This is a genomic window from Leptotrichia sp. oral taxon 218, from assembly GCF_018128225.1.
Classification (GTDB): Bacteria; Fusobacteriota; Fusobacteriia; order Fusobacteriales; family Leptotrichiaceae; genus Leptotrichia.
This window is the reverse complement of record NZ_CP072377.1, coordinates 1,960,830-2,172,496: the sequence shown is the minus strand read 5'-3', so window position 1 is coordinate 2,172,496 and position 211,667 is coordinate 1,960,830. Positions and strand designations below refer to the sequence as shown.

The following is a 211,667-nucleotide window of genomic DNA, read 5'->3' as shown; positions in this document are numbered from 1 at the left end:
TGTTTTTTTGATTTCTTATTTTTGATAACTTCTTTTCTAGGTTTTTTTAATTCTTTTATTTAATTTATTTATTTTGTTGAATTTTTTTTATTATTTTTAAAAGTAATTCTCTTGGAAATATTTTACTTGATAAAATTGAAAATTTGTTTAAATATCCTGGAACTATAATTTTTTTCCCCTTTTTAAAATCTCTAAAAGCTATTTTTGCAACTTTTTGGCGGACATTGTTTTTATCTTGTTGCTCCATTTTTTTACTTCTGACATTTTTTCAAATTCTGTAATTGTCGGTCCTGGACAAAGTGTGGAAACTTTTATATTAGTATTTTTTAATTCATATCTAATTCCTTCACTAAAAGATAGCACAAAACTTTTACTTGCATAATAGGTTGACATTAAAGGCCCGCCTGGTTGAAATGCTGCTGTTGAAGCAACATTTAAAATTGCACCTTCTTTCTGTGTTTTTATTTTATTTAAAAATATTTTTGTGAGTTTAACAATTGCTATCATATTTAAATTTAACATTTTTTCTATCTTTTTCATCTCTTCTTGCGATAATTCCAAAAAATTTCCATAAACTCCCATTCCTGCGTTATTTATTAAAATATCTATTTTTATATTTTCATTTTTTAACAAAAGAAACAATTTTTCTGGCGATTCACTTACAGAAAGATCCATTTTTATAATTTTTATTTGAATTTTGAAATTTTTTTTTCAATTTCACTTTTTAACCGTTTTAATTTTTCAATTCTTCTAGCAACTAAAACCAAATCATAATTATTTTTTGCATAAATTTTTGCCAACTCATAGCCAATTCCACTACTTGCTCCTGTTATTAAAACTGTTTCCATATATTTCCCCTCAATTGATGTAAACTACTCCCACTTATAGAAGTTTGAGACTTCTTGCTATCTTTTTTTAAAAATAAATATCTACATTATCTGTTTCCAAAATCAAATTTTTTTCTATTTTATTTTTTATGTCCTCATAAAAATCTATGAAACACTTTTCAAAATTATTTAAATTATTTTTTTCATTTAATTCTTTTAACTTATTTTTACATTCTATTCCTAAGTTATTATTTTTCAAAATATCTTTTACTCCATCATTTATCAAAAGCACTTCATTTATTGAAATTCTTCCACTATGTCCATTGTTACAATCGCTACATCCAGTGCCACTGCATTTTTGACATTTTTTTGACACCAATCTTTGACCAACCACACCTATCAAAGAATCTAATATCAAATATTTGGGAATTCCCATATCCACTAATCTTACAATTGTCGAAACAGCATCATTTGTATGAATTGTAGAAATGACTAAATGTCCAGTTAATGCAGCTCTTACCGCAATTTCTGCCGTCACTTCATCTCGAATTTCTGAAATAACTATGACATCTGGATCATTTCTCAAAGTTGCCTTTAAAACTTCTGCAAAAGTTACTCCAATTTCATTGTTTATCTGAACTTGCACTATTCCGTTTATTTTAATTTCTACAGGATCTTCCACAGTTATTATTTTTCTTTTTCCGTCATTGATTTTATTTATCATTGATTGAAGTGTAGTTGATTTTCCAGAACCAGTCGGACCACTCACTAAAACAAGTCCATGTTTTCTTTTCAAAATTTTTTTTAAAAGTTTTATGCTTTCTGGAAAAAATCCCAAAGTTTCCAATTTCACATTTTCTAAATAATTTTCTAAAATTCTAAGAACAACACTTTCACCGTAAAAAGTTGGCATATATGCAGCTCTTATATCATATCTCTTGTCTCTTAGTGAAATTGAAAAACTGCCATCCTGCGGCTTCCTTTTTTCTGCAACATTCATCTGTGACAATATTTTTATTCTGGAAATTATTTCCACAATATTTTTTTCCAATAAATTTTTGCTTATATTTTTGTATAAATTTGAGCTTTCTCTGAGATATCCGTCTTTTCGGTATTTTATTTCCATTCCCTCAACATTGTCATATTTTATGTGAATATCACTTGCATTTTCAAAAATTCCAATCTTTAAAATTTCGTTCACATAAGAAATGACACTTTTTGAAATTATATTATTTTTATTTTCCATAAAGTTCCCCCAAACCCTTTTATTAATATATTTCTTTTTTTATTTTTTTTTATTTCTTCTTAACTGCTTTTCCGTTTTTAACTTCTTCCAAAACAGTTTCTGTCTGTTTTTTCAGCGTCTTAAATAACCCTTTTTTTATCAAATTGTACCATTTTAATGTTGCAACTTGTGTATCAATTCCTTTTATTGTTTCATTTAGCTGCAACTTAAAAAAGTCTATTTCTTCGTAAGAAAATTTTACATCTTTTGTCTTTTCTTTTTTATTTTCTTTTGTAATTTTCACTTCTTTTTCCAAATAATTAAAAAAACTAAAAAGATTTGGTAATTGTTTTTCATATTGTGCCATCGCCTTTTTCATTTCTTCAATCATTTTTGAAACATAACCTCTCGACATTTTCGAAAAAGTTACAGTCACTCTTCTTTTTCCTTTTCCAATTTTTTGAACTAATTGCTGCATTTTAAATTGTGCTTTTTGATTAATCAAATCCATGTTGCTCACAGAATTAGGATTCATCACTTTTGCCATATTCTCTCCTTTTATTTTATTAAAATTCTAATTTAAAACTTTAATTAACAATCAAAATTTTTTTCTATTTCTTTAAATAAAATATTTCCTTGCCTAAGCAAAGTCAATTTCCCATCTTCATATTTTATAATTGTTGATGGCTTTCCTGTCAAATTTTCATTTTTTTTGTCAAAAACTACCGCATCTGATTTTTTTTGTATTTCCAAATCCAAATCCGAAATTTGAGAAACAGCACTTTTTCCAGAAATATTTGCACTTGTCGTAAGTAAAATTCCTCCAGCTTTTTCAATTAATTCCAAAGCCAGTTTATTTTTAGGAATTCTTATACCAATAGTTTCCATTTGTGCATCAAATTTATGTGTAAAATTTTTATTTGCACGAAAAATAACTGTCAGTTCTCCTGGCCAATATTTTTCCAATATTTTATTTATTTTTGACATATTTTCACAAGACTCCTGTACCAAATCTTTTAATATTTTTTTATCACTAATTAGTGCAATTATTTTTTTACTAAAATCTCTTTTTTTTATTTTATAAATTTTTTCAACAGGCTCTTTTTGCGGAAGAGCTCCGATTCCATAGACCGTGTCAGTTGGAAATACAACAACTCCTCCATTTTTTATAACTTGTATGATATTTTCTTGAATTATATTTTTTTTATTTTTTTTACTTTCTTCCATAACTTATTTTTTTTCTACAGACTCCACTGGCATTTCAAATAAATCACTGATCGCTTTACTTATCGCTATTCTCTTAATTGTTTCCGCAAACATTTTACTTGTTGTAAGTATTCTTAATTTATCAAATTTCTTATCTTCAGGAAGTTCAATACTATCTGTTATAACAACTTCTGTAAATGCTGATTCTTTCAATCTCTCAACTGCAGGTCCTGAAAATACTGCGTGAGTTGCACATCCATAAACTTCTGTCGCTCCTTTATCTATCAATGCTTGAGCCGCATTACAAATTGTTCCCGCTGTATCAATCATATCGTCAATTAAAATTGCTTTTTTACCTTTTACATCTCCAATTATATTCATAACTTCTGACACATTTGCTTTTGCTCTTCTTTTATCAATTATTGCAAGTGGTGTATGTAGCCAGTTTGCTAGACCTCTAGCTCTTTTTACTCCTCCCACATCAGGTGAAACTACAACTGTATCTTCTGGACTAAATCCATATTTTATAAAATGTTTTGCCAAAATTGGAAGTGCTTCCATATGGTCAACTGGAATGTCAAAAAATCCTTGAATTTGTCTTGCGTGTAAATCCATTGTAATAACTCTTGTTGCTCCTGCAACTGTAAGTAGATTTGCCACTAATTTTGATGTAATTGGCTCTCTTGGACTTGCTTTTCTATCTTGTCTAGCATATCCGTAATAAGGCATAACTGCTATGATTTCTCTAGCTGAAGCTCTTTTTAGTGCGTCAATAAATATTAAAAGTTCCATCAAACTTTCGTTTACTGGTTTTGAAGTTGATTGTACAACAAACACTTTACAACCTCTCACACTTTCATTTGATTTTACAAAAGTTTCTCCATCTGCAAATTTTACGATTTGAACTGAAGATAATTTCATATCCAAATAATTTGCTATTTTTTCAGCCAGTTTTTTACTTGAAGAACCCGCAAAGATTCTCATTTTCTCTTTGTCCTTCGTCGATAATGTTATCATTTTTTTCTCCTTCTTTCTTTTTTTTTGCTATAAAATTATTTTTTTTCTTTATTTACTTGTCTTGCTCTTCCAAACGCCAACATTTTATTTGGAACATCTTTTGTAATTACCGAACCTGCTGCTGTGAATACCTCATTTCCCATTGTAACAGGTGCTACAATTATCGAATTACTTCCAATAAATGAACCACTTCCAATAATTGTCTTATGTTTATTTTTTCCATCATAATTGCAAGTTATTGTTCCTGCGCCAATATTTGTATCTTCTCCGACTTGTGCATCTCCGATATAAGTTAAATGTCCAGATTTTACTCCTTTTTCAAGTGTCGCATTTTTAATTTCAACAAAATTTCCGACATGAACTGTTTCTTTTAAATGCGCTTTTGGTCTTAGATGTGCAAAAGGACCAATTGTTGCACTTTTTTCAACTACTGCACTCTCGATAACCGAACTTTCTATTCTCACATTATCTCCAATTGAAGAGTTTTCAATTCTTGTATTTGACAAAATTTCACAATTTTTTCCAATTTTTGTATTTCCTTGAATTACAACATTCGGATAAATTACAGTATCTTCGCCTATTTGTACTTCTTGTTCTATATATGTTGTTTTTGGATCAATTAAAATTACTCCGTTATCCATCAACTCAATATTTTTTCTCATTTTTAAAATTTCATTTGCCTGTGCAAGTTGAACTTTTGAATTTACTCCTAAAATTTCACTTTCGTCATCAATTATAAAACTATCCACATTGTAGTTTTCACTTGTCAAGATTTTTATAGCATCTGTCAAATAATATTCACCTTTGGAATTATTATTATCAATTTTTTGTATTGCATAAATTAGACTTTCATATTTGAAAATATAGACTCCTGTGTTTATTTCGTCTATTAATTTTTCTTCATTTGTAGCTTCTTTTTCTTCCACAATATTTGCAATTTTTCCATTTTCTTTAATAATTCTTCCGTATCCAAATGGATTTTTTACTTTACATGAAAGAACAACGCAGTCCAAATTTTTTTCTTCAAATACTTTTTTTAAATTTTTTAGCGTTTCTTCTTTTAACAGTGGCGTATCACCACAAGTTATTAAAACATCTTCTTTATATTTTTCGATTTTATCTTTCGCTATTAAAATCGCATGTCCTGTTCCAAGCTGTTCTTCTTGAGTTACATATTCTATATCTTTCATTTCTTTTAGTACAACTTCTTTTTTGTGACCCAGAATGAAAATATTTTTTGTAATCCCTGCATTTTCAATGACTTCGGTAACCAATTTTAACATTGGTTTTCCGTTTACTTTGTGCAAAACTTTTGGAATCGAAGACTTCATTCTTGTCCCTTTTCCAGCTGCCAAAATAACTGATAACATTTTTCCTCCTAAATTTCTAATATCTTATAAATATTTTTCTTTTTTTAATTATAACAATTTTTTTTATTTAATTCAAATTTTTTCAAAAAACTTCAAAAATATATAAAAATATGTTATAATGCTTTAATTAGCTAGAAATTTTAAAATATTTTTTTTGATCATTTTTACAAAATTTGTTGCATTTTTAATAATTTTACAATAATATAAAATAAATAAAAAATTAAGGAAAATATTTTATTATATAATGATTACTAATTCAAATATTTTATTTTTAGCAAAACAATTTTACAAAAGGGATAAAAATGAAGAAAAGACTGGATTTATTACTTGTTGAGAAAAATTTTTTTGAAACAAGAGAAAAAGCCAAAAGAGAAATTATGGCAGGAAATGTCATTGTCAATGAACAAAGCGTGACAAAAGCTGGGACGATGTTCAAAGATACGGATGAATTAAATATAAGAATTAAAGACAAACTAAAATATGTAAGCCGTGGCGGATTGAAATTAGAAAAAGCTATAAAAATATGGAATTTGGACTTTAAGGACAAACTTGTTTTGGACATTGGAGCTTCAACTGGCGGATTTACCGACTGCTCTTTGCAAAATGGTGCAAAACTGGTATTTAGCGTGGATGTTGGAAAAAATCAGCTGGATTGGAAATTAAGAAATAACGAAAAAGTTGTCTCAATGGAAGAGATGCACATAAAAGATTTAAAAGAAAGCGATTTAAAAGGTAAAAAAGTCGATTTTATCGTGATTGATGTGTCTTTTATTTCTCTTACAAAAGTCATACCATATTTCAAAAAATTTCTTTCAGAAAATGGAAAAATTATTATGCTTATAAAACCGCAATTTGAAGTGGGAAGAGAGAAAATTGGAAAAAACGGCGTTGTGGAAAACGAAGAATATCACGACGAAGCAATAAAAAAAATAATTTCTTTTTCTAAAGAATGCGGATACTCATTGGTTGGAGTTAAAGATTCACCAATAAAAGGGACAAAAGGAAATAAAGAATTTTTGATTTATTTAAAAAATTTAAAAATAATTAACTAGTTTATAAAATTTATTTTTTTATATAAAAAATTTTAGGAGGAAAAATGAAAAAAAATAAAATATTAAAAGTTGTTCTTGGAGTGGCACTTGTAAGTTTACCGCTAGCTGCTGCCACTGCGATTAAAACAGGTCAAATTGATAGATCAAATGACGCAAGTATTGCAAAAGATCAGACAGAACTTAACAGAATTGTGGATGTTATTAACATTGTCGAAAAAAGATTTGTTGGAAAAGAAGCTACACCTAGTAAAAAAGACCTTTATGAAGGAGCAGTTGCTGGAATTATCGGAAAATTAAACGATCCTTATTCTGAATATCTGTCGTCTGATGACTTAAAAGATTTTTCTGAAGATATGGATGGAGAATATGTTGGGGTTGGAATGACCATCAGCAAGAAAAAAGGAGAAGCACTAGAAGTTTTGGATCCATTTATCGGAAGTCCAGCTGAAAAAGTTGGAATAAAACCAAAAGATAAAATTACAAAAGTTGACGGAAAAGATATTTTGCCACTGACTGCAAATGAAACAGTGAAATTACTAAAAGGAAAAGAAAATTCAAAAGTCGAAGTTGAAGTGACAAGAGCTGGAAAAAAAGAGCCATTTAAAGTTACTATGACAAGATCTAAAATTAAACTTGAAATGGTTGAGAGTAAAATGCTTGACAACAAAATCGGTTATGTAAGTTTAATTAGATTTGGAAACAATGTTGGACACGAAGTTGAAAAAGCTATCAAAAACTTACAAAGTCAAGGAATGAAAGGTTTAATTTTTGACTTGAGATCTAATCCAGGTGGAAGTTTGACTGAAGCTCAAGATATTACTTCACTTTTTGTAAAAGAAAACTTAATTGTATATCTAAAAGATAAAAATGGTTCTCAAAAGAATTACAACAGAACACTAAACTATTTAGGAGATTTTCCACTAATTGTACTTACAAATAAAAATAGTGCTTCTGCTTCAGAAATTGTTACAGGTGCGCTAAAAGATTACAAACGAGCTACAATTGTTGGAGATAAAACTTTTGGAAAAGGAATTGTGCAACAAGTTATACCGCTTCCAGCAACAAACGATGCGATAAAACTTACTATTGCTCAATATTTCACACCTAAAGGAAATTACATTCACGAAAAAGGAATTGAACCTGATATAAAAATTGATATGGAAGAATTGCTTACACTAAAAGGTTACACAAACGAAAGTGAACAGGCGAAAAAAAATCGTGAAAAAGAAATCGAAGAAATAATTAAAAAAGACAAAGGTGACGCTGAAGCTAAAAAAATAATTTCAGCTGGAGATGTTCAATTAAAAAGAGCAATTGAAGAAATGAATAAAAAAATTAAAAAATAAAAAAATTTAAAAAAAACAAAAGAAAAAATTAAATATTAAAAAAAATAAATAAAATAAAAAAGAAAAAAAAACAAAAAAAGGAAGTAAAAATTATGTTTTATGTTGTTGGTACACCAATTGGAAATTTAGAAGATTTGACTTTTCGAGCTAAAAAAGTGTTAGAAGAAGTCGATTATATCTTTGCTGAAGATACGAGAGTTACAAAAAGACTGCTTTCACATTATGAAATAGAAAAAACGGTGTACCAATATCATGAACACAATAAGTTACACCAAATTCAAAATGTAATAAATTTATTAAAAGACAATAAAAATATTGCATTAGTTACTGATGCTGGAACTCCTTGCATTTCAGACCCTGGTTTTGAGTTAGTAAATGAAATTTTAAAAAATGACTTAAAAGTTGTGGGAATTCCAGGAGCTTCTTCAATTGTGACAGGAGCAAGTATTTCAGGCCTTGATATGAGAAGAATGGCTTATGAAGGATTTTTGCCGAAAAAAAAGGGAAGACAGACACTTTTTAATAAATTAAAAGATGAAGAGCGGACAATTGTCATTTTGGAATCACCAAATAGGATTTTAAAGACATTAAAAGATGTTAGAGAATATTTAGGTGAAAGATATGTTGTCATAACGAGAGAGCTTACAAAAATTTATGAAGAAATTATTAGAGGAAATGTTTCACAAATTATTGAAAAATTAGAAGAAAAGCCAATAAAAGGTGAAATTGTCTTGTTTATTCGAGCAATTAACGACGACGGAATTTATTTTAAAAATAAAGATAAATAAAAATTAAATACAAATTTTAAAATTTTTTTGCATTTTACTTTTTCATATATGCTCAAATCTGCTTTTGAGTATATAATAAAATTATTTATTTTACTTTAAATAATTTTATTATATAAATTTAAAAATTGGAGAAAAAAATGAATATAAACTGGTATCCAGGACATATGAAAAAAACAAAAGATTTGATAGTTGAAAATCTTAAATTGGTTGATATCGTGATAGAAATTTTAGATGCTAGAATTCCTATTGCAAGTAAAAATCCTGATATTTCAAAACTTGCCAAAAATAAAGAAAAGATTATTATTTTAAACAAAGTCGATTTGATTGACACAAAAGAATTAAAAAAGTGGGAAAACTATTTTATTTCTAATGACCTTTCAGAATATTTTGTAGCTTTGAGCTGCGAAAAAGGGACAAATTTTGGCGAACTGAGAAAAATTATTAATAAAATTTATGAAGCTAAACTTGAAAAGATGAAAAAAAAGGGACTTAGAAAAACTGTCGTTCGAGCAATGATAGTTGGAATTCCAAATGTCGGAAAATCACGATTTATAAATAAATTTGTAAACAAAAACAAAGCTCGTGTCGGAAATACTCCAGGTTTTACTCGTGGAAAACAATGGATAAGAATTGATGAAAAATTGGAACTTTTGGATACGCCAGGAGTTTTGTGGCCAAAATTTGAAGACGAAAATGTGGCTTATAATCTTGCAATTACTGGTTCAATTAAAGATAATGTGCTTCCAATAGAGCAAGTTACATTAAAATTTTTGGAAAAATTAAAAAAATTAAATAAAATTGAAAATTTGATAAAGTCGTATAATTTGGAAAAATATTTTGAAAATACTAATATTTATGAGATGGAAAATCACGAAATTTTGGGTATTTTGGAAACTAGGCTTGGAATTTCAAAAGCTGATGAACACGATTACAGCATTGTTTCTAAACGACTTTTAAAGGATTATCGAATGGGAAAAATAGGGAAATTTTTCTTGGAAGAATTTTAAATTTTTATTTAAAAAATAAAAAATAAAAGGAGTAAAGTTTATGAGAGTAGGTATATTTACTGATACATACAGACCGCAAGTGAACGGAGTTGTAAGCTCAATTACAACTCTTGAAAAAGAGCTTAGAAAAAAAGGACATAAAGTTTATATCATAACGACAACTGATCCCGAGGCAAAAGAAGTTGAACCCAATGTTTTAAGAATTCCAAGCATAGAGTTTAAACCTGCGCCACAATATAGATTAGGACTTGTCTATTCTGCAAAGATTATAAAAAAAATAAGCAAATTGGATCTTGATGTAATTCATTGCCAAACAGAATGGGGAGTTGGAACATTTGCAAGATTTGTTGCAACAAAACTTGAAATTCCATTAATTCACACTTATCACACCTTGTATGAATATTACGGACATTACATTTTGGAAATCACTTAAAAAATCAACGAAAAAAAGTGGCAGCTGCGATAAGTAAATTTTACTGTGAAAGATGTAACGAGTTAATTGTTCCTACAAGAAAAGTTGCTGTAATACTTAAATCTTATGGAATAAAAAAAGAGCCAAATATAATTCCAACTGGAATTTATGTCGATAAATTTTATCGTGAAAATTACACTGATGAAGACAGAGAATTTATAAGAGAAAGTTTTGGAGTTGAAAAAGACGACTTTTTGTGTGTCTATGTCGGAAGAGTGGCGCAAGAAAAAAGTATTGATGTGCTAATCGACATGTTTTCTAAAATTGCCGATCCAAAATGTAAATTTATGATTGTTGGAAAAAGTTACGGAGATACAGGCGATAAGTTAAAAGAACAAGCTAAAAAACTTGGAATTTTAGACAGAGTTATTTTCGTGGGAGAGGTTCCGCATGAAAAAGTTGCGATTTATTATCAAATTGGAGAAGTTTTTTTAAATGCGAGTATTTCAGAAACGCAAGGACTTACATTTGTCGAAGCTATGGTAGCAAAAGTACCTGTCAATGCAAGATACGACTTAAATTTGGAAGATTTACTTGTGGAAAACGAAGCTGGGCTTGTTTACAGAAATGAAGAAGAATTTATTAAAAATATAAAAAAATTAAAAGAAGATACAGAATTTAGAAAAAAAATGATAGAAAAAGCTTTTACAGTTTCTATGGATTATACAGCCGAAAATTTTGGAAACCGTGTGGAAGCACTTTATAAAAAAACGATAGAGGAGTATGATAGTAGTGAAAGTTTTACTTTATTCAGAGGGGAAAAATTCATTCAGCAAATCAGGCGTTGGGCAAGCCCTAAATCATCAGATAGAAGCCCTTGGAGAAAATGATGTCGAAGTTACATTAAATAAAGAGGATAGCTATGATTTAGTTCATATAAATACAATTGGAATAAAGTCTTATGAGATGTTAAAAGAAGCAAAAAAATTAAATAAACCTGTTATTTTTCATACTCATACAACTTATGAAGATTTTCGTGGAAGTATAAAAGGTAGTTATTTTCTGTCGCCAATAATAAAATTTTGGGCAAAAAAATTATACAATGCTGCCGATTATTTAATTTCTCCGTCAGAATATACCAAAAATTTGATAAAGTCTAAATATTTGGAAGAAGACAAAGAAATAAGAGTTATTTCAAATGGTGTAAATACAAAAAAATTTAAAAAAAGTGAAGAATTAAAGAAAAAATTTTTAGACGAATATAAAAATATTTATGACATAAAAAAACCGCTTATAATCACAGCAGGACTCCCTTTTGAGCGAAAAGGAATAAGAGATTTTGTAGAAATTGTAAATAAATGCAGCGATTATCAGTTTTTATGGTTTGGCTCGTCAAGTGTAAAATCAATGCTTCCAAAAAGAATTCAAGATATAATTGAAAATCCGCCCAAAAATTTGATTTTTCCAGGATATGTAGAAAAAGACATCTTAATTGGTGCTTTTAGTGCAGCAAAAGCATTTTTATTCACAACCTATGAAGAAAATGAAGGGATTGTCGTACTTGAAACTTTTTCAGCAGAACTTCCTTTGGTTGTAAGGGACATTCCCGTTTACAATGATTGGATTGAAGACGGCAAAAGTTGTTTTAAAGCTAAGGATAACGAAGAATTCTGTAAAAAAATAAAAAATATTGTGGAAAATAAAGTTGAAAATTTGGACGATATTATTAAAAATGCACATAATGTAGCTTGTGAGAGAGATTTAAAAATTATTGGAGCAAAATATAAAAAATATTATGAAGATGTGTTAAATAATTTTAAATAAAAATTTATAAAAAAAAAGAAACTCTTAAATTTAAAGCAGTTTCTTTTTTATTAACTATTTATTTTTTTCAAAAGTTTTCATTTCTTCACCAATAAAATAATTTATCATATCCCTGTAAATCAATTCCACAACATCTGGACTGCAATCATAAATTTTAGCCTTTTCCCTGACCTTTTTTATTATTTTCTCTACTCTATCAGCTGCTTTTACATCTGTTTTTGACTTTTTAAAATTGCTGCCTGTCTTACATAATCTGAACGCTCTGCAATTAATTTTATAATTTTATCATCTATACTATCGATATTTTCTCTTACTTCTTCCAAACTATTGCATTTCATAATATTATCTCCAAAATTTTAAAATTTAAAACGCCCAATTTCCTTTTCTAAATACAGGAACTCTAGTTCCATCTTCCAAAATTCCGTCAATATCCATTTCAGCATCACCAATCATAAAATCGACATGTGAAATTGATTGATTAATATGAGCTTTTATTAATTCTTCTTCTGTCATTTTTGTTCCATTTTTTACATTAGTCGGGTATGCAGCACCTAATGCTAAGTGGTTTGAGGCATTTTCGTCAAATAATGTTTGATAATAAAGAAATCCTGAATTTGAAATAGGCGAATCATTTGGCACAAGAGCAACTTCTCCTATTCTTCTCGAACCTTCATCAGTATCAAGCAACTGTTTCAAAATGTCGTAACCTTCTTCTGCTTCAAAATCTACAACTTTTCCATCTTTAAAAGTCAATTTGAATTTGTCAATAATGTTTCCTTGATACGAAAGTGGTTTTTTATTAGAAACATAACCATCTACACGATCTCGGTCTCCAGCTGTAAACACTTCCTCTGTCGGCATATTAGGCAAGAAATCAGCTCCTTTCGCATTAACACTTCCAGCTGCCACCCAAATATGATTTTTAGGAAGCCCAACTGTCAAATCAGTTCCTTTAGAAGTATAGTGAAGTGCCACGAAATTTTTGCTATTCAAAAATTCAGCTTTTTCATTCAAATTATTTCTATGTTCTTCCCAAGCCTTAACTGGATCAGCTTTATCAACTCTTACAGTTTTCAATATTGCATCAAGCAATTTTTCCTGTGCAACATCGGTATCTGTTTCGTCTGGGAATACAAGTTTTGCCCAATCTACTGAAGGATAACTTGCAATCGTCCATGAATTTACATCCGTCATAATACATGTTCTGTAATGTTTGTAGGCTTCTCCCGCATTTTTTGCCAATGCTCCTAATTTTTCTGGATCAATTCCTGCAAATAAATTTGGAGAACTACTTAAAATGTGGATAAACACTACATTATTATCAAGATAATCATTTCTCTCGTCAATCGCCCATTGAGGAATGTGAGAATAATCTTCTTTCGACTGGTATTCAGCATGAAGTCTCGACACTTTATCATCTGTCAATTTAACATGAACATCACTCGCTCCCTCTTTATAAGCTAATTCTGTAACTTTGTAAACCAATGGCAACGCATCAGTCGTACAATTTACCCAAACTTTCTGTCCTTTTTGAACATTTGCTCCAATTTTTACAATTACTTCTGCATATTTATTTAATTTTTCTTCAAAGTTGTTCATTTTATAGTTCCTTTCGATATTTTTTAAATAAATTAATCTTTAAATCCATTTGGATTTTTCTTTTGCCAATTCCAAGAATCACGGCACATATCTTCAATTGTATATTTTGCTTCCCAATTTAATAATTTTTTAGCTTTTGAAGCATCTGCATAACAGACTGCAATATCTCCAGCTCTTCTTCCGTCAATCACATAAGGAATTTCTTTTCCAACAGCTTTTTCAAAATTACTTAAAATTTCAAGAACGCTGTAACCTTTTTCACTTCCTAAATTTATCGCATCAAAACCAAGATTTTCATTATTAAATAAATAATTTAATGCTGCTGAATGTCCTGCCGCCAAATCATTCACATGAATGAAATCTCTTATGCAAGTTCCATCTGGAGTATCATAATCATTTCCAAAAATATGTAATTTTTCCAATTTTCCAACTGCAACTTGAGTTATATAAGGTGAAAGATTGTTTGGAATTCCGTTTGGATCTTCTCCAATTCTTCCGCTTTCATGAGCACCTAATGGATTGAAATATCTAAGAGCAATTATATTCCAAGTATTGTCAGATTTTGCCAAATCCATTAAAATATGTTCGATTATTACTTTTGTACGTCCATAAGGATTTGTAACTTCTCCCATTGGATCAGTTTCTACAAAAGGTACTTTTTCAGAAACACCGTAAACAGTAGCTGATGAACTAAATACGATATTTTTTACATTAAATTCTTTCATTACTTCAAGTAAAGTAATCATTCCAAATAAATTGTTATCATAATACATTAGTGGTTTTTCTACAGATTCACCCACTGCCTTAAATCCTGCAAAATTAATAACTGCGTCAATTTTATTTTCTCTAAAAATTTTTCTCAAACCTTCTTTATTCTTTATATCCATTTCATAAAAATTTATTTTTTCTCCAGAAACTTCTTCTAAAATTGTAATAACTTTTTTGCTAGAATTACTAAAATCATCCACTATAATAGGATTAAATCCTTTTTTAATCAAATCTAACACAGTGTGCGAACCGATATATCCTGCTCCACCAGGAACTAAAATAGTTTTCATATCTTCCCTTCTTTCTTAAAAATAAATATCGCAAATCACTACAATATTTTTTTCACATTTAAATATCTCATATTCCGTTATTTTAAAAATTCACTAAAGTATACTTTATATAAATAAATAAATTTCTAACTTTTTTAATTTATTATATTTAATCTTATCATAACTAAAAATTTTTTTCAAGTGAATAAAATTAAAAGATAAATAGAATTCAATAAAAAGAAATGACAAAATATAGGATTGGAATTTTTTAAGACAAAAAAATGGCGTCCCCGGTTGGACTCGAACCAACGACCCTCTGATTAACAGTCAGATGCTCTAACCAGCTGAGCTACGGAGACGCAAAAGAAAAAGTTTGGCGACTACCTATTTTCCCTAGTACGGACTAAGTATCGTAGGCGTAAGCAGACTTAACTTCCGGGTTCGAGATGTAACCGGGTGTATCCCTGCTGCAATGGTCACCAAACAAGTAATTAAATGTCAAAAGACAATGAGAAATAAATAGTAGGCAAGTAAAAGATTAAAAAAGCTTAAGTAATATTAGTACTGGTCAACTGAATGCATTGCTGCACTTACATCTCCAGCCTATCGACCACATAGTCTCTGTGGATACTGTGAATACTCATCTTAAAGGGGGTTTCTCGCTTAGATGCTTTCAGCGATTATCCTGACCAAACGTGACTACTCAGCCGTGCCACTGGCGTGACAACTGATACATCAGAGGTTTGTCCATCCCGGTCCTCTCGTACTAAGGACAGAACTTTTCAGTATTCAAGCGCCTGCAGTGGATAGGGACCGAACTGTCTCACGACGTTCTGAACCCAGCTCGCGTGCCTCTTTAATGGGCGAACAGCCCAACCCTTGGGACCTTCTCCAGCCCCAGGATGAGACGAGCCGACATCGAGGTGCCAAACACTTCCGTCGATATGGACTCTTGGGAAGTATCAGCCTGTTATCCCCGGGGTAGCTTTTATCCGTTGAGCGACGGCCCTTCCATGAGGGACCGCCGGATCACTAACTCCTACTTTCGTACCTGCTCGACCCGTCGGTCTTGCAGTCAAGCTCCCTTATGCGTTTGCACTCGAAGGTTGATTTCCATCCAACCTGAGGGAACCTTTGAACGCCTCCGTTACTCTTTTGGAGGCGACCGCCCCAGTCAAACTGCCCACCTAGCACTGTCTCCGCAAGCGGATTAGAATTTCGACAACATATGGTTGGTATTCCAACAGCGACTCAGAAAAGACTGACGCCTTAACTTCGAAGTCTCCCAACTATCCTATACACACATTGCCAAAACCCAATGCCAAGCTACAGTAAAGCTCCACGGGGTCTTTCCGTCCTACTGCAGGTAGCCGGTATCTTCACCGGCATTACAACTTCACCAGGTCTCCAGCCAAGACAGCTCTCAAATCATTTCACCATTCGTGCAGGTCGGAACTTACCCGACAAGGAATTTCGCTACCTTAGGACCGTTATAGTTACGGCCGCCGTTCACCGGGGCTTCAAATTGGAGCTCTCACTCCTCCTCTTAACCTTCCGGCACTGGGCAGGTGTCAGCCCATATACGTCGCCTTTCAGCTTAGCATAGACCTGTGTTTTTGGTAAACAGTTGCTTGAGACTCTTCACTGCGGCCTGTTTCCCCTGGGAGTGTTTCTCTCTTTAGGTATATCAGGCACCCCTTCTCCCGAAGTTACGGGGCTATTTTGCAGAGTTCCTTAGCTAGAGTTATCCTGTCGGCCTTAAGTTTCTCACTCTGTCCACCTGTGTCGGTTTAGGGTACGGGCACTAACGAGTCTTGTTAGAAGTTTTTCTTGGCAGTGTAGGATCTGTGACTTATGCAAAAGCACTTACCCATCAGGTCTCACCTATAGACACGCGGATTTACCTGCGTGTCCAAGCTACGCCCTTAGAAAGGCTAATCCGACAGCCTTCTCACATACCTTACTGCGTCACTCCATCACTCAAACGACTGATAGTGGTATAGGAATATTAACCTATTTACCATTCGCAATCACATCTCTGCTTACGCTTAGGTCCCGACTTCCCCGGGGCGGACGAACCTTCCCCCGGAAACCTTGGACTTCCGGCCGGAGGGATTCTCGCCCTCCTTCTCGCTACTCATTCCTGCATTCTCGCTTCTGATGTCTCCAGCCGGCCTTACAGCCGGCCTTCATAGACCTACAGAACGCTCTCCTACCAAGCGGCAAAACCGCTTCCACAGCTTCGGTTTATGTCTTTAGCCCCGTTACATCTTCGGCGCAGATACTCTCGACCAGTGAGCTATTACGCACTCTTTTAAGGAATGGCTGCTTCTAAGCCAACCTCCTGGTTGTCTGTGAATATCCACCTCCTTTCCCACTTAGACATAATTAGGGACCTTAGCTGGTGGTCTGGGCTGTTTCCCTTTTGTCCGCGGACCTTATCATCCACGGACTCACTCCGAATCAGTAATAAATGGTATTCGTAGTTTGCTTGATTTCGGTAAGCAATATGCCCCCTAGATCATACAGTGCTCTACCCCCAGATATCTAAAATTCAGGCTGCACCTAAATGCATTTCGGAGAGAACGGGCTATTTCCTAGTTCGATTGGCTTTTCACCCCTAGACCTATCTCATCTCCCAACTTTTCAACGGCGGTGAGTTCGGCCCTCCACTGAGTCTTACCTCAGCTTCAGCCTGGACAGGCCTAGATCACTAGGTTTCGCGTCTATGACTAGCGACTGAGACGCCCTATTAAGACTTGGTTTCCCTTCGGCTTCATTAATTAACCTTGCCACTAATCATAACTCGCAGGATGATTAACCAAAATCCACGCAGTCACCCCGAAGGGCTCCTACCGTTTGTAAGCACACGGTTTCAAATTCTATTTCACTCCCTTGCACAGGGTTCTTTTCACCTTTCCCTCACGGTACTCTTCACTATCGGTCAATAACAGTATTTAGCCTTGCGTGATATGGTCCACGCGGATTCACGCCAAATTCCTCGTGCTTGACGCTACTCGGGAGTTTCAAGTCATAGCATAGCATATACATGATACAGGACTATCACCTTCTATGGTTCAGCTTTCCATCTGATTCTACTTACTGCTAGACTACTTAGACATTATGGCATCAGTCGTATGAAATCCCACAACCCCGTACCGGCAACGCTGCCAGCTTGGCACCGGTACGGTTTAGGCTTATCCCAGTTCGCTCGCCGCTACTTAGGGAATCGTTTTTACTTTCTTTTCCTCCTGTTACTTAGATGTTTCAGTTCGCAGGCTTACCACTTTCGTGCATACTCTTCAAGTATGCGGGTTGCCCCATTCGGAGATTCAGGTGTCATTGATTATGTGCATCTCGACCTGACTTATCGCAGCTTATCACGTCCTTCATCGGCTGTTATTACCTAGGCATCCTCCGTGTGCCCTTAATTAGCTTTTTTTTATTAACAGAATAATCTATTTTGTTGTAATCTTTTACCTACTATTCATTTCCCATTGTCCTTAAAAGGAAAAACTACAAAGAAGAAGAAGTGTAAGAAAAACTCTCCTTAGAAAGGAGGTGATCCATCCGCACCTTCCGGTACGGATACCTTGTTACGACTTCACCCCAATCACTATTCACACCTTAGATACCTTCTTCCGAAAGGTTAGACCGGCAGCTTCAGGTGCAAACAACTCTCGTGGTGTGACGGGCGGTGTGTACAAGACCCGAGAACGTATTCACCGCGGCATTGCTGATCCGCGATTACTAGCGATTCCAACTTCATGAAGTCGAGTTGCAGACTTCAATCCGAACTTGGACTGGCTTTAGAGGTTAGCTAAGCATTGCTGCATTGCGGCTCTCTGTACCAGCCATTGTAGCACGTGTGTAGCCCAGATCATAAGGGGCATGATGACTTGACGTCATCCCCACCTTCCTCCTGCTCTTCGCAGGCAGTCTCGCTAGAGTCCCCAACTTAATGATGGCAACTAGCGATAGGGGTTGCGCTCGTTGCGGGACTTAACCCAACATCTCACGACACGAGCTGTCGACAGCCATGCACCACCTGTCACTCGGTTCCCGAGGGCACGGTGATGTTTCCATCACCTTCCGAGGATGTCAAGATCTGGTAAGGTTCCTCGCGTTGCGTCGAATTAAACCACATGCTCCACCGCTTGTGCGGGTCCCCGTCAATTCCTTTGAGTTTCAGCCTTGCGGCCGTACTCCCCAGGCGGATTACTTATCGCATTAACTTCGGCACGGACACTCTTCATGCCCACACCCAGTAATCATCGTTTACAGCTAGGACTACCAGGGTATCTAATCCTGTTCGCTCCCCTAGCTTTCGCACTTCAGCGTCAGTTATCGTCCAGTGAACTATCTTCATCATCGGCATTCCTACACATATCTACGAATTTCACCTCTACTCGTGTAGTTCCGTCCACCTCTCCAATACTCTAGCCAGGTAGTTTCCAAGGCAAGCTGCTGGTTGAGCCGGCAGTTTTCACCTCGGACTTATCTGGCCGCCTAGATGCCCTTTATGCCCAATAATTCCGGATAACGCTCGCGACATACGTATTACCGCGGCTGCTGGCACGTATTTAGCCGTCGCTTCTTCTGCAGGTACAGTCACTTTCTTCCTCCCTGCTGAAAGCACTTTACGATCCGAAAACCTTCTTCGTGCACACAGAATTGCTGGATCAGGGTTGCCCCCATTGTCCAATATTCCCCACTGCTGCCTCCCGTAGGAGTAAGGGCCGTATCTCAGTCCCCTTGTGGCCGTCCACCCTCTCAGGCCGGCTACCTATCATCGCCTTGGTAAGCCGTTACCTTACCAACTAGCTAATAGGACGCAAAGCTCTCAAATGGCATCTCTTTTCATAAACTCACTATGCAGCAAGTTCATAATATCCGGTCTTATCAGCCGTTTCCAGCTGTTATCCCAGTCCATTCGGCAAGTTCTTTACGCGTTACTCACCCGTCCGCCATGGTTTCACGGTGCAAGCACCGCTTCCCCATCGACTTGCATGTGTTAAGCATTCTGTCAGCGTTCATCCTGAGCCAGGATCAAACTCTTCATTCAATAATATATTTCTATATCTTTTTTTCACCTTTTATTCATTGACGAGATTTATTGCTAAATCTTGACTTGCTTTTTATCTATCACACTACTTTTTCTTCTTCTTTTTTCATTGTCCTTTATGTCGACTCTTTTCTTATCGACGAAATATATTATATCAAAAAAAAATTTTGTTGTCAACACTTTTTTTGAAAATTTTTTGTTTTTTTTTCAATAATTATATTTTTTTGTTCTTGATACAATAAATAAAAAGATTTTTTATATTAATTTTGAAAAAATAAAAAAAGAACTATTTTTATTAAATAATTCTTTTCTTTTTTTATAATCCTGCTCCAAATTCTACGCCTTTTCCAGAATAATTAAATTGAATATTTTTTTCTGGGAACGGTGTTATTCCAAATTTTAATGAAATAACTGGATAATAACCTAATTTTTTGTTACTTGGTTTATCCCATTTCATTCCTGCGCCTATTTCCCATTCAGCATTCTCAAAACTGTGACTTAATGTTGCCATTCCAAGCGTGATTTTGTTTACTTTCTTGGCATACCAAGAACTTTCGTATATTTCAGGATCTGAAGCTTTTGGTGCTCCATTTTGAACATACTGCAGTTTTCCACCTATCCACCACGGTTTGTCTGGATCTTTTGAGAACATATATTTTGATTCAAATTCGTGTCTTCTGAAGTCAAAAGTACTATTTCTTGAAGGATCTCTTCTGTAAATTCTGTCAGGTCTTTCCATTACAAATGCATATCTGACAAAAAATTTATCTAAATATCCTGTTTCAACTTTAAAACTTAAATCATTTATTTTGTTAAAACCTTTCATTCCACTTGGATTTTCGGCATCAGAACCGTCGACTTGCATATCCATTCCTATCTGAAAATATTTTTTTTGACTTCTTAAACTTTGTAATTTTTTATTAAAGTCATTTAAGCTAAATTTATTTTGTCGATAATTTTCCTCTTCAACATAACTTTTATACGCTTCTTCTTCTTCGCTGCTTAAAAATAATCTATTTTCATCATTATTTACTGCGATTTTTCCAACTATATCTTTATTTGTATTTTCAATAGAAAAATTTTGTGTATTCGAATCTTTTACAGTATTTGAATTTTGTATTTGTGTTTCCAATTCTTTTGTATCAAGACTTCCCAAATCTATTTCTTCTATTTTTTTGTCTTCGTCTTCCACATCCGCTAAATATCTAGGTTTTGCATCATTCTCGTATCTGTATAAAAAACCAAATGTCGTGTAGTCATTTCCGCGAATATATTTATCGTCTAAAGCATTTGTAGGTGTATTTTTCACATCTCTGTAGATTTTTTTACCAAAACCAATATTTATCCTAAAATAATGATCCGATTCAAATTTTTTATCTTTCATTTTTTTTGTATCATAAACAAATCCTAGTCTGTGATAATTTGTCTTTAGTTTTAATGCTGGAGAACCAAATGTCGCTGTATTTCCATAAATGTCGTTCGCTTTTGAAATTAAATTTGTATATTCAAATCCCCATTCGTTGAAATTTACTCCAAATGTTCGCTCTTTTAAAGATTCCTTATAAATCTTTTGATTCCATCCAAGACTTGTATTAAATGGAAAAATTTGCTTATTCTTGTCTGAAAATTTGTACAAAAAATTATCTCCGTTATTTGACAAAAATCCATATTGAACTTCTCTGTTAAAATCCCTTTTGGATTTAAAATGTTTAAATTCATACTCATCATTACTTTCCAAATCAAAACTTACAAATCTTTTTCCAGCTATATCAGCTTTAAAATAGTTTCTTACATATCTATTTTTAAGCCAATGATCCCTAAAATGTCTGTCGTTTCTCAAATTCAAATTGTAATTAAATGTGACATTTCCAATTTGATAAATAAAATTATTTCCAAAACCTAGAGCATTTGTTGGAATTTCAATGATGTCGTAGTCACCATACATTGCGCTGTTTGAATCTGTTCTTTGAACTGTAACCGTTGCATCATTTGTCACTTTTATATCATATTTATTATTTTTTTTGTATGTATTGTCAAAAAGTGTTGTAAACAGTCTTGTATCCATCGTAAAAATATTCATCGAAGGAGTTTGTCTTATCGTATTTCCACTTGCATTAGTTGCAACTTCATATCCAGTTGTAGAGTTTAGATCTTCCACTTTTCTTCCATTTTTAAATTTAGGAACTGCAACACTGTTGTAATCACGATTTTCAAATCCCATATTAAATCCGACAAATGAATCTTTTAGTGGTAATTCAATTCTGTCATTTCCAACATTAAATTTTTGACTTCTATATTTTTCATAAATAATTTTTTTTGCTCTTCTAATTGTCTCATTATCTTCGTATACTTTATAAATTCTACTCTCATCATTTGTTGAACTATTTAAAAATAGACTGTTGTAATTTTCATTATCTCTTGTATAATCATAATCATATTCTTTTCTCTGCACATCAACCTGTTTAACTTGCGCACCAAAATATAAATTATTTGAGAAATTTTGGTAGCTTGTTCTTGGTTCATATCCAAAAAATTCATATTTTTGAAAAGGATAATATCTTCCAAAAGTTAGTCCCCACTCTTCCCTTTTGTCATAAGCCGTCTTTTGAACCCAGTGAATTGTACTGTCGTTCCCACGATCTCTCATTCCAAGCAATTCACCGTATTCATCGTTATCTGAGTTAAGATAGTCCAATTTTATCTTAGGACCTTTAAAATTAATTCCGTAATTTCTTTTTTTCCTGTAGGAATTTAAATCCCCAACATACCCTGGATTTATATCTCTAAAATCTTCGTTGTCAACTGTAATTTCCACATCTTTGTTTCCATTTGTATATCTTATACTTTTATATAAATCAACATCGGTTCTTCTTGGGTCAAGACTGTCATCTTTCATAATTTTGTCGTTTATGTCAGTTAAGGCTTTTAATGCCTTTTTATCTTGCGTCCAGTAATATTTAATGTTTAATTCCCCATTTTGTCCCAATTCCTGATTTACACTTGCATCCCAAAATCCGATGTGCTTATATTTATCGACAAATGCTGTATAATCGTCTTTTAACTTAGAACCGTCAACTGCATACATCAAATTTGGCGTAATATTTTGATAATTTATGTTCCAAATTCCATATCCCGCATCATAAAATTTTCTGTCTTCTTTTGCTTTTTTAGGAGTATTTCTGACTCTGTGAGTCACACGAAAATCCCATTCTTTTTTATGATTTCCAATTGGTACAACAAACCTGTTTATAAAAATATTTCCCGAGTTATTTCCCCAAAATGAATAGTCATTTGAAAATTTTAGTGCCAGTTTTTGCTTTGTACTTAATTCAAAATCGACAAATCCTTGTGCAAGTGGTCCTAAATCATAGTCAAATCCCATTATTCCAAACAGTCCTCGGTCACTATCCTGTCCAACATATGGAAAAAGTGTCGCTCTTTGACTTGCAGGTTTTAATGAAGTCACATAATACGGCAATTTTAACCAAGTTTTTCCAGCAGCTATAACTTTTATATCCCTTGCAATAGCCTTTCTATTTGGATAAATTTCAAGTTCATTGGCTTCAATTTTATAATTTGGTTTTTCATAAGGACTCGTTGTGAACCATCCATTTTTTACTGTTATTTTTTTATTTCCTTCACTTAAAGTTTCCTGTCCACCATATCTAAGTTTCATGTTGGTGTCGTAACTCTCAGAATTATAAATTTTAGCTAACTTTGTATCCATATCAAAAATAAGGTTGTCCGCTTTAACTTTTTGTGAACCTTGAGTAAACTCCACATCTCCTGCACCTGTGATTATATTTCTATTTGGAAGTTTTTTTATGTTATCCGCTTTTATTTTTATATCTTTATATTTAACGGTAACATTTCCTTGCGTATTTATTTCTTCGGTATCTAAATTTATTCTTGAGCTCTGTGTTTCCAATTCTATCATTTCTGCTTGCAAATTTGCAAAAAATATAATATAAAACAGAAAAACAAAAAGCACTTTATATTTTAGTTTTTTCATAATTTTTTTCAACCTTTTTAAAGTTTTATTTGATAAATTCCTATATTTTTGAAATTATTATATCACATTTTATTAAATAATCCAAAAGTCAAATTCTTCAGAAACTTTATCATATTTTTTATCTTTCCCCAAAATTTCTACAAACTCTCTAAAAGATTTTCCTGTTCTCTCCAAATAATTTTTATCTCCCACAAGTTCTTCAATTTTTTCAGTGATTCCTTGCCAAGCTTCATAAATTTCATCAATTTCGTCTAACCCTTTTTCTGTTATTTTTGTAAAAGAGTTTTTTCCCATCTTTTCTCGCACAACATATCCTTTTGAAACCAATTTATCGACAAATCTTGTGACTGTCGACGGAGCTATTGCAAGAAAAGATGAAATCTCGTTTACTGAAAGTCCATCTTTTTCTTCTTTTAACAGCATCATGAGAAAAGCGTGAGTCGGATAAATATCTATTTTCTCAAATGATTCTTCCGCAATTCTATTTATCATTCTAAACATTTTTGAAATTGTAAAATATAAACACTCGCTTATTTCTTTTTCATTTTTATTACAACTCATCATATCACTCCTCTTTAATCTTTAAAACTATAACTTGCATTTCCATCTTTTGTATCTTTAATTTCTATTCCCAAATCTTTTAAATTATCTCTAATTTTGTCAGAAAGTTCAAAATCTTTTTTAACTCTCGCAGATTTTCTAACTTCCAAAAGTAACTCTATCAATTTATCAGTTAATTCATCATTATTTTTTTTGCATTGCTTTTCATTTTTTAAATCAATTCCAAGCACATTTTCAATTTTATTTTTTAGAGATTCACAAGACTTTTTCACTTCCAAGACAATTTCTTTCTCTTCTTCAAGTTTTGATAAAAGTTTATTTGTGTATTTAATTTGCTCAAAAATTGCAGCTAATGCTTGTGGCGTATTCATATCTTCATCCATCGCCAAAACAAACTTTTTATCAAATTCTTCAATTTTCTCAAACGAATTTTTATTCTCAAATAAATTTTTATCTGCTAAATTTATCGTACTTTCAAATTGATTCATCGCATTTACAATATTTTGCAAAGTTTTTTTTGTATCTTTTAGCGCTTCAAAAGAAAAATTAATTGGTTTTCTGTAATGTGTACTTACCATAAAAAGTCTTATTACATTTCCCGAAAATTTTTCTAAAATTTCACGAAGTAAAAAAAAGTTTCCAGTTGATTTCGACATTTTGTCGCCATCAATTTGAACAAAGCCATTATGTAGCCAATAATTTGCAAAATTTCCGTGATAGGCACATTTACTTTGAGCAATTTCATTTTCATGATGTGGAAAAATCAAATCTTGTCCACCACCGTGAATATCAAATGTGTCTCCCAAATATTTTTGTGACATCGCACTGCATTCTATATGCCAACCAGGTCGTCCTTTTCCCCAAGGTGATTCAAAAAATGGCTCATTTTCTTTTTTACTTTTCCAAAGGACAAAATCCAGCGGATTTTTTTTGATTTTTGAAATATCAATTCTAGCTCCCGCTTCCAGCTCATCAACTTTTTGATTAGACAATTTCCCATACTCTGAATATTTTTTCACTTCAAAATAGACATCTCCATCTTTTTCATAAGCAAAGCCATTATCTATTAATTTTTTTATAGTTTCTATTATTTCGTAAATATTTTCTGTAACTTTTGGTCTTTTTACATCACTCAAAATATTTAATTTTTTCACATCTTCAAAAAAACCATCTATATATTTTTTAGTGATTTCTTCACAAGATAATTTTTCTTCATTAGCTCTATTTATAATTTTATCGTCAATATCTGTAAAATTTTGCACAAATTCAACTTCATAATTTTTATATTTAAAATATCTGGCAAGTACATCAAAAACAATAATTGGACGAGCATTTCCAAGATGTATATAATTGTAAACTGTAGGTCCACAAACATACATTTTCACTTTGTTTCTTTCAAGTGGCACAAATTTTTCCAATCTATTTGACAATGTATTGTAAAATTCCATTTTTTATTTTCCTTCCTAAAATTAAAATTAAATTTTTTTCAAATTATTTTTTCAAATTATTTTGATTTTTTTGATTTTTTTTTATATAATTTTCCCAATAGAATATCCAAGTCAGTTTAATCACGATATAAATTGGTATCCCAATAAACGCTCCTCCAATTCCAAAAAGCGCTCCTCCAATCAAAACGACAAGTAATGTCGTAATTGGATGCATTTTAACCGATTTTCCTGTAAGCCAAGGTTTTACGATATTTGCTTCAATAGTTTGCACAATTGTAACTAACGCAACAATAATGATTACTAAATTAAAAGATTTTGTTGCAGCGTAGAAAATTACAGGAATAAGACCAATAAAAGGTCCTAAAAAAGGTATCACATTTCCAAAACCAATAATTAGTGAAAATAAAATGCTGTAGTCCAATTTTAAAAAATAGAAAATTATAAAAGACGCCACTCCGACAATCATACTGTCAAGTACCGTAACCAAAATATATTTTCCAATCGTTTGATCTATACTTTTTGCCAAATTGACAAGTTTTCTATCTTCATCTATGTCCGTCAAAAAATTTTCAACCCAAATTTCAATACTGTCATAGCTAAAAATTAACATAATCGTAAAAATTGGCGTCATAAAAAGCAAAGTAAAAGTGCTGGTTACAATGGAGTAACTGGAAGTCAGCACCCTTACCGTCATATTTATAATCACATCTTTAGAACTCATAAGCGTATTTTTTAAATCAATGTTATTTTGCTCCATAAAATTAAATGCCTTACTTTGAAAATCCCCTTGATTCTTCAAGAAAAATTCAATTAAACTTGAACCTTGTTTCGCAATTAGCGGAATAAAAGCAAGAACTATATATATAAAAATTGCAAAAAATATTGATAGCACGATTAAAATCGCCAAATTTCTATTTTTTATAAGTTTTTTAGTCGGATTTTCTTCATTTTTTTTATTGCTTATCATATCAATAATTGGCATAAGCGAATACACGATTATAAATGACAAAATGAACGGAAAAATCGTACTTATAGCAAGATTAATCGGCTTTTTAAAATAATCGTAAACTTTGAAAAAAAGTAAAATTGATAAAAATAAAAGTGACACTACCATTAACACATTTTTCGCTTTTAAAATTTTTTCTTCATCATAAAATTTCATCTATCTCCCTTTCGTAAAAAACTTTTATCCAAAAATTTTGTCACCTTTTTTATTAAAAATTATATCAATAGGACATCCTTCAAATCCAAAATATTCACGAAGTTTATTTTCAATATATCTCTTATAAGAAAAATGAATCAACTCTGGATTATTTGCAAAAAATACAAATTTTGGCGGTGCTTGGCTAATTTGTGTCGCATAATTAAGTTTAACTGCTCTTCCCTTTCGAGTTGGTACAGGATTTTGCGCAACAATTTCTGCTAAAATTTGATTTAATATTCCAGTTGAAACTTTTTTATGATATTCTTCATTGATAAATTTCGCCTGTTCCAAAATATTAAGCGTTCTTTTTCCAGTTAGCGCCGAAATTGTCACAATCGGAGCATAGTCTAAAAATGCCAAATCCGCTTTGACAAGCTCTTTAAACTCTTTCACGCTGTTGTCATTTTTTTCAATCAAATCCCATTTGTTAATTGCAATTATAATTGGCTTTCTTTCATCATAAATCATTCCTGCAATTCTTTTGTCCTGATCCGTCAAAAGTTCTGTCGCATCTAGCATTAACACGCACACATCCGCTCTTTTAATGGCTTTCATCGCACGAAGCACGCTGTAATACTCGATGTCATCTTCAACTTTAGATTTTCTCCGAATTCCTGCAGTATCAATAAGAGTGTACATCTCCCCATCATATTTTAGCGCCGAATCAATTGTATCTCTTGTTGTTCCAGCAATATCGCTCACAATCGAACGCTCTTTATTCAACAATTTATTTAAAAGCGAAGATTTTCCAGCATTTGGTCTTCCAAGAATTGCAATGCTAAGCCCTTCTGAAATTTCTTTAGTATTTTTATCGTCAAATTTTTCAACTACAGCGTCCAGCAAATCTCCCAAATTTGTCTTATGTTCTCCAGAAATTCCAATAACTTCTTCAAATCCTAACCCATAAAATTCAAAAATATTTTCCTGCTCCTTCATATAATTATCAATTTTATTGACAGCTACAATAACTTTTTTATCCTGCTTACGAAGAATTGTTGCTACATCTTCATCAAGCCCTGTAATTCCAGCTTTTCCATCCACCAAAAATATAATTACATCTGCTTCATCAATTGCAACCTGTGCCTGTTTTTTTATCTTACTCATCATAAAATCTTGAGTTCTAGGCTCAAGTCCACCTGTATCAACAAGTAAAAATTTATTTCCCAGCCATTCCATTTCACGATAAAGTCTATCACGAGTAACTCCCGGCTCATCTTTTACTATAGATAACCTATCTCCTACCAATTTATTAAACAATGTCGATTTCCCTACATTTGGTCTACCAACAATCGCTACAGTATGTTTCATATTACCTCCATTTTCATCTTTATAATATTAATTTTTTATTTGTATATTCAATTTATACTCTTTATATTTTAACATATTTTTTGCTTTTTTATTAGCATTTTTTTGAGAAAGCAAAATAATTTTTTACTTTGTCCGTCTCAAAAAAAATTTTACATATTGAGCCAAAAGTGGTAAAATAATACCTAAGAATAGAAATAGAAATAAAATACTGGAGGTAAATTTAATGGCAGGTAAAACTGAATTTATGAAATATGCATATTTCGATAAAGAAATAGTAGAATTTGAGAAAGCGACAGTAAGTATTGCAACTCACAGTTTACAATATGGAACAACTTGTTTCGGTGGAGTTAGAGGATACTACAGAAATGGGAAAGTAGCAATTTTTAGATTGGAAGATCACTATAAAAGACTTATGACAGCTTCAAAAATGTTAGGTTTTGAATTTTTCATGGAATGGGATGAATTTAAAAATATTGTAACTGAATTAGTTAAAAAGAACGATATTAAAGAAGATTTTTATATGAGACCATTCATTTTCTGTAAAGAACCAAGATTATCACCTAAAAAAGCAGGACTTGATTTTGATTTAGCAATTTATATGTTGCCACTTGCAGATTATGTAAGTACAAAAGGTGGATTAAGATTGATGAGTTCAACTTATAGAAAATATAACGATTCATCTATCCCAACTAAAGCAAAAGCAGGTGGATCTTACATCAATTCATTCCTAGCTACAAGTGATGCTCAAAGAAATGGTTACGATGATGCGTTAATGTTTGATGATGCAGGAAATGTAGTAGAAGTTTCTGTTGCAAATATTGTATTAATCTACAGAGATCAAGTAATTATTCCTGATACAGGAAATGCAGCACTTGAAGGAATTACAGTAAGATCAGCATTAGAATTATTAGAATACAATGGATACAAAATCAACCGTGGAAAAATTGACAGATCAATGGTATTTACAGCAGATGAATTGTTAGTAACAGGAACAGCAATGAAAATCACTTATGCCGAATCATTAGATCAAAGACCAATTGGACAATTAGACTTCCATGCTGAACCAAAACCTGGTAAATTCTATGAATTGTTAAAAGGTGAATATGAAAAAGTTATTAATGGAGATCACGAATTATCTAAAGAATGGTTATTTGTTGTTGAATAATAAATTTCTTTAAATTTAAAATAAAAAATAGAATATAATGAAATAAAAATACACTGAAAGTGCTATAAAAAGTATTGAAGGTGTATTTTTTTATTATAAACTTGTTTTTTTTATTTTAAAAAAAACTTGTAATTGGAAAAAATTAGGAGTACAATATAATTAAAGGGGAAAGAAAACAATGGTTTAAATAAAGTTTGGATAATAATTAGAAATGGATAAAGATATAATTATTGGGAAATTAAATAGTAATGTAAAATTTGGGAAGAGAGATGGTTAATTATGATCATCTCTCTTTTGAAGTTATGAAGATTTTTTAATTTTAAAAATTTTTAACAAAAAGATAGCAAGAAGTCGTAGGCTTTCTATAAGTGGGAGATGAATTGCTTTTTTTTGTAAAAAAAATTGAAAAAAGGATATATTTATGATATGATTTATTCAGTGAAATAATATAAAAGTAGGTAATAATAATGTCGTATAATAGTAATTATTATTCAGTATTTGATATAAATTATCATATGATTTTTTGTATAAAATATCGAAAAAATTATCTAAAGAGTATAATGCTGTGGTTGTTGAGGCTTTGAATATGAAAGGGATGAGCCAAGCATTAAATTTTGGGAAAAGTGTAGGAGATAATGGATGGGGAATGTTTTTGAGGATGGTTGAGTATAAACTGATGTTTTTAGGGAAACAATTTTTGAAGATAGATAAGTGGTTTCCATTGTCGAAAACTTGCAGTAAATGTGGAAATGTTAAAGAGGAACTGAAATTATCAGAAAGAAGTTATAAATGTGAGTGCTGTGGAATTGAAATTGATAGAGATTACAATGCGGCATTGAATATAAAAAACATTGGAAAAGCAATGTTGAAATATTAAAAAATAAAAGAAAACAGGGTAGGAACTACCCGAAGAGCTTGGTAAATATATTTGGCTAGCAAAAGCAGATACTTCCCAAGAAGCTCCTGCTTCTAAAAGCGGGAGTAGTTCACTGAAATAAATTCTGTTTTACATGCTCCGTTTATGAGTGGAGGAATTCCAACTGATGGAGAAGTGAAACCTACTAAACAGGAATTGTATCAAGCAGTTCACAATGAATTAGTGGCTTCTGCATTGGCTACAAAAGTTGGACATGAAATTAATCCAGATTTCAAAATTGGATGTATGATTTTATCAATGCCAGTTTATCCAATGACATCACATCCACTTGATACATTAGCAGTAAGACAATTTGAGAGAGAAAATTATTTATTTGCTGATGTGCATGTGAGAGGAAAATATCCAGCATATGCAAGAAGATATTTTAAAGAAAATAATATAAATATTGAATTTGCTGAAGGTGATGAAAAATTATTAGCTGAAAATCCAGTTGATTTTGTATCGTTCTCGTATTATGTGAGTGTTGCTGCAGCACATAATCCGCAAGATTATCAAAGTGGAAAAGGTAACTTGCTAGGTGGATTGAAAAATCCATATTTAGAATCAAGTGAATGGGGTTGGCAAGTTGATCCAGTTGGACTTAGAATTGTATTGAATGATTTTTATGACAGATACCAAATTCCATTATTTATTGTGGAAAATGGACTTGGAGCAAAAGATGTTTTAGTTGATGGACCTAATGGACCAACTGTTGAGGATGATTATAGAATTGATTATTTGAGAAGACATTTGGAACAAGTGAGAGAAGCGATTGAAGATGGAGTGGAAGTGCTTGGGTATACTTCTTGGGGCTGCATTGACTTGGTTTCAGCTTCAACGGCTCAAATGAGTAAAAGATACGGATATATTTATGTTGACAGAAATGATGATGGGACTGGTTCATTAAAACGTTATAAAAAGAAATCATTTGACTGGTATAAAAAGGTAATTGCAAGTAATGGAGAAAATTTAGGTTAAGATGGAGTGCATAAAAATTTTTGTGTAAACTCAAAATTCTGAACACTCTCCTCAAAAATTCAGGAGTTTTAATAACTCCTGTTTTTTTATGAAATATTTATTTTTGCATGACTATTTCCAGCACTATCTTTTGTTATGACAATTTGTTTTTCAATTTCTTCCTTCAATTCATTGACATGCGAAATTATTCCAATTAGTTTACCGTCAGTTGAAAGACCTTTTAGTGCAGTCATCGCTTGTTCCAGCGTCGTATCATCAAGCGTTCCAAATCCTTCGTCACTGAACCTCCCACGACTAAAGTCACAGGGTTCTAAAATCTCTAAAAATATTTAAAAATTTTCTAAGAAGTTTGATAGCTTTACACTACCCTTATTCTTTTAGGTGTGTTCAGCTCACCTCTATTGTATAGGACACTTAAATCCACAACTTTACTTTTTCTTAATATATTTAATGCTCCATTACAATCCGCATTTATGATTTTACCTGTGCTTGTTTGATATAGTCCTCTTTTTATCCTTTTTCCACTGAATATATATTCTTTTTGATTTTCTTTATCATATATTGGAATTTCATCTCCATCAAAGAAACTTGCTTTTGATGTATAACTCTCTTCTTGCAGTTTAAATTCTATTCCATATAGTTTACATAGATATATTAGTTTATCTCTTAATTTTCCATATGGTATATTTACAAAGTTCTGATTATTTATGCTTCCAATATTTGATTTTCTTTGAAAATCTTCATTATATCCTAGAACTATTCTTCCTATATCATTATTAAGACAATAATTTATAATTATTCTTGCTGCTTTTGAAAGATAATCATTTATGCGATTATTTCTCCTTCTAGCTATTCTCTTTTGCCTTAATGTTATATGCTCTATCTTTTGCTTATCTTTAATGCTTTGCAATTTTGCATTTGTCTTGTTATAGTATTGATTAATAGATTTTAATTTTCTGCCGTCTATTAGGAATGAAGCTCCGTTATTTGTAACACAAGTACATAGATTGTCTATACCTAAATCTATTCCTAGTCCATTTTCTTTGTTTAATTCCCTTTGAACTTCCTCTACTTCATAAGTATATTGAATTTCAAAGTACCTAGAATGTTGTTTTGGTATTATTCTAATTTCTTTTATCTTCTTACCTTTCAATACTGGTGGCAGCTTAATTTTAACTTCCTGATGAGTTTTCTTAAACGAATTTGAATAAGGAACTATCAGAATATCATCTTTTAATCTAACAAAACCTATAACAAGAGTTGTAAATCCATCTTTAGCAAGATATTTAGGTAATTTTATTTTCTTATTATCATATTGACCATTTTTAGCAAGTTTTAAAAGTCCAAAAAATGATTTGAAACTTCCGTCTACTTCTTTTAGAATTTGTTGAGCCATATTAGAATTTAACTTCTTATAGTTCTCACTGTTTTTAAGCATTTTATAGTTTTCGTTATAACTTAAATACTTTTTCTTATTAAAATAATACTGTCTAATATTATATATAGCTTCATTAGTTAAGTTCTTGGCTATATGAGATAAATATTTTAAATTCCTAAACTCTTTCTTACTAAGATGTTTTACTTGTTGTTTTAAAGTTAAATACATAGATATCACCTCCTTTTCATCAGAGATATTATATCATGTATTCTACATTTTATCTGTTTATTTTTAAATATTTTTAAAGTTTTTAAAACCCCACAACAGTGGGAAGCGTCGTTCACACAAGTGCGCTACTACTTATGCAGTTCTCTTGGCATATATACTCCTTAATAAATTAAGGAGATTAGCCTTGAACTTCTTGTTATCTCTAACAAGCACAGACTATATCTTATCCATATCCTATTTCAAGGACTTAGGCGAAACCACTTCCAATACCAATCGCTTGTATTGTACTCCCCTCACGAGGGATAGTCGTTGAACTTTCCTTTTCAGGCTTAGCTGCTGATTGTCTATTATCATAATGTTTAGGATTTAACCTTGCACCATCTAGTATATTTTTTCTGCTTTCGCTACCTTCACACTTATACCATTCACTTAGGTATTATGTTGTGGTTATACTAGCTTTAAGAGTTCCCAGCAGTTCAGTTTCTTTGTTGTACGGTTTTGCTCCGTGTCTACATACAAGTTTCCCTATATGCTTACTAAAATTTTCGTGCAATTCATCTCACGAATAAAGTCGCGAGTGTTCTTGTACTATTTAATAAACAAAGTTTCAAGCTGAATTCCACCTGACATTTCTTGAACAACATCAGAAAATCCAAGAGCTAGTGACAATGATGCCAAAAATGATTCTCCACCCGAAAGCGTCGAAACTTCCCTGACAGTTCCGTTATGATAATCATAAACATCTAAATTTAACCCAATTTTTGCAGTTCTAAAAGCACTCTCGCTTCTTTTCAGTTCATATTTTCCATCCGACATCGCAAAAAATCTTTTATTAGCTTTAAAAAGTATCTTTTCAAAATATTTTATATGAACATAAGTTTCAAATCTTATTTTATCTTTTCCCGCAATTTTCCCTTGAATCGTATCAAAAAGAGCTTTTAGTAAAGTATTTTTTCTTTGAACTTCTTTTAATTGACCAAGTTTTTCTTCATATTCCCTTAAAATTTTTTGATTTATTGAAAGTTTAGAATTATTTTGTTGAAAAATTTCTGTTTGTGAATCCAATTTATTTTTTAGCATTTCAAATTCTTGCGAAAGAAAATCTATGTTAAAATCTTTATTTTTTTCAATTTCTTTTTTTAAATCAAAAATTTCTTTTTCCTGCAAAGCTAATTTTTTATCTGATTCATCAAATTGAGCTTTTTCATCTTTTATTTTTTTTCTAATTTTAAAAATTTCATTTTCAAATTCTAAAATTTTATCTTCTGCAAACTCTTCATTTTCAAATTCAAGATTATTTTTTATTTTTTCAATTTCTTTTTTGCAATTTTTCAAATCAGTTTTCATCGAAGTCATTTCTTTTTCCAATTCAATCACATTACTTTTTTTATTTTCAATTTCTTTTTCTTTTTTTGGAATCTCTTCTTTCAAATTTTTTAGCTCTAAATTATTTTGTTCTTCAATTTTAATAAAATTTTGCAGTTCTTCTTTTTCTTTTAACAAAACTTTTTCTCTTTTTAAAAGTTCAATTTTTTCAGTTTCAAATTCAAAATTTTTCTTTGTTCGCTTTTCAATTTCAAGAACAACATTTTTAAAATTAGTATCTGCTTCCACTTTGAAAGAATTTGCCTTTGTCTTTTTTTCTAAATTTAATTTTTGAGAAGAATTTAGTTTTTCCAATTCTTCTTTTAATAATTTAATTTCTTTTTTACAATTTTCTTTTTCTTTTTCCCTATCTTTTTCTTTTTCAATCAAATCATCTATTTTTTTCATTTCATCTTTCAAAAAAGAAAATTTATTAACTATCCATTCGTCAATTTTTTCTTTCTCAAGATTTTCAATTTGAAAAAAATCTTTTAAATTTTTTTGTAAATTATTTTTTTTGATTTCAATTTCTTTTAAAATTTCTCCACAATTTGCACTTAATTTATTCACTTTAAAAAGCATTTCTTCAGATTTGTTTTCTTTTTCTTCCACTTCCTCCAAAGTTATATTTTCAATTTGAGAAGTACATGCTGGTTTTGGATGAACTTTTGAGCCACAGACTGGACAAGGTTTATTTTCAACTAAAGTTTTTGCAAGAATTCCAGCTTGATTGATGTTATAAATTTTTCTTAAATTTCGAGAAATTTTATTTTGAGCTTCATAACTTTCTTGACTTTCTTCAAACTCTTTTAATTTCAAATTATACTCAATCGAAGTTTTGTCAATTTCAGAATTTAAAATTTTTAGATTTTCCAAATTTTTTAAATCATTTGAAATTTTATTTTTTTTCAAAGAAAAATCTGCAAAATTTTTTTCAATCGTTTCAAATTTTATAAATTCTTCTTCTTTATTTTTTAAAAAATTATTATTTTTTTTAATTTCATCTAAAATTTTATTTTCTATTTTTTCCAAATTTTGAACTTCAGTTTCAAAATTTTTTTTCTTTTCTTTTTTCTCGCAATAATCCTCAAAAAGTTTTTTTAACTCTTCCAATTTTTCAATTTGATTTTTTGACTCTTTCAACTGACTTTCAAATTTAAAAATATTTTTAGAAGATTTTTCCAAATCATCTTTTTTGTCTTTTAAAATTTCCAATTTCTTTGATTCAAGTTCAATTTGATTTTTTAAATCATCTTTTTTATTTTCTTTTTCAAAAACTAATTTTTCCAAATTACTTTTTTCATCTTCCAAATTTTTCAATTCCGAATATTTCTTCAAATCATTTTTTATAATTTCTTTTCTCGTATTTAATTCATAAATTTTATTTTCTTCATTCGCATGTTTTTCCAAGTTTTTTTTATAATTTTCAAAATTAATTTCTTCTTCTAATTTTTCTTTTTTTAATTCTTCTAATTTTTCTTTTTTTATTTCAATTTCTTTCGCAATATCCAAATTTTTTTCAACATTTTTTTTATCGCCTTCAATTTTTTTAATTTTATTTTTCAAATTTTTTTCTTCTTTTTCTTGAAACAAAATCAATTCACTCAAAAATTCAGAGAAATCTAAATTTTTTTCATTTTCATCAAAAAAATCTGACTCAAAATCTTTGCTACATTCCACTCTTTCTTTAAAACTTTTTATCTGTTCCGTCAGAAGGTTATCTTCGTCTTCAACTTTTTTATATTTTTCCTTCATTTTTTTTTCTAAAGTTTCATAATTTGTTGTTTTAAAAATTTCTCTAAAAATACTTTCTTTCTCGGGAGTCTTAGCAAACAAAAATTTTGCAAAAGCTCCTTGCGCAATCATGCAAATTTTACCAAATTGATCTTCATTGACTCCCAAAATATCTTTTATTTTTTTTGCAACTTCATCTTTTTTTGTTAAAACTTTTCCATCTGGAAGATGTAATTCCACTTTTGCATTTTCAGTTGTAGTTTTATTTTTCCCTCTTTTTGACTTTCTCTCGTAAGCTGGATTTCTTTTAATATAATAAATTTTATTTTTGTAGGAAAATGTAAGTTCCACAAATGTAGCCACATCTTCTTTCGCATATTTAGATCTCAAAGTCATGTTTTCACTAGTTCCATCGCTCAGACTTCCAAAAAGTGCATAACTAATTGCATCAAAAATCGTAGTTTTTCCAGCTCCAGTTTTTCCAGTAATCAAATAAATTCCATCATTTCCCAATTTTGTAAAATCAATTTCTTCTTTTCCACCATAAGATTTAAAAGCGGAAACAATAAGTTTTAAAGGTCTCATAATTCTCCCTCCCAAATTTCGTCAATTAAATTTTTCATTATTTCTTCCTGCTCAGTTGTCATCTTCTGATTATTTTGCAGTTCATAAAATTCTGAAAAAACTTCAAATGGATCTCTTTTTTTAATTTTTTCAAAATCAATTTTATTATATTTTTGAGTTCTTTTATTGTCGTACTCCAATTTTAAAATATTTTCGTAAATATCTCGCAATTTTTGCAGCGCATTTGGAACTTCATTCTCATCAGTCAAAATTATTGAAATATAATTTTTCGTGTTTACATTACAATAAAACAATTTCTTTGTAATTTCTTCAAAAGTCCCTTTTATAACTTGCATATCCCGCAGCGGTACAAGTGCAACAGTTTCCACCTTAAAATCATTTTTCGAATTTATTTCCACAATCGTGACTGACTTTTCCGAATTTATTTCAGAAAGTGAATATTTCAACGGAGACCCACAATATCTAATTCTCTTCTTTTCTCCAATATTATAAGCTCTGTGAATATGTCCTAATGCCACATAGTCAAAATCATAAAAAATCTCAGAACTTATGTTGTCGAGTCCACCGACATTTTTTTCTTCAAGTTCACTTTGAGAAGTTTCAGTCACAAATTGATGTGCAATTAAAATATTTCTTTGAGAAACATCAATATTCATATTCTTTACAATTAATTTTGCCGCATCGTCATAAGAATTTATTTCTTCATCCAAAAAATATTTTTTCACATTCACAGGTTTTAAAAACGGCAGCAGATAAAAATTAATCTTGCCATTTTCGTCAGACAATGTATATTTTGAAACTTTCCCATCAAAAACAGGCGAAATATAAATTTTTCCAAATTTCATAACTTTTGCTCCAAATGAAAGTCTTTCCGCTGAATCGTGATTTCCGCTAATTATGAATGTACTAATTTCTCTTTTAGAAATTTCAAAAATAAAATCATCCAAAAGTTCGACAGCTTCTATCGTTGGCACAGTTTTGTCATAGACATCTCCCGCAATTATAACGGCGTCAGGTTTCACATCATCCATTATTTCCAAAATTTGCTTCAAAATAAATTTCTGATCTTCAATCATCGAAAACTCATTAATCTTTTTTCCAATATGCAAATCAGCCAAATGTAATATTTTCATTAAATCTTCCCACTTTCGTTTTTTATAATTATACAATAAAATTAACAATGTGAACTACTCCCGCTTTTAGAAGCGGGAGCTTCTTGGGAAGTATCTGCTTTTGTTAGCCAAATATATTTACCAAGCTCTTCGGGTAGTTCCTACCCTGTCTTTTTATTTCCTAATATTTCAACATCTCTTTTCCAATGTTTTTTATATTCAGTGCCGCATTATAATCTCTATCAATTTCAATTCCACAGCACTCACATCTATAACTTCTTTCTGATAATTTCAGTTCCTCTTTAACATTTCCACCTTTACTGCAAGTTTTCGACGACGGAAACCACTTATCTATCTTCAAAAATTGTTTCCCTAAAAACATCAACTTATACTCAAGCATTCTCAAAAACATTCCCCATCCATTATCTCCTATACTTTTTCCAAAATTTAATGCCTGACTCATCCCTTTCATATTCAAATTTTCAACAACCACAGCATTATATGTTTCAGACAATTTTTTCGATAATTTATGCAAAAAATCCCTTCGGCAATTTTTGATATACTCATGCAATTTTGATATTTTCGCTTTTTGCTTATACCAATTTTTAGAAAACTTCACTTTTCTCGATAATGATTTCTGTAATTTTTTCAATTTTTTCTCCAGCATTCTAAAATATTTTGGATAATCAGCCCTTTAGTTTTCAGAACTGACAAATAATTCAGACATTGAAAAATCAAGTCCAATTACTTTATCACTATTTGTCATTTTTTGAATTTCTTTTTCAAATTCCGTCAAAATAGAAACATAATAATTTCCATTACTGTTTGTCAATGTTGCCGACTTTATCTTGTAATCCTTCGGTATTTCTCTATGATATTTTAATTTTATTCTTTTCAATTTCGGCAAAACCAAATATTTGTTTTCCTCAATTCGTATTGAATTATTCACACAATTTGTCGTGTAACTTTTAACACTTTTCTTTTTAGATTTGAACTTTGGAAACTTTGCTCTCTTTTGAAAGAAATTCGTAAACGATCGTTTTACATTCAATTGAGCATTTGAAAGTGCCAGACTGTCCACTTCTTTTAAAAATTGATTTTCACTTTTCAAACTAGCAGGTGTAATTATTTTATTTTTTCCAGTTTCTTCATAAATTTTATTCGCAGTATACAAAATCGTATTGTAAACAAAACGAACACATCCAAAAGTCTTATTTATCAAAAATTTCTGTTCCTTATTTGGATAAATTCTGTATTTGAATGCTAAATTATATTTCATGAAATTACACCTCCTTTTGATTTTGGATATTATTTTAATTATTTTTTTAGAAATTTTATTATTTATAACTTCTCTTCAATATTTTATACAAAAATTGTATCATAGATATATCCTTTTTTCAACTTTTTAAAAAGCAATTCATCTCCCGCTTGTAGAAGCCGGAGACTTCTTGCTATCTTTTGTTAAAAATAATTTTTTTATAATTTAAATATAAAATAAAAAGAACTAATTTTTAAAAAATACAAAAAATTAGCTCTTAATTTATCAAAATATGAATATTTTTTTTATTTTATTAAATTACACTCCATAAATTTTTAGCAGTTCTTCCATTTCTTTTTTTTCTTCCATTTGATGAACTCTTCTAATTGACAGTGCAATTGATTTTTTCTTGTCATTTATGTCAGTAATTATTGCAGTAACTTTATCTCCAACATTAAAACTTTCAGAAATATTTTTTAAGAAATGTTCTGATAATTCTCTTTTTGGAATAATTCCATTAAATCTATCAGTCAATTTAACTAATACAAAATTTTCAGTCACTTCTTCAATTTGAGTATTTACAATATTTCCAACTTTATATTGTTCTGTAACTTCAGTCCAAGGAGATTTTGTAAGCTGTTTTATGCTTCCAGCCAATTTTTTCTCAATTTTATCCATTACAATTATTTTAAATTCAACTTCATCGCCAACTTTATAAGATTTTTTCTCTCTCTTATTCCAAGAAAATTCATTTTTATGGATAAATGCTTCAATTCCTTCTTCAATTTCCACAAAAATTCCATAATCCTGAACATTCACAACTTTTCCTTTTAAAGCCTGAGTCAAGTCATAATTATTTTCAAGATTTTCCCATTTTTCATCAAAAATCGCTTTAACGCTCAAAGAAATTCTATTTTTTTCATCATTAAATCCAATAATTTTAGATTTAATAATATCGCCAACTTTATATTTTGACGCCAAATTTGAAACTTTTTTGTAAGCCAAATCCGTGATGTGAAGAAGTCCGTCAACATCTTTTTCAACTTCAATAAGAAGTCCAAAATCAAATATTTCAGAAATTGGTCTTTCTAAAACATCGCCAACTTTGTAGTTTTCTTTCACTTTTTCCCAAGGATTTTCAACTAATTGTTTTACACTCAATTTCACATTTCTCTTAGTGCTCTCAATTTCAATAATTTTTGCTTCAAACTCATCGCCAACTTTATAGTTTTTCAATTCTTTAGCACCTTTATTCCAAGCAAGTTCACTAAAGTGCACAAATCCTGAAATATCACTTCCTAAAATATTTCCAACAAGTCCAAAGTCAAGAATTTCTGTCACTCTAACTTTTACAGTATCCCCAATTTTATGTTTTTCTTCAAATATTTCCCAAGGATTTTGTGAAAGTTGTTTTATACTCAATTTCAATTTATTTTTTTCAGTGTCTTTTTCAATAACTTTTGCACTAATTTCATCATTTATCCCAAATTTTTCAACCAAGTCATCAACTGGATTCCAAGAAATTTCAGAAATATGTACAAATCCATTTGTCGCTCCTAAATCCGTAACAAGTCCAAAATCCAATACTTCTTTAATTTTCCCAGTTACAACATCTCCAACATTTATCTTTTCAAAATATTTTTCTTCTTCAATTTTAATCAAATCGCTTCGAGAAACCACAATTTTATTTTTACTTTTTTCTTTTATCAAAAATTTAAACTTTTGACCTGTATAATCTTTATCTTTTTCAAATCTAGCAAGTGAAAATGGCAAAAATGCTTCATTTTTCCCAATTTTTACAACATAACCGCCTTTAATTTTTTTAGAAATTTCTCCTGTGACAATGTCATTTACATTATACGAAACAAACTCTTTCGCTTTGTCCAATAAAAATTTTGAAACAACGATATTATTTTCATCTTCTCTTAAAATTTTAACTTCGATTTTATCTCCAACATTAAAATCTTCAATTTCACGAACCAAAATTCTTCCTTCTTTTTTAGAATTTAAGTCCAAATATCCAAATTCAATTTCTTTTCTCGAAATCACACCTTCAATTACATCGCCTCTTTTTCTCTCTTCTGGCAAATAATTTGGCAGCATTTCTACAAATAAATCTTTTTCGCTCATAATCTTCCTCTCTTTTTTACAATTTTTATGTACTTATTATATCACACTTACGAACTGGCGACTACCTAAATTAAATAATTTCTTTAAAATTTAAAAACTACTAAATTTATTTTACTAAATTTAGTAGCCAAAAATATATATTACTTAATAACAGTATAAAATTTTTTATTCAATAAACTTATTTTATTCTACTACTTTTGGAATATCATCAAGATACTCTAATTCTTTTACTGTATCATCATCAAAAAATCCTTCTTCTTTCTCTAAATTATTTATTCTCATTTCTTCAATCATTAATCTTCCCAACACTTCTTTAGCTTCAACACTACCTAATTCAGCTGCTTTTGTATAAGCTTCTTTAGAAACAAAAAAATAATTATAATTTCCATTACTTCTATATTTTCCTATTGAAAGTTTTCCTGCTCTTAAAAAAGTTGAAACATCCCCATATTTCATATAACACTGTATTGCTTTATTTAAAGTTGTTTCTCTCTTACCTTTCCCCATTACAATTTCAGCAAACTTATCATAAAATCTTGCTAAATAATAACATCCTTCTAAATTTCTATTCATTATTACAGTTTTAAATAAGTTTTCAGCTCCTGCATATAAAACTTCGTCGGCTTCATTTAGTTCTAAATTTCTATTATTCTTATTATTTTTATAATACTCGTCTTCTATTTCTAAATTTTTAAATAATTTTTTTGAATATATTTTTCCAAGTTCAAGTTTTGCAATATCATCATTTTCATTTTGTATTCTAATAAGTAATTCTTTTTCTGTTAATTTTTTTACTTCTTCTTCTCGTCGCTCTATCATTATTCGCTTTTTAATTTTTTTTTCTTCAGATTTCTTCCTTCTTTTTTTTCCCGAAGTTTTAAATACATTAATAATTGAAGATATAATTAATATAGGAATTGATAATATTATTAAAAAGATAATTAAATATGCCATCTATATTTCCTCCACTAATCCCAAAAATTATCTTTCTTTTTATTTATTAATTCTTTAGTATATTTTTTTTGTAAATCTTCTAATTCTTCTTTTTTTCTTTTTGATTTTGAACCCATTATCAAAAAATTATAAGCTACTATTAGAACTGTTGTACCTAACCAAAATCCCCAACCTATAACAGGAATTACTATACAAATTCCAGTAAAAATTAAATAATATAAAAAATTTATTCTCATTTTAAACCTCCACATCTTGTAATATACAATTAACATTTATCAATTTATTATACCCCCCCCCCAAATTTTTTTATCATTATTTTTAAATTAAATTTAAATTAATTTTGAAATATATTACTAAATTTTTTCAAAAAAAAAGCGGCAAAATGCCACTTTTATAAATATTATACTAATTCAATAATTGCTAATTCAGCTGAATCTCCTCTTCTAACTGCTGTTTTAATAATTCTAGTGTATCCACCATTTCTATCAGCATATTTTGGAGCTAATTCATTAAAGATTTTTCCAACTGCTTCTTCATTTCTTAAAAAAGCGAAGGCTTGTCTTCTCAAATGTACTCTTCTTGCAGCATCAGTTGAGTTATTATATTTTTTTCCTAAAGTTATAGATTTTTCAACAAATTTTCTCAATTCTTTAGCTCTTGTCACAGTAGTTTCAATTTGTTCAGCTTTTACTAGAGAAATTGTCATATTTTTAAGCATAGCTAATCTATGGTCAGTTCTTCTCCCTAACTTTCTATATGATTTATTATGATTCATTTTCCCTCCTCGTCAAAAGTTTTAGTCAATTTTTTTAGTTTTCTTCGTTAGTTGAAACATGTTCGCTTAAGTCGTAACCAAGCTCTTTCATTTTATCAATGATTTCGTTTAAAGATTTTTTACCTAAATTTTTTATTTTTAACAATTCATTATAACTCATTGAAGTTAAATCAGAAATTGTATTAACTCCAGCTTTTTTCAAGCAGTTATAAGAACGAACTGTAAAGTCTAATTCTTCAATTTTCATATCTTCAACGCTAGATTCAGATTCACTAGTTGGCACAACTGTTTCCACTTCTTCTTCACGATATTTGCTCATACTGTTTCCAATATTTGCAAATGGTTCCACATGCCAAGTTAGTAATTCCACCGCATAAGATAATGCGTCTTTTATTTCAATACTTCCATCAGTTGCAATTTCCAAAATCAATTTATCGTAGTTTGTAACTCTTCCAACCATTGTGTCTTCTACAGTATAATTTACTCTTTTAATAGGCGTATAAATCGCATCTACTGCCAAATATCCAATTGGCCATCCATCTGTATTTATTTCATCAGAAATTACAAATCCTTCTCCAGAATCTACAAGAAATTCTATATTAATCTCTTTATCAACTGTAACAGTCATTATAACTTGATCTGGATTTATAATTTTTAGTCCAGGTTCTACTTTTATGTCGGCAGCTGTAATTACAGCAGGTCCTTTCACACATAGACTCATTTTTTTCTCACCTGGCTCATCAGCTTCTACAACGATTTCCTTTACATTCAGAATAATGTCTGTAACCGCTTCTTTTACACCTTCGATTGTAGAAAACTCATTTAAAACTCCGTCAATTTTAATTCCTTTAATTGCTGTCCCTGGTATTGAAGATAATAATATTCTTCTCAGTGCATTTCCAATAGTATTTCCATAACCTCTGTATAAAGGTTCCAATGTATATTTTGCTGTGTAATCATCTGTTTTTTCTTCTGTTAATTTAACATTTTTAGCTATTTTTTCAATTTTTAACAAAGCTAATTCATCTCCTTCGAACAAAATATTATTATCTAGAGTAATACTCGATAATCATTGCTTCATCAATTTCGAAGTCAACAGCATCTCTTCCTGGATTTTCCAATACTTTTGCAGTTAATGAACCTTCTTCAAGTGATAGCCATCCTGGAACTGTTTTTTGTCCAACAGATTCCTTAATGATTGCTAATTCTTTTGAATCTTCTTTTACAGTAATAACATCACCTTGTTTTACTCTATAAGAAGCGATATCTACTCTTTTTCCGTTAATTAAAATATGTCCGTGACTTACGATTTGTCTTGCTTGTCTTCTTGTACCACCAAATCCTAGTCTGTAAATTACATTATCTAATCTTCTTTCCAAGTATTGAAGTAATAATTCCCCTGTTACTCCTTCTTTTCTTGTTGCTTCTTCATATAATTTATAAAATTGTTTTTCTTGAACTCCGTAAACAAATCTTGCTCTTTGTTTTTCTCTTAATTGTGTTCCGTATTCAGTTAATTTTCTATTTGCATTTGGTCTAATGTTTCTGTTTGACTTTTTATTTACTCCTAGAACGCTTGGATCTAAACCAAGATTTCTACATTTTTTCAAAACCGGCTGTCTATTTCTTGCCATTTATCTATTTCCTCCTTATTTTTTAAAATTACGGTCTTCTCTTTTTAGGTGGTCTTGCACCATTGTGAGGCACTGGAGTTATATCAACTATTCTTGTTACTTCTAATCCAGTTGCTTGAATTGATCTTATAGAAGCTTCTCTTCCAGATCCCGGTCCTTTTATTTTAATTTCGATTTGTTTCATTCCATTTTCAATTGCAACTTGAGCTGCTTGTTCAGCTGCTATTTGAGCTGCGAATGGAGTTCCTTTTTTAGTTCCTTTGAAACCTGAAGTTCCTCCTGATTTCCAGATTACTACTTTTCCTTCTGCATCTGTAATTGTTACAACAGTGTTATTGAAAGTAGAATGTATATATGCTATCCCATTAGGAATATTTTTTAATTTTTTCTTTTTTGAAACTGCTGGTTTTTTAGCCACTTATGGTTTCCTCCTTAACTTAATAATTTATTATTTTTTCTTAGCCACTGCCATTTTAACTGGCCCTTTTCTTGTTCTTGCGTTTGTTTTAGTTTTTTGTCCTCTTACAGGTAAACCGTTTCTATGTCTTAATCCTCTGTAACTTTTTATATCAAGTAATCTTTTTATGTTAAGTCTGATTTCTTTTCTCAATTCACCTTCAACTTTATATTCTTCTACAAAGTTTCTGATTTGTGCTACTTGTTCTTCTGTTAAATCTTTAACTCTAGTGTCTTTGTCAACACCTGCTTTTTCTAAAATTTTATTTGAAGTGCTTTTTCCAATTCCAAAAATGTAAGTTAATGAAATTTCTACTCTTTTATTTCTTGGAATATCTACTCCTGCTATTCTAGCCAAATTGTTTCCTCCTCGTTTTTGATATTTTTAATCTTCTTCAATATGCCCTCACAAATGCTATAAGGAATAAGCTCTACAGCTAAACATACTTTTACAATTTTTATTTTAAATATCTTTAAAAGTCTTATAATAAAAATTTTTAATCAGTTTGTTTTTAACTTTTTTCGCCTAAATATTTTTAAAAAATATTAATTATCCTTGTATTTGTTTGTGTTTAGGGTTTTCGCATATTACTCTTACTTTTCCGTGACGTTTAATAACTTTACATTTGTCACACATAGGTTTTACTGAAGCTTTTACTTTCACTAAAAACCCTCCTTCCAGATTTTATTTTTTTCTATATACAATTCTACCTCTCGATAAATCATACGGAGAAACTTCAACCGTAACTTTATCCCCTGGTAAAATTTTTATATAGTTCATTCTCATTTTTCCTGAGATATGTCCTAAAACTTCGTGTCCATTTTCAAGCCTTACTTGAAACATCGCATTTGGCAATGCTTCGATTATTTCTCCTTCCAGCTCAAGAACATCCTGTTTTGCCATTGAAAATCACCTCGGATCCTTTTTATTGTATCAAATTTTAAAAAAATTGTCCAGTAAATTTTTTTGTACTCTAAATTTACTTATATTAATTCTTAGTTTATCATATATTGACATTTTTTTCAACAAAAAAGTTTTAAAAAAACAAGTTAAAATATAATTTAGTTGACAAAACAACTTTTAATATAAAAATAAAAAAATCTTGTCATATTAAACAAGATTTTTATTTTAATTAATTTTTTCAATAAAACATATATTCTAAGTTAATGAAATAATTTTAAATTTATAATAATTTATTCATATTGATATTCACTTTTAAACACATATGGCGGTCTTCCTGAAACACTTCTATTAAGGACTTTCCAATGTAGTCCATCAGACGCTTCTTCAACAGTAACAGTAACACCGTCTCTAAAAAACAAATAAGGATGTTGTGATTTTATTACACGATTGAAAAAATCTTGATTTACTTCGAAACCATAAAATACAAAAGAACCTCCACTAACTTTGTTTCCATTATAATAGCAGTTTTGAAATCTAACTGCAATATATGGATAACCATCTCTATCATAATACATTGTAGCTGAATCGTAATCTGGATTTGTGCAATAAGTTTTTCTTGTTGTAAATGTATAATCAGCCAAAGCAAGGCTTGAAACAATTAAAATCGCTAAAAAAATAAATTTTTTCATAAATTTCCTCCTTAAAATTTTATTATAATTGATTTCTATAAGTTTACAATAGAAGGATACCATTATTTTTTTTGAAAAGCAAGTTAAAATTTTAACAATGTTTTTGTATAGCAATTTTATTTGTAAAAATAAGAGATTTCTTGCCAAATTTTATTAAATTGATTTGACTATATTTCCAAAAAATTGTATAATTTTTTTAAAATGACTGGAAAGAAACGGGAGAATAGCTATGATGACTTTAAAGGAAGTTCAATACTTGATTAAACATATTGAACAGGGGACTTTGGAAGAAAAAGAAGACTTGCGAGATGAAAGAGAAAAAAAGGACAATATTCAAAGAATTGTTTTAAAATTGATTGAAGAATTTGGGGAACTTGCTGAAGACATTAGAAAAAATACACGATTTGATGGGAAAAATATCAAAGGGACTATTGAAGAAGAAGTTTTTGATGTATTTTATTACACAATTGCTATAGCCAATGAATATGGGATTGACTTGGAAAAGGTGTTTGAGCTTAAAGATGAAATCAATCAGAAAAAATATGGAAGAGAATTTAGTTTGAAAGAAGGAAGAGAAAATTATAAAAAAAAATTTTGAAAAAAAAGTCGAGATTAAAATACTTGGAACAAGCGATGTTCACGGAAGGATTCTACCTTGGAACTATGCCGCCGACGAAGAAGACAACTCAGGCTCTTATGCGCAAATTTCCACTTATGTAAAAAAAGTGAGAGAAAACAATAAAAATGTTCTTTTCATGGAAGTTGGAGATGCCATTCAAGACAACTGGATTGAATATTTTGCAAACGACAAAAATCATCCCGTTCCACAAATATTGAATTATATGAAATGTGATATTTTTGTGCCAGGAAATCACGAGTTTAATTTTGGAATGCCGACTTTGACAAATATTTTAAAAAAAATGAAAGCAAAAAAATTGCTTGCAAATTTATTTTATAATGACGAAAATAAAAATAATTTTAACTTGTGCAAAGATAAAAAAAGATATTTGGATGCTGCGACAATTATTGAAAAAGATGGAGTAAAAATCGGAGTAATCGGACTTTCAACGCCAATGACCAAAAAATTTGAAGAGGACACGGGATTTTTAAAAAATTTTCACTTTGTGTCTGTAATTTCCGAAACAAAAAAGCAGATAAAAAATTTGAAAAGATGTGGTGCAAACGCGATAGTTGTCGTCGCTCATATGGGAGTTGACAATGAAAATGGCGTAGCTGAAACTGGAGTAAGAGACCTTGCAAATGCAGTTCCTGAAATAGATGTCATCTTAGCTGGACACATGCATCAAAATATTTCCAAAAATATTATAAATGGCGTGCTTGTCACAGAGCCGCACAGATACGGAACCGTTGTTTCCGAAATTGATTTAAAATTTAATGTTGCTGGAAAAAAAATTGAACTTTTGTCTAAAGATTCGAAAACAGTTTCTGTCGCAAAAGAAAAGCCAGATAAAGAAGTGGAAAAAATTTACAAGCCTTATCACGAAAAACTTTGCAAAATTGCTAACGAAAAAATTGGAATTGTGCTAAATGACATGGTTCCACAAGAAAAAAAATTCGGAGTTTCAATTTCATTTTTAAAAGATACAGGAATGTCGTCGTTTATTACCGATGTGGAAAAATATTACAGCAAAGCTGAAGTCGTTTCATTTTCTTACGATTACGAAAATGTGCGGCTTAATAAAGGTATAATAAAAAGAAAAGATATTGTTTATAACTACAGATATACTGGCGGAGATGTAACTGTCTTTGAGATGACTGGAGCACAACTAAAAAAATATATGGAATGGTCAGCCGACTACTTTGACACAATTCAAAAAGGTGACAAAAACTATCGTTACAACGAAGAAAGAGCAAATTTAAAATATGTTACTTTCGACATTTTTGGCGGAGTAAAATACAAAATTGACTTAAGAAATCCAAAAGATCAAAAAATTATAAATTTGACGCTTGAAAATGGAAAAAAAATTACTCCCGAGATGAAAATAAAAGTTGGGATGAACTTTTACAGATTTGAGCAATTAATAAAAAAAGATGGCATATTTGAAGAAGAAGATATAAAAATGCTGTGGTCGTCTAAAGATGAGATTGGATCAGAAAGCGGAACCATTCAAAATATGATGATAGATTATATTAAAAAAGTTAAAAATGGTGTAATTGATGGAAAAAGTCATGATAACTGGGAAATAATTGGACTTTAAAAATTTTAAATAAAATATAAAATAACAAAAATGGTCAAAAATTTAACTTAATTGACCATTTTTTTATTATTTTACTTTTTAAAAATTTTATACAAGTTTTCCAAAATAAGCAATTAAGAAGAAAATTGCAAATCCTGAAAGGTAAATTAATCCTACAACAGAAAGCCAGTATAATGCTCCTGAAACTTTATGTTTTCCTGTTTTAACAAGTTGTAAGTTCAACCATGCGAAAACTGGTGTTGAGATAAATGAGGCAATCATTGCAAAACGCATCATTTTAGCAACATTTCCTTCGAATAAAAGTACGATTAAAATACCTATTATTGAAGTTACTGTAAACCAGATATTAAGAGCTTTTTGCGAAGATTTTTCTTTTCCTAAAAGAATACGCAATGCTTCTTCATTTGCACGAGAATATCCATCAATAACTGTAATTGTTGTTCCGAAAAGGCACATAAATGCAATGAATGCGATAAGCAATCTTGACCATGAACCGATTTCAGACATATACATTTTTATAAGTTGTGCGATATAAGCGGCACTTGCTGGTTTTACTTTTTCTGGTGAACCATATTGGATTAATGCTCCAAGTGCTAAAAAGATAACTGCAAGAATAGCTGTTCCAATATATCCAACATTAAAATCAAATAACCCATCTTCATATGAAACTTCTGATGTACGTTTCTTTTCTTCCAGCCACATTGAATTTATTGCTGAAATTTCTATTGGTGCAGGCATCCAACCCATTAATGATATAATAAATGGAAGTGCTGCAAGATTCCATGGTGAAGGTGCTACAAAATTTGCTGGAATATGACGACCACCTTTAATAGCAGCGATAATTACTGCAATTGTTGTTGCTAGTGTCAAAGTAATCATAACAAATTTTGAAATTCCATCAAGAACGCTATATCCTCCAAGAATTATCATTGCCCAAATTAAAATTATTAATATTATTGTTATTTGTCCAACTGAAAGTCCCCAACTTTTTGGAATAATATTCATCATAATTGCTCCTGTAAGAATACCTACAGCTGCCGTATTTACCATTGCTGAAAATACGTTTAATATGAAAAATATCCAAAGATAAGCCTTTCCTCTGTGACTGTACCCTTCAACTAAACTTTTTTCTGTATTTAATGTATATTGAACACCAAATCTAAAGAATGGATACTTAAATAAGTTTACTAAAATAACGACAAGAAGTAGTTGCCATCCGTAAATTGCTCCTGCTTGTGCCGATGATACAATGTGTGAACCTCCTACAGCGGCAGATGCCATAAGGATACCAGGTCCCATCGCTCTCAATTTTGTTTTCCAAGTTGAATTTGTTTCTAAATTTGTTTCTGTAATTTCTGTACTCATTTTTACATCTCCTAACTTAGTTTTTAATTATAGTAAATATAATATACCAAATTCAACTAAATGTCAATTTTTTAAATTAAATTTTTAGGTAATCTTAAAGTTTTATTAATTTAATTTGTTCAATTCTAAATTTCAATTCTTCAAAATCTATAATTCTTGCTTGTCTATGAATTTCTTTTTTTTCATAAAAAAGGAGAACAGCGGGAACAGAAAAAAGCGATAGTTGACCTACAGCCTTTTTTACTTTTGTCGCATCAATTTTATAACTTTTTATATTTTCTCTTTCTGCAATTTCTTTAATTTTTGGAAAGTCCGCTTTACAAACACTGCAACTTGGACTTAAAATATAAAGCAAGAATAATTTTTTATCAGCAATAATTTCTCTTAATTTTTCATAATTTAGTATTTCTTCCATTTTTAACTTTAACCTCCGAATTATAAACTGTGTTCTACTAAATATTCTTCTGCATCAAGAGCGGCAATTGCTCCATTTCCCGAAGCAACTATCGCCTGTTGGTATCTAGCGTCACACACATCTCCCGCAGCAAAGATTCCAGGAATATTTGTCTTGGAAGATTTCCCTTTTGTCAAAATATACCCATTTTTGTCAAGTTCAACAGCAGCGCCTAAAAATTTTGTATTCGGATTTCTTCCAATTGCCACAAAAATTCCGTCTGTTTTTAAAACTTCTGTCTCACCAGTCTTATTATTTATCAATTCAATTCCTGTAACTTTTCCATCAGACAAAACTTTTTTAGGAGTGTAATTCAATTTCCATGCAATTTTTTCATTGTCTTTGGCTCTTTTTTGCATAATTGCTGAAGCCCTTAATTCATCTCTTCTGTGAATAATTGTCACTTTTGTCGCAAATCTTGTAAGAAAAGTCGCTTCTTCCATCGCAGTATCTCCTCCGCCAATTACAACGACTTCTTTTCCACGATAAAAAAATCCGTCACAAGTCGCACAGGCGCTCACTCCTCTTCCAATATTTTCCTTTTCATTTTCAATTCCCAAATATCTTGCACTCGCACCAGTTGACACTATTATAGTTTTTGCTTCAATAATATTCTTGCCGTCTAAATGGATTTTAAAAGGCCTTTCATTATATTCAATTTCTTTCACTTGTGCTTGTAAAAATTCCGCTCCAAATTTTTTTGCTTGAGATTTTATATTTTCTATCAATTGTGAGCCGTCAATTCCTTCAGGAAATCCTGGAAAATTTTCCACTTCAGTCGTAGTTGTAAGCTGTCCACCTGGCTCCATTCCATTTATAATAATATTTTTCAATCCTGCCCGTCCCAAATAGATTGCAGCTGTAAGTCCAGCTGGTCCAGAACCTATAATTACTGAATCATATAACATTTTCTCTCCTTTTCTAAAAAAAGAAAAATTACAAATAAAGATAATTTCTCAAATTCATAATTTTTCTTCCAATTTTTTTGATTTTTTTTAAACTTAAATTTTGATTTTAATTTTTATTTTGATTTTTTCTATAATGCTCCATTTATTTTTTCATACAAAGTTTCTTTCGATTGAAGTCCCACCATAACTTCCAATGGTTTTCCATCTTTAAATAAAATCAATGTAGGAATACTTTGAATTCCAAATTGTTGTGCTAACTCCAATTGTTCGTCAACATTTACTTTTCCAACTTTTGCTTTTTCTCCCAATTCATTTGACAACTCTTCAACTATAGGAAGCTGCATTTTACAAGGTCCGCACCAGCTTGCCCAAAAATCTACCAAAGCCACTCCGCTTGAAATTGTTGCTTCAAAATTATCTTTACTTAAAGTTATTGCCATAAAACATCGCCTCTTTCTTTTATTATTATTTTATTTTCTTAAATTTTATAGTTTATTTTTTCCAAAAATTATGATATACTGATTTTAGAAATTCAACTATTCAATTAACTAATTGAATAATATCATATTTAAAAAACTTTGTCAACAATTTTATTTAAAAATAAAAATATATTTAATAAAAAATTTTATAAAAAAGAGGTTAATTATGGATAAATTATGTGAAAAATACAAAAACAGCCTTTACAGCGGACTGTCAAAAATTGGGAAATGTCTGTCAAGTGACAAACGGATTGAAATTTTGGATTTGCTTTCGCAAGGGAAAAAAACTGTGGAAAAAATTGCTCGTGAAACTGGAATGACAATTGCAAACACTTCTCGCCACTTGCAAATATTGAAAGATGGAAATTTGGTTTCTTGTGAAAAAAAGAAAAATTTTGTCGTCTATAAAATTGCCAATGAAAAAATTATCGATTTGGTTTATCTTCTGATAAATGTCGGTGAAACGCAACTTTCCGATGTACAAAAAATTCACGACGAATTTTACGAAAAATGTTGCAAAACAAAAATTTTAACTGTTGAAGAAGCGCAAAAAATGGTTGAAGAAGAAAATGTTGTAATAATTGACTTGCGACCAGAAGATGAATTTAATTCACAGCACATTGAAAATGCGATAAATATTCCAATGAAAATGCTAGAAGAAAACTTGAAAGATTTGCCAAAAGATAAAAAAATAATCGTCTACTGCCGTGGAAGAAACTGCGCCTATGCCAACATCGCTGCAAAAATCTTAACTAATAATGGTTTTTGCGCATATAGCTTAAATCAAAGCTACTATGAATGGAATAAATCAAAAATATAAAAGAAAATTTTTATAAAAATCCAAAATTTTTCGTGATTTTTTTGCAAAATTATACTATAATTTATTATACAAAAAAACATTTGGAGGATTTTCTTATGAAAAAGTTATTTTTATTAGCGCTGACAATCACAATATTTTCAGCTACACAAAATGTCGCAATGGCAAAAACGACTAAAAATAAAAAAAGCACTAACTCAAATTTTGAGTTAAATGTTGCCCACATCAATGACCATCACTCGCATCTGGAAGAAGAAAAAATGCCATTAAAATTAGGAGACCAAACTGTTACAGTAAATATCGGCGGAATGGCTAGAATGGCTCAAGCAATTGACGATTTTAGAAAAGAAAACAAAAATACTCTTGTTCTACACGCTGGAGACGCACAAACTGGGACTCTTTACTTCACATTATTCGAAGGAAAAGCTGACGCAAATATAATGAACGAAATCAAATTTGACGCATTCACATTGGGAAATCACGAATTTGATGCTGGAAATAAAGGATTAAAAGGATTTTTAGATGTTCTAAAAGTTCCAGTTGTTTCAGCAAATGTTGTACCTGACAAAGGAAGCATCTTAGAAAATAAATGGAAACCTTACATCATTAAAAACATAAATGGCGAAAAAGTTGCAATTATCGGAATCGAAGTTGTGAAAAAAACTAAAGAATCTTCAAGTCCTGGAGATGACATAAAATTTTACGACGAAGTGGAAACAGCAAGAAAATATGTAAAAGAAGTTCAAGATAAAGGAATTAACAAAATAATTCTGCTTTCTCATGCAGGATACGAAAGAAATCTTGAAATTGCAAAAAAAGTTGAAGGAATTGATTTAATCGTATCAGGAGATACACACTATTTATTGGGTTCTCAATTTGAGCAATTTGGACTAAAAGTGGCAGATCCTGATTATCCAAAAAAATTGACCATGCCAACGGTGAGCCAACTTATGTAGTAGAAGCTTGGTGTTATGCTTATTTACTTGGTCAATTAAAATTAGACTTTAACCCAAAAGGAGTTGTTACAAATGTCGTAGCAAATCCACAATTATTAATTGGAGATAATTTTTTTGAAGTGAAGGATAAAGACGATAAAAAAATTCAATTGACTGGAGCAGAAAAAGATAAAGTTATTAAATTTGTAAATGAAAATAAAAATATTAAATTTGTAAAAAATGAACCTCAAGCTGAAAAATTATTGGAAGGTTACAAAAAAGAAAAAAATGAAATGGGTAAAAAATCAGTTGGAAAAATTTTAGATAAAATTCCAGGTGGTTCTGAAAACCGTATTCCAGATGCAAAAAATCCAGAAGGTTCTCTTGCAACAACTCTTGTCATGGAATCAGTTTTAGACAAATTAAAAACTATTGGAACTAGAAATATCGACTTTGTCATTGGAAATGCCGGAAATATAAGAATTACTCTGGAACCAGGAGAATTTAACTATGACCTTGCGTATACTTTGCTGCCTTTTGCCACAAATACAATTTATACGCTTGAAATCAAAGGTTCAGAAGTAAAACAGGTGCTTGAAGATGCGATAGATTATTCACTTACAGGTGGTTCAACTGGATCATTCCCTTATGGTGCTGGAATCAGATATGAAGCTACAAAAGCGGGAAAACTTGGAACAAGAGTCAAAAAAATCGAAGTGCTTGACAGAAAATCAAACGAATGGGTTCCAATTGACTCAAACAAAACTTATGTAATGGGAACAAATTCATACATTGCAAGTGGAAAAGACGGTTACAAAACTCTTGGTGAAATCATAAAAACTCGTGGTGGAACAAATACATATTTAAGCGATGTCCCTATTTTTATTGACTATGTAAAAGCTAAAAAAGAAATTTCAAGACCAAAAAGCTCAAATGTAATTTTCAAATACTAAAAAAATTAGGAGTACAAAATCGTACTCCTTTTTTCAACTAATTATTTAACTATTTTTAACACATCTAAAAATTCTATATCCAGCTTCAATCACAAGTGTAGTACAATTTCCAAAAAGTTCTTCCAATTTTTTTTTCGTACTCTTAGCTCCATGTTTAGTTTGAATCACGCAGTAAAATTCTCCGTTTTTGTTTAAATGAAAAAAACTTTTTTCATAAATTTCAAAAATCACTTGCTTTCCTGCTCTAATTGGTGGATTAGATAAAATCACATCGAAATTTTCAGAAATATTGTCAAATACAAAAGATTTTCTAACTTCAAAATCATCTGTCCTATTATTTTTTTGTATATTTTCTTTTGTCAATTCCAGCGCTCTCTCATTGACATCCGTCGATAAAATTTTTGCTTTTTCAAAAAATCTTTTTAAAACAACAGAAACAACGCCATATCCGCAACCAATATCCAAAATTCTAATATTTTCCAATTTTTTATTTTCATTCAAAAAAGTCCGCAACATCACATCAGTCCCAAAATCAACTTTTGTCTTTGAAAAAACTCCATTATCAGTCAAAAACTCAAATTTTTCATTTTTAATTTCATAATTTATTATTTTTTTTGCTGATTTCACATCTTGCACTTCAGAAAAATAATGGCTCATTTTATCTATATTTTCCTCCTTATTTCACAAATAAATTACTCATTTCTTTATAAACAACTATTCTTTTTACCGCTTCTCCAAAAATCTTAGCTGTTGATAAAACAGTAAGTTTTTCAAAATATTCATCTTCTCTTAACTCAATTGTGTCTGTTACGACAACTTCTTTAATTACAGATTCCTTTAGTCTTTTTACCGCATAATCTGAAAATACCGCATGAGTCGCACAGCAATACACTTCTGTTGCACCGTTTTTAATTAACGCATCTGCTGCATTACAAACCGTTTTTCCTGTATTAATCATATCATCAAGCAAAATAACCTTTTTACCACGCACATCTCCAATTAAATTTTCAACTTCATATTTCCCATTTTCATTTTTTCTCTTTTCTACAATCGCAAGTGGCACTTCAAGCCATTTGGCAAAACCTCTTGCCCTTTTTAGTGAACCTATGTCAGGTGCCACAACAACGACATCTTCACTTTGAGAAAATCCTTTTTTTTCAAAATATTTTGCCAAAATCGGAAGCGGCTCCATATGATCAACTGGAATGTCAAAAAAGCCCTGTGTCTGTCTAGTATGCAACTCCATCGTAACAATTCTTGTCGCCCCAGCTGTAAACAATAAATTTGAAACTAATTTTGCAGTAATTGGATCATGTGGATTAATCGTCCTATCTTGCCTTGCATATGCAAAATATGGAATAATCGCTATAATTTCTTTAGCAGACGCTCTTTTTAGCACATCTATAAAAATCAGAAGTTCCATCAAATTTTCATTCACTTTTCCCGCAGTTGACTGCACGACAAAAACTTTACTTCCTCTCACACTTTCAAGCGATTTTGTAAATATTTCTCCATCCGCAAATTTTTGAATCTTATTTTTTGAAAGTGGCAGCCCTACATAATCCGCTATTTTTTGCGCCAATTTTTTTGCCGAAGAACCAGCAAATATCTTTACATCATTTTCCTTAAACTTTTTAACTTCCATAACCATCCTCCTTTTATTTATCTTTTTTATAGACTCTCACATAATCAACTTTCATCTCTGTCGGAAAATCCACATCTCCATCACTTCCAGTTTGATTTTCAAGCGCCACATTTATCATAAGAAAATATGGCTGATTAAATGGATTTCTTCCAGCTTTTTTCTCCATTTCCTTCATAGTTCTCTTTTTGTAAACTCTTCCGTTAAATAGCCATTTTACTTCTTTTGAATCCCATTCGACAGCATAAGTATTAAATTGTGTCAAATCTTCATTCTTTTTAATCTTTTCATCATCTCCGTCAAACATCTGATATTTATTTTCCGTCGTTTTTAAAACATGTGTAGTCCCAGTCACTCTTGACAAATCAGAACCATAAATTTCAAAAATATCAATTTCTCCATCCGCTAACTTAGTCCCTTGGCTATACCATTCAGGCCACATCCAAAAAGCAGGCCAAGTTCCTACACCTTTAGGCATAGCCGCTCTCATCTCAATCTTACCTTCTTGCACAGAAAATTTTCCTTTAGTGTGAACTGCTCCAGAACTATACAATATTTTTCTCTGTTTTCCATCAATATTCACAGTTTTATTATTCTCTTTTTTCACTTCAATGACTAAATTTCCATCTTGCACTTTAACATTATCCTTTAAATAATAATGTTTAACCTTAAATCCAGACTGATCCACCAAATTTCCTTTCTCATCCAAATAATTTCCCGCATTCCAAGGAATGTTATTATCTCCCCAGTAGCTCCATTTAGACATATCTAAACTGTTCGAATCAAATTCATCATCCCAAACTAATTTCCATTCTTCATTTTTATCACTTTTTTTTCTATTCACAATTTTATTCCAAAGTGATTTTTTTCCATATTTTCCGTTTGTCTGAGTATTTTCACTAACTTTTTTTCTTCTTTTTCCCAAAAGACTTTGTTCTTCTTTTCCATTTTCTTCAGTACTACTAGAATTATTTTCACTAGTCAACTCCGACTTTTCTTGTGTCATTTCAATCGAATAATTTTTTTCTTCAAAAATCTGTTGCGTCTTTGCGCTTCCAATGACACTCAAGCTCAAAAATCCCAATAAAATTAATATATTTGTTTTTTTCATTTATTTTTCTCCGTTCTAAATTATTTATTTAATTATAAACTATTTTTTTGAATTTTTGAATAGTTTTTTAAAATTTTGATAAAACAAAAATCTTATTAAAAAAAGCTGAAAAACTCAGCTTAATTTAAAATTTTTACAACTCTTCATTTTCTTTCATCTCTTCTAAAAACCTATCAATCCCCGACTGCCAAGTAGGAATTTTCTCACCTAACAATTTCTCAACTTTGCTAGAATCCAATTTCGAATAAGCTGGTCGTTTTGCTGGAAGATTAAAATCAGCTGTTTTAGCTCTTCCTAACGTTCCTTTCCAACCAATTTTTTCCAAAACATATTTTGCTTGGTCATATTTACTCGCAATTCCATCATTTGTAATATGATACAATCCAAATTTTTCAGTTTGGATTAATTTCCAAGAAAATTCGGCAAGATCTACTGAATATGTGGGAGCTGATACTTGATCATCTACTATACTCAACTTATTTCGAGATTTGCTCCAATTTATTACTTGCTTAACGAAATTATTATTTGCTATGCCAAACATCCAAGAAGTTCTAATTACAAAACTTTTATTATAACTCTCCAACACAAATTTTTCTCCAGTTATTTTTGCTTTTGCATATTCAGAAAGTCCATTTACCTCATCGTCTTCATTATATGGAACTTTCTTTTCCCCATCAAACACAAAATCTGTTGAATAAGTAACAAAAATTGCTCCAATTTTCTTAGAAATTTCAGCTAACTTTTTTGGTGCTTTAGAATTTGACAACCAAACTTTTTTATCAGTTTCAGCTTTATCCACATCATTATATGCTGCACAATTTATTATGTGAGTAATCTCTTTGTTTACTTGAAAGAATTTTTTTAGAGCTTTGTCGCTTGTGATATCCAATTTCTTGCAATCTACTGCGATATATTCAATATTTTTTTTATCAAATATTTTTTTGAATTCGTGGCCTAATTGACCGTTTGAACCTGTTAATAGTATTTTCATAATTACCCTTTCAATAATAAAGATAACTGTTTTTTTAAAGGCATATTAATATTAGATTTTTTTAATTCAGTATACCTTCTTAGTCTATTTTGTTTTACATTTGTTATTTTGAAATAACTTTCTATCATATTTTTTTGCTCTAAATTCAATCTATTTTTATATAACTCATAAATTTTTTTTATCAATTTATAATCTTTTTCATAAAAGTATCTTTTAGATATTAACTTCTTCCAATCAGTATTTCCACCTATTTGATTATTTTCATGCTGTCTATAATCCATAAAAGATTCGTTTATAAAAACTCTTTTAAAAAGAATATCAGTTAATAAATGAATATATCTATCATGAATATAAACCTCTTCAGGAAATGGTAATATAAATTCTTTTAAACTTTTTGTTATCATTATAGTTGCGCCTTGAACAAAAAAATTAAAAAATACATTTTCCAATTTTTGCTCTAAAAATTTATCAGAAATAAATAAATTTAATTTTTGATTTTTCTCTCTATATAAATTTGAATTCGAATGAATCATAATTTTCTCATTTTTAAATTCTTTTATTTTTTCTAACCTTTCTAAATATCTTAATATCTTTTCTTTTTTCCAAATATCATCTTGATCAGAAAACATTATTAATTTGGCTTTTGAAATTTTTAACAATTCTTCAAAATTTTTAACAATTCCAAGATTACCTTTATTATCTTTTAAAATTTTTATTCTAGTGTCTTTTTTTTGATAACTTTCTATAATCTCCATTGTGCTATCTGTAGAACCATCATCACGTATCAATAGATTCCATCCTTGATATGTTTGATTAATAATTGAATCTATTTGCTCAGACAAATATTTTTCGCCATTATATGTTGCCATTAATATATCTATTTTTTTCTCCATTTTTTTTATTCCTTCATTCTATCTTTTAAAAACCAATTTTTTACTTAAAATATAATTTAAAATTATAACAACTACATTGACTATTATCTTAGAAATCATAACATTCTTATATAAAATTTCTACAAATAAGACCATTAAAAGCATATCTATTATAAATGTAAATAATCTTGAGCCTATAAAAAAAACAAATTCTTTTATTATTTCAACTTTTCCTTCTTTTTTTGATTCAAAAACATATAATTTATTTGTTACATATGCGAATATAATTGCTAAAACAAACGCTAATGTATTTGCTATTTTATAATTTAATGTTTTATTAAAGAGAAAAAAACTTACTGTATTTACAACCGTTGTGAGTATTCCAAAAATTAAATATAAGAAAGTTTCTTTATTTATTAATTTTTTTACAATATTCATTTTATCTCCTAAAAACTATTTTTTATCAATTGACCTATAAATATAATCTTTTGTATTTGATGAATTTTGTAAAATATGATGTAAATACCTTATAACAATACTTAAAATAAAGAATACTCCAAAGAATCCTAGACTCAGTACTATGAATAACGAAGCCCATCCCTCCATTGTTTCTTTTAAAATTTTTGTAATTATACTGTAAATAACTCCTAATCCAAATAATATAAAAAATCCAAAAGCTAATCTTTGAGTAAATAACATAATTGCATCTGTGTAATAAATTAATGTATCAAACATTAACATTAAATTTTCTGAAAACCCTCTATTATTTTTATAATCCATATCTACTATTATATAAGAACTTTTCAATCCCGAAAGAACATATGCAACATTTCTATTAATAATTCTTTTTCCTACTTCTGCTACTTTATTTTGACCTCTTCTTGATGATAAAGTCATAACCGATGAATTAATATCTTCATTAAATGAATTTTTAAAATATTTATTTAAAATATTATAAAATATTTTTGAAGATCTTCTTGATTTTTTTGGTGTTAAAAATACAAAGTCATATCCTTCTTGACTTTTTCTATACATTTCAATTATTTTATTGTAGTCTATATCAAAAGAAATATCTTCTATTTCAACAATATAATCTCCTATTGCTATTGCAGTTCCTGCATTTAAAGCCTGTTGTGTTCTATGTTTTATAGGTAATTTAATTTCTGTATGTTTAAAGTTCAAAGATTTCAATGACTCTAAAGGATCTACTTTAGCTGTATTATCCACTATTACAATTTCACTACTCTTAAAATTATCATCCAAAACTTTTTTTATTTTCTCTATTTTTCTTTCTATTTGGCTATTATCATCATTTATAACTAAAACAACGGATATATAATTTTGTTCCAAATTTTTTATCATTTTTTCCTCCAAATTGCTAAATCTCACTAACAATATTTATTATAATGTCTTAATCCAATCTTTTTATCAATGTTTTCAAATATTCTTTCGCTCTATCCTTCAATTCCGGATGTCTCAACCCAAACTCCACATTTGCCACAAACATTCCAAATTTATTCCCTGTATCATATCTAAATCCATCGTAATTATACGCATACAATTTCCCTTTATCATTCTTCATATCCAAAATTGCATCTGTCAACTGAATTTCTCCACCTTTTCCAGGCTTCGTATTTTTCAAATATCCAAAAATTTCTGGTTCCAATACATATCTTCCCAATGCAGCTAATCTACTAGGTGCCTCTTCCAACGATGGTTTTTCCACAAAATTTTCTACTTCAACTGTTCTCTCATCAATTGTTTTCAAAGGCTTAACAATTCCATATTTATTAACATCTTTTTCAGCAACCTCTTGAACTCCCAAAATATTTCCACCATTCAATTCAACATATTTATCAATCAATTGTTTTGTAACAGGAGTCTCACCTTTGTTCTCATCAGTATAAATAATGTCATCCCCCAACACTACTACAAACGGTTCATCTCCAATAAACGCTTCTGCACAACCAATCGCATGTCCCAATCCTAACGGTTTCTTCTGTCTAACATAATAAATATTCGCCAATTTTGAAATATCATCGATCACTTTCAAAAGCTCTAATTTCCCTTTTTCCTCCAACGTTTTTTCCAACTCAAACGAATAATCAAAATGATTTTCAATTGAACTCTTATTTCTCCCTGTAACAATAAGAATCTCCTCAATCCCAGAAGCAATCAGCTCCTCAACCAAATACTGCAATGCTGGTTTATCCACAATAACTAACATTTCCTTAGGCTGAGCCTTTGTCGCTGGCAATACTCTTGTTCCTAATCCTGCTGCGGGTATCACTGCTTTTCTTATTCTTTTCATAAGATTCTCCTTTTTATTTAAATAGAATAATATAAATTTAAAATTTTATTTTAAATTTTTTTATAAAATTTCATCCAAATCATACATTGTATTTATTTTCCCAGAAAATACTGTATAAAAATCTGGACTTTGAGAATACTGTTTTATAATTGTTGGTCTTGAATCATCAATTTCAGAAGCAACTAAAATAGGTTTTATTGTATACAATGACTTCACATATTTTATTTCAATGTCTTCATTCAAATATTTCTTAGCAATTTGAACCATTTCTTCAAATGCAGTTTCAGGAAAAATTCCACAATGAATACATCCTTTTGAATGTTCAGGATGTTTTTTCTTTTCTACATCTCCACAACAGTCATATGGTGGTAAATTTTCATAATTTGTAAAATGTGGTGTTCTTGAAACAGTTGTTATAGAATGATAACCTGTTAACCCAAATGGCATCAATGAGAAAAAAGGTCCATCCATAACTGTTAATCCGACATTTTTAATGTTCTCTGAAACTTCACATAAAATCACTTCACAAAATTCATATTTTATTGGTAAATATTCAAATCCTAACAAATCATGAATTATATTAATTCCTGCATAAGTTGCATTTAAAACGAATGGTGCTGAATATATTTCTCCATTTGAAGTTTTAAACACATATTCTTTCTCTTCTTTTTTTATTTCCGCTATTTTCGTTTCAAATTTAAAATTACATCCTAATTTTACTAATTCTTCATACAATATTTTTCCAATTATCTTAGCATCAAATGAATACTCTTGTGTCAAAAATGCCTTATCAATAGTATTTTCATTAAAAAATTTTCCTTTAGGAATTTCATCACATCTTACATTTAAATTATCACAAAACTTTTGAAATTGTTCTCCGTTAGTCCAACTATAATCAGAGGCTACCGCATAAATTTTTTCAAATTTATCATTGATCCCCTTTTTAAAATCATTATAGAATCTATTAAAATATTTTGCAGATTTTGATGCCGTAGAAAAAGATCTTGGATAATGATAGCCATTGTGAAGTCTTGCTTGATTTATATAAGATCCCCTATTAAATGGTTCTTTTTCTACTTCTAGTATTAATACTTTTTCATTAGGATTTTTTTCTAAACTTCGTTTGGCAGCATACATTCCATATATTCCTGCTCCTATTATTATTTTGTCATATTTTTCCATAACTAATCCTTCAAACATAAAATTTTATTTGAATACAACTCCTTAACTTTTTATTTTTCCTATTTAAAAATAAAACTATCCAAAAATTTCCTTAATATATTTAATTACATTTTCAATTTTTTTATCTCATTAAATTTTGTCATTTCAATAGAAATAAATCTTTTATAATTTTCATTTAATAATATCTTTTTCAAATTTTTATGTATTTCTCTTTTTTCTATCATTTTTAGCCAAGGTTCACTAATATGAACATGACTTATATATTTTACATTATTTTGTAATATTGTTAAATTTTCATTATTTGAAATTATTGTTCCTAAATCTAAATTTAGCAAAAATCCTTTTGAATTTACTTTTTTTACTAATTCTAATGCAGATTTTGTATCATTAATATAATTTGTATTATAAATAGTTGGATTTGCTTCCATTCCAACTATTGTATTTTTTTTATATGCATATTCTCCCAATACTTTAAAAAATTCTTTTTCATTTTTACTACTTTTACCCTCATTAATATTTCTATTTTTAGGAGAACCAAATACTAAGTTTTTACATTCTATCACATTTGCAAAATCTATAGCTTTTTTTGTATAATCCATCAGCACTTTTTCTTCCTTTTTAGAATCAAATAAGTTTTCAGTTTTTCCAAACCAAATTGACTGCATTGATGAAATTTCTAAATTATACTTTTTTTTTATTTCTTCTTTCCAAATTTTAGCTTCTTCTAATTTTTCATACGGATTTTCTCCCATAACTTTAGTAGGAGCTATCTCCAATCCTTTAAATCCATATTTCTCCATCATACTATAAATTTTTTCATCATTTAATGTATCCCAAGCTATATTTGAAATTGATAACTTCATAATTAACCTCTATTCTTCATTTATTTTATCTAATTCTTTCCATAATTCTTCTGGTATTTTTGCTTCCAATCCCTTAACATTATCAATTAATTGTTCTGGTCTACTTGCTCCCATAACAGGAAAAATATTTTTTCTTAACATCCATTGAATAGCAACATAATGAGCTTTTACTTTATACTTTTCACAAATTTCTAAATATTTATCTATTCGTTCCTTATTCTGATTATAAATATCTAATGTTTTAGAATAATTTATTTTTTTTCTTTTAGCAATTCTAGAATTTTCTGGAATTCCTTTTCTGTATTTTCCAGTTAGTAATCCTTGTGCCAATGGTGAAAAACCTAATATGCTAATTCCTTTTTCATCGCAAAACTTTTTTACTCCGTTTTTTTCAACTTTAGTTATCGCATAAGAATAAATACTTTGCTCTAAAATTGGCTTTTCTAATTTTAATTCATCACATACTTTATGACATTCTTCTAATGCTTCTATCGGCCATTCAGAAGTTGCCCAATATCTTATTTTTCCAATATTTATAAGATAATTAAATGTCCTTACTATCTCTTCCATTGAAACTTCAGGATCATACCTATGTGCATAATATAAATCAACATAATCTAATTTTAACTTTTTTAATGATTCTTCTATTGCCCATAAAATATGTTTTCTTGAAAGTCCTCTATGAAAAGGGGTTTCTCCTATAGGCCAAGAGCCTTTTGTTGATATTACATACTCTTCTCTTCTATATCTTCTTAACGCTCTACCTAATAAAGTTTCTGCTTCTCCATAATTATTTGAAGTATCAAACGATCTTATTCCTAAATTCCAAGCAGTATCAATTAACTCTGCCACTCTTTTTTCTTCATTAAATTCTGTACCTATTGTTAAAGCTGTTCCAAATGTTATCTCGGTAATTTTTAATCCTGATTTACCAACTCTTACATATTTCATAATATTCTCCTTCTATTCTTCAATATTATTCGGTGTTTTATAATCATCTATAATTGAAATTGGTCTTCTTTTACTTTCTATCATTATTTGTCCCGTATATTCACCAATTATTGTTAAACTCACTAATATCATTGTTGAAAAAAATCCTATTATAAATCCTAAGATATACAGTTTTTCTTTACTTATTATTGATAAAATTAACAAAAGTACTGTTACTATTGATGAAAAAATAGATATTGTAAAAATTTTTCTTAATGGTTCTATAGAAATACTTGTAATACCGTCTAATGCATATCTTATCATACTAAATAAATTATATTTTGTTTTTCCTGAAAATCTTTGATCCCTATTATACTCTATTACTGCTGTTTTCATCCCTACAAATGGAACGGTTACTCTAAATACTTTATTTTTTTCTTCTAATTTATTTAATTCATCAACCACTTTTCTAGAAAGCAATCTAAAATTAGCAGCATTTTTTTCTAGTTTTAACTTTCCAGATAGTTTATCTGAAATTTTGTAATACAAATTTGCAGAGAACTTTTTGAAAAATGTGTCACTTTCTCTTTTTTTTCTTTTAGCTACAACGACATCATAACCTTTTTCATATTTTTTTACTAATTCTAATATTACGGAAGGTGGATCTTGTAAATCCGCATCCATAACTATTACAATATCTCCTTTCGCTTTTTCTAATCCTGCATTTATAGCTCCTTCTAATCCAAAATTTCTTGATAAATTAATTATACTTAACTTAGGATAATATTTTTCATACATTTCACTCATTTTTTCCCAAGTTCTATCTTTAGAACCATCATTAATCATTAAAATTTCTGTAGTATAATCTATTTCTAGTGGTTTTAAGTTTTTTAAAACTCGTTCACAATATTCTGATACTAAATTCTCTTCATTGTACATTGGTGCAATTATTGTTATTCTTCTCATTTCTATTCTCCATATTTTTTTTATAAATATTTTTATTATTTATATCTTTTTTTAATTTTATGAATTTTTTCTCAACCAAATTGTAAAATAATATTGATGTTATTAATATTGAAACATAATAAAATACCCTATTAGTTTTATTAAAATGTCCCATTATATCCATAACTATTGGATGAATTAAATATATCGAATATCCCAGTGTTCCTAATATTGATATTTTTTCTAAAATTTTTGAAATAATTCCACCCTCATAAGTAAATACTATTATTAAAACCGCTGCTACAACTGAAAATATTAAATTATTATCTTGATTATAATCAGGTCTTCCATATAATAAATAGATGAATAAAACAATTAATATCTCCAATAGGGAATATTTTAAAAATTTATTTTTCTTAAAATTAATTTTATATTTTTTATAATACAATCCTGCTAATCCACCAATACTATATGAATACAATATTCTAAAAACTCCTATAGGGATTGAATTTAGTACTAAAGAAAAATAACCCTGAGCTTTATCAGAAAAATGCAACATCAAACTTTGTGAAATTATCATTATAACTATAAATATAAAAAATAACATCTCTTTATATTTTTTATTCCAAAAATATATTAAAGTAAATAAAATTGTTCCTATATATAACTCCAAGCCTAAAGTCCAAGCAATTCCTAAAATAGATCCTTGAAATATATTTTTTCTCAAACCTAAAGTTTGTAATAAAAAAATATCAACAAAAAAGTCATAAAAAGAATATAATCTCCCTTTTAATACTAAAAAATATACTATATTCCATATTAAAAGTAAAACTACATAAGGTAATAGTAATCTTATGAACCTCCCTAAAAATACTTTTTTTAATATTTTAGACGACTCTATACTGTCATTATCTTTTAGTTTTATCGTCCAAATAAATGAACTCAACACAAAAAAGAAATCAACAGCGTTTCCTGCTGGAGATGGAATTTTTAATAAAATATCATAGAAATGTCCAAAAGCCACTATTGAAGCTGCAATAAATCTAAAACTTTCTAAAATCTTAAATTTTTTCATTTTAATCCTCTCTAATTACTAACTGACTGCAATAAATATATTGTATATGAAAATAATATTAATAATGATATACAAGAGAATACAGATTTTCCTATTCTAAATGCTCTATTTTCTTCTATCCTGTATTCTTTATTCAATTCTACATATAATTGAGAAATTATAAAAATAAATAAGACATTCATTAATAAAAAAATTCTACTTCCACTTGCATAAATTGTTGGAGAAAAACACATTATGTAAACTGTTCCAATACCAACCCAATAAATTCCAAAATTTAAAATACCTTTTTTTATATTTTTGAACGAAATTAAGATTATAAAAGAAACAAATATAATCATTATATAAGTTAATACTGATGGTAAATAGTCAATTCGTCCAATTTTAATTTCTCTTATTGGATACATAACATCAAAAAGAATTTTTTCTAAGCCATTTCTTATAAATAAAGTTTGATTTGTTCTCGAAGGATTAAAAAAATTTTCAAAATTAAAATACCAAAGCATTACATTGTTATCTAATAAACTAACAGGAAACAGATTTAACACCATGTAAAAAAAAGGAATATAAAGTATTTTAAACCTCTTTTTATATCTTTTGTAAACTATTAAACTTAATAAAATAACTAATACAAAAAATAATAAATTAGAACCTGATATAATGTGTTTATTCACTAAATTAATAACTTCATATATTCTATATCCAAATGGCATATTCTCATAATTTTGATACCACATAAGTTCTGTTCTAACCCTTTCTTTAAATCCAGGAGTTAATCTCGAGATAACTGCATTAATAATAAAAAAAATATAATATAATAAAAAAAATTTTTTCTCTTTTATTTTTTTATTTCTTAAAATTATAAACAAAGCAATACTAGCTATAATAAACATAGCAAAAAAAGTTTGTTCCACATAAGCAGTCATAAAAGTTGATAAATAAAAAATAATCCATTTCATTTTAGAAAATTCATACTTATTTGAAACAAATAAAATATAATAAAAAGGAATCATTGCGTAGATAAATCCCGTAATAGGCCAAATATAATGATAGTTCCCTGCCATCCATACAAATGTTGAAGTTATTGTATAAGGATATATAAAAAACATCACTGTTAATATAATTTTATCCATTTTTATTTTATCTTTTTTTTCTAAAAAAGGAATATAATAATAAGATAATCCCTTCAAAAATAAAAAAGATAAAATTATATTTTCTATTTTCCATGCTAAAAGATTATATTTAAAAATTGCTTTTACTATAAAAACAGATAATCTTCCCGACCAGTGAAAATATTCAGATTTTATAAATCCTAATCTCCCTAACTCTTCAAACATTGTTTTATATTTTATATCGTCTGCTAAGGAATATTGATATTTAAAAATAAATATTCCAATAATTAATGAAAAAATTATATAAATTTTATTTTCTTCAAAAAAATTTTTTAGTTTTATAATCATTTATTCTCTCCTTCTATTCTATAATTTGTATTTATTAATATTTTTTCATTATTATCTTGTATCAGAAAATAAATATCCAATGGATATTTTATATTTTTATTTATTTTTATTGTAGAAATAATACCTGTTCTATCATAATTATGTTCATTTTTAAACCATGCACTTATTTCTCTCCTTATAGTTGATTTAGTAAATAATTTATAATAATTTCCTTGACTATCTTTTAAGACAAGTACTCTGTTAATATAAATATTATCTTCTCCTTTTTTTAATATCCACCCTTCTATAAATATTTTTTTATTATGTTTTTCAACTTTATCAATATAATAAGGAAATTTTTTATTTTCTGATTTTAAATCTAAAACTTTGATATTTTTTATATTAATTTTTTTTATCTTATAAATTGATTCATAGTACACTGTGGCAAAAAAAGAGAAACAACAATTGAAAATAAAAATGTCAGATATATATATTTATTGATATTTTTTTGTAGCATTTTCTTATCCTTTCAAAAATAAATAGATTTTTTTTAATTTATTCCATATAAATTTAGGAAGAATTTTTTTTAATGCTAATCTAAATTTATATGTTAAACTTCCTTTTGAATTTGAAATTATCTCCACTATTCCATAAAGACTTGTACTATATCTTTTTCTAAACAATGCTTTATTTATTTCACTTGAAGCAAAATATAAATTTGTTAACTCAACTCTAGCTAATTTTTCTGTCATTACCCAAGCTCCATAATACCCTGCATCTTGAACTACATATCCATATATTCTTTCTACAGCATGTAATATTGTACCATCATTTTCATTTGGTTCTTTTGGAAAATCTTCATATTCCCAATCATAATCAAACAATTTTTCCATTGCTTTTGGTCTAAACCAAAACATTGTTCCTAATGGACTTATTGGTTCATCTGCCCAATGTACCTTTGTTTTCAATTTTAATTTTTCTGATAATTTTTTTGTATTTTCCAAGTTTGAGGCCCACTCATTCCCTAATGTATGATAAAAATTACTGTGATTTGGCGGTGGCGGCATCAATATTCCTAATTTTTCATTTTCCTTAAATAGATTTAGTATATTTTCTACATATGACTTACTTGATAAATTTCCCTCATAACATTTGTATCTAAAATCTTTTCCTACACAATAAGGTTTTAATTGCGCCGTCTTTTTATCATGCATAAAACATACATAATCATAATTCATAACTCTATCTTTAGCACCAACTAAAAATGACGATACATCCCTTCCACGATTCTCTATTATTTTTATTTCTATATTTTTATATGGTAATTCTTTTATCTTTTCTTCTAATACACTTTTTAATTCTTTTTTAGGTAATGTTATTAATATATCTGAATTTACTGGCATTGACTTCATATATCTTATAGATTCATCTATCAAATCTTCAAAATATATATGAAAGATTAATAATAACTTATCATTCGACAAATCATTTTCTTTGAGTTTATAATCTGTAGGTAAAATATAGTTTAAATGCATTAATCTTTTTATATCTGACATACTTGAAGTTCTCAATATATTTTCCCATATTAGATTTTCATCATATTCAGTTTTTTCTTTTATAAATTCATATGAACTTAAAGTACATTTTCCTATAGTATCGTTCAAAATATCGTAATATCTTTGTGAAAAAGATTTTAACTTTATTATTGGACATCTTCTATTTATTATCAATTCATCTGACATCATCATCAAAGGATATCTTGTATATCCTTCTAAATCAGTAGTATCTATATAGACTGCTGATTTATATCCTTTCTCATTAAATTCTTTAGTAAATATCACCTCATATAATCCTACTGATTCAGCATAAGAATTTATCATTGGCATATTTTCCCACATATCTTGATAATCTTTTGTCTTTAACAAAGAATTTCTAATAACTAAAAAACTTGATTGTATATGTTCTGGTATATATCCATATTTGCATGTTTCAAAAATGTCTTCATCTACTTTATGATGTTTTGTTATTCCCCAAAAATCCAAATCTTTTTTGTTCATTTTCTCAAACATTTCAGAAAATGGATATATTGGTCCAAAAATTGTATAATTCATCAAAATTATTTCATCATAATTCTCTAATTCTTCCCAACCATAAAATTCTAAACCTTCTTTGTAGCCCCATACATCAAATCCTTTATTTTCTCTAACTATAAAATCTGTTACATATTTTTCTACTTTTTTTCTTCCTTCTTCCTGTAATTTACCATTTGCTACAAAGCATAATTTATCATAGAAACCCTGAAGTCCATCAAATAAAGTTGGTATATAATTGTCTACAATACCATCCTTGTCATAAAAAAGAAAAATTATGACTCTTTTTATTTTATTTTTATCTAATATCATTTTTCTCCTTTCAGATGTCTACTTATTTAATATCTTTAATATTGCAGCATTATTTCCCCATATAGCTGGCGAATCATATTCTCTATCAGGAAATGCACCATATTCAAGTTTTATTTTTAAATTATTTTCTCTCAAAAAATTTTCAACTTTTTCTTTTAAGCTAATTGGATTCCCAGAACAACAATTTATAATACCCTTTATCTCTGTTTGCAAAGAGGCTTTTGAAATCATTTCTGCTAATTCATATACACTTATAAAGTCGTATTTATTCTTACCTGTAGAGAATGGAAATTTATCCGCTTTTTCATTTTCTTTTTGTAAAATTTTTGCAAAAATTGACTTATTATTTTTGTCATCTCCTTGAATATAGTATACTCTTAACCACTTTAAATCTATATTTTCATTTTTCTCCAAAATCATTAAAGATTGTCTTAAAGAATTTTTAGCTATTCCATAAAGTGAAATAGGATTTGTTGGCGTTTCCTCTGTTATTTCACCTTCCCAATATCCTATTTCATGCATTGTTCCTATAACATTTATATTCTTTATCCCAATGTTACTCATTTTTTTCAAAAATTCATAATGCTTCGGTATATCCTGAAGATGTGTAAGTGAATTATGTACAAATCCATTTCTCCATGCTAAGTGAATACACACACCTACATTTTTAAATACTTCTGAAAAATCTTCTGAATTTTCAAATATGTTTATAATTTTTTTTTGAGCTCTATCATCAACTCTGTCTAAACAAATATCCGTAGCTAAAACATCATAATTATTATTAAGTAACCATTCTACTACATGTTTTCCTATATATCCATTTGCTCCTGTAACTAATATTTGCTTATTCATCTATTTACCTCCTGAAAATGAATTATCTCTATATTCTTGACATATTTCTTCTGATTTACCTATTTTTTTTATTTTTCCTTTTTCTAACCAAATAACTCTATCACATATTTGCTCTATTTGGTCTATTGAATGTGAGACAAAAATTACAGTAGAACCTTTTTTCATAAGATCTTTTATCCTTTTTTCACTTTTTTTCTGAAATTTTATATCACCTACCGAAAGAATTTCATCAACAATTAAAATTTCTGGTTCTACTATTGTTGCAATTGAAAATCCTAATCTAGCTACCATTCCAGACGAATAATTTTTAAGTGGTGTATCTATAAATTCTTTTAATTCTGAAAATTCTATAATTTCATCTATTTTTTCCTCTAAAATTTTTTTACTGTATCCTAAAATATAACCATTTAAAAATATATTTTCACGTCCCGAAAGTTCCGCATCAAAACCAGCTCCTAATTCTATTAATGGTGAAATTGCACCTTTAACAGTAACTTTACCTTTTGAAGGATTTATAATTCCAGATATTACTTTAAGCAAAGTACTTTTTCCCGAACCATTATCTCCTATTATTCCAATTACATCGCCTTTAAAAATCTCTAAATTTATCTCATCTAAAGCTTTAAACTTTTCAAATATTAAATTATTTTTTAAAAAATTTATAAAAAATTCTTTTAATGAAAATATTCTCTCTTTTGTTATTTTAAATTCCATAGAAACATTTTCTAAAACTATTATTTTCTCTTTACTAATCTCTAAATTTTCTTTAACTTTAAAATTTAAATCTTTTTCTAAATTTTCTTTATTTTCTTCTTCTATTTTTTCAACATTTTTATTAAAAAAATTAGTCTTAGAAAATAATTTATTTTGATAATCATTAATAACTGTAATAACTCCATATAAACTTGTTGTAAAATTTTTCATAAATATAGATTGATTTATTTCTCTGATTGAATAATTTAAATTTGTCAACTCTATTCTTGCCATATTTTCTGTCATTATCCAAGCTCCATAATATCCAGCATCTTGAACAACAAAACCATATACGCGTTCTATCACTTTCATCGGGATTCCGTTTTTTAGATTAGCAATTCTTGAGATATCTTCATATTTCCAATCATAATCAAATAATTTTTTCATTGCTTTTGGTCTAAACCAAAACATTGTTCCTAATGGACTTATTGGCTCTTCTCTCCAATATATAGGAACTTTTAATCCTAATTTTTTTGCTAATGCTTCTGTTTCCTTTAAATTATTTTCCCATTCATTTCCTATCATGTGAAAATAATTTCCATGATTTGGTGGTGGTGGCATTAATATTCCTAATCTTTTGTTCTTTTTAAATACCTCTAATATATTCATGACATATTCTTTACTTGATAAATTACCTTCATAGCATCTGTGTCTAAAAGAAAAAGATTGTAGAAGTTCTATTTGTTCATAATCTTTTTTATCATGCATAAAACAAACATAATCATAATTCATAACTCTATCTTTAGCACCAACTAAAAATGACGATACATCTCTTCCACGATTCTCTATTATTTTTATTTCTATATTTTTATATGGTAACTCTTTTATTTTTTCTTTCAATATCTCTTTTAATTCTTTTTTCGAAATTGTTATTAATATATCAGAATTCAGAGGCATTGATTTCATATATCTTATAGCTTCATCTATTAAATCCTCAAAATATATATTAAAAATTAATAATATCTTATCATCACTAATATCTATTTTATTCTTTTTATATTCGGTTGGTAGTATATAATTTAAATGCATTAATCTTTTTATAGAAGCCATATTTGAAGTTCTTAATATATTTTCCCATATTAAATCTGTATTATAATCCGTTTTCTTTTCTATAAAATTATATGAATCTAAAGTACAATAACCAAATGTATCTGTTAATATATCCATATAATTTTGTGAAAAAGATTTTAACTTTATTATTGGACATCTTCTATTTATTATCAATTCATCTGACATCATCATCAAAGGATATCTTGTATATCCTTCTAAATCAGTTGTATCAATATAAACATCAGATTTGTAGCCTTTTTCATTAAATTCTTTTGTAAAAATAGCCTCATATAATCCTACTGATTCAGCATAAGAATTTATCATTGGCATATTTTCCCACATATCTTGATAATCTTTTGTCTTTAACAAAGAATTTCTAATAACTAAAAAACTTGATTGTATATGTTCTGGTATATATCCATATTTACATGTTTCAAAAACATCGAAATCTACTTCATGATGTTTTGTTATTCCCCAAAAATCCAAATCTTTTTTATTCATTTTCTCAAACATTTCAGAAAATGGATATATTGGTCCAAAAATTGTATAATTCATCAAAATTATTTCATCATAATTCTCTAATTCTTCCCAACCATAAAATTCTAAACCTTCTTTGTAGCCCCATACATCAAATCCTTTATTTTCTCTAACTATAAAATCTGTTACATATTTTTCTACTTTTTTTCTTCCCTCTTCTTGTAATTTCCCATTTGCTACAAAGCAAAGTTTATCGTAGAATTCTTTTAATCCTTCAAAAAAAGTTGGAATATAATTGTCAACTATACCTTCTTTATCATAAAAAAGAAATATAACCAATCTTTTTACTTTTTTTTTATTTAATATCATTATTTATTTCCCTTTCAGTTATATGTAAAAGATAAATTGTTTTTCATTTTTTTTAAATATATACATTCCTAATATCATACTTACTAAAGAATACAAAAAACATAATGAAACCAATTTAATATCACTTATTTTCCTTTCTAAAATTAAATCTCTTGCAAATGTTATATAACAAAATAGTGGATTATATAAAATTGTTTTTACAAGATTTCCTGGTAATATTGTTATAGGATAAAATATAGGAGTTACATATGTCCATATTAATAATAATATTTGATATAAATGAGCAATATCTCTAAAAAATACAGAATATGTAGCTACTATTAATCCTATTCCAAATGAAAATAAAAATAACAAAAAAATTGGAAGTGGAAAAAGCAGTATATAAAAACTAAACTCAATTTTTGTAAAAATAGCAACTATAAATACAGCTATTAGCGAAAAGAAAAGATTACTTAGAGCAAATAAACTTTTCGAGAATGGAAATATATATTTTGGAATATATACTTTTTTTATTAACCCTGCACTATAAATTATTGACATTAATGCCATATTTGTAGTTTCACTAAAAAAAGTAAAAAGCGTTTGTCCTATTATTAAATACATAGGAAAATTTGGTATAGAGGATTTAAATATAGTTGAAAATACAACTGTCATAACCATCATCATTAAAAGTGGATTTAAAATACTCCATAATATCCCCAAAATAGATTTTTTATATTTCACTTTTATATCTCTAATAACTAATTCTTTTATAAGATTTCTATATTTGAATATCTCCATTAATTTCTCACTTTCTTTATTTTTTCAAATCAATCAAATATTTCCCATACTCAGTTTTCATCATAACCTTCGCCAATTCTCTCACTTCCTCTTCACCTATCCACCCTTTTTGATAAGCAATCTCCTCGATACAAGCGATGTAAAATCCTTGTCTTTTCTGGACAGTTTGCACAAAATTTGCTGCTTCCAATAAGGCTTCGTGAGTACCAGTATCAAGCCAAGCTACGCCTCTTCCAAATTTTTTTACGCTTAATTTGCCCTCTTCCAAATATTTTTCATTTACAGATGTAATTTCTAATTCCTCTCTTGCTGAAGGTTTTATTGATTTTACTTTTTTTAGTACCGTATTATCATAGAAGTACAATCCGGGTATTGCATAATTTGATTTTGGATTTTCTGGCTTTTCTTCCAATGAAATTGCTTTTCCATTTTTGTCAAATTCTACAACTCCGTAGGCTCTTGGGTCTTTTACGGGATAACCAAATACTACTGCTCCTTCTTCTAACTTTGATGCTTCTTCCAGTAATCCTGAAAGACCGCTGCCGTAAAAGATGTTATCTCCTAAAATTAAGCAAACATTGTCATTTCCTATAAACTCTTCACCTATTATGAATGCTTCAGCTAAGCCATTTGGATGTTTCTGTACTTTATATTCTAACTTCAAGCCCAACTGACTCCCATCTCCCAATAATTCTTTAAACACTGGCAGATCTCTAGGAGTAGAAATAATCAAAATTTCTCTTATATTTGCCAACATCAATACTGACAATGGATAGTAAATCATAGGTTTATCGTATATTGGCATAATTTGCTTTGAAATTGCCTTTGTTAAAGGATAAAGCCTCGTTCCACTTCCTCCTGCTAAAATAATTCCTTTCATAAAAATCCTCCAATTTTATTTAACTATTTTCTTTTATTTCCCTTTTCCAAAAAGTATTACTTTAACTGTTTTTAATATTATTAAAACATCCAAAATTAAATCCTGATGTTTTAAATAGTATAAATCATATTCTAATTTTCTTTTTGTGTCTTCAATATTTTCGCCGTAGGGATACATCACTTGTGCCCAGCCTGTTAGTCCAGGTTTTATCATGTGTCTTAAGTTGTAATATGGTATTTGTTTTTCGTACTCTTTGGCTAAAATATCCCATTCTGGTCTTGGACCCACAAAACTCATTGTTCCTTTTAAAATGCAAAAAAGCTGTGGCAACTCATCAATTCTTGTCTTTCTCATAAAATTTCCGATTTTTGTCACTCTGTTGTCGTTATCTTGTGCATATTTTGAGTATTTTTGGGGGTCGTGTATTTTCATGCTTCTAAATTTGTAAACTTTAAATGGAACCATATTTTCTCCGATTCTTACTTGTTTGAAAATAATTGGACCTTTTGACTCCAATTTTATTAAAATTGCTGCAATTAGTGCTACTGGTGAGAGTAAAATCATTAGCGTTGAAGCTATGACTAAATCTGCTCCACGCTTCATATTCTTTTGCATTCCGTCATTTAAAATATCAAAACCGTTGGATTGCAGTAACCACTCTTCGTCAATTTTACTTGCATCTATTTTTTTTTGAATTTCTTCGTTAAAAATCTCATAGCTCAAAACTTTCAGTCCATTTACTTTTAGTTCAAAAAGTCGCTTTAAATATTTTTTAAAACTGGGACTTTGCATATCTTTTACAATTACAAGAAGATCAACTTTATTTTCTTTTATGATTTTTTCCATCTCATCGTAATTTCCAATTAAATATTTTGTTGCACGGCTTTTGTTGTTGGAAATATAACCGATGTAGTTATAGTCCAAACTATTGATGATATCTTGCTGAATGTTGTTTTCAATGTGGTTTGAGCCAAAAATTAAGACATTTTTCTTTTTCATGTAAATTGAAGATATTATTTTTCGAAATATTGACTGAAAGATAAAAACTGCACCAAAAACATAAAATATCTCTAATTTTCTTAAAAAGATAAAAAACACAAATGCAAAAATTGCATCAATTGAAAAATTTACAAAAATATTTTTTAATCTAAACCTTTCGGCATAAAAATCTAATTGTCCAAAAATAAATTTTATAAATATGAAAATTAAAAAGATAAAATTTGTTAAATACTTTGTAGTGTAATCATATTTATTTAACAGTATATTGTAAATTAAATAGAGAACAATAATATATATCGTTCGAATTATAACGATTTTTTTTATTTTCATATCTTTTTTCCCTTAAAAACTTCTTAGTTTCTCAATAAAAAGTATAGCATAAATTAGAGCATAATTCAACTGAAATGTAAAAAGAATTTATTGATTTTTGGAAGCAAATTCTATATAATTTGCGTAAGAATGGTTGTTTTTTTTTAGAAAGAAAAAAATAAAAAAATTTAAAAATTTAAAAAAGAAAGAAAAAAAGAGAAAGGAGAAAGAAGGTAAAAAAATATGAAAAATAAATTTATTTTGCTCGACAGAGATGGCGTGATTAATGTGGAAAAAAATTATCTTCATAAAATTGAAGATTTTGAATATGAAAAAAATGTCATTTCGGGTCTTCTAAAATTAAAAAATTTGGGTTATAAATTTGCTGTTATTACTAATCAAGCTGGGATTGCTAAAGGATTTTACAGCGAAGAAGATTACTTTAAATTGCAAAAATTTATTGAAGAAGATTTGCAAAAAAAGGGGATTAAAATTGAAAAGTCATATTTTTGTCCGCATCATCCTGATGGGATCGGGAAATACAAAAAAAATTGTGAATGTCGGAAACCAAATACGAAAAATTTTGAGTTGGCAATAAAAGAATTTGAAATAAATGAAAAAAACTCTTTTATGATTGGCGACAGAGTGACAGATTTGATTCCTGCACAAAAGCTTGGAATGAAAACTGTTCTTGTGAAAACTGGATACGGAGTTAAAAATATTTCAAAACTTAAAGAAAATGGCTTAGATTCTATTGTTGCGGACGATATTTTGGAATTTGCCAACTTAATTGAAAAAGGAGCGATTAAATGATGAATACAAATAAATCAAAAGAAATTTTTGAAGAAGCAAAAAAATCTATTCCAGGTGGTGTAAATAGTCCAGTTAGAGCTTTTCAATCCATAAAAAAAGACTATCCTATTTTCATTGAAAGTGCAAAAGGAAGTAAACTTTTTGACGAAGATGGGAATGAATATATTGATCTGATTGGATCTTGGGGACCTATGATACTTGGACATAATTACCCTGAAGTTCTTGAAGTTGTGAGAGCTGAGATGGAAAAAGGGACATCTTTTGGACTTCCAACAAAAAAAGAAGTTGTATTGGCAGAGCTTGTAAAAGAATGTTTTCCTGCGATTGAAAAAATTAGGCTTACAACTTCTGGGACTGAAGCTACGATGGCGGCTGTGAGACTTTCTCGTGCATTTACGAAAAAGAATAAAATTTTGAAATTTGAAGGATGTTATCACGGACATTCGGATTCACTGCTTGTAAAAGCGGGGTCTGGACTTCTTACTTTTGAGCATCAGGACAGCAATGGAATTACTGAAGCCGTAACCAAAGACACAATAACTGCTCCATTTGGAGATTTTGAAAAAACGAAAAAAATTATTGAAGATGAAAATGACATCGCTTGTGTCATTGTTGAACCTATTCCAGCAAATATGGGAGTTATTGAGACTTCAAAAGAATTCTTGGAATTTTTGCGAGAAATTACTCGTAAAAAAAATATTGTTCTAATTTTTGACGAAGTTATCACTGGATTTAGAATTTCGCTTGGCGGCGCTTGTGAAATGTTTGGAATACAGCCAGATTTGGTCACTCTTGGGAAAATCATTGGTGGCGGATATCCAGTTGGTGCATTCGGTGGAAAAAAAGAAATTATGGATTTGATTTCACCAGTTGGAAATGTTTATCACGCTGGAACTCTTTCTGGAAATCCAGTTTCTGTCGCAGCTGGAATTAAAACGATTTCCATTTTGAAAGAAAATCCTGAAATTTACAAGACTTTGGAGAAAAGAACGAAAGAATTGGTTTCTAAAATAGAAAACTTAATTCAAAAATATGAAATTCCTGCGACTGTGAACTATGTTAATAGCTTATTTACAATCTTTTTTGCAAAGGATAAAATAGAAAATTTGGAAGATGCGATTGATACAAGTGATGAAATGTTTGCCATTTATTTTGACACAATGTTAGAAAATGGGATTATTGTGCCGCCGTCAAAATATGAAGCTCATTTCATTTCCTATGTTCATTCCGACGAAGACTATGAAAAATTTTATTTTGCGTTGGAAAAAGCATTTGAGAAAATAAAAAATAGTTTGTAAAAGTAAAAATTTAGGAGAAAGATGGAGATTTTGAAAAAAACTTTGACCCAAATTGAAGCGGCAAATAGACAACGAATGAAAGAAAAAGAAAAAAAACTTGATTCTTTGCTAAAAACTCCGAAAGGACTTGGAATTATTGAAGATTTGGCAGTAAGACTGGAAGGAATGCGGCAAAATTATCGTCCTAAAAAAAAGATGGTGCTCGTTATGGCAGCCGACAATGGCGTAGAGCGTGAAAAAGTGAGCAAATCCAAAAGAGTCATAACTCAATATGTCGTGGAAGCGATGTTAAACGGCACTTCTTCGATAAATTCTCTGGCAAAAAGTTTTGGTGCTGATGTAAAAGTAGTCGACTTGGGAATTGATGAAAGTTCAAGCAATTCAAAAAAATTTGATTTTGAAGGAATTATTGACAAAAAACTTATGCCATTTGGGACAAATAATATTGCAGACAAAGCTGCCATGAGTTATGAAACCGCTGTATCTGCCATTGAAATTGGAATAAAAATGGTGGACGAATTTGTGAAAAAAGATTATAATCTTTTTGCGACTGGAGAAATGGGAATTGGAAATACTTCGACGAGTAGCGCTATTTTAAAAGTTTTTTCAGATTTGCCGCTGGACGATATTGTTGGATTTGGAAGCGGAATTAATAAAAAGACTTTGGAACATAAAAAAGAAGTTATAAAAAGAGCGATTTTGACTAAAAAAATTGATAAAAAAGATCCGATTGACGTGCTTTCCAAAGTTGGCGGACTGGATATTGCAGGAATGTCTGGAACTTTTTTAGGTTGCGCTAAAAATGGCGTTCCTGTTGTCATAGACGGCTTTATCTCAGCTGTTGCGGCATTAATTACACAAAAATTATGTCCGAATGCTCGTGACTATATGATTGGTTCGCACTTGAGCTGTGAGCCAGGGATGAAATATATTATGAGTGAGCTTAATTTAACCGCGCCACTTCTGATGAATATGAAGCTTGGCGAAGGAACTGGAGCTATTATGATGTTTCCAATCATAGAAGCGGCTTGTAGAATAACTGAAGATGTGAGAACTTATCCAGATGTTTGATTAACTTAACTCAATTGACTTAATTAAAAAAATAAAATATAAGAATTTAAAATTTAAAAATTAAAATTTTAAAAAAAAAGAAATAAATTTTAAAAAAATATATATAAAAGAAAGAAAAGAAATAACTTAAAGAAATTAAAGAAACGAAAGAAAAAGAGAAAGGAAAAAAAAATAAAAAATGAAAGAAATTAAAGAAAATAAATTAAAATTATACATTGTAAGACATGGACAAACTGAATGGAATGTTCTGGAAAAATTTCAGGGACAGATGAATTCGCCACTTACAGAAAAAGGGATTGAAAAAGTTAAGAAAACTGCGAAAGAATTGGAAGATGTTAAATTTGATGCTGTTTATGCTAGTCAAATGGGAAGAACAGTTGAAACTGCAAAAATTATTTTAGAAGATAATAAAAATGAGAAACCAGAACTTCAAAAAATTCCTGAACTTAATGAAATTTATTTTGGGAAATGGCAAGGGATGACTTTTAGCGAGATTTTTGATTTTTCTCCGCAGGAAGCTCATAATTATTTTTATGATGTTAAAAATTACTGTGCGACAAATGTTGGTGGAGAAGAGTTAAAAGATGGACTAACTAGATTTTTACAAGGACTTGACAAGATTGTGAAAGCTCACGAAAGCGGAAATATTTTGGTTGTCACACACGGAACTGTTTTAGAGCTTTTCTTTAACTATATTGAAAACAGGGAAGCAGACGATTTAGATGAAAGAAAACTTATTGGAAATGGAGAATGCCGAGTATTTTATTTTGAAAATGGTAAATTTTTTCAATAGAATTATTTAAAAATTATAATAAAATTAATAAAAAATTTTGGAAAGAGAGAAATATGATTTGGATAATTGGCGGAACAAAAGATGGAAGAGATATTTTGGAAAAACTCGTCAGTGTGAAAAATAAAAAGGATATTCTTGTTAGCACTGCCACTTCCTACGGCGGAGAACTTTTGAAAAAATATACTTTAGATAGCAAAAAAAATATTCAAATAATTTGTAAGAAATTGGATGAAGAGCAAATGGAAAAAGTCATCACCGAAAAAAATATAAATATTGTCATCGATGCAAGTCATCCGTATGCTGCAAATGTGAGCCGCTCTATTTTGAATGTTACACAAAAACTTGGAATTAAATATGTAAGATTTGAGCGGGAAATGCTTGATTATGGAGATGAAAATGTCTTTAAATTTGAAACTTTACAAGAAATGAATGACTTTGTTTTAAAATATGAAAATAAAAATATTTTAAGTACATTGGGATCGAATAATTTGGAAGAAATAAAAGTTATGGGCGAGAAAAATAATCTTTTTGTTCGAATTCTTCCTACAACTTCTTCCATTCAAAAGGCAGAAAATCTTGGATATTTGCCTAAAAATATAATTGCAATTCAAGGGCCTGTTGATAAAAATTTGAATTTAGCTATGCTTAAAAGTTTTAAAATTGATTTTTTGATTACAAAAGAAAGTGGAAAAACTGGCGGAGAAAAAGAAAAAATTGATGCCTGTAAAGAATTTGGAACAGTTGTTTTGGTGCTAAAAAGACCTTTTGTGAATTACAAAAACATTTATTCTGATATTGATAAACTTATAAATTTTATTTAAGATTTTATTTAAAAAAGCCGAGAAATTTTCCCGACTTTTTTTATTTTAAATTTTTTTAGTTTTCTTTTTTTGATATTTATTTTAAAACAACATCTCTTATAAAGAATTCTCCACCAATTGAAACAAATCCTAAATTAGTAACTCTCGGATTAACTAAATATTGTTTTTGTTTTTGGAATAAAATTACAACTGGAGCTTCTTGCGAAATTATTTTTTCCATTTCAATCATCGCTGGTACTCTTGTTTGCGGATCATCTGTTGATTTTACAGTTTTTACAAGCTGGTCATATCTTGAATTTACGAATTTTCCACGGTTATTTGCATTTGTACTTTCAAATAAATCTAAATATGTAATTGGATCTAAGAAATCTCCAGTCCAGTTCATTAGAGCAATGTTAAAGTTATTTTCTTTTGTACGGTTTACACGCTCTTTTCCAGTAACCATTTCTGCATCAACTTGAACACCTAAATTAGTTTTTAAATTATCTTGAATATATTCCACAATGGCTTTTCTACTTCCACTGTCATTAAATAATATTTTTATATTTGGCAATTTAGAAATCCCCGCTTCTTTCATTCCTTCAGCTAACAATTTTTTAGCTTCTGCCACATCATATTTTGGCTGATCTGTTGGAACTTCTTTGGCAAAATCACCTTTTAGTCCGTTAAGTCCAATTCCTTGCGGTGTGAAAGTCTTAGTCGCTTTTTCAGAATTTGAAAGTGCTTTAGTCAACAAATCATTTTTATTGATTGCCATTGAAATAGCTTTTCTGATTTTCACATTTTTGTAAGCTGGATCGTTTACATTAAACAATAAATAATAAATTCCTCCATCTTTAGCTGTCACTAATTCAGGTTTTCCATTAAATTCTTTTGCTTGTTCAAATGTAACTGGTGTAACATCAACTTCATCATTTTTAAAAGCATTTACAGACGAATTACTGTCAATCATTTTCAAAACTACATTTTCTGTCTTAACATTTGCCGCATCCCAGTAATTAGGATTCTTTTTCAATCTCAATTCTGAATTATGTGTCCAGTCGTCCAAAGTGTAAGGACCTACAGCTATTGTATATTTAGCTTCTGAAAAATATTTGTCTTTAACTTGATTATAATATTTTTCATTTAGAGGCATATATGCTTTAAATGTTACCAAATCATCAAAATATGAAACTGGTGCTTCCAATGTAACTTCCAAAGTTTTGTCATCAACCACTTTAATTCCAACTTCTTCGGCACTCGCTTTTTTAGCGTTATATTTTTCTCCATTTTTTATTACAAATAACATATTTGCGTTACTTGCCGCTGTTGCTGGATTTAGCGCACGAAGCCATCCTGCTTTAAAGTCTTTTGCGGTTACTGGATCTCCGTTTGACCATTTTATTCCATCTCTTAAGTGAAATGTCCATTTTAATCCATCTTTTGATTTTTCCCACGATTTTGCAAGTCCTGCAACTGATTTTCCATTTTTATCTTTTCGAAGCAATCCTTCTAAAATAAGTTCATCGACTGTTCCTCCAGGAATGTCAGTTGTGATTTGCGGGTCAATCGAACTTGGCTCCGTTACAATATTTACAGAAAATGTGTTTTGGTCATTCCCACCATTTCCACAAGATAGTAGAAATAGCGACATTGCCAATATCAACAATAATTTTTTCATCTAAAAATCCTCTCTTTCTTTTTTTATTATTTTTAAAATTTATTTAATATAAGTATAGTCCAGTACATAATCTTTTCCAATTGGACTAAATACTATGTCGTGAACTCTTGGATTAACTAATTTTGTATTCTGTCTGTAATAAAGTATTCCAACTGGCATATCATCAGCAAGAATTTTTTCCATTTGAATCATTGAAGCCACTCTCGCTTTTTGATCTCCAGAAGATTTTACAAATTTAACCAATCTGTCATATTCTGGATTTGAGTAATCTGAGTAATTATTTCCATCTTTTGTCACAAATCTGTCCAAATAAGTGATTGCGTCATTAAAGTCCCCATTATAACCAGCAAGTGCAATTTCATAGTTTCTCTGTTCCATTCTGGCAAGTCTTTCACTAAAAGTCATCGCCTGTATTTTAATATCAACTCCTAAATTTTTATGGATTTGATCTTGAATATATTCTGAAATAATTTTATTGTTTCCACTGTCGTTAAAAATCATTTCAAGTGTCGGCAACTTTTGTAAATTTAGCTCTTTTAATCCTTCAGCTAACAAACTTTTCGCTTTTGCAGCATCAAATGCAGGAAACACTTTTCCAGCTTCTTCAGAAAAATCTTTTTGCACTCCCATTATTCCAACACCTTTTGCAGTGTATGTATAAGCAGGTTTTCCAGTTCCACTAAGCACATCAGACACCAATTTTTCTCTATCTACAGCAAGAGACAACGCCTGTCTTATTTTTTTGTTGGCAAGAACTTTATTTTTCATATTGTAAGTCATATACCAGACAGAACCGTCGTCTGTAAGTATTTTTCTCTTGTCATCTTTAAATTCTTTAGCTTGTTCAATAGAAATATTTGTCGAATCTATCTCATCATTTTTAAATGCGTTCAAGCTTCCATTCGGATCGTTTATAAACACAACTTTTACACCTTCAAGTTTTATGCTGTCTTTATTCCAATAATTTTCATTTTTTTCAAAGACAATTTGTGAGTCTCTTGTCCATTCTTTTATTTTATAAACTCCTGATGAAATTGAAGTTTCTTTACTAGTCATATATTTATCTTTAACTTTGTCATAAAATGCTTTATTAAGCGGTGCATAAGTTTGAATTCGCACAATTGAGTCAAAATATGGCAATGGATCATTTAAAGTTACTACTAAAGTGTAGTTATCCACAACTTTTATTCCCAATTCGTCAGGATTTTTGATTTTTCCTGAATTAAATTCTTTTGCATTTTTTATGTAAAATAATTTATCTGCATATTTTGATGCAGTTTTTGGATTTAATGCTCTTACCCATCCATCTTTAAAGTTTTGCGCTGTAATCGGATCTCCATTTGACCATTTTGCATTATCTCTCAAATGGAATGTCCAAACTGTTGAATCTTGATTGTGTTCCCAAGTTTTTGCCACCCCTGGCATTGATTTTCCATCTTTTGCCTGTCTTGTAAGTGTTTCTGTCAAAAGTGAATCGACAAATTCTCCTGTTGAATCATTTGCTAATTCTGGGTCATAAGATTTTCCTTCTTCTTTTAAATTTAAAATTAGCTCATTATCGCCGCTTCCACTTCCGCAAGAAACGATAAAAAATGCAACTAAACTTAAAAGTAACAAAATTTTTTTCATTTTTTTACCATCCTTTTTTTATTTATTTATTTTTATTTTGTTTTTTATTTTTTTCTTTAAAATGACATTTAAATCAAATTTTTTTCTCTCAAAAATGCGGTTTCCACAAAATGTCCCGGTCTATATTCCGTAAGCTCTGGTTCACTTGGAACTTCATTAATTTCAGACACATTTCCAATCGGACTTCGCAAATATGATTCATCCATATTAATTTTTTCCGTCTTTTTATAATCTGGATCTGCAACTGGTACGGCTGAAATCAACGATTTTGTATAACTGTGAACAGGATCTCCGTAAACTGCGTCAGGTGTTCCAAGTTCCACAACTTTTCCCCGATACATAACTGCCACTCTATCTGAAATATATTTTACCATCGACAAGTCATGTGCAATAAACAACATCGTTAAGTTTCTCTCCTTTTGTAAATCCTTTAATAAATTTACAACTTGTGCTTGAATTGACACATCCAGTGCCGAAATTGGCTCATCACATACCAAAACACTTGGATTTACCGCAAGTGCTCTAGCAATTCCAATTCTTTGCCGTTGTCCTCCAGAAAATTCGTGTGGAAAACGACTGGCATGTTCCCTGTTTAATCCAACTAATTCCAATAAACTATAAACTTTTTCCATTCTCTCCTGCTTTGAACTTGCAAGTTTATGAATGTCAATTCCTTCAGCGACTATATCTCCTACCGTCATTCGGGGATTTAGCGATGCCTGTGGATCTTGAAATATCATCTGAATCTCTTTTGTGAAATCCTTTAAGCTGTAATCTTCCACAGGTTTTCCATTATACAAAATCTCTCCATTTGTCTTTTTGTAAAGTCGACTAATTGTTCTTCCAAGCGTTGTTTTCCCACTTCCAGATTCCCCGACAAGACTTAGGATTTCTCCTTTGTAAATATCCATCGTCACATTGTCAACCGCTTTTAATACAGTCTTTTTTTTCATTGGAAAATATTTTTTTAAATTTTTCATCTCTATTATTTTTTCCATAATTCACTTCCTAGTCGTCATTTTTTTCATCTTTTAAAAATTCAATTTTAGGAGCTCCTTTGACATACAACCACGATTTTACAAAATGTCCGCCTCCTAAATCAATCATCGGTGGCTTTCTCTCATAGTCAATTTTCATCGCATATTCAGAACGAGCTGCAAATGGATCTCCTTTTGGCGGATTTAACAAATCTGGCGGTGTTCCAGGAATTGAAGTAAGCCTTTCATTTGAGTTCATATCCAGTCTTGGAAGTGATTTTAATAGTCCCCAAGTGTAAGGATGCTTTGGATTTTTAAATAATTCTCTGACTGGCGCTTCTTCCAATTTTTCTCCTGCGTACATAACAATAACTCTATCTGCCGTTTGCGCTACAACTCCCAAATCATGAGTTATAAGAATGACCGCTATATTTAATTCCTTTTTTATTTCATTTATCAAATCCAGTATCTGTGCTTGAATTGTAACATCTAACGCCGTTGTTGGCTCATCACAGATAAGTAAATCTGGCTCACATGCAAGAGCGATTGCAATTACAACTCTTTGCCGCATTCCTCCAGAAAATTCATGTGGATATTGATTAAATCGCTCTTCTGGCTTTGGAATTCCAACTTTTTTAAGCATTTCAATAGCTCTCTTTTTAGCTTCAATTTTATTTACTTTTTTATGAATTAAAATTCCTTCCATAATCTGCTTTCCAATTTTCATTGTTGGATTTAGTGAAGTCATTGGATCTTGAAATATCATCCCAATTTTTCCACCACGAAGTTTTGCCATTTTTTCATCACTTATAGTGACCAAATCTTCTCCGTCAAACAAAATTTCTCCCGATTTTATCTCTCCCGGCGGCATTTGAATAAGTTTCATAATCGTCTGAACTGTAACCGACTTTCCACTTCCAGATTCTCCGACAATTGCCAAAGTTTCTCCTCTTTCAACGAAAAAACTTATTCCACGAAGCGCCTGAACTTCTCCTGCATAAGTATTAAAAGAAACACTTAAATTTTTTACTTCCAATAATTTTTTTCCCATTTTTTCCATTTTTTCCTTTCCAAATTTTTAGAAAAAATTAAATTTTAACTTCTCAATTTAGGATTTAGTGCATCATTTAGTGCATCTCCTATAATATTAAATGACAATGTAATAAGTGAAATTACAACTGACGGAATAATAAATAAATACGGATAAGAAGTTATATTAGACGACCCGTCATAGACCAAATTTCCAAGCGAAGCCTGTGGAATGGGTACTCCAAGTCCAATAAAGCTCAAAAATGCTTCTGTAAAAATAATATTTGGTATATCCGTCGTAAGTCTTATTATTATTATGCTAAGTGTATTTGGCACCAAATGTTTTAGCGTTATCCACCAAAAATTTCCTCCAAGCGATTTTGAAGCCAATACAAATTCATTTTCTTTTATTTTCAAAACCTCTCCACGAACTAACAGTGAATAATTTAACCATCTTGTAAGCGACATCGCAATAATTATTGTCTTTATTCCATTTCCCATAATTACCATAAGTAAAATTATATAAATCATAGAAGGAATAATCATCAAAATTTCCACAAATCTTGTCATAATTGTATCTACAATTCCTCCAAAATATGCTGAAACAGCTCCATAAATTGTCCCAAATACAACACAAATGGCAGCTGTCACAATTGCAAGTTCCATAGAAATTCTAATTCCCTGTGAAAGTCTTGCAAACAAATCTCTTCCTAAATTATCAGTACCCAAAAAGTGACCTTTTTTCATTCCTTCCATCGGAGTCAAAAACTTAGAAGACAAGTCATTGCTGTTATAAGTGTATTTCGTCATCATCTGTCCAAATATTGCCAAAAATAGAAATACCGCAGTTATCACTAAAAATGTAAGTGCCAATTTATTCTTTTTAAACCTTCTCAGTCCGTCTTGCCAAAAAGTTAAACTTGGCTTGTAAATAACTTCACTTTGTGCCAAATTTGGTCCCACTATTTCAAAGTCTTCTGGCTTTGGCAAATAATCATTATTTTTTATATCTTGTGTCATTTACTCATTTTCTCCTTTCCCAAGTTTAATTTTAGGGTCAACCAAAACATAGATAATATCCATAACTATCATAATCGAAATCAAAAAGATTGCATAAAACACCGTAACTCCCAAAATTAAAGTATAATCTCTGTCGTTAATACTACCAACAAAATATTTTCCAAGTCCCGGAATCGAAAACATCTGCTCAATTACAAACGAACCTGTAAGAACCGCCGCAATCGTAGGTCCCATTATCGTAATAATTGGCAAAATTGCATTTCTCAAAGCATGTTTAAAAACCACATCTCGTGGTTTCACACCTTTTGCAATCGCAAGTTTTATGTAATCCTGCCCCATCACTTCTATCATTTTATCCCGCAAAAGTCTAGCCACAAGCGCTATCGTATAAAGCCCCAGTGAAATTACAGGAAGTATTTTATTCTCAGGTTTTTTCCAACCAAGCAGTGAAATCTTCAAAAGTGGTAAATGCAATTTACCAATTAAAATTCTGTTGTGAACATCGACTGAATATTTTTGTAAAAGTCCAGCCAGTACGAAACTTGGTACAGAAATTCCAACTATCGCAATCAACATCGCAATTTTATCCTGATATTTTCCTCTCTTAAGCCCAGCTATAATCCCCAAAGGAATTCCCACTATAAGTGCAAAAATTAAAGCCCTAGCTCCTAGATCAGCCGATACTGGAAATCCATCCTTTATCATGCTGTTTACCGTTCTTCCAGACGCCTTCATAGACATTCCCAAATCTCCAGTTGAAACACTTTTTAAATATTCCACATACTGAACGCCCAAAGGTTTATCCAAATGATATTTTGCCATCAAATTTGCTTTAATTGCAGGTGGTATCGCCTTTTCATCTTGAAACGGATCGCCAGGAAGCATATGTATCAAAAAAAATGTAATCGTAACGACAAGCCAAAGTGTCCCAAGCCCCATCAAAATCCGTTTAATCAAAAATTTCAAAATATTTTTCATACTTAGATTTTCTTCCTTTCTTTTCCAAAATTTTTATATATCTTATTATATCTATAAAAATACATATTTGCAAGTTATTTATTTTTGTATACAAATATTTTTTATTTTAATATAAAAAAACTACACTCTCTTATCTTGTATTTAAGATTTTAAGTGCAGTTTTAGTGAACTACTCCTTGCTATAAATGTCAATCAAAAATGCAATTCATCTCCCACTTATAGAAGTTGGAGACTTCTTGCCATCTTTTTGTTAAAATAGTTTTAGTTTAGAAAGTTTTAATTTAGAAAACTAACTATTCTTCTTCTTTTTTATAATCTTTTGTTCCATAATAAGCTTCTAGTAAAATTTCCTTCAATTCAGAAATTAGTGGGTATCTAGGGTTAGCTGCTGTACATTGATCATCAAATGCATTCAATGCCATTTCATCAACCGCTTCTAAAAAGTCTTTTTCAGGTACTCCCCAATCTTTAATTGTCATAGGTATACCAATTCGTTTTTTAATTTCCACAATTCCATCAATTAATTTTTCCATTTTTTCTTCTTTTGTATGTACATCTTTTCCAAATCCTAAATGGTCAGACATTTCTGCATATCTTTGCATTGCATTTGGATATCTATATTGAGGGAAAACTCCCATTTTTGTAGGTGCATCAGCAGCATTATATCTTATTACAGTTTCTAATATAATTGCATTTGCAATTCCGTGAGGAATATGGAATTTTCCACCTAATTTATGTGCAAGTGAGTGATTGATTCCTAAAAATGCATTTGCGAAAGCCATACCTGCAAGACAAGAAGCATTTGCCATTTTTTCTTTAGCTTTTATAGCTTTTGCTCCACCATCAACTGACTCTGGAAGATATTTGAATACCAATCTAGCCGCTTCTAATGAATAAGGTTTTGTATATTCTGTCGCCATAACTGAAACATAAGACTCAAGTGCGTGAGTGAATACATCAATTCCTGAAGCCACAGTAAGTCCTTTAGGCATTGAAAGCATTAGTTCCGGATCATTTATTGCAACATTCGGAGTTAATTCATAGTCTGCAAGTGAATATTTTACTCCAGTTTCATCATCTGTAATAATTGAAAATGGTGTAACTTCTGAACCAGTTCCAGCTGATGTTGCAACTGCGATAAATTTAGCTTTTAATCCCATTTTAGGGAATGGCAAAATTCTTTTTCTTATGTCCATAAATCTCATTGCTAAATCTTTAAATCTAGTATCTGGATATTCATATAATACCCACATAATTTTAGCGGCATCCATCGCTGAACCTCCACCAAGTGCAATAATTACATCTGGCTTAAATTCAAGCATAGCTTTTGCTCCTTCTTTTGTCGCACTAAGCAATGGGTCTGCTTTTACATCAGAGAAAATTCTAAAGTCAATTCCAATTTCTTCCAAGACTTTTGTAATGTGATCTGTGTATCCCAATTCTGCTAATACGCTATCTGTTACGATAAACGCTTTTTTATGTTCTCCTTTTAATTCTTCCAAAGCTGTTGGAAGTGAACCATATTTAAAATATACTTTCTGAGGCACTTTGAACCACAACATATTTTCCCTTCTTTCCGCTATTGTTTTAACATTGATAAGATGTTTTACTCCGATATTTTCAGAAACTGAGTTTCCACCCCAAGAACCGCATCCAAGTGTCAATGATGGTTCCAATTTAAAGTTAAATACATCTCCAATTGCTCCAAGTGACGCTGGCATATTAATCAATGTTCTTCCTGTTTTCATTTTTCTTCCAAATTCATCAATTTTTTCTCTTTCTGCCAAATTTACATAAAGAGCTGAAGTATGTCCAAGTCCACCTAATTCAACCAGTGTTTCCGCTTTATCAAGTGCATCTTCAAAGTTTTCACTTCTATACATTGCAAGTACTGGTGATAATTTTTCGTGCGCAAATGGTTCTTCAAGTCCTGTTGATTCAACTTCACCAATTAAAACTTTTGCAGCATGAGGAATTTCAAGTCCTGCCATTTGTGCGATTATATAAGCGCTTTTTCCAACAACTTCTGCATTTAATCTTCCATTTATAAATAAAATTTCTCTAACTTTTTGTTTTTCTTCATCGTTTAAGATGTAAGCACCTCTGTCCAAAAATTCCTGTTTAACTTTGTCATAAATTTTATTGTCAACGATAACAGATTGTTCAGTCGCACAAATTACTCCATTATCAAATGTTTTAGACATCAAGATATAGTTTACTGTCATTTTTATATCAGCTGTTTCATCAATTATAACTGGCGTATTTCCAGCTCCAACTCCAATTGCTGGTTTTCCAGATGAATAAGCCGCTTTAACCATTCCAGGTCCACCTGTTGCAAGAATTAAATCTGCATTTTCCATAAGTTCTTTAGATAATTCTACACTTGGCTCGTCTACCCATCCAATTATATCTTTTGGCGCTCCATATTTAACAGCTTCTTCCAATGCAAGTTTAGCTGCATAAATTGTACATTTTTTTGCTCTTGGATGTGGTGATAAAATAATACCATTTCTTGTTTTTAATGTTAATAATATTTTAAAAGCTGCTGTTGAAGTCGGATTTGTAGTTGGAACAACTCCAGCGATAACTCCTATTGGAGTAGCTATTTTTTTAACTCCATAAGATTTATCTTCTTCCAAAACTCCACAAGTTTTTTCATCTTTGTATTTATTATAAATATATTCCGAAGCAAAGTGATTTTTTATAACTTTATCTTCAATTATTCCCATTCCTGTTTCTTCCACTGCCATTTTTGCAAGTGTAATTCTTTCGTCATTAATTCTTTGAGCTACTTTTCTAAAAATTTTATCGACTGTTTCTTGGTCAAATTTAGAAAACTCTTCTTGAGCTCGTCGTACACGAGCAATCAATTCTTTCAAACTGTCCAAATCTTTAACTGCCATTTATGATTCCTCCCAATAATTTGTAAATATATACTTTTTACTTTTGATATAATACTACTACTTTTATTAAAAATTGTCAAGTGATTTTTTTCATTTGATATAAAAACTTAATTTTATATTTAATTTTAATTAAAAAAGAACTATCTTTTTATTATTTTTTAGATAGTTCTATTTTTTTATTTTTTAAATTTTTTGTGTTAAATAAAAATTATTCATCTTCTGCGCTATAATCATAAGTCACATTTCCTTTTGAACTTTTTTCCTTATAATCCTTGAAAAGCGCTTTTACTTCAAACGACATCCAGACAATGGCAATCAAGTTTGGCATTACCATTAAACTGTTAAATATGTCAGCCAATGACCAGACAATTTTTACTTCCTGCAGTGATCCTGCTATTATGCAAAGAATCACAATAATTCTGTACGGAAGCAACATCTTTTTCCCAAACAAAAATTTGATATCCGATTCTCCAAAATAATACCATCCAATTATTGTTGTAAATGCAAAAAATGCTAGACATACAGCTAAAAGTATCGCTCCAAATTCTCCAAAAGAGCTTTTAAATGCACCTTGCGTAAGCTGCGCCCCCACAAGAAAATTTCCTTTTGCATCTTTTAAAATATAAGCCTTTGTAACTAATATAGATAGTGCAGTTGCACTACATACTAAAATTGTGTCGATAAACACTCCTATCATAGCTGAAAGCCCTTGTTCTACCGGATGTTTTACATGTGCCACAGCGTGAGCATGAGGAGTTGACCCCATTCCTGCTTCATTTGAAAAAAGACCTCTGGCGATTCCTTTTTGCACAGCCACTTTTACACTAGCTCCAGCAATTCCACCTGCAACGGCATTTGGACTAAATGCACTTTTTACAATCCAGACAAATGTTGGAACAACTTCTTTATGAAAGATTATCAGCACCAAAATACTCGCTAAAATATATACAGCTGCCATAATAGGCACTACTAACTCAGCAAATTTTGCTATTTTACTCATTCCGCCAATAAAAATTAAGGCAGCCAAAATTGCAACTATAACTCCTATTATACCAGCATTTATATTTTCCAGTCCAGATATTCCTTTTATACCCGCAGCTATTGAATTCGATTGAACAGCATTTCCCATAAATCCAAGTGCCAAAATAATTGTCACAGAAAAGAAACCAGCTAAAAATTTGGCAAATTTTCCTGTTTTCTTAAGTCCTCTTGAAATGTAATATGCAGGTCCTCCAACTAATTCCCCGTGAATTCTTTTTCTATACTTTTGTGCCAAAACTGCTTCTGTAAAAATTGTTCCCATTCCTAAAAAAGCCGAAACCCACATCCAAAAAACTGCACCAGGTCCTCCAGCAGTAATAGCAGTAGCAACTCCTGCCACATTTCCAGTTCCAACTTGCGCCGCAACAGCTGTCGCCAATGCTTGAAACGAAGACATAGAACCTTCATTAGAATTTTCAGTTTTTTTAAACAGTCCTCCAAATACCATTTTAAAAGCATAGCCTATTTTTGTAATCTGTGGAAATCCCAAAAGAAAGCTCAAATAAGTTCCAGCTCCAAGCAACCCCCACATCAGAATATTACTAGCAATAAAGCTATTAATGTCGTTAATCAATTTAACTAACTGTCCATAATCCATTTTTTTCTCCTTTATTCAAAAAATTTTTACTTTATAAATAAAATTATACCAAAAAAATAAGTATTTTACAACGAAAGAGTGAAATTTAAGTTAATTTTTTCATTTTTTTAATAAAAAGATAGCAAGAAATCGTAGGCTTTCTATAAGTGGGAGTAGTTCACCAAATAATTATTTTGCCATGTTTATATAAAAAAAATCTTGACTTATAAAATTAAATATGATAGTATTCAATTATATAATTGAATAGTTTTAAAAAGATTGAAAAGATTGAAAGGATAAAGATTTTATGGCTACATTTGAAGATTATTTAAAATATGAAGTTACAGAAGAGCAGGAAGATAAAAAACAGTTAAGAATTATAGAAAAAGTTCAGCTTTCGGAAAAAACGGTAAAAGCAATAAAAAATATTGAAAAAGAAATAGAAATTGTTGCAATTGCACAAGTTTATTGTCCAGATTGCAGAGCTGCAGTTACATTTTTGAAAAAATTTAGCGATTTGAACGATAAAATTAAAATAGATTACCGAAATAGAAAAACTGGAGCTGAGTTTTTTCCAAATTTGAAAGAAGGAGAAAAAATAAAAATACCGTCTTTATTTGCCAAAAAAGGAGAAAAATATGAATTATTCTGGAATGAATTTCCAAAAGTTGTGAGAGAAGAAATGGAAAAAAATCCAGATAATTTTGAAGATTTAAAATATAATTACAGAATTGGAAAATTTAATGACAAAATTGAAGAAGAATTGGTAAAATATTTTCTTTCTTTATAAAAATAATTATAAAAATAATTTTATAAATTATTAAATTAAAAATACAGGAAATTTATTTAACATAATAAAAATCCTGTATTTTTTATTTTTTATAAAAATTTTTTTATTTTGCAAACATTTTATTTAATCCGTCAATTTTCATAGTCCCTTTTTGAACATCTTCTATTACAGATTTATTTATTTTAACATTAGTTGGAACTTCAGTCACTTTAAATCCTTTCAAAATTGAACCGTCAAAGTCGTAATAAACAGGGAAAGTAAATTTACTTTCTTCCACATATTTTTTCGCTTTTGCAAGAGAAGATCTCTTGTTTGTAAATACAACTACTACATTTACATTGTCTTTATTTTCTTCATAAAATTTTTGCACATCAGGTAATTCAGCATGACAATCAGGACACCATTCAGCAGCTACTATAAATAAAGTTGGCTTTCCGTTATTAAAAATTTTTCTAACTTGTGTTTTTGCTGCACTAAAATCTTTTAGCTCAAAATTTGGAACTTTAGTTCCTGGTTCTGCATTGATTTCAAAAGTTTTAACAGTTTTGGCACAACCTAGCACAAATGTCATAAGCAGTGACAAAATAATCAATATTTTTTTCATTTTTACATCCTTTCATGCAACTAATATATTTTTAAATTCTGTTCATTAAGTTTCTAGAAATTTTGTTCAAATACAGTTGTTGCAGATTTTTAATTTTTTACAAAATTATTATAGCACAATAACTTTATAAGTCAACATTTTTATATACAATTTTAAAAAAATAAAAAATTATTTTTTAGAATTATATTTATTCATCAATTTTTGAGTTGGCATATCGTCTTTTATATCATCAATTAAATTAAAAATCTTTTCTCTCGAATCTCTTAAAACTTCCTTTTCTTCAGGTGTAAATTTTCCAAGCACAAATCCCAATGTTTCTTCTTTCGTCTTGGGTTTTCCAATTCCAAATTTTATTCGCACAAATTCATTTCCAACATGCGAAATAATGGATTTTATCCCATTATGTCCTCCAGCACTTCCATTTTGCTTAATTTTCAATTTTCCAAACTGCATATCCATATCGTCGTAAATTACAAAAAGTTCAGTTTTTGGATCAATCTTAAAAAATCTTATCGCTTCTCCAACTGCTTCTCCACTTAAATTCATAAAAGTCAAGGGTTTTTGATAAAAAACTTTGTCACCATTGTAATTTGTGTTTACAAAAAGTGATTTATATTTTTCAGTAAAATTTGTAATTTTTTTTTCTTTTAAATATTCGTCAATAAATATAAATCCTATGTTATGTCTAGTTAGTTTATATTGTTCGCCTGGATTTCCTAATCCTACGATTAATTTCATGATAAAATTTCTCCTTTTTATTTTTTTTATTGTATTTTTTTATTTTTCTTCTTTTGTAGAAATCGCATCGACATCGTAATTATTTTTTTTGTCATCAATTTTTTTATTTTTAAGTTCGTAATAAGCCGCAACTCCAATCATTGCCGCATTATCCGTACAATATTCCATTTTGGGAAAATGAACTTCAATATCTGAAAAATTTTCAAATTTTTTCCGAAGACCTTTATTCGCTGAAACTCCTCCAGCTACAAGCAAAGTTTTTACATTTTTTTCTTTTACCACTTTTTCAACTTTGTCATACAAAATGTTTACAATAGCTTCTTGCAACGACTTTGAAATATCTTCTTTTGAAATCTCATTTTTTTTCATTCTTTCGTGATTCACATAATTTGTAATAAAAGTTTTAACTCCGCTAAAACTAAAATTATATCCGTCAACTTTAGGTTTTTTGATTTTTAAAATATCTTTTCCTTCAACAGAAAGTCTATCAATTTGCGGACCGCCGGGATATGGAAGTCCCAAAATTCTAGCAATTTTGTCATAAGTTTCTCCAACTGCGTCGTCCAAAGTTTCTCCCAAAAGCTCTGTCACAATTTTCTCATCTTTTTCGTAAATATAATACAAATTTGTGTGTCCACCTGAGACAACAAGTGAAATTGCTGGAAGTTTTACATCACTTTCAATAAAACTTGAAAAAATATGTCCGTTTATGTGATTTATTGGAATAAGCGGAATATTGTTGGCAAAACTTACTGATTTTGCAAACATAAGTCCGACTAAAAGTGATCCAATTAGTCCTGGTGTATTTGTAACAGCGATGTAATCAATATCTTTAAGAGTTACATCTGCTTTTTTTAACGCTTGTGTAAAAACTGGTAAAATATTTTCAATGTGGTGACGAGAAGCGATTTCAGGCACAACTCCACCAAATTCTTTATGAATGTCAATTTGTGTTGAAATGATGTTACTCAACACTTTTTTTCCATCTTCAATTACAGCGACTGAAGTTTCATCGCACGAAGATTCGATTGCGAGTATTTTCATTTTTTTCTCCTTATTTCAAATTATTTTTATTTTTAATAATTTTTTCATATTCAAAAATTATTTTTTTCATTACTTCTTTTACAGATATTCCTGACATGCAGTCTTCGTATTTTTTAGGAAATTTGTCATCTCCATAAAGCGAGTGAGGTTTACAATTTGGATTCTTTATTAAAAAAGTATTTTTCTCAAAAGAAAATAAATTTGGATCTGTTGGTCCAAAAAATACAAAAGTTGGAGTTTTGACAGCACGAGCTATATGAAATGGTCCAGAGTCATTTACAACAGCAATTTTTGCATATTTCAAAATAATTCCGCTTTCTTTAAAAGAAATTTTTCCACATAAATTAATAATTCTCCCATTTTCATCGTCTTGCACAATTTTTTCATCTTCTTTTCCACCAATCACAAAAATTTTTATATTTTTTTGGGAAAAATATTTTAACAAATCTTTCGCTAGTTCATTGTAAAATGGCCATTTTTTCGTAAATTTAGAAGCTCCTGGCGCAAGAACAAAATAATCTTCATTTTTTAAATCATATTTTTCAATCAAATTTTTTTCTACTGAATTTTCCACATAAAATTCCAACGCATCCCCAAGTCCATTTTTTTTATTTTTCCAAGAAAATTCAATTCCCAATTTTTTTAGTGCAGAAAAATAACTTTCCACAATCGTGCAGTCAGCATTATAATCAATAATTTTCGCTTTGACCAAAAGAGTCTTCCACCATTTTCTTTTTTTGTAGCGAAAATATTTAGTTTTAGAATTTTTCAATTTTATTCCGATTATTCTCGACAAAATTTTAGAATGTAAATCAATCACAAAATCATATTTTTCTTTTTTTAATTGAGAAATTATATTTTTTATATATTCTTTATCCTTACTTTTTTTCTTTTCAAAAATCACAAGTTTTCGGATATCTGGATTAAGTGAAATTGCTTGTGAAAAAGCGTCATAGACGGCAAAATCAATTGTGGCATCTGGATATTTTTTTTTAATCGCTCTGATTACAGGAGTCGTCAGCAAAACATCACCAAACGAGCTAAATCTCATTATTAAAATTTTCATAATCATTTTTCCTTTTGTTATTATTTATTTAAATTTTATACATCAAATATTGAATTAAGTCAAGTTTTTTAAACAAAAAAAAAGAAAGCTAATTAACTTCCTACCTTAAATTATTTTTTAAAATGGTGCCTAGAAGAAGATTCGAACTTCCGACCCTACGGGTATGAACCGTATGCTCTAACCAACTGAGCTATCTAGGCATAATTTGGTGGCGGGAGCCGGATTTGAACCAACGACCTTCGGGTTATGAGCCCGACGAGCTACCTGACTGCTCTATCCCGCGACAATCTAATATTTGTTAGTGGTGCCTCGAGCCGGACTTGAACCGGCACGGAATAATATTCCACAGGATTTTAAGTCCTGTGCGTCTACCGATTTCGCCACCAAGGCTAAACAAATTTACAAAAACAATTATACTACATATTTATTCTTATGTCAAGTGTTTTTTTAATATTTTTTTGGTATATATTGTGCATTACATAAATCAAGTGCAACACTAATAATATATAAAAAAATACAATAAATATATATTATTAATTTAACAAAAAGATAGCAAGAAGTCTCCGACTTCTACAAGTGGGAGATGAATTGCTTTTTTTGTAAAAAAATTGAAAAAAGTATACTCTTATGATACAATTTTTGTATAAAATATTGAATAAAAATAATTAAAAATAATATTCAAAATCAAAAGGAGGTGTAATTTCATGAAATATAATTTGGCATTCAAATACAGAATTTATCCAAATAAAGAGCAGGAATTATTGATAAATAAGACTTTTGGATGTGTTCGTTTTGTTTACAATACAATTTTGTATACAGCAAATAAAATTTATGAAGAAACTGGGAAAAATAAAATAATTACACCTGCCAGTTTGAAAAGTGAAAACCAATTTTTGAAAGAAGTAGACAGTCTAGCACTTTCAAATGCTCAATTGAATGTAAAACGATCGTTTACGAATTTTTTTCAGAAGAGAGCGAAGTTTCCAAAGTTTAAATCTAAAAAGAATAATGTTAAAAGTTACACGACAAATTGTGTGAATAATTCGATAAGAATTGAAGAAAACAAATATTTGGTTTTGCCAAAACTGAAAAGAATAAAATTGAAATATCATAGAGAAATACCAAAGAATTATATAATAAAGTCGGTAACATTGACAAACAGCAATGGAAGTTATTATGTTTCGGTTTTGACAGAATTTGAAAAAGAAATTCAAAAAATACCAAGTAATGATAAAGTAATTGGACTTGATTTTTCAATGTCTGAATTATTTGTCAGTTCTGAAAACCAAAGAGCTGATTATCCAAAATATTTTAGGATATTGGAGAAAAAATTGAAAAAATTACAAAAGTCATTGTCAAGAAAAGTGAAATTTTCTAAAAATTGGTATAAACAAAAAGCGAAAATATCAAAATTGCATGAATATATCAAAAATTGTCGAAGAGATTTTTTACATAAATTATCGAAAAAATTGTCCAAAGAACATAATGCTGTGATTGTCGAGGATTTGAATATGAAAGGGATGAGCCAGGCATTAAATTTGGGGAAAAGTGTAGGAGATAATGGATGGGGAATGTTTTTGAAGATGCTTGAGTATAAACTGATGTTTTTAGGAAAGCAATTTTTGAAGATAGATAAGTGGTTTCCATCGTCGAAAACTTGTAGTAAATGTGGAAATGTTAAAGAGAAACTGGAATTATCAGAAAGAAGTTATAAATGTGAGTGCTGTGGAATTGAAATTGATAGAGATTACAATGCGGCATTGAATATAAAAAATATTGGAAAATTGATGTTGAAATATTAGAAAAATATAAAAAAAAACAGGGTAGGAACTACCCGAAGAGCTTGGTAAATATATTTGGCTAACAAAAGCAGATACTTCCCAAGAAGCTCCCGCTTCTAAAAGCGGGAGTAGTTCACTTTGCACATCTCAGCAAAAAACTCATGTACTTTAAGATTATCATTTAACTCAGGATGATACGAAGTCACAAGAATATTATTTTCCTTAGCTGCGACAACATTTCCGTTGACTTCTGAAAGAATTTCCACATTTTTTCCCACACTTGAAATATACGGTGCTCGAATAAATGTCATTGGAATAACTCCAACTCCTTTAAACTCACTTTCGGTAAAAAAACTTCCAAGCTGTCTTCCATAAGCATTTCTTCTAACTTTTATATCCATTGCTCCCAAATAAGTCCGACTGTCATTTTCAATTTCCTTTGCCAAAAGAATTAATCCTGCGCAAGTACCAAATACAGGTAATCCTTCCAAAATAAGCTTTTTTATGTCATCAAATAAATCAAGGTCATAAAGCAGCTTTCCGATAACTGTACTTTCTCCACCTGGAATAATTAACCCGTCAATATCATTATTATTAACAGCATTGCTTAAATCAGATTTTTTTCTTATTTCAAATGATTCTATCCCAAGTTTCTCCAGCATTTTTCTATGTTCTGCAAAAGCTCCCTGTAAAGCCAATACACCGATTTTCATTATTTACCTCTTTCAGCCATAAGTAACTTAATTTCATTTTCATTGATTCCAACCATAGCTTCTCCTAAATCTTCAGAAATTTCGGCTAACACTTTTGGATCATTATAGTTAGTAACAGCTTTAACTATCGCCTGAGCTCTTTTTACAGGATCTCCAGATTTGAATATTCCCGATCCAACGAATACACCTTCAGCTCCAAGCTGCATCATCAAAGCCGCATCTGCAGGAGTAGCAACACCACCTGCTGCAAAATTCACTACTGGCAATTTACCATTTTCGTGAACATATTTTACTAAATCAAAAGGAACTTGCAATTCCTTAGCTGTAAAATAAAGTTCATCTTCTCTCATATTCTGTATTCTTCTTATTTCCTGATTCATCATTCTCATATGTCTTACTGCCTGTACAACATCCCCAGTTCCTGGCTCACCTTTAGTTCTTATCATTGAAGCTCCTTCAGCTATTCTTCTAAGAGCTTCTCCCAAATCTTTTGCTCCACATACAAAAGGAACTTTAAATTTTTTCTTATCTACATGAAATTTATCATCGGCAGGTGACAATACTTCACTTTCATCTATGTAGTCAATTTCTATCGCTTCTAAAATTTGTGCTTCCACAAAATGTCCAATTCTAACTTTTGCCATTACTGGAATTGAAACGACTTCCTGAATACCTTTAATCATTTTAGGGTCACTCATTCTTGAAACTCCACCCACAGCTCTGATATCAGCTGGAATTCTTTCAAGTGCCATAACCGCCGCCGCTCCAGCCGCTTCAGCTATTTTTGCCTGTTCAGGAGTGGAAACATCCATTATAACTCCACCTTTTAACATTTGTGCTAAATTTTTATTCAATTCATATCTTTCGTTTTTCATAAAATTCCATCCTTTCATGATAAAAAAATTTAATATACAATTATTATACTACTATTCAAAAAATTTTACAAATTTATATAATTAATTTACTCACTTTTCATTGACTATTTTAAAAAATTAAGGTATACTTTAATGTAAAAAATAAAAAATTAAATCAAATTCTGGATGTACAAAACTAAAAATTTTGAAAAGCTCTATTTTTCCTATTTTTAGTTTTGTTTTTTTTTATAAATTTATTTAATTTAATAATTTTATTTTTAGATTTTTAGTTATTTAATTTTTTAATACCGCAATCAAAATCGAAATATCGTTATAAGTTACTCCGCTTATTCTACTAGCTTGTCCAATATTTTTAGGATTTCCATAAATTAATCCAGAAATTGCTATATTACTAAGCCCTTTTACATTTTCATAGTCAAAATTTTCTGGAATTTCCATTTCTTCCAACTTTTTAAATTTTTCAATCTGAGCTTTTTCCCTCTCTATAAAAATTTTATATTTCGCATTTATTTCAACTTGCTCTTTCGCCAATTTTGATAAATTTAAAGTTTCACAAAACTCACTTAAATTATCATAATTAATTTCTTTTCTTGCTAAAAAGTCAAATGCCGAAACGGGACTATTCATGCTATTTTCTGTGCCACCTTCAATATTTTTTAATTTTTCGTTATTTTCTTTTGTTGGATAAATTGTAATTTCTTTCAATCTTTTTACTTCCTCGTCAATTTCTTTTACAGCATCTTCCAATTTTTTTGTCGTATTTCTGTCCAAAATCCCGATTTCTTTTGATTTTTCAAGAAGTCTTATAAAAACATTATCCTGTCTTAAAGTAAGCCTATATTCAGCTCTTGACGGCAATACTCGATAAGGTTCCGGCGTTTTTTTATTTATTATATCATCAATTAAAACTCCGATATATCCTTCACTTCTGTCAATCACAATTTCTTCTTTTCCCAAAACTTTTCTAGCTGCATTAACCCCAGCAATAAATCCTTGACACGCCGCTTCTTCATATCCGCTTGTCCCATTAATCGTTCCTGCAGTATAAAGTCCTTCCACGACTTTTGTCTCAAGTGTCAAATTAAGCTGATGAGCTGGAATAAAATTATACTCTACAGCATAGCCATATCGCACAATTTGAGCATTTTCCAAGCCTGTGATTGTATGCAGCATAGCTTCTTGTGCAAACGGTGGCATAGCCGTCGTAAATCCATTTATGTAAATTTCATCCGACTCTATCGATTCCTGTTCCAAAAATATCTGATGATCAGTTTTTTGCGGAAAATTCATAATTTTTCTATCTAGCGAAGGACAATGTCTCGGCCCTTTTGTACTCACAATTCCAGTTACAATCGGCGAATATTTTAACATTTCCTGTCCAACTTTTATTGTTTCTGGCGTTGTAAATGTAAGCCAAGTGGGAAGAATTTCAGCATATTCTTTTTCAGTTTCATAAGAAAAATATCTCGGATTTTTCTCTCCACCCAACTTTTGCATTTTAGAAAAATCTATAGACTTTTTAGCAATTCTAGGAGGTGTTGCTGTCTGGTATCTGTCCAGCTCAAAGCCATATTCTTCCAATCTATTAGGTAAATCGACACTCGCAGGTTCTCCCACTCTTCCCGAAGAATATTTTACATCTCCCATAATATATTCTCCACCTAAAAATGTCCCCGTACAAAGCACAACTGCCTTTGCCCCATACTCAATTCCAAAATTGTCCAAAACTCCGCAAACCTTTTTGTTGCAAACTTTCAAATCCACAACAATAGCTTGAACAACATCCAAATTCTTCTGATTTTCCACAATTTCTCTCATTTTAATTCTATATTTATATTTATCAGCTTGAGCTCTCGTTATTCTGGAAGCAAGTCCTTTTGTATGATTCAAATTTTTAAGCTGCAAATTATACTTGTCAATATGTCTTGCCATCTCACCGCCAAGCATTCCCAATTCCGAAACTAAATGACTTTTTCCAGGCCCTCCAATTGACGGATTACACGACATCATGGCAATGCTGTCCAAATAAATTGTAAATAAGGCTGTTTTCAAACCTTGTCTTGCCGAAGCCAAAGCCGCCTCAACTCCTGCGTGTCCTGCTCCAACTACTATTACATCATAATTTTTACTCATCCTATTTTCCTTTCTTTTTTTTCCTCTCTTTAAAATTACTTTTTCTTTAAATTATTTTTTCTTTTTAAAAGCTCTTCTAACTGGTCTAGTCAAATCCATTATAAACACATAATTTTTATGTTTTTTTATAAATCTATTCAAATTTTTATAAAAAATTTTTTCAGGCAATTTACAACATTTTGCATATTCATTACAAAAAATTTTAGCCAGATTTTCATCTTCCATCATTCTAGAAACATTTTTCATCCGACTTTTAATGTTCATTTTTACATCAAATTTCATTCTGTTCAAATCTACAAGATAAAATTCAAAATTCTCATTTTTTTCCACAATTAACACATTTCCCGGCGAATAATCTTCAAATTGAATCCCTTTTTCATGCAAATCATAAGAAAATTTAGCAAACTGTCTTATAACTTTTTCTCTTTTTTCTTCAATTTTTTTATACCAATACTCTGTTTTAACTTTTTCATAATCTTCCGGCCAAAATATCTCCCGACAAGTAAAGTCATATTTTAAATCTTCACTTATATAGTAATCTCTTTCATCTTTTCCAAACTTATCAAAATAGGCGATTGGCTCTGGCGTCCCTATATTTTTTTCCAAAAGTTTTTTTGCATATTCAAAAGAACGCTTAGCTTTTGAACCTTTTGTGTACTTATAAACAATATTTGAAATAAAATTTGGCTTTTTAAATTTTTTTATATTTATTGTTTTAAAAAAATTTTTTTCATTTACAACAACCCTTTTTATCTCATTTCTCCCTGGCGGAACGACATACTCTCCAATTTTATCAAAATTTTTTAATATTTTCACTAAAAGTTCTTTCTCATAATTTTTATTTATTTTGAAATCATTCATTTTTGTTTGACCTCTTTTTTTATTTTTTTATTATTTTAAATTTATTTTTTTTATTTATTTTATAAGTTTTTCATATTTTCTTTTACTAGCTCTCAATTTTTTCTTTAATTCATTTACAATATTTTTATTTGTTAAAATATTTTTATTATTTTTTATACACTCAAAAGCTTCATCATATTTATGTTCTCTTCCCAAAACAAAAATTAAATTATAATAATGTCTGGAATTTTCTGGCTCAAGTATTATCATTTTATGGCAAACTTTTTCTGCTTTTTCAAATTCTTTTCTTGCAAGATAATATCGTCCCTTCAAATTCAACATTTTTATTCTGGATAAGCCAGAATTTTCATAATTTAAAAATAAAAGCTCAATTTCTTTATATTCCTTCGCTTGAAGCAGTACTTGAAAAAAATCTTCAAATATATAATCTTGCACATCATCACAGCTTATGGCAATATTATAATATTTTATAGCTTCTTTAATATTATTTGAATAAACCATCACATCTCCCATTCGAGCGTAAAGTTTAGCCAAATTTATTCCTTCAAAATTTACAAGACTTTTATATTGTAAAATTGCACTTTCATATTTTTTCATCATCGCTAAAATATCGCCTTTTTGAAAATATGCTTCAACACTTTTTGGCTCTAATTCAATAGCTTTTTCCACATATTCCATAGCCTTTTTAAAATATTTTAAAAATGAATAGCACATTGCCAAGTTCAATTTTACAAAATAATTATTTTCAACTTCCAAAAATTTTTTATAAACAGAAATTGCCTTTTTAAATTTTCCTAGCGCTTGATAAATATATGCTAAAGAAAAAATGGAATCTTTATCTTTAGGATACTTATTATAGCGTTTCTGAGCATATTTTTCTGCTTCTGTATACATCTCAAATCCAGAATACAATTCAACAATTCCAGTCAATGCCATAAAATTGCTTTCATCTATTTCCAAAACTGTTTTTAAATAAAGCATAGCATTGTCATACTCCTTTTTATCTATCATTTTATCCGCTTCCAATAGCAGTTCTTCCACATTCACTTTATATTTCCCTTTCCCTTTCTTTTACTTTTACTTTTGCATTTGCTTTTACTTTTTGCTCTCACTTTTATTTTTGTTTTTGTTTTTATTTAACTGAATTTTTAAATTGTAATTTTAATATTTTCATCTATATCTGTACTTCATTCTAAATTCCACTTCTTTTTTAAGTTTCCACAAAACTTTTTTTCGCTCAATTTTAAAGACTTCTTTGTTGTCACTCCCAATTTTGCAATTGATATAATTTTTTATCATATCTTCCATCTCTTTTTTGGCTTCACTGCGAATTTCAAAACTATACTCTTCATTAGTGCCAATCTCTTTATTTTTTTCAATACAGAAGTACAAAAGTTCATTATAAATTTGCTGTGATAAAATTTCACGAGCCTTATAATATGTTTTTTTGTCCGTCTTTATAATCTTTAGTGCCTGTCTTTCCCCAACAAACGGCTTTTCTTGAATAAGTCGCATCATACTCTCAAAAATTCTATTTTTTATTGTCATTTCGCATTCATAACAAATTTTTTCATCTCTCACAGGTTTAAACAAACCTTCACATCTCTTACATTCAACATATCCAAGTTCTTTTAGACAAATTCTCCGCTTTTCCATCTTTATCAAAATATTTTCCAATTTTTCTAAAAGCTCTTTGTCACAATTTGTATTCTCAACCATAGTTTTATGGATTTCATCAACTGTTTTTTTTGGCAGAATAACTTTGTTTATATCAATTTTTCCTTTTTTAGAAAATTTTTTATAAAAGTTCTTTTTTTTATTATTTCCCCATCTTCTTTTAGTAACTTCGTGTTCTCTCAACATCTGTCCAACTTTTATAGTTCCAAAATTTTCTTCATTTTCAATTAACTCATCTAAAATTTCTCTTTTTATTTTATAATTTATTTTATGAATTTCTAAATCTTCCACGACATTATTACCCAAAAATTTATTAATTCTATCTTTTATTACATTTTTATGCATAAGAAATGTATGATAAACCGTCGAATCAGTCAAATTTACAATCAATTTTTTTTCAAACAGACTTTTTGGCTCAGATCTCTCAAAAATTGGACCACCGACAAATATTTCCCAATTTTTTTTTATTTTTTCCAAAATATATTTTTCATTATTAAAAAAAGAAATTTTTTTCTTATCATATATATATTTAGCTAAATTACCTAATTTATTGACTTTATCTTCCATTTTTATTCCCCCGCTTCAGTTTTTCCACCGTCAACAATAAATTGTTTCCCAAAAATTTTTAAATCTTGTGTCGAAGTTATAAAACACTGAATTTTTTTATTTTTAAAATAATCCAAAATGCTATTTTTTCTAATTTCATCAAAATACGAAGAAATATCATCCATGACAAAAATTGGATATTCATTTTTTTCCGCCATCAAAATATCAATCTCAGAAATTTTTAGTGAAAATATTATTGATTTTTTTTCTCCTTGAGAAGAATAAGATTTCGCATTTTTTCCATTTAACTCAAAGACAAAGTCATCTTTTTGCGGTCCTAGCAAACTGTAACCCAAAAAATTTTCCCGTTCCATTTTTTTTAAACATTGCTCTTTAAATTTTTCCACTAATTCGGATCTGCTTTTTTTTTCTACAATTCCCAAAAAACAATCATATTTTAACTTTAACTTCGCTTTTTTATCAAAAAGTTTCTGATAATTAAAATTTAGCAAGTCCGATATTTTCTTTATAAATTCCCTTCTGTGAATAATAATATTCACACCTTCTTCAATAAATTTTTTGTTGTAAATCTTATAAATTTCTTCATAAGTTTTTTTTTCTTTTATAAGTTTATTTCTAACTTTCAATATTTTTTCAAAACTTACGATTGATTTCAAATAATCTTTTCTTGCCTGGGAAATTTCATAATTAAAAAAACCTCTTCTAATATTGGGATTTCCCATAATTATTTCAATATCTTCTGGAATAAAAGAAATTACATTTAAATTTCCAATATAATCTATATATTTACTTTTTCTTTTATTTATATAATAATCTTTTTTTTCCTCGTTGACATCAATTGCAATAATTTTATTTCCGTTCTTTGTCTCAAATTTTCCAAAGACAATTGCTCTATGAAAATTATATTTTTTCATTTCTTTAACTTTTTTTGTCCTAAAACTTTTTCCTGTCGCAAGAAAATAAATGGCTTCAATAAGTGAAGTCTTGCCTTGTCCATTTTTTCCATAAATCAAGTTAAAATCCTTACTAAACACCAATTTATCATCTTCTAGGCAACGAAAATTATTAAAATTTATTTGACTTAAATACATTATTTTTTTCCCTTTTTTGTTTTTTTAAACTTCTTTTTCCACAACAATTTTTTCTCCATTAAATTCTACAACATCACCTGGATATATTTTTTTCCCCCTTCTAGTTTCGATTTCTCCGTTTACTTTCACATCGCCATTTAAAATAACCATTTTTGCCATAGCTCCTGATTCAACCAAATTTTCCCACTTTAATAATTGATCTAATTTTCTGAACCTCCCACGACTAAAGTCGCAGGGTTCTAAAATCTTTAAAAATATTCAAAAATCTTCTAAGAAGTTTGATAGCTTTACACTACCCTTATTCTTTTAGGTGTGTTCAGCTCACCTCTATTGTATAGGACGCTTAAGTCCACAACTTTACTTTTTCTTAAAATATTTAATGCTCCATTACAATCTGCATTTAATTGATAGCCTTTACTTGTTTGATATAGTCCTCTTTTTATCCTTTTTCCACTGAATATATATTCTTTTTGATTTTCTTTATCATATATTGGAATCTCATCTCCATCAAAGAAACTTGCTTTCGATGTATAACTCTCTTCTTGCAGTTTAAATTCTATTCCATATAGTTTACATAGATATATTAGTTTATCTCTTAATTTCCCATATGGTATATTTACAAAGTTTTGATTATTTATACTTCCTATATTTGAATTTCTTTGAAAATCTTCGTTACATCCTAGAACTAGTTTTCCTATATCATTATTAAGACAATAATTTATTATTATTCTTGCTGCTTTTGAAAGATAATCTTCTATACGATTATTTCTCTTTCTAGCTATTCTCTTTTGCCTTAATGTTGTGCGGGAGGTCTTTTGCTTATCTTTTATGCTTTGCAGCTTTGCATTTGTCTTGTTATAGTATTGATTTATTGATTTTAATTTTCTACCATCTATTATAAATGAAGCTCCAGAATTTGTAACACAAGTACAAAGATTGTTTATACCTAAATCAATTCCTAGTGCATTTTCTTTATTTAATTCCCTTTGAACTTCTTCTACCTCATAAGTATATTGAATTTCAAAGTACCTAGAATGTTGTTTTGGTATTATTCTAATCTCTTTTATCTTCTTGCCTTTTAATACTGGTGGCAGCTTAATTTTAACTTCCTGATGAGTTTTCTTAAACGAATTTGAATAAGGAACTATCAGAATATCATCTTTTAATCTAACAAAACCTATAACAAGAGTTGTAAATCCATCTTTAGCAAGATATTTAGGTAATTTTATTTTCTTATTATCATATTGACCATTTTTAGCAAGTTTTAAAAGTCCAAAAAATGATTTGAAACTTCCGTCTACTTCTTTTAGAATTTGTTGAGCCATATTAGAATTTAATTTTTTATAGTTCTCACTATTTTTAAGCATTTTATAGTTTTCATTATAACTTAAATACTTTTTATTTTGAAAATAGTGTTGTCTAATATTATATATAGCTTCATTAGTTAAATTCTTGGCTATATGAGATAAATATTTTAAATTTCTAAACTCCTTTTTACTAAGATGTTTTACTTGTTGTTTTAATGTTAAATACATATATAATCACCTCCTTTTCATCAGAGATATTATACCATGTATTCTACATTTTATCTGTCAAAAAAGTAATATTTTTATTTATTTTTAAATATTTTTAAAGTTTTTAAAACCCCACAACAGCGGGAAGCGTCGTTCACATAAGTACGCTACTACTTATGCAGTTCTCATGGCATATGTACTCCTTAATAAATTAAGGAGATTAGCCTTGAACTTCTTGTTATCTCTAACAAGCACAGACTATATCTTATCCATATCCTATTTCAAGGACTTAGGCGAAACCACTTCCAATACCAATCGCTTGTATTGTACTCCCCTCACGAGGGATAGTCGTTGAACTTTCCTTTTCAGGCTTAGCTGCTGATTGTCTATTATCATAATGTTTAGGATTTAACCTTGCACCATCTAGTATATTTTTTCTGCTTTCGCTACCTTCACACTTATACCATATTTGAACGAAGGTATTATGTTGTGGTCATACTAGCTTTAAGAGTTCCCAGCAATTCAGTTTCTTTGTTGCACAGTTCTTTCTGTGTCTACATACAAGTTTCCCTATATGCTTACTAAAATTTTCGTGCAATTCATCTCACGACTAGAGTTGCGAGTGTTCTTGCACTATTTAATAAATTCTGTATGTATTTTCATTTTCCTTCTCCTTTTTTTATTTTTTATTTTTTAGTTTTTGATTTTTTATTCTTTATTTTTTAATTTTTGCTATTTATATATTTATACCACAAATTCCTAAAAATTTATACTTTAAGTAAAAAATTTTTGCCAAATTTTTTCAATCATTAATAAAATTAATGTTTAAATTTCAATTGTGGAAAACTCATTTTTATTGTGGAAAACTTTTCCACATAGTTTTCCACATGTTTTCCACAATTCCAATTTATTCCCATTTTTAAAGGGTTTTAACTACCCAAAAAAATTTCTTTTTAAATTTTATTATTTTTTAATATTGTGGAAAACTTATTTATTTTTTTTTATTTTTAACTAAAATTATAATTATTTTCAATTATATTTTAAATTTTTTGAAGTTTTCCACATCCTAAATAAATTTTGTGAGTTTTCCACATTTTCTAAATCCAGTTTTCCACATAGTTTTCCACATTTTTTATTTTTTCCCTTTAAAATAAGGGGTTATTTCATTCTATTAAAAGACATAAATTGTGGAAAACTTTTCTTTTTTCCACAATTTTTTCTAAAAAGTTTTCCACAATTCCAAAAATTTTTTTATTTTTTTTATTTTAAATTAATTTTTATTTAATACTATATAAACTATTTTTTCAATGTGGAAAAAGTTTTCCACATTGTGGAAAACTCTCTAAATTTTCAAAAAGTTTTCCACATAGTTTTCCACATTTTTAAATTTTTTTCCACATTTTAAATAAAAAAAAAACTCTATACTTTAAATATCTTTTTATACAAATTTTCCACTTCTTTTTTAAACACAAGATTTTGCTCCTTTAATTCTTCCACTTTTCTAATGCTGCTTATTACCGTACTGTGATCCTTTCCGCCAAAAAGTCCACCAATAGCGGTTAAACTTAAATCTAACTCAACATTGTGCTTTAATATAAACATTGCAATTTGCCGAGATTCTACTATCTTTTTTTGTCTTTTTTTGGATTTTATATCCTCCACACTTACGCCATAATGCGATGATATCATTTCTATTACCTTTTGAGCTGTCATTTTTGAACGCTCCCTTTTTATATTATGTGATAGCATCTCCTGAACTTGATCTATTGTAATAGGCTCATTTAACAACTTTGCTCTAGCATTCAAATTTGTCAAAATTCCCTCAAGTTCTCTCACATTTGAAACAACTGCATCTGAAATATATTCCAAAATATCATCACCAATTTCTATATCTTGATTTTTCGCAATATTTTTTAAAATCATCATTCTAGTTTCAAAGCCAGGACGCTGAATTTCTACCGTAAGTCCCGATAAAAACCTAGATTCTAACCTTTTAGACAAATTTTTTATTTCTTTTGGAGACTTGTCACTTATCATAATAATCTGCTTTCCCAATTCCTGCAGTTTGTTAAAAGTGTGGAAAAATTCCTCTTCCACTGTGCCTTCTCCACGTCCAAAAACTTTTTCGAAAAATTGAATATCATCTAACAAAAGCACATCCAAATTTCTAAATATATCCCTAAAATTCTGGATTCTTCCACTGTTCAAAACTTTAAAAAATTCATTTGCAAACTCTTCAGATGTGGAATAATATACTCTTTTTCCAGGATTCTTTTCAAGAATTTCATTTCCCACAGCTTGCATAAGATGGGTTTTTCCAAGTCCAGAACTTCCAAAAATAAAAAGTGGATTATAGACAGGTTTGGGATTTTTTACGACAGCAAGGCATGCATTGTATGCAAGTCTGCTATTTTCGCCAACTACAAAGTTATCTAACCTATGTTTTGGATTTAAACCAGTATTTTTCATTTTGTCATTTTTAATTTTAGGTTTTTCCACTTCGTTTGTGGTAAAAATCTTTATTTCTGGCTGTTTTATTTCTTTTTTTTGTTTTTTGACCTCTATTTTTATTTCCATTTTTTCATCAGTTACAAGCTCTAAAATTTCTTCCATTTCAGCTCTATAGTTTTCCACATTTTTTTTGATAACTTTTGAATTACAGGACAAAAGAAGTGTATTATCCACAATTTCCACAGCTTTGACATTTTGAAAAAATGTTTCAAAAATCACTTCTTCCACACTTTTTTTCACTAATTTTTTTAACTTTTCCCACAATTTTTCAGCTTCCTGCACAGTTTCATCTCCCTTTTAATTAAATTATTTCAAATGAATCAATAGCCTTAAAAGTCGCTTTTTTACAGTGTTTTATTAATTTTTATCCAAATTAAAATTTTACTTTTCCACATTAATAAAACAATAATTTTAGAGTTTTCCACAAAAAAATTTTTTTCCACATAGTTTTCCACAATTAGTTTTCCACATTTTTAAAATTTTTTTATTTTTTCACTAAATAAATAAAAAAACCAGAGAGTTTTCCACAATTTTTTTATTTTTTTCTCATTTTTTTCAGATTTGATACATTTTTATATTATGAATATAACATATATAAAATAAATAATCAAGATTTGGCAAAAAGTTTTCCACATAGTTTTCCACAGGCACTAGATACTATATTTATTGAGTTTATAGCTATTTTACCCCAAAATTATCAAGTTTTCCACATAAAAATGAATAGGCTATTTTACTGGATTCCCACAGGTTTTCCACATTTTTTTAGTTTTCCACATCGAATTGTGGAAAACCTGTGGGAAACTTTGTGGAAAAAAAGTTTTCCACAATTTTGGGAAAAGTTTTCCACAGGTTATTCTCTGGCAAACCCGCTATTCATCATTGTTCCCACATTTCCACATTGCATAATAATAATATATATATAATAATATATAATATATTATAATAATAGGTTGTGGAAAACTGTGGAAAACTAAAAAGTTAATAAGTTAGTAAAGGGATTTTACTTGACTTTTGTCTAAATATTGTATATAATACTTGTAAAATACTAGAAGTTATTGAAAAGAAACTAAGTTTAAGAAAGGAAAAAAGTAAAAAATGACAAAAAGAACATATCAACCAAATAAAAGAAAAAGAAAAAAAGATCATGGTTTTAGAAAAAGAATGCAAAATAAAAGTGGAAGAAATGTATTAAAAAGAAGAAGAGCAAAAGGAAGAAGTAAATTATCTGCATAATTTATAACTTTGCAAAAAAGATTAAATTGTAGGGGAATAATTCCCCTGTTTTTTAAATAAAAAATGAATTTAAAAAAAGAAGAAGAAATATGTCTATTAATAAAATAAAAAAAACAAAAGATTTTTCAACAATATATAACAAATCAAAAAAAGTGCATACAAAGTATGCTATTATTTTTATAAAAAAAAATTTAGAAAAAGAACAGAGATTCGGATTTGTAGCAAGTAAAAAAACAGGAAATTCTGTTTATAGAAATAGAATTAGAAGATTGTTTAAAGAATTTGTAAATTTAAATAAAAACAAATTTAGTAAAGAAACGGATTATGTTTTTGTAGGTAAATCAATTTTAAAAGATAATTTAAAAAATATAAAGTATAAAGACATAGAAAAAGACTTAAGTAAGGTGATAAAATGACAAAAAAAATTTTATTGTTTTTAATAAAAATTTATCAAAAAGCTATTTCTCCCATGCTTGGAAGAAGATGCAGATTTTACCCTACTTGTTCAGAATATTCAAGACAAGCAATTATAAAATACGGAGCAACAAAAGGAACTTACTTAAGCATAAAAAGAATATTAAAGTGTCATCCTTTTCACAAAGGTGGCTATGATCCTTTAAAATAGTTAAAAATAGTTAAAAGTTAAAAACTTAATATAAAAAACATGGAGGAAAGTTTATGTTCAAAATACCAGCACTAGTAAACTTTGTTGTATTTGTGCTAAATGCTATTTATAAAATTGTGGGAAACTATGGAATAGCAATAATTATTGTGACAGTACTGATGAGAATAATTGTATTTCCATTGACTTTAAAACAAGAAAAATCAATGAAAAAAATGCGTGAAATACAACCTGAGATGGATAAATTGAAAGAAAAGTATAAAGATAATCCACAAGAATTTCAAAAGAAAACAGCAGAATTATATCGTGAAGCTGGAGTAAATCCACTAGGAGGATGTCTTCCGCTATTAATTCAATTACCAATATTTGTAGCACTATATTATGCATTTATGGGTGAAGCAATACCAAATAATGCAAAATTTTTATGGTTCACATTAAAACAACCTGATAAATTATTTGTGATAGGAACATTTGCATTTAACTTATTGCCAATACTAAATGTAGTTATTACATTTATTCAGCAAAAAATGATGGCAACACCTGGACAAGATAATCAACAGATGCAGACAATGATGTATATGATGCCAATTATGATGTTATTTATATTTTATAGAATGCCATCAGGAGTAACTTTATATTATTTAGTTTCAGGAGCACTAGCACTGTTACAACAATATATTATTTTAAAAGGGAGAAGTGATGATGGAGAAAATAATACTAAAGTCACAAAATGAAGAAGAACTTAAAGAGATGATAGAGCGTTCTCTAACTTTAAAGGAAGATGAAACTTATCGTGTAAAAATATTAAAGTATCCCAAAAAAATCCTTTTTGTCAACATAAAAGGGGAATATGAAGTTGAAATTATAAAAAAAGCGGAAATAAAAAAATCAGAATCTGAAGATTTTCCTAAAAAAGAAAAAAAACAAATACAAGAAAATTTGGGAAATAATTCGAGAGAGAAAAAAGCAGTTTTAAAATCAAATTTTACTAAAAAAAATGCATCAGATGCAACTACTGATAAAATTAGAGGATTTTTTAAAGAATTTATAGTTAATACAAAATTAGATATAAAAATTGTGGCTATAAAAAAAGAAAATAATGATAAATACTTAGTCTTATTGGATGGAAAAGATATGAGATACATTATTGGAGAAAAAGGAAATACGCTTAATAACTTTGAATATCTGCTAAGTGCGATAAAAAAATTTAAAAATATAAAAATTGTGGTAGATTCAAATAATTATAAGGAAAAGCGAGAAATTTCACTTAGAGAACTTGCTAGAAAAAAAGGAAAAATAGTACTTTCGACAGGAAATGCCGTAAAACTAAATCCAATGTCAGCAAGAGAGAGAAAAATAATTCACGAGGAAATTTCTTTTATGAATGGACTTAAAACAGAGAGCATAGGGGAAGAACCAAAAAGATATTTAGTTATAAAAAAAATTGATAATTAAATAAAAAAATTAATAAAAATATTAGTGAAAATATTAAAAATAAAAATAAATAAATGATTTAAAAAAAGAGGTAAAGAAATGTTATGGGATGACACAATAGCAGCAATTTCAACACCAAAAGGTGAAGGAGGAATTGCAATAGTAAGAATATCCGGCGATAAATCATTTGAAATTTTGGAAAAAATATTTAAAAGACAAAACCCAAACAGTGATTTGGGTTTTTCTAAATTAAATTACGGATTTATCAAAGATGGAGAAAAAATGGTGGACGAAGTGATGGTAGTAAGATTAAAAGCGCCAAAAACTTACACCTGTGAAGATATTGTGGAAATAAATTGTCATGGAGGAGTAGTTGTTTCACAAAAAATATTGGAGCTAGTTTTGAAACATGGAGCAAGACATGCGGAAAAAGGGGAATTTACCAAAAGAGCTTTTATGAACGGGAGAATTGACTTATCTCAGGCTGAAGCGGTAATGGACATCATTCATGGAAAAACTGAAAAAAGCGTGTCTTTATCATTGGATCAGCTAAGAGGAGATTTGCGGGATAAAGTAAATAGTTTTAAAAAGGCACTTTTGGATATTACAGCACATGTGAATGTGGTGCTTGACTATCCCGAAGAAGGGATTGATGATCCGCTTCCAAAAGATTTGAGAGATAATCTTGAAAATGTGTATGAAGAAGCAAATAGACTTATTGAGTCGTATGACAAAGGGAAAAAAATAAAAGAGGGGATAAAGACGGTCATTGTTGGAAAACCGAATGTGGGGAAATCGACTTTGCTAAATTCACTTTTGAGGGAAGAGAGAGCGATTGTGACGCATGTGGCAGGGACGACAAGAGATGTAATTGAAGAAGTTATAAACATAAAAGGAATTCCTTTGGTGCTTGTGGATACAGCTGGAATTAGACAGACTGACGATATTGTGGAAAATATTGGGGTTACAAAATCAAAAGAGTTTATAGAAAAAGCGGATTTAGTTTTACTTGTGCTAGATGCTTCAAAAGAATTGGAAAAAGAAGACAGAGAAGTGATTGAAAAAATTAAAGAAAATGGTAAAAAGGCGATAGTTTTGTTAAATAAAATTGATTTGGAAAAAAAAATTGATTTAAAAGAATTTGATTTGGAAAATGTTGTGGAAATTTCGGCAAAGGATAATATTGGAATTGAAGATATGGAAGAAAAGATTTATTCTTATATTATTTCTGAAAAAGTTGAAGATTCTTCGGAAAAACTTGTAATTACAAATATAAGACATAAAACAGCGCTTGAAAAGACAAAAGAGGCAATAAAAAATATTTTTGAGACAATAGATGCTGGACTTCCTATGGATTTGATTTCGGTTGATTTGAAAGAAGCGCTTGATAGCCTTTCAGAAATTACTGGAGAAATTTCATCTGAAGATATTTTAGACCATGTATTTGGAAATTTTTGCGTGGGAAAATAAAAAATAGAGAGAAATAGAATTTTAAAAGTAATTTAAAAATTTAGCTCAAAATGGAATGTAGATTTTGCAAATAGAAAAGTTTGGGAAAAGTGCACTAAGGAAATTAAAACAAAAATGTAGTATAATATATATAAATAATTTTAAAATTTATATAAAAAATTTTAACAAAAAGTGAACAAGAAGTCTCCAACTTCTACTAAGTGGGAGATGAATAGCATTTTTGATTGACATATTACACTAAATACATCAGGGTAGGAACTACCCGAAGAGCTTGGTAAATATATTTGGCTAATAAAAGCAGATACTTCCCAAGAAGCTCCCGCTTCTAATAAGCGGTAGTAGTTCACTTAAAAGATTTATTTTATAAAAATATAAGAGAAGATAAAGAGAGGGATTATAAAAAATGGCTAATAATTACGGAGCTGAAAGTATTACGGTATTGGAGGGGCTGGAAGCTGTAAGGAAAAGACCTGGAATGTATATAGGTTCAACATCATCAAAAGGGCTGCATCACTTGGTGTGGGAAATTGTTGATAATAGTGTTGATGAAGCACTTGCGGGAGTTTGTGATAAAATTACTGTGAAAATACTTGAGGGAAATGTTATTGAAGTAACGGATAACGGGCGTGGAATTCCAGTTGCAATGCATAAAACAGGAAAATCAACGCTTGAAGTAGTTATGACTGTGCTTCACGCTGGAGGAAAATTTGACAATGACAACTACAAAGTGTCAGGAGGACTGCATGGAGTGGGAATTTCAGTTGTCAATGCCTTATCTGAATGGGTGGAAGCGACTGTAACAAGAGATGGGCAAATTGTAAGACAAAGATTTGAAAGAGGAGTGCCGGTTTCAGCTCCAGAAAAAATTGGAGATGCACCTCTTGATGCGCATGGAACAGTCATCAGATTTAAAGCAGATGATGAAATTTTTGAGACGACAGTTTATGATTATTCTGTTCTTGAATCGAGATTAAAAGAGTTGTCATATTTAAATAAAGGGCTTAAGATAAAATTAATTGACGAGAGAAAAAAAGATGACATAAGAGAAGAGGAATTTCATTTTGAGGGCGGAATAAAAGATTTTTTGAACGAGATAACTGACAATGAAAAAATTGTAGATGATGTCATTTATATGGCGGATTCGTTTGAAACTCAACCTGCTAAAGAAGTGGAAGCTGTGGACGAAAATGGAAATGTTTACATAAAAAAAGTTGGGGCAAAAATAGTTGAAGTGGAAATTGCAATGAATTATACAACTGCTCAAAGAGAAATTGTCTATTCATTTGTAAATAATATAAATACTCATGAAGGTGGGACTCATGTCAGCGGATTTAGAACGGCGCTTACTAGAACGATTAACGATATAGCTAAACAGATGAATTTGATAAAGGAAAAAAGTGGCACATTTCAAGGGACAGATGTCAGAGAAGGGCTTGTCTGTATAATAAGCGTAAAAATTCCTGAACCGCAATTTGAAGGGCAGACAAAAACTAAACTTGGAAATAGTGAAGTTACTGGAATTGTTTCGAATATCGTTGGAAATAACTTGAAATTTTATTTGGAAGACCATCCGAAAGCAGCTGAAAAAATAATAGAAAAAATGGCTGTGTCAAAAAAAGCAAGAGAAGCGGCTAAAAAAGCAAGAGAACTTGTATTAAGAAAAAATAACTTAGAAGTGGGTTCACTTCCTGGAAAATTGGCTGACTGCTCTTCAAAAGATCCGGCTGAGTCAGAAATATTCATAGTCGAAGGAAATTCTGCGGGAGGCTCAGCAAAACAAGGAAGAGATAGAAGATTTCAGGCGATTTTACCGCTTCGTGGAAAAATATTGAATGTGGAAAAAGCTAGTGTTCACCGTACGCTTGAAAATGCGGAAATAAGGGATATGATAACTGCATTTGGTGCGGGATTTGGCGACGATATGAATCTTGAAAAATTGAGATACCACAAGATTGTAATAATGACGGATGCCGATGTTGATGGAGCTCATATAAGAACATTGATGCTGACATTCTTTTACAGACATCTAAGAGAGTTGATAAATGAAGGGTATATTTATATAGCGCAACCACCTTTATACAAAATACAGGCTGGAAAATCGATTAGATATGCTTATTCAGATGAACAGTTAAAAAAAGTTACAAAAGTGCTTGAAAATGATGGGAAAAAATATACGATTCAGCGATACAAAGGGTTGGGAGAAATGAATCCTGAGCAATTGTGGGAAACAACTCTTGATCCAGAAGTTAGAACACTTTTAAAAGTGACAATGGAAGATGCATCTTATGCTGATAAAATGTTTAATATCTTGATGGGCGATAAAGTTGAGCCAAGACGAAGATTTATTGAAGAAAATGCAAGTTATGTTAAAAACTTGGATATTTAATTTACAAAATTTTTTAGGAAAAAGAAATGAGGTAAGAAATGTCTGACGATTTCAGAGATGACAAAGAAAAAAAAGATGAAGTAGAAAAAAATGAAGTTTCAAAAACGACGGATTTATCAAATGAGCAAAATGTTTATATCGAAGAAGAAATAAGAGCTGCATATTTAGACTATTCGATGAGTGTCATTGTGAGCCGTGCTTTACCTGATGTAAGAGATGGACTAAAACCTGTTCACAGAAGAATACTTTTTGCGATGAATGAAATGGGAATGACTCATAAGACACCATTTAGAAAATCTGCAAGAATTGTCGGAGATGTACTTGGGAAATATCATCCGCACGGAGATTCTTCGGTTTACGGGGCTATGGTCAGAATGGCGCAAGATTTTAACATGAGATATGAGTTAATTGAAGGGCATGGAAACTTTGGTTCAATTGACGGTGATGAAGCGGCTGCCATGAGATATACTGAAGCTAGAATGGACAAAATTACAGAAGAATTACTGGCTGATATAAATAAAGATACGATTGATTATAGAAAAAACTTTGATGAAAGTCTGGATGAACCCGCTGTATTACCTGCAAAATTGCCAAATTTACTTTTAAACGGAGCAAATGGAATAGCAGTTGGAATGGCTACGAATATACCGCCACATAATTTAGGAGAAGTTGTGGACGGAATTGTTGCACTGATTGACAATCCAGAAATATCGATTGACGAATTAATTAGTTACATAAAAGGTCCAGATTTTCCAACAGGTGGAATAATTAATGGGAAACAGGGAATTTATGACGCTTATAAAACTGGACGAGGAAAATTAAGAGTTGCAGGGCGTGTGGATGTGGAAACATCTAAAACTGGAAGACAGTCAATTATTGTGACAGAATTGCCGTATCAAGTTAATAAAGCAAGACTTATCGAAAGAATTGCGGATTTGGTAAAACAGAAAAAAATAACAGGAATTTCAGATTTGCGGGATGAAACTGACAGAGATGGAATAAGAATTGTAATTGAGCTTAAAAAAGGTGAAGAAAGTGAGCTTATATTGAACAATCTTTACAAATTTACTGATCTGCAAAATACTTTTGGTGTAATAATGTTAGCATTAGTTGACAATGCGCCAAAAATTCTAAATTTGAAACAAATTTTGGAAAAATATTTGGAGCATAGATTTGAAGTAATTACAAGAAGAGTTAAATTTGAACTAAATAAAGCTAAAAATAGAGCTCATATTTTAGAAGGATTTAAAATTGCGCTTGACAACATTGAAGAAGTCATAAAAATTATTCGAGCGGCAAAAGATGCTAATGTTGCAAAAATAGATTTAATAAATGCTTTTTCATTTTCAGAAGTACAAGCAAAATCAATTCTTGACATGAGACTGCAAAGGCTAACTGGACTTGAAAGAGATAAAATTAATGAAGAATATGATGAAATTATGAAATTGATTGCAGAATTAACGGCAATTTTAGAAGATGACAGAAAAGTATTTGAGATAATTAGGGAAGAAGTGCTTAAATTAAAAGAAGATTTTGGTGACGAGAGAAGAACAGAAATAAGAGATGCTAGAGCTGAAATTAGCAGAGAAGATTTGATCAAAGATGAAAAAGTAGTTGTGACGCTTACTGAAAAAGGTTATGTAAAAAGAATGGCAATTGATACATATCGTTCACAAAAAAGAGGTGGCGTTGGAGTAAGTGCCACAAATACTGTGGAAGACGATGTGATAAAAGACATGTATATTGCTAAAAACCTTGATACATTTCTTATTTTTACAACAAAAGGAAAAGTGTTTAGCATAAAAGTTTACGAAATTCCTGAAACTGGAAAACAAGCTCGTGGAAAACTTATTGGAAATATTATAAATTTGGATAGTGACGAAAAAGTTAGCACAATAATAAAAGTTCGTGAATTTGAAAAAAATAAAAATTTATTTTTTGTGACGCGAAAAGGAGTTGTTAAAAAATCTGAATTAACATTGTTTAATAATATTATGAAAGCTGGAAAACGGGCAATTAAATTAAATGATGAAGATGAAGTTATGTTTGTTGGGCTTACTAGCGGAAGCGGTAAAGATGAAATTTTTGTGGCAACTAGAAATGGTATTGCGATAAGATTTTCAGAAAAAAATGTGAGAAGTATGGGAACTATAGCTGCTGGAGTGAAAGGAATAACTCTTCGAGATAAAGATAAAATCATTGGAGCGGCAATCATTAATTCGGAAATAGACGATACTAAAATTAAAATTCTTACAATTACTGAAGAGGGATATGGAAAATGTACTAAATTGTCAGAATACAGATTGACTTCTCGTGGTGGAAAAGGAATTTTAAATGCTAAATTAAATGAAAAGACTGGACAGATAATAGATGTCAAAGTAGTTGGAAAAGATGATGAAATCATGCTTATAACTTCTGAAGGTACACTTATTAGAACTAGAGTTGACAGTATTTCTACATTTGGACGTTATTCATCGGGAGTTAAAATTATGAAAGTGAGAAATAGTGAAAAAATAGTTTCGACAGTAAAAATAACAGAAACATCTGAATTTGAAAAAAAATAAAAAATTTGATATTGGGAAGTGATTGAAATGTTATCTAAAAAAATTTTATTTTTAATTACAGCAGAAAATGAAATTAAAGCATTGACACAATTTGGGAAAAAGTTTAAAGAAAAGTATGATGTGCAAATGGATGTAATTTATGTAAAAGATGTTTTAAAATACGAAGTTTTTCCTGTAGCAGTCGAAGGAATTGGCGTAAATGTGGGAATGAATTATTTTGTCAGAGAATACAAGGAACAGGAAGAAAAAGTTTTTCAAAAAATAAAAAGTCAAATAGATGATTCTTTTGACAAAGTTTATGCAAAAGAAGGGGAAACTGATGAAATTGCGTTAGAAGAACTAAAAAAATACGATGCGCTTGTTTTGGTAAAAAATGAAAAAGTTAGTCCAGTTTTAAAAGAACTTTTGAGAAGTAACTACAAACCGCTAATTATTTTGCCAAATGTGGAAGAATTTGAAATGGAAAATATACTTTTGCTGGATGATGGCGCTTATAATGCGAACAAGACATTATTTACATTTTTATATATGTTTGGAGAACAAAAAGTAAATGTTCTTCGGGTAAACAGCGACCTTGAAAAAGAAGAAGACGGACTTGCTCAGAGATTTGGAGAAAATTATAATTTGATTTATAAAAAAGGTGAAACTTTTAAAACACTTTTGAAAGAAACGGAAAATTATGATTTTATATTGATGGGAGACTTGAGATATACCATTATGGTGGAAAAAATCACAGGAAAATTGGGAATCAGACTTCTTGAAAATGTAAAAAAACCAATATTTATAGTATAACAATTTCAAACTATATCCAAAAAATTAAATAAAAAAATTGTTTATTTTGGATATAGTTTTTTTTAAAAATAATGAAAATTTTTGATAAAAAATTTGAAAAAAAAATAAAAATTTTTAAAAAATAACATAAAAACAGAAAAAAATAACAAAAAACTAATCAAATTAAAACTTTAATTAACTATAATTATGGCACACAAAACATTATATAAACAATTTTTCTTATCTAAATAGTATTCTTTTTATTTAATAAAAAATTAATATTTTAATTGAAAAAGAAAGGAGAAATAAAATTATGAAAGCATTAATTTGCTCTGACAGCCACCAAAGACTTGATTATTTTCAACAGGTGATGGAACTCGAAGAACCAGAGGTTGTCATATTTGCTGGAGATCACAGTACTGATGCACTTGATATGTCGCTTGTCTTTAGAGAAGTTCCATTTGCGATTGTGAAAGGAAATACTGATTACGACGATTTTGATACGAGAGAAACAAAAGTTTTTGATCTATTTGGGAAAAAAGTCTTGCTAACTCATGGACATCTTTTCAATGTAAAAACAACTCTTAAAGAACTAGAAAAAAAAGCTCGTTATGAAAATGTGGATATTTGCATATTTGGACATACTCACAAAGAATTTTTGGAAGAAAAAAATGGAATAACTTTTGTAAATCCAGGAGCATTACAAGATAAAAAATATGTGATGTACTACGGCGGAAAAAGATTTGAACAAAAAGTTTTAAAATAAAAATTTTTTTTACTAAAAATTTGCAATATGAAAAAAGTAAGGTATAATTTTATTAGTAAGTTCTTTTTTAAAATTTTATTTTGATGAAAGGAGAGTTTTTTATGATTAATTTAATCGTAGCAACTCATGGAAAAATGTCGGAGGAAACTGTTAATCTTACAAAAATGGTTTTAGGAGAAAGTGAACAGCTGGATTTTGTCACTTTTGTGCCTGGTGAAGGACCTGAAGATTTGATAAAAAAATATCAGGACATTATTGCAAAATATGACAGTGAGGGGACATTGTTTTTAGTGGATTTATTTGGTGGAAGTCCATACAATGCAGCATGCCGTGTAGTTGCTGAAACAGAAAATACTGATGTAATAACAGGGGTTAATGTGCCTATGTTGCTGGAAGTGATAGACGCTAGAGAAGAAACAAACGATGTTGCAGAATTAGTTCAAATTGCGAAAAATTCTGGAATTAACGGAATTAAGATTTTTAGTGAATTATTCGTTGATAATTCTGATGATGAAGATGAAGATTTGGATGAATTGGATTTATAAAAGTTTACTAAACATTTATAAATTAAAATATAAAATAAATGTGAAAATTTTTTAGCTGAAAATAAAGAGTGTCAATAATTTTTTTTGAACTTATAGATGAACTTAGTAAATTCAATACTTTGTTGTTCTATTTACACAAAAATTTTTACACATTCGAAAAAATACAAAATTTTAAAAATTAAGTAAAAAAATATAAAAAATAAAAAAAGAAGGGAGCGTTACTGCAAACTAAATTAAAATAAAAAAATAATTACAGAGTTTTCAGTAGCGGGAAATAGAATTATGGAATTAGTTTTAACAAGAATAGACTCAAGATTAATACACGGACAAGTTGCGACTTCATGGGTAAAAGCAACTAAACCTGAAGCAATTTTTGCGGTAAATGACGATGTGGCAGAAGATAAAATTAGAAAATCACTTTTATTACAAGTGGCACCTGAAGGAGTAAAATCATTTGTAATACCTGTTGAAAAAGCAATCGCAGTTTACAAAAACCCTAAATATGCTAAAACAAAAGTAATGCTGCTTGTTACTTGTCCAGCTGATGTAGTTAGATTAATCGAAGGTGGAGTTGACATTAAAGCAGTTAATGTTGGAGGAATGACTTTTAAAGAAGGAGACAAATTAATTTCAAAAGCAGTTGCAATTAATAAAGATGATTTGGAAGCATTCAACAAATTAAGATCTATGGGAGTAGAACTTGATATGAGACAATTAGTAACTTCTGCAAAAGAAGATATTAATTCTAAACTAGATTCTATTTCATTTGACTAATAAAAAATATCAGGGAATATAAAATTTCCTGATTTATTTAGTAAAATTGAAAATCATTGTAAAGTATAAAAACTCAAAATTGTAGGAGGGCTAAAAAATGAATGTTGTTCAGTTAATTTTACTGGTATTGGTAGCAGCAATAACAGGAATGGGAAGCGTACTTGATGAAAGACAGACTCACCGTCCATTAGTGGCGTGTACTTTAGTCGGTCTTGTACTAGGAGATTTAAAAACAGGAATTATCTTAGGTGGTTCGCTTGAAATGATAGCACTTGGATGGATGAATGTCGGAGCAGCAATGGCACCAGATGCAGCGCTAGCAAGTGTAATTTCAGCGATATTAGTAATAGTAGGTAAACAGTCAATTGGAGAAGGAATCGCAGTTGCAGTACCGATTGCAGCGGCAGGGCAAGTTCTTACAATTTTCGTTAGAACAATAACAGTATTCTTTCAACATAAAGCGGATGATTTTGCAGAACAAGCTAATTTTAAAGGGATTGAGATGTGTCACCTTGCGGGATTGGCTTTACAAGCGTTAAGAGTTGCGATACCAGCACTTCTAGTTGGTCTGATTGCGGGAACAAGTGCTGTAGAAGGAGCATTACATGCAATTCCTGAAGTAATTACTAGAGGATTGCAAATTGCAGGAGGATTTATCGTAGTTGTTGGGTATGCGATGGTTATAAATATGATGGAAGCAAAAGCTTTGATGCCATTTTTCTTCTTAGGATTCGTAATAGCAGCATTTACAGAATTTAACTTAGTTGGTTTAGGTATTTTGGGATTATGTCTTGCAATCTTGTACATTCAATTAAATCCTAAATATCACGCTTCTATTGCTTTGCCAAGTGGTGGAAATGATGGCGGTGGAGCTGGGATTACAGAAGAAGCTGACGATGAATTGGAAGGACTATAGGAGGTAAAAAAAATGGCAGAAAATAATGTAGAAAAAAAATTAACTGATAAAGATTTGAAAAGCATGTATTGGAGATCTACTACTTTATTAGGTTCTTTCAACTTTGAAAGAATGCAGTCAATGGGATTTTGCGTAACAATGATTCCTGCAATAAAAAGACTTTATTCTAAAAAAGAAGATCAAGCAGCTGCATTAAAAAGACATTTGGAATTCTTTAATACTCAACCTTGGATTGGTTCAACTATAATGGGTGTTACGGCTGCGATGGAACAGGAAAAAGCAAATGGAGTAGACATTGATGACGCAACTATAAGTGGTATTAAAGTAGGGCTTATGGGACCACTTGCTGGAGTTGGAGATCCAATTTTCTGGGGAACATTAAGACCAGTTTTAGCGGCGCTTGGAGCTTCATTAGCTATTGCTGGAGGAAATTTACTAGGTCCATTGATTTTCTTCATTGGAATAAATATTGCAAGAGTTTTGACTAGATGGTATGGATTAAAATATGGTTATGAAAAAGGTACTGAAATCGTTGGGGATATGGAAGGTGGAGTTATCCAAAAATTAACTCAAGGTGCTTCTATATTAGGGCTTTTCGTAATGGGAGCCTTGGTTTCTAAATGGACTTCAATAAATGTTCCATTGGTATTGTCTAAATATACTGATTCAACAGGAAAAGAAGTTGTAACTACTGTTCAAAGTATTTTAGATTCATTATTACCTGGATTATTAGCGTTATTATTAACATTTGGATGTATGCACTTATTGAAGAAAAAAGTGAATGCTATTTGGATTATCTTTGGATTCTTTGCAATAGGAATAATCGGATTCTGGTTAGGAATTTTGGCATAATATGTTTAAGAAAATGATTTCAAAAGTGGAAAAATTTGTGAAGGTTCCGCCAAAGGAAGGATATATTAAAAATAGTTCTATTTTAGTTACAGGACTTATGATTATTGGAATGATCTTATATCCATTTACAAAAGGTTATGGAACAATAATAGCTTTAGCAGCGGCTCTAATTGTTATGGTTGGGCAAAAGTTGCTTATAAAACAGGCTAAGAATGATTTTCGTGATATGTATTATGCTAAAGATATGTATTTGAAAACTAAAAATACTGAATATTTGGACTTCATTACAGCTCGTTCTAAACAAATGATTAACGATGTAAAAGTTTTATCAGATAGGGCGAAAAAAGAAATATCAGAACTTCAGAAGTTTGTTGAAAAATATAAGAAATAGTGGGAAGAAGGGATTATCTTTAAAATAATTCCTTCTTTTGTTTTTATTTTTTTATAAAATTTATTTTCTCAAAAACTTGAAAAAAATAAGAAAAAAGTATAATTTTGTGATATAATCTTAAGAAAGAAAAATTTTTAAAAAAGGAAATAATATGAAGATATTAATTATACACACGGCATTTATTGGGGATATTGTGCTGTCGACACCCTTGATACAGAGATTGAAAGAAATGTATCCAGATTCAGAAATTGATTATTTGACTTTGCCGACAAATAAAAGTGTGATAAGTAATAACCCAAATTTAAATGAAATTCTTCTTTATGACAAGAAGGGAAAAGATAAAGGAACAAAAGGATTTTTTAGAATTTTAAAAATTTTAAAGGCAAGAAAATATGATTATGCTGTTATTCCGCATAGATTTATCCGTTCGATTGCACTTGCAAAAATGGCTAAAATTCCCAAAATAGTTGGATTTGATGTGGCAACAGGTTCTTTTCTTTTGGATAAAAAAGTTCATTATGATATGAAAAAGCATGAAGTTGAAAGACTTTTGGATTTAGTTGAATATAGCGGAAAAAGGATTCCGATTAGAATTTATCCGAGTGAAGAAAATAAATTAAAAATTAAAGGGATTTTGAAAGGAAGAGGTTTTGACGAAAAATTTATGAAAATGATTGTTGTTGCACCTGGAAGTCAAAGACCAGAGAAAATGTGGGCGATTGAAAAATATGGGAAAATTATAGAAAAGTTGTCGGAAAATGAGAAAAATTTTATTGTGATAACTGGAAGTGAAGCGGAAAAAAAATTGCCATTGAACTTTAATAAAAAAAATGTAATAGATTTGAGGGGAGAAATAAATTTATTGGAATTTTCGGCACTATTGTCGTTTGCGGATGTCGTTGTTGGAAACGATAGTTCTCCAATTCACATTGCAAGTGGATTTTCTAAACCTTTTGTAATTGGGATTTTTGGACCAGGAAAAAGGTCACTTGGATTTTTTCCTTGGAAAGAAAAAAGTAATGTTATTGAGGATAATGAGTTTTATGAAAATAATATTGTGAAAATTCCTGAACATCAGCATGAATATAAAAAGGATTATTATAAAGGGATTCCTTTGATTAGTATAGATAGGGTTTATGGGGAAATTGTGAAAAGATTGGAAGAAAGTTAGAATTTAGATAAAATAGATAGTCTTATATAAAAAAATTGAGAAGGGATAGCTTTGATTTGAATGGAATATAAATTTAGAACTTCAAAATTGGATAAACTTAATAAAAAATTTAGAAAAAAACCTTATAAAAAAATGAGCTATGCATATTTTACGGATATAATAAGACTTGCGCTTCTTTATTATTATGGCGGTGTTTGGCTTGATGCGACTGTACTTTTGACGGATAATATACCGCAGAAATATTTTGAGATGGAATATTTTATGTTTCAGAGGGATGATAATTTAAAAGACAAGAAAAAATGGGAAGATTTTGACAGTGTCTATTTTTCGTGGGATAAAGACATGAGAGTTAGAGTTATGAATAGTGTAATATTTGCGAAAAAAAATAATAAAGTTATAAAAACATTGCTTGATTTATTATTGATTTTTTGGAAAGATAATGAAAAAGCTCCAAAATATTTCTTTTTTCAAATATTGTATTACGAATTGATGGAAAATTACTACAAAAAGTATCAGTGTGAAATTGTTTCGGATACATATTCGCATGAACTTATGAAAGTTTGGTATGAAAAATATGAAGAAAAAGAATTTGAAAAGATTAAAGAAAAAACAAGTATTCACAAATTGTCATTCAAATGGGGAACGGCAGAGGAAGAATATGAAAATACTTATTTTAGATATTTAAAAAAGTTGTATAATATATAATAATAATTAATAAGGAGAAAATATGGAAAAAATAAAAAATGTAGGATATGGGATTTGTTTATTATTTGCACTCTCACTATTTTTGTCTGAAAAATTTGAAAATAATGTACTTATTCCACTACTTTTGGTGTTATTTTTAATTTCGATAATTTTTAGTAAAAATAGAGAAAATAGTTTTGTTTTTAGAGAGAAAAAAATTTCTGTGGCAGTTTTTTTATTAGCATTTTCGCCATTTATAATAGCTTTTTTAGATGGAGGGCTACATTCAAGATGGGATAATTATAATTTTAAATATTTATCTTTTTTTCCGCTTATTTACTTTTTGGACGAAGATAAAAAAATGTTTAATTTTATAAAAGCCTTGTTAGTTGGCGGAACGATAACTTTAATCATTGCTATATTTAATTTTGTGAAAGATTTTGATGCTTGGGCACATCCTGTAGGATTTTATTATCCGAGAGTGACAGCTATTTTGACAGTTCAGGACTTTGCTAATATGATGTGCATAATTTTGTTGTTTTTATTTTCTTTTATACTTTTTTATAAAAATAAAGATGGGAAAAAAAATAAAATTATAAAAGTAATTTTGATTATTTTAGCGGTGCTATTTGCTTTTATCGTGGTTGTCAATCGCTCGAAAATGGTCTATATTTCGTTACTTCCAACTATTTTTTATCTTGTTTTCAAAAAAAACAAAAAATATGTTGCTGCACTTGCAGCTATTTGTGTGTGTGGCTTTTTTCTGCTTCCAACTTCTATTTCAAGCAGACTTGAGTATATTGTGCAATATAGAAAAGATCCGTCAAGCAATTTGAGAATGATTTTTTGGAAAACAGGAGTTGCTGCATTTAGTAAAAAGCCAATTTATGGGTGGAAGTCGCTGGAGCGAAAACAGTTTAATTTGGATTATTATAAAAAAACAGGAACTATGGACTATGTTAATCAATACTTTTTGAGTGGACCAAATATTAGACCACAGCATTATGTGGCATCACACAATTCATATTTACAATATTTACTTGATTTTGGAATTTTAGGATTTGTGTTTTTTGCGTTTTTATTTATTGAAATTATGATAATATTTTTTAAAACAAAATTTTTTAAAAGTAAGAAAAATTTTAACTCAAAATTTTTGGCATTTGAAATGGCTACGAAAGTTTCACTTGTTGCTTGGCTTATTCAAGGAATGACAGATGATAACTTAAATGATAAGCATATGATTTTAACATTGACTATTTTAATTGTATTTATGTGCTATCTTTATCAAAAATGTGAAATTTTGAAAAATAATGAAAAATGACAAAAAAATGAAAGGACAGATTATGAAAGAATATAAATTCACAGATTCTAAAATTTATAAACTGAATGAAAAACTTAAAAAAAAGCCATTTAAATATATTTACAAGGAGCTTTTACCAAATTTTTTGTTTGATAAAATACAAAGAGAAGTTTATTTTTCCAATCAAAAGGCGATTATTAATGACTGGAACAAAGTTTTAACTGATTATTTTGAAAATAAAATTGAGATAGCTAAAGTTATTCCTAAAAAAAAGTTTTTGAATGATGAAAAAATAATTTGGCAGTTTTGGGGACAAGGATGGGATTATGAGAAATTGCCAAATGTGGTGAAAATTTGTTATAAAGCGATGGATAAATATAAAGAAAATTACACTTTAATTAGGCTAGATATGAAAAATATTGGTGAATATTTGGAATTTCCTGATTATGTGATGAAAAAACTGGCTGAAAACAAAATGGGATACGCTCATTTTACGGATATTTTGAGATTTGCTCTCTTAAAATATTATGGCGGAGTTTGGATTGATGCGACAATTTTACTGACAGATTATTTACCGAGAGAATATTTTGAAATGGATTATTTTCTTTTTCAAAGAGATGATAATTTTGAAAATAAAAAAGAATTTGAACTTTATGATTCAATTTATTTTTCTTGGAATAAAAAATCAAAAATAAAAATGTTAAGCAGTATAATATTTTCTCATAAAGATAACAAAATAATGACGGCGATGCTCGATTTACTTTTAGTTTTTTGGCGAGATAATGACAGGATTCCAAATTATTTTTTTATGCAGATTTTATATACGGAATTAATTGAAAAATATTATGCAAAAGATAGATGTAAAATTGTTTCGGATACATTGCCGCACGAACTTTTTAAAGTGTGGTTTGACAATTATTCTGAAGAAAAATTAAAAAAAATAACTGATTCTGTGGGAATTCACAAACTCTCATTTAAAATTGAGAGCAGTAAAAAGAAAGTTGAAAATACTTTTTTTGAATATTTTAAAAATTTATATGAAATTTAAAAAGCGAGAGGGAAATTATGAAAATATTGGTTTTACATGGTCATTTGAGTATGGGGGGGGAAGAACGGGTTTTAATTAGCGTATTAAAAAATTTAAAAGAATTGGGACACAATATAGATTTAATTATAACTTGGAATCATAAAGAAAATAATTTGTTTGAAAATGAAATTCCTAAAGGTGTAAATTATGAATTTTTGTTTGATTTTTATAGTGGAAAAAATAAACTTTTAAAAGAACTTTATAGATTTTTGGCGAAAAATAAATATCCAAAATTGATAAAAGAAAAAATAAAAAAAGAAAAATATGATGTTGTAATAGATTATTCTTCAAATTTATTGAAATATGAAAATTTTTCTGTAAATGTACCTTTGATTTCGTGGGTTCATTTTTCGCTTACTTTTGGGGAAAAATTGACGAGTGAAAAAATTGAAAAATATAAAAGGCAATATAAAAAGTATTCAAAAATTATAGCGATTACAAAAGTTATGCAAAAAGAGTTTTTGGAAAAACTTGAAATAAATAGTGAAAAAGTTGCGATGATTTACAATCCTATTGACTTGGAATTTATAAAAAAAAGAGCGGAAGATGTAGACAAAAAATATGAAAAATATTTGAAGGAAGATTATTTTTTGCAAGTTTCACGACTTTCGGAGCAAAAGCAGCCTGAGCATTTAATTGATATTTATTATAAGTTGAAGAAAAAAGGGATAAAAGAAAAACTTTATTTTATTGGAAGCGGGATAAAAAATGAATTGCTTCGTCAAAAAATACAGGAATATAAATTGGAAAATGATATTTTTTTGCTGGGGCAGATGGAAAATCCATATCCATTCTTTAAAAATGCAAAATTATTTGTGCATACGGCGAAATATGAAGGTCTTCCTACGGTTTTAATTGAAAGTATGACATTTGGGACTCCAGTTGTCGCCTATGACTGTCCTACTGGACCGAAAGACATTTTGGGAGAAAATAGTGAATATGGAAAACTTGTTCCGTTAAATGACAAAGATAAATTTGTTTTGGATGTTTTAGAACTTGAAAATGAAGAAAAATATAGATATTATTGTGAAAAAGCGCTAAATCGTGCAAAAGATTTTTCTATTGAGAGTAACAGAAATAAATTAAAAGAACTGTTGGAAAATTTAGTTTTTGAGTAAAATTATTGAATTTAAAATAAGTTACTTTGGATAAAAAATAACGGGAGTAAAATAATGAATGTAATAAAAAAAATTAAAATAAAATTGACAATTTTGCTGCTTGGAAATAAAAAAAAGCATAAAAATATAAGTTTAAAAGATGTAAAAACAGTGCTTTTAAGTCCAAAAGATGCGCTGGGAGATACGCTTATTTCTTTTAGTCACGCAAGGCAGCTGAAAAAAATGTATCCGAGTGCAAAAATTGGGATTGTTTCGACTGAGAGAAATAAAAATTTTATAGAACTTGTTAATCGAAAAGAAAAAGTAGTTGATGAAATTGTCGATAGAAAAAAAATAATTAAGCAGCGGAAAAAATGGGACTTGCTTTTGGATTTTAAAGATCAGATTAATACAAAAAGACTTATTTGGACGAAGTTACTCGCTCCTAAAATAATAATAAGTTTTGGAAAAGATAAAGAAGGACATTATTTTAACAGAAAAAATATAAAAATTTATGATTTTGTAACTGTAATGCCGATAAATTCTCATATTGTTGATTATTTAATGTATTCTGAGTTAGCAAAATATTTTAAAATTGAAAAAGAAATTCCAAAATTGGAATTGAGTCAACAAGAAATTTTGAAAATGGAAAAAAATTGGAACCTTGCAGAAAAAAAAGTGAAAATTTTACTTGCACCACAAGGAAATGACAGATGTATAGAAGTTGAAGAAATGGCAAAACTTTTTAATGAAATAAATTTTGAAAATATAAAAATTATTATGTCTAAAACTGCTGGAAGTGAAAAGTATTTTGAAAAATTGACTTCGCTTTTAAAAAACGATATTGATATTTCGTTGTCAAAGTCTTTTTCAATTGAAGAATATATAAATTTTTTGGCATCATCGGATATAGTTGTAGGAGTTGATAGTGCAAGTGTTCATATCGCCTGTGCACTTAAAAAGCCTGTGCTTAGTTTTTATGCAAACAATGAAGTTAATCTTTATAGATGGTCGCCTGTTCCTGATAAAAATGTTGATAATCTGCAAGTAATTTCAAATATTTCTGGAACTCAAAATGATCTTTATGATTTTCCGATGGAAGATGCGATAAAATGGCTAAATTTTGAAATAAGTAAAATTTATGGACAAAGTCAAAGTGAAAGGTAAAAAATAAAAAAGAAAATGAAAGAAATAAAACAAGCAAAAAAATTAAAAAAAATAAAAAAGATAAATTGGAAGTTTTACAAACCCTATAGAGATGTGTTAGTTGATAAAAAAAATGATTTTTTGAGTAAAATGTTTGACAGAAAAAAAGAAAAAGTGAATCTTTTTCCTGATAAAATAAAAAAAATGCTTTTTATGAGAATTGACGGGAAAATAGGAGATTATATCATAAGTTCTTTTATATTTAGAGAAATTAAGAAAAAATATCCGCATATACAGCTGGATGTGATTTCTGATAATTCTTTGGAAAATTTGTTGAAATATAATAAAAATATTGACAATTATTATACTTTTAATAGAAAAAAGATTAAAGAGTGGAAAGAGATGATAAAAAAGTTAAAGCCAAATAATTATGATGTGATAATTGATTCTACAGAAGGGCTAAAATATAAGCAAGTTTATTTTTTGAATAAGATGAATGCCAAAGTGAATATTGGGTACAACAAAGATGATTTTTTTGTTTATAATGAAAATGTTAAGCAGAGTACAACCTTGAGAATGAAAGAAATTTATTGTGAAATGTTGAAATGTGTGAATATTGAAGTTACAGATACGACTTACGATGTGCCAATTTCAAGTGAATCTGAAAAAAAAGTTGATAAATTTTTTAGAGAAAAAAATATTCGCCAAAGTGATAAAAATGAAAGAGTGATTTCAGTAAACTTTTTTGGGGCTTCGAGCGGGAGAAAGACAAATTTGGAAAATTCACTTGTGATACTGAAAAAGTTGAGAAAAAAATATCCAGATGATAAAATAGTGATACTTGATTCGCCATCAGACAGAGAACAAATTTATGAAACTATAAGAGAAATAAATGATAAAAATGTTTTATTTTTTGAAGATTCACGGACAATTTTAGACAGTATTTCTTTAATTAATCGAAGTGATTTGGTTGTTTCTCTGGATACTTCGATACTTCACTTGGGAGAAGGGCTAAATCGAAAAGTAATGGCTTTTTATGGACCAAAACTTAATAAAAATAAATGGCGGATAAAAGAAGAAGGGAATATTTTGATTGATTTTCCTGAAAAAAACATTAATGATATTGATTTTGAAAAACTTTTGTATAATTTTTGAAAGAAAAATAATTTTAAAAAATGGGAGAAAGCTAAATGAAATTATCAGTTGGGATAATAACTTTTAATGAAGAAAATAGAATTGGAAAGACGATTGATGCGATTAAAGAGATTGCGGATGAAATAATTGTTGTCGATAGCGAGAGTAGAGATAGAACTGTAGAAATTGCCAAATTTAAAGGTGCAAAAGTTTTTGTGGAAAAGTGGAAAGGATATGGGCCTCAAAAAAATTCTGTTTTAGAAAAATGTCGTGGAGAATGGATTTTACTTCTTGATGCGGATGAGGTTGTGTCGGCTGAATTGAGAGAAAAAATAAAAAAAATTATAAATAGTAGTAATCCTTCAAGCGAAGTTTATAAAATAAAACTTAGAAATATCGCTTTTGGGCGTGAAATTAAGTTTGGTGGCTGGGATGACTATGTAATTAGACTTTGGAAAAATGGAAAAGTTAAAATTAGTAATAGAGAAGTTCATGAGAAATATCAAACGCAAGAAAAAATTGAAAAAATTAAAGAACTTATAATTCATTACACTTACGACAGCATTGAAGAATTTTTGGAAAAGTTGAATCGGTACACTTCACAAAGTGCGAAGGAATACATAAAAAATAAAAAAAATCCAAGTTTTATAAAAATTTATTCAAAAATGTTGTTTAGATTTGTGAAAATGTACATTTTGCAGCTGGGATTTTTGGATGGATATGAAGGGTATTTACTGGCAAAATATAGTTCGATTTATACGATGACGAAATATACTAAATTGCGGGAAGCTTATTATAACACTTTGGGAAAAGACACTTCTCTTGTGATTACAACTTATAATTGGCCAGATGCATTGAGATTATGTTTAGAAAGCGTTTTGGCTCAAACTGTCTTACCACATGAAATTATTGTGGCAGATGATGGTTCAAGAGAGGAAACGGCTAATTTAGTGCGAGATTTTCAAATTAGTAATCCTTTTGTGAAAATTATTCATTCTTGGCAGGAAGATAAGGGATTTAGAGCGGGAATGTCGAGAAATAAGGCGATTGCTAAGGCAACTGGAAATTATGTCATAATAATTGACGGAGATTTGATATTGGAGAGACATTTTGTACAAGATCATATTGAAAAAAAAGAAAATGGCTTTTTTATTCAAGGTTCTCGTGTTATAATATCAAAAGATAAATCGCAAAAAATTATAAATGGTGAAAAATTAAATTTACAAAAAAATTTTTTTGACAAAAATTTTAAAAATAAACTTAATATGATAAGAAATTCGATTTTATCTAAAATTTTGACAAAAAAAGATAAAAATTTAAAGGGAATTAGAAGTTGCAACATGTCTTTTTTTAAAAAGGATTTAGAGCTTGTAAATGGATTTGAGGAAAAAATTGAGGGTTGGGGTAGAGAAGATAGCGAACTTGCGCTAAGACTTTTTAATAATGGAATTAAAAAAAAGAAATTAAAGTTTAGTGCGCTGACTTATCACATTTTTCATAAGGAAAATGATAGAAGTCACTTAAAAGAAAATGACAAATTGTTAAGTGATGCGATAAAAAATAAAAAGATGGTAGCCGAAAAAGGGCTGAATCAATATGATTAAATTATTATAGAAAAGAGAAAAGGCGATGAAAAAAGAAGTTACACTTGTGATTACAAGTGCTGGAAGATTTGATTTGTTAAAAGAGACATTGGACAGTTTTTTTGAGAACAATACTTATCCGATAAAAAAAATAATAATTACGGAAGACAGTACTGAAGGGAAAAAATTGGAAAAATTGATTTCAAATTATAAAAATCAAGATTTTAAACTTATTATAAACTCTACAAGGCTTGGGCAGTTAAAATCGATTGACAAGGCTTATAAGGAAGTTGACACGGAATATATCTTTCACTGTGAAGATGACTGGAAATTTTTTAAAAAAGGATTTATTGAAAAGTCGATGGCTCTTCTTGAAGAAGACAGTTCAATTTTGATTGTCGGAATGAGAGCGAAGGAAGATTACAACAACGATTATTTTTTTAGCGAGAAAGATGATTATGTATCAAAGTCGGGCGAGAGATTTTACAAGGTAAAAGGAGAAATTTTTACTTATAATCCTGGACTTCGGCGAAAAAAAGACATGGATTTGTTTGGACTTCATGAAAAACTCGAAAATCAGCGGTATGAAGAAGTTTTATCGGATTTTTATAAAGAAAAAGGTTTTTGTACTGTATTTTTTAAAGAACCTTGCGTGAAACATATTGGAGATAAAAGACATGTACATTTTAGCAAAAATAAAAAAAACACAGTTTTAAGTTTTAAAATTGATAGATTTATAAAAAAAGTGAGAGCTAAATTTTTAAAAATGACTGGGAAAATAAAGTGAGGTGAAAAAAGTAATGGCTGTAATTTTAGTAGCAATAGTTATTTTACTGTTTCTAATATTTATTATTTACAACAAAACTAGAAAAAAATTTGCAATTTGCCTTATGTATCATGGCATTGATGATAAACCTGGAAAAGAAGGGATATTTGTAGATGAGTTTGAAGAGCAGATGAAACTTATTAAAGATAAGACTTCTTTTAAAATGGAAGAGTTAAAAAAGGTGAATTACAAATTACCTGAAAATTCAATACTTGTCACATTTGACGACGGATACAAAAATAATTATACACTAGCTTATCCAATTTTGAAAAAATATAATATAAAGGCGACTATTTTTTTGAATACTAGATATGTTGGAAATAATGCGGATTATTTGAGCTGGGAAAATATAAAGGAAATGTATGAAAGTGGTTTAGTTGATTTTCAAATGCACACACATTCACATGACTTGACGATAAAGCGAATTAAAGTTGTGGATTTTTATGAAAAAGATACTTCGCCGTATTTTAAAAGAGAGAGCTACAATTTATTTTATGACGGAAAAGACGGACATTTTAATGTGAAAAATGACAGTGGTAAATTGGATGGACTTCCTGTTTTTAAGTTAGTTAGTCAAGTGTCGGTTGCAGGGTTTCGTCCAAAAAGTGATTTTGTTGCAAAATATAGAAAAATTGAAAATTCTGATGAATTTCGAAAAAAATCTCACAAAGAAAAAATAGAATTTTTAAATAAATTGTTTGTTGAAAAACAGAATGAATTTTTTTATAAAATTGACGAAAAAAAATTTTTAGAAATAATAAATTTTGAAATTTTGGAAAATAAAAAAATTATTGAAAAAAATCTTCACAAAACTCCTTTTGTTTTGGCGTATCCTTGGGGACATCGTTATAAAGGAAAAAGAGAAGACTTGAAAAAACTTGGCGTGGAAGTGTTTGTTACGACCAGAAAAGGAGCAAATTCGTTGAATTTGAACAAAGATTGGATTTATCGAACAAGTGGAGATGATTTTGAAAATTTGTCTGAATTTAAAAAAGAGATAAATAATGGAGAAACTCCATTATATAAAAAAATAAAAAAATTATTTAAATTTTAAAATTTTAAATTTTTAGATTTAAAAGAAAGGAAAATAAAAATGAAAGTTATTGAATCAGAAAATTATAATTCAATAAAAAAGTTAAGGAAATATATGAAGCGTTATTCAATTCCTATATTTTTAAATATTTTGCTGGCAATGATTTCATCAGCAGTGTCTTCAGCGCCACTTGCTCTTATAAAAAGACTTTTTGATAAAGGAATTATAGAGAGCAACGAAAAAGATATTCTTTATGCGGCAGGTTCTATGATTTTACTTGCTGTAGTTGGAGCTGTATTAGTCTATTGGAATACTGTGTTTTCAGCATTAATTTCCGCTTCGATATACAAAAATATCGTTGATGATATTTACATAAAAATACAGACGCTCGATATGGAATATTTTTCTAGCGCTAAAATTGGGGAACTTATGACAAAGGTCATAACGGATCCGAATAATATAAATAGTGTAATAAAAGAGACTTTTAACATGGTTCCTGAAGTTTTTAAAGTTGTCATTTGTTTTGGACTTGCACTTAGTATTGACTGGAAATTGACTTTGGGAATTTTGATTGTTGCACCAGTTTTGATTACAATTGTAAAAAAATATTCAAAAAAATTGAAGCGTTCTGGGAAAAAAAGGCAGGAAGCGATGGGACTGATAAATTCAAAATTACAGGAATCACTTTCTGGAATTCGTGTTATAAAAGCATTTGCAATGGAAAAGGAAGAAATTAGAGATTTTAGAATAAAAAATACGAAATTAAAAAGAATTGCCATTCAGACTGCGAAATATAACGCTCGTTCAAGTGCCGTTTCAGAAGCATTAAATTATATTATGATAGCGGGACTGTTACTTGCAGGAGGTTATCGTGTTTTACGAGGACATGATTTTACGCCAGGAGCCTTTATCACTATAATGGGAGCTATAAGTTCGATGTATACTCCAATTCGTCGTTCAATTACTAGATTTAACGAAATTAGCGTGGATATTCCATCAGTTGGGAGAGTTTTTGAAATTTTGGAGGAAGAACCTAAGATTATTGACAATGAAAATAAAATTTTATTTCAATATTTTTCAGATAATATAACTTTTGAAAATGTTGATTTTAAATATAAAGATAGTGATGAAAAGATTTTAAAAAATATAAATTTTACTGTGAAAAAAGGCGAAACGATGGCTTTTGTAGGAAATTCTGGAGGTGGAAAATCAACTCTTGTGAATTTAATTCCAAGATTTTTTGATGTGTCAAATGGAGCGATAAAAATTGATGGAGTAAATATAAAAGATTATGATGTGAAGTCTTTGAGAAAAAATATCGGAATAGTTCCACAGGAGACATTTTTATTTTCTGGAACAATTTTGCAAAATATAAAATACGGAAAAAGAGATGCCACTTTTGAAGAAATAAAAGAAGCGGCAAAAAAAGCTAACGCACATGAATTTATTAAAAAATTGGAAGATGGTTATAATACTGAAATTGGTGAGCGTGGAGTAAAACTGTCAGGCGGACAAAAGCAAAGAATAGCAATTGCTCGTGCAATTCTTGAAAATCCACAAATTCTTATTTTAGATGAAGCAACTTCAGCTTTGGATAACGAATCGGAAAAATTGGTTCAAGATGCGCTGGAAAAATTAATGGAAAATAAAACTACATTTGTCATCGCTCACAGACTTACAACTATTGAAAATAGTGATAAAATAGTGGTATTACAACAAGGGGAAATAAAAGAAACGGGAACTCATGCCGAACTTTTAGAAAAAAATGGACTTTACAAATCACTTTATAACAAAAACTTTGATTTTTCCAGAAAAAAATAAGGAATTATTAGGAAAAATGTGCTATAATAAAAAAAATAAAAAAAAATAAATATAATTTGAGTAAATAATTGTAAAAGCAAAAGAAATTTGAGTTTTTACAAGTGATTAAAATATAATAAAAATTTAGGAGAGAGAAAGATGAAACAAATAAAAGAAATTTTTGTATTTTTAATTTCTGTCGGATTACTTGCATTCGGAAGTTTAACTGCAAAAAAGCCAAAAAACTTGACTCAAAAGATAAATGTTAATCCATTTGCCGGAATTATGAGCAAGAAAAAAGAAACAAAGAAAGTGGTAAAAGCAGTTCAGCCAAAACCTGAAAAAGTACAGCAAACTGCGCCAAAACCTGCTACTCCACAAGAAATAGCTGCAAAACAGGCTGCTGAAAAACTTAAACAGCAACAACAGCAGCAGGAACAACTTAAACAACAGCAGTTACAGCAACAGCAACAACAAAAATCAGAACAAGAGAAAAATCTTCAAGGTCAGTCAGCAGTCAATGCCAATGAAAAATTTGCACTTGATGGAAAAGATAAAAAACATCACAAAAAAGGTAAAAAGAACTCTTTTTCTGAAGAAGAAAGTTACACAACTAAAAAATCGAAAAAACATTCATCAAATGGTTCCAGTAGTAAAAAAACATCTGGTTCTGGCAGTGGTGAAGGAAGTGGAAAAAATTCATCTGGGTCAGGTTCTTCTGCCGGTGGGAGTGAAAGTGGCGGAAGCAGTCAAAGTTCATCATCACAAGAATAATTAAAAAAATAGTTAAAAAATTACTAGAAAGGTAGTGAAAAAATTTATTATGTTTAAAAGAAAGAAAAGAGAAATTAATGAAAATGTTTTTAAGACAAATATAGACATTTTTATTGCGCTAGTTCCAATATTTATAGCATCTTTTATTTATACTTTGCAACCGCTGATAACTATAATAACTTCTACTATTGGAGCGGAAGTTGTGGAATTGATTTATTTAAAATTATATAGAAAACAGAATATTTCAGATAGAAAGGATACATTTGCTTCTACGGCTATAGGAGTTTTGACTGGATTGGTTTTGCCGCCGTTTGTGCCATTTTATGTGGCGCTTTTTGCGGGAGCGATGGCTGTTGTTTTTGGAAAAAATGTTTTTGGAGATATTGACAAAAAAATATTTAATCCAGTTGTATTAGGAAAATTATTTGTTGTGACATTTTTTTCAAAATTTTTAATTCCAGAATCGCCAGTTTGGGGATTTGACAGTGCGCTTACGATACCAATTGACAGTTCTTCCAAATTAATGTCGTTACTTATAACAAGCAGAGGAATGATTGGCTCGTTTTCTGTTTTGGCAATTGTTATTGGTGCAATTTATTTGATTTTGCGTCAAAGAATAACTTGGCATATTCCAGTGGCATTTTTTCTAACACTTTTTATTGGATTAAATGTGGCGGCAAATAATGGAATTTTGGTTGCAACTTCGCTAGGAGAATTTTTATTTTTTGGAATTTTTGTAATGACGGATAAATTTACAAGTCCAGAGCATTCTTTTGGAAAAATATTTTTTGGAGTTATGGTTGGAATTTCGACAGTTGTATTTTGGTTTTTGGGAGTTCAGTCAGAAGCAATTATTTATTCAATTTTAATTTTAAATATTTTCACAAGAGGAATAAATTTAATTTATAAACCAAATGTCTTTGGAAATGAAACTGTTTCGTTTGCAGAAATTATTCAAGGACTTGGATTTGCGATAATTATTATAGTTTTGGTCTTTGTATTTGCATATTTGCATAACAATGGACTTATTTCGTATTTAGTTTACATTTATTTAGTATTTGGAGTTTGGAAACTTTATAATCAAAATAACGAAGATTAAAAATAGGAAGAAAAAATCCTATTCACTTTGGCTGAAAAGTCGAAGTGTTTTTTTTATTTTTTAGAAGAGAAGGTGAAAAATGGAAAAATTAAATTTTCTTGCACAAATAGATAAAAATTTTTTTAATAAAATAAACAAAAAAAAGGAAGTTTATCGAGGAGAAATTCCATGGATTTTGGAGCGTTCGGATTTCAAAAAAATAATTTATATTTCGGCGTCCAATAAAAATTTAGAAAATTATTATTCGATGCTAGATAATTATTTTTTTAATAAAAATATTTTTTCTAAAAATTTTGAGAAAAATAAAAAATATATCGACATTTTTGAAAATATTTCACAAACTAAAGAAGACATTGTTGGAATTAATGTAAAAATGCTTGATATTTTGAAAAATCAAAATAAATTTATTTTATTTATGAATTTACAAATTGCGCTTGATATTTTTTTTGAAAAAGTAAATTTTTTTAAATTTAAAATTGGAAGTGAATATAAATTTTCGGAAATAAAAAACTTTTTTTAAAAAATGGATATGAAAGTTCTTATTTAGTTGAAAAAAAGGGACAGTTTAGTCAAAGAGGGGACATTGTCGATATTTTTCCGCCAGATTTGGAAAATCCAGTGAGATTTGAATTTTTTGGTGATGAACTTGAAAGTATTAGATTTTTTGAAGTTGACAGCCAGATTTCGATTGAAAAAATTGAAGAAATTAAAATTTTTGGAAATATTTTGAGTGGAAATAAATTTGAGCTAGTCGAAATGATTTCGGAAATAAATAATGACGATGTTTTGATTGTTACTGAAAATGAAGAATTGGTTGACTACAAATTGGAAGAATATATTTTGTTGAATCGCGATAAAGAAAATTTATACCGAAAAAGATACGAAAATTTGAAGAAAAAAAGTTTTTTTGTTTTAGCTAAAAATTTTAGCAAAGAACAATTAGAAACTTTTAAAAATAAAGAGAAGCTGGAAAAATTGGCAAATAAAAATAAAATTTTTATTCAAACAAAAAATTATGAAAAAAAACTTTCTGATTATAATCAAATTTTGAAAAAAAATCAAAATAATTTCTTTGTTTCAAATTTTGAATTATTTGAAGGATTTTTGAGTGAAAAAAATAAAATTTTTGTTTTGACGGATAGAGAACTTGATGGCTATATTTATGAAAATTCTAAAAAAGTAAAAAAATCTATAAAATATAAAAAGTTGAATCAAATTCTAGTAGACGACTATGTAATTCACATTCAGTATGGAGTTGGAATTTATAAAGGAATTCAGACCATAGACGAGAAAGATTATTTAAAAGTAAAATATGCTGATGAAGATATTTTATACATTCCAGTTGAAAAATTGGACAGGCTTGAAAAATATATTTCTAGCGATTTAGAGCCAAAATTATTTCGTCTGGGAACTTCTGGATTTAAAAGAAAACGAAAAAAATTGGAAGAGGATATTCAAAAATTTGCAGCTGAACTTATAAAAATTCAAGCTAGAAGAAAAAGGCAAACTGGATTTATTTATCAAAAAGATACGGTTTGGCAAGAGGAATTTGAAGAAAGTTTTCCATTCGAAGTGACACCTGACCAAAAAAAGGCGATTGACGATGTTAAAAGCGATATGGAAAGTCCAAAAATTATGGATAGACTTGTCTGTGGCGATGTCGGTTATGGAAAAACTGAAGTTGCGATGCGTTCGGCATTTAAAGCAATTGACAATGGAAAGCAAGTAATTTTGGTAGCTCCTACTACAATTTTGGCTCAGCAGCACTTTGAAAGATTTAAAAAGCGATTTGAAAATTATCCGATTGTCGTAGAAAATTTATCAAGACTTACAAAAAGTAAATCAGGAGAAATTTTAAAAAATTTGAAAAATGGAGCCGTGGATTTGGTCATTGGAACTCACAGGCTTTTAAGTGATGATGTAGTTTTTAATAATTTGGGTCTTTTAATTATTGATGAAGAGCAGAAGTTTGGAGTTAAGGCAAAAGAAAAATTGAAAGAAAAAAAGATAAACTGGATGTTTTGACATTGACTGCGACTCCAATTCCAAGAACACTAAATTTATCTCTACTGGGAATACGGGATATTTCAATCATTGACACGCCGCCAGTTAATAGACTTCCAATAATAACGGAAATTTTGGATTGGGATGAAAATGAGGTAAAAATGGCAATTTTAAAAGAGTTATCTCGAGATGGTCAAGTTTTTTATATCTATAACGATGTGAAAAATATGAAAAATAAAGTGCAAGAATTAAAAGAAATTGTTCCGGATTTTGTGAAAATGGAATTTATTCACGGACAACTGCCGCCACAGGAAATTAAAGATAAACTTATTCGCTTTGAAAATGGAGATTTTGATATTTTAGTTGCTTCTACAATTATTGAAAATGGAATTGATATTCCAAACGCAAATACAATTTTAATAGAAAATTTTACTGGACTTGGTCTAGCTCAAATTTATCAGTTAAAAGGTCGTGTTGGTCGAAGTGACAGACAAGGCTATTGCTATTTACTAAAGACGAGAAATGCTACAAAATTGGGAAAACAGAAAGAAGAGAGTCTTTTAAAAGTGGAAGGAATAAAATCTGGCGGTTTTCAAATTTCTGTCGAAGATTTAAAAATTCGTGGCGCTGGAGAAATTTTGGGAGATAAGCAGCACGGGACGATAGAAACTTTTGGATATGATTTGTATATAAAAATGTTGAATGAAGAAATTCAGCGTCAAAAAGGAGAATTTAGCGAAAAAATTGAAAATGTGGAAATTATTTTGCTTGACCAAGGATTTATTCCGGAAAATTATATTCAGAATGAAGAAAAATTGAATATTTATCGTCGTTTTGCCACGCTTTCGTCAAATGAAGAGTTAAAAGATTTAGTTTTCGAAATAAAAGATAGATTTGGAAAAATTCCAGAAAGTCTAAAAAAATTTATTTTGAGTATAAAATTTAAATTATTTGCTCAAAAAAATAAAATAAAGAGAATTTTTGAAATAAAAAATGGCTATAAATTATATTTTGTGGAAAATTGTGAAAAAGAAATAAAAAATTTATCTAAAAAAATAAAAATAAAAAAAGTGGAAAGTTTGCAGATTTTGGGGGAAAATAAAAAAAATCTAAACGAAGAAAATTTTGTTGTAATTGAAGTTTTGAAAAAAGAATTTTTGGAAGTTGTCAAAAGGGGAGAAAAGTTGTGAAATATGTAGAAAATTTGGAGAGCGTAAATAAAAAAATAACGATTTTGGACGAAGGTTTAAAAATAACAGAAGATGCAATTTTGCTTTCAAAATTTATAAAAAAATATAACAAAAAATCTGGTGACTTTTTGGAAATTGGCGCAGGACAAGGAATAATTTCAATTTTAATTTCAGAAATTTCAAAAGTTTCAAAAATTTTTGCCGTTGAAATTCAAAAAGAAATATTTGAAATTTTGGAAAAAAATATAAAAAATAATTTTTTAGAAAATAAAATAATTCCAATAAATAAAAATATAAAAGAGATAACGGGACAATTTGATGTAATTTTTTCAAATCCGCCGTATAAAAAAATTAATAGCGGAAAACTTCCAAAAAAAGAATCAGAAAAAATCAGTAAATTTGAAATTTTTTTGACTTTGGAAGAACTTTTTTTTGAAATAAAAAGGCTGCTGAAAAATTATGGCGAATTTTTTGTCATAGTTCCAAATGATAGGCTTAATGAAGTTTTTTCATATGTTTATGCAAACAAAATGAACATTTTGGAAATAGAAATTAACAAATATAAAAATCGGGATTTGGTAATTTTGCACGGGAAAAAAGGTGGAAAAAATTCTGAGATAAAATTTTTGTAACAAAAAAACTCCTAAATTGGAGTTTTTATTTTATTATTATTTTATTTATTTATTTTTTTATTAAACTTTAAATTTAGAATTTAATGTTTAAAAATCGTCAAAGCTCCGTATGAAACTAAAATCATAATAATTGCCGCAATTAATACACCTAAAGTTATGTACCAAAATGATTTTTTTCTATCAAATTGAAGAAGTGCCGCAATTAATGCACCTGTCCAGGCTCCTGTTCCAGGAAATGGAATCGCAACAAATAGCATAAGTCCAATAAATTCTCCTGTTGCAAGACTTTCACTTCTTCTCATTGCTCTATCTTCTATTTTTTTTATAACCCCAGTGCAAATATTGTGTTTTTTCAAAAAGTCAAAAACTTTGACTGAAAACCACAAAATGAATGGAACTGGAAGTAGGTTTCCAATGACACTGACAGCCATATTTAGATACCATGGAAGTCCTAAAGCCGCTCCCACAGGTATTGCTCCACGAAGTTCAATAATTGGCAGCATTGAGATGAAAAAGACTCCCAGCGCTTTATTTAAAAGTGGCGCCGTCAAAAGTGAAGTCTGTATAAATTTACTAAAATCTTCAGCTAATTTCATAATTTTTAATTTTTTCCTTTCTTTCTTTCTTTTTTTTTCTAGTTTTTTCCTTTTTTCTTTTCTTTCTCTTCTTTACTTATATTTTTTTGCTCTCTTTACTAACTAACTAACTAACTTTATCAATTTAACTTACTAAGTATTCTATTTTTTATTAGATATGTTCGATAACCTAAGTTTTTTTATCTATACAAGGGGTCAAGACCCCTTGCTTCAAGATGTTTATTTTATTAAATTCTAAGTTTGTATAGTTATCGAACAGGTCTATTAAATATTTTATTGTAATTTCAAATTTTAAAATCTTAAATTTTTATATTTGAAAAAAAATCAAAGCAATTATTTATTATTCGTATATTTTTTCAAATTTTTCAAAAAACATTTTTTGAATAAACGGATATTCTCCCATTCCGATAAGTTCTGTTTCAACTTCATAACCGTTTTTTTCTAAAATTGTCTTCCAAGAATTTTCCTCATCTGACATAATGTCGTTTTTAGCGTGATCTCCAGCGACAATCAAAAAAGGTTTTAGCAAAATCTTTTTAAAATTTGTATTTTTTAATTTTTTCAAAATATGCTCAATCGTTATTTTTCCTTCAATAGTTCCAATAAAAATATTTTCTTTCCCAAATGTTTTATAATAATTTTGCAACTTTTCATAACTTTCATCAGAAGCGTCTTCTGAGCCGTGTCCCACAAAGACGATAGCATCATTTCCTTTTGTGTCATTAAATTCTTTATTTTCAACAATTTTTTTGAAATCAAATTCATTAAATAACAAAGGTTCTGAAATTTTTCCAAATTTATCGCTTAATTTTTTGTATTCAATCCCGTTTAAAATATGTAGCGACATTGTGAAAATTTTTTCAAATCCATTATTTTTAAGATCTTGCAATGCCTCATTTTGATTAAAAATGATTAAATTTCTTTTTATTTTCAGTTTTTGTCGGACTTTGTTAGAAGTAAAAGCTCTTCTGAAATTTTCAAAACCGTATTTTTCTCCAATTTTATTTTCAATAATATCAATTGTTTTTTTTAGTGCATCTTCGTGTGTTGTTCCAAAACTTGCAATTACAATGCCTTTTTTCATATTAAATTCTCCCTTTTTTATTTTACTGATATATTGTATCATTTTAATAATATTTGTCAATAAAAATAAAAAAACTACCTAAAAATAAATTATATTATTAGGTAGTTTTTAAATGTCTTATTATTTTTCAATTTTTGTGTAAGGCATTAAAGCGATTTGTCTAGCTCTTTTAATTGCTTTTGCAATTTTTCTTTGAACTTTAGCTTCTAATCCTGTAACTCTTGCAGGAGAAATTTTACCTTTGTCGTTCATAAAGTTTTTTAATAACTCAACATTTTTATAGTTAATATCTTCTACTTTAAATTTTACTTTTGGTCTTCTTTTTCTTCTTTTAAATTCAGTAGCTGGTTTTGCTCTCATTCGATTACACCTCCTAAAGTTTTTACTTTAATTATTTTTAAAATGGAAATTGATCGTCATCTTCGTTATCATCATATTCGTCATCATCGTCGAAAGAGTTTTGATTGCTTTTATTAAAATATTCGTCGTCATTGCCTCTATTATCTTCATCATAAACATCATCTTCATCGTTAAAAATTTGTTCCTGTTTTTTAGAAGATTTTTTTGAACTTTTTCTTTTGTAAGTATTTGAATATTCGTCGTCATCATAATTTCCATAACTTCCACTATTCGCACTATTTCCAGAACTTTCAATAAACTCAAAACGGTTTACTAAAACATCGGTTGTGTAAATAGTTTGACCATTTTTTTCATAACTTCCTGTTCTAATACTTCCTTGCACTAGAATTCTTTGACCCTTTTTAAAATATTCAGAAATGGTTTTAGCAGTTTTTTCCCAAGCAATACAATTTATAAAATCGGTTCCTTCACCAATTCTATTTATTGCAATACTAAATCTAGTAAATGCCTTTCCACCTGAACTTCGACTTAATTCTGGATCCTTTGTCAATCTTCCCATCAATATAACATTGTTCATATTACTTGTCCCCCTTATTTTTACTATTTATTAGTCATTTTTGACAATCATATATTTTAAAATTGATTCATTGATGTTTAATTTTGATTCAATTTCTGTGAATCTTGTTCCATCTGTTTGGAATGTAGTTAGCACATAATATCCATTTTCTTTTTTCTTAATAGGATAAGCTAATTTTCTGTCTCCCCAAACTTCTGTTTTTACTTCAACTGCTCCAGCAGCTTTTAAAGTATTTTCTACAAATTCAACTCCAGCATTTTTTTCTTCTTCAGTCAATTGTGTAGATAAAATAAACATAATTTCGTAATTTCTCATCGATTTCTCCTTTCCTTTGGCTTTTTTAGCCCTACTTCTAAATAGAGCAGGTTTCATATAATTATATCAAAAATAAATGTCAAAATCAAGAATATTTAAAAAAATTTTTTTTGCAAATAAAGATTTATAAAAAAATAAGTCTAAAAAGACTTATTTAATATGAAAATGATTAATTTATTTTTAAAGATTTTATTTTTGTTTTGGTGGAAATGACGGGAATCGAACCCGTGTCCAAAATAAAAAGTCTTTACTACCTTCTACAAGTTTAGTTTATTTATCTTTTTAACTTTTAGATATTAAACAAACAAAAGTCTAAAAGCGAGATTATAAAATTTCCTCAAGTGACATAATCATACATTTGAGTAAGCCGTAAAAAGTAACATCATCTAGTGGAAAAACGGCATTTCCAGAAGTGATGAGCCGCTATCTTAGGCAGCTAATGCGTAATTATCGTTTCCGATTATATTTTAGTTGGATTTTAAAGCTCCCGCTTACTTGCTAGTAATAAGTTTTTTATCCTGTCGAAACCAAAACATTCCCAAATGTTTATTTAAATATTTTTTAAATACTTTTTTCAAAACTATATTAACATATTTTTTTTAATTTTTCAATATAAATATTTTATTTTTAAAAAAATTTTTAGTCGTCTTCGTACATTGGTTCTATATGCACAAATAGTGATTTTATATTGGGATGCTTATATTTTATTTTTTTTGAAATTGTATTTATAATTTCGTGAGCTTCTTCTATTGTATTGTCTTTTTTCATTCTTGCATCTAAAAAAATATAAATATCTTTTCCAGAAGTTGTCATTTTAAAGTCATGTGCATTTTCGATTTCTTCAAATTCTAAAATTTCATCTCTTATTTTGGAAAGCAGTTCTTCATTTTGGGAATCCATCAAGATTAAAGAATTATCTCTTATTAATTCATATCCGCTCTTTAAAATGTAAATTGCAACGACAAGTCCAATAATTGTGTCAAAAATTGGATTGATTTTTGAGAATAAAAGTCCAGCTAGAACTGAAGTTGAGATTACGATATCATTTTTGTAATCTTGAAGTAGTGAAGTTATTAAAGCTCCACGATAACTTTTTGTTTTATTTTTCATAAAAATTAGCTGAAAAACTTTTATTAAAATAGAAATTATTGAGATTATGATAAGAATATTGCTTAATTTCACATTTTCTCCATTTTTTGAAAAAAACTTTTCTATATTTTCTCGAATCAGCTGAACTGCAGAAAGCATGATAAATGTTCCAATTATAACACTGAAGACGGATTCTATTTTTCCATGTCCAAAAGGATGTTCCTTATCTTCGGGATTGCTTCCAACTTTTAAGCCAACAATCACTAAAATATTCGTAATCAAATCCGAAAATGAATTTAATCCATCTGCCAAAAGTGACATACTGTTAAATATTTTTCCAGAAAATATTTTTAAAAAAGCTAGAATAATATTGATAATTATTGCCACTTTTGCTACAAAAACCATATTTTTTTCCTGTTTTAAAGTTTCTAGCAGATTATTCAAAATATATCCATTTTCTGTTCGTAAAAATTTTTGTTTTTCCAAAAAATTATTCATTTTTTTGTGATTTATCACAATCAGTGAATCACACTTTTCTTTAGTTATCCAATTGATTATATATTTTAGTAGAAATGTTCCATAGCCATTATTTCTATATTTTGGAATTATAAAAATCTTTTTTAGTTTTGCATTTTTTCCCAAATTTATCGTCGCATATCCGCATAACTTTTCTTCATTATAAATAAAAAAAAGTTCGTCATTATCTAAATCTATTGAGAAATTTATATCAAGCGCTCGAAATTTTTGCAGCTCTTTTGTGATATTTGACTTTTTATCCCAGTGTTCAACTTTCATTTTCCCTCCAAATTAATTTAATTTAAAAATATAAAAAATAGAATAGCAATTGCTATTCTTTATAGATTTCATAATTTTATTTTCAAAAAAAGCGTCATACGCCAAACAATCGAAGAAATTTTACCATCCGTTTCTTAAGATAAAGACTCAAAAACAGCTACCCCATAAACCTAGAAAAACTAACTTAGTGCTGCTTCGTTCCCGACCTGACACGATTCGTAAGTTTCCTACAATATAGGACCATCTTCTCAACATCTTTAAAATAAGGCGTTGACACTAAAACTCCCCTCAAATTTGACATCACCTCTACTAAAGCGGATTGTAGATACAGGGCACCGCTATCTCCCCGGCTAGTATGACAATCGTATTTTATCATTTTTTTTTGAAACTGTCAAATATTTTGTCCTTTGTAATATCTAAAAAATAAGAAAGAGAGAAAGTATAATTTCTTTCTTGCCAAGTATTTATAATGTTTATTATCTTCACTCTTGCAATTTTTCATATATTATCATATAGTGAACTACTTCCGCTTTTAGAAGCGGGAGCTTCTTGGGAAGTATCTGCTTTTGTTAGCCAAATATATTTACCAAGCTCTTCGGACAGTCCCTGCCCTGTTTTTTTATTTCCTAATATTTCAACATTTCTTTTCCAATGTTTTTTATATTCAGTGCCGCATTGTAATCTCTATCAATTTCAATCCCACAGCACTCACATTTATAACTTCTTTCTGATAATTTCAGTTCCTCTTTAATATTTCCACATTTACTGCAAGTTTTCGACGATGGAAACCATTTATCTATCTTCAAAAATTGCTTTCCTAAAAACATCAGTTTATACTCCAGCATTCTCAAAAACATTCCCCATCCATTATCTCCTACACTTTTCCCAAAATTTAATGCCTGACTCATCCCTTTCATATTCAAATCCTCAACAACTACAGCATTATATATTTCAGACAATTTTTTCGATAATTTATGCAAAAAATCTCTTCGACAATTTTTGATATATTCATGCAATTTTGATATTTTTATTTTTTGTCTATACCAATTTTTAGAAAATTTTACTTTTCTTGATAATGATTTTTGTAATTTTTTTAATTTTTTCTCCAACATCTTAAAATATCTTGGATAATCAGCTCTTTGGTTTTCAGAACTGACAAATAATTCAGACATTGAAAAATCAAGTCCAATTACTTTATCATTAGTTGGCACTTTTTGAATTTCTTTTTCAAATTCTGTCAAAACAGAAACATAGTAATTTCCATTGCTGTTTGTCAATGTTACCGACTTTATTATATAATTCTTTGGTATTTCTCTATGATATTTCAATTTTATTCTTTTCAGTTTTGGCAAAACCAAATATTTGTTTTCTTCAATTCTTATCGAATTATTCACACAATTTGTCGTGTAACTTTTAACATTATTCTTTTTAGATTTAAATCTTGGAAACTTTGCTCTCTTTTGAAAGAAATTCGTAAACGATCGTTTTACATTCAATTGAGCATTTGAAAGTGCCAGACTATCTACTTCTTTTAGAAATTGATTTTCACTTTTCAAACTGGCAGGTGTAATTATTTTATTTTTCCCAGTTTCTTCATAAATTTTATTTGCTGTATACAAAATTGTATTGTAAACAAAACGAACACATCCAAAAGTCTTATTTATCAACAATTCTTGCTCCTTATTTGGATAAATTCTGTATTTGAATGCTAAATTATATTTCATGAAATTACACCTCCTTTTGATTTTGAATATTATTTTTAATTATTTCTCTTCGATATTTTATACAAAAATTATATCATGGATGTATCCTTTTTTCAATAAAAAAAGCAATTCATCTCCCACTTATAGAAAGCCTACGACTTCTTGCTATCTTTTTGTTAAATATATAACAAATGTAATAAAGAATTAATTCCAGATAGATTAAAATTCCTTCTCAGTAGTTTTTGAAATCTTGCATAATATTTAAAATAGTAGTATAATTAAAAAATAATCTTTAATAAAAAATAGAACAAAAATTAGGAGGAAATAGATAAATGTTGGAAAAATTGGCACAGCTTCGAGAAGATGTTCTAAAAAAACTTAATGAAATAGAAAATCTTGAAGAAGTTAATGATTTGAAAGTTAAAATATTAGGGAAAAAAGGGGAATTTACGGCAATTATGAAAGAAATGGCAAATATTGCCGCTGAAAAAAGAGCTGAATTTGGAAAAACTACTAATGAAATAAAAAAATTACTGCAAGATAAATTTGATGAAACAACTGTCAATTTGAAAGAAATTGCGAAACAGGAAAGACTAAAAAACGAAACTATTGATATAACTTTGCCAGGAAGAACAGCTAATATTGGTTCACTTCATCCAATTACACAAACTGTTATGGAAATTAAAGATATTGTGTCTGAAATGGGATTTGACATTGTTGACGGACCAGAAGTTGAGTATGTTAAATATAATTTTGACGACTTGAATATTCCTAAGACACATCCGTCAAGAGAACTTACCGATACTTTTTACATAAAAGATGATGTTGTTTTGAGAACTCAGACTTCAGGGATGCAAATTCGTTATATGAAAGATAAAGTTCCTCCATTTAGAATGATTTCTGTTGGGAAAGTTTACCGTCCTGATTATGATGTGTCACATACTCCTATGTTTCACCAAGTTGAAGGGCTTATGATCGGAGAAGATGTGTCATTTGCTAACTTTAAAGCGGTTTTGGAAAGCATAGTGAAAAAAATATTTGGAAGAGATAGAAATGTGAGATTTCGTCCACACTTTTTTCCATTTACAGAGCCATCTGCTGAAATGGATGTGGAATGTGGAGTTTGTAAAGGAAAGGGTTGCCGTGTATGTAAAGGTACAGGTTGGCTTGAAATACTTGGAAGCGGAATGGTAAATTCAAAAGTTTTGGAAAACGCTGGAATTGATTCGAAAAAATATCAAGGGTTTGCATTTGGATTGGGGCTTGAAAGAATTACGATGTTAAAATATGGAATTGATGATTTAAGAGCGTTTTTTGAAAATGACGAAAGATTTTTGGATCAGTTCTAATAATTCATAATAGTATTTTTAGCTAAAATTTTTGATGGAAAATTTATTTGAATGTAGAATAGAAAAAATCAATTGGAGTGTTAAAAATGGATGATAAAGAAATCAAAATTGATGATGAATTTGCCAAAAAAGTTTATGATGAAATTTGGGCTGAATATAAAAAAACTGCACAAACAAAGGCTTTTGCAAAAATTACATTGACGGAAGATGAACTAAAAATAACAGATAGTAAAGTTATGGGATTACCCTATGTTCCGATAGGAAAAAAAATTCCAGAAACGTCCGATGGAAATGAAATGTTTTTGATTGCACAGATTAATTGTGAAAATTTGAGAGGATTGAAGGATTTTCCCAAAAAAGGAATTTTACAATTTTTTGTAGCTAACGATAGTCTTATGGGGCTTGATTTGGGGCAAACTGTTCAAAATGGATTTAGAGTGATTTATCATGAAGAAATTGGAAAATTTTACAATACAGAAAAGTTAAAAGATATTTATAATCCACAAAAATTTGAAGAATATGGTGTTACAGAAGATAATCAAAGTTATAAAATGAATTTTGAATTACACACCGAAAAAGAAAAATTTGAAGATTTTTTTGAAGATATATTTGACAAAATTTGTGAAGAGAAAAGTTTAGACCCAGCACAAGAATTGAAACTTTATGAAAAGTTACAGAACTTAATAGATTATTCAGATGATTATCATTCACAATGTGATGGTTTTTCATATTTTACGCAGGAAGATCCAAGAAAATATGAGGAAAAATACCAAAAATATGATACATTGCTGTTTCAGCTTGACAGTGAACATGATAAAACCAAAGGAAAATGGAAAGTTTGTATCGGAGATGCTGGTGTAATAAACTTTTTTATAAATCGTGAAAAGTTGAAAAACAAAGACTTTACAGAAATTCTCTACAATTGGGATTGTTATTAATAAAAAAAGAAAAAGTTATCCACAGTATTGTGGAAAAGACATAATTTATAAATTAAAGAAAGGAGAGTGTGATAATCTATAAATTGAGAATTTATAGGTTTGTCATACAAAAATAGAATGCTAATTTCGTTAAACTGGTTAAAGCAATATATAGATTTAGATGGAATTGAAATAAGTGAACTAGAAAATGCCTTGACTATGATTGGGCAGGAAGTTGAAAAAATAGATGTAAAAGGGGAAAACCTTGAAAAAGTTGTAACAGCAAAAATCATTGAAAAAGAGATGCACCCTGATTCTGATCATTTGACAATTTGTAAAGTTGATAACGGAAAAGAAATTTTGCAGATTGTGTGTGGAGCACCTAATCACAAGGCTAGGGATAAAGTTGTTTTAGCACAGATTGGAGCAAGACTGGCTGAAGATTTTGTCATAAAAAAAGGTAAAATTAGAGGTGTGGAATCGAGCGGAATGCTTTGTTCAGAAGAAGAACTTGGGCTTGGAAGCGATTCTAGCGGAATTATGATTTTGCCAGAAGATGCACCTATTGGAATGCCGTTAAAAGAATATCTTGGAGTAAACGATGTCGTATTTGAGTTGGAAATTACGCCAAATAGACCAGATTGCTTGTCTCACATCGGGATTGCAAGAGAACTTGGAGCTTATTACAACAAAGAAGTTAATTATCCAAGTACGGAAATAAATAGTGAAACTGGTGAAAAAACAGAAGATAATATAAAAGTGGAAATTGAAAATAGCAATTTATCAAAAAGATATGTGGCTAGAATTATAAAAAATGTGACTGTGAAAGAAAGTCCAGCTTGGCTTAAAGAAAGAGTTGAGTCAATCGGGATTAGAAGTATAAATAATATTGTGGATGCTTCAAATTTTGTCATGATGGAAATGAATCAGCCAAATCACACTTTTGATTTTGATAAAATTGCTGGAGGAAAAATTTCGGTTAGAAGTGCCAAAGAAAACGAAAAACTTATGACTTTGGATGAAGAAGAAAGAGAGCTTACAACAGATGACATCGTCATTTCTGACACAGAAAAAGCAGTGGCACTTGGTGGAGTGATGGGTGGTCAAAATTCACAAATTACTGAAAATACCAAAAATATACTTTTGGAAGTGGCTCACTTTAATCCAATAAATATTAGAAGAACATCGAGAAGACTTGCACTTATCAGTGATTCTTCGTATAGATTTGAGAGAAGAGTTGATAGAAGTAACGCTATAAATGTGATTAATAGACTTGCAAATTTGATTCAAGAAGTTGCTGGTGGAGAAATTTTAGATGGAGCGGTTGATATTTATCCAGAACCTTATAATAGAAGAGTTGCGACACTTAGTTTTGAAAAACTTCACAGATTTGTTGGAAAAGTTATTCCAAAAGAAGAAGTTATTAGAATACTTACAAAACTTGAAGTGGAAGTTCAAGATAACGGAGATAGTCTTACACTAACTGCACCAACTTACAGAGATGATTTGGAAAATGAGCAGGATTACTTTGAAGAAGTTATTAGAATGTATGGTTTTGATAACATTGAAAATATTTTGCCAAGACTTGACATTAATCCAAAAGCAACTATGGATACAACTAAACTTTATGATAAAGTAAAAGTTATCGCTTCTCAAGCGGGGTTGAAAGAAGTGATAAATTACAGCTTTGTGCCAAGAGATGCGATGGATAAAATTAAATTTACAAAAGTTCCAAAAGAAAATTTGATAGACTTGCCAAGACCGATTACAGAAGATTTTGCAACATTGAGACCAACATTAATTTATAGCCTTTTGAAAAATGCTAAAGACAATATGAATAAAAATGTTTCGAATATAAGATTTTTTGAAGTGAGCAGAACTTTTGAAAAAGGGGAAGAACTTGCTAGTGAAGAAACTAAACTAGCGTTTATACTTGCGGGAGAAAACGACAAGACTTTGTGGAATGCAAAACCTGTGCCTTACGATTTTTATGATTTGAAAGGAATTGTGCAGGAAATTTTTACAAAATTAGGATTTAAAAATTATCAGATAAAAAGAAGTACTGCGACTGAACTTCATCCGGGACGATCGGCAGATGTGTTTGTTGGACGGGAATTGATTGGAAGTTTTGGGGAAATTCATCCAGATGTGCTTGAAAACTTTGATTTGAATAAAAAGGCAGTTTTAGTTGCAGAATTTAATATAGACTTAATTAAAAAATATATTGGAAGAAAAACTGCTTATGAACCGCTTGTAAAATATCCAAAAGTACCACGAGATTTTGCTTTTGTCGTAAAAGAATCAGTTTTGGTTGGAGATATTTTGAAAGTAATTGAAAAAGTTGATAAAAAGGTTGAAAAAGTGGAATTATTTGATATTTATCGTGGCGTAGGAGTTTTACCTGGTATGAAGAGCGTGGCAATTAGCGTGATTTTGAGAGATAAGAATAAAACTCTTGAAGAAAAAGAAATTGTAGAAATTTCAAATAAAATTGTGAATAAAGTTAAAAAAGATTTTGATGGTATCTTGAGACAATAAAGTCAAAAAAGTTAAATAAAAGGGGGAAAAGGTTATGTTTAAAATTATAACATTGCCGTTTGACGAGGATATGGAAGAGTTTGACCAAGATAGGCTGGAGCGGGAATTTTTATTTGCGCTGAAAAATTGCGAGATTAAAAAATATAAGCCAGAATTGGTGGAAATTGATGGAAGATATTACTGGACCGTTTTTTTGGAATATGAAAAGGTAAAAAAAGTAGAAAGTGAACACAATTCTTTTCAGCAAAACGGCGAGTTAAAAAAAAATCAGAATTTGGAGAAAAAAAGTTTACCTGAAGCGGAACTTCAAACAAAAAAGGAAGTGGAACTTTATAAGATTTTGAGAGAGTGGAGGCGGGAACAGTCGGACGATTTAGGTTATCCACCTTACATAATCGCTTCTAATAGACTTCTTGTAGAAATAATAAAAGCAAGACCTAAAAACTCTTCTGAACTTTCAAAAATAAAAGGTATGGGAGAAAAGAAGACAAGAGAATATGGAAGAGAAATTTTGCTAATTTTAGAAAATTTTTTTGAAGCGGATGATTAAAAAGCTGAAGACGCTATTAAATTAAAATTAATTTTAAAAATATATTGAAAAAATGGTTATCTAGTGATATAATCCTACAGAGAAACACTAAGTTAAAATATGGAGAACGAATTATGAGAAAAAGTGATGTTTTTGTTGCTCTTTTGGAGGAAGAGAACATAGAGTTTGATAGAGAAATAATTGATTTTGACAATGTTGAAATGAACTCGAAAAAAATTAAAGATAAAGATTTATTTGTTGCGATAAGAGGCGGAAATAATTTTGTAAATGAAGCGCTTAATAAAGGTGCTTTTGTAGTTTATGATAATTCGGATATAAAAATAGACGAAGGCTTTGAAAAAAAGGCTTTTTTTGTGCATGACAGCATAAAATTTTTACAAGAATTTGCAAAAAAGTGGCGAAATAGTCTTGATATAAAGGTTATAGGGATTACGGGAAGCAATGGGAAAACGACGGTTAAAGATATGATTTATCATATTTTATCTAAAAAGTTCAAAGGAAAAAAGACGCTGGGAAATTATAATAATCACATTGGTCTTCCGTTTACTTTGCTTAGAAGTGAAACGGATGATAAATTTATCATTTTGGAAATGGGAATGAGCGCTTTTGGAGAAATAGATTTACTTGGACAAATTGCAAATCCCGATATAAATGTCATAACAAATATCGGAGAATCACATCTTGAATTTTTAAAAACAAAAGAAAATGTTTTTCGTGCTAAGACGGAAATTTTGCCGTATATAAAAGATGCATTAATTATAAACGGAGATGACAAATATTTAAAAAATATAAAATCTGAAAAAATAAAAGTTGTAAAAGCGTTGAATTTACAAAAAAATGACTTTTTGGAAAATTCAAAAAATTTTTATTATGGAGATATTGACTTTGATAAAAATAAAACGAGATTTACATTAAAATATTTTGGACAGAACTGCAAAAAAAATGTGACAAGAAATTATGAAACAAATGTTTTGGGAGAGCATAATATCTTAAATTTAACAATGGCTATAGCAGTTACAAAACAATTTGGAATTGAGGATAAAGTGATTGAAGATGCCATAAAAAATATAAGTTTGACTGATATGAGATTTCAAATAATTGAAAAAGGGGATTTAACTTATATAAATGACGCTTACAACGCAAGTCCTAGTTCTGTGGAAAAATCGCTTGAAACATTTTCAAAAATCTATAATGAAAGTAACATAAAAAAAATTATAGTTTTGGGTGATATGTTGGAATTGGGAGAAAATGAGCTAAAATATCACGCAGATATTTATGATATCTTAAAAAATGTGAAATTTGACTCGGTTTATTTGTATGGTGAGCGAATTAAAAGTCTTTTTGACAGAATTCAAAAAGAAAAATTACCAAATAAAGAAGTTGAAGTTATTTATTTTGAGGAAAAACCTGAAATAAAAGAAAAAATAAAAGAAATCGAAGGAAAGAAAGTCGTTTTATTAAAGGCTTCGAGGGGAATGAAACTGGAAGAAATTATAGAAGAGTAAAGAAGAGTAGAAAGGAGACAGAATTTTTAAAATTCTAAAAAAATAATGTTATATTTGTTACAAAAATTATTCATAAACAATTTTGGAACGCTGAGAATTTTTAAATCTATTATAGTTAGATCTTCTGTAGCGTTTGCCGTGGCATTTTTGTTTATGCTTGTATTCGGAAAGCCATTTATCGCTTGGCTGAAAAAGAAAAAATACGGGGATACGGCGAGAGAGGAAGGACCAAAATCTCATTTTGACAAATCTGGAACGCCTACGATGGGTGGAATTTTGATAATTGCAGCTATACTTTTTGCAACTTTAATTGCAGGAAATTATGAAAATAAATTTATAGTATTTTTATTTTTTATAACAATATTGTTTACAACAATTGGATTTTATGACGATTATTTGAAATTGACACGGCATAAAAATGGACTTTCTGGGAAAAAGAAAATTGTGGGTCAGCTTATCATAACTGCGATAACTTTTTGGTTTGTATATAAATTTGGATTGATTGACAAAAAAATTGATTTTTCAATAGTGAATCCAATAATTAAAAATTCGTATTTGTATATAACGCCGATTTTGTTTTTTGTGTTTATGGGATTCGTTATAATTGGTTCGTCAAATGCGGTAAATTTGACAGATGGACTTGATGGACTTGTAAGTGGGCCTATAATTGTTGTAAGTATAACATTATTTATAATTACATATTTGACAGGACATTATGAATATGCAAAATATTTGAATTTATATTATGTCAGAGAGTCAGCGGAAATTTGTGTTTATCTTGCTTCGGTTGTTGGAGCGCTAACTGGATTTTTATGGTTTAATTTTTATCCAGCGCAAGTGTTTATGGGAGATACTGGTTCACTTACCCTTGGAGGGATATTGGGAATAGTAGTTATTTTCTTAAAGCAGGAATTGCTGCTTCCAATTGCAGGATTTATATTTATTGTGGAAGCGTTGTCTGTGATGATTCAAGTTTGGCACTATAAAACTTTTGGGAAAAGAGTGTTTAAAATGGCGCCAATTCATCATCACTTTGAGTTATTGGGACTTCCTGAAACGAAAGTTACGATAAGATTTTGGATAGTTTCAATTATGACTTGTCTAATTACATTTTTAATTTTGAAAATGAGATAAAATTAATTTAAAATAAAAAAGCGAAGGGTGATTTTTTCATCCTTTGCGAAAAAAATAAAAAAATTGTATTTTTATTTAATTTTTTTAATAAAATTTTGTTATAAGAATAAAATAAATATATATATGAAAAAGAGAGGAATAATCATATGGATAAAGCGATAGTTTTTGGAGCGGGACTAAGTGGTCACGGAGCGAAAGAATTACTTGAGAAAAAAGGTTACAAAGTGTACTTGGTGGATGATAAAGTGGCTTTGAGCTCAGAAGAAGGAATAAAAATTTTAAATGAAGGAGATATAGAGTTTGTTGTAAAAAGTCCAGGAATACCTTGGAAAGCAGAACTTTTAAAAGTGGCTAAAAATAAAGGTGTAAAAATAATTTCAGAAATTGACTTGGCATATAAATATGTTGATAAAAATATAAAAATAATTTCATTTACAGGAACAAATGGAAAGACAACAACTTGTACAAAAATGGCAGAGCTTTTGAATTTTGCTGGATTTAGAGCAAAACTTGCTGGGAATGCCGGTTTTTCATTTGCGAAACTTGTGGCAGATGAAACACCACTAGATTATGTAGTTTTAGAGTTAAGCAGCTATCAGCTGGAAAATAATCCGCAAATTCATTCACACATTGCAGGAATTATAAATTTGACACCAGATCATTTGACAAGATATGCTACATTGGAAGATTATTATTCGACAAAATTTGATATTTTTACAAAACAGACAACCGATGACTTTGCGATTATAAATTTGGACGATGTAGAGTTTTTTGAGCTTTTTGAAAAGAAAAAAAATTTGAAAGATAAGATAAGAGCGAAAAAACTTTATTTAAGTAAAGAAATAAAAGGAACGGCATTTGTATATAAAAATAATATTCGTATTATGAAAGATTTGACTAAAAAAATTGATGAGAATAATATTTCAGATGAATATATTGAAAAAAATTCTGAACTTTTGATGAATGTTGGCGAAATGTCGCTAAAAGGAAAACATAATTTGGAAAATATGCTGTTTTTGATTTTGGCAGCTAAAATTTTAAATGTTTCAAATGAAAAAATTTCTGAGTTTTTGAAATCTACAGCACCGCTTGAACACAGACTTGAGAATTTTTTTGTAAAAGGAAATACAACTTTTATTAATGATTCAAAAGGGACAAATGTGGAATCGACTTTAAAAGCAATAGATTCTTTTAATAACAAAATTATAATGATTTTAGGTGGAGATGACAAAAAAATTGATAATATGCCGCTTATAAAAGAAGTTGCTAAAAAAGTTGATTTTGTCTATTTAATTGGAGATAATGCACAAATTTTGATAGACGATATGGAAAAAGTCAATTACAAAAACTACAAAAATTTGGAAACTGTTGAAAATGTAATTTTGTATTTGAAAGAAAATCTTGATTTTGGAAAAGACCAAACTGTGCTATTTTCTCCAGCAACTTCAAGTTTTTGTCAATTCAAAAGTTTTGAGCACAGAGGAAAAGTTTTTAAAGAATTGACTGTAAAAATTTTAGGAAAATAAAAAATAGGAGAAAATAAATTGTTTAAAAATAAGAAATTTTTGGGAACGGCATTTATAATAGTTATTTTATTTCTTTTGGCAGTAAGCCTTTTAACGATGGCAAGTGTCAGTTATCCGATTGCGCCGAAAAATAAACCAGGTTTTTATTATTTGTATAAACAGATAGGTTGGATAGTTGGTGGATTGTTTTGCTTTTCTTTTGCAGCACTGATGAATTATAAAAGATATAAAGAAATTAAAATTTTTTCAGTGCTTTATATAGCAGGAATAATAGGACTTATAGCAGTATTAATTTTTGGAAGCAAGTCAAAAGGAGCGGTTCGTTGGATAGATTTATTTGGTTTTAGGATGCAGCCATCAGAATTTTCAAAATTAATAATAATTATCGTTGTTTCTGTACTTGTTGAACGATTAAAAAAGAAAAACATGATAGCGACAAAACCTTGGACTTCAGCATTTATAATTTTAGGAGCGACAGGGATTTATTCATTTCTTATTCTTGCGGAAAAATCGTATACGAGTATGGCTCAGGTTGCGCTCATTGGAATTCTAATGCTGTTTATTTCAGGAATTAATCTACCGACTTTTTCAATAATATTTGTGGGATTAGCGTTTCTTGGAAAAATTTTATTAATGAAGGATAAATATAGGGTTGACAGAATAGCGGGTCATAAAAATCTAAATGAAGTTCCTTTTCAAGTGCAGCAGTCGTTAATAGCTATAGGAAGCGGGAAATTAACAGGAAGAGGTTATGGAAATGGATTTCAAAAATATAGATTTTTACCTGAAATTCACACAGATTACATACTTTCTGGGTTTGCTGAAGAAAATGGATTTATAGGAGTTTTACTTTTAATTTTAGTTTATGTATTTTTGCTTGTCATAATTTTGATGGTCGCCTTTAAAATTAAAGATATGTTTGCAAAATATTTATTAATTGGAATTTTTGTGATGTTTGCGACACAGATATTGGGAAATATTACTGTTGCGACTAATATGCTACCTTCAACTGGAATTCCATTGCCACTTATGAGCTATGGTGGAAGTTCGATATTTGTCAGTATGTTTGCGCTAGGAATAGTTTATAATGTCATAAGGGCGCTCTATAAACAGGAGATGGGCGATGAATTGGACGAAATTAACGAAGTCGAATACATGATGTAAAAAAAATTTTTTGAAAATGAAATGAAAGGAAAGAAAATGGAAAAAGTGGTATTTACTACTGGCGGGACAGGCGGACATATTTATCCAGCTCTCGCTATTGCAAAAAAAATGAGAAAAAAAAATATAGATGTTTTATTCATAGGAACAAGTCATAGAATGGAAAAAGACATAGTTCCCCGTGAAAATTTTAGATTTATCGGACTTGATGTCTTGCCTCTAAATTCATTAAAATCTGGAATTAAAATGTTAAAAGCGATTTTTAGCACAATAAAATTATTAAAAAAAGAAAAGCCGCAAAAAATAATTGGTTTTGGAAATTACATAACAATCCCAGTTTTAGTAGCTGCAAATGTTTTAAAAATTCCTTATTACCTGCAGGAACAAAATCACACGATGGGACAAGCAAACAAGTGGTTTTACAAAGGAGCAAAAAAAGTGTTTATTGCATTTAAAAATACAATAGATAGTGTAAAAGAAAACCAGAAATCAAAATTTATCGTGACGGGAAATCCATTAAGAGAAGAGTTTTATACAAAAGATAAATTTGAAGAGAGAAAAAAATTGGGAATAGCTGCTGATGAGCATGGAATACTTATCATCGGTGGAAGTCTTGGAGCGAAAAATATAAATGAAGCTGTTTCTAAAAATTGGAAAAAGATAATGGTTGACAAAAAGTTAAAATTATTTTGGGCGACTGGAAAAGATAATTTTGATGAAGCAACTTACAGAATAAGGGATTTTGGGACATCAGTTGTCAAACCTTATTTTGAAAATGTGCCACAGCTTATGGCGGCGTGTGATTTGGTTATTTGCCGAGCTGGAGCTTCGACAATTTCAGAGTTAATTGAGTTGGAAAAACCTTCAATTTTGATTCCTTATGATTTTGTCGGTCAAAAAGAAAATGCGGATGTCTTGGAATTTGAAAACGCAGCTAAAATTTTTACAAATGAAACTGTGGAAGAAGCTATTGATGAAGCGTTGTCGCTTGTAAAACAAAAGACGACTTTGGAATTTATGAGTAGCAATATAAAAAATTTGAAAAAAGGAAATGCTTCTGAATTAATAATAAAAGAAATGGGACTATAAAAAAATGGAGGAAATAAAATGTTGACAAAAGTAAACAATATATATTTTAGTGGAATAAATGGAGTTGGAATGAGTGGACTTGCAAGAATACTTGCAGCTGACGGATTTAATGTAGCGGGTTCAGATTTGGTTAGAAAACCTGTGACAAAGGATATGGAAGATTTGGGAATAAAAGTTTATATTGGACAAGTTGAAGAAAATGTGAAAGATAAAGGAATTGATTTATTTGTATATTCAACAGCGATAAGAGAAACAAATCCTGAATATAAATATGTCGTTGAAAACAATATAAAAAAAATAAAAAGAGGAGAATTACTTGCTGAAATAATGAACCGTTTTGATGGAATTGCAGTTGCTGGAACTCATGGAAAGACAACTACAAGTTCAATGTTAAGCGTGGCACTTCTTGAAAAAGAGCCATTTATCGTAGTTGGAGGATTTATTCCAGAAATTCAAAGCAACAGTAAAATTGGAAATTCGGAATATTTTATAGCGGAAGCCGATGAGAGCGATAACTCATTTTTATACATAAAACCAAAATATTCAGTTGTTACAAATGTGGAACCAGATCATCTTGATCATCATGGAACATTTGAAAATATAAAAAAATCATTTGAAAAATTTATTGATAGCACTGAGAGAATTGCAATTTTGTGTAAAGATACGGTTGAGAAAGTGAATTTGAAACTTACAAATAAAAATATTGTCTGGTACAGTATAAAAGATGAAACAGCCGATATTTATGCAAAAAATATAAGAGTAGAAGATGGAATTACAAGTTTTGAAGTTGTGAAAAATGGTGAAGATTTGGGGACATTTAGATTGAGCATTCCAGGAGAACACAATGTGTCAAATTCACTTCCTGTAATTTATTTTGCACATGAATTTGGCTGCAATATGAAAAAAGTGAAAGAGAGAATGTTAAAATTTAAAGGTGCAAACAGAAGATACCAAGTGATTTATGACAAAGGTATAAGAATTATAGATGATTACGCACATCATCCAACAGAAGTTAGAGTTACAATAAAAGCAGCTCATAAAACAGAAAAAGGAAAAGTTACCGTAATTTTTGAGCCACACAGATACAGCAGAACAAAATTTTTCTTTGACGACTTTGTGGAAGCTTTAAAACACGCTGACGACTTGATACTTCTTCCAATTTATGCGGCTAGTGAAGATAATATTTATGGCGTAAGTTCAGAAACGCTAGCTGAAAAAATTGGTGGAAATGTGAGAGTTCAGACAAAAGACGAGATTGAAAATCTTTTGAAAAGCGAAAAAGATAGTGGAAACACATATGTATTTATGGGTGCGGGAAGTGTTTCAAAACTAGCTCATGAAATAGCGCAAGATTTAGAAAAATTATAAAATACTTTTGAGAAAAAGCGAAAGGAAGTTTTATGGAAGTTATAAAAAATGCACAAATGAAAGAATATTCCAATATGAAAGTTGGTGGAATAGCTAAAGAATTAATTTTTGTGGAAGAAAAAAATGAATTAAAAGAAATAATAGATACGAGAAAAAACATTTTTATTCTAGGAAATGGAACAAATACTTTAATATATGACGGAAATTTGGATATAAGTTTTGTTTCACTAAAAAAATTGAAAAAAATTTCTATTGAAGAGAAAAATAAAGATTTTGATTTGGTCAGAGTGGAGTCTGGATTGGATTTGGATGATTTAATTAAATTTATGGAAGAAAATAACTATACTGGACTTGAAAATATTACAGGAATTCCTGGATCTGTCGGAGGTCTTGTCAATATGAACGGCGGAGCTTACGGGACTGAGATTTTTGACTGCATTGAAGAAGTGGAAGTTTGTAAAAACGACGGAAAAATAGAAAAAATAAAAACAAAAGACTTGCATTTTAAATATAGAACTACTGAAATAAAAGAAAATAAATGGATTGTCATTTCAGCACTATTTAAATTTAAATTTGGTTTTGATCGTGCCGCTTCAGAAGATAAAAGAGAGCAAAGAAAAGTAAAACATCCGTTAGATTTGCCAAATTTGGGAAGTACATTTAAAAATCCTGAAGGGAAATTTGCTGCAAGATTAATTTCTGACGCTGGATTAAAAGGTTATCAAGTGGGTGGTGCAAGAATTTCTGATAAACATCCAAACTTTGTCACAAATGTTGGAAATGCCACTTTTAACGATGTAATTTCAGTGATTGAGCATGTAAAAGAAGTAGTTTTTGAAAAATTTAATATAAAATTAGAGACAGAAATTATCATTTTAAAATAAAATTAAACAATTTAATTTTTTTGGCAAAAAAATTGAATAAAATTGAAAAATAGTGTATAATAATATTAAAAAAGTGGAGTTAAAGTTAAGAATGAAAAGAATAGTTAAAATATTGGTTATATTATTTTTGCTGTTAGGAATTATATTTTTTTGCAAAAGATTTATTGATTCTGATTATTTTAAAGTTCAAGAAGTTGTAGTAACTGGAAAGACAAAGCTTTTACAGCAAGATGTGACGGAACAAGTTGAGAAAATGAAAGGGAAAAATATAGTTTATTTAAATACTAAAGAAATTGAAGATTTTTTAAGAAATGATGTAAGAGTAAAAAAAGTTTCAATTACAAAACAGTTTCCAAGTAAAATATTATTTAATATCGAAGAAAGACAACCTTATGCGTATGTAAGAAAAGGAGAAAATTTATTTTTAGCAGATGACGAATTAAATATTTATGGAGATAAAATAGAAGATTCGCCAAAGAGTATGCCAATTATAGATTATACAGATGAAGCAAGTTTTGAAGGAATGAAAATTATAGTTTCCAAAATAAAAAATAAGGATTTATATTCTATGATTTCAGAAATAAGAAAAACTCCCAAATGTTATGAAATATTACTTGTAAATGGTTTAGTATTAAAAACAGACACTGATGTAAGTGAAGAAAAGTATAACAAAGCATATAATGCGTATGATCAAATAATAAGAAAAGAAGAACCATTGACTTATATAGATTTAAGATATAAACTTATTTATAAAAAATAGTCTTAAAAGAATTTAAAGAAAGGAGATGCTATTTTTAAAATTAAAATAAGATTTTTAAGTAGCAAGTAAATAATGGAAAATTTGAATAGTACTGTAAAATTAAAAGTAGTAGGAGTAGGTGGAGCTGGTGGAAATGCAATAAATGATATGATTGAAAGTAATATAACAACTGTGGAATTTATAGCTATAAATACCGATCAGCAAGATTTAGATAGATCAAAAGCAACATCAAAAGTTCTTTTAGGAAGAGGGACAGGAGCAGGAGCAGATCCTGAAAAAGGTAGAAGTGCCGCAAGAGATTCTGAAGACAAAATAAAAGAAGTGCTGGAAGGTACAGACATGTTATTTATTACAGCAGGAATGGGTGGAGGAACAGGAACAGGAGCTTCTCCAATCATAGCTGAAGTGGCAAAGTCAATGGGAATTTTAACAGTTGCAATCGTAACAAAACCTTTTAGTTTTGAAGGACCTATCAAAAAAAATAATGCACTGGCTGGAATTAAAAATTTAAAAGAAAATGTCGATACATTAATTGCCATACCAAATGATAAGTTATTTGAAATTCCAGGAATGAATATCACTTTATTAAATGCTTTTAAAGAAGCAAATGGAATATTAAAAATAGGAATAAAAGGAATTTCTGATCTAATTATGAAACAAGGGATTATAAATCTTGACTTTGCGGATATTAGATCAATTATGCAAAATTCTGGTATTGCTATGCTTGGTTTCGGAGAGGCAAATGGGGATGAAAAAGCAAAAAATGCCACAGTTCAGGCACTAAACAGTCCATTATTAGAAAAATCAATAGAAGGTGCAAGAAAAATATTGATAAACATTACAGCTGGACCAGATGTGGCATTAAATGAAGTGTATGAAGTTGCAAATACAGTAACGGCTAAAGCTGGAAGTGAACCTAATTTAATTTGGGGATATATTTTAGATGATGAGCAGGAAGGAACAATAAGTGTGTCAATCGTAGCTACAGACTTTCAAGATAATGCTCAAATAAATGTGCAAGGAAATGATAACAATAATTCAAAAACTGTGAGATTTGCTCCAGAAATAAAAAAAGAAGAAATTAAACCATCAGCAGAAGTAGAAGAAGAAAAACAGCAAAAGTCAGAAGTTTTCTCAGAAAATAAAGATGAAACTCAAAAAGAAAATTTTGATGAAGATGATGACGATGAGGATGACGACGACAATATGTCTGATTTCGTTTTGCCACCATTTTTTCAAGAATAAAAAATGACTTTTGTTATTGAAAATTTATTAAAAATGTGTTATACTCAAAGTGTAAAAAATATATTAAAACTTTAATATATAAAATTTTTAGGAGGTATTATTAAAATGGCAGTTAAAGTAGCAATTAATGGATTTGGAAGAATCGGGAGATTAGCATTAAGATTAATGTCTGAACAAACAGATAAATTTGAAGTTGTAGCAATTAATGACTTAACAGATTCTAAAATGTTAGCTCACTTATTCAAATACGATTCATCTCAAGGAAGATTCAATGGAACTATTGAAGTTAAAGAAGGAGCTTTCGTAGTAAACGGAAACGAAATTAAAGTTTTCGCAGAAGCTGATCCTGAAAAATTACCTTGGGGAGATTTAGGAGTAGACGTAGTATTAGAAGCAACAGGTTTCTTTGCAACTAAAGAAAAAGCTGAAAAACACGTAAAAGCAGGAGCTAAAAAAGTAGTTATTACTGCACCTGGTGGAAACGATGTTAAAACAGTAGTTTACAATGTAAACCACGAAATCTTAGATGGTTCAGAAACAGTTATTTCAGGAGCTTCTTGTACAACTAACTGTTTAGCACCAATGGCTAAAGCATTAAATGACAAATTTGGAATTGTAACTGGAACAATGACAACTATCCACGCTTACACAGGAGACCAAAATACATTAGATGCACCACACAGAAAAGGTGACTTAAGAAGAGCAAGAGCTGCTGCAGTAAATATCGTACCTAACTCAACAGGAGCTGCAAAAGCAATTGGATTAGTAGTACCTGAATTAAATGGAAAATTAGATGGAGCTGCTCAAAGAGTACCTGTTCCAACTGGTTCATTAACTGAATTAGTATCTATCTTAAACAAAAAAGTAACTGTCGACGAAGTAAATGCAGCTATGAAAGAAGCATCTACTGAATCATTCGGATACACTGAAGAACCATTAGTATCTTCTGACATCGTTGGAATCCACTTTGGATCATTATTTGATGCAACTCAAACTAAAATTGTTCAAAATGGAGATGTTCAATTAGTTAAAACAGTATCTTGGTATGACAATGAAATGTCTTACACTTCTCAATTAATCAGAACATTAGGATACTTTGCAAGTAAAATTTCTAAATAATTAATTGCTTTTAAAATTTTTTAAAGGTCAAGTTGAAACAAAGGTAAAAAGTTAAATCGGCTAGTTTTAGTCGATTTTTCTTTTTATAATTTAAAATTATTTTATTTATTATTTTATTTAAGAATAAAAAAAAAATAAAAAATAAAAAAAGGAGAAAAAAGATAAAAAAATAAAATGACAGAGAAAGAAAAAATGATAGCAGGAATGATTTATGATGCTAATTATGATGAAGAACTTTTGAGAGAAAGAACGAAAGCAAAAGAATTGTGCCATGAGTATAATTATTTAGTGAAACCGTCAGAAATTGAAAAGCAAAATAAAATTTTAAAAAAATTACTTGGAAAAACAGGAAAAAATTTCACAGTGACAGCACCATTTTGGTGTGATTATGGCTATAATATTGAACTTGGTGAAAATTTTTACAGTAATCATAATGTTGTAATTTTAGATGGAGCAAAAGTAAAATTTGGAGCTAATGTATTTGTTGCTCCAAATTGCGGATTTTATACGGCAGGACATCCTTTGGATAGTGAACAGAGAAATGCAGGACTTGAATACGCAAAGCCAATAACAGTGGGAAATAATGTATGGTTTGGAGCAGGAGTTCATGTAATGCCTGGAGTTACAATTGGAAATGATGTTGTAATTGTCGCAGGAAGTGTCGTTACTAAAGATATTCCTTCTGGAGTTATGGCAGCTGGTGTACCATGTAAAGTTGTAAAAAAAATAACAGATTAAAAAACAAGGAATTTTACTATTTGTAAATTTTAAGTGGTAAAATTATGGCTCTATAATATATATGGGGATGGAAAAAGAAATAAAAAAAGTTGAAATTATCTGTGACACCTATCATGTATATGGAATAAGAGCTGATATAAGGCAGAACTGCTGTGATAGAAGGATGAATATACATGACTACAGGACTGTTACAATAAGAAGCCTCAGTTATGGAAACAGGAAAGCTATACTTCATATAGAAAAACAGAGGTATGTCTGTCCTATATGCAATAAAAGGACAACTTCCTCAATAGGTATTGTGGATAGGAACTGCAGCATCTCAAACGAAGTCAAGGATGAGATAAGAAGAAAACTTTCTGAGATGAAGTCATTCACTCAGATAGGAAGGGAAGAAAATACGAGCATATCAACTGTCATGAGGTTATTTCATGACATTGAAGTTCCTCATAAGGAGCTGGATTATGAAACTGTATACCTTGATGAATTTAAGGGGAATGCAGATAAAGAAAAATACCAGCTGGCAATATATGATACAAACCATATCCTGATAGATATTTTAAAGGACAGGAAATCATCAACTATAAGGGAATTCTTTCTCTGTCATAAAGACAGTATAAAAAAGGTATGAAGGAAATATCACAAAGCAGAATGATTTAAAAAAGACAGCTAAAAATATTTTATTATGTTATTTTGGCTGCCCCTATATTTTTTACTCTGTCATCTTATTAGAAATTTTTTTACTTTTTTATAAAAATAGAGTATAATTGTTAAACTAAAAAATATTTTTAAGAAAAAGGATAAATTATGAATATAAAATTAGCCAGACTTTTTGAAATTGTACAAATTTTATTGACGGAAAAGAAAGTGACAGCAGAAAAATTGGCACGTCATTTTGAAGTGTCCAAAAGAACGATATATAGAGATATTGAAACTTTGACATTAGCACAAATTCCAATTTATTCGGAAAAAGGAAGATATGGGGGAATTGGACTTATAAAAAATTTTACGATAGATAAATCTTTTTTATCTCAGAATGAGCAAAATGAGATTTTATTTGCTCTGCAAAGCTTAAACGCGATTCAAGATTTTAAAAACAACATCACTTTAACAAAATTAAGCTCCATTTTTAATAGAAAGGCTGATGACTGGATCGAAGTTGATTTTTCAAGATATGGTAAAAATGATAGTATTTTGTTTGAAAAAATTAAAAATTCAATACTTGAAAAAAAAGTTATAGAATTTATCTATTTTAATACAAAAGGAAAAAAGTCCAAAAGAACGGTAGAACCACTAAAATTGTGGTTTAAAGAAAAAGCGTGGTATCTTTTTGCATATTGTCGCAAGAAAAAAGATATTAGGCAGTTTAAAATAGCTAGAATAAAAAATTTGGAATTGACTTGTGAACATTTTGAAAGAGAACTTAAAAAGGAAAATTTGAAAAATCAAAATAATGTGAATGGAAAAGGCACAAAAATAGTGATTGAAGTTGATAAATCTCAAGCTTACCGTGTATACGACGAATTTTTTGAAGAAAATATCGCAAAAAAAGAAAACGAAAATTTTGAAATAACTATAGAAATTTTTGAAAATGAATGGTTATACGGATATTTACTATCTTTTGGAGAACACTTAAAAGTTTTAAAACCTGCAAGAATCAGAGAAATTTTGGCAAAGAAAGTTGAAAAAATGAGAGAAAATTATAAAATATAAATTTTTAATATGACATACTGTTGTCGTATTTTTTTTGCTATAATAAATTTGAAAATAAATTTATTTAAAAAAAACATTAAAAAAATTGTAATTATGATTTTAGAAAAATTTGCAGAATAGGAAAAATTTTTTGTAGCATTGGCACTGAATGAAAGAAAAATATTAAAGAATACAGGAGGACAAAAATGACTAAAAACAAAATAAATAATATTGATAAACTGGGAAGTTTGATTTTTATTTTATTAACAATTTTATTTATATGTTTGCTTTTTTTTAATAAATCTTTTTTAAATTGGACATTTGAACGGCATCATAATATTTTAAGCTGGTATATAAGGCCTTTATTTCTAATACCTTTTTGTTATTTTTCATACAAAAGAAAATTAACGGGCATTTTTATGACAATCTTTTTTCTTTTGACGAGTATGTTTTGGTTTCCCAAACCAACGAATGTTAGCACACAAGTAAATGAATTTTTAAATTTAGAGCAAAAATTTCTTTTAAATAGTCCTTTTTATACAAAATTAATAGGAATTTTTATAGTCTTCATTTCTCTATGGGGATTGTCAAAAGCACTGTGGAAAAGAAATTTAAAATTAGGAATTGCAGTTTTAGTGTTAATTGCTATAAGTAAAATGTTTGGAAGTGTTATTTTTGCAGGAGAAGTAGGAAAATCTATTTTTATACCCGCAATTATTGGACTTGTAGTCTGTATTTTAGGTATTTATATATTATTTTACACTTCTAAAAAAAATGATTAATTTTTAAAATATAAATATTATCATTATTTAAAATTAAAAAGTTTTTTTATAAATTGAAAACTTTTAAAAAATAAAAAGTACAAAGGAGATCGATTAAAATGAAATATGAAATAGTGAAAATTAAAGAAAAAACAGTGGTTGGATTGTCTGAAACAATGAGAAATGACAAAAATGCATCAAAAAAAATTGGAAAAATGTGGAATGAGTTTCGCTACGAAAATGGAGGAGAAATAAAAAATATAAAAGACAGAGTGAATAAAAATACAATGGCAGTTTATTTTGATTACACTAATAAAAATGGTTTTGAATATAGAAATCTTGTGGGTTGTGAAGTGAAAAAGGAAAGTAAAAATATTAATGAAAAATTGACAAAAATATTCATTCCAAGCGGAAAATACGCAAAATTTTCTCTTTTTGGAAATCCACAGACAGAAGTTACTAATTTCTGGATTAATTTTTGGAAGAATTTTGGAGAACAGGGAGAAAAATTAGAAAGAACTTATACTTATGATTTTGAAGAATATATAGCTGGAGACGATCCTAAAAATATGGAAATTAATATTTATATTGCAGTGAAATAGTTCTTGGGATCTTATTTCAAAAACGAATAATTTTGAAAAAATTTAAAATTATGGATATTACATTAATAATATTCATAAGCGTTTATTTAAGTAATAAAAAAAATTTAGAACAAAGGAAAATGATTAATTATGACATTTGATTTTAAAAAAGAAGAAAAACAATTTTACAATTCTGGGAAAAAACCTGTTATAGTAGAAATTCCTGAAATGAATTTTCTTTCCATCAGAGGAAAAGGCAATCCAAATGAAGAAAATGGAGAATACAAGAAAGCACTTGAATTAATATATGCTATCGCTTACACATTAAAAATGAGTTATAAAAGTGATTATAAAATCGAAGGATTTTTTAATTATGTTGTTCCACCGCTTGAAGGATTATGGTGTTCGGAAAAAGAACAGGAAAATAGTAAATTGGAAAAAGAAAAGTTAAGTTGGATTTCCTTAATAAGATTGCCTGATTTTATTAAAAAAGAAGATTTTGAATGGGCTATAAAAGTATCAACTGACAAAAAGAAAAAAGATTTTTCCAAAGTTGAGTTTTTTACTTATAAAGAAGGAATTTGCGTACAATGTGTGCACATAGGTTCCTATGATGATGAGCCTAAAACTATTTTATCAATGGAGGAATATGCCAGAAAAAAAGGTTACACTTTTAATATAACAGAAAAAACACCTCATCATGAAATATATTTGAGCGATCCCAGAAAAGTTGACATAAGTAAAATTAAAACGGTCATTCGGTATCCAATAAAAAAGATAAAATAGTCTGTAAAAATTAATAGAAAAAAGAAAAATTATTTAGAGAGTGTCTAGATTTTTTTATAAATATATACAAATTCAGTAATGTAGGAATTCTTTGCTGTATTTACATAAAAAAAAATTTACACTCTCTAATTCCCCCAAAATAAGATTTTTTAATCATATTTTATTAATAAGTTTTAATCATTTAAGGGTGTGTAAAAATTTTTGTGTAAACCTCTAAATAATATATGGTAAAATAACTATATAATATTTGGAGGTTTTTGTTATGGCTAAAAAGAAAATTGACAGCGAAATTTTTAAAACACTTATTGAGGATTACAATATTAAAGATACTAATGATATTAAGGATATGCTTAAGGATTTGCTTTCGGGTACTATTCAAAATATGCTTGAAGCTGAAATTGAGCATGAACTGGGGTATGCTAAACATTCTATGAAAGATAAGACTACTTCTAATGCTAGAAATGGACATTCCAAGAAAACTGTTAGAAGTGAATACGGCAATATTGACTTAGATATTCCTAGAGATAGAAATGCTGAGTTTGAACCTCAAATCATCCCTAAATATCAAAGAGAAATTACTGGCATTGAAGGGCAGATTCTTTCTCTTTATGCTAAAGGAATGAGCAACAGAGATATCGAGGACCATCTTAATAATCTTTATGGAATTGATGTTTCGCCATCTATGATCAGTAAAATTACAGATAAAATTATACCTGAAATTAGAGAATGGCAGTCCAGACAGCTTGAGGATGTATATCCAATAAGTTTTTATGGACGCTATCCATTACAGTGTAAGAAAAGATGGAGTTGTTGTTAAAAAGGCGGTATATTTAGCTATAGGAATAGATAAGGAAGGAAGAAAGGAGGTTTTAGGATTTTGGATAGGAGAAAATGAATCAAGCAAGTACTGGCTAAATGTTTTAAATGAATTGAAAAACAGAGGAGTTCAGGATATACTAATTATGTCTGTTGATAATTTAAAAGGGTTCAGCGAAGCAATATCTTCAGTGTTTCCAAAGACAGAAATTCAAAAATGTGTGGTTCATCAAATTAGAAACAGCATAAGATACATATCTTACAAAGATGTAAGGGAATTTACATCAGACTTAAAAGAAATGTACAATGCACCAACATTGGAACAGGCAGAGTTTAAACTGGATGAATTAGAAGAAAAATGGGGCAAAAAGTATATGGCGGTAATTAATTCTTGGAGAAGTAACTGGAATGAGTTGACAACATACTTTAAATATGATACAAAGATAAGAAAGCTGATATATACGACAAACCCGATAGAAAGTTTAAACAGACAATTGAGAAAGTATACAAAGACAAAATCACTTTATCCGACAGATGAAGCATTAATGAAATCAGTATATCTAAGCTTAAAGGAAGCAACAAAGAAATGGACTGGAAGAATACCAGGCTGGGGAGAAATATACTCTCAGTTAAGTATTTATTTTGAAGGAAGGATTTAAAAACAGGATGATAAAAATACCATCCTGTACCATATATTATATTTTGAGTTTACACAAAATTCTGGACACTCTCTATAGTTTACAAAAAAAAGATTAATTGCTAAATAATTTGTATATAGTTTTCTATAAGTTCCTTTTTTAGGCTTTCAGGTGGCAAATCTAAAACTTTTACTTTTATATTTTTGCTAAAATATTTTATTTCAAAAATGTCATTTTTTTTCACTTCATAAGAAGATTTTTTTTGTTCTCCATTTACAGTGATATTGCCATTGTCAGCTAGTTCTTTTGCAACGGTTCTTCTTTTTATAATTCTTGTAACTTTTAAAAATTTGTCTAATCTCATTTTATTTGATACCTTTCATACTTTCATACCATGCGGTATTTGTTTCAATAAATCCAATATTTGGATTTTCTCTTAAAAATAATCCTTTAATTTTTGAATCTTTTGTTTTTTCTTTTGGACTAAAAATATACGGATTGTCTGTAACTTCTTTAGACATCAAAGCCTTTTTGATTTTTTCCTGATCTTCTTTTGATAAAGTTTTTGTGTTAAATACAATAGGTCCGTTGTAGACAGGGATTGAACGAATTACAGTGAAACTTTTTCCAGCGTATTGTCCAAATGGTGCAACAGCTCCTTTTTTAACTCTGTAAGTTGCTCCAGTTCTAAAGTCAGTTCCAGAAGTCAACTCATAAGTTGTAAATGATTTTGGAATAGCAAATGTTGCTACATCAACATCTCCTTTAAATAATAGTGCTTGTGTTCCAGGGTGAGATGCTCCAAAGACAACTTTTGAGAACACTTTATTTGGTTCAATCAATTCATCAGTATTTTTTATTCCAAATTCGTCGGCAATAACTTTTCCAGGAATTTTAAATCCAGAAGTTGAGCTATTTGTAACAAATCCGATTGTTTTTCCTTTAAGTTTTTTTAAGTCAAAGTTATTTCCGGTTTTATATTTAGCGGCATCTTCACTACGAACAGCGATAAAACTGTAATATAGGGAATCTTTTAAAGTTCCGCTTTCTCCAGCATTTGTAAGCACGGCTTCAATATCTTTTGAACGCTCTCTTGCTTTTAAATAGGCTTCTGCACCAAGATAAGTGATTTGCGCTTGTCCAGATACGATGTTTTCAACTGTGATGTTATAGTCAGTTGTTGTTATAATTTCTACTTTTTTTCCTGTAGCTTGTTGAATGATTTTGGCAAATTCGTCTCGTGATTTTTTTAACGATTCATTCGCTTCATTTGGCAAAAAGACAATTTTTATCGTGTCGTTCTTTTTGGAACAACTTACCATAAAAAATATTGCCACAAGTAAGGTCAAAAATTTTAAAATGTTTTTTTTCATAAAAACCTCCTAAGTGTCAAATATTTAAATTATCTTATTATAACACTTGTTATTTTTATAGTCAATATAGATTCTTTTTATATTTAAAAATTTATTTAAATAATTTTTATAATAAAAAAATTATAAAAAAAATAATACTTTATAGTCAAAAAAAGTATAGAAAAAAAATTTTTTTTGTTGTATAATGTATAAAAATAGTTTTTTTAAATAATTTAAAATAATTTAATTGATTAAATTTTATTTTTAAAAAATTTGATTTAATCAAGATTTTGGAGTTTTGGAAATGAAAAAAATTTTTGAAGTTATTATTTTATCGGGTATGTTTTTAATTGGTTGTGCAAAAGGCGGGAAAGACGAAGATAAAAAAAGTAAAGAAAAAGAAAATATAGAAAATATTATCAAAAGAGAAAATATTTTTTCAAATAATTCGATTGAAACAGTACTTAAAATATTTTCTGAGAAATCGGAAAAAAATAGAATCGGAATTAATAAATTTGAAAAATTAATTTTTGAAAATAGAAATTATTATTACGCTAAAATAAATTCCAAAGAAAATTCAATTTATGCGTTAGATTACAGCGGAATAAATGTGACAGGAATATTTTTGAAAGTAAATAAAGTGGATAGTGCAAACTTAGGAGTAATTGAAAATTTAGTGGCAAATTTAATTCAAGTATCTGATAGCAAACTAAAAGATTCTGAAGCAAGAGCGATTTACGCAGAAATTTTATCAAAATTAAAAGATAACGAATTTTCCAGTTCACTTACATATACAAATGGGATAACTTACGGATTACAAATAAACAGTGCAACGGGAGAATTTATATTTTATGCAAAAGAAGCTGATACACAAAACGCACAAGAAAGTTTTCAGAATATTACCATTGACGAAAATTCAAGAATTATTGCAGAAAAAAGTGGAAGAAGGTAAAATTAATATTAACTAGGAGGTAAAATGAATTTAGAAGCATTATTAGGACTTTTACAAGGACAAGATTTAGGAAAATTAGCCGAGCAAGTTGGAGGAAGCAGCACAGAAGCGAGAAATGGAGTAGCAGCGGCTCTATCAGCAATTTTGGCAGCAGTTAATAAAAACGCAAATAATAGCGAAAAAGCACAAGGATTGAATAAAGCGTTGGAACAGCACGATGGCTCAGTATTAAATAATCTTGGAAGTTATTTGCAAAATCCAGATTTAAAAGATGGAGCAGGAATTTTGAGCCATTTATTTGGTGGAAATACACAAAATGTGGCAAATGCAGTTTCTCAGTCGAGCGGTTTGGATACTCAAGGAAGTTTGAAGATGTTAGAAACTTTAGCACCATTAGTTTTGGGAGCGTTAGGACAACAGAAAAAAGAAAATAATTTAGACGCACAGGGAATTAGTAATCTAACTTCAAATCTTGCAGCGAATTTTGCTGGAGAAGGTGGAATTATGAGTATGATTACAAATTTATTAGATGCGAATAAAGATGGAAATGTAATGGATGATTTGACTGGAATGATTGGTAAATTATTTGGTGGAAAATAAAAATAAAAATTTAAAAATAATTAGTTTTAGCAAGTTATAAAAATTTTCACTATAAAATAAATAAAATATAGTTTAGTAAATAAAAGGAATTACTTGAAATCTTGAGTAGTTCTTTTTATTTATTGAATAAATTTATTTTCAAAAAATTAAATATTTTTAAATATAGTGATTAATACGATTTCCCGTTTAAAAAGCGAATATTTATTTTAATTATTTGAAAGTAAATATCAAATTTAATCTGTTAAAAAGATTTATGATGTATTCGTTATTCAAATAGGATTTAGAATAAAATATGATACAATAAATATTATTTGTTAATTTTTTATAGTTGTTAGTGGAGGATTTTATGAGAGAAATAACAATTATTTATATAATTGCGATTACAATTTTATTGATTTACTGTTTTTGGACAGTAAAATTTTGGGGTAAAAATTTTTTTAAAAAAGATGTGCTACCAAAATTGAAAGTTCCGAAAAATATTTCTGCAATGGGAGTTGGAATTTTGAATAATTCTGGTACGGAGAAAAATTTTCATATTGGGATATTTTCTTTGGTTGAGAAAAATTTTATAACTGCGAAAAGAGAAAAGCTTTTTGAAAATATGGATTTTCAAACGGATATTTTGTATAAGAAAAATTTGGAAAAATCTAAAAGTAATTATTACAGACAAGATGAGCTTTTTGCAGAAGAGCGATGGGTTTTAGATAGCTTGGCGGATTCTGAAAAGGGGATTTTGAGTGATTATCAAAGTTCTGGGAATAGAGAGAAATTGCCGAAAATGGATGAAAAAAATATTGATAGAAGAAAAGAGATTTTTAGAGAAGTCTTGCAAGTGTTGATAACTTTTTTAGTAGCTTTTTTGATAAATGTAATTTTAAAGGGTTCTTCATCGAGTAGTTCAAGCGGCAATTATTCGAGTAGTTCATATAATCAAAAATCTTTAGATCCTTTTTTTGAAAAAATGTTTGAGATTTATGAATTATGCCAGAACACTCCCGACGCAAGGAATGAGATGAATGGAATATTTTTTGGAGACGAAAAAATTTGAAATAGTTAAATACATATGGTATAATAAAAGTGGTGATAAAATATGGCAAATATTAATTTTGGAAGAGGATATATGTATTCAATTCAATATCATATAGTGTGGTGTGTAAAATATAGAAGAAAAGTATTAATTGATGATATTGAAAAAACTTTAAAAAAATTACTAATTGAAATTTCTAATGAAAATAATATAAAAATAGTAGAAATGGAAACAGATTTAGACCATGTTCATATATTAATTGAATGTAGTCCTCAACATTTCATACCTAATATTTTGAAAATATTCAAGGGAATTTCTGCAAGAAAACTTTTTTTAAAACATCCCGAGATAAAAAATAAGTTATGGAATGGACACTTATGGAATCCTAGTTATTTTGTTGCAACTGTTTCTGAAAATACTGAAGAACAAATAAAAAGATATATCCAAACTCAAAAAGAAAAATAAGGAGGAATTATGGCAAATTATGTATTGACATTAGCTTTAAAAACTGAACTATGGCAAGAACATATTTTAGAAAAAAGAATAAACATAGCTAGAATGATATATAATTCCTGCCTTAGTGAAATTCTTAAAAGACATAGAAAAATGATAATTTCTCCTGAATATAAAGAAATCAGTAATTTAGATAAAAAAGAGCAATCTAAAAGATATAAAGAATTAGACAGAAAATATTCAATATCTAAATTTGAATTAAATAAGTATGTGAAACCTATGACACAAAAATTTAAAAAGAATCTAGGTTCTCAAATGGGACAAGAATTAGCTGAAAGAGCTTTTGCGACTTATGAAAAATTTAAGTATGGTAAAGCTAAAAAAGTACATTTTAAAAGTTATGGAAATTTCTATTCTGTTAGAGAAAAAGGGAATATTACAGGACTTAGATTTTTTAAAGAAGATTGTTGCATATCTTGGTTAGGCTTAAAGATTCCAGTAATAATAAAAAATAATGATAAATATGCACAAAGTTGTTTTTTAGATAAATTATTATATTGTAGGTTACTTAAAAGAGTTGTAAATGAAAAAAACAAATACTACATTCAAATAACTTTTGAGGGAACACCTCCTAAAAAACATAAAGTTGGTGGAGAAAATGAAATTGGAATTGATATAGGAACTTCAACAATAGCAATCGTTAGTGATAATAAAGCAGAATTAAAGATTTTAGCTGAAAATGTAGAAATAAATGAAAAAGAAAAAATAAGACTACAAAGAAAACTAGATAGACAGAGAAGAGCAAACAATCCTAATAAATATAACAAAGATGGCACAATTAATATAGAAAATAAAGAAAAATGGAAAAAGAGCAAATCATATGTGAAAACAAAGTTAAAACTTTCAAATTTACAGAGAAAAATCGCAGAGAAAAGAAAGCAATCTCATAATATTTTAGCGAATAGTATACTAGAAATTGGAACAATAGTAAAAGTTGAAAATATGAGTTTTAAAGCTTTACAGAGAAGAAGCAAGAAAACTGAAATATCTGAAAAAACTGGAAAATTTAAAAAGAAAAAGAGATTTGGAAAATCTTTATCAAATAGAGCACCTGCATTATTGATTGAAATAATAAATAGAAAATTAGGATATATTGAAAAAAATATAATAAAAATTGATACTTTTAAAGTAAAAGCTAGTCAACTAAATCATAGTACAAATGAATATGAAAAGAAAAGTCTATCAAAAAGATGGGTAGAAATATTAGGAAATAAAATACAAAGAGATTTGTATTCTGCATTTTTAATAAAGAATGTAAAAGAAAATTTAGAAGAAGTAAATATAGAAAAAGCACAAAAAGAATTTAAAAATTTTGTTAAATTGCATAATGAAGAAATTGAAAGAATAAAAAAAGGAAATGTAAAAACATTAAAATGTATGGGATTTTAAAATAAAAACTGGTTTTGAACCGAGCCAACAGGATGTAAATGTTCTCAACGGAGAGCTTATCCATTAAAGTCTTAAGGAAATTAGCTAGTATTTGAATACTAGATATTCAAAAGAAACTAAATAGTACTTAAGAACCTCACGACTTCAGTCGTGAGAGGTTCAGAAAAGGACGAAGAAAAAGTTTTTAGGTTCATTTTGGTGGCCTGAAAAATTGGAAGAATTTATAATTTACAAGAAAAATTCAGGATTTTATATTTTTTATTTTGGAGTTATTTTAGCTACAATTATAATGACGAGTAAAGATGTAAAATTTGGAAGTGGAGAAGGAAATTTTGGACTTTTAGTTTTAATTGTAATAATTGTTTTTTTCTTGGAAATTTTTTGGCTAAGAATATTATTTTTACCAGTATTTTCTAAATATACCTCAAAAATACTAAAAATTTTTATTGCATTGTTATTCTTATTTTTGGTGTATTGCTTTATGTTACTAAATATTGCATCCATATTTGAACTAAGATTTTATATTTTAGTTCCATTGGCATTTGTAATTTTATTTTTCATTTACAAGAAATTAATTGTGCGATATACTGAAAATGGACTTTTGGCCATGAATGAAATTGAATCATTCAGAAAATACATTTTAAATTTTGAAAAATTGGAAATTCCCACTTTTTCAAGTGAAGATGAATTAATCGAAAATTTTCAGCAAATGTATATTTACGCTTTTGCTTTGGGAATTGAAAAAAGATTTTTGAATTTTTTGGATATTACTTTGGAGAAAAATAATTTTGCTGGGAGAAAAGAAATTATTTATGAAAAACTTTTGATTTCGACTGTTTTTTGTGATAAAAAATTGTTGGGAGAATTGAAACTTAATGTTATGGGAAGATGATTTTTAAGGGAGGTAATTTTATGAAAAAATTTTTAGAAAAAATTGGAAAAGATGAGTTGATTGAATATTATCGTTTATCTAAAGGACGATTTGCTGTTGGAAATTTTGTTGGAATTAATGGACAATTTGCTATTTTTACTTCGATTAGTAAATATGGGAAAAATGGTGGATTTAGATTTATAAAAATAGATGATTTAAAAAGAATTGCAAAAAATACAGAATATTTAGCATCAATGAAAGAAAAAATAAAAGAAAGAAATTCTGAAAATAGAAGAATTGTTGAACTTGAAAAAAATAAGTTTTTTAAAGAATTATTTAGATATCTTAAAAAAAATAAAATAAAATTGAAAATATTTTTTGAAGATGACTACCAAAAAGAAGGGTATTTATTGAAAGAAACAAAAGAATTTTTACATTTTCAGTGGTGTGATGAGGAAGGAAATCCTGAAGAAGTTATTAGAAAAAGTGAAGCGAAGAGAATCGAGATAGGAGAAAATATTATTAAAGACATAATTATTAAAGGTGAAAAAGTTAAGAGAAATAAAATTATAGTAGCTGAAGATGATATTCAAGGAGATATTCTTTTTCAAGATGAAGATTATTCATTGATTTATGAAAATAATTTGTTTTGGGAAGATTCAAATTTTGTAATAGTGAGAACAACTGATATTTGGGAAATTACAGAAAAAGTTTATAAAATAGAAACAGAAAGCGTTTCTCCAAATGATATTTTTTCTGATATTTCAAATATGGAGATAAAAGAAATTTTGAAAAGATGTTATGAAAATAAGATATTGATAGATTTTGAATATGAACAGTCATATTATGAAAAATACGGAATCATTGAAAAACTTGAAGATGATAAATTGATTTTAAAAGAAATAAGTAAAATAAGTGGAATTTTTGTTTCTAAATCAGAAATATTGATTAAAGATATTTCATTTTTGTTTGTGAGAAATTGTAGAGTTTTGAGAGTAGTAGAGTAAAACTATGGCTTTGTTTGATATAGTAAAAAAAGAGAACTGATTTGATTGGTTCTCTTTCATTTTTATCTATTATTTTGAAAATTTTTGGATAAAATTTTTCATATTCGTGATGTCATTGTATTATAAAAATCAGTAAAATAAAATATTTTAAAATAAAAATTTTTACTATAATTCCAAAATTATAAATCCAGCAAAAAATCTATAATCTTTTTCCGTTGAATTCCATTTATATTATATTCACTTAAATTATCCATAGAAAGAACATATTTTGGATAGTTGTCTTCAATGTTTTTTAATGGAGAAAATTCTCGTTCAATGGTGTTTTCTGAGGCTAAAAGATAAGTTGCTTGAATATATAATTTTTTATCTTCTTTTTGTGCGATGAAATCAATTTCTTTTGTTTTTAATTTTCCGATATTTACATTGTATTTTCTTCTTAATAATTCTAAATAGATGATGTTTTCAAGATGACCAGCGATGTCGTTTGCTTTGTAGCCTAATTGAGAATGTTTTAAACCTAAGTCAAGAAGATAAAATTTTTCTTGTGTTTCTAAAATGGATTTTCCTTTTATGTCATATCTTTGAACTTTTGAAATAATATACGCATTTTCAAGTGCTTTTAAATAATTATAAACGGTTTCAACGCTTAACTTTCTACCTTGACTTTTTAAAAAATCTGAAATTTTTTTGGCAGAAAAAATGTTTCCAATATTGTCAAAAATATATAAAATTATTCGTTCTAAAAGTTCAATATCCCTTATATTATTTCTCGCAACAACATCTTTTAGCAAGACAGAATTATAAATATCAGTCAAATACTGATAAATAGAAGTTTTATCTTGATTGAAATTGTGGATGGCAGGTAAACCTCCAAATTGCAAATATTTTTCAAAATATTCTTCATTGCTGTAAATTTTTTCTGGATTTTGAATTTTGGAAAAATCTATAAATTCTTTAAAAGATAAAGGAAAAACCTTTATTTCAACATATCTTCCTGCAATGTAGGTAGCCAATTCCGAAGATAATAAATTAGCATTCGAACCAGTGATATAAATATCACAATCTAAGTCAACTAGCAATGAATTTATTACTTTTTCCCAAGAAGCAACTTCTTGAATTTCATCGAGTAAAATATAAATTTTACCAGCTAAATTTTTTGATTTTTCAATAATATAGCTATATAATTTTTGAAAATTTGCAAATTCGGCGAACATTAAAGACTCAAAATTAATAAAAATAATATTCTCTTTATTAATTCCCTTTTCTTCAAGTTCTTTAGATATTAATTTTAAAATCATAGATTTTCCGCTTCTACGCATACCAGTAATAACTTTTATTATCGGCTTATCCATAAATTTTCTAATTTCTTTTAAATATTGCTCTCTTTTTATCATTTTATCACCACCTATATTAATATATACAAGAAATTATATACTAAATTAAAAAGTTTTTCAACTTATACTAGAAAAACTTTTCGAAATAACATATTTTTTGCTTATATACTAGAAAAAATAAATAAAAATTTCTGATAAAATAAAAAAAGAGGCATAAAACCTCTTTTTGCTTTTAAATAAAAGTATAATAAAAATATTTAATAGTAAATTTCATTTTTTATAAATAAAAATTTATAAAGCTGTAATAAAAGTTAAAAATCCTAATATTACACCAGCTAAATTTGGAACAATAAGGATGAAATCTTTTTTAGGTTCTTTAGTCCATCCGTAAATAACCCAAATTAGACAAGAAATTGAAGCTGTGAGCGGTTGCCAAGGCTGAGCTTTTTCTCCTCCTAAATTAGCGATAATTTGAGGAATATAGGTTATAAACACAAAAACTCCAATAAATGCTCCAATTGAACCAACAATAGTGTTAATTTTCTTTTTGTTCATAAAATCACCTTCTTTTTTAAAAATTTATAGATATTATAATATCACAGTTTAATATTTTTGTCAAACTTAAATATTTTGAAAATTTCTCAAACATTGTAAACAAATATCAAAAATGATATAATTTAACGAATAAATTTAAAAATGAAATATTTAGAAAAAATAATTTGATAAAAATAAAGAAAAGGAAGGGAATTTGATGAGTTTAGTGCAATTTAATAGGGTGTATAAGCAGTTTGCTGGGGAATATATATTGAAGGATATTAATTTTACGATTGAGGAGAAGGATAAGATTGGGCTTGTTGGGGTGAATGGAGCTGGGAAATCGACGATTATTCGGATGTTGCTTGATAGAGAGCGAATTGATGGGGCGGAAGATAATTTGAATGAAGTTGGGAATATTGTGAAAAGTGCTTCGATGAAAATTGGATATTTGTCGCAAAATCATGAGTTTTCGGATGAAAAAAATACGATTTATGAAGAGATGATGTCGGTTTTTGCAGAAGAGAGGGAAATTTGGCATGAACTTCAGAAGGTTAATTTGCTTTTGGGAACAGCTGAAAATGAAGAGCTGGAAAAATTGATTAATAAGTCTGCGGAGTTGTCGTCGCTTTATGAGGCGAAGGGCGGATATGATATTGAGTATAAGATAAAGCAGATTTTGACTGGGCTGGAGTTGACTGAGGAATATTACAATTTGGTGCTGAAAGATTTGAGTGGTGGAGAGCAAACTAGGGTTTCACTTGCAAAATTGCTATTATCTGAGCCAGATTTGCTAATTTTAGATGAGCCGACAAACCATTTGGATTTGGTTTCAATTGAGTGGCTGGAAGACTATTTGAAACGGTATGCGAAGGCGTTTTTACTTGTTTCACATGATAGGATTTTTTTGGATAATGTTTGTAACAAAATTTTTGAAATTGAGAATAAGAAATTGCATAAGTATGATGGGAATTTTTCTGCATTTATCATTCAAAAAGAGATGATTTTGAAAGGGGAAATGAAGCGTTACGAAAAAGAGCAGGAAAAAATTAAGAAAATGGAAGAATACATTGACAGATTCCGTGCTGGAATAAAGGCTAGACAGGCAAAAGGTCGACAAAAAATTCTAGATAGAATCGAGCGAATGGACGATCCTGTTTTTAATCCGCAAAGAATGAAATTGAAATTTGAAACAGATACGATTACTGGGGACAATGTTTTAAAAGTGAATGGAATTTCAAAAAGTTTTGACAACAAAAAGGTGTTGAATAATGTGAGTTTTCAGCTATTTCGTGGCGAAAGAGTCGGAATTATTGGAAAAAATGGGATTGGAAAATCAACTTTGTTAAAAATTTTGGTAAATAAATTGAAGCAGGACTCAGGAACTGTCGAGTACGGTTCTCGTGTGAAAGTCGGTTATTACGACCAAAATCACATGGATTTAACTCCAGCAAACAATATTTTGCAGGAAATTAATAATTCTCTAAATTTGACGGAAGAATATTTACGAACACTTGCGGGAGCTTTCTTATTTTCAGGCGATGATGTTTTGAAAAAAGTAGAAAAATTGAGCGGTGGGGAAAAAGTTAGAGTTTCATTCTTAAAATTGTATATGCAAAGGGCGAATTTCCTAATTTTAGATGAGCCGACAAACCATTTGGATATTTACTCAATTGAAGTTTTGGAAGACGCATTAGAAGATTTTGACGGAACAATGCTTGTCGTATCGCATAATCGTCACTTTTTAGACACAGTTTGTAACACAATTTACTATCTTGACGAAAATGGTCTTACGAAATTTAAAGGAAATTACGAAGATTACAAGGAAAGTTTGAAAAATAATAAATCGAATCCGACTGCAACTGACATTGAAACAAAAGAAGAACAAAAATTGTCATATCAGGAGCAAAAGGAACTTTCTAAAAAAATCTCAAAATTGAAAAGAGATATTGCAAAATTGGAAGAGAAAATGGAGAAAATCTCAGAAAAACGGGAAGAATTGAATAAAGATTATGAAGAAGCTGGGCGAAAAAATGATGTTGGAAAATTGATGGAAATTCAGGAGGAATTTGACAGATTGGATAGTGACGAGATGGAAATGATGGAAGAGTGGGATTTGAAGAGTGAGGAATTGAAGAGATTGGAATAAAGGAGGGAAAAAGGTGTTAGAACAAGATATTAGATTTTTAGCTGAAGAATTAGAAAAAGGAAAATTAGTAGTTTTTGTTGGAGCAGGAGTTTCTAAAAATAGTGGATTGCCAGAATGGGAAGAATTAATAAAAGATTATGCCGATTATAGAGGAATAAAAGAATTTACATCAAAACAATTTTTAACTATACCAGAAGAAGTTTTTGAAAGATATGGTAGTTTGAAATATTATGAAATTGCAGAAAAAAGATTTTTAGGGAAATATGTTCCCAATTCTATTCATAGAATTTTAAAAAAAATGAAATTGACTTATATAATTACAACAAATTATGATACATTAATTGAAGATGAAATAAAAAATTTACAAATTGTAAGTAAAGATGAAGATTTACCGTACACTAATTCTAACAGAATGCTTATAAAAATGCATGGTGATTTTGAAAATAAAAATATAGTTTTGAAGAAAAGTGATTATGATAATTATGAAAAAAATTTTCAATTAATTTCAACTCTTGTAAAAGGTTTATTTACAACAAATACAGTACTATTTATAGGTTATTCATACAGTGATACAAATGTGCAACAAATTATGAATTGGATAAAAGAAATTTTGAAAGAGAAAACTAGAAAGGCATTTCTTGTTGAATTTACAAACGAGGATAATAAAGAGGAAGAAAATGGTGAACAGATAAATAAAATTTCATTAAAACTTTTGAATAATAATAACGACGAAGTACTATATGAAAGTAAAAAAGAAAGATTTAATAATAATTACGAGAAAACTTTAACTAAATTTTTATCGAATATCTATAATGAAAAAGAGAAAGTGAAGCAAGAAAAAATTTTTGAAATATATATAAATTTAAATTATTTAACAAAGCACAATTGGAATAAACTTAATAAATATTCTGAAATTCGTATAGATGAAGACTGGAAAAGAATTTTATATACAAGATTAGAGTTTAAAGATATAGAAAAATATGAAGAGATACTTTTTAAATCAAGGATAAAAAAAATTCTTCAGAGGATAAATAGAAATGAAAAAGAAATATTAATTCCTTTTTCTGAAAAAGGAATTACTCCTAAGAGAAAAGAACAAAAAAATATTTTAGAAGAAAAAATAGAAGTAGAAGAAAAATGTTTAAAAATAATTTGTGATTATGATTATAAAAATTTTCAGAATTTAGTAGAAGAATACAAAGAAAATAACAATATTAACAAATATGTAATTGTATATGGATATTTATTTTTTAAAAAAATAAATAAAGCAAAAGAAACAATAAAAAGTATGATAGAAGAAAAAGAAAATGTTAATAGTAAAAATGAAAAATTAGTTTGGGATAACTTTATATTGAGTATTATTGAATTTATGGAAATAACACATGCAGAAGAAAATTTAAATAAAACTTTTGAAAGTATAGAAGAAAGTTTGGAAGATAAGTATTTTGAATATTTTAAATATGAAACAGAACTTTTTAATGAAATATTTAAGTATTCAACTTTAGAAGCTTTAAATAAGGAAATGAACAAATTATTTGATAAAGTAAGAAAAGGGAAAAGTACTTCATATGTAATGGGAACACCTCCGTCATACAAAGCTATAATTTTGTCAAGAGATTTATTTTATTTTTATTCTTTAAATGGAATATTTGGAAATTCATTTTCTGATTATTCAGAATTTATGAAAAAGTACATTGAAATTTTACTCATGTCGTATACTAATAAGAATATTGAGGTCAAAAATCAGATGTTTAAAAACAGAAACCTTATAGAAGAATTTGAATATTTTGATTTTTTTATGATGTTAGAATTAAGTTACAGTGATTTGAAAAAATTATTTAATGAATATGAGATAAAAGATTTAAAATGTGAGAAAGAAATTTTCGATAAATTAATTGTATTACTCAAAAATATACTTGATTGGATAATAGAGAATGATAACGAATTTATGGAAAAAATAGATACTTTAGAAAGTATTTTACTAATAATCTCGAAATTAAATTTAATAGAAACTCAGTTTGAAAAATTAGTTGACATAATATTAAATGATAAAAATAGCAATGTCTTTTTTGAAAATAATTATGCTTTGGATGTAGCAGATAACTTTATAGTTATAATTTATAAAAATTTTAAAAATTTAAACAAAGAGTTTTTTGATAAGATATTGGAAAAGATTTTTTTAATTGATAGGAAAAGAATAGATGAAAATTTATTGGATCACATTACATACTATTTTAATAAAAAAGAAATGCCAAAAATTTCAAAAAATGATAAAATAAAAAACTTTATTAATAAAAATAATTTAAAAATAAAATGTTATTTTTTAAGAATAATAGATGAAATATATTTTGAAGAGTTAAAAAATGAAATACTAAAAGAAATAAAAGATACACTAAATATAGAAGTTTATAGTTTTTTATTAAATCAAAAATTTATAGATGTTATTCCAGAAACAGAAGATAAAATAATAAAAGAATTAGATAGAATTTTTCAAAAAAAAGATACAGATATAAATAATTTAATAAGTTATACATCTGAAAAAGAAAAGATTTTAGATTTTTTATTAGTATCGGGTTTAAATAATAAATTACCGATTTCTTTTATAGAAAAATTAAAAAAATATAAAAATAAGGAATTTTTTAAATCGTTGGAACAATATGAGTCAGAGATATTATGGAAATACATATTAAATCAAGAAAATTTTGATTATTCTGAATTTACAGAAAATGAGTTAGAGAAATTTTCAAAAATAAGAATAAAAAATCTTTTAGAAAAAAATAATAAAAAATTAATAAAATTAGTGAGAGAATATATTTTTTCTAAAATTAAGAATAATGATAATATTTCAAATAATAATATTGTAGAAGCTTATTTTGAATGGGAGAGTGAAAAAAATGAAGCTACAGAATAAAGATTCCGTGATGAATTTAGGAGATACAAGTTTTAGAAGAAAAAATTTGTTAGATGATTACAAAATAATGTTGCAAGGAATTACGGAACAATTGGAAGAATGGTCTACGAAGAATAGTTCACAAATGACTTTTTATCAATATGTTGCTAAAAGTGGATTGATAAATGATACATTTTATGGAGATTATTATTCTTTTATATCTGATAAATTTAAAGAAAGTATTTTTGAAAAATATAAAAATAAAAAGGAAGTCACAGATTATAAGAGTTTAGTAAAATATTTTATTTTAGAACAGAAAAAAAGAGGGAGAACTTATACGAATGCACTTGTAAAAATAGGACTTGTAGATGAAAAAAGAAAAATAACAGCAGTTGGAGAAGCGTTGTTAGACGGAGATACAAAACAGGATGATATTGAAAAATTATTTAATTTATCAGCAGACAACATTATTTTTTTAAGACAATTATTGAAATTGAGAGTTTATGAATCTGAAGGAGAAAATTACATTTATCCATTTAGAATGGGAATTTATTTACTGAGTAAATTTGATGATATTCCACAAAAGGAATTTTGTACGATTTTGTCTTTAATCAGAGCAGGAAAGAAAGAGGAAGAATATAGAGAAATACTGGATAAATATAAATTCGTAAAAAATAAAAATATGAGTTTTGGTGAATATGTTTCAAGATATATACAAGAAGAAACTTTAGAAATAAAATTTGAAGAAAAGTATAGAATTTCAAAAGAGAAATTTGAAAAATATTTTTTAAATAGAAAAAGTAAAGATAAAATAGAGGATTATTTTGAATTTTACGAAATATCTTTAGATTTTTTTGAAAATAGAGATTCGGAAACATATAAAAAATTAGAAAAAATAAGTAAAAAAGAGAGTATAAAAAAGGCTTTTGGATTCAATAGAATTCCGTTTAAATTTAGTAAAACAGTAAAAGAATTTTTGGAAGAGAATAAAGAAACGATATTTGAATCTAAAAATATTGAAGAGTTCAATAAATTATTTTATGAATTATTTCGAGATTCTAAAAACTATGATTTGATTTTTGAATATAATGATATGACAATTAGAACTTTTAATCTTTCAGGAATAATTAGTTTTGAGAATGGACTGGTAAATTTATCGTATAAATGGTTGAGTAAAAATATTTTTTCAGAAATTATAGGTATGAAAAAGTTAAATAATGAAGTAGTCAAAGATAATTTTCATAAAAATATTTCATTTTCAGAGATTTTTGATTTATCAGAAGAGAGAATTGAAAGTTTTATAGAAAAACTAAGAAAAGAGAACAATATTCCAAAAGAATTATCAATTTTTGAATATTTTTCGGACAAAATAGATAAAGATTTTGAAAAAAAATTGGAAGAAAGATTTTCAAATGATAAAGTCTGTAGCATATTAAATTTGTTTAAAAATAGGGAAAATGATGAAAAAATTTCAAAAGAAGTTACAGATAATGCAAAAATTCCTACAATTTTTGAATATATGTTGGCAATCGCCTGGCATAGAATTTCTAATAAAGAATTTAATTTGAAGAAAAGTCTGAAATTGTCGCTTGATGGAGATGGATTTCCGCTTTCACATGCTCCAGGTGGCGATGGCGATATAATTGCAGAATATTCAGATTTTGATGTTATGCTAGAAGCAACATTGATGGATAGAAATACTCAGAAAAGAGGAGAACTTGAGCCTGTAATACGCCATACAACGAATTTGACAATAAAAAATATGGAAGAAAATAAAAAAACATATACTTTTTTTGTTGCAAACGAATTAGATGCAAATGTAATTAATATTTTTAGAGTAACTTCACAAATTCAACTTCAATCAACACAAAATAGAGAGAAATATACAAACGGAATAAAGATTTATTCATTAACGATAGACAAGATAATTTATTTACTTGAAAATAATATAAATTATAAATATTTTCTAAATAGAGTTTTTGAGAATTACAGCAAAATAGAATTTATAGGAAATAACTGGTGTGAAGATACATGGAATAATTCTGTAAAAGGAGAAAATATTGGAAAGATTTAAAATATATAATAGAAGATATTTGGGAAGTAAATATAAATTGTTGGAATTTATTGAAAAAATAGTAGAAAAAAATACAGAAAATAGTAAAGTATTTTTGGATTTATTTGCAGGAACAGGAGTTGTAGCAGATTATTTTAATAAAAAATATGATGTTGTACTGAATGATTTGCTAAGATGTAATTATTTTTCTTATGAATGTTTTTTTTCAAATTTGGAATATGATGAAAAAAAATTGATTGAGATTATGAAAAAATATAACGAAAAAATTATTGAAGATAATAATTATTATTCTGAAAATTTTAAAAATACATATTTAAGTGAGAAAAATTTAAAAAAAGTTGGATTTATAAGAGATGGTATTGATGATTTATTTGAGAAAAAAGAAATAAATAAACGAGAGAAAGCAATATTAATAACATCTTTAATATATGCTGTTGATAGAATTGCTAATACAGTGGGACATTATGATGCTTACAGAAAAAATGGAGATTTAGAAAAAGAATTACTTTTGAAATTTCCTCAAATTGAAAATGAAAATAATAAAAACAATAAAATTTTTTGTATGGATGCAAATGAATTAGTAAAAGAATTTAGTGCAGATATTGTGTATATTGATCCACCTTATAATTCAAGGCAGTACAGCGATGCTTATCATTTTTTAGAAAATATTGCGACAAATGAAAAACCAGATGTATTTGGAGTTGCTAGAAAAATGGATAGAACCCACATAAAAAGTAAATATTGTTTATCAAGTGCAAAAAAAACTTTGGAAGAATTGATTGAAGATATTTCGGCAAAATATATTCTTTTTTCGTATAATAATACACAGCAAAAGGCTAATTCTCGTTCAAATGCAAGGATTAGTGATAGTGAAATTTTAGAAATTTTGGAATCCAAAGGGGAAGTTACTGTATTTGAAAAAGATTTTAATCCGTTTACAGTGGGAAAAACAAATATTGAAAACCATACAGAAAGAATATTTTTTTGTGAAGTAAAAAAATTTAAAAAAGATGATAGAAAAGAAAAACAGAAACAAAATAAAATAAAAAAAGAAAATAAACTTTTTGAAATAAATAATAGAGAAAAAAAATTAAGCCAATCACCACTTAATTATACAGGTGGAAAATTTAAATTATTAAAAAAAATTTTTGAAAAAATACCCAAAGATATTGAAATTTTTTATGATATTTTTTGTGGTGGCTTTAATGTAGGAGCGAACTTTAATGCTGGAAGAGTAATAGGGATTGATAAAAATAAAGAATTGATAGAATTACTTAATTTTTTGAAAAAACAAAATTATGAAAAGTTGGAAAAAGAAATAGAGAAAAAAATAGAATATTATGGTTTAAGTAATTCTTTTGAAAATGGGTATGAATACTATGGCTGTAATTCTCAGAATGGTTTGGGAAAATATAACAAAGAAAAATTTTTAAAATTACGAGAAGATTATAATAATAAAAAAAATGAAATATTGTTTCTTCTATTAATTTTTTATTCTTTTAACAATCAAATTAGGTTTAATAAAAAAAATGAATTTAATTTACCTGTCGGAAAGAGAGATTTTAATTCTAATTTACGAAAAAAATTAAAAAATTTTATTTATAATTTACAGTTAGTTGAAACAAAATTTCAAAATATGGATTTTCGTGATATAAATTTAGAAAGAATTGACAGCGAAAATGCTTTTTTTTATCTTGATCCGCCATATTTATTGGGTCAGGCGAGTTATAATGAAAATAATTCCTGGACTGAAAATGATGAAAAGGATTTATTAAAATTTTTAGAAAGATGCAATGAAAGAAAAATTAGATTTGCTCTTTCAAATGTTTTGGAACATAAAGGGAAAGAGAATGAGGTTTTAAAAGATTGGTGTTTAAAAAATAATTTTTTTATAAATGAAATGGATTTTAATTATTATAATTCCAGTTATCAAGTTAAAAATAAGAATACTACGACAAGGGAAGTTCTAGTTACAAATTTTAGTAAGACAATTAGTTATAAAAAATAATACAAATAATTTTTATAAGAGGGGGAAATAAATGACAAATAGCAAATACAACTGGGAAAACAAAAGTGACAAAATTTTAAAAAGGCTAGTTTCTCAAGACGAAGAAGAATTTTTGAGTAAAAGAAGGGCAAGAGAATTGTTTGATAATGGGATATTGAAAAATATTCAAGTGGGAACTTTTGAAGGAAAGTTTGACAAGTGATACAGAGGATAGAGATGTGTTGATGAATGGAATTAATCAGTCTTACGAGTATGAAAATATTGGGAAATATGATGTGAAAGAATTGAAAAAATGAATGAAAAATTGAATTTTTGAGATCACAGAAATTGAAAAAATGAAAAAGAGTGAAGAAAGAGAGGTCAAAATGGAAAAATTAGTAAGAAGAGGTGGTGGCGGACATTCTCATGGTGGTGGACATGGTCATTTTCATGGAAGTGGTGGAAGTCATCATTATGGTGGTCACTATGGTGGAGAACATAGTAGCGGAGAGCATTCGAGAGGACATTCAGATGGAGAAGGAGATGGAAAATCTAAAAAATCTGGTGATGATGAGCAAGAAAATTCGTCATCTTTTTGGAGAAGTCGTGGTTCTCATTCAAGCAGTTCAGGGAGAATAAACTGTGAAAGTATTGTTGATGCAAAAGAAAGAGAAAATTGTATTAATAGGAGTCAAAATATTGGTCTTTTTGATATATTTATCATTTTTGCAGGTGTAATACTTTTTATTGGTTCAGGATTTTATAAAATAATAAAAAAATTATCTTAATAAAATTTAGCAAGAAGTTGTAGGCTTTTTATAAAGGGAGTAGCTCATTAAGAGAAAAAATTAACGCAATTTACTGATGAAACGACCTTGTAATTTAAAATGAAAAGGTATATAATGAATTATAAAAAAGTTTAAGGAGTCAGTTTATGTTGCAAAGTTTTTATGGCGTTATTCAAGTGAAACATTATCAAAATGGACGTTTGCGATTGCAGACGGAAGTGTTAAAAGATGACGAAGAGTTGAAAGAGGAATTTTTAAATAATATTCGTAAAATAGAAGGAATAAATTCTGTGGAAGTTAATTCTATTACTGGAAGTATTCTGATTTATTTTGATGAAAAAGTTATTGAAAGTTCTTTTTTGTATTTGGTAGTGTTGAGATTGCTTCATTTGGATGAGGAAGCCTTGAAAAATAAACCTGGGAGAATAAAAGAGTTGTTAAAGCAGATATTTGAATCAGCAGATATGGCTGTTTATAACAAGAGTAAAGGTTATTTGGATTTGAGGACATTAACTGCAGGTATTTTTATTTTTTATGGAATAAAAAAATTATGGAAAGTTCCAGGATTACCTAAAGGAGCTACATTGTTATGGTGGGCTTCAAGACTTTTATCAGACGAGAAAAGAAAGTAGTAAACAAAAAATTGAAAGGGAAAAAGATGTTAGAAAATTTTTTTAGAACAACATATCTGATGTTTAATCAGATAAAGGTAGTGCACAGCATTCCTGGAAGACTTAGGCTATTTGTTCCAAATTTATCAAAAGTTCCAGAGGAATTAAAAAAATATGATAATGAAGTAAAAAAACTTATTTTATCAAAAAAAGGGATAAAAAGTGTTGAATATTCGTATATAACGAATAAAATTTTGCTTTATTATGATCCAAATTTGATTTCAGAAAAGGAAATACTTGAATGGATGAACAAAGTTTGGAAAACGGTTGTCAATCATCCTGAATTGTATGAAAATAAATCTTTGAAAGAAATAGAAGATAATTTGGAAATTTTTTATGATTTGATAAAAAGACTTTAAGTTTGTGGAATAAAAAGAAAGGAAAATTTTATGGCTGGTAGAAATTATTTGCTAAATTGTGAGATTTTGCATGAAATTCGTGGGAGAATCAGAATTCGTTCAAGAGCGTTAAAATATCTTGGCGTTCACAAAGAAGAAATAACAAAGCGTTTAATGCAAGTTCATTATATAAAAAGTGTTGAAATTTCAACTATTACAGGTTCTGTACTTATTTATTTTGATAACTTTTCGCTAACTGGAGAAAATTTTGTATCTTTGCTTCAAAATACATTGAATGGGTATTTGGTGGATATTTACAAAAATGAGAAAAAACAAGCATCGAATAAATATGTGATAGAAAGACGATTACAGGAAGAATCACCAAAAGAAATTATGAAAAATATTGGAGCGGCAGTATTATTACTTTTGCTTCCAGGTCCAAAAACGAAATTGACTGGAATTAGAAGATTATTTAATTACAAAACTATTTCAACAATTTCTTTGGCATTGCCTGTTTTAAAAAATGGAATTTTGTCATTGATTCATAATAAGCGTCCGAATGCGGATACATTGAGTTCTACGGCGATTGTAAGTAGTATCGCTTTAGGAAGTGAGCGAACAGCTTTGACAATTATGATTTTGGAAAGAATTGCAGAACTTTTGACGGCTTATACTATGAAAAAGACTCGTGGTGTAATTAAAGATATGCTAAGTGTTGGAGAAAGCTATGTTTGGAAAGCATCTGAAGATGAAGACCAAGTGGCGAAAAAAGTTCCAATTGAAGAAATTAAAAAGGGTGATTTGATACTTGTTCAAACTGGAGAAAAAATAAGTGTCGATGGAACAATTGAAAAGGGAAGTGCGGTAATTGACCAATCGGCGATTACTGGAGAATATATGCCTGTTAAAAAGGAAACAGGACAGGAAGTTTTTGCTGGAACGCTTTTGAAAAGCGGAAATATTACTGTAAGAGCTGAAAAAGTTGGAGATGATAGAACGGCTTCAAGAATTATAAAATTGGTGGAAGATGCTTCGTTTAACAAAGCGGACATTCAATCTTACGCCGATGCATTTTCTGCACAGTTGATTCCGTTAAATTTCCTTCTTGCTGGAATAGTTTATGCTTCGACTAGAAATTTACAAAAGGCATTGAGTATGCTTGTAATTGACTATTCATGTGGAATAAGATTGTCGACAGCGACAGCATTTTCTGCTTCAATTAATACAGCTGCTAAAAACGGAATTTTGATTAAAGGAAGCAATTATTTGGAAGAACTTTCAAAGGCTGATACTGTAATATTTGATAAAACTGGAACAATTACAGAAGGAAAACCTAAAGTTCAAACAGTAAAAACTTTTGCTAAAAATATGAAAGATAATAGAATGATTGCATTAGCTGCGGCTGCTGAAGAAACTTCTACACACCCTTTGGCAAGTGCGATTTTAAACGAAGTAAGAAATAGAGGATTAAAAATACCACGACATAAAGAAGATGTAATTAGAGTGGCAAGAGGAATCGAAACTTATGTAAATAAGGATATTATTCGTGTGGGAAGCAGAAGATACATGGAAGAAAATAATATTTCGGTAGAGATGTCAGTTGACGTGGTAAAAGGAATGCAAAATAATGGAGAAATCGTTATTTATGTGGCTAAAAATGAGAATTTAATCGGTGTAATCGGAGTTTCTGATCCACCAAGGGAAAATATCAAAAAAGCTATGAACCGTTTGAGAAATCAAGGAATAGACGATATTGTGCTACTTACAGGAGATTTGAGACAACAGGCTGAAACCATTGCAAATAGTATGTCGATGGATAGATACGAATCTGAATTGTTACCAGAAGATAAGGCAAAAGATATATTGAAATTCCGTTCAATCGGATCAAAAGTTATTATGATTGGAGATGGAATAAACGATGCTCCAGCTCTTTCTTACGCAAATGTAGGAATAGCACTTGGAAGCACTAGAACAGATGTCGCAATGGAAGCTGCCGATGTTACAATAACTTCTGACGATCCGTTGTTAATACCAGCTGTAATCGGTTTAGCTAAAAATACTGTAAAAATTATAAAACAAAATTTTGTGATGGCGATTGGAATAAACAGTTTTGCACTTGTATTAGGTGCGACAGGATTGCTACCAGCAATATATAGTTCAGTTTTACATAATTCAATAACAATTTTAGTAGTTGGAAATTCATTAAGACTTCTAAAATATGATGTCAATAAATAGAATTTTTGTGGCGTATCTGATTTTGGAGGAAATTATATGAAAAAATTAACTTTGACGGTATTGCATAAGTTACCGAATCGTGTCAGATTTAAAGTTTCACACGAAATTATTGACACAAAAAAATTTTTTGAAACAATAAAAGTTGGAGCAAAAAGTACAGCGTTACGATATAATAAAACTATAAATACATTGCTTATAACTTTTGAGCCAGAGGAAATTACGATTGATGAAGTGATTTATCGAACTGCGACAGCATTATCAGTTGAGCATGGCATGACTTCGGTAAAATTAGTGGAAGATTTTGAGGAAAAATCAATAGATTCGTTGTCTGTATATTCTGGAGCTGCGATTTTGCTTTCTTTCTTGTACGGACTTGGAAAAAGTAAAATTGAAAAATTACAATTGGATATAAACAATTTTACAGCGGGACTTACGACAGCGGCAATTATGGAACACGCCTACATGGAAACACAACGAAAAGGTTTCTTTGACATTGAAATTTTACCAGCATTGTATCTTTTAAGATCCTATATGGCAAATAGATCAGTTACAGCAATAGCACTTATGTGGCTTACAACTTTTGGACGACACCTTGTATTAAATAATGTATCGAATAAAGAAGTGAGAATTTATCGGTTAAAAGCTGAAAATGGGAAATTCCATTATGTTGTGGATGTGAAAAATGATAAAACTATTGAGAATGTAAGTGATTTAATAGATCATATATTCTTTAGCAAGAGATCAGATGAAGATTCGGATGATAAATATATAGCTTTGAAATAAATTGTGATTTAAAGTAAAAGAATTTAACAAAAGATATCAAGAAATCACCAGATTCTACAAGTAGGAGTAATTCACATAGTTATAAAAAATATTAATATATAATTATTTGAAAAAATATAATAAATAAATTAAAAATTTGGAGGTAATAAAATGATAAAATTCGGAAGTATAAAGAAAGAGCATTTAGTGGGAGCGGCAGTTGGAGTGGGAACAGTTGCAGTTGGTTACTATTTATACAAAAAAAATCAAAGCAAAGTTGACAGTTTTTTAAGAAAACAAGGAATAAATATAAAAACATCTTCTCAAGCGATTTATGACAATATGGCTTTGGAAGAATTGGTTACAACAAAAGAACATCTTGAAGATTTAATTGCTGAAAAAGAACTTTCTACAAATACTGCCGTTTCAGAAACAGTTGTGGAAGTTGACGAAAAATAGTATAATATATATTTTAAGCGAGGACAAATTGAAAAAGTCCTTGCATTTTTATTTTGTTTTTTAAAAAATATAAATTTTAAAGAATAAGGATGGTGAAAAATATGACTTTGGAAATAACTACACCAGCGGTATTGTTTCCTACCGTATCTCTTTTGTTACTTGCATATACAAATAGATTTTTGGCATTGACATCAATTGTTAGGCAGATGGATTCAAGCGGAGAAGTGGAACATGAATTTTATCAAGTAAAGAATTTGAAAAAAAGACTTAATTACATAAAAAAAATGCAGTATTTTGGGGTTTCAAGTTTGCTTATGTGCGCTATTTCGATGCTATTTCTATTTTTTCAGATAGATTTTGTTGGAAAAATAAGTTTTGCAATAAGTCTTGTGCTACTTGTAATTTCGCTCTTATTTTCACTTTTGGAAATACAGATTTCACTTGAAGCGTTGAGAATTCACTTAAATTATAGTGAAAACGAAAGTAATGAAAGCGAAGATAAAAATAAAGAATAAATTATTTATTTTTTTATAAAAAATTTTCGATATTATTTGAATAAATTGAAAAAATTTGATATAATTAAATTAAGAAAATAGTTTGTCTGTCAAAATTAAGTTTTGTTAAATATTATTTTTTATGAATTAGATAAAAAATTAAATTAAAGGAGGATTTATGAAATTAGTATTAATCAGACATGGTGAAAGCCAATGGAATTTGGAAAACAAATTTACTGGATGGAAAGATGTAGATTTAAGTCCTAAAGGTGTGGAAGAAGCAAAAGCTGGAGGAAAAGCATTAAAAGAACAAGGCTTAGTTTTTGATGTTGCTTATACTTCTTACTTAAAAAGAGCTATCAAAACTCTAAATTATGTTTTGGAAGAATTGGATGAATTGTATATTCCAGTTTACAAATCTTGGAGACTTAATGAAAGACACTACGGTGCATTACAAGGATTGAATAAAGCAGAAACTGCTAAAAAATATGGAGATGACCAAGTGCTTATCTGGAGAAGAAGTTTTGATGTTGCACCACCTGCAATTGACAAATCAAGTGAATATTATCCAAAATCAGACAGAAGATACGCAGATTTAACTGATGAAGAAGCACCACTTGGAGAAAGTTTAAAAGATACAATCGCAAGAGTGTTACCTTACTGGCATTCAGATATTTCAAAAAGCTTAAAAGAAGGTAAAAATGTTATTGTAGCAGCTCATGGAAACAGCTTGAGAGCATTAATAAAATATTTGTTAAATATTTCAGATGAAGATATCTTGAAATTAAACTTAACAACTGGAAAACCATTAGTTTTTGAAATAGACAAAGATTTAAATGTGGTTTCATCACCAGATTCTTTCTAAAAATTTTAAAATTTTTGAGCAAGAGTAAGTTTTTATTCTTGCTTTTTTTTTTAAAATAAAGAAAACTTTAAATAAAAGAAAAACAAAGTTTTGTATGGTATAATTGACTCACAAGTTAATAATTAGATTACATAAAAATAAAAAATTTAAAAGCATTAGTTAATGTAGTAATGGTTGCTGCTTTTATAACAGCAATTGCTGAAACAAAAAATAATACAGTCAAGCAAAGATTTTTAGTAAAACTTGTTTGACTATATTTTTTAAAAAAATTTTGGAGGAGATAGAAATGTTTAAAATAAAAGGAATATTGTATTTAGTAATAACGGGACTTATGGCAGTGGTACCGCTTAATGCAGCTGGAACCGATAAAGGTTTAGTTTGTATTGATCCTGGTCATCAATTAAAAGGAAATTCAGGACTTGAACCTGTAGCGCCAGGATCGAATGTGAGAAAAGTGAAAGTTTCATCTGGGACAAGAGGAGTTGCAACAAAAAAAAATGAATATCAGTTGACTCTTGAAGTTGGATTAAAATTAAGAGATGCATTAAAAACAAAAGGTTATCCAGTTTATATGATAAGAGAAACAAATGATGTAAATATAAGTAATAAGGAGAGAGCTGAAAAAGCAAATAGCATGGGATGTGAAGCCTATATCAGAATACATGCCGATGGAATAAACAATTCAAGTACAAACGGAGTTTCAGTTTTGACAGCTTCAGCAAAAAATCCATATACAAAAGATGTTCAGCGTCCGAGTGAAAAATTGTCAAGAGATATTTTATCTGAATATGTAAAAGCGACAGGTGCTAAAAACAGAGGAATTTCATACAGAGATGACTTAACAGGGACAAACTGGTCAAAAGTTCCAACTACATTAATAGAATTAGGATTTATGTCAAATCCTGCAGAAGATAGAAAAATGGCAACACAAGAATATCAAAATAAAATGGTGACAGGAATTTTAAATGGAATAGAAAAATATTTTAGAGAAAAATAAAGATGTAAATTTATTTGAAACTAAAAAAGATATTCTAAAATTATTTTTTTGAAGGGAATTTTGGAGAGCTAAGTTAAAAAAAAACTATTGTTTACCCTTGACAAAAGGTCTTTTTTAGTATAAAATGTTTTTGGTAAAATGTTGCAAAATAAAATTGCAATAGTTCAGGGTTGAGCGTCCGTTGTGCCTGATATGAAATATTGGGAAAAGCTTTCCGTTATAACTCATAAACTAAATCATTAAAAATATTTTTAATATTTTTATAGAGTGAATTTAGAAGTAAGTTGCTACATTTAAAATAAATGTACACCTATGTTTTTTAATAAAAGACATAAACTGAAGAAATGAGCTTTATTTGAAAAAAGTTTTAGTTTTGAAAATAACGACAGAATATATATAAATTAAAGAAATTTGAGAGGAGGAAAAAGATGCCTACTATTAATCAATTAGTAAGATTTGGTAGAAGTACAACTGAAAAAAAGAAAAAATCACCTGCATTAAAAGGTAATCCACAAAAAAGAGGGGTTTGTGTAAGAGTATATACAACTACACCTAAAAAACCAAACTCAGCGTTAAGAAAAGTAGCAAGGGTTAAATTAGTAAATGGAATTGAAGTAACTGCTTATATTCCAGGAATCGGACACAACTTACAAGAACACAGTATCGTTCTTTTAAGAGGAGGAAGAACAAAAGATTTGCCAGGGGTTAGATATAAAATAATCAGAGGAGCATTGGATACAGCAGGAGTTGTAAACAGAAAACAAGGTAGATCAAGATACGGTGCAAAAAAACCGGCAGCAGCTAAATAATTAAATTTTTTGAAAAAGTAAGGAGGACAAATAGTGTCAAGAAGAAGAAGAGCGGAAAAAAGAGATGTTTTGCCTGATTCGCAATACAATGATAAAGTAGTAACTAAATTCATAAATGGATTAATGAAAGACGGAAAAAAATCATTAGCAGAAAGTATTTTTTATACAGCATTAAACGAAATTAAGGAAGAAACTAACGAAGAGGGAATTGAAGTGTTCAGAAGAGCAATGGAAAATGTTAGACCTCAATTAGAAGTTAGATCAAGAAGAATCGGAGGAGCTACTTACCAAGTACCAGTTGAAGTTAGAAAAGAAAGACAACAAACTTTAGCAATCAGATGGTTAGTTAGATACACAAGAGAAAGAAAAGAATATGGAATGGTAGCTAAACTTAAAAAAGAATTAATTGCAGCCGCTAATAATGAAGGTGGATCAATTAAGAAAAAAGAAGATACTTATAAAATGGCTGAAGCAAATAGAGCGTTCGCACATTACAAATGGTAATTTTCTTATAAAAAAATCTCTTGATATAGCAGATTTAAGAGAATTTTTAAAAGTTTTTGTAAAAAACTTTTTATTTGTCAGAAGACAGTTAATAAATTAAGGAGGAAAACTTAAATGGCAAGAAAAGTTGCTTTGAAAGATACTAGAAATATTGGTATCATGGCTCATATTGATGCTGGAAAAACAACTACAACTGAAAGAATTTTATTCTATACAGGAGTTAACCATAAAATTGGAGAGGTTCATGAAGGAGCCGCTACAATGGATTATATGGAACAAGAACAAGAAAGAGGAATTACAATTACATCAGCAGCAACAACTGCATTTTGGAATAAACATAGAATTAACATCATAGATACACCAGGTCACGTTGACTTTACGGTTGAAGTTGAAAGATCTTTAAGAGTATTAGATGGAGCGGTTGCAGTGTTCTCAGCAGTTGATGGTGTTCAACCACAATCTGAAACAGTTTGGAGACAAGCTGATAAATACAACGTTCCAAGAATGGCTTTCTTTAATAAAATGGATAGAGTTGGAGCAGATTTCGATATGTGCGTCAACGACATTAAAGAAAAATTAGGTGGAAACGGCGTACCTATTCAATTACCAATTGGTGCTGAAGATGATTTCGAAGGAATCATTGACTTGGTAACAATGAAAGAATATTTATTTAAAGATGAAACTATGGGTGCAGACTATGATATTACTGAAATTAGAGCAGAATTAGCTGAAAAAGCTGAAGAAGCAAGAGAGCATATGATTGAATCTGTAGTTGAAACTGATGATGAATTAATGGAAAAATACTTCGGTGGAGAAGAAATTTCTGAAGAAGAAATCAAAAAAGCATTGAGAGCTGCTACAATCGAAGGAACTGTTGTACCAGTATTATGTGGAACAGCATTTAAAAATAAAGGAATTCAACCATTACTTGATGCAATCGTTGCTTATATGCCTTCACCAGTTGATATCAATGAAGGAAAAGTAAAAGGAACTGATCCTAAAACTGAAGAACCAATGGAAAGAGAAATTAGCGATGACGCTCCATTCTCAGCATTGGCATTTAAAATTATCACAGATCCATTTGTTGGAAGATTATCATTCTTCAGAGTTTATTCAGGAATTTTAGAAAAAGGTTCTTATGTATTGAACTCAACTAAAGGTAAAAAAGAAAGAATGGGAAGATTGCTTCAAATGCACGCTAATAAGAGAGAAGAACTTGATGTAGTTTACTCTGGAGATATAGCTGCTGCAGTTGGATTAAAGGATACTACAACAGGAGATACATTGTGTGCTGAAAATGCGCCAATTATCCTAGAAAAAATGGAATTCCCTGATACAGTTATTCAAATAGCTGTTGAACCAAAAACAAAAGCTGACCAAGAAAAAATGGGAACAGCACTTTCAAAACTTGCTGAAGAAGATCCAACATTTAAAGTTACAACTAACCAAGAAACTGGACAAACATTGATTTCAGGAATGGGAGAATTACATTTGGAAATCATCGTAGACAGAATGAAGAGAGAATTTAAAGTTGAAGCAAATGTAGGTAAACCACAAGTTGCATACAGAGAAACAATCAATGGTGCAGCGGATGTTGAAGAAAAATATGCTAAACAATCAGGAGGACGTGGACAATACGGACATGTTAAGATGAAAGTTGAAGCAAATCCAGATAAAGGCTATGAATTTATCAATCAAATTACAGGAGGAGCTATTCCAAGAGAATATATTCCAGCTGTAGATAAAGGTATTCAAGAAGCACTAGAAGCGGGAGTAGTTGCAGGATACCCAGTTCAAGATGTAAAAGTTACATTATACGACGGATCTTACCACGAAGTCGATTCATCAGAAATGGCGTTTAAAATTGCTGGATCAATGGCAATCAAAAAAGCTCTAAGAGCTGCAAACCCAGTATTATTAGAACCAATTTTTAAAGTTGAAGTTACAACACCAGAAGAATATATGGGAGATGTAATCGGAGACTTGAACTCAAGAAGAGGACAAGTTTCAGGAATGACTGATAGAAATAATGCAAAAATTATTGATGCACAAGTACCATTAGCTCAAATGTTTGGATATGCAACTGACTTAAGATCAAAAACTCAAGGAAGAGCTTCATATTCAATGGAATTTGAAAAATATGTAGAAGTGCCTAAAAATATTGCACAACAAGTTATTGATGAAAGACAAGGAAAGTAAAGTAAAGTAAAACTAAATAAAATTAAAAAAAAATAAAAGAAATTTAAAATAAAATATGGAGGAAAAAGAGAAAGATGGCAAAAGCTAAATTCGAGAGAAGTAAACCACATGTAAACATAGGAACAATTGGTCACGTTGACCACGGAAAAACAACAACAACAGCAGCAATTTCAAAAGTATTATCTGAAAAAGGATTAGCTGAAAAAGTTGATTTTGAAAACATTGACCAAGCTCCTGAAGAAAGAGAAAGAGGAATTACAATTAACACTGCTCACATTGAGTATGAAACTGCAAAAAGACACTACGCTCACGTAGATTGTCCAGGACACGCGGATTATGTAAAAAACATGATCACAGGAGCAGCTCAAATGGATGGTGCTATTCTAGTAGTATCAGCAGCTGACGGTCCAATGCCTCAAACAAGAGAACACATCTTGCTAGCAAGACAAGTAGGAGTACCTTATATCGTAGTATACTTAAATAAAGTAGATATGGTAGACGACGAAGAATTATTAGAATTAGTAGAAATGGAAGTAAGAGAATTATTAAATGAATACGGATTCCCTGGAGACGATGTACCAGTAATTAAAGGGTCTTCATTAGGAGCATTAAATGGAGAACAAAAATGGGTAGATGCAATCATGGAATTGATGGATGCAGTGGATGAATATATCCCAACACCAGAAAGACCAATTGACCAACCATTCCTTATGCCAATTGAAGATGTATTCACAATTACAGGAAGAGGAACAGTAGTAACAGGAAGAGTAGAAAGAGGAGTAGTAAAAGTTGGGGAAGAAGTAGAAATCGTAGGAATTAAACCAACTTCAAAAACAACAGTAACAGGAGTAGAAATGTTCAGAAAATTATTAGATTCAGGACAAGCTGGAGATAATATAGGAGCATTATTAAGAGGAACTAAGAAAGAAGAAGTGGAAAGAGGACAAGTATTGGCAAAACCAGGAACAATCACTCCACATACAGGATTTAAATCAGAAGTATATGTATTGACAAAAGATGAAGGAGGAAGACATACTCCATTCTTTACAGGATACAAACCACAATTCTATTTCAGAACAACTGATATTACAGGAGAAGTAAACTTACCAGAAGGTGTAGAAATGGTAATGCCTGGAGATAACATTGAAATGACAGTAGAATTGATTCACCCAATTGCAATGGAAGAAGGATTAAGATTTGCGATTAGAGAAGGTGGAAGAACAGTAGCTTCAGGAGTAGTTGCAACTATTACTAAATAATTGATTAATTTAACAAAAAGATAGCAAGAAGTCTCCAACATCTATAAGTGGGAGATGAATTGCATTTTTGATTGATATTTATAGCAAAATGTATTACACTAAATATATCAGGGTAGGAATTACCCGAAGAGCTTGGTAAATATATTTGGCTAACAAAAGCAGATACTTCCCAAGAAGCTCCCACTTCTAAAAGCGGGAGTAGTTCACTAAAATAAAATTTTCAAAGGTTTGGGAGAAATATTTTCTCATTCCTTTGGAATTCAATAAAAAAAAAGATTTTGTAACTTTGAAAAGTGTTTTATAAAAATAGGAGGAAAAAAATTGGATAAATTAAGAATATATCTTCAATCTTACGATCATAAATTGTTAGACCAATCTGCTAAAAAAATTGCAGAAGTAGCTAAAAAGAATGGTTCACAATTAGCAGGACCACTTCCATTGCCTACAAAAATCAAAAAATATACAGTTTTAAGATCTGTTCATGTGAACAAAGATTCAAGAGAACAATTTGAAATGAGAATACATAGAAGATTTGTAGAAATTAAAAATTCTAATCAACAAATCGTAAATGCATTAGCATCATTGAACTTACCATCAGGTGTGGGAGTTGAAATTAAGCAATCGTAAGCTTAGTACAAGTTGGGGTAAGCTCAACCAATATATTAAGGAGGAAAATTAAAAAATGATATTAGGAAAAAAAGTTGGAATGACTCAAATTTTCGAAAATGAACAATTAATCCCAGTTACAGTAATTGAAGCTGGAACAAATTTTGTAACACAAATCAAGACAGTTGAAAAAGAAGGATATAACGCTATAACCTTAGCATATGGAGATAAAAAAGAAAAAAATACAACTAAACCAGAATTAGGAATTTTCAAAAAAGCTGGAATTACTCCGAAAAGATTTTTAAGAGAATTTAAAGTTGAAAATCCAGAAGAATTTTCATTAGGACAAGAAATTAAATTAGATGTTTTAGAAGGAATTGAATTTATTGATATTACAGGAACTTCAAAAGGTAAAGGAACTGCTGGAGTTATGAAAAGACATAACTTTGGAGGAAACAGAGCTTCACACGGGGTTTCAAGAAATCACAGACTTGGAGGATCAAATGCCGGAGGTGCTGCTTCAAACAGTAATGTACCTAAAGGTAAAAAAATGGCTGGAAGATTGGGAGCTGAAAAAGTTACAGTTCAAAACTTGCAAGTTGTTAAATTTGATGTAGAAAATAACCTTTTATTAGTAAAAGGTGCGGTTCCAGGACCTAAAAATGGATTTTTAATAATAAAAAAAGCAGTAAAAAAATATTAATTAAGTAGGAAAGAGAGGAGGATAAAATGCCAGTTTTAAACATATACAAATTAGACGGTTCACAAGCAGGAACTGTAGAAGTAAACAACGAAATTTTTGGAATTGAACCAAATAAAAATGTAATGCACGAAGTTTTAGTTGCAGAATTAGCAGAAGCTAGACAAGGAACTGCATCAACAAAAACTAGAGCAGAAGTAAGAGGTGGAGGAAGAAAACCTTTTAGACAAAAAGGAACAGGAAGAGCTAGACAAGGGTCAACAAGAGCACCACATATGGTAGGTGGAGGAGTTACTCACGGACCAAAACCAAGAAGTTATGCTAAAAAAGTTAATAAGAAAGTTAGAAAATTAGCTTTAAAATCTGCATTAGCTACAAAAATTAACGAAGGAAATGTAATTGTATTGGATGATTTCACATTAGAAACACCAAAAACTAAAACATTTATAAACTTTGCAAAAGCTTTAAATTTTGATGGATTGAAACAATTATTCGTAGTAAGTTTTGATTCAGAAAACTTTGATAGAGATTATTCTGTAGAACTATCTACTAGAAATATTGAAAAAGTTACTACAATTAGTACGAGAGAATTAAATATTTACTGGTTAATTAAACAAGATAAAGTAGTTCTTACAAAAGAAGCACTAGCAACTATCGAGGAGGTGTTAGCGTAATGCATATTACTGATATAATCAAAAAACCTGTAATTAATACAGAAAAAGCAAGAACTTTATTAGAAAACAATGAATATGTTTTTATCGTAGATAAAAGAGCAAACAAAATCCAAATAAAAGAAGCTGTAGAAAAATTATTTAATGTAAAAGTTAAAGGTGTAAATACATTGAACATTAAACCAAAATCTGAAAGATTTAGAATGTCTATGTATAAAACTCCAGCTATTAAAAAAGCAATTGTTAAATTGAAAGATGGAGAAACTATCTCAGCTTACGAAGGATAAAAAGATTTAAAATAATTTTTAAAAAATAAAATTTTAAATAAATAAAAATTTTATAATTTTTTTGTGGAAATTATTTGAAAAAAATGTTATAATACATACAATATTTAAAAAATTTAGAGAAATTATAAAAGAAAAGAGGTAAAAAAAGTTATGCCAATTAAAAAGTTGAAACCAATAACTAGTGGGACAAGGCATATGTCGATATTAGTTAATAATGAATTAGATAAAGTAAGACCTGAAAAATCTTTAGTTGAACCATTAAATTCTTCATATGGAATTGACAACTATGGACATAGAACAGGAAGAAACAGACATAAAGGACATAAAAGATTATATAGAGTAATCGACTGGAAAAGAAATAAAATTGGAGTGCCTGCAAAAGTTGCAACTCTTGAATATGATCCAAACAGAACTGCAAACATTGCATTGTTACACTATGTTGATGGAGAAAAAAGATATATCTTAGCTCCAAACGGATTAAAAAAAGGTGATACAGTAATAGCTGGAGAAAATGTTGATATTAAACCAGGAAATGCTTTAAAATTGAAAAACTTGCCAGTTGGGACTGTAATTCACAATGTAGAACTTATGCCTGGTAAAGGTGGACAGTTGGCAAGATCTGCAGGAACAGCTGCAAGACTTGTTGCAAAAGAAGGAACTTATTGCCATGTGGAATTACCATCAGGAGAATTGAGATTAATTCACAAAGAATGTATGGCTACAATTGGAACAGTAGGAAATTCTGAACATTCATTAGTATCATTAGGTAAAGCTGGAAGAAATAGACACTTAGGAAGAAAACCTCATGTTAGAGGATCAGTAATGAACCCTGTGGATCACCCACATGGAGGAGGAGAAGGAAGATCTCCAATAGGTAGAAAATCACCAGTTACACCTTGGGGTAAACCAACTCTTGGGAAGAAAACTAGAGGTAAAAAACTTAGTGATAAATTTATTGTTAGAAGAAGAAAAAAATAGTATTTTAATGATATTAGATGAAAATGTTGCTTAACGCATCTAAAATATTATTTTATGGTGTGTAAGCGTCATTTTTATGAGTTTAGAAAATTTGATAAAGGAGGAAAGAATGGCTCGTTCATTAAAAAAAGGACCTTTTGTTGATGCATATTTATTAAAAAAAGTTGAAGCATTAGGAGAAAAAAAACAAGTTATTAAAACATGGTCAAGAAGATCAACTATATTCCCTCAATTTATTGGACACACATTTGCTGTGTATAACGGTAAAAAACATATACCTGTATATGTAACTGAGGAAATGGTAGGACATAAGTTAGGTGAATTTGCACCAACTAGAACTTTCTATGGACACGGAAAAGATGCGAAAAAAGCTAAAAAATAAGTAAATTAACGAAAGGAGGCCTTTAAATGGCAGTAGTAGCTAAATTAAAATATCAAAGATTAAGTCCTCAAAAAGCAAGATTAGTTGCTGATATAGTAAGAGGTAAAAATGCGCTACAAGCATTAAATGTATTAAAATTTACAAATAAAAAAGCAGCAAAATATATAGAAAAAACTTTAAGATCAGCAATTGCAAATGCTGAACATAACAACAATATGGATCCTGATAAATTATTTATCTCAAAAATCTTAATTGACAAAGGACCTGTATTAAAAAGAATCAGCCCAAGAGCAATGGGAAGAGCGGATGTTATAAGAAAACCAACTGCTCACATAACAGTTGAAGTTGATGAAAGACAAGAAGGATAATTTTAGACAAATAAAGGAGGTAAGTCTGTGGGACAAAAAGTAGATCCTAGGGGGATAAGATTAGGAATCACAAGAACTTGGGATTCAAAATGGTTCGCTGAGGGAAAAGAATATTTAGTAAACTTTCATGAAGATTTAAAAATAAAAGAATATATCAAAAAAAATTATTACCATGCAGGAATTTCTTCTATTCAAATAGAGAGAACATCACCTACTGAAGTAGGAGTTGTTGTTGAAACTGGAAAAGCAGGAATTTTAATTGGTAGAAAAGGTCAAGAAATTGAAACTTTAAAAATAAAATTAGAAAAATTAACTGGTAAAAAAGTTCAAATTAAAGTTCAAGAAATCAAAAACCCAAATAAAGATGCACAATTAGTAGCTGAAAGTATCGCAACAGCAATTGAAAAAAGGGTTGCTTATAAAAGAGCGGTTCAACAAGCTATTCAAAGAGCTGAAAAAGCTGGAATCAAAGGAATTAAAGTTATGGTATCTGGAAGATTAAATGGTGCCGAAATTGCGAGAAGTGAATGGACACTTTCAGGAAGAGTACCATTACATACTTTAAGAGCGGATGTTGATTATGCAACAGCGACAGCACACACTACATATGGTGCATTAGGATTGAAAGTATGGATTTTCAATGGTGAAGTTCTTTCTGCTACAAAGGAAGGAGGAGAAAAATAATATGTTAATACCTAAAAGAACAAAATATAGAAAACAGTTCAGAGGGAAAATGGGAGGAATTGCAACTAAAGGAAACAAAGTTAGCTTTGGAGAATTTGGACTTGCAGCAAAAGAGTTTGGTTGGATTACTTCAAGACAAATAGAAGCTTGTAGAATTACAATCAACAGAACATTTAAAAGAGAAGGTAAAATTTGGATTAGAATATTTCCTGACAAACCTTATACTAAAAGACCTGAAGGAACAAGAATGGGTAAAGGTAAAGGTAATACAGAAGGTTGGGTAGCAGTAGTAAAAAGAGATAAGGTAATGTTTGAAGTTGGCGGAGTATCGGAAGAAAAAGCCAAAGAAGCATTAAGAAAAGCTGGACATAAACTACCTATAAAAGTTAAATTTGTGAGAAAAGAAGTAGGTGGTGATAAATAATGACAATCAAAGAAATTAGAGAATTATCATTAGAAGAATTGGAAACTAAAGTAAATGAGTTGAAACAGGAATTATTTAATTTAAAATTTCAAAAAACTCTTGGACAATTACAAAACACTGCTAAAATAAAAGATGTTAAAAGAACAATAGCAAGATTAAAAACTGTTGTGACTGAAAAAACTGTTAAATAGGAGGATCCTAAGTGGAAGCTAAAAGAAACGAAAGAAAAGTAAGAGAAGGAATCGTTGTTTCTGATAAAATGGATAAAACAGTAGTCGTTTTGGAAGAGACAATGAGATTACATAAAATTTATAAAAAAAGAGTGAAAACTTCTAAAAAATATAAAGCACATGATGAAAAAAATGAATGTGGCGTAGGGGATAGAGTTCAAATTATGGAAACTAGACCATTAAGTAAAGATAAAAGATGGAGAGTTGTTACTATTTTAGAAAAAGCTAAATAGTTTTAGATTAATAGTAAAATTCAAATTTAGACATATTTTTAATTTTTGAGAGGAGGAAATTTTAAATGGTTCAACAACAAACAATACTTAATGTTGCTGATAATACTGGAGCTAAAAAAATTATGGTTATCAGAGTATTAGGTGGTTCAAGAAGAAGATTCGGTAAAATTGGTGATATTGTAGTAGCGTCAGTTAAAGAAGCTATCCCTAATGGAAATGTGAAAAAAGGGGAAGTTGTAAAAGCTGTAATCGTTAGAACAAGAAAAGAATTAAAAAGAGCAGATGGTTCTTATATAAAATTTGATGATAATGCTGCTGTTATTTTAAACACTGCATTAGAAGTTAGAGGAACGAGAATTTTCGGACCTGTGGCAAGAGAATTAAGAGGTAAAAACTTTATGAAAATTGTTTCATTGGCACCAGAAGTACTATAATTAAATAAAGTTTTTTATAAAAGATAAATTAATAGGAAGGAGAGTTTGAAAGTGGCAAAACCAAGAGTAAAATCAGTACCTAAAAAATTACATGTTAAAACTGGAGATACAGTTATTGTAATTAGCGGAAGATCAAAAGATTTACCTAGAA

The 211,667-nt window shown here is 29.1% G+C and carries 199 protein-coding genes, 4 tRNA genes, 3 rRNA genes, 2 other RNA genes and 4 pseudogenes (1 of these 212 only partly in view); 113 read left to right on the top strand and 99 right to left on the bottom strand.

Going from position 1 to position 211,667, the window contains the following annotated elements; genetic code table 11:
• Positions 1-198 precede the first annotated feature (198 nt).
• From J5A73_RS10335 to glmU, 7 genes are all read right to left on the bottom strand, one after another.
• Entirely contained in the window at positions 199-675 is a 477-nt protein-coding gene (locus J5A73_RS10335; RefSeq protein WP_256438642.1) for an SDR family oxidoreductase, read from the bottom strand.
• An 11-nt stretch (positions 676-686) separates the two neighbouring features.
• Positions 687-848 (bottom strand): SDR family NAD(P)-dependent oxidoreductase, encoded by a 162-nt coding sequence (locus tag J5A73_RS10720; RefSeq protein ID WP_256438641.1) that lies wholly within the window; start codon positions 846-848, stop codon positions 687-689.
• 67 nt (positions 849-915) lie between these two features.
• Positions 916-2,073 carry a GspE/PulE family protein gene (locus J5A73_RS10330; protein ID WP_211615510.1) on the bottom strand — a complete coding sequence of 386 codons (1,158 nt, stop codon included), beginning with the start codon at positions 2,071-2,073 and terminating at the stop codon, positions 916-918.
• Between the two features lie 49 nt (positions 2,074-2,122).
• Positions 2,123-2,599, bottom strand: a complete 477-nt coding sequence (locus J5A73_RS10325) for a viral A-type inclusion protein (protein ID WP_211615508.1) — start codon at positions 2,597-2,599, stop codon at positions 2,123-2,125.
• A 44-nt stretch (positions 2,600-2,643) separates the two neighbouring features.
• Positions 2,644-3,279: an L-threonylcarbamoyladenylate synthase gene (locus tag J5A73_RS10320; RefSeq protein ID WP_211615506.1), complete on the bottom strand. Its 636-nt coding sequence runs from the start codon at positions 3,277-3,279 to the stop codon at positions 2,644-2,646.
• Between the two features lie 3 nt (positions 3,280-3,282).
• Positions 3,283-4,275, bottom strand: coding sequence for a ribose-phosphate pyrophosphokinase (locus J5A73_RS10315; protein ID WP_211615504.1), 993 nt, complete (start codon positions 4,273-4,275; stop codon positions 3,283-3,285).
• A 35-nt stretch (positions 4,276-4,310) separates the two neighbouring features.
• The gene (gene glmU / locus J5A73_RS10310) at positions 4,311-5,645 is read right to left on the bottom strand and encodes a bifunctional UDP-N-acetylglucosamine diphosphorylase/glucosamine-1-phosphate N-acetyltransferase GlmU (RefSeq protein WP_211615502.1); all 1,335 of its coding nucleotides are present in this window, start codon (positions 5,643-5,645) and stop codon (positions 4,311-4,313) included.
• Positions 5,646-5,947: 302 nt separating this feature from the next.
• Here glmU and J5A73_RS10305 point away from each other — a divergent pair, with 302 nt between their 5' ends.
• The 7 genes from J5A73_RS10305 (at position 5,948) to J5A73_RS10280 (ending at position 12,074) form a co-directional block, all read left to right on the top strand.
• Positions 5,948-6,697, top strand: a complete 750-nt coding sequence (locus J5A73_RS10305) for a TlyA family RNA methyltransferase (protein WP_211615499.1) — start codon at positions 5,948-5,950, stop codon at positions 6,695-6,697.
• A gap of 44 nt (positions 6,698-6,741) precedes the next feature.
• On the top strand, positions 6,742-8,043 hold the full coding sequence (locus J5A73_RS10300) for a S41 family peptidase (protein ID WP_211615497.1): 1,302 nt from the start codon (positions 6,742-6,744) through the stop codon (positions 8,041-8,043).
• A gap of 92 nt (positions 8,044-8,135) precedes the next feature.
• Positions 8,136-8,831 (top strand): 16S rRNA (cytidine(1402)-2'-O)-methyltransferase, encoded by a 696-nt coding sequence (rsmI, locus tag J5A73_RS10295; protein ID WP_211615495.1) that lies wholly within the window; start codon positions 8,136-8,138, stop codon positions 8,829-8,831.
• A gap of 137 nt (positions 8,832-8,968) precedes the next feature.
• Complete coding sequence (gene ylqF, locus J5A73_RS10290) at positions 8,969-9,838, top strand: ribosome biogenesis GTPase YlqF (RefSeq protein ID WP_211615493.1); 870 nt, start codon at positions 8,969-8,971, stop codon at positions 9,836-9,838.
• A 40-nt stretch (positions 9,839-9,878) separates the two neighbouring features.
• Positions 9,879-10,271: a glycosyltransferase gene (locus tag J5A73_RS10630; protein ID WP_249069295.1), complete on the top strand. Its 393-nt coding sequence runs from the start codon at positions 9,879-9,881 to the stop codon at positions 10,269-10,271.
• Positions 10,272-10,288: 17 nt separating this feature from the next.
• Complete coding sequence (locus J5A73_RS10285) at positions 10,289-11,140, top strand: glycosyltransferase (RefSeq protein WP_249069293.1); 852 nt, start codon at positions 10,289-10,291, stop codon at positions 11,138-11,140.
• A complete protein-coding gene (locus J5A73_RS10280; protein ID WP_249069291.1) occupies positions 11,034-12,074 on the top strand; it encodes a glycosyltransferase family 4 protein in 1,041 nt (346 codons plus the stop codon). Before J5A73_RS10285 ends, J5A73_RS10280 begins: the two co-directional genes overlap by 107 nt.
• 54 nt (positions 12,075-12,128) lie before the next feature.
• Here J5A73_RS10280 and J5A73_RS10785 read toward each other — a convergent pair.
• From J5A73_RS10785 to der, 12 genes and pseudogenes are all read right to left on the bottom strand, one after another.
• Positions 12,129-12,412: pseudogene (locus J5A73_RS10785) on the bottom strand (chorismate mutase).
• 25 nt (positions 12,413-12,437) lie between these two features.
• Positions 12,438-13,673, bottom strand: a complete 1,236-nt coding sequence (locus tag J5A73_RS10270) for an aminopeptidase (RefSeq protein WP_211615491.1) — start codon at positions 13,671-13,673, stop codon at positions 12,438-12,440.
• 32 nt (positions 13,674-13,705) lie between these two features.
• Positions 13,706-14,731 carry a UDP-glucose 4-epimerase GalE gene (gene galE, locus J5A73_RS10265; RefSeq protein WP_211615489.1) on the bottom strand — a complete coding sequence of 342 codons (1,026 nt, stop codon included), beginning with the start codon at positions 14,729-14,731 and terminating at the stop codon, positions 13,706-13,708.
• A gap of 261 nt (positions 14,732-14,992) precedes the next feature.
• Positions 14,993-15,069: transfer RNA gene (locus J5A73_RS10260), tRNA-Asn, on the bottom strand.
• Between the two features lie 12 nt (positions 15,070-15,081).
• A 5S ribosomal RNA gene (rrf, locus tag J5A73_RS10255) occupies positions 15,082-15,194 on the bottom strand.
• A gap of 54 nt (positions 15,195-15,248) precedes the next feature.
• Positions 15,249-18,152, bottom strand: a 23S ribosomal RNA gene (locus J5A73_RS10250).
• Between the two features lie 112 nt (positions 18,153-18,264).
• Positions 18,265-19,775 (bottom strand): 16S ribosomal RNA (locus J5A73_RS10245).
• The 16S, 23S and 5S rRNA genes sit together here with 1 tRNA gene alongside, the layout of an rRNA operon.
• Before the next feature lie 316 nt (positions 19,776-20,091).
• Positions 20,092-23,712 carry an LPS-assembly protein LptD gene (locus J5A73_RS10240; protein WP_249069286.1) on the bottom strand — a complete coding sequence of 1,207 codons (3,621 nt, stop codon included), beginning with the start codon at positions 23,710-23,712 and terminating at the stop codon, positions 20,092-20,094.
• A gap of 147 nt (positions 23,713-23,859) precedes the next feature.
• The gene (locus tag J5A73_RS10235; protein ID WP_371813404.1) at positions 23,860-24,348 is read right to left on the bottom strand and encodes a MarR family winged helix-turn-helix transcriptional regulator; all 489 of its coding nucleotides are present in this window, start codon (positions 24,346-24,348) and stop codon (positions 23,860-23,862) included.
• Positions 24,349-24,362: 14 nt separating this feature from the next.
• The gene (gene cysS, locus J5A73_RS10230; protein WP_211615484.1) at positions 24,363-25,796 is read right to left on the bottom strand and encodes a cysteine--tRNA ligase; all 1,434 of its coding nucleotides are present in this window, start codon (positions 25,794-25,796) and stop codon (positions 24,363-24,365) included.
• 43 nt (positions 25,797-25,839) lie between these two features.
• Entirely contained in the window at positions 25,840-26,958 is a 1,119-nt protein-coding gene (locus tag J5A73_RS10225; RefSeq protein ID WP_211615482.1) for an AI-2E family transporter, read from the bottom strand.
• 24 nt (positions 26,959-26,982) lie between these two features.
• On the bottom strand, positions 26,983-28,308 hold the full coding sequence (gene der / locus J5A73_RS10220) for a ribosome biogenesis GTPase Der (RefSeq protein ID WP_211615480.1): 1,326 nt from the start codon (positions 28,306-28,308) through the stop codon (positions 26,983-26,985).
• A 223-nt stretch (positions 28,309-28,531) separates the two neighbouring features.
• On the opposite strand from der, the gene J5A73_RS10215 reads away from it, so the two are divergent.
• The 3 genes from J5A73_RS10215 to J5A73_RS10205 all read left to right on the top strand — a co-directional run bounded on the left by J5A73_RS10215 (position 28,532) and on the right by J5A73_RS10205 (position 31,367).
• Positions 28,532-29,473: an aminotransferase class IV gene (locus tag J5A73_RS10215; protein WP_178938243.1), complete on the top strand. Its 942-nt coding sequence runs from the start codon at positions 28,532-28,534 to the stop codon at positions 29,471-29,473.
• A gap of 523 nt (positions 29,474-29,996) precedes the next feature.
• Entirely contained in the window at positions 29,997-30,350 is a 354-nt protein-coding gene (locus tag J5A73_RS10210) for a transposase (protein ID WP_249069284.1), read from the top strand.
• A 117-nt stretch (positions 30,351-30,467) separates the two neighbouring features.
• A complete protein-coding gene (locus J5A73_RS10205) occupies positions 30,468-31,367 on the top strand; it encodes a family 1 glycosylhydrolase (protein ID WP_305798732.1) in 900 nt (299 codons plus the stop codon).
• A gap of 86 nt (positions 31,368-31,453) precedes the next feature.
• On the opposite strand, the gene J5A73_RS10200 is transcribed toward J5A73_RS10205, so the two are convergent.
• The 17 genes and pseudogenes from J5A73_RS10200 to J5A73_RS10120 form a co-directional block, all read right to left on the bottom strand.
• Entirely contained in the window at positions 31,454-31,600 is a 147-nt protein-coding gene (locus tag J5A73_RS10200; protein WP_211615478.1) for a hypothetical protein, read from the bottom strand.
• A gap of 125 nt (positions 31,601-31,725) precedes the next feature.
• A complete protein-coding gene (locus tag J5A73_RS10195; RefSeq protein ID WP_211615475.1) occupies positions 31,726-32,973 on the bottom strand; it encodes an RNA-guided endonuclease TnpB family protein in 1,248 nt (415 codons plus the stop codon).
• A gap of 436 nt (positions 32,974-33,409) precedes the next feature.
• Positions 33,410-33,526, bottom strand: coding sequence for a MarR family transcriptional regulator (locus tag J5A73_RS10190; RefSeq protein ID WP_158393362.1), 117 nt, complete (start codon positions 33,524-33,526; stop codon positions 33,410-33,412).
• Positions 33,527-33,561: 35 nt separating this feature from the next.
• Complete coding sequence (locus tag J5A73_RS10185) at positions 33,562-36,657, bottom strand: AAA family ATPase (protein ID WP_211615473.1); 3,096 nt, start codon at positions 36,655-36,657, stop codon at positions 33,562-33,564.
• Positions 36,654-37,790: an exonuclease SbcCD subunit D gene (locus tag J5A73_RS10180; protein ID WP_211615471.1), complete on the bottom strand. Its 1,137-nt coding sequence runs from the start codon at positions 37,788-37,790 to the stop codon at positions 36,654-36,656. Before J5A73_RS10180 ends, J5A73_RS10185 begins: the two co-directional genes overlap by 4 nt.
• A gap of 160 nt (positions 37,791-37,950) precedes the next feature.
• Positions 37,951-39,048 (bottom strand): annotated as a pseudogene (locus J5A73_RS10175) (RNA-guided endonuclease InsQ/TnpB family protein).
• 297 nt (positions 39,049-39,345) lie between these two features.
• A complete protein-coding gene (locus J5A73_RS10170) occupies positions 39,346-41,157 on the bottom strand; it encodes a S1 RNA-binding domain-containing protein (protein WP_211615469.1) in 1,812 nt (603 codons plus the stop codon).
• Positions 41,158-41,340: 183 nt separating this feature from the next.
• On the bottom strand, positions 41,341-42,111 hold the full coding sequence (locus J5A73_RS10165) for a hypothetical protein (RefSeq protein ID WP_211615467.1): 771 nt from the start codon (positions 42,109-42,111) through the stop codon (positions 41,341-41,343).
• Positions 42,112-42,125: 14 nt separating this feature from the next.
• Positions 42,126-42,347 carry a hypothetical protein gene (locus J5A73_RS10160; RefSeq protein ID WP_211615465.1) on the bottom strand — a complete coding sequence of 74 codons (222 nt, stop codon included), beginning with the start codon at positions 42,345-42,347 and terminating at the stop codon, positions 42,126-42,128.
• A 164-nt stretch (positions 42,348-42,511) separates the two neighbouring features.
• Entirely contained in the window at positions 42,512-42,886 is a 375-nt protein-coding gene (rplQ, locus tag J5A73_RS10155) for a 50S ribosomal protein L17 (RefSeq protein ID WP_211615463.1), read from the bottom strand.
• A gap of 34 nt (positions 42,887-42,920) precedes the next feature.
• Complete coding sequence (locus J5A73_RS10150; protein WP_211615461.1) at positions 42,921-43,901, bottom strand: DNA-directed RNA polymerase subunit alpha; 981 nt, start codon at positions 43,899-43,901, stop codon at positions 42,921-42,923.
• A 31-nt stretch (positions 43,902-43,932) separates the two neighbouring features.
• Positions 43,933-44,520, bottom strand: coding sequence for a 30S ribosomal protein S4 (rpsD, locus tag J5A73_RS10145; RefSeq protein ID WP_211615459.1), 588 nt, complete (start codon positions 44,518-44,520; stop codon positions 43,933-43,935).
• 28 nt (positions 44,521-44,548) lie between these two features.
• Positions 44,549-44,938, bottom strand: coding sequence for a 30S ribosomal protein S11 (gene rpsK / locus J5A73_RS10140; protein ID WP_068155985.1), 390 nt, complete (start codon positions 44,936-44,938; stop codon positions 44,549-44,551).
• A gap of 30 nt (positions 44,939-44,968) precedes the next feature.
• Entirely contained in the window at positions 44,969-45,334 is a 366-nt protein-coding gene (rpsM, locus tag J5A73_RS10135; protein WP_211615457.1) for a 30S ribosomal protein S13, read from the bottom strand.
• A gap of 192 nt (positions 45,335-45,526) precedes the next feature.
• Positions 45,527-45,640 carry a 50S ribosomal protein L36 gene (gene rpmJ, locus J5A73_RS10130; protein ID WP_068155982.1) on the bottom strand — a complete coding sequence of 38 codons (114 nt, stop codon included), beginning with the start codon at positions 45,638-45,640 and terminating at the stop codon, positions 45,527-45,529.
• Positions 45,641-45,661: 21 nt separating this feature from the next.
• Positions 45,662-45,880, bottom strand: a complete 219-nt coding sequence (gene infA, locus J5A73_RS10125) for a translation initiation factor IF-1 (protein ID WP_006805851.1) — start codon at positions 45,878-45,880, stop codon at positions 45,662-45,664.
• Positions 45,881-46,170: 290 nt separating this feature from the next.
• Positions 46,171-46,569 carry a hypothetical protein gene (locus tag J5A73_RS10120; RefSeq protein WP_211615455.1) on the bottom strand — a complete coding sequence of 133 codons (399 nt, stop codon included), beginning with the start codon at positions 46,567-46,569 and terminating at the stop codon, positions 46,171-46,173.
• A gap of 229 nt (positions 46,570-46,798) precedes the next feature.
• On the opposite strand from J5A73_RS10120, the gene J5A73_RS10115 reads away from it, so the two are divergent.
• Both J5A73_RS10115 and J5A73_RS10110 read left to right on the top strand, forming a co-directional pair.
• Positions 46,799-47,167: a MazG nucleotide pyrophosphohydrolase domain-containing protein gene (locus J5A73_RS10115; protein ID WP_249069283.1), complete on the top strand. Its 369-nt coding sequence runs from the start codon at positions 46,799-46,801 to the stop codon at positions 47,165-47,167.
• Positions 47,148-48,788 (top strand): bifunctional UDP-sugar hydrolase/5'-nucleotidase, encoded by a 1,641-nt coding sequence (locus J5A73_RS10110; RefSeq protein WP_211617461.1) that lies wholly within the window; start codon positions 47,148-47,150, stop codon positions 48,786-48,788. Before J5A73_RS10115 ends, J5A73_RS10110 begins: the two co-directional genes overlap by 20 nt.
• A gap of 87 nt (positions 48,789-48,875) precedes the next feature.
• Here J5A73_RS10110 and J5A73_RS10105 read toward each other — a convergent pair whose 3' ends face one another.
• From J5A73_RS10105 to trxA, 4 genes and pseudogenes are all read right to left on the bottom strand, one after another.
• Positions 48,876-50,153, bottom strand: coding sequence for an NRAMP family divalent metal transporter (locus J5A73_RS10105; RefSeq protein ID WP_211615453.1), 1,278 nt, complete (start codon positions 50,151-50,153; stop codon positions 48,876-48,878).
• 94 nt (positions 50,154-50,247) lie between these two features.
• On the bottom strand, positions 50,248-50,568 hold the full coding sequence (locus J5A73_RS10100) for a thioredoxin family protein (protein ID WP_211615451.1): 321 nt from the start codon (positions 50,566-50,568) through the stop codon (positions 50,248-50,250).
• 20 nt (positions 50,569-50,588) lie between these two features.
• On the bottom strand, positions 50,589-51,515 hold the full coding sequence (trxB, locus tag J5A73_RS10095) for a thioredoxin-disulfide reductase (RefSeq protein WP_211615449.1): 927 nt from the start codon (positions 51,513-51,515) through the stop codon (positions 50,589-50,591).
• 128 nt (positions 51,516-51,643) lie between these two features.
• A pseudogene (trxA, locus tag J5A73_RS10090) lies at positions 51,644-51,964 on the bottom strand (thioredoxin); the annotation flags it as partial.
• A gap of 196 nt (positions 51,965-52,160) precedes the next feature.
• Here trxA and J5A73_RS10085 point away from each other — a divergent pair.
• The 3 genes from J5A73_RS10085 (at position 52,161) to J5A73_RS10615 (ending at position 54,699) form a co-directional block, all read left to right on the top strand.
• The gene (locus tag J5A73_RS10085; protein WP_211615445.1) at positions 52,161-52,814 is read left to right on the top strand and encodes a metalloregulator ArsR/SmtB family transcription factor; all 654 of its coding nucleotides are present in this window, start codon (positions 52,161-52,163) and stop codon (positions 52,812-52,814) included.
• Positions 52,815-52,909: 95 nt separating this feature from the next.
• The gene (locus tag J5A73_RS10620; RefSeq protein ID WP_249069281.1) at positions 52,910-53,767 is read left to right on the top strand and encodes a metallophosphoesterase; all 858 of its coding nucleotides are present in this window, start codon (positions 52,910-52,912) and stop codon (positions 53,765-53,767) included.
• A 119-nt stretch (positions 53,768-53,886) separates the two neighbouring features.
• Complete coding sequence (locus tag J5A73_RS10615) at positions 53,887-54,699, top strand: 5'-nucleotidase C-terminal domain-containing protein (RefSeq protein WP_249069279.1); 813 nt, start codon at positions 53,887-53,889, stop codon at positions 54,697-54,699.
• A gap of 45 nt (positions 54,700-54,744) precedes the next feature.
• On the opposite strand, the gene J5A73_RS10075 is transcribed toward J5A73_RS10615, so the two are convergent.
• From J5A73_RS10075 to J5A73_RS09975, 21 genes are all read right to left on the bottom strand, one after another.
• The gene (locus J5A73_RS10075) at positions 54,745-55,356 is read right to left on the bottom strand and encodes a class I SAM-dependent methyltransferase (protein WP_211615443.1); all 612 of its coding nucleotides are present in this window, start codon (positions 55,354-55,356) and stop codon (positions 54,745-54,747) included.
• A gap of 19 nt (positions 55,357-55,375) precedes the next feature.
• Positions 55,376-56,344, bottom strand: a complete 969-nt coding sequence (locus J5A73_RS10070; RefSeq protein ID WP_249069278.1) for a ribose-phosphate pyrophosphokinase — start codon at positions 56,342-56,344, stop codon at positions 55,376-55,378.
• A gap of 13 nt (positions 56,345-56,357) precedes the next feature.
• Positions 56,358-57,452, bottom strand: coding sequence for a family 16 glycosylhydrolase (locus tag J5A73_RS10065; protein ID WP_249069277.1), 1,095 nt, complete (start codon positions 57,450-57,452; stop codon positions 56,358-56,360).
• A gap of 133 nt (positions 57,453-57,585) precedes the next feature.
• Entirely contained in the window at positions 57,586-58,443 is an 858-nt protein-coding gene (rfbD, locus tag J5A73_RS10060) for a dTDP-4-dehydrorhamnose reductase (protein WP_211615439.1), read from the bottom strand.
• 2 nt (positions 58,444-58,445) lie between these two features.
• The gene (locus tag J5A73_RS10055) at positions 58,446-59,312 is read right to left on the bottom strand and encodes a glycosyltransferase family 2 protein (protein WP_211615438.1); all 867 of its coding nucleotides are present in this window, start codon (positions 59,310-59,312) and stop codon (positions 58,446-58,448) included.
• Positions 59,313-59,354: 42 nt separating this feature from the next.
• Entirely contained in the window at positions 59,355-59,753 is a 399-nt protein-coding gene (locus J5A73_RS10050; protein WP_211615437.1) for a GtrA family protein, read from the bottom strand.
• Positions 59,754-59,768: 15 nt separating this feature from the next.
• Complete coding sequence (locus J5A73_RS10045; protein ID WP_211615436.1) at positions 59,769-60,677, bottom strand: glycosyl transferase family 2; 909 nt, start codon at positions 60,675-60,677, stop codon at positions 59,769-59,771.
• A 49-nt stretch (positions 60,678-60,726) separates the two neighbouring features.
• Complete coding sequence (gene galU, locus J5A73_RS10040) at positions 60,727-61,626, bottom strand: UTP--glucose-1-phosphate uridylyltransferase GalU (RefSeq protein WP_211615435.1); 900 nt, start codon at positions 61,624-61,626, stop codon at positions 60,727-60,729.
• Positions 61,627-61,686: 60 nt separating this feature from the next.
• The gene (locus tag J5A73_RS10035; RefSeq protein ID WP_249069276.1) at positions 61,687-62,826 is read right to left on the bottom strand and encodes an FAD-dependent oxidoreductase; all 1,140 of its coding nucleotides are present in this window, start codon (positions 62,824-62,826) and stop codon (positions 61,687-61,689) included.
• 86 nt (positions 62,827-62,912) lie between these two features.
• Positions 62,913-63,671 (bottom strand): sugar phosphate isomerase/epimerase, encoded by a 759-nt coding sequence (locus J5A73_RS10030; protein WP_211615434.1) that lies wholly within the window; start codon positions 63,669-63,671, stop codon positions 62,913-62,915.
• A 9-nt stretch (positions 63,672-63,680) separates the two neighbouring features.
• Entirely contained in the window at positions 63,681-64,622 is a 942-nt protein-coding gene (locus J5A73_RS10025; protein ID WP_211615433.1) for an aldo/keto reductase, read from the bottom strand.
• A 12-nt stretch (positions 64,623-64,634) separates the two neighbouring features.
• Positions 64,635-65,567 carry a glycosyltransferase family 2 protein gene (locus J5A73_RS10020; protein ID WP_211615432.1) on the bottom strand — a complete coding sequence of 311 codons (933 nt, stop codon included), beginning with the start codon at positions 65,565-65,567 and terminating at the stop codon, positions 64,635-64,637.
• Entirely contained in the window at positions 65,530-66,621 is a 1,092-nt protein-coding gene (locus J5A73_RS10015) for an acyltransferase (RefSeq protein WP_211615427.1), read from the bottom strand. The genes J5A73_RS10020 and J5A73_RS10015 overlap by 38 nt, the downstream gene beginning before the upstream one ends.
• Positions 66,622-66,632: 11 nt before the next feature.
• On the bottom strand, positions 66,633-68,078 hold the full coding sequence (locus J5A73_RS10010; protein ID WP_211615425.1) for a DUF6056 family protein: 1,446 nt from the start codon (positions 68,076-68,078) through the stop codon (positions 66,633-66,635).
• The gene (locus J5A73_RS10005) at positions 68,075-68,497 is read right to left on the bottom strand and encodes a hypothetical protein (protein WP_211615423.1); all 423 of its coding nucleotides are present in this window, start codon (positions 68,495-68,497) and stop codon (positions 68,075-68,077) included. Before J5A73_RS10005 ends, J5A73_RS10010 begins: the two co-directional genes overlap by 4 nt.
• An 81-nt stretch (positions 68,498-68,578) precedes the next feature.
• Positions 68,579-70,459, bottom strand: a complete 1,881-nt coding sequence (locus J5A73_RS10000; RefSeq protein WP_211615421.1) for a rhamnan synthesis F family protein — start codon at positions 70,457-70,459, stop codon at positions 68,579-68,581.
• An 18-nt stretch (positions 70,460-70,477) separates the two neighbouring features.
• Positions 70,478-71,311 carry an NAD(P)-dependent oxidoreductase gene (locus J5A73_RS09995; protein ID WP_211615419.1) on the bottom strand — a complete coding sequence of 278 codons (834 nt, stop codon included), beginning with the start codon at positions 71,309-71,311 and terminating at the stop codon, positions 70,478-70,480.
• Positions 71,312-73,960 (bottom strand): rhamnan synthesis F family protein, encoded by a 2,649-nt coding sequence (locus J5A73_RS09990; protein ID WP_211615417.1) that lies wholly within the window; start codon positions 73,958-73,960, stop codon positions 71,312-71,314. It abuts the gene before it with no gap.
• An 18-nt stretch (positions 73,961-73,978) separates the two neighbouring features.
• Entirely contained in the window at positions 73,979-74,740 is a 762-nt protein-coding gene (locus J5A73_RS09985) for an ABC transporter permease (RefSeq protein WP_256438640.1), read from the bottom strand.
• A gap of 16 nt (positions 74,741-74,756) precedes the next feature.
• On the bottom strand, positions 74,757-75,620 hold the full coding sequence (gene rfbA / locus J5A73_RS09980) for a glucose-1-phosphate thymidylyltransferase RfbA (protein WP_211615415.1): 864 nt from the start codon (positions 75,618-75,620) through the stop codon (positions 74,757-74,759).
• Between the two features lie 33 nt (positions 75,621-75,653).
• Positions 75,654-76,949, bottom strand: coding sequence for a sugar transferase (locus tag J5A73_RS09975; protein WP_211615413.1), 1,296 nt, complete (start codon positions 76,947-76,949; stop codon positions 75,654-75,656).
• A gap of 222 nt (positions 76,950-77,171) precedes the next feature.
• On the opposite strand from J5A73_RS09975, the gene J5A73_RS09970 reads away from it, so the two are divergent.
• From J5A73_RS09970 to J5A73_RS09950, 5 genes are all read left to right on the top strand, one after another.
• Positions 77,172-77,741, top strand: a complete 570-nt coding sequence (locus J5A73_RS09970; RefSeq protein WP_211615411.1) for a D-glycero-beta-D-manno-heptose 1,7-bisphosphate 7-phosphatase — start codon at positions 77,172-77,174, stop codon at positions 77,739-77,741.
• Entirely contained in the window at positions 77,741-79,039 is a 1,299-nt protein-coding gene (gene hemL / locus J5A73_RS09965) for a glutamate-1-semialdehyde 2,1-aminomutase (protein WP_211617451.1), read from the top strand. The genes J5A73_RS09970 and hemL overlap by 1 nt, the downstream gene beginning before the upstream one ends.
• A gap of 21 nt (positions 79,040-79,060) precedes the next feature.
• Positions 79,061-80,110 carry a nicotinate-nucleotide--dimethylbenzimidazole phosphoribosyltransferase gene (gene cobT / locus J5A73_RS09960; RefSeq protein ID WP_211615409.1) on the top strand — a complete coding sequence of 350 codons (1,050 nt, stop codon included), beginning with the start codon at positions 79,061-79,063 and terminating at the stop codon, positions 80,108-80,110.
• 178 nt (positions 80,111-80,288) lie between these two features.
• On the top strand, positions 80,289-80,903 hold the full coding sequence (locus J5A73_RS09955) for a histidine phosphatase family protein (RefSeq protein ID WP_211615407.1): 615 nt from the start codon (positions 80,289-80,291) through the stop codon (positions 80,901-80,903).
• A 53-nt stretch (positions 80,904-80,956) separates the two neighbouring features.
• On the top strand, positions 80,957-81,724 hold the full coding sequence (locus J5A73_RS09950) for a cobalt-precorrin-6A reductase (protein WP_211615405.1): 768 nt from the start codon (positions 80,957-80,959) through the stop codon (positions 81,722-81,724).
• Positions 81,725-81,800: 76 nt separating this feature from the next.
• Here the strand turns inward: J5A73_RS09950 and J5A73_RS09945 are convergent, their stop codons facing one another.
• From J5A73_RS09945 to J5A73_RS09910, 8 genes are all read right to left on the bottom strand, one after another.
• Entirely contained in the window at positions 81,801-83,384 is a 1,584-nt protein-coding gene (locus J5A73_RS09945) for a peptide ABC transporter substrate-binding protein (RefSeq protein ID WP_211615403.1), read from the bottom strand.
• A 39-nt stretch (positions 83,385-83,423) separates the two neighbouring features.
• Positions 83,424-85,013, bottom strand: a complete 1,590-nt coding sequence (locus J5A73_RS09940; RefSeq protein ID WP_211615401.1) for an ABC transporter substrate-binding protein — start codon at positions 85,011-85,013, stop codon at positions 83,424-83,426.
• Positions 85,014-85,081: 68 nt separating this feature from the next.
• Positions 85,082-86,011 carry an ABC transporter ATP-binding protein gene (locus J5A73_RS09935; RefSeq protein WP_305798712.1) on the bottom strand — a complete coding sequence of 310 codons (930 nt, stop codon included), beginning with the start codon at positions 86,009-86,011 and terminating at the stop codon, positions 85,082-85,084.
• Positions 86,012-86,021: 10 nt separating this feature from the next.
• A complete protein-coding gene (locus J5A73_RS09930; RefSeq protein WP_305798731.1) occupies positions 86,022-87,041 on the bottom strand; it encodes an ABC transporter ATP-binding protein in 1,020 nt (339 codons plus the stop codon).
• Between the two features lie 44 nt (positions 87,042-87,085).
• On the bottom strand, positions 87,086-88,039 hold the full coding sequence (locus J5A73_RS09925) for an ABC transporter permease (RefSeq protein WP_211615397.1): 954 nt from the start codon (positions 88,037-88,039) through the stop codon (positions 87,086-87,088).
• Positions 88,040-89,017 (bottom strand): ABC transporter permease, encoded by a 978-nt coding sequence (locus J5A73_RS09920; RefSeq protein ID WP_211615395.1) that lies wholly within the window; start codon positions 89,015-89,017, stop codon positions 88,040-88,042. It lies immediately after the preceding gene.
• 293 nt (positions 89,018-89,310) lie between these two features.
• On the bottom strand, positions 89,311-91,920 hold the full coding sequence (adhE, locus tag J5A73_RS09915; protein ID WP_211615393.1) for a bifunctional acetaldehyde-CoA/alcohol dehydrogenase: 2,610 nt from the start codon (positions 91,918-91,920) through the stop codon (positions 89,311-89,313).
• 208 nt (positions 91,921-92,128) lie between these two features.
• Positions 92,129-93,559: a sodium:alanine symporter family protein gene (locus J5A73_RS09910; protein ID WP_211615391.1), complete on the bottom strand. Its 1,431-nt coding sequence runs from the start codon at positions 93,557-93,559 to the stop codon at positions 92,129-92,131.
• A gap of 286 nt (positions 93,560-93,845) precedes the next feature.
• On the opposite strand from J5A73_RS09910, the gene J5A73_RS09905 reads away from it, so the two are divergent.
• On the top strand, positions 93,846-94,328 hold the full coding sequence (locus J5A73_RS09905) for a thioredoxin family protein (RefSeq protein WP_211615389.1): 483 nt from the start codon (positions 93,846-93,848) through the stop codon (positions 94,326-94,328).
• A gap of 103 nt (positions 94,329-94,431) precedes the next feature.
• Here J5A73_RS09905 and J5A73_RS09900 read toward each other — a convergent pair whose 3' ends face one another.
• The 7 genes from J5A73_RS09900 to J5A73_RS09870 form a co-directional block, all read right to left on the bottom strand.
• Complete coding sequence (locus J5A73_RS09900; protein ID WP_211615387.1) at positions 94,432-94,932, bottom strand: TlpA family protein disulfide reductase; 501 nt, start codon at positions 94,930-94,932, stop codon at positions 94,432-94,434.
• A 168-nt stretch (positions 94,933-95,100) separates the two neighbouring features.
• Positions 95,101-95,670 (bottom strand): aminoacyl-tRNA hydrolase, encoded by a 570-nt coding sequence (pth, locus tag J5A73_RS09895; protein ID WP_211615385.1) that lies wholly within the window; start codon positions 95,668-95,670, stop codon positions 95,101-95,103.
• Between the two features lie 39 nt (positions 95,671-95,709).
• The gene (gene tsaD, locus J5A73_RS09890; protein ID WP_211615383.1) at positions 95,710-96,714 is read right to left on the bottom strand and encodes a tRNA (adenosine(37)-N6)-threonylcarbamoyltransferase complex transferase subunit TsaD; all 1,005 of its coding nucleotides are present in this window, start codon (positions 96,712-96,714) and stop codon (positions 95,710-95,712) included.
• Between the two features lie 10 nt (positions 96,715-96,724).
• Positions 96,725-97,780 (bottom strand): glycosyltransferase family 9 protein, encoded by a 1,056-nt coding sequence (locus tag J5A73_RS09885; protein WP_211615381.1) that lies wholly within the window; start codon positions 97,778-97,780, stop codon positions 96,725-96,727.
• A gap of 123 nt (positions 97,781-97,903) precedes the next feature.
• Positions 97,904-97,980 (bottom strand) — tRNA-Met (locus J5A73_RS09880).
• Between the two features lie 6 nt (positions 97,981-97,986).
• Positions 97,987-98,063 (bottom strand) — tRNA-Met (locus J5A73_RS09875).
• Positions 98,064-98,082: 19 nt separating this feature from the next.
• A tRNA-Leu gene (locus J5A73_RS09870) sits at positions 98,083-98,170 on the bottom strand.
• 314 nt (positions 98,171-98,484) lie between these two features.
• Between J5A73_RS09870 and J5A73_RS09865 the strand changes: the two genes are divergently transcribed.
• Positions 98,485-99,582, top strand: a complete 1,098-nt coding sequence (locus J5A73_RS09865) for an RNA-guided endonuclease TnpB family protein (RefSeq protein ID WP_211615379.1) — start codon at positions 98,485-98,487, stop codon at positions 99,580-99,582.
• A 95-nt stretch (positions 99,583-99,677) separates the two neighbouring features.
• On the opposite strand, the gene pdxT is transcribed toward J5A73_RS09865, so the two are convergent.
• The 10 genes from pdxT to dnaA form a co-directional block, all read right to left on the bottom strand.
• On the bottom strand, positions 99,678-100,274 hold the full coding sequence (pdxT, locus tag J5A73_RS09860) for a pyridoxal 5'-phosphate synthase glutaminase subunit PdxT (RefSeq protein WP_211615377.1): 597 nt from the start codon (positions 100,272-100,274) through the stop codon (positions 99,678-99,680).
• Positions 100,274-101,149, bottom strand: coding sequence for a pyridoxal 5'-phosphate synthase lyase subunit PdxS (pdxS, locus tag J5A73_RS09855; RefSeq protein ID WP_094079532.1), 876 nt, complete (start codon positions 101,147-101,149; stop codon positions 100,274-100,276). Before pdxS ends, pdxT begins: the two co-directional genes overlap by 1 nt.
• 273 nt (positions 101,150-101,422) lie before the next feature.
• Positions 101,423-103,282 carry a tRNA uridine-5-carboxymethylaminomethyl(34) synthesis enzyme MnmG gene (mnmG, locus tag J5A73_RS09850; RefSeq protein ID WP_211615375.1) on the bottom strand — a complete coding sequence of 620 codons (1,860 nt, stop codon included), beginning with the start codon at positions 103,280-103,282 and terminating at the stop codon, positions 101,423-101,425.
• Between the two features lie 51 nt (positions 103,283-103,333).
• Positions 103,334-104,143 carry a lipopolysaccharide kinase InaA family protein gene (locus tag J5A73_RS09845; protein ID WP_211615373.1) on the bottom strand — a complete coding sequence of 270 codons (810 nt, stop codon included), beginning with the start codon at positions 104,141-104,143 and terminating at the stop codon, positions 103,334-103,336.
• A 54-nt stretch (positions 104,144-104,197) separates the two neighbouring features.
• The gene (locus tag J5A73_RS09840; protein WP_249069274.1) at positions 104,198-105,184 is read right to left on the bottom strand and encodes a lipopolysaccharide assembly protein LapB; all 987 of its coding nucleotides are present in this window, start codon (positions 105,182-105,184) and stop codon (positions 104,198-104,200) included.
• 129 nt (positions 105,185-105,313) lie between these two features.
• Positions 105,314-106,387, bottom strand: a complete 1,074-nt coding sequence (locus tag J5A73_RS09835; RefSeq protein WP_211615369.1) for a DUF721 domain-containing protein — start codon at positions 106,385-106,387, stop codon at positions 105,314-105,316.
• Between the two features lie 2 nt (positions 106,388-106,389).
• Positions 106,390-107,478 carry a DNA replication/repair protein RecF gene (locus J5A73_RS09830; RefSeq protein ID WP_211615367.1) on the bottom strand — a complete coding sequence of 363 codons (1,089 nt, stop codon included), beginning with the start codon at positions 107,476-107,478 and terminating at the stop codon, positions 106,390-106,392.
• 24 nt (positions 107,479-107,502) lie between these two features.
• Positions 107,503-107,724 carry an RNA-binding S4 domain-containing protein gene (locus tag J5A73_RS09825; protein WP_211617448.1) on the bottom strand — a complete coding sequence of 74 codons (222 nt, stop codon included), beginning with the start codon at positions 107,722-107,724 and terminating at the stop codon, positions 107,503-107,505.
• Positions 107,725-107,765: 41 nt separating this feature from the next.
• On the bottom strand, positions 107,766-109,013 hold the full coding sequence (locus J5A73_RS09820) for an RNA-guided endonuclease TnpB family protein (protein WP_211615365.1): 1,248 nt from the start codon (positions 109,011-109,013) through the stop codon (positions 107,766-107,768).
• A gap of 1,398 nt (positions 109,014-110,411) precedes the next feature.
• The gene (gene dnaA / locus J5A73_RS09815) at positions 110,412-111,785 is read right to left on the bottom strand and encodes a chromosomal replication initiator protein DnaA (RefSeq protein ID WP_211615363.1); all 1,374 of its coding nucleotides are present in this window, start codon (positions 111,783-111,785) and stop codon (positions 110,412-110,414) included.
• Between the two features lie 813 nt (positions 111,786-112,598).
• Here dnaA and rpmH point away from each other — a divergent pair.
• From rpmH to J5A73_RS09665, 32 genes are all read left to right on the top strand, one after another.
• On the top strand, positions 112,599-112,736 hold the full coding sequence (rpmH, locus tag J5A73_RS09810; protein ID WP_211615362.1) for a 50S ribosomal protein L34: 138 nt from the start codon (positions 112,599-112,601) through the stop codon (positions 112,734-112,736).
• A gap of 89 nt (positions 112,737-112,825) precedes the next feature.
• Positions 112,826-113,152 (top strand): ribonuclease P protein component, encoded by a 327-nt coding sequence (rnpA, locus tag J5A73_RS09805; RefSeq protein WP_211615360.1) that lies wholly within the window; start codon positions 112,826-112,828, stop codon positions 113,150-113,152.
• Complete coding sequence (gene yidD, locus J5A73_RS09800; RefSeq protein ID WP_211615358.1) at positions 113,149-113,361, top strand: membrane protein insertion efficiency factor YidD; 213 nt, start codon at positions 113,149-113,151, stop codon at positions 113,359-113,361. Before rnpA ends, yidD begins: the two co-directional genes overlap by 4 nt.
• Before the next feature lie 53 nt (positions 113,362-113,414).
• Positions 113,415-114,092: a YidC/Oxa1 family membrane protein insertase gene (locus J5A73_RS09795; protein ID WP_211615356.1), complete on the top strand. Its 678-nt coding sequence runs from the start codon at positions 113,415-113,417 to the stop codon at positions 114,090-114,092.
• Positions 114,061-114,813, top strand: a complete 753-nt coding sequence (locus J5A73_RS09790; protein ID WP_211615354.1) for a R3H domain-containing nucleic acid-binding protein — start codon at positions 114,061-114,063, stop codon at positions 114,811-114,813. The genes J5A73_RS09795 and J5A73_RS09790 overlap by 32 nt, the downstream gene beginning before the upstream one ends.
• Before the next feature lie 78 nt (positions 114,814-114,891).
• Positions 114,892-116,262 carry a tRNA uridine-5-carboxymethylaminomethyl(34) synthesis GTPase MnmE gene (mnmE, locus tag J5A73_RS09785; protein ID WP_211615352.1) on the top strand — a complete coding sequence of 457 codons (1,371 nt, stop codon included), beginning with the start codon at positions 114,892-114,894 and terminating at the stop codon, positions 116,260-116,262.
• Between the two features lie 403 nt (positions 116,263-116,665).
• Positions 116,666-118,648 (top strand): DNA topoisomerase (ATP-hydrolyzing) subunit B, encoded by a 1,983-nt coding sequence (gene gyrB, locus J5A73_RS09780; protein ID WP_211615350.1) that lies wholly within the window; start codon positions 116,666-116,668, stop codon positions 118,646-118,648.
• Between the two features lie 38 nt (positions 118,649-118,686).
• Entirely contained in the window at positions 118,687-121,212 is a 2,526-nt protein-coding gene (gyrA, locus tag J5A73_RS09775) for a DNA gyrase subunit A (RefSeq protein WP_211615348.1), read from the top strand.
• Between the two features lie 27 nt (positions 121,213-121,239).
• Positions 121,240-122,004, top strand: a complete 765-nt coding sequence (locus J5A73_RS09770) for a GntR family transcriptional regulator (protein ID WP_211615346.1) — start codon at positions 121,240-121,242, stop codon at positions 122,002-122,004.
• A gap of 292 nt (positions 122,005-122,296) precedes the next feature.
• On the top strand, positions 122,297-122,749 hold the full coding sequence (locus tag J5A73_RS09765) for a YfcE family phosphodiesterase (RefSeq protein ID WP_211615344.1): 453 nt from the start codon (positions 122,297-122,299) through the stop codon (positions 122,747-122,749).
• Positions 122,750-122,850: 101 nt separating this feature from the next.
• A complete protein-coding gene (locus tag J5A73_RS09760; RefSeq protein WP_211615342.1) occupies positions 122,851-123,294 on the top strand; it encodes a PTS sugar transporter subunit IIA in 444 nt (147 codons plus the stop codon).
• A 282-nt stretch (positions 123,295-123,576) separates the two neighbouring features.
• Positions 123,577-124,068 carry a mannose/fructose/sorbose PTS transporter subunit IIB gene (locus J5A73_RS09755; protein WP_211615340.1) on the top strand — a complete coding sequence of 164 codons (492 nt, stop codon included), beginning with the start codon at positions 123,577-123,579 and terminating at the stop codon, positions 124,066-124,068.
• Positions 124,069-124,165: 97 nt separating this feature from the next.
• Positions 124,166-124,984 carry a PTS mannose/fructose/sorbose transporter subunit IIC gene (locus tag J5A73_RS09750; RefSeq protein WP_147002677.1) on the top strand — a complete coding sequence of 273 codons (819 nt, stop codon included), beginning with the start codon at positions 124,166-124,168 and terminating at the stop codon, positions 124,982-124,984.
• 12 nt (positions 124,985-124,996) lie between these two features.
• On the top strand, positions 124,997-125,836 hold the full coding sequence (gene manZ, locus J5A73_RS09745) for a PTS mannose transporter subunit IID (protein ID WP_211615338.1): 840 nt from the start codon (positions 124,997-124,999) through the stop codon (positions 125,834-125,836).
• A gap of 1 nt (position 125,837) precedes the next feature.
• The gene (locus tag J5A73_RS09740; RefSeq protein ID WP_211615336.1) at positions 125,838-126,227 is read left to right on the top strand and encodes a hypothetical protein; all 390 of its coding nucleotides are present in this window, start codon (positions 125,838-125,840) and stop codon (positions 126,225-126,227) included.
• A 151-nt stretch (positions 126,228-126,378) separates the two neighbouring features.
• Positions 126,379-127,398: a glycosyltransferase family 9 protein gene (locus J5A73_RS09735; protein ID WP_211615334.1), complete on the top strand. Its 1,020-nt coding sequence runs from the start codon at positions 126,379-126,381 to the stop codon at positions 127,396-127,398.
• A gap of 60 nt (positions 127,399-127,458) precedes the next feature.
• On the top strand, positions 127,459-128,103 hold the full coding sequence (locus J5A73_RS09730) for a capsular polysaccharide synthesis protein (protein WP_211615332.1): 645 nt from the start codon (positions 127,459-127,461) through the stop codon (positions 128,101-128,103).
• Between the two features lie 22 nt (positions 128,104-128,125).
• Positions 128,126-129,403: an O-antigen ligase gene (locus J5A73_RS09725; RefSeq protein WP_211615330.1), complete on the top strand. Its 1,278-nt coding sequence runs from the start codon at positions 128,126-128,128 to the stop codon at positions 129,401-129,403.
• A 22-nt stretch (positions 129,404-129,425) separates the two neighbouring features.
• Positions 129,426-130,430, top strand: a complete 1,005-nt coding sequence (locus tag J5A73_RS09720; RefSeq protein WP_211615328.1) for a capsular polysaccharide synthesis protein — start codon at positions 129,426-129,428, stop codon at positions 130,428-130,430.
• A gap of 17 nt (positions 130,431-130,447) precedes the next feature.
• A complete protein-coding gene (locus J5A73_RS09715) occupies positions 130,448-131,587 on the top strand; it encodes a glycosyltransferase (RefSeq protein WP_211615326.1) in 1,140 nt (379 codons plus the stop codon).
• Between the two features lie 54 nt (positions 131,588-131,641).
• Entirely contained in the window at positions 131,642-132,733 is a 1,092-nt protein-coding gene (locus J5A73_RS09710; RefSeq protein ID WP_211615324.1) for a glycosyltransferase family 9 protein, read from the top strand.
• A 15-nt stretch (positions 132,734-132,748) separates the two neighbouring features.
• The gene (locus J5A73_RS09705) at positions 132,749-133,867 is read left to right on the top strand and encodes a glycosyltransferase family 9 protein (protein ID WP_249069273.1); all 1,119 of its coding nucleotides are present in this window, start codon (positions 132,749-132,751) and stop codon (positions 133,865-133,867) included.
• A 35-nt stretch (positions 133,868-133,902) separates the two neighbouring features.
• Positions 133,903-135,450, top strand: a complete 1,548-nt coding sequence (locus tag J5A73_RS09700; protein WP_211615321.1) for a glycosyltransferase — start codon at positions 133,903-133,905, stop codon at positions 135,448-135,450.
• Between the two features lie 25 nt (positions 135,451-135,475).
• A complete protein-coding gene (locus tag J5A73_RS09695) occupies positions 135,476-136,216 on the top strand; it encodes a glycosyltransferase family A protein (RefSeq protein ID WP_211615319.1) in 741 nt (246 codons plus the stop codon).
• Position 136,217: 1 nt separating this feature from the next.
• Positions 136,218-137,309 carry a polysaccharide deacetylase family protein gene (locus tag J5A73_RS09690; protein WP_249069272.1) on the top strand — a complete coding sequence of 364 codons (1,092 nt, stop codon included), beginning with the start codon at positions 136,218-136,220 and terminating at the stop codon, positions 137,307-137,309.
• A 39-nt stretch (positions 137,310-137,348) separates the two neighbouring features.
• Positions 137,349-139,109, top strand: coding sequence for an ABC transporter ATP-binding protein (locus J5A73_RS09685; protein WP_211615317.1), 1,761 nt, complete (start codon positions 137,349-137,351; stop codon positions 139,107-139,109).
• Positions 139,110-139,247: 138 nt separating this feature from the next.
• On the top strand, positions 139,248-139,862 hold the full coding sequence (locus tag J5A73_RS09680; protein WP_211615316.1) for a hypothetical protein: 615 nt from the start codon (positions 139,248-139,250) through the stop codon (positions 139,860-139,862).
• A gap of 34 nt (positions 139,863-139,896) precedes the next feature.
• The gene (locus tag J5A73_RS09675) at positions 139,897-140,961 is read left to right on the top strand and encodes an RnfABCDGE type electron transport complex subunit D (protein ID WP_249069270.1); all 1,065 of its coding nucleotides are present in this window, start codon (positions 139,897-139,899) and stop codon (positions 140,959-140,961) included.
• A 79-nt stretch (positions 140,962-141,040) separates the two neighbouring features.
• On the top strand, positions 141,041-141,481 hold the full coding sequence (locus tag J5A73_RS10610; RefSeq protein WP_249069268.1) for a hypothetical protein: 441 nt from the start codon (positions 141,041-141,043) through the stop codon (positions 141,479-141,481).
• The gene (locus J5A73_RS10605; protein WP_249069500.1) at positions 141,454-142,986 is read left to right on the top strand and encodes a DEAD/DEAH box helicase; all 1,533 of its coding nucleotides are present in this window, start codon (positions 141,454-141,456) and stop codon (positions 142,984-142,986) included. The genes J5A73_RS10610 and J5A73_RS10605 overlap by 28 nt, the downstream gene beginning before the upstream one ends.
• Positions 142,983-144,155, top strand: coding sequence for a TRCF domain-containing protein (locus tag J5A73_RS10600; RefSeq protein WP_249069266.1), 1,173 nt, complete (start codon positions 142,983-142,985; stop codon positions 144,153-144,155). Before J5A73_RS10605 ends, J5A73_RS10600 begins: the two co-directional genes overlap by 4 nt.
• A complete protein-coding gene (locus tag J5A73_RS09665) occupies positions 144,152-144,787 on the top strand; it encodes a methyltransferase (RefSeq protein ID WP_211615314.1) in 636 nt (211 codons plus the stop codon). The genes J5A73_RS10600 and J5A73_RS09665 overlap by 4 nt, the downstream gene beginning before the upstream one ends.
• A gap of 80 nt (positions 144,788-144,867) precedes the next feature.
• Here the strand turns inward: J5A73_RS09665 and J5A73_RS09660 are convergent, their stop codons facing one another.
• The 9 genes from J5A73_RS09660 to J5A73_RS09620 form a co-directional block, all read right to left on the bottom strand.
• Positions 144,868-145,383 carry a small multi-drug export protein gene (locus J5A73_RS09660; protein WP_211615311.1) on the bottom strand — a complete coding sequence of 172 codons (516 nt, stop codon included), beginning with the start codon at positions 145,381-145,383 and terminating at the stop codon, positions 144,868-144,870.
• Between the two features lie 340 nt (positions 145,384-145,723).
• Entirely contained in the window at positions 145,724-146,467 is a 744-nt protein-coding gene (locus tag J5A73_RS09655; RefSeq protein ID WP_211615309.1) for a sirohydrochlorin cobaltochelatase, read from the bottom strand.
• Positions 146,468-146,587: 120 nt separating this feature from the next.
• On the bottom strand, positions 146,588-146,827 hold the full coding sequence (rpsR, locus tag J5A73_RS09650; RefSeq protein ID WP_211615307.1) for a 30S ribosomal protein S18: 240 nt from the start codon (positions 146,825-146,827) through the stop codon (positions 146,588-146,590).
• 37 nt (positions 146,828-146,864) lie between these two features.
• On the bottom strand, positions 146,865-147,404 hold the full coding sequence (locus J5A73_RS09645) for a single-stranded DNA-binding protein (protein ID WP_211615305.1): 540 nt from the start codon (positions 147,402-147,404) through the stop codon (positions 146,865-146,867).
• 30 nt (positions 147,405-147,434) lie between these two features.
• Positions 147,435-147,719 (bottom strand): 30S ribosomal protein S6, encoded by a 285-nt coding sequence (gene rpsF, locus J5A73_RS09640; protein WP_068155616.1) that lies wholly within the window; start codon positions 147,717-147,719, stop codon positions 147,435-147,437.
• Between the two features lie 201 nt (positions 147,720-147,920).
• Positions 147,921-148,259: a transfer-messenger RNA gene (gene ssrA / locus J5A73_RS09635) on the bottom strand.
• Between the two features lie 99 nt (positions 148,260-148,358).
• A complete protein-coding gene (locus J5A73_RS09630; RefSeq protein ID WP_211615303.1) occupies positions 148,359-149,603 on the bottom strand; it encodes a GNAT family N-acetyltransferase in 1,245 nt (414 codons plus the stop codon).
• Between the two features lie 94 nt (positions 149,604-149,697).
• An RNA gene (ffs, locus tag J5A73_RS09625) (signal recognition particle sRNA large type) lies at positions 149,698-149,962 on the bottom strand.
• A gap of 267 nt (positions 149,963-150,229) precedes the next feature.
• Entirely contained in the window at positions 150,230-151,327 is a 1,098-nt protein-coding gene (locus J5A73_RS09620; RefSeq protein ID WP_211615301.1) for an RNA-guided endonuclease TnpB family protein, read from the bottom strand.
• A 311-nt stretch (positions 151,328-151,638) separates the two neighbouring features.
• Here J5A73_RS09620 and pheS point away from each other — a divergent pair, with 311 nt between their 5' ends.
• The 21 genes and pseudogenes from pheS (at position 151,639) to J5A73_RS09515 (ending at position 174,481) form a co-directional block, all read left to right on the top strand.
• Positions 151,639-152,655, top strand: a complete 1,017-nt coding sequence (gene pheS, locus J5A73_RS09615) for a phenylalanine--tRNA ligase subunit alpha (RefSeq protein ID WP_211615294.1) — start codon at positions 151,639-151,641, stop codon at positions 152,653-152,655.
• A gap of 86 nt (positions 152,656-152,741) precedes the next feature.
• A complete protein-coding gene (locus J5A73_RS09610; RefSeq protein WP_211615292.1) occupies positions 152,742-153,593 on the top strand; it encodes a YwqG family protein in 852 nt (283 codons plus the stop codon).
• A 117-nt stretch (positions 153,594-153,710) separates the two neighbouring features.
• On the top strand, positions 153,711-156,110 hold the full coding sequence (gene pheT, locus J5A73_RS09605; RefSeq protein ID WP_211617440.1) for a phenylalanine--tRNA ligase subunit beta: 2,400 nt from the start codon (positions 153,711-153,713) through the stop codon (positions 156,108-156,110).
• Between the two features lie 34 nt (positions 156,111-156,144).
• Positions 156,145-156,660 carry an HRDC domain-containing protein gene (locus J5A73_RS09600; protein ID WP_211615291.1) on the top strand — a complete coding sequence of 172 codons (516 nt, stop codon included), beginning with the start codon at positions 156,145-156,147 and terminating at the stop codon, positions 156,658-156,660.
• A gap of 113 nt (positions 156,661-156,773) precedes the next feature.
• Positions 156,774-158,165: a UDP-N-acetylmuramoyl-tripeptide--D-alanyl-D-alanine ligase gene (gene murF, locus J5A73_RS09595; RefSeq protein WP_211615289.1), complete on the top strand. Its 1,392-nt coding sequence runs from the start codon at positions 156,774-156,776 to the stop codon at positions 158,163-158,165.
• Positions 158,166-158,210: 45 nt separating this feature from the next.
• Positions 158,211-159,299 carry a phospho-N-acetylmuramoyl-pentapeptide-transferase gene (gene mraY, locus J5A73_RS09590; RefSeq protein WP_211615287.1) on the top strand — a complete coding sequence of 363 codons (1,089 nt, stop codon included), beginning with the start codon at positions 158,211-158,213 and terminating at the stop codon, positions 159,297-159,299.
• A gap of 146 nt (positions 159,300-159,445) precedes the next feature.
• Positions 159,446-160,825 (top strand): UDP-N-acetylmuramoyl-L-alanine--D-glutamate ligase, encoded by a 1,380-nt coding sequence (gene murD, locus J5A73_RS09585; RefSeq protein ID WP_211615285.1) that lies wholly within the window; start codon positions 159,446-159,448, stop codon positions 160,823-160,825.
• Between the two features lie 18 nt (positions 160,826-160,843).
• Positions 160,844-161,989: an FtsW/RodA/SpoVE family cell cycle protein gene (locus tag J5A73_RS09580; protein ID WP_249069265.1), complete on the top strand. Its 1,146-nt coding sequence runs from the start codon at positions 160,844-160,846 to the stop codon at positions 161,987-161,989.
• Between the two features lie 36 nt (positions 161,990-162,025).
• A complete protein-coding gene (murG, locus tag J5A73_RS09575; protein ID WP_211615283.1) occupies positions 162,026-163,075 on the top strand; it encodes an undecaprenyldiphospho-muramoylpentapeptide beta-N-acetylglucosaminyltransferase in 1,050 nt (349 codons plus the stop codon).
• Between the two features lie 18 nt (positions 163,076-163,093).
• Positions 163,094-164,443 (top strand): UDP-N-acetylmuramate--L-alanine ligase, encoded by a 1,350-nt coding sequence (murC, locus tag J5A73_RS09570; protein ID WP_211615281.1) that lies wholly within the window; start codon positions 163,094-163,096, stop codon positions 164,441-164,443.
• A gap of 32 nt (positions 164,444-164,475) precedes the next feature.
• Positions 164,476-165,327: a UDP-N-acetylmuramate dehydrogenase gene (gene murB / locus J5A73_RS09565; RefSeq protein ID WP_211615279.1), complete on the top strand. Its 852-nt coding sequence runs from the start codon at positions 164,476-164,478 to the stop codon at positions 165,325-165,327.
• Between the two features lie 91 nt (positions 165,328-165,418).
• On the top strand, positions 165,419-166,087 hold the full coding sequence (locus J5A73_RS09560) for a cell division protein FtsQ/DivIB (protein ID WP_211615277.1): 669 nt from the start codon (positions 165,419-165,421) through the stop codon (positions 166,085-166,087).
• A 72-nt stretch (positions 166,088-166,159) separates the two neighbouring features.
• Positions 166,160-167,332 carry a cell division protein FtsZ gene (gene ftsZ, locus J5A73_RS09555; RefSeq protein ID WP_211615275.1) on the top strand — a complete coding sequence of 391 codons (1,173 nt, stop codon included), beginning with the start codon at positions 166,160-166,162 and terminating at the stop codon, positions 167,330-167,332.
• 105 nt (positions 167,333-167,437) lie between these two features.
• Positions 167,438-168,451 (top strand): type I glyceraldehyde-3-phosphate dehydrogenase, encoded by a 1,014-nt coding sequence (gene gap / locus J5A73_RS09550; protein WP_211615273.1) that lies wholly within the window; start codon positions 167,438-167,440, stop codon positions 168,449-168,451.
• 174 nt (positions 168,452-168,625) lie between these two features.
• On the top strand, positions 168,626-169,189 hold the full coding sequence (locus J5A73_RS09545; protein WP_211615270.1) for a sugar O-acetyltransferase: 564 nt from the start codon (positions 168,626-168,628) through the stop codon (positions 169,187-169,189).
• 67 nt (positions 169,190-169,256) lie between these two features.
• Positions 169,257-169,817, top strand: coding sequence for a transposase family protein (locus tag J5A73_RS09540; protein WP_211615268.1), 561 nt, complete (start codon positions 169,257-169,259; stop codon positions 169,815-169,817).
• A 176-nt stretch (positions 169,818-169,993) separates the two neighbouring features.
• Positions 169,994-170,899 (top strand): YafY family protein, encoded by a 906-nt coding sequence (locus J5A73_RS09535; protein ID WP_249069264.1) that lies wholly within the window; start codon positions 169,994-169,996, stop codon positions 170,897-170,899.
• 185 nt (positions 170,900-171,084) lie between these two features.
• Complete coding sequence (locus tag J5A73_RS09530) at positions 171,085-171,660, top strand: hypothetical protein (RefSeq protein WP_211615267.1); 576 nt, start codon at positions 171,085-171,087, stop codon at positions 171,658-171,660.
• Positions 171,661-171,758: 98 nt separating this feature from the next.
• Positions 171,759-172,241, top strand: coding sequence for a GyrI-like domain-containing protein (locus J5A73_RS09525; RefSeq protein WP_211615265.1), 483 nt, complete (start codon positions 171,759-171,761; stop codon positions 172,239-172,241).
• A 129-nt stretch (positions 172,242-172,370) separates the two neighbouring features.
• The gene (locus J5A73_RS09520; protein ID WP_211615263.1) at positions 172,371-173,006 is read left to right on the top strand and encodes a GyrI-like domain-containing protein; all 636 of its coding nucleotides are present in this window, start codon (positions 172,371-172,373) and stop codon (positions 173,004-173,006) included.
• 262 nt (positions 173,007-173,268) lie between these two features.
• Positions 173,269-174,481 (top strand): annotated as a pseudogene (locus J5A73_RS09515) (IS256 family transposase).
• Positions 174,482-174,581: 100 nt separating this feature from the next.
• Here J5A73_RS09515 and J5A73_RS09510 read toward each other — a convergent pair.
• On the bottom strand, positions 174,582-174,824 hold the full coding sequence (locus J5A73_RS09510) for an RNA-binding S4 domain-containing protein (protein WP_211615261.1): 243 nt from the start codon (positions 174,822-174,824) through the stop codon (positions 174,582-174,584).
• 1 nt (position 174,825) lies between these two features.
• The gene (locus J5A73_RS09505; protein ID WP_211615259.1) at positions 174,826-175,833 is read right to left on the bottom strand and encodes a phosphate/phosphite/phosphonate ABC transporter substrate-binding protein; all 1,008 of its coding nucleotides are present in this window, start codon (positions 175,831-175,833) and stop codon (positions 174,826-174,828) included.
• Between the two features lie 283 nt (positions 175,834-176,116).
• On the opposite strand from J5A73_RS09505, the gene J5A73_RS09500 reads away from it, so the two are divergent.
• The 7 genes from J5A73_RS09500 to J5A73_RS09470 all read left to right on the top strand — a co-directional run bounded on the left by J5A73_RS09500 (position 176,117) and on the right by J5A73_RS09470 (position 182,171).
• On the top strand, positions 176,117-176,764 hold the full coding sequence (locus J5A73_RS09500) for a lipoprotein (protein ID WP_211615257.1): 648 nt from the start codon (positions 176,117-176,119) through the stop codon (positions 176,762-176,764).
• A gap of 24 nt (positions 176,765-176,788) precedes the next feature.
• Positions 176,789-177,364, top strand: coding sequence for a DUF937 domain-containing protein (locus J5A73_RS09495; RefSeq protein WP_211615255.1), 576 nt, complete (start codon positions 176,789-176,791; stop codon positions 177,362-177,364).
• 346 nt (positions 177,365-177,710) lie between these two features.
• Entirely contained in the window at positions 177,711-178,412 is a 702-nt protein-coding gene (locus tag J5A73_RS09490) for a hypothetical protein (protein ID WP_211615253.1), read from the top strand.
• Between the two features lie 42 nt (positions 178,413-178,454).
• Positions 178,455-178,856, top strand: a complete 402-nt coding sequence (gene tnpA / locus J5A73_RS09485) for an IS200/IS605 family transposase (RefSeq protein ID WP_211615251.1) — start codon at positions 178,455-178,457, stop codon at positions 178,854-178,856.
• Positions 178,857-178,865: 9 nt separating this feature from the next.
• Positions 178,866-180,293, top strand: coding sequence for an RNA-guided endonuclease TnpB family protein (locus tag J5A73_RS09480; protein WP_211615249.1), 1,428 nt, complete (start codon positions 178,866-178,868; stop codon positions 180,291-180,293).
• Positions 180,294-180,504: 211 nt separating this feature from the next.
• Positions 180,505-181,185 carry a DUF2207 domain-containing protein gene (locus tag J5A73_RS09475; RefSeq protein WP_211615247.1) on the top strand — a complete coding sequence of 227 codons (681 nt, stop codon included), beginning with the start codon at positions 180,505-180,507 and terminating at the stop codon, positions 181,183-181,185.
• 20 nt (positions 181,186-181,205) lie between these two features.
• A complete protein-coding gene (locus J5A73_RS09470; protein WP_211615245.1) occupies positions 181,206-182,171 on the top strand; it encodes a transposase in 966 nt (321 codons plus the stop codon).
• A 179-nt stretch (positions 182,172-182,350) separates the two neighbouring features.
• Here the strand turns inward: J5A73_RS09470 and J5A73_RS09465 are convergent, their stop codons facing one another.
• Complete coding sequence (locus tag J5A73_RS09465; protein ID WP_211615244.1) at positions 182,351-183,565, bottom strand: ATP-binding protein; 1,215 nt, start codon at positions 183,563-183,565, stop codon at positions 182,351-182,353.
• A 231-nt stretch (positions 183,566-183,796) separates the two neighbouring features.
• Complete coding sequence (locus J5A73_RS09460; RefSeq protein ID WP_007070517.1) at positions 183,797-184,060, bottom strand: SemiSWEET family transporter; 264 nt, start codon at positions 184,058-184,060, stop codon at positions 183,797-183,799.
• 196 nt (positions 184,061-184,256) lie between these two features.
• On the opposite strand from J5A73_RS09460, the gene J5A73_RS09455 reads away from it, so the two are divergent.
• The 31 genes from J5A73_RS09455 to rplX form a co-directional block, all read left to right on the top strand.
• Complete coding sequence (locus J5A73_RS09455; protein ID WP_211615242.1) at positions 184,257-186,188, top strand: ABC-F family ATP-binding cassette domain-containing protein; 1,932 nt, start codon at positions 184,257-184,259, stop codon at positions 186,186-186,188.
• Between the two features lie 13 nt (positions 186,189-186,201).
• Entirely contained in the window at positions 186,202-189,099 is a 2,898-nt protein-coding gene (locus J5A73_RS09450) for an SIR2 family protein (protein WP_211615240.1), read from the top strand.
• Positions 189,083-191,152 carry an AlwI family type II restriction endonuclease gene (locus tag J5A73_RS09445; RefSeq protein ID WP_249069263.1) on the top strand — a complete coding sequence of 690 codons (2,070 nt, stop codon included), beginning with the start codon at positions 189,083-189,085 and terminating at the stop codon, positions 191,150-191,152. Before J5A73_RS09450 ends, J5A73_RS09445 begins: the two co-directional genes overlap by 17 nt.
• Positions 191,139-193,160, top strand: a complete 2,022-nt coding sequence (locus J5A73_RS09440; protein WP_249069262.1) for a Dam family site-specific DNA-(adenine-N6)-methyltransferase — start codon at positions 191,139-191,141, stop codon at positions 193,158-193,160. The genes J5A73_RS09445 and J5A73_RS09440 overlap by 14 nt, the downstream gene beginning before the upstream one ends.
• Before the next feature lie 31 nt (positions 193,161-193,191).
• Entirely contained in the window at positions 193,192-193,362 is a 171-nt protein-coding gene (locus J5A73_RS10595; RefSeq protein ID WP_249069261.1) for a hypothetical protein, read from the top strand.
• 163 nt (positions 193,363-193,525) lie between these two features.
• Entirely contained in the window at positions 193,526-193,927 is a 402-nt protein-coding gene (locus tag J5A73_RS09430) for a zinc transporter 7-A (RefSeq protein WP_211615238.1), read from the top strand.
• A 146-nt stretch (positions 193,928-194,073) separates the two neighbouring features.
• Complete coding sequence (locus J5A73_RS09425) at positions 194,074-194,559, top strand: HMA2 domain-containing protein (RefSeq protein WP_211615236.1); 486 nt, start codon at positions 194,074-194,076, stop codon at positions 194,557-194,559.
• Positions 194,560-194,585: 26 nt separating this feature from the next.
• The gene (locus J5A73_RS09420) at positions 194,586-194,957 is read left to right on the top strand and encodes an HMA2 domain-containing protein (protein ID WP_211615234.1); all 372 of its coding nucleotides are present in this window, start codon (positions 194,586-194,588) and stop codon (positions 194,955-194,957) included.
• A gap of 30 nt (positions 194,958-194,987) precedes the next feature.
• Positions 194,988-197,171: a heavy metal translocating P-type ATPase gene (locus J5A73_RS09415; RefSeq protein WP_211615231.1), complete on the top strand. Its 2,184-nt coding sequence runs from the start codon at positions 194,988-194,990 to the stop codon at positions 197,169-197,171.
• A 36-nt stretch (positions 197,172-197,207) separates the two neighbouring features.
• Positions 197,208-197,954 carry a hypothetical protein gene (locus J5A73_RS09410; protein ID WP_178938260.1) on the top strand — a complete coding sequence of 249 codons (747 nt, stop codon included), beginning with the start codon at positions 197,208-197,210 and terminating at the stop codon, positions 197,952-197,954.
• Between the two features lie 150 nt (positions 197,955-198,104).
• Positions 198,105-198,392 carry a hypothetical protein gene (locus J5A73_RS09405; RefSeq protein ID WP_211615229.1) on the top strand — a complete coding sequence of 96 codons (288 nt, stop codon included), beginning with the start codon at positions 198,105-198,107 and terminating at the stop codon, positions 198,390-198,392.
• 101 nt (positions 198,393-198,493) lie between these two features.
• Entirely contained in the window at positions 198,494-198,907 is a 414-nt protein-coding gene (locus J5A73_RS09400) for a DUF2721 domain-containing protein (protein WP_211615227.1), read from the top strand.
• A gap of 157 nt (positions 198,908-199,064) precedes the next feature.
• A complete protein-coding gene (gene gpmA, locus J5A73_RS09395; RefSeq protein ID WP_211615225.1) occupies positions 199,065-199,751 on the top strand; it encodes a 2,3-diphosphoglycerate-dependent phosphoglycerate mutase in 687 nt (228 codons plus the stop codon).
• A 331-nt stretch (positions 199,752-200,082) separates the two neighbouring features.
• On the top strand, positions 200,083-200,748 hold the full coding sequence (locus J5A73_RS09390) for an N-acetylmuramoyl-L-alanine amidase (RefSeq protein ID WP_371813436.1): 666 nt from the start codon (positions 200,083-200,085) through the stop codon (positions 200,746-200,748).
• Between the two features lie 428 nt (positions 200,749-201,176).
• Entirely contained in the window at positions 201,177-201,557 is a 381-nt protein-coding gene (gene rpsL / locus J5A73_RS09385) for a 30S ribosomal protein S12 (RefSeq protein WP_068155792.1), read from the top strand.
• Between the two features lie 33 nt (positions 201,558-201,590).
• On the top strand, positions 201,591-202,061 hold the full coding sequence (rpsG, locus tag J5A73_RS09380; RefSeq protein WP_094079459.1) for a 30S ribosomal protein S7: 471 nt from the start codon (positions 201,591-201,593) through the stop codon (positions 202,059-202,061).
• A gap of 114 nt (positions 202,062-202,175) precedes the next feature.
• Complete coding sequence (fusA, locus tag J5A73_RS09375; protein WP_211615221.1) at positions 202,176-204,260, top strand: elongation factor G; 2,085 nt, start codon at positions 202,176-202,178, stop codon at positions 204,258-204,260.
• A gap of 74 nt (positions 204,261-204,334) precedes the next feature.
• The gene (gene tuf / locus J5A73_RS09370; RefSeq protein ID WP_211615219.1) at positions 204,335-205,519 is read left to right on the top strand and encodes an elongation factor Tu; all 1,185 of its coding nucleotides are present in this window, start codon (positions 204,335-204,337) and stop codon (positions 205,517-205,519) included.
• Positions 205,520-205,840: 321 nt separating this feature from the next.
• Positions 205,841-206,146, top strand: a complete 306-nt coding sequence (gene rpsJ / locus J5A73_RS09365) for a 30S ribosomal protein S10 (RefSeq protein WP_068158281.1) — start codon at positions 205,841-205,843, stop codon at positions 206,144-206,146.
• Between the two features lie 55 nt (positions 206,147-206,201).
• Positions 206,202-206,828 (top strand): 50S ribosomal protein L3, encoded by a 627-nt coding sequence (gene rplC, locus J5A73_RS09360; protein ID WP_211615217.1) that lies wholly within the window; start codon positions 206,202-206,204, stop codon positions 206,826-206,828.
• 26 nt (positions 206,829-206,854) lie between these two features.
• The gene (gene rplD, locus J5A73_RS09355) at positions 206,855-207,499 is read left to right on the top strand and encodes a 50S ribosomal protein L4 (protein ID WP_094079455.1); all 645 of its coding nucleotides are present in this window, start codon (positions 206,855-206,857) and stop codon (positions 207,497-207,499) included.
• Entirely contained in the window at positions 207,499-207,783 is a 285-nt protein-coding gene (gene rplW / locus J5A73_RS09350; protein ID WP_094079454.1) for a 50S ribosomal protein L23, read from the top strand. Before rplD ends, rplW begins: the two co-directional genes overlap by 1 nt.
• Before the next feature lie 150 nt (positions 207,784-207,933).
• Positions 207,934-208,761, top strand: a complete 828-nt coding sequence (gene rplB / locus J5A73_RS09345) for a 50S ribosomal protein L2 (RefSeq protein ID WP_211615215.1) — start codon at positions 207,934-207,936, stop codon at positions 208,759-208,761.
• Positions 208,762-208,870: 109 nt separating this feature from the next.
• Entirely contained in the window at positions 208,871-209,143 is a 273-nt protein-coding gene (rpsS, locus tag J5A73_RS09340; protein ID WP_211615213.1) for a 30S ribosomal protein S19, read from the top strand.
• Between the two features lie 26 nt (positions 209,144-209,169).
• Positions 209,170-209,511 (top strand): 50S ribosomal protein L22, encoded by a 342-nt coding sequence (gene rplV, locus J5A73_RS09335; RefSeq protein ID WP_211615211.1) that lies wholly within the window; start codon positions 209,170-209,172, stop codon positions 209,509-209,511.
• A gap of 27 nt (positions 209,512-209,538) precedes the next feature.
• The gene (gene rpsC, locus J5A73_RS09330) at positions 209,539-210,195 is read left to right on the top strand and encodes a 30S ribosomal protein S3 (RefSeq protein WP_211615208.1); all 657 of its coding nucleotides are present in this window, start codon (positions 209,539-209,541) and stop codon (positions 210,193-210,195) included.
• Position 210,196: 1 nt separating this feature from the next.
• Positions 210,197-210,619: a 50S ribosomal protein L16 gene (gene rplP, locus J5A73_RS09325; RefSeq protein WP_211615206.1), complete on the top strand. Its 423-nt coding sequence runs from the start codon at positions 210,197-210,199 to the stop codon at positions 210,617-210,619.
• On the top strand, positions 210,619-210,810 hold the full coding sequence (gene rpmC, locus J5A73_RS09320; protein ID WP_068155820.1) for a 50S ribosomal protein L29: 192 nt from the start codon (positions 210,619-210,621) through the stop codon (positions 210,808-210,810). Before rplP ends, rpmC begins: the two co-directional genes overlap by 1 nt.
• 11 nt (positions 210,811-210,821) lie before the next feature.
• Positions 210,822-211,082, top strand: coding sequence for a 30S ribosomal protein S17 (gene rpsQ, locus J5A73_RS09315; RefSeq protein ID WP_211615204.1), 261 nt, complete (start codon positions 210,822-210,824; stop codon positions 211,080-211,082).
• Between the two features lie 65 nt (positions 211,083-211,147).
• Positions 211,148-211,516 (top strand): 50S ribosomal protein L14, encoded by a 369-nt coding sequence (gene rplN, locus J5A73_RS09310; RefSeq protein ID WP_211615202.1) that lies wholly within the window; start codon positions 211,148-211,150, stop codon positions 211,514-211,516.
• 51 nt (positions 211,517-211,567) lie between these two features.
• Positions 211,568-211,667, top strand: partial view of a 50S ribosomal protein L24 gene (rplX, locus tag J5A73_RS09305; RefSeq protein ID WP_211615200.1) — the 5' portion only. It continues 284 nt past the right edge of the window; 100 of the gene's 384 nt are visible here — the first part of the coding sequence; the start codon lies at positions 211,568-211,570; its stop codon lies beyond the right edge, outside the window.

Coding starts and splice junctions, on each gene's coding strand:
- J5A73_RS10335 (WP_256438642.1), bottom strand. CDS start 675: ATGGATCTTTCTGTAAGTGAATCGCCAGAAAAATTGTTTCTTTTGTTA.
- J5A73_RS10720 (WP_256438641.1), bottom strand. CDS start 848: ATGGAAACAGTTTTAATAACAGGAGCAAGTAGTGGAATTGGCTATGAG.
- J5A73_RS10330 (WP_211615510.1), bottom strand. CDS start 2,073: ATGGAAAATAAAAATAATATAATTTCAAAAAGTGTCATTTCTTATGTG.
- J5A73_RS10325 (WP_211615508.1), bottom strand. CDS start 2,599: ATGGCAAAAGTGATGAATCCTAATTCTGTGAGCAACATGGATTTGATT.
- J5A73_RS10320 (WP_211615506.1), bottom strand. CDS start 3,279: ATGGAAGAAAGTAAAAAAAATAAAAAAAATATAATTCAAGAAAATATC.
- J5A73_RS10315 (WP_211615504.1), bottom strand. CDS start 4,275: ATGATAACATTATCGACGAAGGACAAAGAGAAAATGAGAATCTTTGCG.
- glmU (WP_211615502.1), bottom strand. CDS start 5,645: ATGTTATCAGTTATTTTGGCAGCTGGAAAAGGGACAAGAATGAAGTCT.
- J5A73_RS10305 (WP_211615499.1), top strand. CDS start 5,948: ATGAAGAAAAGACTGGATTTATTACTTGTTGAGAAAAATTTTTTTGAA.
- J5A73_RS10300 (WP_211615497.1), top strand. CDS start 6,742: ATGAAAAAAAATAAAATATTAAAAGTTGTTCTTGGAGTGGCACTTGTA.
- rsmI (WP_211615495.1), top strand. CDS start 8,136: ATGTTTTATGTTGTTGGTACACCAATTGGAAATTTAGAAGATTTGACT.
- ylqF (WP_211615493.1), top strand. CDS start 8,969: ATGAATATAAACTGGTATCCAGGACATATGAAAAAAACAAAAGATTTG.
- J5A73_RS10630 (WP_249069295.1), top strand. CDS start 9,879: ATGAGAGTAGGTATATTTACTGATACATACAGACCGCAAGTGAACGGA.
- J5A73_RS10280 (WP_249069291.1), top strand. CDS start 11,034: ATGATAGTAGTGAAAGTTTTACTTTATTCAGAGGGGAAAAATTCATTC.
- J5A73_RS10270 (WP_211615491.1), bottom strand. CDS start 13,673: ATGAACAACTTTGAAGAAAAATTAAATAAATATGCAGAAGTAATTGTA.
- galE (WP_211615489.1), bottom strand. CDS start 14,731: ATGAAAACTATTTTAGTTCCTGGTGGAGCAGGATATATCGGTTCGCAC.
- J5A73_RS10240 (WP_249069286.1), bottom strand. CDS start 23,712: ATGATAGAATTGGAAACACAGAGCTCAAGAATAAATTTAGATACCGAA.
- J5A73_RS10235 (WP_371813404.1), bottom strand. CDS start 24,348: ATGAGTTGTAATAAAAATGAAAAAGAAATAAGCGAGTGTTTATATTTT.
- cysS (WP_211615484.1), bottom strand. CDS start 25,796: ATGGAATTTTACAATACATTGTCAAATAGATTGGAAAAATTTGTGCCA.
- J5A73_RS10225 (WP_211615482.1), bottom strand. CDS start 26,958: ATGAAATTTTATGATGAAGAAAAAATTTTAAAAGCGAAAAATGTGTTA.
- der (WP_211615480.1), bottom strand. CDS start 28,308: ATGAAACATACTGTAGCGATTGTTGGTAGACCAAATGTAGGGAAATCG.
- J5A73_RS10215 (WP_178938243.1), top strand. CDS start 28,532: ATGGCAGGTAAAACTGAATTTATGAAATATGCATATTTCGATAAAGAA.
- J5A73_RS10200 (WP_211615478.1), bottom strand. CDS start 31,600: ATGACTGCACTAAAAGGTCTTTCAACTGACGGTAAACTAATTGGAATA.
- J5A73_RS10195 (WP_211615475.1), bottom strand. CDS start 32,973: ATGTATTTAACTTTAAAACAACAAGTAAAACATCTTAGTAAGAAAGAG.
- J5A73_RS10185 (WP_211615473.1), bottom strand. CDS start 36,657: ATGAGACCTTTAAAACTTATTGTTTCCGCTTTTAAATCTTATGGTGGA.
- J5A73_RS10180 (WP_211615471.1), bottom strand. CDS start 37,790: ATGAAAATATTACATTTGGCTGATTTGCATATTGGAAAAAAGATTAAT.
- J5A73_RS10170 (WP_211615469.1), bottom strand. CDS start 41,157: ATGAGCGAAAAAGATTTATTTGTAGAAATGCTGCCAAATTATTTGCCA.
- J5A73_RS10165 (WP_211615467.1), bottom strand. CDS start 42,111: ATGGCATATTTAATTATCTTTTTAATAATATTATCAATTCCTATATTA.
- J5A73_RS10160 (WP_211615465.1), bottom strand. CDS start 42,347: ATGAGAATAAATTTTTTATATTATTTAATTTTTACTGGAATTTGTATA.
- rplQ (WP_211615463.1), bottom strand. CDS start 42,886: ATGAATCATAATAAATCATATAGAAAGTTAGGGAGAAGAACTGACCAT.
- rpsD (WP_211615459.1), bottom strand. CDS start 44,520: ATGGCAAGAAATAGACAGCCGGTTTTGAAAAAATGTAGAAATCTTGGT.
- infA (WP_006805851.1), bottom strand. CDS start 45,880: ATGGCAAAACAGGATGTTCTTGAGCTGGAAGGAGAAATAATCGAAGCA.
- J5A73_RS10120 (WP_211615455.1), bottom strand. CDS start 46,569: ATGAAAAAATTTATTTTTTTAGCGATTTTAATTGTTTCAAGCCTTGCT.
- J5A73_RS10115 (WP_249069283.1), top strand. CDS start 46,799: ATGATGACTTTAAAGGAAGTTCAATACTTGATTAAACATATTGAACAG.
- J5A73_RS10105 (WP_211615453.1), bottom strand. CDS start 50,153: ATGAGTACAGAAATTACAGAAACAAATTTAGAAACAAATTCAACTTGG.
- J5A73_RS10100 (WP_211615451.1), bottom strand. CDS start 50,568: ATGGAAGAAATACTAAATTATGAAAAATTAAGAGAAATTATTGCTGAT.
- trxB (WP_211615449.1), bottom strand. CDS start 51,515: ATGTTATATGATTCAGTAATTATAGGTTCTGGACCAGCTGGACTTACA.
- J5A73_RS10085 (WP_211615445.1), top strand. CDS start 52,161: ATGGATAAATTATGTGAAAAATACAAAAACAGCCTTTACAGCGGACTG.
- J5A73_RS10620 (WP_249069281.1), top strand. CDS start 52,910: ATGAAAAAGTTATTTTTATTAGCGCTGACAATCACAATATTTTCAGCT.
- J5A73_RS10075 (WP_211615443.1), bottom strand. CDS start 55,356: ATGAGCCATTATTTTTCTGAAGTGCAAGATGTGAAATCAGCAAAAAAA.
- J5A73_RS10070 (WP_249069278.1), bottom strand. CDS start 56,344: ATGGAAGTTAAAAAGTTTAAGGAAAATGATGTAAAGATATTTGCTGGT.
- J5A73_RS10065 (WP_249069277.1), bottom strand. CDS start 57,452: ATGAAAAAAACAAATATATTAATTTTATTGGGATTTTTGAGCTTGAGT.
- rfbD (WP_211615439.1), bottom strand. CDS start 58,443: ATGAAAATACTATTAACAGGTTCAAACGGTCAATTAGGCCACGAATTC.
- J5A73_RS10055 (WP_211615438.1), bottom strand. CDS start 59,312: ATGGCAACATATAATGGCGAAAAATATTTGTCTGAGCAAATAGATTCA.
- J5A73_RS10050 (WP_211615437.1), bottom strand. CDS start 59,753: ATGAATATTGTAAAAAAATTAATAAATAAAGAAACTTTCTTATATTTA.
- J5A73_RS10045 (WP_211615436.1), bottom strand. CDS start 60,677: ATGATAAAAAATTTGGAACAAAATTATATATCCGTTGTTTTAGTTATA.
- galU (WP_211615435.1), bottom strand. CDS start 61,626: ATGAAAAGAATAAGAAAAGCAGTGATACCCGCAGCAGGATTAGGAACA.
- J5A73_RS10035 (WP_249069276.1), bottom strand. CDS start 62,826: ATGTTTGAAGGATTAGTTATGGAAAAATATGACAAAATAATAATAGGA.
- J5A73_RS10030 (WP_211615434.1), bottom strand. CDS start 63,671: ATGAAGTTATCAATTTCAAATATAGCTTGGGATACATTAAATGATGAA.
- J5A73_RS10025 (WP_211615433.1), bottom strand. CDS start 64,622: ATGAAATATGTAAGAGTTGGTAAATCAGGATTAAAAATTACCGAGATA.
- J5A73_RS10020 (WP_211615432.1), bottom strand. CDS start 65,567: ATGAGAAGAATAACAATAATTGCACCAATGTACAATGAAGAGAATTTA.
- J5A73_RS10015 (WP_211615427.1), bottom strand. CDS start 66,621: ATGAAAAAATTTAAGATTTTAGAAAGTTTTAGATTTATTGCAGCTTCA.
- J5A73_RS10010 (WP_211615425.1), bottom strand. CDS start 68,078: ATGATTATAAAACTAAAAAATTTTTTTGAAGAAAATAAAATTTATATA.
- J5A73_RS10000 (WP_211615421.1), bottom strand. CDS start 70,459: ATGATATTAGATAAAAATAAAATAAAAAGAGTCATAATTTTTCTTTTT.
- J5A73_RS09995 (WP_211615419.1), bottom strand. CDS start 71,311: ATGAATAAGCAAATATTAGTTACAGGAGCAAATGGATATATAGGAAAA.
- J5A73_RS09990 (WP_211615417.1), bottom strand. CDS start 73,960: ATGATATTAAATAAAAAAAAAGTAAAAAGATTGGTTATATTTCTTTTT.
- J5A73_RS09985 (WP_256438640.1), bottom strand. CDS start 74,740: ATGGAGATATTCAAATATAGAAATCTTATAAAAGAATTAGTTATTAGA.
- rfbA (WP_211615415.1), bottom strand. CDS start 75,620: ATGAAAGGAATTATTTTAGCAGGAGGAAGTGGAACGAGGCTTTATCCT.
- J5A73_RS09975 (WP_211615413.1), bottom strand. CDS start 76,949: ATGAAAATAAAAAAAATCGTTATAATTCGAACGATATATATTATTGTT.
- J5A73_RS09970 (WP_211615411.1), top strand. CDS start 77,172: ATGAAAAATAAATTTATTTTGCTCGACAGAGATGGCGTGATTAATGTG.
- hemL (WP_211617451.1), top strand. CDS start 77,741: ATGAATACAAATAAATCAAAAGAAATTTTTGAAGAAGCAAAAAAATCT.
- cobT (WP_211615409.1), top strand. CDS start 79,061: ATGGAGATTTTGAAAAAAACTTTGACCCAAATTGAAGCGGCAAATAGA.
- J5A73_RS09955 (WP_211615407.1), top strand. CDS start 80,289: ATGAAAGAAATTAAAGAAAATAAATTAAAATTATACATTGTAAGACAT.
- J5A73_RS09950 (WP_211615405.1), top strand. CDS start 80,957: ATGATTTGGATAATTGGCGGAACAAAAGATGGAAGAGATATTTTGGAA.
- J5A73_RS09945 (WP_211615403.1), bottom strand. CDS start 83,384: ATGAAAAAATTATTGTTGATATTGGCAATGTCGCTATTTCTACTATCT.
- J5A73_RS09940 (WP_211615401.1), bottom strand. CDS start 85,013: ATGAAAAAAATTTTGTTACTTTTAAGTTTAGTTGCATTTTTTATCGTT.
- J5A73_RS09935 (WP_305798712.1), bottom strand. CDS start 86,011: ATGGAAAAAATAATAGAGATGAAAAATTTAAAAAAATATTTTCCAATG.
- J5A73_RS09930 (WP_305798731.1), bottom strand. CDS start 87,041: ATGGGAAAAAAATTATTGGAAGTAAAAAATTTAAGTGTTTCTTTTAAT.
- J5A73_RS09925 (WP_211615397.1), bottom strand. CDS start 88,039: ATGACACAAGATATAAAAAATAATGATTATTTGCCAAAGCCAGAAGAC.
- J5A73_RS09920 (WP_211615395.1), bottom strand. CDS start 89,017: ATGAAAAATATTTTGAAATTTTTGATTAAACGGATTTTGATGGGGCTT.
- adhE (WP_211615393.1), bottom strand. CDS start 91,920: ATGGCAGTTAAAGATTTGGACAGTTTGAAAGAATTGATTGCTCGTGTA.
- J5A73_RS09910 (WP_211615391.1), bottom strand. CDS start 93,559: ATGGATTATGGACAGTTAGTTAAATTGATTAACGACATTAATAGCTTT.
- J5A73_RS09905 (WP_211615389.1), top strand. CDS start 93,846: ATGGCTACATTTGAAGATTATTTAAAATATGAAGTTACAGAAGAGCAG.
- J5A73_RS09900 (WP_211615387.1), bottom strand. CDS start 94,932: ATGAAAAAAATATTGATTATTTTGTCACTGCTTATGACATTTGTGCTA.
- pth (WP_211615385.1), bottom strand. CDS start 95,670: ATGAAATTAATCGTAGGATTAGGAAATCCAGGCGAACAATATAAACTA.
- tsaD (WP_211615383.1), bottom strand. CDS start 96,714: ATGAAAATACTCGCAATCGAATCTTCGTGCGATGAAACTTCAGTCGCT.
- J5A73_RS09885 (WP_211615381.1), bottom strand. CDS start 97,780: ATGAAAATTTTAATAATGAGATTTAGCTCGTTTGGTGATGTTTTGCTG.
- J5A73_RS09865 (WP_211615379.1), top strand. CDS start 98,485: ATGAAATATAATTTGGCATTCAAATACAGAATTTATCCAAATAAAGAG.
- pdxT (WP_211615377.1), bottom strand. CDS start 100,274: ATGAAAATCGGTGTATTGGCTTTACAGGGAGCTTTTGCAGAACATAGA.
- pdxS (WP_094079532.1), bottom strand. CDS start 101,149: ATGAAAAACGAAAGATATGAATTGAATAAAAATTTAGCACAAATGTTA.
- mnmG (WP_211615375.1), bottom strand. CDS start 103,282: ATGAGTAAAAATTATGATGTAATAGTAGTTGGAGCAGGACACGCAGGA.
- J5A73_RS09845 (WP_211615373.1), bottom strand. CDS start 104,143: ATGAATGATTTCAAAATAAATAAAAATTATGAGAAAGAACTTTTAGTG.
- J5A73_RS09835 (WP_211615369.1), bottom strand. CDS start 106,387: ATGGAAGATAAAGTCAATAAATTAGGTAATTTAGCTAAATATATATAT.
- J5A73_RS09830 (WP_211615367.1), bottom strand. CDS start 107,478: ATGTATTTAAGTCAAATAAATTTTAATAATTTTCGTTGCCTAGAAGAT.
- J5A73_RS09820 (WP_211615365.1), bottom strand. CDS start 109,013: ATGTATTTAACATTAAAACAACAAGTAAAACATCTTAGTAAAAAGGAG.
- rpmH (WP_211615362.1), top strand. CDS start 112,599: ATGACAAAAAGAACATATCAACCAAATAAAAGAAAAAGAAAAAAAGAT.
- rnpA (WP_211615360.1), top strand. CDS start 112,826: ATGTCTATTAATAAAATAAAAAAAACAAAAGATTTTTCAACAATATAT.
- yidD (WP_211615358.1), top strand. CDS start 113,149: ATGACAAAAAAAATTTTATTGTTTTTAATAAAAATTTATCAAAAAGCT.
- J5A73_RS09795 (WP_211615356.1), top strand. CDS start 113,415: ATGTTCAAAATACCAGCACTAGTAAACTTTGTTGTATTTGTGCTAAAT.
- J5A73_RS09790 (WP_211615354.1), top strand. CDS start 114,061: ATGGAGAAAATAATACTAAAGTCACAAAATGAAGAAGAACTTAAAGAG.
- mnmE (WP_211615352.1), top strand. CDS start 114,892: ATGTTATGGGATGACACAATAGCAGCAATTTCAACACCAAAAGGTGAA.
- gyrB (WP_211615350.1), top strand. CDS start 116,666: ATGGCTAATAATTACGGAGCTGAAAGTATTACGGTATTGGAGGGGCTG.
- gyrA (WP_211615348.1), top strand. CDS start 118,687: ATGTCTGACGATTTCAGAGATGACAAAGAAAAAAAAGATGAAGTAGAA.
- J5A73_RS09770 (WP_211615346.1), top strand. CDS start 121,240: ATGTTATCTAAAAAAATTTTATTTTTAATTACAGCAGAAAATGAAATT.
- J5A73_RS09765 (WP_211615344.1), top strand. CDS start 122,297: ATGAAAGCATTAATTTGCTCTGACAGCCACCAAAGACTTGATTATTTT.
- J5A73_RS09760 (WP_211615342.1), top strand. CDS start 122,851: ATGATTAATTTAATCGTAGCAACTCATGGAAAAATGTCGGAGGAAACT.
- J5A73_RS09755 (WP_211615340.1), top strand. CDS start 123,577: ATGGAATTAGTTTTAACAAGAATAGACTCAAGATTAATACACGGACAA.
- J5A73_RS09750 (WP_147002677.1), top strand. CDS start 124,166: ATGAATGTTGTTCAGTTAATTTTACTGGTATTGGTAGCAGCAATAACA.
- manZ (WP_211615338.1), top strand. CDS start 124,997: ATGGCAGAAAATAATGTAGAAAAAAAATTAACTGATAAAGATTTGAAA.
- J5A73_RS09740 (WP_211615336.1), top strand. CDS start 125,838: ATGTTTAAGAAAATGATTTCAAAAGTGGAAAAATTTGTGAAGGTTCCG.
- J5A73_RS09735 (WP_211615334.1), top strand. CDS start 126,379: ATGAAGATATTAATTATACACACGGCATTTATTGGGGATATTGTGCTG.
- J5A73_RS09730 (WP_211615332.1), top strand. CDS start 127,459: ATGGAATATAAATTTAGAACTTCAAAATTGGATAAACTTAATAAAAAA.
- J5A73_RS09725 (WP_211615330.1), top strand. CDS start 128,126: ATGGAAAAAATAAAAAATGTAGGATATGGGATTTGTTTATTATTTGCA.
- J5A73_RS09720 (WP_211615328.1), top strand. CDS start 129,426: ATGAAAGAATATAAATTCACAGATTCTAAAATTTATAAACTGAATGAA.
- J5A73_RS09715 (WP_211615326.1), top strand. CDS start 130,448: ATGAAAATATTGGTTTTACATGGTCATTTGAGTATGGGGGGGGAAGAA.
- J5A73_RS09710 (WP_211615324.1), top strand. CDS start 131,642: ATGAATGTAATAAAAAAAATTAAAATAAAATTGACAATTTTGCTGCTT.
- J5A73_RS09705 (WP_249069273.1), top strand. CDS start 132,749: ATGAAAGAAATAAAACAAGCAAAAAAATTAAAAAAAATAAAAAAGATA.
- J5A73_RS09700 (WP_211615321.1), top strand. CDS start 133,903: ATGAAATTATCAGTTGGGATAATAACTTTTAATGAAGAAAATAGAATT.
- J5A73_RS09695 (WP_211615319.1), top strand. CDS start 135,476: ATGAAAAAAGAAGTTACACTTGTGATTACAAGTGCTGGAAGATTTGAT.
- J5A73_RS09685 (WP_211615317.1), top strand. CDS start 137,349: ATGAAAGTTATTGAATCAGAAAATTATAATTCAATAAAAAAGTTAAGG.
- J5A73_RS09680 (WP_211615316.1), top strand. CDS start 139,248: ATGAAACAAATAAAAGAAATTTTTGTATTTTTAATTTCTGTCGGATTA.
- J5A73_RS10610 (WP_249069268.1), top strand. CDS start 141,041: ATGGAAAAATTAAATTTTCTTGCACAAATAGATAAAAATTTTTTTAAT.
- J5A73_RS09660 (WP_211615311.1), bottom strand. CDS start 145,383: ATGAAATTAGCTGAAGATTTTAGTAAATTTATACAGACTTCACTTTTG.
- J5A73_RS09655 (WP_211615309.1), bottom strand. CDS start 146,467: ATGAAAAAAGGCATTGTAATTGCAAGTTTTGGAACAACACACGAAGAT.
- rpsR (WP_211615307.1), bottom strand. CDS start 146,827: ATGAGAGCAAAACCAGCTACTGAATTTAAAAGAAGAAAAAGAAGACCA.
- J5A73_RS09645 (WP_211615305.1), bottom strand. CDS start 147,404: ATGAACAATGTTATATTGATGGGAAGATTGACAAAGGATCCAGAATTA.
- rpsF (WP_068155616.1), bottom strand. CDS start 147,719: ATGAGAAATTACGAAATTATGTTTATTTTATCTACACAATTGACTGAA.
- J5A73_RS09630 (WP_211615303.1), bottom strand. CDS start 149,603: ATGAAAGTTGAACACTGGGATAAAAAGTCAAATATCACAAAAGAGCTG.
- J5A73_RS09620 (WP_211615301.1), bottom strand. CDS start 151,327: ATGAAATATAATTTAGCATTCAAATACAGAATTTATCCAAATAAGGAG.
- pheS (WP_211615294.1), top strand. CDS start 151,639: ATGTTGGAAAAATTGGCACAGCTTCGAGAAGATGTTCTAAAAAAACTT.
- J5A73_RS09610 (WP_211615292.1), top strand. CDS start 152,742: ATGGATGATAAAGAAATCAAAATTGATGATGAATTTGCCAAAAAAGTT.
- pheT (WP_211617440.1), top strand. CDS start 153,711: ATGCTAATTTCGTTAAACTGGTTAAAGCAATATATAGATTTAGATGGA.
- J5A73_RS09600 (WP_211615291.1), top strand. CDS start 156,145: ATGTTTAAAATTATAACATTGCCGTTTGACGAGGATATGGAAGAGTTT.
- murF (WP_211615289.1), top strand. CDS start 156,774: ATGAGAAAAAGTGATGTTTTTGTTGCTCTTTTGGAGGAAGAGAACATA.
- mraY (WP_211615287.1), top strand. CDS start 158,211: ATGTTATATTTGTTACAAAAATTATTCATAAACAATTTTGGAACGCTG.
- murD (WP_211615285.1), top strand. CDS start 159,446: ATGGATAAAGCGATAGTTTTTGGAGCGGGACTAAGTGGTCACGGAGCG.
- murG (WP_211615283.1), top strand. CDS start 162,026: ATGGAAAAAGTGGTATTTACTACTGGCGGGACAGGCGGACATATTTAT.
- murC (WP_211615281.1), top strand. CDS start 163,094: ATGTTGACAAAAGTAAACAATATATATTTTAGTGGAATAAATGGAGTT.
- murB (WP_211615279.1), top strand. CDS start 164,476: ATGGAAGTTATAAAAAATGCACAAATGAAAGAATATTCCAATATGAAA.
- J5A73_RS09560 (WP_211615277.1), top strand. CDS start 165,419: ATGAAAAGAATAGTTAAAATATTGGTTATATTATTTTTGCTGTTAGGA.
- ftsZ (WP_211615275.1), top strand. CDS start 166,160: ATGGAAAATTTGAATAGTACTGTAAAATTAAAAGTAGTAGGAGTAGGT.
- gap (WP_211615273.1), top strand. CDS start 167,438: ATGGCAGTTAAAGTAGCAATTAATGGATTTGGAAGAATCGGGAGATTA.
- J5A73_RS09545 (WP_211615270.1), top strand. CDS start 168,626: ATGACAGAGAAAGAAAAAATGATAGCAGGAATGATTTATGATGCTAAT.
- J5A73_RS09540 (WP_211615268.1), top strand. CDS start 169,257: ATGGAAAAAGAAATAAAAAAAGTTGAAATTATCTGTGACACCTATCAT.
- J5A73_RS09535 (WP_249069264.1), top strand. CDS start 169,994: ATGAATATAAAATTAGCCAGACTTTTTGAAATTGTACAAATTTTATTG.
- J5A73_RS09530 (WP_211615267.1), top strand. CDS start 171,085: ATGACTAAAAACAAAATAAATAATATTGATAAACTGGGAAGTTTGATT.
- J5A73_RS09525 (WP_211615265.1), top strand. CDS start 171,759: ATGAAATATGAAATAGTGAAAATTAAAGAAAAAACAGTGGTTGGATTG.
- J5A73_RS09520 (WP_211615263.1), top strand. CDS start 172,371: ATGACATTTGATTTTAAAAAAGAAGAAAAACAATTTTACAATTCTGGG.
- J5A73_RS09510 (WP_211615261.1), bottom strand. CDS start 174,824: ATGAGATTAGACAAATTTTTAAAAGTTACAAGAATTATAAAAAGAAGA.
- J5A73_RS09505 (WP_211615259.1), bottom strand. CDS start 175,833: ATGAAAAAAAACATTTTAAAATTTTTGACCTTACTTGTGGCAATATTT.
- J5A73_RS09500 (WP_211615257.1), top strand. CDS start 176,117: ATGAAAAAAATTTTTGAAGTTATTATTTTATCGGGTATGTTTTTAATT.
- J5A73_RS09495 (WP_211615255.1), top strand. CDS start 176,789: ATGAATTTAGAAGCATTATTAGGACTTTTACAAGGACAAGATTTAGGA.
- J5A73_RS09490 (WP_211615253.1), top strand. CDS start 177,711: ATGAGAGAAATAACAATTATTTATATAATTGCGATTACAATTTTATTG.
- tnpA (WP_211615251.1), top strand. CDS start 178,455: ATGGCAAATATTAATTTTGGAAGAGGATATATGTATTCAATTCAATAT.
- J5A73_RS09480 (WP_211615249.1), top strand. CDS start 178,866: ATGGCAAATTATGTATTGACATTAGCTTTAAAAACTGAACTATGGCAA.
- J5A73_RS09470 (WP_211615245.1), top strand. CDS start 181,206: ATGAAAAAATTTTTAGAAAAAATTGGAAAAGATGAGTTGATTGAATAT.
- J5A73_RS09465 (WP_211615244.1), bottom strand. CDS start 183,565: ATGATAAAAAGAGAGCAATATTTAAAAGAAATTAGAAAATTTATGGAT.
- J5A73_RS09460 (WP_007070517.1), bottom strand. CDS start 184,060: ATGAACAAAAAGAAAATTAACACTATTGTTGGTTCAATTGGAGCATTT.
- J5A73_RS09455 (WP_211615242.1), top strand. CDS start 184,257: ATGAGTTTAGTGCAATTTAATAGGGTGTATAAGCAGTTTGCTGGGGAA.
- J5A73_RS09445 (WP_249069263.1), top strand. CDS start 189,083: ATGAAGCTACAGAATAAAGATTCCGTGATGAATTTAGGAGATACAAGT.
- J5A73_RS10595 (WP_249069261.1), top strand. CDS start 193,192: ATGACAAATAGCAAATACAACTGGGAAAACAAAAGTGACAAAATTTTA.
- J5A73_RS09430 (WP_211615238.1), top strand. CDS start 193,526: ATGGAAAAATTAGTAAGAAGAGGTGGTGGCGGACATTCTCATGGTGGT.
- J5A73_RS09425 (WP_211615236.1), top strand. CDS start 194,074: ATGTTGCAAAGTTTTTATGGCGTTATTCAAGTGAAACATTATCAAAAT.
- J5A73_RS09420 (WP_211615234.1), top strand. CDS start 194,586: ATGTTAGAAAATTTTTTTAGAACAACATATCTGATGTTTAATCAGATA.
- J5A73_RS09415 (WP_211615231.1), top strand. CDS start 194,988: ATGGCTGGTAGAAATTATTTGCTAAATTGTGAGATTTTGCATGAAATT.
- J5A73_RS09410 (WP_178938260.1), top strand. CDS start 197,208: ATGAAAAAATTAACTTTGACGGTATTGCATAAGTTACCGAATCGTGTC.
- J5A73_RS09405 (WP_211615229.1), top strand. CDS start 198,105: ATGATAAAATTCGGAAGTATAAAGAAAGAGCATTTAGTGGGAGCGGCA.
- J5A73_RS09400 (WP_211615227.1), top strand. CDS start 198,494: ATGACTTTGGAAATAACTACACCAGCGGTATTGTTTCCTACCGTATCT.
- gpmA (WP_211615225.1), top strand. CDS start 199,065: ATGAAATTAGTATTAATCAGACATGGTGAAAGCCAATGGAATTTGGAA.
- J5A73_RS09390 (WP_371813436.1), top strand. CDS start 200,083: ATGGCAGTGGTACCGCTTAATGCAGCTGGAACCGATAAAGGTTTAGTT.
- rpsL (WP_068155792.1), top strand. CDS start 201,177: ATGCCTACTATTAATCAATTAGTAAGATTTGGTAGAAGTACAACTGAA.
- fusA (WP_211615221.1), top strand. CDS start 202,176: ATGGCAAGAAAAGTTGCTTTGAAAGATACTAGAAATATTGGTATCATG.
- tuf (WP_211615219.1), top strand. CDS start 204,335: ATGGCAAAAGCTAAATTCGAGAGAAGTAAACCACATGTAAACATAGGA.
- rplC (WP_211615217.1), top strand. CDS start 206,202: ATGATATTAGGAAAAAAAGTTGGAATGACTCAAATTTTCGAAAATGAA.
- rplD (WP_094079455.1), top strand. CDS start 206,855: ATGCCAGTTTTAAACATATACAAATTAGACGGTTCACAAGCAGGAACT.
- rplW (WP_094079454.1), top strand. CDS start 207,499: ATGCATATTACTGATATAATCAAAAAACCTGTAATTAATACAGAAAAA.
- rplB (WP_211615215.1), top strand. CDS start 207,934: ATGCCAATTAAAAAGTTGAAACCAATAACTAGTGGGACAAGGCATATG.
- rpsS (WP_211615213.1), top strand. CDS start 208,871: ATGGCTCGTTCATTAAAAAAAGGACCTTTTGTTGATGCATATTTATTA.
- rplV (WP_211615211.1), top strand. CDS start 209,170: ATGGCAGTAGTAGCTAAATTAAAATATCAAAGATTAAGTCCTCAAAAA.
- rplP (WP_211615206.1), top strand. CDS start 210,197: ATGTTAATACCTAAAAGAACAAAATATAGAAAACAGTTCAGAGGGAAA.
- rpmC (WP_068155820.1), top strand. CDS start 210,619: ATGACAATCAAAGAAATTAGAGAATTATCATTAGAAGAATTGGAAACT.
- rplN (WP_211615202.1), top strand. CDS start 211,148: ATGGTTCAACAACAAACAATACTTAATGTTGCTGATAATACTGGAGCT.